At 43.7% G+C, this 228431-nt stretch carries 261 protein-coding genes, 1 tRNA gene, 3 pseudogenes and 3 riboswitches (2 of these 268 cut by a window edge); of the genes and pseudogenes, 40 read left to right on the plus strand and 225 right to left on the minus strand.

The features are described from left to right. The 15 genes from asnS to HC660_RS11160 all read right to left on the minus strand — a co-directional run. Window positions 1–150, minus strand: the start of a protein-coding gene (gene asnS, locus HC660_RS11090) for an asparagine--tRNA ligase (RefSeq protein ID WP_168748111.1). It extends 1143 nt beyond the left edge of the window; the window shows 150 of its 1293 coding nt (coding positions 1–150); its start codon is at window positions 148–150; its stop codon lies beyond the left edge, outside the window. A gap of 140 nt (window positions 151–290) precedes the next feature. Then, on the minus strand, window positions 291–1472 hold the full coding sequence (gene aspB, locus HC660_RS11095; RefSeq protein ID WP_010334711.1) for an aspartate transaminase AspB: 1182 nt from the start codon (window positions 1470–1472) through the stop codon (window positions 291–293). 22 nt (window positions 1473–1494) lie between these two features. Then, window positions 1495–1980 (minus strand): cell wall elongation/penicillin-binding protein regulator TseB, encoded by a 486-nt coding sequence (gene tseB / locus HC660_RS11100; protein WP_010334712.1) that lies wholly within the window; start codon window positions 1978–1980, stop codon window positions 1495–1497. 8 nt (window positions 1981–1988) lie between these two features. Further along, window positions 1989–2159 (minus strand): YpmA family protein, encoded by a 171-nt coding sequence (locus HC660_RS11105; RefSeq protein ID WP_003225588.1) that lies wholly within the window; start codon window positions 2157–2159, stop codon window positions 1989–1991. Window positions 2160–2300: 141 nt separating this feature from the next. After that, on the minus strand, window positions 2301–5096 hold the full coding sequence (gene dinG, locus HC660_RS11110) for an ATP-dependent DNA helicase DinG (RefSeq protein WP_168748112.1): 2796 nt from the start codon (window positions 5094–5096) through the stop codon (window positions 2301–2303). Window positions 5097–5221: 125 nt separating this feature from the next. After that, entirely contained in the window at window positions 5222–5605 is a 384-nt protein-coding gene (gene panD / locus HC660_RS11115) for an aspartate 1-decarboxylase (protein ID WP_168749453.1), read from the minus strand. A 2-nt stretch (window positions 5606–5607) separates the two neighbouring features. Continuing rightward, window positions 5608–6468, minus strand: a complete 861-nt coding sequence (panC, locus tag HC660_RS11120) for a pantoate--beta-alanine ligase (RefSeq protein ID WP_010334715.1) — start codon at window positions 6466–6468, stop codon at window positions 5608–5610. Between the two features lies 1 nt (window position 6469). Next, a complete protein-coding gene (panB, locus tag HC660_RS11125; protein WP_010334716.1) occupies window positions 6470–7303 on the minus strand; it encodes a 3-methyl-2-oxobutanoate hydroxymethyltransferase in 834 nt (277 codons plus the stop codon). 240 nt (window positions 7304–7543) lie between these two features. Further along, window positions 7544–8527, minus strand: coding sequence for a biotin--[acetyl-CoA-carboxylase] ligase (locus HC660_RS11130; protein WP_168748113.1), 984 nt, complete (start codon window positions 8525–8527; stop codon window positions 7544–7546). Beyond that, the gene (locus HC660_RS11135; protein WP_168748114.1) at window positions 8512–9705 is read right to left on the minus strand and encodes a CCA tRNA nucleotidyltransferase; all 1194 of its coding nucleotides are present in this window, start codon (window positions 9703–9705) and stop codon (window positions 8512–8514) included. The genes HC660_RS11130 and HC660_RS11135 overlap by 16 nt, the downstream gene beginning before the upstream one ends. Before the next feature lie 4 nt (window positions 9706–9709). Beyond that, entirely contained in the window at window positions 9710–10843 is a 1134-nt protein-coding gene (bshA, locus tag HC660_RS11140; RefSeq protein WP_168748115.1) for an N-acetyl-alpha-D-glucosaminyl L-malate synthase BshA, read from the minus strand. Then, a complete protein-coding gene (gene bshB1, locus HC660_RS11145) occupies window positions 10840–11550 on the minus strand; it encodes a bacillithiol biosynthesis deacetylase BshB1 (protein WP_168748116.1) in 711 nt (236 codons plus the stop codon). Before bshB1 ends, bshA begins: the two co-directional genes overlap by 4 nt. Beyond that, on the minus strand, window positions 11543–11956 hold the full coding sequence (gene mgsA / locus HC660_RS11150; RefSeq protein WP_010334719.1) for a methylglyoxal synthase: 414 nt from the start codon (window positions 11954–11956) through the stop codon (window positions 11543–11545). The genes bshB1 and mgsA overlap by 8 nt, the downstream gene beginning before the upstream one ends. A 15-nt stretch (window positions 11957–11971) precedes the next feature. Beyond that, on the minus strand, window positions 11972–12775 hold the full coding sequence (gene dapB, locus HC660_RS11155; protein WP_168748117.1) for a 4-hydroxy-tetrahydrodipicolinate reductase: 804 nt from the start codon (window positions 12773–12775) through the stop codon (window positions 11972–11974). A gap of 11 nt (window positions 12776–12786) precedes the next feature. Continuing rightward, complete coding sequence (locus tag HC660_RS11160) at window positions 12787–13122, minus strand: nucleotide pyrophosphohydrolase (protein WP_004398044.1); 336 nt, start codon at window positions 13120–13122, stop codon at window positions 12787–12789. A gap of 139 nt (window positions 13123–13261) precedes the next feature. Here HC660_RS11160 and HC660_RS11165 point away from each other — a divergent pair, with 139 nt between their 5' ends. Continuing rightward, window positions 13262–14134 carry a YitT family protein gene (locus HC660_RS11165; RefSeq protein ID WP_010334721.1) on the plus strand — a complete coding sequence of 291 codons (873 nt, stop codon included), beginning with the start codon at window positions 13262–13264 and terminating at the stop codon, window positions 14132–14134. 43 nt (window positions 14135–14177) lie between these two features. Here HC660_RS11165 and ypjB read toward each other — a convergent pair whose 3' ends face one another. From ypjB to HC660_RS11345, 36 genes are all read right to left on the minus strand, one after another. Further along, window positions 14178–14972 (minus strand): sporulation protein YpjB, encoded by a 795-nt coding sequence (ypjB, locus tag HC660_RS11170; RefSeq protein WP_168748118.1) that lies wholly within the window; start codon window positions 14970–14972, stop codon window positions 14178–14180. Between the two features lie 68 nt (window positions 14973–15040). After that, window positions 15041–15634, minus strand: a complete 594-nt coding sequence (lhaT, locus tag HC660_RS11175; RefSeq protein ID WP_168748119.1) for a lipoprotein heptaprenylglyceryl N-acetyltransferase LhaT — start codon at window positions 15632–15634, stop codon at window positions 15041–15043. 110 nt (window positions 15635–15744) lie between these two features. Then, window positions 15745–16512 carry a menaquinol-cytochrome c reductase cytochrome b/c subunit gene (locus HC660_RS11180; RefSeq protein WP_010334724.1) on the minus strand — a complete coding sequence of 256 codons (768 nt, stop codon included), beginning with the start codon at window positions 16510–16512 and terminating at the stop codon, window positions 15745–15747. A gap of 32 nt (window positions 16513–16544) precedes the next feature. After that, entirely contained in the window at window positions 16545–17219 is a 675-nt protein-coding gene (gene qcrB, locus HC660_RS11185) for a menaquinol-cytochrome c reductase cytochrome b subunit (protein WP_003225560.1), read from the minus strand. Window position 17220: 1 nt separating this feature from the next. After that, window positions 17221–17724 (minus strand): Rieske (2Fe-2S) protein, encoded by a 504-nt coding sequence (locus tag HC660_RS11190; protein ID WP_168748120.1) that lies wholly within the window; start codon window positions 17722–17724, stop codon window positions 17221–17223. 141 nt (window positions 17725–17865) lie between these two features. Continuing rightward, window positions 17866–18312: a YpiF family protein gene (locus HC660_RS11195; protein WP_168748121.1), complete on the minus strand. Its 447-nt coding sequence runs from the start codon at window positions 18310–18312 to the stop codon at window positions 17866–17868. A gap of 58 nt (window positions 18313–18370) precedes the next feature. After that, entirely contained in the window at window positions 18371–18910 is a 540-nt protein-coding gene (locus HC660_RS11200; protein ID WP_003225551.1) for a ReoY family proteolytic degradation factor, read from the minus strand. A gap of 69 nt (window positions 18911–18979) precedes the next feature. Further along, window positions 18980–20251: a tetratricopeptide repeat protein gene (locus HC660_RS11205; protein ID WP_168748122.1), complete on the minus strand. Its 1272-nt coding sequence runs from the start codon at window positions 20249–20251 to the stop codon at window positions 18980–18982. Window positions 20252–20602: 351 nt separating this feature from the next. Next, window positions 20603–21889 (minus strand): 3-phosphoshikimate 1-carboxyvinyltransferase, encoded by a 1287-nt coding sequence (gene aroA / locus HC660_RS11210; protein WP_168748123.1) that lies wholly within the window; start codon window positions 21887–21889, stop codon window positions 20603–20605. An 11-nt stretch (window positions 21890–21900) separates the two neighbouring features. Then, complete coding sequence (locus tag HC660_RS11215; RefSeq protein WP_168748124.1) at window positions 21901–23016, minus strand: prephenate dehydrogenase; 1116 nt, start codon at window positions 23014–23016, stop codon at window positions 21901–21903. Window positions 23017–23063: 47 nt separating this feature from the next. After that, window positions 23064–24146 (minus strand): histidinol-phosphate transaminase, encoded by a 1083-nt coding sequence (gene hisC / locus HC660_RS11220; protein WP_168748125.1) that lies wholly within the window; start codon window positions 24144–24146, stop codon window positions 23064–23066. Window positions 24147–24157: 11 nt separating this feature from the next. Then, window positions 24158–24961 (minus strand): tryptophan synthase subunit alpha, encoded by an 804-nt coding sequence (gene trpA, locus HC660_RS11225; protein ID WP_168748126.1) that lies wholly within the window; start codon window positions 24959–24961, stop codon window positions 24158–24160. Beyond that, window positions 24954–26156, minus strand: a complete 1203-nt coding sequence (gene trpB, locus HC660_RS11230; RefSeq protein WP_168748127.1) for a tryptophan synthase subunit beta — start codon at window positions 26154–26156, stop codon at window positions 24954–24956. Before trpB ends, trpA begins: the two co-directional genes overlap by 8 nt. Further along, on the minus strand, window positions 26137–26790 hold the full coding sequence (locus HC660_RS11235; protein ID WP_168748128.1) for a phosphoribosylanthranilate isomerase: 654 nt from the start codon (window positions 26788–26790) through the stop codon (window positions 26137–26139). The genes trpB and HC660_RS11235 overlap by 20 nt, the downstream gene beginning before the upstream one ends. 4 nt (window positions 26791–26794) lie before the next feature. Further along, a complete protein-coding gene (gene trpC / locus HC660_RS11240; RefSeq protein WP_168748129.1) occupies window positions 26795–27547 on the minus strand; it encodes an indole-3-glycerol phosphate synthase TrpC in 753 nt (250 codons plus the stop codon). After that, a complete protein-coding gene (gene trpD / locus HC660_RS11245) occupies window positions 27540–28556 on the minus strand; it encodes an anthranilate phosphoribosyltransferase (protein ID WP_168748130.1) in 1017 nt (338 codons plus the stop codon). The genes trpC and trpD overlap by 8 nt, the downstream gene beginning before the upstream one ends. Further along, window positions 28528–30075 (minus strand): anthranilate synthase component I, encoded by a 1548-nt coding sequence (gene trpE, locus HC660_RS11250; protein WP_168748131.1) that lies wholly within the window; start codon window positions 30073–30075, stop codon window positions 28528–28530. Before trpE ends, trpD begins: the two co-directional genes overlap by 29 nt. 216 nt (window positions 30076–30291) lie before the next feature. Next, entirely contained in the window at window positions 30292–30675 is a 384-nt protein-coding gene (gene aroH, locus HC660_RS11255) for a chorismate mutase (RefSeq protein WP_029441343.1), read from the minus strand. Next, window positions 30672–31760, minus strand: a complete 1089-nt coding sequence (gene aroB / locus HC660_RS11260; protein ID WP_168748132.1) for a 3-dehydroquinate synthase — start codon at window positions 31758–31760, stop codon at window positions 30672–30674. The genes aroH and aroB overlap by 4 nt, the downstream gene beginning before the upstream one ends. Next, window positions 31760–32932, minus strand: coding sequence for a chorismate synthase (gene aroC / locus HC660_RS11265; protein WP_168748133.1), 1173 nt, complete (start codon window positions 32930–32932; stop codon window positions 31760–31762). Before aroC ends, aroB begins: the two co-directional genes overlap by 1 nt. 74 nt (window positions 32933–33006) lie before the next feature. Continuing rightward, the gene (gene cheR, locus HC660_RS11270) at window positions 33007–33777 is read right to left on the minus strand and encodes a protein-glutamate O-methyltransferase CheR (RefSeq protein ID WP_168749454.1); all 771 of its coding nucleotides are present in this window, start codon (window positions 33775–33777) and stop codon (window positions 33007–33009) included. A 226-nt stretch (window positions 33778–34003) separates the two neighbouring features. After that, window positions 34004–34453 (minus strand): nucleoside-diphosphate kinase, encoded by a 450-nt coding sequence (ndk, locus tag HC660_RS11275; protein ID WP_168748134.1) that lies wholly within the window; start codon window positions 34451–34453, stop codon window positions 34004–34006. A 115-nt stretch (window positions 34454–34568) separates the two neighbouring features. Next, complete coding sequence (gene hepT / locus HC660_RS11280) at window positions 34569–35531, minus strand: heptaprenyl diphosphate synthase component II (protein WP_024121868.1); 963 nt, start codon at window positions 35529–35531, stop codon at window positions 34569–34571. Window positions 35532–35555: 24 nt separating this feature from the next. Further along, window positions 35556–36257, minus strand: a complete 702-nt coding sequence (gene menG, locus HC660_RS11285; RefSeq protein WP_029441346.1) for a demethylmenaquinone methyltransferase — start codon at window positions 36255–36257, stop codon at window positions 35556–35558. Between the two features lie 5 nt (window positions 36258–36262). Continuing rightward, window positions 36263–37018 carry a heptaprenyl diphosphate synthase component 1 gene (gene hepS, locus HC660_RS11290; protein WP_168748135.1) on the minus strand — a complete coding sequence of 252 codons (756 nt, stop codon included), beginning with the start codon at window positions 37016–37018 and terminating at the stop codon, window positions 36263–36265. A 164-nt stretch (window positions 37019–37182) separates the two neighbouring features. After that, window positions 37183–37410 carry a trp RNA-binding attenuation protein MtrB gene (gene mtrB, locus HC660_RS11295; RefSeq protein WP_024121871.1) on the minus strand — a complete coding sequence of 76 codons (228 nt, stop codon included), beginning with the start codon at window positions 37408–37410 and terminating at the stop codon, window positions 37183–37185. A 21-nt stretch (window positions 37411–37431) separates the two neighbouring features. Continuing rightward, complete coding sequence (folE, locus tag HC660_RS11300; protein ID WP_010334745.1) at window positions 37432–38004, minus strand: GTP cyclohydrolase I FolE; 573 nt, start codon at window positions 38002–38004, stop codon at window positions 37432–37434. Window positions 38005–38178: 174 nt separating this feature from the next. Further along, a complete protein-coding gene (hbs, locus tag HC660_RS11305) occupies window positions 38179–38457 on the minus strand; it encodes a non-specific DNA-binding protein Hbs (RefSeq protein ID WP_003153447.1) in 279 nt (92 codons plus the stop codon). A 370-nt stretch (window positions 38458–38827) separates the two neighbouring features. Beyond that, entirely contained in the window at window positions 38828–40306 is a 1479-nt protein-coding gene (gene spoIVA, locus HC660_RS11310; RefSeq protein WP_010334746.1) for a stage IV sporulation protein A, read from the minus strand. A 182-nt stretch (window positions 40307–40488) separates the two neighbouring features. Further along, window positions 40489–41223, minus strand: a complete 735-nt coding sequence (locus HC660_RS11315; protein ID WP_168748136.1) for a YphF family lipoprotein — start codon at window positions 41221–41223, stop codon at window positions 40489–40491. Window positions 41224–41244: 21 nt separating this feature from the next. Beyond that, the gene (locus tag HC660_RS11320) at window positions 41245–41448 is read right to left on the minus strand and encodes a DUF2768 domain-containing protein (RefSeq protein ID WP_010334748.1); all 204 of its coding nucleotides are present in this window, start codon (window positions 41446–41448) and stop codon (window positions 41245–41247) included. Window positions 41449–41784: 336 nt separating this feature from the next. Next, window positions 41785–42822, minus strand: coding sequence for an NAD(P)H-dependent glycerol-3-phosphate dehydrogenase (locus HC660_RS11325; protein ID WP_168748137.1), 1038 nt, complete (start codon window positions 42820–42822; stop codon window positions 41785–41787). Between the two features lie 17 nt (window positions 42823–42839). Continuing rightward, a complete protein-coding gene (gene der / locus HC660_RS11330) occupies window positions 42840–44150 on the minus strand; it encodes a ribosome biogenesis GTPase Der (RefSeq protein WP_010334750.1) in 1311 nt (436 codons plus the stop codon). Between the two features lie 153 nt (window positions 44151–44303). Next, window positions 44304–44498 carry a capping complex subunit for YIEGIA gene (locus HC660_RS11335; RefSeq protein ID WP_010334751.1) on the minus strand — a complete coding sequence of 65 codons (195 nt, stop codon included), beginning with the start codon at window positions 44496–44498 and terminating at the stop codon, window positions 44304–44306. Further along, window positions 44495–45388, minus strand: coding sequence for a YIEGIA family protein (locus HC660_RS11340; RefSeq protein ID WP_010334752.1), 894 nt, complete (start codon window positions 45386–45388; stop codon window positions 44495–44497). Before HC660_RS11340 ends, HC660_RS11335 begins: the two co-directional genes overlap by 4 nt. Beyond that, on the minus strand, window positions 45385–45987 hold the full coding sequence (locus HC660_RS11345; RefSeq protein WP_168748138.1) for a YphA family membrane protein: 603 nt from the start codon (window positions 45985–45987) through the stop codon (window positions 45385–45387). The genes HC660_RS11340 and HC660_RS11345 overlap by 4 nt, the downstream gene beginning before the upstream one ends. A 77-nt stretch (window positions 45988–46064) precedes the next feature. On the opposite strand from HC660_RS11345, the gene HC660_RS11350 reads away from it, so the two are divergent. Further along, window positions 46065–46196 (plus strand): YpzI family protein, encoded by a 132-nt coding sequence (locus HC660_RS11350; RefSeq protein ID WP_010334754.1) that lies wholly within the window; start codon window positions 46065–46067, stop codon window positions 46194–46196. Window positions 46197–46245: 49 nt separating this feature from the next. Here the strand turns inward: HC660_RS11350 and fni are convergent, their stop codons facing one another. The 17 genes from fni to HC660_RS11435 form a co-directional block, all read right to left on the minus strand. Next, window positions 46246–47295: a type 2 isopentenyl-diphosphate Delta-isomerase gene (fni, locus tag HC660_RS11355; RefSeq protein WP_168748139.1), complete on the minus strand. Its 1050-nt coding sequence runs from the start codon at window positions 47293–47295 to the stop codon at window positions 46246–46248. Window positions 47296–47307: 12 nt separating this feature from the next. After that, window positions 47308–48456, minus strand: coding sequence for a 30S ribosomal protein S1 (rpsA, locus tag HC660_RS11360; protein WP_168748140.1), 1149 nt, complete (start codon window positions 48454–48456; stop codon window positions 47308–47310). A gap of 236 nt (window positions 48457–48692) precedes the next feature. Further along, a complete protein-coding gene (cmk, locus tag HC660_RS11365; protein WP_010334757.1) occupies window positions 48693–49367 on the minus strand; it encodes a (d)CMP kinase in 675 nt (224 codons plus the stop codon). A 78-nt stretch (window positions 49368–49445) separates the two neighbouring features. Further along, window positions 49446–49622: a YpfB family protein gene (locus HC660_RS11370; protein ID WP_010334758.1), complete on the minus strand. Its 177-nt coding sequence runs from the start codon at window positions 49620–49622 to the stop codon at window positions 49446–49448. A 44-nt stretch (window positions 49623–49666) separates the two neighbouring features. Further along, the gene (locus HC660_RS11375) at window positions 49667–50323 is read right to left on the minus strand and encodes a cyclic di-GMP receptor DgrA (protein WP_168748141.1); all 657 of its coding nucleotides are present in this window, start codon (window positions 50321–50323) and stop codon (window positions 49667–49669) included. A gap of 93 nt (window positions 50324–50416) precedes the next feature. Then, the gene (ypeB, locus tag HC660_RS11380) at window positions 50417–51769 is read right to left on the minus strand and encodes a germination protein YpeB (RefSeq protein WP_029441349.1); all 1353 of its coding nucleotides are present in this window, start codon (window positions 51767–51769) and stop codon (window positions 50417–50419) included. A 36-nt stretch (window positions 51770–51805) separates the two neighbouring features. Further along, entirely contained in the window at window positions 51806–52717 is a 912-nt protein-coding gene (gene sleB / locus HC660_RS11385; RefSeq protein WP_010334761.1) for a spore cortex-lytic enzyme, read from the minus strand. 143 nt (window positions 52718–52860) lie between these two features. After that, complete coding sequence (gene prsW / locus HC660_RS11390) at window positions 52861–53517, minus strand: glutamic-type intramembrane protease PrsW (protein ID WP_168748142.1); 657 nt, start codon at window positions 53515–53517, stop codon at window positions 52861–52863. 120 nt (window positions 53518–53637) lie between these two features. Continuing rightward, window positions 53638–54612, minus strand: coding sequence for a YpdA family putative bacillithiol disulfide reductase (locus HC660_RS11395; protein WP_168749456.1), 975 nt, complete (start codon window positions 54610–54612; stop codon window positions 53638–53640). A gap of 109 nt (window positions 54613–54721) precedes the next feature. Next, window positions 54722–55996, minus strand: a complete 1275-nt coding sequence (gene gudB, locus HC660_RS11400; protein WP_010334764.1) for an NAD-specific glutamate dehydrogenase — start codon at window positions 55994–55996, stop codon at window positions 54722–54724. 156 nt (window positions 55997–56152) lie between these two features. Then, a complete protein-coding gene (locus HC660_RS11405) occupies window positions 56153–56737 on the minus strand; it encodes a genetic competence negative regulator (RefSeq protein WP_010334765.1) in 585 nt (194 codons plus the stop codon). Between the two features lie 151 nt (window positions 56738–56888). Continuing rightward, entirely contained in the window at window positions 56889–57668 is a 780-nt protein-coding gene (locus HC660_RS11410; protein ID WP_168748143.1) for a metallophosphoesterase, read from the minus strand. Window positions 57669–57752: 84 nt separating this feature from the next. After that, complete coding sequence (locus tag HC660_RS11415) at window positions 57753–58196, minus strand: YpbF family protein (protein WP_024121889.1); 444 nt, start codon at window positions 58194–58196, stop codon at window positions 57753–57755. 64 nt (window positions 58197–58260) lie between these two features. After that, the gene (locus HC660_RS11420; protein ID WP_168748144.1) at window positions 58261–59001 is read right to left on the minus strand and encodes a LysM peptidoglycan-binding domain-containing protein; all 741 of its coding nucleotides are present in this window, start codon (window positions 58999–59001) and stop codon (window positions 58261–58263) included. Further along, window positions 58985–59566, minus strand: a complete 582-nt coding sequence (locus HC660_RS11425) for a CPBP family intramembrane glutamic endopeptidase (protein WP_280525839.1) — start codon at window positions 59564–59566, stop codon at window positions 58985–58987. The genes HC660_RS11420 and HC660_RS11425 overlap by 17 nt, the downstream gene beginning before the upstream one ends. A gap of 14 nt (window positions 59567–59580) precedes the next feature. Next, the gene (locus HC660_RS11430) at window positions 59581–61071 is read right to left on the minus strand and encodes a RecQ family ATP-dependent DNA helicase (RefSeq protein WP_168748145.1); all 1491 of its coding nucleotides are present in this window, start codon (window positions 61069–61071) and stop codon (window positions 59581–59583) included. Further along, window positions 61064–62122: a YpbB family protein gene (locus HC660_RS11435; RefSeq protein WP_168749461.1), complete on the minus strand. Its 1059-nt coding sequence runs from the start codon at window positions 62120–62122 to the stop codon at window positions 61064–61066. Before HC660_RS11435 ends, HC660_RS11430 begins: the two co-directional genes overlap by 8 nt. A gap of 265 nt (window positions 62123–62387) precedes the next feature. On the opposite strand from HC660_RS11435, the gene HC660_RS11440 reads away from it, so the two are divergent. Further along, window positions 62388–62636 carry a ferredoxin gene (locus HC660_RS11440; protein ID WP_003225461.1) on the plus strand — a complete coding sequence of 83 codons (249 nt, stop codon included), beginning with the start codon at window positions 62388–62390 and terminating at the stop codon, window positions 62634–62636. Window positions 62637–62675: 39 nt separating this feature from the next. Here HC660_RS11440 and fmnP read toward each other — a convergent pair whose 3' ends face one another. Further along, entirely contained in the window at window positions 62676–63248 is a 573-nt protein-coding gene (gene fmnP, locus HC660_RS11445) for a riboflavin transporter FmnP (protein ID WP_029441351.1), read from the minus strand. Window positions 63249–63403: 155 nt separating this feature from the next. Next, window positions 63404–63539: riboswitch (FMN riboswitch) on the minus strand. Between the two features lie 206 nt (window positions 63540–63745). On the opposite strand from fmnP, the gene serA reads away from it, so the two are divergent. Next, window positions 63746–65323 carry a phosphoglycerate dehydrogenase gene (gene serA / locus HC660_RS11450; protein ID WP_010334772.1) on the plus strand — a complete coding sequence of 526 codons (1578 nt, stop codon included), beginning with the start codon at window positions 63746–63748 and terminating at the stop codon, window positions 65321–65323. Between the two features lie 38 nt (window positions 65324–65361). On the opposite strand, the gene aroD is transcribed toward serA, so the two are convergent. The 15 genes from aroD to scpA form a co-directional block, all read right to left on the minus strand. Beyond that, on the minus strand, window positions 65362–66138 hold the full coding sequence (gene aroD, locus HC660_RS11455) for a type I 3-dehydroquinate dehydratase (RefSeq protein WP_168748146.1): 777 nt from the start codon (window positions 66136–66138) through the stop codon (window positions 65362–65364). A 102-nt stretch (window positions 66139–66240) separates the two neighbouring features. Next, window positions 66241–67338 (minus strand): RsiX family anti-sigma factor, encoded by a 1098-nt coding sequence (locus tag HC660_RS11460; RefSeq protein WP_168748147.1) that lies wholly within the window; start codon window positions 67336–67338, stop codon window positions 66241–66243. Further along, window positions 67274–67858 carry an RNA polymerase sigma factor SigX gene (sigX, locus tag HC660_RS11465; protein ID WP_010334775.1) on the minus strand — a complete coding sequence of 195 codons (585 nt, stop codon included), beginning with the start codon at window positions 67856–67858 and terminating at the stop codon, window positions 67274–67276. The genes HC660_RS11460 and sigX overlap by 65 nt, the downstream gene beginning before the upstream one ends. Before the next feature lie 190 nt (window positions 67859–68048). Then, window positions 68049–69815: a sensor histidine kinase ResE gene (resE, locus tag HC660_RS11470; protein WP_010334776.1), complete on the minus strand. Its 1767-nt coding sequence runs from the start codon at window positions 69813–69815 to the stop codon at window positions 68049–68051. Further along, window positions 69812–70534 carry a DNA-binding response regulator ResD gene (resD, locus tag HC660_RS11475; RefSeq protein ID WP_010334777.1) on the minus strand — a complete coding sequence of 241 codons (723 nt, stop codon included), beginning with the start codon at window positions 70532–70534 and terminating at the stop codon, window positions 69812–69814. Before resD ends, resE begins: the two co-directional genes overlap by 4 nt. 82 nt (window positions 70535–70616) lie before the next feature. Beyond that, window positions 70617–71792 carry a c-type cytochrome biogenesis protein CcsB gene (ccsB, locus tag HC660_RS11480; RefSeq protein WP_010334778.1) on the minus strand — a complete coding sequence of 392 codons (1176 nt, stop codon included), beginning with the start codon at window positions 71790–71792 and terminating at the stop codon, window positions 70617–70619. 19 nt (window positions 71793–71811) lie between these two features. Beyond that, window positions 71812–73440: a cytochrome c biogenesis protein ResB gene (gene resB, locus HC660_RS11485; protein WP_168748148.1), complete on the minus strand. Its 1629-nt coding sequence runs from the start codon at window positions 73438–73440 to the stop codon at window positions 71812–71814. Then, entirely contained in the window at window positions 73437–73976 is a 540-nt protein-coding gene (gene resA, locus HC660_RS11490) for a thiol-disulfide oxidoreductase ResA (RefSeq protein WP_010334780.1), read from the minus strand. Before resA ends, resB begins: the two co-directional genes overlap by 4 nt. Window positions 73977–74069: 93 nt before the next feature. After that, window positions 74070–74804 carry a 23S rRNA pseudouridine(2605) synthase RluB gene (gene rluB / locus HC660_RS11495; protein ID WP_010334781.1) on the minus strand — a complete coding sequence of 245 codons (735 nt, stop codon included), beginning with the start codon at window positions 74802–74804 and terminating at the stop codon, window positions 74070–74072. A 91-nt stretch (window positions 74805–74895) separates the two neighbouring features. Continuing rightward, a complete protein-coding gene (gene spmB, locus HC660_RS11500; protein ID WP_010334782.1) occupies window positions 74896–75432 on the minus strand; it encodes a spore maturation protein SpmB in 537 nt (178 codons plus the stop codon). Window positions 75433–75436: 4 nt separating this feature from the next. After that, on the minus strand, window positions 75437–76027 hold the full coding sequence (spmA, locus tag HC660_RS11505; protein ID WP_024121904.1) for a spore maturation protein SpmA: 591 nt from the start codon (window positions 76025–76027) through the stop codon (window positions 75437–75439). Next, window positions 76015–77163 (minus strand): D-alanyl-D-alanine carboxypeptidase family protein, encoded by a 1149-nt coding sequence (locus HC660_RS11510; protein WP_168748149.1) that lies wholly within the window; start codon window positions 77161–77163, stop codon window positions 76015–76017. Before HC660_RS11510 ends, spmA begins: the two co-directional genes overlap by 13 nt. Before the next feature lie 120 nt (window positions 77164–77283). Continuing rightward, the gene (locus tag HC660_RS11515) at window positions 77284–77823 is read right to left on the minus strand and encodes a YpuI family protein (RefSeq protein WP_010334784.1); all 540 of its coding nucleotides are present in this window, start codon (window positions 77821–77823) and stop codon (window positions 77284–77286) included. Between the two features lie 57 nt (window positions 77824–77880). Beyond that, on the minus strand, window positions 77881–78474 hold the full coding sequence (gene scpB, locus HC660_RS11520) for an SMC-Scp complex subunit ScpB (RefSeq protein WP_010334785.1): 594 nt from the start codon (window positions 78472–78474) through the stop codon (window positions 77881–77883). After that, window positions 78464–79219 (minus strand): segregation/condensation protein A, encoded by a 756-nt coding sequence (gene scpA, locus HC660_RS11525; protein ID WP_010334786.1) that lies wholly within the window; start codon window positions 79217–79219, stop codon window positions 78464–78466. Before scpA ends, scpB begins: the two co-directional genes overlap by 11 nt. 216 nt (window positions 79220–79435) lie before the next feature. Between scpA and HC660_RS11530 the strand changes: the two genes are divergently transcribed. Continuing rightward, window positions 79436–79525, plus strand: coding sequence for a YjcZ family sporulation protein (locus tag HC660_RS11530; protein WP_032731254.1), 90 nt, complete (start codon window positions 79436–79438; stop codon window positions 79523–79525). 87 nt (window positions 79526–79612) lie between these two features. Continuing rightward, window positions 79613–80137 (plus strand): DUF309 domain-containing protein, encoded by a 525-nt coding sequence (locus tag HC660_RS11535; RefSeq protein ID WP_168748150.1) that lies wholly within the window; start codon window positions 79613–79615, stop codon window positions 80135–80137. A gap of 13 nt (window positions 80138–80150) precedes the next feature. Here HC660_RS11535 and ribT read toward each other — a convergent pair whose 3' ends face one another. The 9 genes from ribT to HC660_RS11580 all read right to left on the minus strand — a co-directional run bounded on the left by ribT (window position 80151) and on the right by HC660_RS11580 (window position 86778). After that, on the minus strand, window positions 80151–80525 hold the full coding sequence (gene ribT, locus HC660_RS11540; RefSeq protein WP_003223910.1) for a GNAT family N-acetyltransferase RibT: 375 nt from the start codon (window positions 80523–80525) through the stop codon (window positions 80151–80153). Window positions 80526–80635: 110 nt separating this feature from the next. Then, window positions 80636–81100: a 6,7-dimethyl-8-ribityllumazine synthase gene (ribH, locus tag HC660_RS11545; RefSeq protein ID WP_003223915.1), complete on the minus strand. Its 465-nt coding sequence runs from the start codon at window positions 81098–81100 to the stop codon at window positions 80636–80638. A 32-nt stretch (window positions 81101–81132) separates the two neighbouring features. Then, window positions 81133–82329: a bifunctional 3,4-dihydroxy-2-butanone-4-phosphate synthase/GTP cyclohydrolase II gene (locus HC660_RS11550; RefSeq protein ID WP_168748151.1), complete on the minus strand. Its 1197-nt coding sequence runs from the start codon at window positions 82327–82329 to the stop codon at window positions 81133–81135. Window positions 82330–82343: 14 nt separating this feature from the next. Further along, window positions 82344–82991: a riboflavin synthase subunit alpha gene (gene ribE, locus HC660_RS11555; protein WP_168748152.1), complete on the minus strand. Its 648-nt coding sequence runs from the start codon at window positions 82989–82991 to the stop codon at window positions 82344–82346. A gap of 10 nt (window positions 82992–83001) precedes the next feature. After that, window positions 83002–84087 (minus strand): bifunctional diaminohydroxyphosphoribosylaminopyrimidine deaminase/5-amino-6-(5-phosphoribosylamino)uracil reductase RibD, encoded by a 1086-nt coding sequence (gene ribD / locus HC660_RS11560; RefSeq protein ID WP_168748153.1) that lies wholly within the window; start codon window positions 84085–84087, stop codon window positions 83002–83004. A 129-nt stretch (window positions 84088–84216) separates the two neighbouring features. Next, window positions 84217–84362: riboswitch (FMN riboswitch) on the minus strand. Window positions 84363–84482: 120 nt separating this feature from the next. Continuing rightward, window positions 84483–84827 (minus strand): hypothetical protein, encoded by a 345-nt coding sequence (locus HC660_RS11565; RefSeq protein ID WP_168748154.1) that lies wholly within the window; start codon window positions 84825–84827, stop codon window positions 84483–84485. Window positions 84828–85064: 237 nt separating this feature from the next. Next, window positions 85065–85619 (minus strand): signal peptidase I sipS, encoded by a 555-nt coding sequence (gene sipS, locus HC660_RS11570; protein ID WP_168748155.1) that lies wholly within the window; start codon window positions 85617–85619, stop codon window positions 85065–85067. 155 nt (window positions 85620–85774) lie between these two features. Continuing rightward, window positions 85775–85981, minus strand: coding sequence for a zinc ribbon domain-containing protein (locus HC660_RS11575; protein WP_010334793.1), 207 nt, complete (start codon window positions 85979–85981; stop codon window positions 85775–85777). A 365-nt stretch (window positions 85982–86346) separates the two neighbouring features. Further along, entirely contained in the window at window positions 86347–86778 is a 432-nt protein-coding gene (locus HC660_RS11580) for a peptidylprolyl isomerase (RefSeq protein WP_003223931.1), read from the minus strand. Between the two features lie 259 nt (window positions 86779–87037). On the opposite strand from HC660_RS11580, the gene HC660_RS11585 reads away from it, so the two are divergent. Then, window positions 87038–87910, plus strand: coding sequence for a DUF1002 domain-containing protein (locus tag HC660_RS11585; RefSeq protein ID WP_059336647.1), 873 nt, complete (start codon window positions 87038–87040; stop codon window positions 87908–87910). A gap of 28 nt (window positions 87911–87938) precedes the next feature. Here the strand turns inward: HC660_RS11585 and lysA are convergent, their stop codons facing one another. The 23 genes from lysA to ansA all read right to left on the minus strand — a co-directional run bounded on the left by lysA (window position 87939) and on the right by ansA (window position 107820). Next, window positions 87939–89258: a diaminopimelate decarboxylase gene (lysA, locus tag HC660_RS11590; protein WP_168749463.1), complete on the minus strand. Its 1320-nt coding sequence runs from the start codon at window positions 89256–89258 to the stop codon at window positions 87939–87941. A gap of 106 nt (window positions 89259–89364) precedes the next feature. Beyond that, window positions 89365–90852, minus strand: a complete 1488-nt coding sequence (gene spoVAF, locus HC660_RS11595; protein ID WP_168748156.1) for a spore germination protein SpoVAF — start codon at window positions 90850–90852, stop codon at window positions 89365–89367. After that, entirely contained in the window at window positions 90797–91414 is a 618-nt protein-coding gene (spoVAEA, locus tag HC660_RS11600) for a stage V sporulation protein SpoVABEA (RefSeq protein WP_010334797.1), read from the minus strand. The genes spoVAF and spoVAEA overlap by 56 nt, the downstream gene beginning before the upstream one ends. 7 nt (window positions 91415–91421) lie before the next feature. Continuing rightward, window positions 91422–91772 (minus strand): stage V sporulation protein AE, encoded by a 351-nt coding sequence (spoVAE, locus tag HC660_RS11605; RefSeq protein WP_003230467.1) that lies wholly within the window; start codon window positions 91770–91772, stop codon window positions 91422–91424. Next, window positions 91773–92789: a stage V sporulation protein AD gene (gene spoVAD / locus HC660_RS11610; protein ID WP_168748157.1), complete on the minus strand. Its 1017-nt coding sequence runs from the start codon at window positions 92787–92789 to the stop codon at window positions 91773–91775. It lies immediately after the preceding gene. A 12-nt stretch (window positions 92790–92801) separates the two neighbouring features. Further along, complete coding sequence (gene spoVAC / locus HC660_RS11615) at window positions 92802–93254, minus strand: stage V sporulation protein AC (protein WP_010334799.1); 453 nt, start codon at window positions 93252–93254, stop codon at window positions 92802–92804. A gap of 12 nt (window positions 93255–93266) precedes the next feature. Continuing rightward, window positions 93267–93692, minus strand: coding sequence for a stage V sporulation protein SpoVAB (spoVAB, locus tag HC660_RS11620; protein ID WP_168748158.1), 426 nt, complete (start codon window positions 93690–93692; stop codon window positions 93267–93269). Beyond that, window positions 93682–94302, minus strand: a complete 621-nt coding sequence (gene spoVAA / locus HC660_RS11625) for a stage V sporulation protein SpoVAA (protein ID WP_044154790.1) — start codon at window positions 94300–94302, stop codon at window positions 93682–93684. Before spoVAA ends, spoVAB begins: the two co-directional genes overlap by 11 nt. A gap of 127 nt (window positions 94303–94429) precedes the next feature. Next, a complete protein-coding gene (gene sigF, locus HC660_RS11630; RefSeq protein ID WP_010334802.1) occupies window positions 94430–95197 on the minus strand; it encodes an RNA polymerase sporulation sigma factor SigF in 768 nt (255 codons plus the stop codon). A gap of 11 nt (window positions 95198–95208) precedes the next feature. Then, a complete protein-coding gene (gene spoIIAB / locus HC660_RS11635) occupies window positions 95209–95649 on the minus strand; it encodes an anti-sigma F factor (RefSeq protein ID WP_010334803.1) in 441 nt (146 codons plus the stop codon). Beyond that, complete coding sequence (spoIIAA, locus tag HC660_RS11640; RefSeq protein ID WP_010334804.1) at window positions 95646–95999, minus strand: anti-sigma F factor antagonist; 354 nt, start codon at window positions 95997–95999, stop codon at window positions 95646–95648. The genes spoIIAB and spoIIAA overlap by 4 nt, the downstream gene beginning before the upstream one ends. Before the next feature lie 95 nt (window positions 96000–96094). Continuing rightward, window positions 96095–97264, minus strand: a complete 1170-nt coding sequence (locus HC660_RS11645; RefSeq protein WP_010334805.1) for a D-alanyl-D-alanine carboxypeptidase family protein — start codon at window positions 97262–97264, stop codon at window positions 96095–96097. Window positions 97265–97420: 156 nt separating this feature from the next. Next, window positions 97421–98236 (minus strand): purine nucleoside phosphorylase I, inosine and guanosine-specific, encoded by an 816-nt coding sequence (locus HC660_RS11650; protein ID WP_168748159.1) that lies wholly within the window; start codon window positions 98234–98236, stop codon window positions 97421–97423. Window positions 98237–98248: 12 nt separating this feature from the next. Continuing rightward, complete coding sequence (deoB, locus tag HC660_RS11655; RefSeq protein ID WP_168748160.1) at window positions 98249–99433, minus strand: phosphopentomutase; 1185 nt, start codon at window positions 99431–99433, stop codon at window positions 98249–98251. A gap of 160 nt (window positions 99434–99593) precedes the next feature. Continuing rightward, window positions 99594–100484, minus strand: a complete 891-nt coding sequence (gene xerD / locus HC660_RS11660) for a site-specific tyrosine recombinase XerD (protein ID WP_168748161.1) — start codon at window positions 100482–100484, stop codon at window positions 99594–99596. A 7-nt stretch (window positions 100485–100491) separates the two neighbouring features. Beyond that, entirely contained in the window at window positions 100492–100719 is a 228-nt protein-coding gene (locus HC660_RS11665) for a YqzK family protein (protein ID WP_010334808.1), read from the minus strand. Window positions 100720–100843: 124 nt separating this feature from the next. After that, on the minus strand, window positions 100844–101293 hold the full coding sequence (fur, locus tag HC660_RS11670; protein WP_010334809.1) for a ferric iron uptake transcriptional regulator: 450 nt from the start codon (window positions 101291–101293) through the stop codon (window positions 100844–100846). A 112-nt stretch (window positions 101294–101405) separates the two neighbouring features. Next, the gene (gene spoIIM, locus HC660_RS11675) at window positions 101406–102050 is read right to left on the minus strand and encodes a stage II sporulation protein M (RefSeq protein WP_010334810.1); all 645 of its coding nucleotides are present in this window, start codon (window positions 102048–102050) and stop codon (window positions 101406–101408) included. A 97-nt stretch (window positions 102051–102147) separates the two neighbouring features. After that, complete coding sequence (locus HC660_RS11680; protein WP_168748162.1) at window positions 102148–102369, minus strand: ribosome rescue factor BrfA; 222 nt, start codon at window positions 102367–102369, stop codon at window positions 102148–102150. Window positions 102370–102470: 101 nt separating this feature from the next. Next, window positions 102471–103793: an NAD-dependent malic enzyme gene (locus HC660_RS11685; protein WP_168748163.1), complete on the minus strand. Its 1323-nt coding sequence runs from the start codon at window positions 103791–103793 to the stop codon at window positions 102471–102473. A gap of 15 nt (window positions 103794–103808) precedes the next feature. Next, entirely contained in the window at window positions 103809–105215 is a 1407-nt protein-coding gene (gene mleN, locus HC660_RS11690; RefSeq protein WP_168748164.1) for a malate-H+/Na+-lactate antiporter MleN, read from the minus strand. Window positions 105216–105356: 141 nt separating this feature from the next. Further along, window positions 105357–106784, minus strand: coding sequence for an aspartate ammonia-lyase (gene aspA / locus HC660_RS11695; RefSeq protein WP_010334814.1), 1428 nt, complete (start codon window positions 106782–106784; stop codon window positions 105357–105359). Between the two features lie 46 nt (window positions 106785–106830). Continuing rightward, window positions 106831–107820 (minus strand): asparaginase, encoded by a 990-nt coding sequence (ansA, locus tag HC660_RS11700; RefSeq protein ID WP_010334815.1) that lies wholly within the window; start codon window positions 107818–107820, stop codon window positions 106831–106833. Between the two features lie 182 nt (window positions 107821–108002). On the opposite strand from ansA, the gene HC660_RS11705 reads away from it, so the two are divergent. Beyond that, window positions 108003–108347: a helix-turn-helix domain-containing protein gene (locus tag HC660_RS11705; RefSeq protein ID WP_010334816.1), complete on the plus strand. Its 345-nt coding sequence runs from the start codon at window positions 108003–108005 to the stop codon at window positions 108345–108347. A 7-nt stretch (window positions 108348–108354) separates the two neighbouring features. On the opposite strand, the gene HC660_RS11710 is transcribed toward HC660_RS11705, so the two are convergent. After that, complete coding sequence (locus HC660_RS11710) at window positions 108355–109518, minus strand: TIGR00375 family protein (RefSeq protein WP_168748165.1); 1164 nt, start codon at window positions 109516–109518, stop codon at window positions 108355–108357. 2 nt (window positions 109519–109520) lie between these two features. Beyond that, window positions 109521–110072 (minus strand): ADP-ribose pyrophosphatase, encoded by a 552-nt coding sequence (nudF, locus tag HC660_RS11715; protein ID WP_168748166.1) that lies wholly within the window; start codon window positions 110070–110072, stop codon window positions 109521–109523. Window positions 110073–110145: 73 nt separating this feature from the next. Here nudF and mciZ point away from each other — a divergent pair, with 73 nt between their 5' ends. Both mciZ and HC660_RS11725 read left to right on the plus strand, forming a co-directional pair. Then, entirely contained in the window at window positions 110146–110268 is a 123-nt protein-coding gene (mciZ, locus tag HC660_RS11720) for a Z-ring formation inhibitor MciZ (RefSeq protein ID WP_168748167.1), read from the plus strand. Between the two features lie 62 nt (window positions 110269–110330). Further along, the gene (locus HC660_RS11725) at window positions 110331–111251 is read left to right on the plus strand and encodes an aldo/keto reductase (protein WP_168748168.1); all 921 of its coding nucleotides are present in this window, start codon (window positions 110331–110333) and stop codon (window positions 111249–111251) included. Window positions 111252–111280: 29 nt separating this feature from the next. On the opposite strand, the gene HC660_RS11730 is transcribed toward HC660_RS11725, so the two are convergent. Continuing rightward, window positions 111281–111505, minus strand: coding sequence for a YqkE family protein (locus tag HC660_RS11730; protein WP_168748169.1), 225 nt, complete (start codon window positions 111503–111505; stop codon window positions 111281–111283). A gap of 171 nt (window positions 111506–111676) precedes the next feature. Here HC660_RS11730 and HC660_RS11735 point away from each other — a divergent pair, with 171 nt between their 5' ends. Continuing rightward, on the plus strand, window positions 111677–112582 hold the full coding sequence (locus HC660_RS11735; protein ID WP_168748170.1) for an alpha/beta hydrolase: 906 nt from the start codon (window positions 111677–111679) through the stop codon (window positions 112580–112582). A 33-nt stretch (window positions 112583–112615) separates the two neighbouring features. On the opposite strand, the gene HC660_RS11740 is transcribed toward HC660_RS11735, so the two are convergent. From HC660_RS11740 to HC660_RS11770, 7 genes and pseudogenes are all read right to left on the minus strand, one after another. Next, on the minus strand, window positions 112616–112855 hold the full coding sequence (locus HC660_RS11740) for a YqkC family protein (RefSeq protein ID WP_010334822.1): 240 nt from the start codon (window positions 112853–112855) through the stop codon (window positions 112616–112618). A 13-nt stretch (window positions 112856–112868) separates the two neighbouring features. Beyond that, window positions 112869–113192 (minus strand): iron-sulfur cluster biosynthesis family protein, encoded by a 324-nt coding sequence (locus HC660_RS11745; RefSeq protein ID WP_010334823.1) that lies wholly within the window; start codon window positions 113190–113192, stop codon window positions 112869–112871. Continuing rightward, complete coding sequence (locus HC660_RS11750; RefSeq protein ID WP_168748171.1) at window positions 113189–114220, minus strand: bifunctional GNAT family N-acetyltransferase/GrpB family protein; 1032 nt, start codon at window positions 114218–114220, stop codon at window positions 113189–113191. The genes HC660_RS11745 and HC660_RS11750 overlap by 4 nt, the downstream gene beginning before the upstream one ends. Beyond that, window positions 114198–114555 (minus strand): annotated as a pseudogene (locus HC660_RS11755) (antibiotic biosynthesis monooxygenase family protein). The gene HC660_RS11750 and the pseudogene HC660_RS11755 overlap by 23 nt, the downstream one beginning before the upstream one ends. Window positions 114556–114567: 12 nt before the next feature. Beyond that, the gene (locus tag HC660_RS11760; RefSeq protein WP_010334826.1) at window positions 114568–115038 is read right to left on the minus strand and encodes a GNAT family N-acetyltransferase; all 471 of its coding nucleotides are present in this window, start codon (window positions 115036–115038) and stop codon (window positions 114568–114570) included. Window positions 115039–115225: 187 nt separating this feature from the next. Continuing rightward, the gene (locus HC660_RS11765) at window positions 115226–115564 is read right to left on the minus strand and encodes a YolD-like family protein (protein WP_168748173.1); all 339 of its coding nucleotides are present in this window, start codon (window positions 115562–115564) and stop codon (window positions 115226–115228) included. After that, window positions 115561–116799 (minus strand): DNA polymerase IV, encoded by a 1239-nt coding sequence (locus tag HC660_RS11770; protein WP_168748174.1) that lies wholly within the window; start codon window positions 116797–116799, stop codon window positions 115561–115563. Before HC660_RS11770 ends, HC660_RS11765 begins: the two co-directional genes overlap by 4 nt. 167 nt (window positions 116800–116966) lie before the next feature. On the opposite strand from HC660_RS11770, the gene HC660_RS11775 reads away from it, so the two are divergent. The 3 genes from HC660_RS11775 to HC660_RS11785 all read left to right on the plus strand — a co-directional run bounded on the left by HC660_RS11775 (window position 116967) and on the right by HC660_RS11785 (window position 119135). Further along, window positions 116967–117173: a YqzH family protein gene (locus tag HC660_RS11775; RefSeq protein WP_010334838.1), complete on the plus strand. Its 207-nt coding sequence runs from the start codon at window positions 116967–116969 to the stop codon at window positions 117171–117173. Window positions 117174–117690: 517 nt separating this feature from the next. Then, entirely contained in the window at window positions 117691–118920 is a 1230-nt protein-coding gene (locus tag HC660_RS11780; protein WP_168748175.1) for an MDR family MFS transporter, read from the plus strand. Window positions 118921–118973: 53 nt separating this feature from the next. Beyond that, a complete protein-coding gene (locus tag HC660_RS11785; protein ID WP_010334834.1) occupies window positions 118974–119135 on the plus strand; it encodes a hypothetical protein in 162 nt (53 codons plus the stop codon). On the opposite strand, the gene HC660_RS11790 is transcribed toward HC660_RS11785, so the two are convergent. The 5 genes from HC660_RS11790 to HC660_RS11810 all read right to left on the minus strand — a co-directional run bounded on the left by HC660_RS11790 (window position 119132) and on the right by HC660_RS11810 (window position 123756). After that, window positions 119132–119518: a VOC family protein gene (locus HC660_RS11790; RefSeq protein ID WP_151175208.1), complete on the minus strand. Its 387-nt coding sequence runs from the start codon at window positions 119516–119518 to the stop codon at window positions 119132–119134. The two genes, HC660_RS11785 and HC660_RS11790, sit on opposite strands and share 4 nt — an antisense overlap. Window positions 119519–119523: 5 nt before the next feature. Beyond that, window positions 119524–120483, minus strand: a complete 960-nt coding sequence (gene coaA, locus HC660_RS11795) for a type I pantothenate kinase (protein ID WP_024121956.1) — start codon at window positions 120481–120483, stop codon at window positions 119524–119526. An 83-nt stretch (window positions 120484–120566) separates the two neighbouring features. After that, the gene (gene dsdA, locus HC660_RS11800; RefSeq protein ID WP_168748176.1) at window positions 120567–121919 is read right to left on the minus strand and encodes a D-serine ammonia-lyase; all 1353 of its coding nucleotides are present in this window, start codon (window positions 121917–121919) and stop codon (window positions 120567–120569) included. 92 nt (window positions 121920–122011) lie between these two features. Next, entirely contained in the window at window positions 122012–122791 is a 780-nt protein-coding gene (locus HC660_RS11805; protein ID WP_010334830.1) for an SDR family NAD(P)-dependent oxidoreductase, read from the minus strand. Window positions 122792–122796: 5 nt separating this feature from the next. After that, window positions 122797–123756: an MBL fold metallo-hydrolase gene (locus HC660_RS11810; protein ID WP_168748177.1), complete on the minus strand. Its 960-nt coding sequence runs from the start codon at window positions 123754–123756 to the stop codon at window positions 122797–122799. Between the two features lie 402 nt (window positions 123757–124158). On the opposite strand from HC660_RS11810, the gene proC reads away from it, so the two are divergent. Then, window positions 124159–124995, plus strand: coding sequence for a pyrroline-5-carboxylate reductase (proC, locus tag HC660_RS11815; protein WP_168748178.1), 837 nt, complete (start codon window positions 124159–124161; stop codon window positions 124993–124995). A gap of 46 nt (window positions 124996–125041) precedes the next feature. On the opposite strand, the gene HC660_RS11820 is transcribed toward proC, so the two are convergent. Then, window positions 125042–126673, minus strand: a complete 1632-nt coding sequence (locus tag HC660_RS11820; RefSeq protein ID WP_168748179.1) for a M20/M25/M40 family metallo-hydrolase — start codon at window positions 126671–126673, stop codon at window positions 125042–125044. Between the two features lie 170 nt (window positions 126674–126843). Here HC660_RS11820 and namA point away from each other — a divergent pair, with 170 nt between their 5' ends. After that, window positions 126844–127860, plus strand: coding sequence for an NADPH dehydrogenase NamA (namA, locus tag HC660_RS11825; RefSeq protein WP_168748180.1), 1017 nt, complete (start codon window positions 126844–126846; stop codon window positions 127858–127860). A 119-nt stretch (window positions 127861–127979) separates the two neighbouring features. Beyond that, on the plus strand, window positions 127980–128750 hold the full coding sequence (locus HC660_RS11830; protein WP_168748181.1) for an alpha/beta fold hydrolase: 771 nt from the start codon (window positions 127980–127982) through the stop codon (window positions 128748–128750). A gap of 34 nt (window positions 128751–128784) precedes the next feature. Here HC660_RS11830 and rpmG (HC660_RS11835) read toward each other — a convergent pair whose 3' ends face one another. Together rpmG (HC660_RS11835) and rnz are read right to left on the minus strand one after the other, a co-directional pair. Continuing rightward, window positions 128785–128934, minus strand: coding sequence for a 50S ribosomal protein L33 (gene rpmG, locus HC660_RS11835; protein ID WP_003226511.1), 150 nt, complete (start codon window positions 128932–128934; stop codon window positions 128785–128787). Window positions 128935–129008: 74 nt separating this feature from the next. Continuing rightward, window positions 129009–129932 (minus strand): ribonuclease Z, encoded by a 924-nt coding sequence (gene rnz, locus HC660_RS11840; protein WP_168748182.1) that lies wholly within the window; start codon window positions 129930–129932, stop codon window positions 129009–129011. A 224-nt stretch (window positions 129933–130156) separates the two neighbouring features. Here rnz and zwf point away from each other — a divergent pair, with 224 nt between their 5' ends. After that, the gene (zwf, locus tag HC660_RS11845) at window positions 130157–131626 is read left to right on the plus strand and encodes a glucose-6-phosphate dehydrogenase (RefSeq protein WP_010334843.1); all 1470 of its coding nucleotides are present in this window, start codon (window positions 130157–130159) and stop codon (window positions 131624–131626) included. Window positions 131627–131658: 32 nt separating this feature from the next. Here the strand turns inward: zwf and HC660_RS11850 are convergent, their stop codons facing one another. The 3 genes from HC660_RS11850 to HC660_RS11860 form a co-directional block, all read right to left on the minus strand. Beyond that, window positions 131659–132336, minus strand: coding sequence for a DUF3885 domain-containing protein (locus HC660_RS11850; RefSeq protein WP_168748183.1), 678 nt, complete (start codon window positions 132334–132336; stop codon window positions 131659–131661). Between the two features lie 68 nt (window positions 132337–132404). Then, window positions 132405–133814 (minus strand): NADP-dependent phosphogluconate dehydrogenase, encoded by a 1410-nt coding sequence (gndA, locus tag HC660_RS11855; RefSeq protein WP_010334845.1) that lies wholly within the window; start codon window positions 133812–133814, stop codon window positions 132405–132407. A gap of 109 nt (window positions 133815–133923) precedes the next feature. Then, window positions 133924–135168: a DNA polymerase IV gene (locus HC660_RS11860; RefSeq protein ID WP_168748184.1), complete on the minus strand. Its 1245-nt coding sequence runs from the start codon at window positions 135166–135168 to the stop codon at window positions 133924–133926. A gap of 72 nt (window positions 135169–135240) precedes the next feature. Here HC660_RS11860 and mifM point away from each other — a divergent pair, with 72 nt between their 5' ends. The 3 genes from mifM to HC660_RS11875 all read left to right on the plus strand — a co-directional run bounded on the left by mifM (window position 135241) and on the right by HC660_RS11875 (window position 137241). Continuing rightward, on the plus strand, window positions 135241–135528 hold the full coding sequence (mifM, locus tag HC660_RS11865; protein WP_081638334.1) for a membrane protein insertion/folding monitor MifM: 288 nt from the start codon (window positions 135241–135243) through the stop codon (window positions 135526–135528). A 29-nt stretch (window positions 135529–135557) separates the two neighbouring features. Beyond that, window positions 135558–136385, plus strand: a complete 828-nt coding sequence (locus HC660_RS11870; protein WP_168748185.1) for a membrane protein insertase YidC — start codon at window positions 135558–135560, stop codon at window positions 136383–136385. Between the two features lie 127 nt (window positions 136386–136512). Continuing rightward, the gene (locus tag HC660_RS11875; RefSeq protein ID WP_168748186.1) at window positions 136513–137241 is read left to right on the plus strand and encodes a YqjF family protein; all 729 of its coding nucleotides are present in this window, start codon (window positions 136513–136515) and stop codon (window positions 137239–137241) included. A gap of 49 nt (window positions 137242–137290) precedes the next feature. Here the strand turns inward: HC660_RS11875 and HC660_RS11880 are convergent, their stop codons facing one another. Genes HC660_RS11880 through mce form a run of 3 tightly spaced genes read right to left on the minus strand, consistent with a single transcriptional unit; the run spans window position 137291 to window position 140364 of the window. Then, window positions 137291–138406 carry a tripeptidase T gene (locus tag HC660_RS11880; protein WP_168748187.1) on the minus strand — a complete coding sequence of 372 codons (1116 nt, stop codon included), beginning with the start codon at window positions 138404–138406 and terminating at the stop codon, window positions 137291–137293. 19 nt (window positions 138407–138425) lie between these two features. Continuing rightward, complete coding sequence (locus HC660_RS11885) at window positions 138426–139949, minus strand: acyl-CoA carboxylase subunit beta (RefSeq protein WP_168749465.1); 1524 nt, start codon at window positions 139947–139949, stop codon at window positions 138426–138428. Further along, complete coding sequence (mce, locus tag HC660_RS11890) at window positions 139942–140364, minus strand: methylmalonyl-CoA epimerase (protein ID WP_168748188.1); 423 nt, start codon at window positions 140362–140364, stop codon at window positions 139942–139944. The genes HC660_RS11885 and mce overlap by 8 nt, the downstream gene beginning before the upstream one ends. Before the next feature lie 89 nt (window positions 140365–140453). Here mce and prli42 point away from each other — a divergent pair, with 89 nt between their 5' ends. Continuing rightward, window positions 140454–140546 carry a stressosome-associated protein Prli42 gene (gene prli42, locus HC660_RS11895; protein ID WP_003226489.1) on the plus strand — a complete coding sequence of 31 codons (93 nt, stop codon included), beginning with the start codon at window positions 140454–140456 and terminating at the stop codon, window positions 140544–140546. 19 nt (window positions 140547–140565) lie between these two features. On the opposite strand, the gene HC660_RS11900 is transcribed toward prli42, so the two are convergent. The 6 genes from HC660_RS11900 to brxB all read right to left on the minus strand — a co-directional run bounded on the left by HC660_RS11900 (window position 140566) and on the right by brxB (window position 145113). Further along, window positions 140566–141096, minus strand: coding sequence for a L,D-transpeptidase (locus HC660_RS11900; protein ID WP_168748189.1), 531 nt, complete (start codon window positions 141094–141096; stop codon window positions 140566–140568). A gap of 51 nt (window positions 141097–141147) precedes the next feature. Beyond that, window positions 141148–142116, minus strand: a complete 969-nt coding sequence (locus HC660_RS11905; protein WP_010334854.1) for an aromatic acid exporter family protein — start codon at window positions 142114–142116, stop codon at window positions 141148–141150. A gap of 71 nt (window positions 142117–142187) precedes the next feature. Then, window positions 142188–142910 carry an arginine ABC transporter ATP-binding protein ArtM gene (artM, locus tag HC660_RS11910; protein WP_168748190.1) on the minus strand — a complete coding sequence of 241 codons (723 nt, stop codon included), beginning with the start codon at window positions 142908–142910 and terminating at the stop codon, window positions 142188–142190. Continuing rightward, window positions 142903–143562 (minus strand): arginine ABC transporter permease ArtQ, encoded by a 660-nt coding sequence (artQ, locus tag HC660_RS11915; protein ID WP_014664528.1) that lies wholly within the window; start codon window positions 143560–143562, stop codon window positions 142903–142905. Before artQ ends, artM begins: the two co-directional genes overlap by 8 nt. Window positions 143563–143641: 79 nt before the next feature. Beyond that, window positions 143642–144409 (minus strand): arginine ABC transporter substrate-binding protein ArtP, encoded by a 768-nt coding sequence (artP, locus tag HC660_RS11920; protein ID WP_010334857.1) that lies wholly within the window; start codon window positions 144407–144409, stop codon window positions 143642–143644. Between the two features lie 266 nt (window positions 144410–144675). Continuing rightward, complete coding sequence (gene brxB, locus HC660_RS11925) at window positions 144676–145113, minus strand: bacilliredoxin BrxB (RefSeq protein ID WP_024121978.1); 438 nt, start codon at window positions 145111–145113, stop codon at window positions 144676–144678. A gap of 161 nt (window positions 145114–145274) precedes the next feature. Here brxB and HC660_RS11930 point away from each other — a divergent pair, with 161 nt between their 5' ends. The 3 genes from HC660_RS11930 (at window position 145275) to HC660_RS11940 (ending at window position 148366) form a co-directional block, all read left to right on the plus strand. Further along, window positions 145275–146168 carry a YegS/Rv2252/BmrU family lipid kinase gene (locus tag HC660_RS11930; protein WP_168748191.1) on the plus strand — a complete coding sequence of 298 codons (894 nt, stop codon included), beginning with the start codon at window positions 145275–145277 and terminating at the stop codon, window positions 146166–146168. 122 nt (window positions 146169–146290) lie between these two features. Further along, on the plus strand, window positions 146291–147460 hold the full coding sequence (gene bmr / locus HC660_RS11935) for a multidrug efflux MFS transporter Bmr (protein ID WP_168748192.1): 1170 nt from the start codon (window positions 146291–146293) through the stop codon (window positions 147458–147460). A 69-nt stretch (window positions 147461–147529) separates the two neighbouring features. Continuing rightward, window positions 147530–148366, plus strand: a complete 837-nt coding sequence (locus HC660_RS11940) for a MerR family transcriptional regulator (protein WP_029441362.1) — start codon at window positions 147530–147532, stop codon at window positions 148364–148366. A 61-nt stretch (window positions 148367–148427) separates the two neighbouring features. Here the strand turns inward: HC660_RS11940 and HC660_RS11945 are convergent, their stop codons facing one another. The 8 genes from HC660_RS11945 to HC660_RS11980 form a co-directional block, all read right to left on the minus strand. Beyond that, on the minus strand, window positions 148428–149693 hold the full coding sequence (locus HC660_RS11945; RefSeq protein WP_168748193.1) for a dihydrolipoamide acetyltransferase family protein: 1266 nt from the start codon (window positions 149691–149693) through the stop codon (window positions 148428–148430). Between the two features lie 21 nt (window positions 149694–149714). Continuing rightward, window positions 149715–150698, minus strand: coding sequence for a 3-methyl-2-oxobutanoate dehydrogenase subunit beta (gene bfmBAB / locus HC660_RS11950; protein ID WP_103672249.1), 984 nt, complete (start codon window positions 150696–150698; stop codon window positions 149715–149717). Window positions 150699–150711: 13 nt separating this feature from the next. After that, window positions 150712–151704, minus strand: coding sequence for a 3-methyl-2-oxobutanoate dehydrogenase subunit alpha (gene bfmBAA, locus HC660_RS11955; protein WP_168748194.1), 993 nt, complete (start codon window positions 151702–151704; stop codon window positions 150712–150714). Window positions 151705–151725: 21 nt separating this feature from the next. Then, a complete protein-coding gene (lpdA, locus tag HC660_RS11960; protein ID WP_168748195.1) occupies window positions 151726–153150 on the minus strand; it encodes a dihydrolipoyl dehydrogenase in 1425 nt (474 codons plus the stop codon). 15 nt (window positions 153151–153165) lie between these two features. Further along, window positions 153166–154251, minus strand: coding sequence for a butyrate kinase (gene buk, locus HC660_RS11965; RefSeq protein WP_168748196.1), 1086 nt, complete (start codon window positions 154249–154251; stop codon window positions 153166–153168). Between the two features lie 23 nt (window positions 154252–154274). After that, complete coding sequence (gene bcd / locus HC660_RS11970) at window positions 154275–155369, minus strand: branched-chain amino acid dehydrogenase (protein ID WP_024121987.1); 1095 nt, start codon at window positions 155367–155369, stop codon at window positions 154275–154277. 11 nt (window positions 155370–155380) lie between these two features. After that, window positions 155381–156280 (minus strand): phosphate butyryltransferase, encoded by a 900-nt coding sequence (yqiS, locus tag HC660_RS11975; RefSeq protein ID WP_168748197.1) that lies wholly within the window; start codon window positions 156278–156280, stop codon window positions 155381–155383. 124 nt (window positions 156281–156404) lie between these two features. Then, window positions 156405–158483 (minus strand): sigma-54 interaction domain-containing protein, encoded by a 2079-nt coding sequence (locus tag HC660_RS11980; protein WP_168748198.1) that lies wholly within the window; start codon window positions 158481–158483, stop codon window positions 156405–156407. Window positions 158484–158634: 151 nt separating this feature from the next. Between HC660_RS11980 and HC660_RS11985 the strand changes: the two genes are divergently transcribed. Continuing rightward, window positions 158635–158877, plus strand: a complete 243-nt coding sequence (locus HC660_RS11985) for a DUF2627 domain-containing protein (protein ID WP_168748199.1) — start codon at window positions 158635–158637, stop codon at window positions 158875–158877. A gap of 35 nt (window positions 158878–158912) precedes the next feature. On the opposite strand, the gene prpB is transcribed toward HC660_RS11985, so the two are convergent. From prpB to HC660_RS12030, 9 genes are all read right to left on the minus strand, one after another. After that, window positions 158913–159818, minus strand: coding sequence for a methylisocitrate lyase (gene prpB / locus HC660_RS11990; RefSeq protein ID WP_168748200.1), 906 nt, complete (start codon window positions 159816–159818; stop codon window positions 158913–158915). Window positions 159819–159834: 16 nt separating this feature from the next. After that, window positions 159835–161253, minus strand: coding sequence for a bifunctional 2-methylcitrate dehydratase/aconitate hydratase (locus HC660_RS11995; protein ID WP_168748201.1), 1419 nt, complete (start codon window positions 161251–161253; stop codon window positions 159835–159837). Between the two features lie 14 nt (window positions 161254–161267). Continuing rightward, on the minus strand, window positions 161268–162392 hold the full coding sequence (gene mmgD, locus HC660_RS12000) for a citrate synthase (protein WP_168748202.1): 1125 nt from the start codon (window positions 162390–162392) through the stop codon (window positions 161268–161270). 31 nt (window positions 162393–162423) lie between these two features. Further along, window positions 162424–163563, minus strand: coding sequence for an acyl-CoA dehydrogenase (locus HC660_RS12005; protein ID WP_010334872.1), 1140 nt, complete (start codon window positions 163561–163563; stop codon window positions 162424–162426). A 28-nt stretch (window positions 163564–163591) separates the two neighbouring features. Beyond that, window positions 163592–164458 carry a 3-hydroxybutyryl-CoA dehydrogenase gene (locus HC660_RS12010; RefSeq protein ID WP_168748203.1) on the minus strand — a complete coding sequence of 289 codons (867 nt, stop codon included), beginning with the start codon at window positions 164456–164458 and terminating at the stop codon, window positions 163592–163594. Between the two features lie 25 nt (window positions 164459–164483). Beyond that, window positions 164484–165665 (minus strand): acetyl-CoA C-acetyltransferase, encoded by a 1182-nt coding sequence (locus tag HC660_RS12015; RefSeq protein ID WP_168748204.1) that lies wholly within the window; start codon window positions 165663–165665, stop codon window positions 164484–164486. Between the two features lie 122 nt (window positions 165666–165787). Then, window positions 165788–166531, minus strand: coding sequence for a glycerophosphodiester phosphodiesterase (locus HC660_RS12020; protein WP_168748205.1), 744 nt, complete (start codon window positions 166529–166531; stop codon window positions 165788–165790). Between the two features lie 89 nt (window positions 166532–166620). Beyond that, the gene (locus HC660_RS12025; RefSeq protein ID WP_168748206.1) at window positions 166621–167241 is read right to left on the minus strand and encodes an N-acetylmuramoyl-L-alanine amidase family protein; all 621 of its coding nucleotides are present in this window, start codon (window positions 167239–167241) and stop codon (window positions 166621–166623) included. A 22-nt stretch (window positions 167242–167263) separates the two neighbouring features. Next, window positions 167264–167557, minus strand: a complete 294-nt coding sequence (locus HC660_RS12030) for a lipoprotein YqiH (protein ID WP_032731307.1) — start codon at window positions 167555–167557, stop codon at window positions 167264–167266. A 340-nt stretch (window positions 167558–167897) separates the two neighbouring features. Between HC660_RS12030 and HC660_RS12035 the strand changes: the two genes are divergently transcribed. Together HC660_RS12035 and HC660_RS12040 are read left to right on the plus strand one after the other, a co-directional pair. After that, complete coding sequence (locus tag HC660_RS12035; RefSeq protein ID WP_168748207.1) at window positions 167898–168032, plus strand: hypothetical protein; 135 nt, start codon at window positions 167898–167900, stop codon at window positions 168030–168032. 72 nt (window positions 168033–168104) lie between these two features. Next, complete coding sequence (locus HC660_RS12040; protein WP_168748208.1) at window positions 168105–169223, plus strand: NADH-dependent flavin oxidoreductase; 1119 nt, start codon at window positions 168105–168107, stop codon at window positions 169221–169223. Between the two features lie 238 nt (window positions 169224–169461). On the opposite strand, the gene HC660_RS12045 is transcribed toward HC660_RS12040, so the two are convergent. The 28 genes from HC660_RS12045 to HC660_RS12180 all read right to left on the minus strand — a co-directional run bounded on the left by HC660_RS12045 (window position 169462) and on the right by HC660_RS12180 (window position 192753). Then, entirely contained in the window at window positions 169462–169641 is a 180-nt protein-coding gene (locus HC660_RS12045; protein WP_168748209.1) for a hypothetical protein, read from the minus strand. Window positions 169642–169789: 148 nt separating this feature from the next. Beyond that, window positions 169790–170593 (minus strand): sporulation transcription factor Spo0A, encoded by an 804-nt coding sequence (gene spo0A, locus HC660_RS12050; protein WP_168748210.1) that lies wholly within the window; start codon window positions 170591–170593, stop codon window positions 169790–169792. 275 nt (window positions 170594–170868) lie between these two features. Continuing rightward, window positions 170869–172146, minus strand: coding sequence for a SpoIVB peptidase (gene spoIVB / locus HC660_RS12055; protein WP_168748211.1), 1278 nt, complete (start codon window positions 172144–172146; stop codon window positions 170869–170871). Between the two features lie 360 nt (window positions 172147–172506). After that, on the minus strand, window positions 172507–174237 hold the full coding sequence (gene recN / locus HC660_RS12060; RefSeq protein WP_168748212.1) for a DNA repair protein RecN: 1731 nt from the start codon (window positions 174235–174237) through the stop codon (window positions 172507–172509). Window positions 174238–174272: 35 nt separating this feature from the next. After that, on the minus strand, window positions 174273–174722 hold the full coding sequence (gene argR, locus HC660_RS12065) for an arginine repressor ArgR (protein ID WP_168748213.1): 450 nt from the start codon (window positions 174720–174722) through the stop codon (window positions 174273–174275). 96 nt (window positions 174723–174818) lie between these two features. Continuing rightward, window positions 174819–175664, minus strand: a complete 846-nt coding sequence (locus tag HC660_RS12070; RefSeq protein ID WP_168748214.1) for a TlyA family RNA methyltransferase — start codon at window positions 175662–175664, stop codon at window positions 174819–174821. Further along, complete coding sequence (dxs, locus tag HC660_RS12075; RefSeq protein WP_010334885.1) at window positions 175661–177562, minus strand: 1-deoxy-D-xylulose-5-phosphate synthase; 1902 nt, start codon at window positions 177560–177562, stop codon at window positions 175661–175663. The genes HC660_RS12070 and dxs overlap by 4 nt, the downstream gene beginning before the upstream one ends. A 178-nt stretch (window positions 177563–177740) precedes the next feature. Continuing rightward, window positions 177741–178631 (minus strand): polyprenyl synthetase family protein, encoded by an 891-nt coding sequence (locus tag HC660_RS12080; RefSeq protein WP_010334886.1) that lies wholly within the window; start codon window positions 178629–178631, stop codon window positions 177741–177743. Then, the gene (locus HC660_RS12085) at window positions 178621–178875 is read right to left on the minus strand and encodes an exodeoxyribonuclease VII small subunit (RefSeq protein WP_010334887.1); all 255 of its coding nucleotides are present in this window, start codon (window positions 178873–178875) and stop codon (window positions 178621–178623) included. The genes HC660_RS12080 and HC660_RS12085 overlap by 11 nt, the downstream gene beginning before the upstream one ends. Beyond that, window positions 178875–180218, minus strand: a complete 1344-nt coding sequence (gene xseA / locus HC660_RS12090) for an exodeoxyribonuclease VII large subunit (protein WP_168748215.1) — start codon at window positions 180216–180218, stop codon at window positions 178875–178877. The genes HC660_RS12085 and xseA overlap by 1 nt, the downstream gene beginning before the upstream one ends. Before the next feature lie 138 nt (window positions 180219–180356). After that, window positions 180357–181208 (minus strand): bifunctional methylenetetrahydrofolate dehydrogenase/methenyltetrahydrofolate cyclohydrolase FolD, encoded by an 852-nt coding sequence (gene folD / locus HC660_RS12095; RefSeq protein ID WP_010334889.1) that lies wholly within the window; start codon window positions 181206–181208, stop codon window positions 180357–180359. Between the two features lie 11 nt (window positions 181209–181219). Continuing rightward, on the minus strand, window positions 181220–181615 hold the full coding sequence (gene nusB, locus HC660_RS12100; RefSeq protein ID WP_010334890.1) for a transcription antitermination factor NusB: 396 nt from the start codon (window positions 181613–181615) through the stop codon (window positions 181220–181222). A gap of 264 nt (window positions 181616–181879) precedes the next feature. After that, window positions 181880–182287, minus strand: coding sequence for a fatty acid biosynthesis protein YqhY (yqhY, locus tag HC660_RS12105; protein WP_010334891.1), 408 nt, complete (start codon window positions 182285–182287; stop codon window positions 181880–181882). Window positions 182288–182307: 20 nt separating this feature from the next. Beyond that, window positions 182308–183660 (minus strand): acetyl-CoA carboxylase biotin carboxylase subunit, encoded by a 1353-nt coding sequence (gene accC / locus HC660_RS12110; protein ID WP_010334892.1) that lies wholly within the window; start codon window positions 183658–183660, stop codon window positions 182308–182310. An 11-nt stretch (window positions 183661–183671) separates the two neighbouring features. Further along, window positions 183672–184139 carry an acetyl-CoA carboxylase biotin carboxyl carrier protein gene (gene accB, locus HC660_RS12115; protein WP_168748216.1) on the minus strand — a complete coding sequence of 156 codons (468 nt, stop codon included), beginning with the start codon at window positions 184137–184139 and terminating at the stop codon, window positions 183672–183674. A 151-nt stretch (window positions 184140–184290) separates the two neighbouring features. After that, complete coding sequence (gene spoIIIAH / locus HC660_RS12120; protein WP_010334894.1) at window positions 184291–184941, minus strand: stage III sporulation ratchet engulfment protein SpoIIIAH; 651 nt, start codon at window positions 184939–184941, stop codon at window positions 184291–184293. Then, a complete protein-coding gene (gene spoIIIAG, locus HC660_RS12125; RefSeq protein WP_168748217.1) occupies window positions 184942–185631 on the minus strand; it encodes a stage III sporulation protein AG in 690 nt (229 codons plus the stop codon). After that, a complete protein-coding gene (gene spoIIIAF, locus HC660_RS12130; RefSeq protein WP_010334896.1) occupies window positions 185624–186244 on the minus strand; it encodes a stage III sporulation protein AF in 621 nt (206 codons plus the stop codon). Before spoIIIAF ends, spoIIIAG begins: the two co-directional genes overlap by 8 nt. 13 nt (window positions 186245–186257) lie before the next feature. Beyond that, window positions 186258–187457 (minus strand): stage III sporulation protein AE, encoded by a 1200-nt coding sequence (gene spoIIIAE, locus HC660_RS12135; protein ID WP_010334897.1) that lies wholly within the window; start codon window positions 187455–187457, stop codon window positions 186258–186260. Window positions 187458–187475: 18 nt separating this feature from the next. Next, window positions 187476–187877, minus strand: a complete 402-nt coding sequence (spoIIIAD, locus tag HC660_RS12140) for a stage III sporulation protein AD (protein WP_010334898.1) — start codon at window positions 187875–187877, stop codon at window positions 187476–187478. 6 nt (window positions 187878–187883) lie between these two features. Beyond that, entirely contained in the window at window positions 187884–188090 is a 207-nt protein-coding gene (gene spoIIIAC, locus HC660_RS12145; RefSeq protein WP_003153142.1) for a stage III sporulation protein AC, read from the minus strand. A gap of 22 nt (window positions 188091–188112) precedes the next feature. Then, on the minus strand, window positions 188113–188628 hold the full coding sequence (spoIIIAB, locus tag HC660_RS12150) for a stage III sporulation protein SpoIIIAB (protein ID WP_024122020.1): 516 nt from the start codon (window positions 188626–188628) through the stop codon (window positions 188113–188115). Next, window positions 188622–189545, minus strand: coding sequence for a stage III sporulation protein AA (gene spoIIIAA, locus HC660_RS12155; RefSeq protein WP_010334900.1), 924 nt, complete (start codon window positions 189543–189545; stop codon window positions 188622–188624). Before spoIIIAA ends, spoIIIAB begins: the two co-directional genes overlap by 7 nt. Window positions 189546–189620: 75 nt before the next feature. After that, window positions 189621–189902 (minus strand): YqhV family protein, encoded by a 282-nt coding sequence (locus HC660_RS12160; RefSeq protein WP_010334901.1) that lies wholly within the window; start codon window positions 189900–189902, stop codon window positions 189621–189623. A 143-nt stretch (window positions 189903–190045) separates the two neighbouring features. Continuing rightward, entirely contained in the window at window positions 190046–190603 is a 558-nt protein-coding gene (gene efp, locus HC660_RS12165) for an elongation factor P (RefSeq protein ID WP_024122022.1), read from the minus strand. 24 nt (window positions 190604–190627) lie between these two features. Further along, a complete protein-coding gene (gene papA / locus HC660_RS12170; RefSeq protein ID WP_168748218.1) occupies window positions 190628–191689 on the minus strand; it encodes an aminopeptidase PapA in 1062 nt (353 codons plus the stop codon). A 2-nt stretch (window positions 191690–191691) separates the two neighbouring features. Continuing rightward, on the minus strand, window positions 191692–192132 hold the full coding sequence (gene aroQ, locus HC660_RS12175) for a type II 3-dehydroquinate dehydratase (protein WP_010334903.1): 441 nt from the start codon (window positions 192130–192132) through the stop codon (window positions 191692–191694). Window positions 192133–192219: 87 nt separating this feature from the next. After that, window positions 192220–192753 (minus strand): YqhR family membrane protein, encoded by a 534-nt coding sequence (locus HC660_RS12180; protein ID WP_168748219.1) that lies wholly within the window; start codon window positions 192751–192753, stop codon window positions 192220–192222. A gap of 230 nt (window positions 192754–192983) precedes the next feature. Between HC660_RS12180 and HC660_RS12185 the strand changes: the two genes are divergently transcribed. Both HC660_RS12185 and HC660_RS12190 read left to right on the plus strand, forming a co-directional pair. Continuing rightward, the gene (locus tag HC660_RS12185) at window positions 192984–193937 is read left to right on the plus strand and encodes a DUF1385 domain-containing protein (RefSeq protein WP_168748220.1); all 954 of its coding nucleotides are present in this window, start codon (window positions 192984–192986) and stop codon (window positions 193935–193937) included. 39 nt (window positions 193938–193976) lie between these two features. Further along, entirely contained in the window at window positions 193977–194372 is a 396-nt protein-coding gene (locus tag HC660_RS12190; RefSeq protein ID WP_010334906.1) for an SA1362 family protein, read from the plus strand. Here HC660_RS12190 and HC660_RS12195 read toward each other — a convergent pair. The 3 genes from HC660_RS12195 to lipM form a co-directional block, all read right to left on the minus strand. Then, complete coding sequence (locus tag HC660_RS12195; protein ID WP_010334907.1) at window positions 194369–195244, minus strand: patatin-like phospholipase family protein; 876 nt, start codon at window positions 195242–195244, stop codon at window positions 194369–194371. The two genes, HC660_RS12190 and HC660_RS12195, sit on opposite strands and share 4 nt — an antisense overlap. 126 nt (window positions 195245–195370) lie before the next feature. Beyond that, window positions 195371–195799, minus strand: a complete 429-nt coding sequence (gene mntR / locus HC660_RS12200) for a transcriptional regulator MntR (RefSeq protein WP_010334908.1) — start codon at window positions 195797–195799, stop codon at window positions 195371–195373. A 100-nt stretch (window positions 195800–195899) separates the two neighbouring features. Further along, window positions 195900–196736 (minus strand): octanoyltransferase LipM, encoded by an 837-nt coding sequence (gene lipM / locus HC660_RS12205; RefSeq protein ID WP_168748221.1) that lies wholly within the window; start codon window positions 196734–196736, stop codon window positions 195900–195902. 188 nt (window positions 196737–196924) lie between these two features. On the opposite strand from lipM, the gene HC660_RS12210 reads away from it, so the two are divergent. Beyond that, window positions 196925–197305 (plus strand): rhodanese-like domain-containing protein, encoded by a 381-nt coding sequence (locus HC660_RS12210; RefSeq protein ID WP_010334910.1) that lies wholly within the window; start codon window positions 196925–196927, stop codon window positions 197303–197305. A 32-nt stretch (window positions 197306–197337) separates the two neighbouring features. On the opposite strand, the gene gcvPB is transcribed toward HC660_RS12210, so the two are convergent. The 3 genes from gcvPB to gcvT are packed head-to-tail and all read right to left on the minus strand — an operon-like array spanning window position 197338 to window position 201274. Continuing rightward, window positions 197338–198819, minus strand: coding sequence for an aminomethyl-transferring glycine dehydrogenase subunit GcvPB (gene gcvPB / locus HC660_RS12215; protein WP_168748222.1), 1482 nt, complete (start codon window positions 198817–198819; stop codon window positions 197338–197340). Next, window positions 198812–200158, minus strand: a complete 1347-nt coding sequence (gene gcvPA, locus HC660_RS12220) for an aminomethyl-transferring glycine dehydrogenase subunit GcvPA (RefSeq protein ID WP_168748223.1) — start codon at window positions 200156–200158, stop codon at window positions 198812–198814. The genes gcvPB and gcvPA overlap by 8 nt, the downstream gene beginning before the upstream one ends. A 27-nt stretch (window positions 200159–200185) precedes the next feature. Continuing rightward, on the minus strand, window positions 200186–201274 hold the full coding sequence (gcvT, locus tag HC660_RS12225; RefSeq protein WP_168748224.1) for a glycine cleavage system aminomethyltransferase GcvT: 1089 nt from the start codon (window positions 201272–201274) through the stop codon (window positions 200186–200188). Window positions 201275–201447: 173 nt separating this feature from the next. Beyond that, a riboswitch (glycine riboswitch) is annotated at window positions 201448–201549 on the minus strand. 168 nt (window positions 201550–201717) lie between these two features. On the opposite strand from gcvT, the gene HC660_RS12230 reads away from it, so the two are divergent. The 4 genes from HC660_RS12230 (at window position 201718) to sinR (ending at window position 204928) form a co-directional block, all read left to right on the plus strand. Then, complete coding sequence (locus tag HC660_RS12230) at window positions 201718–203391, plus strand: DEAD/DEAH box helicase (protein WP_168748225.1); 1674 nt, start codon at window positions 201718–201720, stop codon at window positions 203389–203391. Window positions 203392–203411: 20 nt separating this feature from the next. Next, the gene (locus HC660_RS12235; protein WP_168748226.1) at window positions 203412–204206 is read left to right on the plus strand and encodes a YqhG family protein; all 795 of its coding nucleotides are present in this window, start codon (window positions 203412–203414) and stop codon (window positions 204204–204206) included. 179 nt (window positions 204207–204385) lie between these two features. After that, window positions 204386–204559: an anti-repressor SinI gene (sinI, locus tag HC660_RS12240; RefSeq protein WP_010334916.1), complete on the plus strand. Its 174-nt coding sequence runs from the start codon at window positions 204386–204388 to the stop codon at window positions 204557–204559. A 33-nt stretch (window positions 204560–204592) separates the two neighbouring features. Then, window positions 204593–204928 (plus strand): transcriptional regulator SinR, encoded by a 336-nt coding sequence (gene sinR, locus HC660_RS12245; RefSeq protein WP_003226345.1) that lies wholly within the window; start codon window positions 204593–204595, stop codon window positions 204926–204928. An 87-nt stretch (window positions 204929–205015) separates the two neighbouring features. Here the strand turns inward: sinR and tasA are convergent, their stop codons facing one another. The 3 genes from tasA to tapA form a co-directional block, all read right to left on the minus strand. Then, window positions 205016–205801 carry a biofilm matrix protein TasA gene (tasA, locus tag HC660_RS12250; RefSeq protein WP_168748227.1) on the minus strand — a complete coding sequence of 262 codons (786 nt, stop codon included), beginning with the start codon at window positions 205799–205801 and terminating at the stop codon, window positions 205016–205018. Window positions 205802–205865: 64 nt separating this feature from the next. Continuing rightward, window positions 205866–206450, minus strand: a complete 585-nt coding sequence (gene sipW, locus HC660_RS12255; protein WP_168748228.1) for a signal peptidase I SipW — start codon at window positions 206448–206450, stop codon at window positions 205866–205868. After that, on the minus strand, window positions 206422–207183 hold the full coding sequence (tapA, locus tag HC660_RS12260) for an amyloid fiber anchoring/assembly protein TapA (RefSeq protein WP_168748229.1): 762 nt from the start codon (window positions 207181–207183) through the stop codon (window positions 206422–206424). Before tapA ends, sipW begins: the two co-directional genes overlap by 29 nt. Window positions 207184–207459: 276 nt before the next feature. Between tapA and HC660_RS12265 the strand changes: the two genes are divergently transcribed. Continuing rightward, window positions 207460–207783 (plus strand): YqzG/YhdC family protein, encoded by a 324-nt coding sequence (locus HC660_RS12265; protein WP_168748230.1) that lies wholly within the window; start codon window positions 207460–207462, stop codon window positions 207781–207783. Between the two features lie 42 nt (window positions 207784–207825). Here HC660_RS12265 and HC660_RS12270 read toward each other — a convergent pair whose 3' ends face one another. The 10 genes from HC660_RS12270 to HC660_RS12315 all read right to left on the minus strand — a co-directional run bounded on the left by HC660_RS12270 (window position 207826) and on the right by HC660_RS12315 (window position 213723). After that, window positions 207826–208005, minus strand: coding sequence for a YqzE family protein (locus HC660_RS12270; RefSeq protein WP_003236949.1), 180 nt, complete (start codon window positions 208003–208005; stop codon window positions 207826–207828). 71 nt (window positions 208006–208076) lie between these two features. After that, entirely contained in the window at window positions 208077–208451 is a 375-nt protein-coding gene (gene comGG / locus HC660_RS12275) for a competence type IV pilus minor pilin ComGG (protein WP_168748231.1), read from the minus strand. Further along, window positions 208452–208835 carry a competence type IV pilus minor pilin ComGF gene (comGF, locus tag HC660_RS12280; RefSeq protein ID WP_168748232.1) on the minus strand — a complete coding sequence of 128 codons (384 nt, stop codon included), beginning with the start codon at window positions 208833–208835 and terminating at the stop codon, window positions 208452–208454. A 25-nt stretch (window positions 208836–208860) separates the two neighbouring features. Beyond that, window positions 208861–209208, minus strand: a complete 348-nt coding sequence (comGE, locus tag HC660_RS12285) for a competence type IV pilus minor pilin ComGE (protein ID WP_168748233.1) — start codon at window positions 209206–209208, stop codon at window positions 208861–208863. Then, entirely contained in the window at window positions 209192–209623 is a 432-nt protein-coding gene (comGD, locus tag HC660_RS12290) for a competence type IV pilus minor pilin ComGD (protein WP_168748234.1), read from the minus strand. The genes comGE and comGD overlap by 17 nt, the downstream gene beginning before the upstream one ends. Beyond that, window positions 209613–209909 carry a competence type IV pilus major pilin ComGC gene (gene comGC / locus HC660_RS12295; RefSeq protein ID WP_168748235.1) on the minus strand — a complete coding sequence of 99 codons (297 nt, stop codon included), beginning with the start codon at window positions 209907–209909 and terminating at the stop codon, window positions 209613–209615. The genes comGD and comGC overlap by 11 nt, the downstream gene beginning before the upstream one ends. Window positions 209910–209922: 13 nt before the next feature. Next, window positions 209923–210960, minus strand: a complete 1038-nt coding sequence (gene comGB, locus HC660_RS12300) for a competence type IV pilus assembly protein ComGB (RefSeq protein ID WP_168748236.1) — start codon at window positions 210958–210960, stop codon at window positions 209923–209925. After that, window positions 210947–212017, minus strand: a complete 1071-nt coding sequence (gene comGA / locus HC660_RS12305; protein WP_168748237.1) for a competence protein ComGA — start codon at window positions 212015–212017, stop codon at window positions 210947–210949. Before comGA ends, comGB begins: the two co-directional genes overlap by 14 nt. A 351-nt stretch (window positions 212018–212368) precedes the next feature. Next, complete coding sequence (locus HC660_RS21095; RefSeq protein ID WP_244956459.1) at window positions 212369–212539, minus strand: CBS domain-containing protein; 171 nt, start codon at window positions 212537–212539, stop codon at window positions 212369–212371. Window positions 212540–212772: 233 nt separating this feature from the next. After that, window positions 212773–213723: a magnesium transporter CorA gene (locus HC660_RS12315; protein WP_010334929.1), complete on the minus strand. Its 951-nt coding sequence runs from the start codon at window positions 213721–213723 to the stop codon at window positions 212773–212775. Window positions 213724–213866: 143 nt separating this feature from the next. On the opposite strand from HC660_RS12315, the pseudogene HC660_RS12320 reads away from it, so the two are divergent. Continuing rightward, a pseudogene (locus tag HC660_RS12320) lies at window positions 213867–215196 on the plus strand (hemolysin family protein). 79 nt (window positions 215197–215275) lie between these two features. Here HC660_RS12320 and HC660_RS12325 read toward each other — a convergent pair. After that, complete coding sequence (locus HC660_RS12325; protein WP_168748239.1) at window positions 215276–216115, minus strand: RsbT co-antagonist protein RsbRD; 840 nt, start codon at window positions 216113–216115, stop codon at window positions 215276–215278. Between the two features lie 96 nt (window positions 216116–216211). On the opposite strand from HC660_RS12325, the gene HC660_RS12330 reads away from it, so the two are divergent. Then, window positions 216212–216282, plus strand: a tRNA-Gln gene (locus tag HC660_RS12330). A gap of 65 nt (window positions 216283–216347) precedes the next feature. Here HC660_RS12330 and mgsR read toward each other — a convergent pair. After that, complete coding sequence (gene mgsR, locus HC660_RS12335) at window positions 216348–216728, minus strand: transcriptional regulator MgsR (protein WP_026014741.1); 381 nt, start codon at window positions 216726–216728, stop codon at window positions 216348–216350. A 232-nt stretch (window positions 216729–216960) separates the two neighbouring features. On the opposite strand from mgsR, the gene HC660_RS12340 reads away from it, so the two are divergent. After that, a complete protein-coding gene (locus HC660_RS12340; protein WP_003226300.1) occupies window positions 216961–217206 on the plus strand; it encodes a DUF2626 domain-containing protein in 246 nt (81 codons plus the stop codon). 39 nt (window positions 217207–217245) lie between these two features. Here HC660_RS12340 and HC660_RS12345 read toward each other — a convergent pair whose 3' ends face one another. Beyond that, window positions 217246–217881, minus strand: a complete 636-nt coding sequence (locus HC660_RS12345) for an MBL fold metallo-hydrolase (protein ID WP_168748240.1) — start codon at window positions 217879–217881, stop codon at window positions 217246–217248. A gap of 156 nt (window positions 217882–218037) precedes the next feature. On the opposite strand from HC660_RS12345, the gene HC660_RS12350 reads away from it, so the two are divergent. Further along, window positions 218038–218211 carry a DUF2759 domain-containing protein gene (locus HC660_RS12350; protein WP_010334935.1) on the plus strand — a complete coding sequence of 58 codons (174 nt, stop codon included), beginning with the start codon at window positions 218038–218040 and terminating at the stop codon, window positions 218209–218211. A 32-nt stretch (window positions 218212–218243) separates the two neighbouring features. On the opposite strand, the gene HC660_RS12355 is transcribed toward HC660_RS12350, so the two are convergent. The 12 genes and pseudogenes from HC660_RS12355 to HC660_RS12410 all read right to left on the minus strand — a co-directional run. Beyond that, complete coding sequence (locus HC660_RS12355; RefSeq protein ID WP_010334936.1) at window positions 218244–218558, minus strand: MTH1187 family thiamine-binding protein; 315 nt, start codon at window positions 218556–218558, stop codon at window positions 218244–218246. 3 nt (window positions 218559–218561) lie between these two features. Next, entirely contained in the window at window positions 218562–219620 is a 1059-nt protein-coding gene (locus HC660_RS12360) for a YqgU-like beta propeller domain-containing protein (protein ID WP_168748241.1), read from the minus strand. Window positions 219621–219687: 67 nt separating this feature from the next. Beyond that, window positions 219688–220818, minus strand: a complete 1131-nt coding sequence (locus HC660_RS12365) for a M14 family metallopeptidase (RefSeq protein WP_168749467.1) — start codon at window positions 220816–220818, stop codon at window positions 219688–219690. A gap of 81 nt (window positions 220819–220899) precedes the next feature. Then, window positions 220900–222816 carry an LTA synthase family protein gene (locus tag HC660_RS12370; protein WP_168748242.1) on the minus strand — a complete coding sequence of 639 codons (1917 nt, stop codon included), beginning with the start codon at window positions 222814–222816 and terminating at the stop codon, window positions 220900–220902. Between the two features lie 116 nt (window positions 222817–222932). Further along, window positions 222933–223898, minus strand: a complete 966-nt coding sequence (gene glcK / locus HC660_RS12375) for a glucose kinase GlcK (protein ID WP_168748243.1) — start codon at window positions 223896–223898, stop codon at window positions 222933–222935. 10 nt (window positions 223899–223908) lie between these two features. Beyond that, window positions 223909–224125, minus strand: a pseudogene (locus tag HC660_RS12380) (YqgQ family protein). A gap of 130 nt (window positions 224126–224255) precedes the next feature. Then, the gene (yqgP, locus tag HC660_RS12385; protein WP_168748244.1) at window positions 224256–225776 is read right to left on the minus strand and encodes a rhomboid protease YqgP; all 1521 of its coding nucleotides are present in this window, start codon (window positions 225774–225776) and stop codon (window positions 224256–224258) included. Between the two features lie 88 nt (window positions 225777–225864). Next, window positions 225865–226038, minus strand: coding sequence for a protein YqgO (locus tag HC660_RS12390; RefSeq protein WP_032731265.1), 174 nt, complete (start codon window positions 226036–226038; stop codon window positions 225865–225867). A 62-nt stretch (window positions 226039–226100) separates the two neighbouring features. Continuing rightward, on the minus strand, window positions 226101–226664 hold the full coding sequence (locus tag HC660_RS12395; protein ID WP_168748245.1) for a 5-formyltetrahydrofolate cyclo-ligase: 564 nt from the start codon (window positions 226662–226664) through the stop codon (window positions 226101–226103). Window positions 226665–226746: 82 nt separating this feature from the next. After that, on the minus strand, window positions 226747–226896 hold the full coding sequence (gene rpmG, locus HC660_RS12400; protein WP_003153056.1) for a 50S ribosomal protein L33: 150 nt from the start codon (window positions 226894–226896) through the stop codon (window positions 226747–226749). A 93-nt stretch (window positions 226897–226989) separates the two neighbouring features. Continuing rightward, window positions 226990–228066, minus strand: a complete 1077-nt coding sequence (locus tag HC660_RS12405) for a glycosyltransferase family 4 protein (RefSeq protein WP_168748246.1) — start codon at window positions 228064–228066, stop codon at window positions 226990–226992. Further along, on the minus strand, window positions 228063–228431 hold the 3' portion of the coding sequence (locus tag HC660_RS12410; protein ID WP_244956460.1) for a hypothetical protein. Its footprint extends 102 nt past the window's final position; the window shows 369 of its 471 coding nt (coding positions 103–471); its start codon lies beyond the right edge, outside the window; it ends in the stop codon at window positions 228063–228065. Before HC660_RS12410 ends, HC660_RS12405 begins: the two co-directional genes overlap by 4 nt.

The following is a 228431-nucleotide window of genomic DNA, read 5'->3' on the forward strand; positions in this document are numbered from 1 at the left end:
CGCTTTTACAACGACACCTTGAATAAAACCAGTACCGTCTCTCAGCTGTAAAAACGCGATTTTCCCGCTTGAACGCTTATTAGCGACCCAAGCTCCGATCGTTACTTCCTCACCTACGTGCTTGTACACTTGGTTGATTGTTGTTTTCAAAATATTTCCCTCCAAAACAAGAAGACATTCGGAAGCTTTTGCCCCGCGAACTCTTTTATCATCACTTTATTATACCCGGTCTTAACTGACCGGGTCAATGCAGATAAAAAGCGGCTTTTTGTCAGCCGCTTTCTGATCTGTTAGCTATGTTTTTCTACAAAACGTTTGATTCGTTCCACCGCTTTTTCAAGAAGGTCTAAGGATGTTGCGTAGGACAACCGGACATTATCAGGAGAGCCGAATCCGGAGCCAGGAACAATCGCGACTTTTTCTTCTTCAAGAAGCGCCTTGACAAATTCATCTACATCTTTGAAACCGCATGTTTGAGCTGCTTTTTTTGCATTCGGAAATAAGTAAAAAGCACCTTCCGGCTTCACGCAGCTGAAGCCCGGGATTTCAACGAGCTGATCATAAATCGTATTTAACCTATGCTCAAATGCTTTTCTCATCTCTTCCATTGGCTCAGAAGGTCCGTTGTATGCGGCAATCGCTCCGTATTGTGCGACAGATGTCGGATTTGACGTGCTGTGGCTTGCAAGGTTTGTCATCGCTTTGATGATCTCTTCTGCTCCAGCCGCATAACCGATTCTCCAGCCTGTCATGCTGTGTGATTTTGATACGCCGTTGATGACGATCGTTTGCTCTTTCAATCTGTCAGACAGCTGGGCGATGGAAACGTGTTTCTTGCCGCCGTATGTAAGTTTTTCATAAATTTCGTCAGATACGATCAGGATGTCATGATCAAGGCACACTTCGCCAAGCGCAGCCAGCTCTTCTTCCGTATACATAACGCCAGTCGGATTGCTTGGTGAATTAATAACGATTGCTTTTGTTTTTTCTGTGATCGCTTTTTTCAGCTGCTCAGGAGAAATCTTAAAGTGATTTTCCTCAAGTCCTTCTACATAAACAGGCTGACCGCCAGCAAGTTTCACCTGTTCCGGATAGCTTACCCAGTACGGCGTTGGAATAATCACTTCGTCTCCTTCATCCAAAATCACTTGGAAAAGGGTATACAGTGCATGTTTGGCACCAGTACAGACAATCAGTTCAGACGGTTTGTATTCAATATTCTGGTCACGTTTAAATTTCTCTGCAATGCTGTTCTTTAATTCAGCCAAGCCGCCTGAAGGCGTATATTTCGTATGTCCTTCGTTCATTGAGCGTACAGCTGCATCAATAATGTGCTGCGGTGTATTGAAGTCGGGTTCACCCGCTCCGAGGCCGATGACATCATGGCCTGCCGCTTTCAATTCTTTCGCTTTCGCTGTAATTGCCAGTGTTGTAGACGGTGTTAATGCGGATACTCTTTTTGCCAGTTTCAACTTGAACTCCCCCTAATTCGTCTTAAGGCGTGATATTTTTGAGAATCTTTCCAGTTGTAAAGTCCACATAACTTAAACTGTATTGTCCTTCTTTGTCTAAGTACGTTACTTCCCAAAGCAGGACGTTCCCTTCTCTTGCCAGGTGAACCTCTTTTTGCTTTGAAACCAGGCCTTCATCTTGTATGATTTTCGCCGCTTTGTCCTCGGTGATCCCCTCTTTTGCTTCTTTTGAGAGAATTTTTGCTTTTTTATCAGCAGGAACCCACACATATAATTTGATGCCTTTTTTGTCGGTTCCCTTTACGATATAATATTTTTCTTTTCCGACAAATGTTTCGACTTGATCAACGCTGGTGAGGTCGGTTTCTTTTTTCGCTTCAGCAGCTGCTGCTTCATGCCCCTTTTCCTTTTGTGCCATGGCTGATTTATAAATGCTTGCCGAGACAAGAAGTACTGCTAAAAAAATAATACCAAATATGGCGGTAAATATTAATGCTTTTTTTCTCATCTTCTCACCTACGTACGATAAATGGTAAAAACGGCTTGGTTTTTGTTTTCTTCATCAAGTGCAAGACCGAACATCAGATTATCTCTTTTCAGTGTCCGATTCAGCGTGTCTACAATTTTATAAAGGTCATCCGAATGCTCTACATTAATTGTTGAAAGAATTTCGATTTTGCTTTCCATTTTTTCATCCTCCAAATTGAACAAATATTGTTAGTCATACTCCTTTTCAGGACGCGCCATACTAGTACCACAGAGCGGAAAACCGCTTTAACAAATAAAACACGTCCTACTCCCACACCGGAAAGCCGCTTTATGCGGCTTTTATTCACTTTTCCCGGCAACATAAGCTTCAATCTCACTGTCAGTCACTTCAGATATTGCGGATGTCGGCAGAGCATCAAGAAACAGGCGCCCGTAACCAGCTGTTTTGACCCGTCTGTCTAATATGACAATCGTTCCTTTGTCTCCAGCTGTCCGGAGCAAGCGTCCAACTCCTTGTCTGAACGTCAGCACCGCTTCCGGCAGTGAGACCGTTTGAAACGGATTGCGCCCTTTTTTTCTCGCCAGCTCACATTTTGCAGCGTGCAGCGGATGATCCGGAGCCCGGAAAGGAAGTCTTACGATGATCACTGTCGTCAGCTCATCGCCAGGGAAATCAACGCCTTCCCAAAAATGATTCGTTCCAAGCAAGATGGCCTGATTTGCTGTTTTGAACGTTTTCATCAGTTTTCCCGGACTGCCGCCGGTTAAGCCCTGAGCCAGAAGCTGAATGCCGGAAACACTCATGGCGGGCTTTAGTTCCTGATGCACTTTTTTCAGCATGTCATGAGACGTAAACAGCACAAGGATTTTCGGCTGTTGTTCTTTTGCCATCAGTTCGATATAGCGTGCGGTATCCTGTATAAATTCAGTCTGCCCCGTATCTTGAATCGATTTTATTTCTTTTGGAATCATTACCTGCATCCGCTCATCGTAAGAAAAAGGAGACGCGATCCTCATTGTGCGGGGAAAAAAGTCGCTTAACCCCAAACGCTCAATGATAAATTGGAACGAATTTTCTATCGTTAGAGTTGCAGATGTAAGAACAACACTGTTTTTCCGCGCAAAAAACTGATCAGCAAGAAGCTCGCCCGGTTCCAGCGGCTGTGCATATATAGCTACGGCATTTTTCGCACCTTTAGCATCTATTTCAATCCAAACCGCTTCATGGTCATCTGAGCCAAAGAACAGCTGATTGAGAGTCTGTGCGTACTCCCCCAAGTCATTCATGCTTCTATTATATTCATCGGCCAAGAAAGCATTTTTGCTTTTCATGGCTGTCAGATGTTCTTCCATCAGAGCCGTTTGGGCCTCAAAAAGCTGCTGCAAATGCGCCAGCATAGAGCAGAGCCTTTCCGCTCCGTCTGTTAATACGGGCCATCCTTTATCGTGAGTTTTTTTGTTCACGTTAAAGACAAGACGGTTTAAGTCTTCTTTAGGTTTTCTTCGTTTGACAAAAGAATGCACAGAGCTGAAGAAAGCATCACTTTCCGCCTGAATATGCTGGAGCCACTCCTCCACTTCAAAAAATGAATCCACCGGCAGGCTGTGGCGCTGAAAAAGCTGTCTCATTTTTTTCAGCAGTCCCTGCTCTTTCAGCGTTCCGATTCTGCTCAATTTTGTATGCAGTTCTATGTAAGTTGCTCTTTTTCCTAAATGTTCGCTTGCGGCACGTTCAAAATGGTGTGCTTCATCAATTACAAAAGTCCCGCTATCCGGGAGTCTTTTTTTTCTGCTTGCCTCATCGGTAAGCAGTAGAGAATGATTCGTAATCACCAGATCAGACCGCATGGCACTTTGTTTGGCCCGTTCATAAAAACCGATCACTTGATCCCTCTGATTTCGTTTATAAGATTGATCATCGTATGCCAATCTGTCCCACAGCAGCTTACCGCCTGACGGCAAATTCAGTTCTGCTACATCTCCCGTGTTTGTCTCTGTCAGCCAAACAAGAAGCTGGGCTTTTGTCAAAACGGCATCATAGTTATCGTCTTCTTCATGAAGCACCTGCTCAAACTTATAAAGGCACAAATAATGCGATTGCCCTTTTAAAATAGCCGCAGTCACCGAAAAAGGGAACATATCTTTGATGATCGGCAAATCCTTCGTCAAAATCTGCTGCTGAAGAAGAGTTGAATACGTGCTGATGACGACTGGCTTTTTTGACTTCTTAGCAAAAAGTGCAGCCGGAATCAGGTAGCCGATTGTTTTTCCGATGCCCGGAGCAGCTTCAATCAGTGCATGTTCACGATTGGCAAAGGCCTCAGCCACTTCTTTCATCATCAGCATCTGGCCTTCCCTTTTTTCGTAATGGGGCATGAACTCAGAGAGTGCTTTTTCATTTCCCGCTGTCCAATTTTCAATCTCAAATAGAAATGCTTCATCTTCCTTGAGACGTTCAATCTCTGGTTCAGGTTCTCTGACAGAAAAAGAGGAAAAACGTGTATAGCCTGGCATATCTGTATGTCTGTTTTCATAAATGAACATATCTAACAAATGCGTCAGATCACTGATAAAATGCTGTGACAGCCTTCTTAACTGCTTTAATGTCGGATAAGGAAGCCGCCTAAGCTTTTCAAGAATTTCCAAAAAAATAAGTCCTGTGACTTCAGCGTCGCTGTCAGCTCGATGCGGCTGATCATGCCGCAGCTGAAGCTCTTCGCTTAATTCAGTCAGCTTATATCCCTCAAATCCCGGAAATGCGATACGGGAGAGCTCGACAGTATCCAGCACTTCACAATCTGGAAGCTGGAAACCCGCTTTATGCAACTCATGCTTCACAAACCCGAGGTCAAAATGGATATTGTGTGCGACAAAGTAAGCGCCGTCAAGCAAATGAAACACTTCTTCAGCCACTGCTTCAAACGGCGGCTGATCCTCTACCATTTGATTTGTGATTCCCGTAAGCTGTTCAATAAAAACCGGAATGGATTTATTTGGATTAATATATTTTGAAAACCGCTCAGTAATTTGTCCATTTTCAATTACAACCGCTGCAATTTGAATGATTTTATCGCCCTTTTTTGGCGAATTCCCTGTTGTTTCTACATCTATAACAACGAACCGTTGCTTTTTCATTAAAATGGACACCTCAATTCTTGCATACGACAAAAGTGTAACACGTTTTGTACGGAAATGGAGCGGCAAAACCGTTTTACGCTGAAAATCTTAAAAGAAAACCCCCGGTAAAGGGGGCGGTATATCTACAAAATGGTGCTGGCAGGTTCTTGTCCAAGCATTTGTTCAATTTTGTTTTGGTCATTCAAAACGGCAACTTTCGGCTGATGTTTTGCCGCTTCTTGATCAGACATCATTTTGTAGGAAATAATAATCACCTTATCGCCTTTCTGTACAAGGCGTGCAGCAGCTCCGTTTAAACAGATGACTCCGCTCCCGCGCTGACCGGGAATAATGTATGTTTCCAGGCGTGCTCCATTGTTATTATTCACAATTTGCACTTTTTCATTAGGAAGCATTCCTACCGCATCAATAAGATCTTCATCAATTGTAATGCTGCCCACATAGTTAAGATTTGCTTCTGTAACCGTTGCCCTATGAAGCTTTCCGCTCATCATCGTGCGATACATCATTATATTCTCTCCATTTCTCGAATATCAATAATGATATTGTCTATTAAACGCGCTTTTGTAAATGCAACTGCTACAGCCAGAATAATCTTTCCTTCCACCTTGTTCACAGGCTCAAGCTCCGGATAGGAATAAAGCTCAACATAATCAATGTTGCCGCTTGTCGTTTCAATGATGTCTTTTGCAGCTTTGATGACCGCTTCAGGATTTCTCTCACCTGCTCTGATCAGCTCGGCACTCGTCTGAAGGGCTTGGTAAAGCTTAGGTGCTTCTCTTCTTTCCTCAGCCGTTAAATACACATTCCGGGAGCTTTTAGCTAACCCGTCTTTCTCTCTGACCGTATCTACAGCAACCAGTTCAATATCCATGAAGAAATCACTGATTAAACCATCAACAACTGCCACCTGCTGTGCATCCTTTAAACCAAAATAAGCGCGTGTCGGTTTAACAAGGTTGAACAGCTTCGTCAGCACGATGGCAACTCCGTCAAAATGTCCTTCTCTTGAACGCCCGCATAAAACATCTGTACGTCTCTCAACATGTATCGTTACATTTTTTTCACCGGGATACATGTCACTGGCATCAGGGGTGAAAAGAATATCAACGCCGATGTTTTCCGCATGAGCGGCATCACGTTCCAGATCGCGCGGATACGCTTCAAAATCCTCACCGGGACCGAATTGCGTCGGATTTACAAAAATACTCATCACGACGGCGTCATTTTCTTGTCTGGCTTTGTCTGCCAAGGTTAAATGCCCTTCATGAAGAAATCCCATCGTCGGAACAAATCCGATTGTTTTGCCTTCTGACTGATATTGTGTAATGATTTCTTTCAGCTGTGAGATATCTGTAATCTGCTTCATCTTATTTTCCTCCGTACAAGCCTTCCAGGACTGACTGATTCATCTGAAAGGAATGCTTTTGTTCAGGGAAAGCACGACGTCTTACATCATGGACATATCCACTGATTGCTGTTTCTATAGTGCCGTCAATTTGCGTATATTGTTTCACAAATTTAGGTGTTCTAACAACACCATGACCGATAATATCATGATAAACAAGAACCTGTCCGTCCGCTTTTACACCAGCTCCGATTCCAATGACAGGGATGGTTAATGTCTCTGCGATTTTTGCCGTGAGTTCTGCAGGCACACATTCAAGCACAAGCATCATGGCTCCCGCTTCCTCACATTTTATACTGTCTTCTATTAATTTCTTTGCGCTTTGTTCATCTTTGCCCTGGACTTTATATCCGCCTAATACACCGACTGATTGCGGTGTCAGCCCTAAATGACTCACAACAGGAATGCCACCGAGCGTCAAGGCGCGGATGGATTCAAACACCCCTTCACCGCCCTCCAGCTTCAGCGCGTCAGCTCCGCTTTCCTGAACGATAGCTGCGGCATTTTTCAGCGTATCCTCTTTAGACAAGTGGTAGGACATAAACGGCATGTCGGTTACGATAAATGTATTTGGCGCACCTCTTTTGACCGCTTTCGTATGATGGATCATATCCGCAACTGTCACGCCGACAGTTGAATCAAGGCCTAGCACGACCATTCCTAATGAATCGCCGACTAAAATCATATCCACTCCCGCTTGTTCAGCAAGCTTGGCTGCCGGATAATCGTAAGCCGTCAGCATGACAATCGGTTCTTCATTCTCTTTCATTTTTAAGAAATCAAGTTTTGTTTTCACTTTTTCTCCTCCTCATTTTTAGAGGAGATGAGCTGCCGTTTCTTATCCAAGCCAAAAAACCTTCCGCTACACGAGAAGGATTCTTCACTTTCTAAAGTTCGGCGAGTTTCATCCCTCTGTCCCAGTCCTTTTTGGATCAAGGCAGACTGCTGCAATGTCTATCTATTTTTTATGAATAGGTGCAGTTCGCAGGCGATACTGCCCAATGGAAGTATATCAAAATCAACAGGGTTGTACCAACTACAATGAACTCATTTCAATATCTGCCGAATAGATTTTTTTTATGCCTTCCTTCGTTTCTAAAAGAAGAACACCCTCTTCGTCTATTCCTAAGGCTTTCCCATAAAATGTTCCGTTTAGCGTTCTTGCTCTTAATTCACTGCCGATTCCAAGCGCATAGCTTTCCCACAGAAGCTTAATTGGCGTGAAACCATGCGTCAAATAGTCGCGGTACCGTTTTTCAAAAGAAAGCAAAATATGCTGCATAACGCTCGCCCGATCTATTTTTTCCCCGGCTGCCAAGCTAAGGCTCGTCGCGATTTCCTTAAGCTCCTCGGGAAAATCGTCGGCCTCTTGATTAACGTTTATGCCTGTACCGATAATGACTGAACGGACCCGGTCTTCTTCCGCCTGCATTTCAGTTAAAATGCCAACTGCTTTTTTTCCGTGAATTAATATATCATTAGGCCATTTAATATCCGTTTGAAGGCCTGTTGCCTCCTCTATTCCTTGCACAACAGCTACCGCAGCAAGAAGCGTAAGCTGCGGTGTTTTTTGAAGCGGAATGTCTGGACGCAAAATCAGACTCATCCAGATGCCTGTTCCTTCTTGAGAATGCCACACCCTTGACATCCTCCCTCTGCCGGCTGTTTGTTTATCCGCGACAACGAGAGTGCCCTCCGGCGCGTTATCATTAGCAAGCTCATGAGCCTTTTTTTGAGTGGATGAAAGGACGTCATGATAAAAAAGATGCTGCCCCATCACTTCTGTTTTCAGCCCAAAACGAATTTCACTTTCACTGAGTTTTCCAGGCTTTTTGATGAGCCGATACCCTTTTCTTCTGACAGCTTCCACTTCATAGCCTTCTTTGCGAAGCTCCTCAATATGCTTCCATACAGCTGTTCTCGAACATCCGAGAGCATCACTGATTTTTTGGCCGGAAATAAACTCGCTTCCGGCCTGAGAAAATAATTCAATAAGATCGTTTCTTAAGGTTGATCGCATGTCTTCAGCCACTCCTCTATGTGTTTCTTCTGATTGGAGAGCTTTCCCGTTACAACAGCCTGCTCTATCCGCTGTAATTCTTCAGACACCCATTTTCCAGCGGGCTGGTTTCGCAGTGCAAGTAAATCCCGCCCTGTGATGGCAAGATCCTTCAAGCTTTTGATGGGCAGGCTTTGATAAGCTTCTCGGACTTCCTTCAGTCTCTCACCGTTCAGCTGCTTGGTTTGCCGGAGCATTGATATTTTGACCGCGGATAAAAGCGCTTTTTCACCAGCCTTGTACATAGACATAGCGTCGAGGCTCTGGCCAAACGTGTCGGCAATGTGAGCGGCTTCCTTCATCACTTTTCCAGGAAGCTTCCAGGCTTTCAGGAAAAGCATCGCATCTTTCAATTCTATCTGAAGATCAATTAAAAGCGCTGCCCACAGTTCCTCACGAGAAGTGAGAAAAGAAAACGGAAACTCGCTCGCCGTAAGCAGGTTCTCTCGTTTGTGATAAAAACCGGGCAGTTCTTTATAAAGCCCCGTATGTACAAGCATTTGAATGGCCTCTCGGGACGCTTTTCCCAGTAAAAGCTTCTCGAACTCTATTGTTTTTCGTTCGACTGATACATGTGACAGAAGTGTTTTCTCTTTTATGATCGCTTCTTCTGTTTCTTTCGAAAGCGTAAATCCGAGCTGGCTCATAAATCGCACCGCTCTCAGCATGCGAAGCGCATCCTCCTGAAACCGGTCCTCCGGTTTTCCAACCGTTCGAATCAGCTGCTGATCTATGTCTTTCTTTCCGCCAAAATAATCAAGAACTTGACCGTCGGCTGTCATAGCCATCGCATTAATCGTTAAATCCCTGCGTTTTAAATCCTCTTCTAATGATGTAATAAAGTGTACTTCTGACGGCCTTCTGTAATCTTCATAAGCTGATTCAGTCCGGAATGTAGTGACTTCATAGGTATCATCTTCCCAGAGCACAATAATTGTCCCGTGCTCTTTGCCGACATCAACCGTCCGCTTAAAAAGCCGTTCTACTTGGTCCGGTGCCGCATCTGTCGCAATATCGACATCTCCAATTGTTCGTTTCATATAGCTGTCACGAACTGCGCCTCCGACAAAGTAAGCTTGGTGGCCTGCTTCAATTAATGTGCGGAGCACGGGAAGTGCTTTGATAAAATCTTGTTCCATGTCATCACTCCGGTTCTGCTAAATCGGCATATATCTGTTCATACTGGCTGACAATCTTTTGTGACGAAAATTCATTATTGAGCATTTCCATGGCCGCTTCGGTAAACTGCTTGCTCAGCTGTTCGTCTTCTAAAATGCGAACCGCTTTGGCTGAAGCGGCTTCGACATCGCCGACATCCACCAAAAACCCGCTCACATTGTTTTTTATCACCTCAGGGATACCGCCAATATTCGTTCCGATGCAAGGTACTCCGCATGCCATCGCTTCAAGCAGGACAAGGCCAAAACTCTCTTTTTCAGACAGCAGCAGCTTCAAATCACTGATTGAATAAAGCTCCTCTACACGGTCTTGATTTCCAAGCATCAGCACTTGTTTTTCCAGCCCGTATTTTCTGACAAGCTCACAGGCGACTGATTTTTCAGGGCCGTCTCCGACTAAGAGCAGTTTTGCTTTTGTTTTGCCGGCTATATTGCGAAACACCCGGATGACATCCTGCACACGTTTGACCTTTCTGAAGTTGGACACATGGATCACGACTTTTTCATCCGGCAGTATGCCATGTTTCTCTTTAATGGCCGCTGTGTTTTTCTTAAGATAGACACGTTCATCTATGAAATTATAAATCGTTTCTATTTTTTTCTCCGGCTTAATTAAATCGTACGTTTCAGCAGCAAGGGCTGATGAGACCGCTGTCACCCTGTCTGAAGCCTCTATCGCAAAACGGATAAGATCTTTTAAAGAGGGGTCGTAGCCTAATACTGTAATATCCGTTCCATGCAAAGTTGTCACGATGCCGATATTCCGTTTCAGCATCTGCTTTGCGAGATAAGCGCAAACCGCATGCGGCAGAGCGTAGTGCGCGTGGATGATGTCTAAATTCTCCCGTTCTGCAACCTCAGCGATCTTGCTTGCCAATGTTAAATCATACGGCGGATATTTAAATACGGCATATTGGTTTACTTCAACTTCATGAAAGTGAATATTAGGATGGTATGTATTTAATCTGAACGGGATGCTTGATGTTATAAAATGGATTTCATGTCCCTTTTCAGCAAGCTGTTTCCCGAGTTCTGTCGCAATGATACCTGAGCCGCCGACGCTCGGATAGCATGTAATGCCTATTTTTAGTTTTTTCATTGTTCGCCCCCAAGCACATCATGATCCAGCATCAGCATTCGATTGGAAAAGAATCCCTCAGCGTACCCTACACCCGCTTCTTTGCCGAACAGCTTTTCTCTTGCTTCAACGATCTCGATATAACCATTCGTCAATGGTGTTGAAACAGAATTTTGTGACGGTACAAACTGGCTTTTGTAGGCATTGAGGCTTTTCTTTTTATCCTCAATTGTATCCGAGATATCAATAACAAAATCAGGCTGGTGAAAACCATTTATCATATAATAGTAGACCTTACTTACTTTATGCGCAGGCAGGCTGTTTTCATCCTTATATTTATGAATTCCTGCTGAAAAGATCGCTTCTTCAACCAGTGCGGCAGCATTGCCGTGATCCGGATGACGATCCTTTTTATATGGCATAAACACCGCTTTCGGCCGGCAGGTTCTAATGATTGTGACAATCGCCCGAATCGCATCATCACTCTTCATCAGCCCGCGGTCAGGGAGCGTCAACTGAATTCTTTTGTCCACACCTAATATACGGGCTGCTTCGGCCGCTTCTTCTTTTCGCAAACTGACTGTTCCGTTCGAAGATAACTCAGCTTCAGTCAAATCGCATATCACAGCTTTTTTTCCCTGTTTGACAAACTTTGCTATTGTACCGCCCATACCGATCTCGACATCATCACTATGAGCGCCAAAAGCAAGAACGTCAGCATTATACATGAGGTTCTTCTCCCCGAAGAAGATTGCGGAATTCAAAAACGCCTTCATTTAGTGTGCGAACAAGAATTTCTGCAGTTCCCATATTGGTGGCAAGCGGAATTGAATAAACATCACATAAACGGATTAATGCCGAGACATCCGGTTCATGCGGCTGTGCGGTCAGCGGGTCGCGCAAAAAGATAACCAGGTCAAGTGCGTTAGCGGCAATTAACGCGCCGATTTGCTGGTCTCCACCTAAAGGGCCGGATTGAAAACGCTGAATTTTAAGGCCGGTCGCCTCTTGAATTTTCAATCCCGTTGTTCCCGTTGCATATAGATCATGATGACTCAAAATCTCTTGATAAGCGGTTGTAAATTGGATCATATCCTGTTTTTTCTTGTCATGCGCGATCAAAGCAATTTTCATCATTTATCCCCCTGTCTAATCAATGATATTTTCCAATCCGTACACAAGCTGATCAATCTTCATGACTTGTTCTACAGACAGTTTTACACCGGACATGAAGGAAGCGCGGTTATAAGAGTCGTGGCGAATCTGCAGCGTTTGGCCGTCCATGCCGAACATCACTTCCTGATGGGCAATCAACCCTGGTAGACGAACACTGTGCAGACGGATTCCGTTTAGCTCCGCACCTCTTGCTCCTGGGAGGATTTCTTTTTCATCTGGATGCCCTTGCTGTTTTTCTTTTCGAACTTCAGAAATCATTTCCGCTGTTTTGAGAGCAGTTCCGCTTGGCGCGTCAAGCTTCTGATCATGGTGCAGCTCAATAATCTCAACATCATCGAAGTAGTTGGCAGCCATTTTTGAGAATTTCATCATGAGTACCGCACCCAATGCAAAGTTTGGAGCGATGATAGCCCCGATCCCTTTTTCTTCTGTCAGAGTTGTAAGTTCTTTCAAATCAGCTTCAGAGAAACCGGTAGTGCCCACTACAGGACGGACACCGTGTTCTAATGCAACTTTTGTATGTACTTTGCCGATTTCGGGTGTTGTTAAATCAATTAATACATCTGGTGTTGTTTCTGTAAAGCAGGCATGGATATCTGTGTAAATAAGAGCATCAGACTCCACAGCCATCACATCAGATAATTTGCGCTGATCGTATGTATGGTCTACTGCTCCGACCAGGTCAAAATGAGGTGTTTTTTCAGCCAATTTAACAGCTTCTTGCCCCATTCTTCCCCGCGGTCCTGCAATGACTACTTTAATTGTTTCGTTTGACATCTTGATCTCCTCTACTTTCCTTCTTCTTTTCTTGTCCAGCGGTCTTTATCTCTAGTATTAAATTTATGCATGACTCGGTCGTGGGCTTCCTCCAATGAAATATCAAGAGAATTGGCTAAACAAACCAATACAAACAGCACATCGCCCATTTCCTCTTCCATGCTTTTATCATCTTCAGTCGCTTTTTTTGGTTTTTCTCCATAACGATGATTGACTTCTCTTGCTAGCTCGCCCAGTTCTTCGGTTAATCTTGCCATCATGGCAAGCGGGCTGAAATACCCTTCTTTAAATTGGCCGATATAGCGGTCCACCTCAGCCTGTATATCTTTCATTGTTTTATCACTCACTGCACGAAACCTCCTATCATCCTCTTACATGTTAGCTAATTCGGATACGTTTGACAAATGTTTAAGCACGTTTGCTGTTTTCTTTTGCATCCACTATAATATAAACGCTATCTAATGGAAGGAAAAGGGGTTTTGTGTGATGCTTGGAGAAATTAGATTAAAAAACATAATTTTTATATTAATCGGTGCAGCAATTTTTTCATTTGGCCTGGTTCATTTTAATATGCAAAACAATCTGGCAGAGGGTGGATTCACGGGAATTACACTATTGCTTTATGCCCTTTTCCATATTAGTCCTTCTATTTCAAACCTGGTTTTGAATATCCCGATCTTTTTTATCGGCTGGCGTTTGCTGGGCAGGACGATGTTTGTATACACACTAGTCGGTACTGTAGCACTGTCTTTATTCCTTAGCATTTTTCAGCGATATGAAATACATATGCCCCTTCAGCATGATCTTGCGCTTGCCGCTTTATTTGCCGGCGTATTCATTGGAGCCGGCTTAGGCATTATTTTTAAGTACGGCGGGACGACGGGCGGGGTTGATATCATTGCCCGTTTGATCAATAAGTATTTTGGGATACCAATGGGCAGAACGATGTTTGCTTTTGATGCTTGCGTGATCATTTTATCATTGCTTACCTACCTCTCTTACAAAGAAGCCATGTACACATTGGTTGCCGTATTTGTGGCGGCACGACTGATTGATTTTACTCAGGAAGGCGGGTATGCAGCTAAAGGTGCAACAATCATCTCTGCGAAAAACGATCAGATTCAGAAGAAGATTCTTGAGGAAATGGAACGGGGCGTTACCATTTTGAAAGGACAGGGATCCTACACGAAAGAGGATCTAGACGTACTGTATTGTGTAGTGCCGAAAAACGAATTGGTCATGCTAAAAAGTGTGATTAACTCCATTGATCCTCATGCCTTTGTCGCGGTCAGCGATGTACACGATGTGCTTGGAGAAGGATTTACACTTGATGAAAATAAAAATCCGCTCCCGCGCTAATGTTTTTTGGATGACAAAAGGCGGCTGCCGCCGCCCCTCTTACTCATTTTGGGTAATCCCGTTTTTTCAGTTTCTTTTTTTCCGCTCTGTATTTTCTGTAACCGACATAAGTAAGTGCAGTAATGATGATACCTCCTGTAGTGATCATCACCCATAACAAAGACGGATCTGCATCATCCTCTTCCACCCTGTCAAATACACTCTTCAGGTCGTTCTGGAGTAGGGATAGCCGTTCAAGCTTCGTACTCTCGGTCATTTGCTGAAATCCCTCTTGCTCGATCACTGCAATATGTTTTCCGACTGTATCAAGCTGATCTTCTGATATATCGATTGTAAGACTTGGATAAATCAAATCATACAAGCTGATAAATTCATTCCACTTTTCATGAAAGCTCGTACTTTCATTTTTTTGGACATCCTGCTTAAGTGCGGCAAAGACCTCCATAATCGGCTTCTCCAGTGACCCCCAAAGGGGATCAGACTGATTGTCAACAGCATCCATCAGCATTCTGAACTGCGCGGCTGCTCTGAGCTTTTGTGTGTCTGATGCCTCAGCCTGTTTTAAACTCCGTACCATATCGTTATAGCCCAAAGTAATTTGGCGAATTTGGGCTCCGGTTAACATGCTGTCTTGTTTCTGCTTTTCAGCGGATTTTAATGTTTTTTCAAAATACGATAGGACTTGTAGCGCCTCTTCATATTTCGATTGGCGGGTCATTTGAAAAACCGTATCGGATAAATCATTCAATTCCTTGAGGCTTCCCCGCTCTTCAGCCTTGGCATTCCCATTATAAAAAATAAGAGCAATCAACAAACAGATCGTCAGCTTTCGTTTCATGCAGGTCCCTCCCACTCTCTCTCCTTACAGAATATGAAGGAAAGGACAAGGATAGACCAAGATTGTCTTTACGTCAGTTGAAGCTTTGTTTGCTTTTTCGATATGACAAGATAGAAGGCAAGCCCGATTGAAAAGATGCTCAGCCAAAACGTTCCGTATCCGATGTCAGTCATATATTCAGAAAGCATGGAGTATTGGGGCATCATCCCAAACAGGTAATCAATGACATCATTATGAAGCGTCCAGACCGCAGCTATAACAAGATGCCATAATGAAAACCGAAAATACGGGCTGTACAGCACTCCTTGGACAGCCATAGCAAAATGCGAGGCAATCAGCATATAGCCTTCCCATGGCAAATCCCCCGTGACAGCCAGCACGAGAATATTCATGACGACCGCCCACAAGCCATATTTCACGAGCGTGACTAACGCAAGCGCTTCAAAAAGCGGAGCATTCCGCTTCATGAGAAAGGCCAGCAGCACAAACAAGAAGAAAAACGTTGCTGTCGGACTGTCCGGAACAAAGACGAGGAAACGGGCCGGCGTCTCCAAAATCTGAGGCAAGTACCAATAGTAGCCGTAAACCGTCCCCAGAATATTGATGGCTAAGACAAGAATAAGCATCGTTCGCTGTCCTAATACATATTGAAACCATTTCACATCAAATCAACTCTCAGTCTGTAAAAATAATATGTCCATATAAAAAAGCTGACGCCTGGTCAGCTTTTGATAATAAAAGTATATCCTTCCATTTCGCAATTCACAATACGTTATTTTGCGGTTGTTTCGGAAATGAATTTCGCAAGTTCTTCAAGCTGCTTATCATTTCCTTTGAACACACCTGCCGGCATTTGGCCTTTTCCTTCAACAGCAATCTTTTTGATTTCTTCCGGCTTCAGTCCGGTGTCTACCAATGAAGGCCCAGCCGCTCCGCCTTGAAGATTATCCCCGTGACATGAAATACAGCCCTGCTCCTGAAAAATTTTATATCCTTCGGCACTGGTATCGATATCCGCTTCTTTTGTGATTTTCCCCTGCTCCTCCGCCTTTGCCCAATCGTGAGTGGCTACAGACTGCCAGGTCAAAAATACAGCCGCGGAAATAGCTAAGAGCATCATCCCCACAGCCACAGGACGCTTCCAAGGCCTTCTTTCTGTTCCCCTGTCGAGAAATGGCGCCAAAAGCAGAGCGCCAAAGGCGATCCCCGGCATAATCATAGCGCCGACCACCGTAAAGCTCCCAGCGGCGTATTCATATTTCAAAAGCTGATATAAGAAAAGAAAATACCAGTCCGGCAGCGGAATATAACCTGTATCAGTCGGGTCCGCCATCCGCTCCAAAGGCGGCTGGTGTACAATCGTCAAAACAAGAAAACCGATCAGAAAGACAGCTCCGACCATCCATTCCTTTAATAAGAAATTTGGCCAGAAGGCTTCTGTTTTACCGGGATACTCTGAGTAATCCTTCGGTATATTCGGCTTTTTCTCAGCCGGTATCCTTGAGTCTCCTACAAATTTCATCCCTTTGCCCCGGTGCATGTCATCCCCTCCCTTTTATTCGCAGATCAAGTTTAAAGCGGTCCTGAAATTCCCTGCTTGCGGATCATAATAAAGTGTGCGGCCATCAATCCAAACAATGCGGCAGGAAGAAAGAATACATGGATCGCAAAAAACCTAGTCAGCGTTTGGGCGCCTACAATATCCGGATGCCCTGCCAGGAGTGTTTTGACTTGCGTCCCGATTAAAGGAGTGGCTTCAGCGATCTGCAGTCCAACTTTTGTGGCAAACAGAGCCTTCATATCCCAAGGAAGCAAGTAGCCTGTAAACCCAAGCCCGAGCATAACAAAAAAGATTAACACACCGACTATCCAGTTCAGTTCCCGCGGCTTTTTATACGCCCCTTGGAAAAAGACCCTTAGCGTATGTAAAAACATCATCACAATGACCAAGCTGGCGCCCCAATGGTGCATCCCCCTGACAATCTGGCCGAATGCGACTTCATTTTGCAAATAATATACTGATTCCCAAGCATTTTTAATATCAGGCACATAATACATCGTTAAAAACATCCCGGACAACACTTGGATAACGGTTACAAAAAACGTCAGTCCCCCAAAGCAGTACACAAACGCAGAGAAATGATGGGCGGGATTCACATGTTCCGGCACTTCGTGATCGGCAATATCCCTCCACATCGGTGTAATATCAAGCCGTTCATCTACCCAGTCATAAATTTTGTTCAGCATGTCACCCTTCCCCCTTAGGCTTTGCTTTTCCAAGATACAGGAAGCCGTTTTTAACTTCTTGCTCGTAATGATCAAGAGGCGCAAGCGGCGGCGTGCCCGGGACATTGGTGCCGTCTTTTTCATAGAGTCCGTAGTGGCAAGGACAGAAAAATTTATTCGGGTTTTTAGGATCGCTGTTCCAGTTCACCGTACACCCCAAATGCTTGCAAATTGGTGAAAGTGCTACAATCTCATCCCCATTTTTGAAAACCCAAGCTGATCTCGATTCTTCCGACTCATACCAGGCATCGACTTGATTAATTTTGAAATCAAAGCGCTGCGGCTCTTTCGTCAGCTCATCTACGCTGACAACCTGAACCATGTCCTGCTTTCCCGTCGATTTTAATACCGGGTCGAGTGCAAAGCGAACCATAGGCATGAGCATACTAGCCGCCATAAACCCCCCTACGCCTGTTAGCGTATAATTTAAAAATTGACGTCTCGATATATCATGTCTTCCGCCCATCTCTTCTCCCCCCTCAAGGTCAACCCTGCAAACTGACTAAAATAGAAAATATTTCATAACTCTAGACACCCTCATAATATATGAATCTCTCAGCAAGGTCAATATAGCCAAAATATTGTTTATGAGGAAATGTAAGTGTTTTTACGAAGCGTTCCATAACTGTAACAAAACGTTCAAAATTTCAGCTGTGCGTTCATCTAATATTTTTCTTTTTAGGGAGTCATTTAAGTGCTCTAACGGTACAGAAGGCGCAACAATAATTTTCCCTAATGACTCTTCGCTTCTCCAATGATCATCAGCTGTCAGCAGTAGAACATGATGAAAATCTGATTTGACCTCCTCCTGTAAATCTTTCAGCCCTTGAACGGTATTTTCATTTCTATCAACATATGTATAAGCAGGCAATAAATATACCCGTCCTTTTAACTGCCTTTCCAATTCTTCCGCAAGAAGCTGCGTAAATTCGCCTCTCTCTGCCGCTATTTTTATTTGGCTCCCCATTTTTATGTTAATTAATGGTATGACAGCGGTATCAATGTAATCTTTAGATTGTAAGTAGTCCTTAGCATCAGGCATTTTCCACCTCATCATCGTTCTCCCCTTTTTACGACAACAAGCCTTGCATTACGCTGCAAGGCTGGTCATGTTATGTGAGCTGATTCAATTGGCGCGATAATTGTTCAAATGCTTCTTTATCATGACGATCAAGCGCATCGTCAATGTCTTTTAATAATTTTTCTCTTTGGAATGTAGAAATGGCGTGCTCCAGGATTTGTTCAGCCAGCCCCTGATCTTTTTTGTTTTCAAACAGATCTTTCGGAATGTGAGGGTTGGACTCCAGCACCGCCGCATACTCAGGAGAACTGTAGGCTGAACGGAAATTAAGCTGGATAAACAAATCCTGCTGTTTATTTAATCTAATATCATGAAAAGATTTTTCCGCGTCGGTTGTCATGACATTCTCTTTATAAAACCGAAACGGAACTTCTTCAACACAATGTGTTGACATTATAATGCCTCTCGGGCAAAATTCTGCCTGCTCCACAAAATGAACCTTTTCCATTAAAGAATCGTGGCTCATTAAGTAGTTCAAGATCCATACGCACTCTCTGCGTTTTAGCTGATAATGGTTTAAAAACCAACGGATAAAATCCTTTTTCTCATTGACAGAAACAGGGGTCTGCATGTAATTCCCTCCTCTATCGATCGTATAATCTATACTTATATGTTCCACATAAGCGGTTAAAATTCCTGCTTATCTCGAAAATTCATCCTCGATCCGCAAGATTATTTCTTCCAGCTCTTCATTTGCTCCGTCTATTTCGAGTACCTTTTTCAATAGCGGCAGCGCTTCTTGTTGAAGGCCTTCTTCTAATAAAAAGGTTGCATATTCGTATAAGAAATCTCTGTCCTCACGATAGTGAAGAAAAGCAGCTTCAAAGGATTGTTTTGCTTCTTCGTACTGCTCTAATTCGGTGTAAGCGCTGGCCAGATACCAATTGTATTTCGGATCTTCTTCCCCGTAGCCGCGCACCTCTTGAATCAGATCAATAATTTGCTCATAATCCTCTTCCTTATGATACACAGCAAGGAGAGTATGAAGTGCTTCGACGAAGCCAGGATCAAGAGCAAGCGCTTCCTGAAGAAGTTGTTTCCCGTCTTCTGATTTCCCGATTTTTAACGCCATCTTTGCGGCATAGAGGAAAAGCTCCTTGTTGTATTCATCATATCTGATACCCTCTTTTGCCGTTTTTAATGCCTCTTCATACATCCCTTCAGCCTCATAGCTTTTTGAAAGCGGCATATAAAGTGATGAATAGGATGGATCAAGCTCTTTTAAATCGGACAGCTGTTTAATAGCCGTTTTGATCAGTCCGGCCTGTGAGGCTGTAAATCCATAGCCGAAAATTGTATTAGGGTCAGGATTCTCATCTGCAGCTTTCTCATACCACGGAATGGCCTCCTCAAAATCTCCTGATGCACTTAGCGATTCTGCCAGCCTTTGGTGGACATTAACGCCTCCGATCTCACTCTGCTCCCCAGCCGTTCTTTTAAAATATTGAACAGCTTTTGCATAGGCTCCTTGCGTAAAGTAAAGCTCGCCTAACGCAAAATCAATGATTGGTTCATTTTCAAGAATAGACTTTGCCTGTAAAAGCTTTTGCTCACTTACTTCGAACAGTCCCTGCATCTGATAAAGATCAGCCATGAGCAGCAGGCTTTCCGGATATGATGGGTCTGATTCCGGGATCGTTTCCAGCACAGCCAGCGCTTTTTCTTCTTCGTCAATATCTATTAAAAGTTCAGCATAAAAATTCGTCAGTTCTGTTTCATTCGGGTATAGATCATGCAAATCACTGATCAGTGAGATCGCTTTCTCTACATTTCCCCACTCGTAATAAAGCTGTGCTGCGATGGCTTTATCTTCATCATGAAGCTGTTTTTCGGCCTTCGAGAGGGTGTTGAGTCCCTTTTCTGTTTCTCCTGCTTCAACTAATTTTATGGCTTCTTGAATTAATGTATTCAAATCGGACCGGTCCTTTCTTTTCCTAACAACATCAACCATACATAAAAGTCTTATTTGTTCAGGGGTTAATCCTATCATAATTCAGGTGAAAAGCCCTCGGCAAATAAGATGCTTACACTGTACGTCAAGGAATTTCTGAGTCTTATTAGTTTATCAAAAGATCCTGCGATAGCAAATAAAAAAAGGAAGATAGCCCTCTATTACAGTAAAGCAGCCTTTGACCTGCCGACTTGTAAGTAAAGCCCCCTCCCTCTTTTGAAGTTTTATATTCCTCTATAAGACAGGCTATGTTTTTTTCCTTCAGTTTATGACTGATAAACAACTCGCACAACAAATCCTGAAGCATAAACTTCAGGATTTGTTTGAAAGCTTATTTAAATGATCAAAGAAGTTTGGATATGACACATGTATGGCGTCGGTCTGTCCGATCTCAACCGGCTTTTCTGTTAAACAGGAAGCTATACCCAGCATCATGCCGATCCGATGATCTCCATGACTGGATACTTTCGCGCCGCCTTTCAGAGTTTGTTTGCCGTATACCTTCATTCCGTCTTCGGTCGGTTCAATCTCAGCACCGAGCTTTCGAAGCTCTGAAACAACTGTGTCGATACGGTTCGTTTCTTTCACTTTAAGCTCTGCGGCATCCTTAATAACTGTTGTTCCTTCCGCCTGAGTCGCTAGGAGCGCAATGATAGGTATCTCATCAATCAAGCGCGGAATAATATCTCCGCCAATTTCAACCGCTTTAAGAGATGACGTTTCAATGATCAAATCTCCATAGGGCTCTGCGCTTTCCTCAACAGACGGTATAATTTCAAGCTTTGCGCCCATGTTTTGAAGCACGTCGATGATACCGGTCCGAGTCGGATTTAACCCAACGTTTTTCATTACAATTCTGCTGTTTGGAATCATTGCGCCAGCTGCAAGGAAAAACGCCGCTGAAGAAATATCTCCGGGAACAAAAATATCTGCAGCCATAAGCTGCTGGCCGCCTTTTATGGAAACACTTGTCTTGTCCTCTGCCAGTTTCACTCCGAAAGCAGACAGCATCCGTTCAGTATGATCTCTGGATTTATGAGGCTCAGTGACGGTGGTAGTCCCCTCAGCCTGCAAACCGGCAAGCAAAACAGCCGATTTAATTTGCGCGCTTGCCACAGGTGATACATAGTCAATGCCTTTTAATGTACCGCCGCTAACTGACAGCGGTGTAAATTCTCCGCCGGCTCTGCCGTCAATTTTAGCGCCCATTTGTTTCAGGGGCTCTGTTACACGTTTCATTGGACGCTTCGCAATGCTTTCATCCCCAGCTACCGCGCTGTAAAAAGGACGACCCGCAAGGATCCCGAGCATCAGACGAATCGTTGTGCCTGAATTACCGACGTCTAACAGGCTTTCTGGCTCACGCAGGGAATCAATCCCTTTCCCGTGAATGACTACATCACTGCCGTTACGCTCAATTTGAACACCCATCTTCCTAAAGCAATCGATGGTGCTCAGACAGTCCGCTCCCGGCAGAAAATTTTTAACAGTTGTTGTGCCTTTCGCAAGCGCGCCAAACATAACAGAGCGGTGAGAAATGGATTTATCACCGGGTATATGTATTTCTCCGTTTAACGCCTGCACCTTTTCTCTTTTCATTGTTTTCCACCTCAATCAGCATAAAAAGTTTCATATTCCGCCCGGGCTTCTATGCACTGTTCGGCCCGTTTGCGGTCATCATCGGATTGAAAACTGATCCTTAAAATCCCGTTAATATCTTCTCTCGTTTCAATAATGCGGATATTCGTTATACTAATGCGTTCCGCAGCAAGTATAGCCGTTATCTCTGAAATTACACCAGGATGATCCGGCACGTCTACGTATAAATCATAAAATGCCGGTATAGCGCCCTTCTGCCGGAGAGGCAGTCCGTCACGGTAGTCCTTTGCCGTTTTAAAATAATTGAATAGTTTTTCGGCATCCCCATGCTCAACATATGCCCGGATCGTTTCAATTTCACGAGTCCACTCATCAAAACGATCTAAAATCTTATCTTTATTATGTAAAAGAATATCACGCCACATTGCAGGACTGCTTGATGCAATCCGGGTAATATCCCGAAAACCGCCGGCTGCAAACCGCTTCACAAGCGGATAAAGCTCTTCCGAGTGATGGGTCTGATGCACAAGACTGGCTGCAACAATATGCGGAAAATGGCTGATCACGCTCGTTACGCCATCATGCTCTTCAGGCGACATTTCTACAAATTGGGCATTCGTCCCTTGCAGCAAATATTTTAACTGATCAACGGCTTGTCTGTCCGTTTTATGGCCTGGGGTTAAAATATAAAACGCATTTTCAAACAAAAATTCCTTTGCGGCAGCAACTCCTGATTTATGCGAGCCTGCCATTGGATGCCCTCCGACAAATTGGTAGCCGGCAGGCAGCACTTGATCGGCGTAATGAACCACTTTTTGCTTTGTGCTTCCTACGTCAGTAATCAAAAGCGGATGCTTAATTCCTGAATGAGCCAGTTCATCAAGCATAAGCAGCGTTTGCGCAACAGGTGTGGCGATAATAACGGTTGCAGCTTTTTTCGCGCCGTCAATAAACGAATCAGCACTCTCATCTATCACACCTAATTTTAAAGCAGCCACCACCTGCTCATCTGAGATGTCGACCCCAATAATGCGTTTTTCCGGATGTTTTTTTTTGATGGCTAACGCAATAGAACCGCCTATCAATCCGAGACCGGCGAGCAATATTGTATCTTTGATTTGATTCATTCGTCATCACCTGTTCATAGACTAAAGAGGTGATACTTGATCACCTCTTATAAAATTTCAGCTAAAGTTGCAAGAATTTCCTCGTTTTGCTCTTTCGTCCCGATCGTAATCCGGAGTGAAGTCGGGAATCCTAATGCATTTCCTGATCGGACTATATAACCTTTTTGCAGCAATGCCTGAAACAACTCATCAGACGGGCGGTTAAAGTCTATTAAAACAAAGTTTGTCTGTGAAGGATAGCACTTTAATCCGTGGGTTTTCGCAAAATCATAATACTGCTGAAGGCCTGCTTGATTTTTCTCGATGCAAGAGGCGATAAATTCTTGATCGTCAAGCGCTGCAATCGCTGCTGCCTGCCCAAGACGGCTGGTGTTAAACGGCTCTCTGGCCGGCTCTATTTGGCGGATCAATTTTTCGTCAGCAATGCCGTATCCAACTCTAAGCGCCGCCAGACCGTAAGCCTTTGAAAACGTGCGCAATATCATAAGATTGGGGTACGTATTCAAAAGCGGTATGCTTTCCGGGTAATCCTCAGCTGTTACATATTCATAATATGCTTCGTCAAGAACAACGAGGACACGAGAAGGAACACGCTCCAGAAAAGAAATCAATTCTCCTTCAGCTGTATAAGTGCCAGTCGGGTTGTTCGGGCTGCAAATCCAAACAACTTGAGTCTGTTCATCAATCGCTTCAAGCATCGCGTCTAAATCATGAGAGCCGTCAGCACGTAGGGCAATTTCACGAACTTCAGCGCCTTCAATCACCGCATTATGCTTATATTGCGGAAAAGTCGGGGCGGCTGCAATCGTGTTTGTTTTGTCATTTAAAAAAGCCCGGCATAAAATTTGGATGATTTCATCTGAACCATTGCCGAAAATAAGTGATGTTTCGCTGACATTGAGGTGCTCACTAAGCCTTGTCCGCAAAGCGGCGCTATATCCATCGGGATATAACGCAAGCTGTTGAATTTCATGGTGAAGCGCCTCTTTTGCAGCTTCCGAACAGCCATACGGATTTTCGTTTGATGCAAGCTTCACGACTTTATCCAAACCATATTCAGCTTTTACTGCTTCAATTGGTTTACCCGGCTGATAAGGCTTTAGTTGTTTTAAATGTTCTTTGATACGCAAATCCAGTCACCTCATTTTAAACTGTACAAACCGCCAAACATCTTCGCGTAATCTTCAAACTCCTGCACTGCACGATCTCTCGTCTCAATGCTGATGAGCCGATCCTTTAATTCTTCTATCTTTTTGACGAGCGCACTTCCCACTACGACACCGTCACAGATTTCATTCATCTTGACCACCTGCTCGCGGCTGGAAATACCAAACCCTACAGCAACCGGCACAGAGCTGAGATTCTTCACTGTCCGGATAAATCGATAAGCTGATGAATTGAACTCATTTCGGACACCGGTCACACCTAACGAAGATACACAGTAGACGAAGCCCTCGGCTTGTTCAATAATGGTTTTCAAACGGCTTTCGCTTGTCGGTGCAACTAAAGAAATATACGTTACCTCGTGGGTTTTGCATTCCGCTTGAAGGCTGGCGCTTTCTTCTAAAGGCAGATCCGGAACAAGCAGGCCGTCTATATGATTTTCCCGCAGTAAAGCGAAAAAGTATTCTTTGTTCAATTGTAACACAGGATTATAATACGTAAAGAGGATAATAGGAATATTGACGCCATTTTTTTTCATTTTTCCGCCTAATTCAATCGCCTTTACAATATTCATCCCATTATCAAGCACCCGTTTTGAAGCCCGCTGAATCACCGGACCGTCTGCCAGCGGATCTGAGTATGCTACACCAATCTCAAGTGCCGTGGCTCCCGCTTTTTGGAGAGACTTAGCCAGTTCGATTGAAACTTCTGGCAACGGATCACCCGCTGTAATAAACGGGATAAACAGCTTTTCCGACTGGTCCTGGTCTATGTTAAACATCCGCTTTCACCTCATCTTCCAATACGTTCATTAATGTGTTGACATCCTTATCTCCTCTTCCTGATAAACAGACGAGGATAGTTTGATCACGGTCCATCTCTTTTGCGATTTTAAATGCCTTCGCTAATGCATGAGCAGATTCGATCGCTGGTAAGATTCCTTCTTTTTCTGACAATAGTTTTAACGCATCTACTGCTTCTTCATCAGTTATGCTATCGTATGTGACACGGCCGCTTTTATGCAAATAGGCGTGCTCCGGACCAATTCCCGGATAGTCAAGCCCTGCTGAAATTGAATAAGGCTCAATAATTTGACCGTACCCGTCTTGAATGAGGTAAGTGAGCGAACCGTGAATCACGCCTATGGTTCCTTTCGTAATGGTAGCAGCATGAAGCGGAGTATCAATTCCTTTCCCTGCCGCTTCAGCACCGATCAGTTCAACATCTTCGTCTAAAAATGCCTGAAACATGCCTATCGCATTACTTCCGCCGCCTACGCAGGCAACGACTTTATCAGGCAGCGTTCCCTCAATATTTTGCAGCTGATCCTTCGCTTCCTCTCCGATCATTTTTTGAAATTCCCGGACAATTTGCGGGTAAGGGTGTGGCCCGACAACCGATCCGATCATGTAAAAATGATCCTCACAATGCTGAACCCAATAGCGGATGGCCTCATTTGTCGCATCCTTCAGTGTCCCGTTTCCGCTTGTAACCGGCACAACCTCCGCTCCAAGAAGCTTCATTCGGAATACGTTCAGAGACTGGCGGGCGACATCCTCCTCACCCATAAATACAATGCAGGAAAAACCAAACTTTGCAGCAACTGTCGCGGCGGCTACCCCGTGCTGCCCGGCACCTGTTTCTGCAATGATTTTCGTTTTGCCCATTTTTTGTGCAAGCAATGCCTGGCCTAAAGCATTGTTGATTTTATGAGAACCTGTATGGTTTAAATCTTCTCTTTTCAAATAAATTTTAGCGCCGCCTAAATGCTCTGTGACCCGATCGGCATATGTTAATGCGGTCGGCCTGCCGGAATATTCCGCTAACAGCTTCTGATATTCCTCCCGAAAAGCGGGATCATCCTTTATTTCCTTAAATGCTTTTTCAATTTCTTCTAGCGGCTGCATAAGAGTTTCCGGAACAAACTTCCCGCCAAAATCGCCGTATCTGCCTATTTCATTTGGATATGGATACATATCGTTTCATCCTTTCTTCTAAGAGCCTAATCAGGTTGACATCTTTTTGTCCGTTCTTTTCTATTCCGCTGGCAAGATCGACTCCGCCCGGTTTCCATTTCAATAAGTCTGCGATTGTGTCGGGATTCACACCGCCTGCGATGAAGCACCGTTTCCCCGTTTGTTCAGCTTTCTGCTGATATTCCGGCACACACTCCCAAGCAAAAGCCACTCCTGTCCCGCCTCTTGCACCTTTTACAGATGAGTCAATCAAAAAACCGTCTACACAATCGTTAAAGCGGTCCATATCCTGAATTGCTGTGCTGTTATGATGGAGCGCCTTCCATATTTCACAATGTGTCAGCAGGCGAAGGGCTTCAGCATCCTTCGGTGTCTCATCACCGTGAAGCTGGATGACGTCTAGTTGCAATTCGTATGCTATACGGGCAATCGTTCCCATTGTTTCATTCACAAAAACGCCGACAATCTGTTTTCCGGTGCGAACTTGGCTCAGCCACTTTTTCACATCTGCAGTGGATACTTTTCGTTTACTGTCAGCAAAAATAAAGCCCAGATAATCTGCCTGTGAATCCGCTGCAAGCCGCAGATCCTGCAGCGACCGTATACCGCAATACTTTAATGCCGGTTTTTTCATCTCTTCACTCCCCATACAAAGCATGGATTGCTTTTTGCTGTGAATGTTGTCTCATCAATGACTCACCGATCAGAACAGCTTGGGCCCCATGTTCCTTAACAAATGTTAAATGTTCTAGAGTACCAATGCCGCTTTCACTGACAAGCAAGCATTCTTTCGGAACGAGGGATGCAATCTGTTTCGTCTGTTCGAGTGAAGTTTCAAATGTTTTTAAGTTTCGATTATTAATACCGAGAATATCAGGGGTGAATACCTTTACTATTTGTTCAAGCGTTGTTTGATCATGAACCTCAACTAACACGTCCATTTCCTTTTCCTTTGCTTCGAGATACAACTCGTGAAGCTGTACGGGATCAAGCACTTCGCCGATTAACAATATGGCATCTGCTCCGATTCTCTTTGATTCCTCCACTTGAATAGAATCAATAATAAAATCTTTTCTTAGCACAGGGATCGAAACAGCACGCTTCACGTCTGATAAATACCTGTTTTTCCCTTGAAAAAACGGAAAGTCAGTTAAAACAGAAAGCGCGTCTGCCTGCGCAGCTTCATAGTCTTTCGCAATCCGCTCAGGAACAAAATCTTCTTTAATGAGCCCTTTTGACGGCGACGCTTTTTTGACTTCGGCAATCAATCCGATAAAACGGTTTGCGTCAGCCAGCGCCTCTTTAAAAGACCGTTTTTCAAAGGGCTGCTCTTCTGGCAGGATAAGAGTTTTGACTTCTTCTTTTTTTTGATTGATTATGTTTTCAAGCATAGATCTCTTCCTCTTTCTGTTTCAGTCTGTCGAGCTGCGCTGCGGCACCTCCGCTTGTAATCGTTTCTAACGCAAGCTCCGTTCCTTCCTTCAGTGTTTCGACAATACCCGCCGTGTATATCGCAGCGCCGGCATTAAAGGCTGTAATATATAAAGCTGATCGGCTGCTTTTATTTTCAAAAATATTCTGAATCAAATGAGCGCTTTCTGTCGGTGACTGCACCTGTATATCTTCAAGTCTGCCATTTTTGAAGCCAAAGTCTTCGGGTGAAACTGTATATTCCCGGCGCTCTCCATCCTTGATCTCAATCACATCGGTCGGTGATGTAACCGAAAGCTCATCTAAACCGTCACGGCTTGCTGCGAATAGTACATGCTTTGGCTGAAACATTTCGAGTGCGCTTGCCATCAATCCCGCTTTTTCAGCAGAATAGACCCCAATCACCTGACGCTTCGCCTGCAAAGGATTGCTGAGCGGTCCGAGCAGATTAAAAATCGTTCTGAATCCGAGCTCTTTTCTTGTGCCCGCTACATGTTTCATGGACGAATGATAAAGCGGCGCAAAGAGAAATCCCATGTTATTTGTTTCAATGCTGACTCTAACTTCTTCAGGTGTGGTTTGGATTGGAATCCCAAGCTCTTCAAGAACGTCGGCGCTTCCGCTTTTAGAAGATACGGAGCGATTGCCGTGCTTAGCAATTTTAGCTCCTGCTGCTGAAGCAACGATTGCCGATGCCGTTGAAATGTTAAAGGTAGAGATGCCGTCACCGCCTGTTCCGCATGTGTCAACCACATCAGGAAGTCCGTCTACCGTAAGGGCATGTGTCCGCATGGCCTTCACAAAGCCCGCCAGCTCCTCTGCAGTTTCGCCCCGATGAGCCAGGATTGACAATATACCGCCCATTTCAGAAGCAGTCATTTCTGCTGTCATCATCATATTCATAAGCGCTTCAGCTTCAACCGCAGTAAGTGTCTTTCCGTCAACGCACATTTGCAGAAATTGGTTCATCCGCTTCATCCCCCTTGCTACGAAACATGTCTTCAGCAATATGAATTGTTTTCAGCAGTGCGCCCGCTTTGTTGCAGCTTTCCTCATATTCAGCTTCCGGCTCAGAATCAGCAACAATACCTGCTCCAGCCTGTATCGATGCAACACCGTTTTTTACGCTCATGGTGCGGATCGTAATACAGGAGTCGATATTCCCGTCAAATCCGATGTAGGCGATGCAGCCGCCGTATGTCTCCCTCGGTGTTGGCTCCAATTCATTTAAAAGCTGCATGGCACGGATTTTTGGGGCCCCGGTTAAAGTTCCCGCGGGAAAAGCTGACATTAGCGCATCGACAGGGTGAACGCCCTCTTTCAGCCTTCCTGTGACAACTGAAATGATGTGCATGACATGTGAAAATGAAACAATCTTTGTGAACTCCGGCACAGCAACCGATCCATACTCCGCCACTCTGCCGATATCGTTTCGAGCTAGATCAACGAGCATATAATGCTCTGCTTTTTCTTTTTCATCTTTCATGAGCTCAATTTTGAGTTTTTCATCTTCCTTTTTGTCTGCGCCTCTTTTTCTTGTTCCAGCAATCGGATGAATTTCCAAATGCCCGTCTTGAACGTGAATTAACCGTTCCGGAGAGCTGCCGACAATCTCTCTGTCCGGAAGTTTTATATAGTACATATAGGGCGAGGGATTGACGATTCGCAGCACTCTGTACAATTCGAAGGAATCTGCTGTTATCGGAATCTCAAATTTTTGCGACAGAACACCTTGAAAGATGTCGCCTGCTTTTATATATTCTTTGATCTTTTCTACATCAGCCATAAACGCTGTTTTTTCGTAGTTTGAAGATACTGTATCGAAACTAGGTGTCTTATATGACTCAGATGAAAGAAACAGTTCTTGGATGTTTTTTTGATCCATCATCTTATCAATGAGGCCTTGGAGCTCTCGGTGATTTTTATTGAACACTGCAATTTTTTCAGCTTCAGTTTCTTGTCCATTCAATCTGGCATACTGAATAAAGTGGACGTTTTTTGTTTCATGATCATAAGCAATTAATGTGCTGCAAACAAACAGCATACACTTTTCAAATTCCGTTTCCTTTCTGTGGCGAGGAACAGATGGTTCAATTATCGGAATCATATCATAGCTTAAATACCCGACAGCTCCGCCGACAAAGGGAATGGCAAGCTCTGGCGTTTTGATTTTGTATGCTGCAGTCATCCAATCCAGAACCTCTTTCAATTCTTTTCCAGTGTAAAGGGATCTGCCATTCTCATCTTGAGCAGTAAAATCATTTTGCTGTTCTTTGATCGTGAGAAATGGCTGAAGGCCGATGAACGAATATCTGGACCAATTTGATGTGTCATCCTTGCTTTCTAGAAGGTAAGTGATCTTCCTGTCCAGCTGCTCGATCATTTGGATAGGTGTCAGTGTGTCAACTGTGAATGTCTCCACAATCGGTATGGTGCGGTAGGACATGCTCTCCTCTAAAAATGCAGAAATGTTTGATTGGAAATTCATTGCTCTCACTCCTTATGGCAAGGAGAATGAGAAGAAGGCATGAGAGGGAAAATCAAGATATAACAAATAAACCCAAAAGAAAGGCTTCTTTTGGGTAGAATAAACATACATGTCTCAGCTCAACTAGACTCATTCTCTGCTACCCTATTCTCTAACTCAACTCATTCACTAAGCTTTATACACACTCTTGTGTATTTCTAAGCTGTTCTTATCGTATTACAATTCATTATTTTTTGTCAATGATAAATCGGGTCTTAATACGACCGCTTTTTCCAAATAGACATGTCTGATTTGATGCTGAGGAACATCAGTCTGAACAGTCATCATGACCCTTATACATTTTTTCAGCCCGCCAGTAACATCCATTTCCTGCATGCATGTCACCGGTACATACTGCCAGCCAGAAAGCTCGCGCACAGCTTTTGCCGGAAAAACAGAGTGCAGGTCAGGCGTCGCCGATAGAAGCATTTGAACAACATCTTCCGGCTTTGTTTTGTTTTCTTCTATCATTTTCTCTAACAGCTGTTTGGTTTTTTGTAAAATTTCTTCTTCAGTGTCCTGTTCTACTGTAGTTGCTCCGCGAATTCCACGAATCATCATGATGTCTCCTCCATTCGCCATTTGTTCAGCCAGCTCTCAAGTTCATCTCTCGAAAACGTATGGTCGGCGACTTTTCCTAACTCTTTGAGAACGATGAATTGAATCATACCGCCGCGGGTTTTTTTATCATTCATCATACGGTCTAAAAGCACGGAAGTTGCCGTTTCTTTTTTTATGCGGCTTGGATAGCCCAGGTTCTTAAACCAGCTGACTAACCGATTTCTGTCCATTTCACAGCCGGCTTCCTGTTCACTTATATATAAAGCAAACTGCATACCGAGTGCTACCGCATCACCGTGGGTGATCTGTCCGTAGCCATACTCCGCCTCAACTGCGTGGCCAAGCGTATGCCCAAAGTTAAGAAAGGCTCTGATTCCTTCTTCCTTTTCATCCTGCTGAACGACAGACGCTTTAATCGAAATGCCTTTAAAAATCATATCATTCAGCTGCTCGCTGGTAATATCGTTCAGTGAGTGAATATCCAGCAGGTCTTTCAGGAATGCTTTGTCATAAATAAAAGCATGTTTAATCACTTCAGCCATCCCAGACCGAAGCTCTTTTTCCGGAAGGGAACGGAGGAAGTCCGTATCGTAGAGCACGGCTTTTGGCTGATAAAATGCGCCGATCATATTTTTCCCAAGCGGATGGTTTACCGCTACTTTTCCTCCGACCGCGCTGTCATGCGCCAAAAGCGTTGTAGGCATTTGAATGAAATCGATGCCGCGCATAAAAGTGGCAGCCACAAATCCAGCAAGATCTCCTACAACACCGCCTCCAAAAGCGATGATGCATGAGGAGCGATCCATATGAAATCGAATCGCTTCACTCTGCAGTTTCGTATACATATCCATTGATTTCGCCTGCTCTCCGCTCGGCACCGTCACTTTTTTGACAGGCCATTTTTCTTCCAGCAGGTGAAGCATTTCATCACCGTACAGGCGATCCACTTCTTCATCGGTAACAAGCATAATGCGTGTGAATGGCCTGTTTAGCGAGGTTAATAGTTCGCAAGCCTTTTTTCTGATTCCTTGTCCGATAAATACAGGATATGAAGAGGAAGCGGTTTGAACATGCAGTGTTCTCATTAAAATTCCCTCGACAGTTTTCTCATATTCTCCACGTTTTCTCTAATGCGGTCAATTTGGTCTAAGCCGAATTGTTCAACAACAGCGTTGGCAATTTCCCATGCAACAGCAGCTTCGGCCACTACACTTGCCGCTGGCACTGCGCAGCTGTCTGAACGTTCAATGCTTGCAGAAAACGGTTCTTTCGTTTCAATATCCACACTTTTCAGCGGTTTATATAATGTCGGAATCGGCTTCATGACTCCGCGGACAACGATTGGCATTCCTGTCGTCATGCCGCCTTCCAAACCGCCAAGTCTGTTCGTAGCACGAGTATATCCTTTTTCTTCGTCCCAAATGATCTCGTCATGAACCTCGCTACCATTTCTCCCGGCCGCTTCAAAACCGATGCCGAATTCCACACCTTTAAATGCATTAATAGATAGTACTGCCGCAGCAAGCTTGCTGTCCAGTTTACGGTCATAATGAACATAGCTGCCCACGCCCACCGGCATTCCTTCAACAATCACTTCCACAATTCCGCCGATGGAATCTCCGTTTGCCTTCGCTTCGTCAATGGCATCCATCATTTTTTTGCCTGCTTCTTCATCATAACATCTGACAGGAGACTCTTCAGTCACACGCTTCAAGTCATCAATTGAAGTATATTCCGTTTTTTCAGCCTTAACTGCCCCGATCTGTAATACGTGGCCCGCTACCTTAATGCCAAGTTCAGAAAGGATCTTTTTAGCGACAGCGCCTGCCGCCACTCTTACGGTCGTTTCACGTGCTGAAGAGCGCTCAAGCACATTTCTCATATCACGGTGGTTATATTTAATCGCACCGTTTAAATCTGCATGGCCCGGTCTCGGTCTGGAAATTTGGCGTTTCATTTCCTTTTCTTCTTCTTCAGTAATCGGAGCCGCACCCATAATTTTAGTCCAGTGTTTCCAATCGTTATTTTCTACCACAAGAGCAATTGGTGAACCAAGTGTGCGGGCATGGCGCACCCCGCTCATAATTTTCGCCTGGTCCTTTTCGATCTGCATGCGGCGCCCGCGGCCATGGCCTTTCTGGCGTCTGGCAAGCTCAAAGTTAATATCTTCCTCAGTTATGTAAAGCCCCGCAGGCACACCTTCAATAATAGTTGTCAATTGGGGGCCGTGTGATTCACCGGCTGTTAAATATCTCATGACTTCTTCTCCCTTCATCGCATTAACGCTTTTAAGTAAAACTACTATAACATATTTTTCGGTAAAAAGTCAGTCTATCTTTTTTGATAAAAGAATGTATCCGCGGGAGAAAGGCCGAATTTCTCAGGATTAAAAATCTGCTCTGTGCTGCCGACAAAGAGAACCCCATTCTTTTTTAAGCTATGTGCCATTTTTAAATACAGTTCTTCCTTTGCGTTTTCTGTAAAATAAATAAAAACATTGCGGCACACAATCAAATCAAAGTCTTGCTCGTAGCGATCCGCAAGCAAATTATGTTTTTGAAACCTAATGTTCTTCTTTATGTCATGTTTCACTTCATAGCTCTTATCAGCGTTTTGAGTAAAATAACGATCCTTCACAGAAGACGGCACTTCTTGCAAAGACCGCTCCTGATACACGCCTTTTTTCGCTTTTTCCAATGCTTTATCATCTATATCAGTGGCCAAAATCTGATAGCCTGGGAGCCCTTTCTGCTGATCTAAAATCATTGCGAGCGTATACGGCTCCTCCCCTGTAGAGCATGCCGCGCTCCATATTTTTAAAGGCTTCGAATGTTTGATTAAAGGCAAAATAGCCGTTTCAAGAACTTCCCATCTTTTATAATTACGATAAAATTCTGAAACATTAATCGTCATTCTGTCTAACGTTTCATTTAAAAGCACCTGATCCTTTTCTAATGCCGCTGCAAAATCCTTAAAGCTTTGAAAACCTTTTTTCTCATAAAGGGATGTCAGCCTTCTCTTCATTTGCGCTTCTTTGTATAAAGTTAAATCAACTCCGGTTAATTGCTTCCATTTGGTTGTAAATACGCTGTATGTATCCATCTCTTCTCTCCTAGTCTCGCTGTCTTTTGTCCTAGTATAGCTTGTTTTATCAGGAAATTGTATTCTTTCAAATAAAAAAATCAGCTTTTCAGCTGATTTCAGATAATTGGTAAAGACATGGTTGGCCCCCCTGCCGTTTACCCATATATTCAAGTCAATGTAAACCTTTACAAAAAAGCCGAAACCAGCGATATGGATATGCCAGTTTCGGCTTTTTCAGCAATGATTAATAGATCCAGCCTGTCATGAGTTGTTGATATGATACTAACTCTTCATCCTTAAAGAAAATATGAATCTCACGCTCAGCGCTTTCAAGAGAATCAGAGCCGTGAATAATATTTTTTCCGACAAACATGCCGAAATCCCCGCGAATGGTGCCTGGCAAAGCTTCTTTAGGGTTTGTTTTTCCAATCAGCTGCCTGGTCACTTCAACGACATTTTCGCCTTCCCACACCATCGCAAAAACAGGTCCGGAAGTAATAAACTCAACAAGTTCTCCAAAGAAAGGCTTCCCTTGATGTTCAGCGTAGTGTTTCTCAGCCATTTGTTCGGTTACTCTCATCAGCTTTGCGCCAGCTAATTGTAAGCCCTTACGTTCGAATCTAGATAAAATCTCCCCGATCAGCTGCCGTTGGACACCGTCCGGTTTCACCATGATAAAAGTCTTTTCCATCACATTCTCCACCCCATCATATGTATGTATAGGCTTTCACATTGCACACCGAAATCGTAACATCTTTCAGATAATTAATCAATCCGGGGCGGAGAAATTTCTTAATATCTACAAAAATTTAAAATTTTCTTTTGCCGATATATTTTGCGATGGCTGCAAGAGAAGAACGCGCACGCCCTCTCGGAAGCGTGTTAAGCTTTTGGAAAGCTTTTTGCAAATACATCTCGCTTACTGCCATTGATGCTTCAATTGCATCTGTTTTTTTGATCTCTTCAATAATAGGCGCAAGCTGTTCTTGTGTCGTCTCGCTGTTAATTAACTTAAGCTGATTCTTTAAAGCTGGGTTTTTTAATGCATATAGGACAGGCAATGTAACATTTCCTTGAAGCAAATCGCCTCCAACCGGTTTACCCAGTTCTTCTTCAGTTGAAGTAAAATCAAGAATATCATCAATAATTTGATAAGACATCCCGACATAATATCCAAACCAGTAGAGCGCCTTATGAATCTTTTCTTCAGCTCCGGACGCAATAGCCCCCAGCTGGCAGCTGACAGCGATAAGAAGCGCAGTTTTTCTTTTTATCCGCCGCAGGTATGTTCTGAGATTCTGTTCCATGTTGTATTTGTCTTTGATTTGTTCAATCTCTCCAAGACACACTTCAACAATGGTCTGCGACAAAATCCGGTGAGCTTTCGGCTCATTAATTCTCGTCATCATTTCAAGAGACCCGGCAAGCATATAATCGCCTGTATACATCGCAATCCGGTTATCCCATTTTGCTTTGATCGTCGGCTTTCCTCGGCGAAGCTCCGCATCGTCAATAACATCATCATGAACCAACGATGCCATATGAATCATTTCCAGAGTGACAGCCACATATTTAATCTTATTGATATCGTAATCGCCAAACATGCCGGAAAGCAGAACGAAGACAGGCCGAATCCGTTTGCCTCCTGCCTGCAATAGATGAAGACCCGCCTCGCTCAAAAGCGGATAATCGGAGCGAACGGTTTGTTCAAGCTCCCTTTCAATTACATCAATATCGTCATTTAAAAAAGAGTAGGCCATTTTAAATTTCATATCATTCACCCAACATCTGTGTTTTCATTTCCATCCGATATGCGTGGCAGCGACTCCGCCAGTAAACGAATGATATTTGACATTTTTCAGACCCGCCTCTTCAAACAGGCCTGCCAGTTCCTTCATACCAGGGAATTCCCTGGCTGACTCTTGGAGCCATGAGTATTCTTTATAGCTTTTTGCAAACAGCTTCCCGAAAAACGGCATAATATACTTAAAGTACATAAAATAAGCCTGTTTAAATCCAAACATTTCAGGCTGTGAGGTTTCCAGGCATACCACTTGTCCGCCAGGCTTCACCACACGTCTCATTTCTTTCAGTACAGTCAAATAATCAGGTACATTACGCAGTCCGAAACCAATTGTTACATAATCAAATGTATTATCATCAAAAGGGAGCTCCATTGCATTTCCGTGCAGCAGTTCGATTTGACTGAAGCCGCCGTCTTTTACTTTCTGTTTGCCGACGCTCAGCATGTTTTCGCTGAAATCCAAGCCCTTTATCTCACCGGTTTTGCCGGCTGCTTTTGCAAGAGCAATCGTCCAGTCGGCTGTTCCGCAGCAAACATCGAGAGCTTTGGCGCCTTCTTTTACACCCATAATGCGCATCGTTTTATCACGCCATTTTTTGTGCTGCTGAAAACTGATGACAGAGTTCATTTGGTCGTAGTTTTTATATATTTTTTCAAATACTCCGTGTACCCGCTGTTCTTTTGAGTCCTGCATAATGGTTACCCTTCTTCCACTTTCTGATGATAAGTTTGATCTTGGCTGATTGTTTTCAGGCGGTTTAATAAAATATGTTGAATAGGTGAGCTTAGAGGTAGAAGTGACTCAATGCTGTTCTTTGCTTTTTTTAAACACTCTTCCAGCATCTCTTCTTTTGTTTTCCCCAGCTGTATAACACTGCCGAGCACATCTAAAAATGTATCATTTCCGTTCATAAGCCGCTTATATACAAAAAAATCACTCGATAGTTTCTTCCAGCGCGGGAGATTGAAATGTTCAGACACCCGATGGAATAAAGCTGATTCAACGATGCCGACACTTTCGAAAAAATGGTGTTCGTCCTTTATCGATCGATCATACAGACGAATTTTATGTTCATTGATTTCTTTAATTGCTGTAGCGAGCGTTCTAATCATATAGATATCCTTCATTTCAGAGAGTAATGAATAGTACAGTCCGCTGAAATAATCGCCTGCAAGAACAGTCAATTGGCGGTTCTTGTTTTCGTCTCGTTTTATGACTCTGGCTGTCGTTACTTCATCATGGGTATCAAGGGCGCTTTGTACAAGCATCGCTGTTACAATATAGTTTTCTCTGTCATTGTGTTTTATGTCGGCTTCCTCAAATAATGCATGAAAAAGAAGAAGCTTATCCTCATCAATCTTAGGCGCAGAAATATGCTTCGCTAAATAGGGATGAGACAGCTTTTGTTTTATTTTCGTGTTTAGATTGGCTAAAGTTCCGTAGATGTCTTGCAAAAATATCACCCTTGTCCCCAAATTCACATTTATTTCTAAATCATATGTATGAGTTTTATTTTGTCATAAGATTACGCAGGTATCATTATAGCATAAAAAAAACAAATTGGCTGTATCCACCCGCTGTTTGAGAGCATTTGCTTTGAACAGCGGGGACAGCCAGCTTATTTTTTTTCGCTTTTCATTTCTCCGTATGCGGTTTGAATGAGCGCCTCTCCTCTGACTTTAATGGCAGAAGTATGCTCTGTAAACTGAGCAATGATCACTTCTCCCTTGTCGAGTTTTTCGGAATGGTGAAACTTAGTGTCCGTTCCCCTTGTCAGGCCGATCACATTCACTCCATCCTCAATTGCCTTAATGACGACAAAATCGCTTGAATGCTTTTCGTTCATTTATAGCACCCTCTATCTTTATTAGTCCTGGCGTTTAATATGTTCCAATACTTCTGAACGTGCAGCAGCATCATCTTTGAAAATGCCTCTGACAGCTGAAGTGACTGTTTTGGCGCCCGGCTTTCTTACGCCCCGCATTGTCATGCACATATGTTCGGCTTCAACAACAACCATTACGCCATGCGGATCAAGCGTTTCTACGATGCTTTCTGCAATTGTAGAAGTGATGCGCTCCTGAAGCTGCGGGCGCTTTGCAACTGCCTCAACGGCACGCGCCAATTTGCTGAGCCCTGTGACTTTTCCGCCCCGCGGTATATAGGCAACATGTGCTTTTCCGTAAAAAGGAACAAGGTGATGCTCACACATAGAATGAAACGCGATATCTTTTACAAGAACAAGCTCTTCATGGTCTTCCCCGAAGATAGTCTGGAAATGTTCTTTAGGATCTTCATTCAAGCCGGAGAATACTTCGGCATACATCTTTGCGACTCGTTTCGGAGTATCAAGAAGCCCTTCTCTGTTTGGGTCCTCTCCGATCGCTTCTAAAATTTGACGAACAGCTTGTTCGATTTGTTCTTTATTAACTTCTTTCATGTTCTGTGTCCTCCACCAATGAATACATTTAATTTCGATTCTAGCACATATGCCCCGCTAAAAGCAAAGTGAATGCACACGCTCCTAAAAAATGAAAAGCCCCTTAAGAAGGGGCTTTTCTGTGAAGAAATATAGTGTATGTAAGCTAGATGCATACACGATCTATATTCACAATTATTTTCCGGCAACTGCGTCTTTAAGCGCTTTACCTGGTTTGAAAGCAGGTACTTTGCTTGCTGGAATTTCGATTTCTTCACCTGTTTGAGGGTTGCGTCCTTTACGTGCAGAACGTTCACGCACCTCGAAGTTACCAAAACCGATCAGTTGGATTTTATCACCGTTTTTAAGTGCATCTAAGATCGTATCAAAAACAGAGTCAACTGCTTTTGTCGCGTCTTTTTTAGACAATTCGCTTGCTTCCGCAACCGCATTAATAAGTTCTGTTTTGTTCATGCCTTTCACCTCCTCCCAAAAGGAATACTCAGTTCGTTTATTATCATTTCTTCACAGTTCAGTCTGATTCTAAACCTGCCTGAGAAAAAAATCAGACAAGCAAGAGAAAGACAATTAAACGGCTTTTAAGAAAAACTGCACTCCAAGGAAGGTTTGTCCATCAGAGTGAAGAATTTCTGTATGTAGAGTAACACATATAAAAAGCCATATCAAGCATTTTAAAGCGTCAATCCCTTGCTCGTCAAGGATTTAACGTGATTTACCGAACAAATATTCCTTTTTTTCCTTTTTTCATCCTATTCCTTGATCCTTTTCCAATATTAAGAGCAAAGAAAAAAGACCTCCTATTCTATAAAGAGGTCTTCCCGCATTACAGGATAATGGCGATTAAGCCGCCTGATCCTTCGTTTATGATTCTTTCTAATGTTTCTTTTAATTTATATCGTGCGTTTTCAGGCATCAGTGACAGCTTTGCCTGAATCCCTTCTCTCACAATAGAGCTGAGTGATCTGCCAAAAATGTCAGAGTTCCAAATTGAAAGCGGATCATCCTCAAAATCCTGCATTAAGTAGCGTACCAGTTCCTCGCTTTGTTTTTCAGTTCCGATAATCGGCGCGAATTCGCTTTCGACATCCACTTTGATCATATGGATTGACGGTGCGACAGCTTTCAATCTCACGCCAAACCTGGAGCCTTGCCGTATAATTTCCGGCTCATCCAGACTCATGTCAGTTAAAGCAGGCGCTGCAATGCCGTATCCCGTCTGTTTGACCATTTTTAAGGCGTCAGACACCTGGTCATATTCCGTTTTCGCATGGGCAAAATCCTGCATCAGCTCTAGCAAGTGGTCTCTGCCCCTGATTTCAACGCCTACCACTTCTTTTAAGATTTGATCATATAAATGGTCCGGCGCATACAAATCAATTTCTGCAACCCCTTGGCCGAGCTCAATCCCTGCTAATCCGGCACTTTCAATAAACTCAAACTCGCTGAATTGACCGACAACCCTGTCGACATCACGGAGCCGTTTAATATCCTTAACAGTTTCCTTTACTGACTCCTGATAGCTCTCGCGAAGCCAATGGTTTTCTTTCAGCACCATGACCCAGCTTGGGAGATTTACATTTACTTCAAGCACCGGAAACTCATAAAGAGCCTCTCTGAGAACATTGAGTACATCGTTTTCACGCATACTTTCTACACTCATTGCCAAAACAGGGATATCGTATTTCTCGCTTAAATCCTGGCGCATCGCCTCTGTTTCCGGGTGATACGGTTTTACTGAGTTAATGACCATAATAAAGGGTTTTCCGACTTCTTTCAGCTCTTCAATGACTCTTTCTTCTGCCTCTATATAGTCACTTCTGGCGATATCACCAATCGTGCCGTCTGTCGTAATGACCACTCCGATGGTCGAATGCTCTTGAATCACCTTCCGCGTTCCGATTTCAGCAGCCTCATGGAACGGGATTGGTTCTTCGTACCAAGGCGTATTAATCATCCGCGGGCCGTTTTCATCCTCGTATCCTTTTGCACCCGGCACTGTGTAGCCTACACAATCTACTAATCTTATATTGACATCGAGTCCGTCTGATACATGAACAGACATCGCCTGATTCGGAACAAATTTAGGCTCTGTAGTCATAATCGTTTTTCCGGCTGCGCTTTGCGGCAGTTCATCCTGCGCACGTGCCCGGTCTGCTTCATTGCTGATATTCGGGAGCACCACAAGCTCCATAAATTTCTTAATAAACGTGGATTTCCCTGTACGGACAGCACCAACGACTCCTAAGTATATATCGCCTCCTGTTCGTTCAGCGATATCCTTGAAAATATCGACCTTTTCCAAGTGATCCCCTCCCGGACTTCCTATCCTTATCAATTTTATTAACCTTTTTCAATCAAACACAGGACACTATATGTGTATGACGTTGTCCTATTTCAATATGACATCTTTAGAAAATTTTTCATCCTTAATCTATTAAAGTATAAGAAAACCTTTCTCCCTATTTGTATGCAAGGGAGAAAGGTTCATTCCTTTTTTATATCATTTTCTAAAAAAACAGGTTCTTGTTTGTCATTAACGGTATATTTCACTGAAAATGCGGGGACGAAAGGCGTCTCTTCCCATATCATGTCCTGTATTTCCGTGCCGGGTTTAAACGTTTTTTTGCTTTTTTTGAGACAGGAAACGAGCTCTGTCCGATAGTCGGCATAAATTTCTCCGTCTCCGTCAATCATAAGCGGCAGGGAATTTCCTGAAATTGGGCTTGTGACAGAAAGAGAGTCAGCCTCCCCTAGTTTTTTCCCATCTAGTGTAAACAAGTCCCGTGCTAATACATCCTGATATGGCGGATATTTATGTTCTTGGCGGTACATTTGAACGCGCAATTTGATATCACGTATTTTTTCTGCCATCTTTACATCAATCAGTTTAACAGTCGGATTGTCCTCTACATCGACAAGCACATATTGATAGTCTCCGCCGCTTTCATATGCCGTGCTTGGAGGTTCGGCCATATATCTCGGCGCTAAACGGTTAAAATCTATCGGATATTTTTGATAAAGCGGTGTTGACATATCTTTTGTTTGAATCGGTAGCAGTCCTCCGTTTGCCTTTTGAAATTCATCAACGGCAGATTGAACCAGCTTTAATTGGTCCTGATATGGAGTGGCTTGTACACTGCTTTTCCGCTCATGTGGATATAAACATCCTGATAAGAAAATCACTGCTACAAAGATCATAGCGCACTTCAGTTTAACCATACAGCACTTCCTTTTACAGCTTTATTCATTAACAGGGCCGCTGAATACCACCACAAAAACAATAATTCCTGAAATCAATACACACATGTAAGCAAACGATGAAACCGTAATCTTCAGAAAACGGTTTCGGCATTTAAAACGGCTTAAATAGATGCATGCTACGGCCAGAAACATCAGCCCCATGGAACCAAGAGCAAACCACATTTTGATCAATGCCAGACTCAAATAAACCGCGCCCCCTCCGACATTTGTTTTGTAAGCGTTATATTTTATTTTAATATACAGGGCTTGAAAAGATCAACCAGATTTTCCATCCTTTGATAGAATAAAAAAACTGAAGCAAAGAGGGGGACTTTGCTTCAGTCAAGTTGACTATATTCACCTACGTTTAAGAAACACTCTCTTGGACTTCGATGCTATAGTATGCGACGTTGCATACAGATGCATCCTCTCTTGCCTAAATCGGCAAAATGTTTCAGGAGATCCCAAGGTCTGGGTATTCTTCTGTGTTTCGGGCTTTCGTGCAATTAGAATATGCGGACTTTTATTCCGTTGCCACTTTTATTTTACTTGGTTATCAAATGTATTCACCAAGTCCTCCATCTCGTGGGTTTTCCCTCTCGCCATTAAGGATTCAACAGCGGTTTCTACCTTTTGTCCATTAAATAGGACTTGATGGAGGGCTTCTGTAATCGGCATTTGCACCTGATATTTTTCTGAAAGCTGGTAAGCCGCTTTTGTCGTGCGCACTCCCTCAACGACCATTCCCATCTCTTCAAGAACGTCCTCAAGCTTGTACCCTTTTCCGAGTAAATTGCCGGCACGCCAGTTTCTGGAGTGAACACTTGTGCACGTAACAATCAGGTCGCCGACACCTGTCAAACCGGAAAACGTTAGCGGATTCCCGCCCATTTTTGTGCCGAGTCTCGCAATTTCAGCAAGACCACGCGTAATCAAAGCAGCCTTGGCATTATCGCCGTATCCTAAGCCGTCTGTGATGCCAGCAGCAAGGGCGATAATATTTTTCAGGGCGCCTCCGATTTCTACACCGATAATATCAGGATTTGTGTACACCCGAAAATTGTGATTTATAAATAGATCCTGCACCTCTTCTGCAGCCTGCATGCTCTTTGAAGAGGAAGTGACGGTTGTCGGATGCCGGAGTCCTACTTCTTCAGCATGGCTCGGCCCGGAGAGCACAACAATGTCCTTTCTGACATCACTCGGGAGCTCAATTTCCATAATTTCAGAAATGCGCAGGAGTGAATCCGGTTCTATCCCCTTACTCACATGAACAAAGACTGCTTTTTTCGTCATAAAAGGCACTGCCTGTCTCAATACTTCCCGAATCGCTTTGGTTGGAACAGCAACTATGATGAAATCTGCGTCTGTAACAGCCTCCCCGATTTCCGTTGTTGCCTGAATCGATTCAGGAAGCTTGACATCCGGCAAATAATCCTTATTTTCGTGCAGATCATTTATTTGTTGGATCAGCTCCACACGATGCCCCCACATTCTCACATCATGGTTGTTATCAGCTAACACTAAAGCCAGTGCCGTTCCCCAGCTTCCCGCTCCAAGCATTGTGACTCTTTTCATATTTGCTTCACACCTTTTTATTTTCTAGCTCTTGCAAATATTTTGATTGGTGTACCCTCAAAACCGAACGCGTCTCTGATTCGGTTTTCTAAAAATCGTTCGTATGAAAAATGCATCAGTTCCGGATCGTTTACAAACACAACAAAACTCGGCGGCTTCACCGCAACTTGAGTCGCATAATAAATTTTCAAGCGCGACCCGTTATGAGTCGGTGTCGGATTCATTGCTACAGCATCCATAATGATGTCATTTAAGACATTCGTCTGGACACGAAGTGAGTGATTTTCACTCGCTTTAATGATTGCAGGCATTAGCGTATGAATCCGTTTTGTCGTTAATGCTGACATGAACAGAATCGGTGCATAGTCAAGGAATTGAAAATGATCGCGGATATTTTGTTCAAATTCTTTCATCGTGCTCTCATCTTTATCAACAGCATCCCATTTATTCACTACGATCACGACAGCCTTGCCTGCTTCATGTGCGTATCCCGCGATGCGCTTGTCCTGTTCGATAATGCCTTCCTCACCGTCAAGCACCACCGCAACAACTTCGGAGCGGTCGATGGCTTTCAGCGCCCGCAGCACGCTGTACTTTTCAGTCGTTTCATATACTTTACCTTTTTTTCTCATGCCGGCAGTGTCTACAATGACAAAATCTTGCTGGTTATAAGTAAATGTTGTATCAACGGCATCTCTAGTCGTTCCCGCCACGTTACTCACAATGACACGATCTTCGCCAAGAATCGCGTTTACCAGAGAAGACTTCCCTACATTCGGGCGTCCGATTAGGCAAAATTGAACGACTTCATCATCGTATTTTGTTTCAGGGATGTTTTTGAAATGCTCTGCTGCGGCATCCAATAAATCACCGAGTCCCAGCCCGTGTGTTCCTGAAACCGGATAAGGTTCACCAAAGCCCAACGAATAAAAATCATAAATATTCGCTCTCATTTCTGTGTTATCCAGTTTATTTACCGCTAAAACAACAGGCTTTTTCGTGCGGTACAAAATTTTCGCTACTTCTTCATCAGCAGCTGTCACACCTTCACGGCCATTCACCATAAAAATAATGACATCCGCTTCATCCATGGCGATTTCAGCCTGCTCGCGTATCTGTGTTAGAAACGGCTCATCACCGATATCAATACCGCCCGTATCAATCAAATTAAAATCATAATTCAGCCATTCAGCCGAGCTGTATATCCGATCCCTTGTCACTCCAGGGGTATCTTCTACTATTGAAATTCTCTCACCCGCAATCCGATTAAAGATTGTGGATTTTCCTACATTCGGTCTCCCGACAATGGCTACGACAGGTTTACCCATAGTACCCTTCCTTTCGATCCAGCCGCTTTCATTTTTACATAAATTCTCAACCGGTTATTTAAATCATCTCATTCACTTTTATGAAAAGAAACCCTTCAGAGGAAGGGCTTAACTCATTTATTATATCAGTTTTTACTGGGATCACAACTATTCTTAAAAATGTTTCACGATCAAATAGACATCTTCCCCAATTCTATGGGCAATTCCGTCAAGGATCGCCTCAAGGTTTTTAGCGAAAAGCTCCATCTCTTTTTGGTCATCACAAAAAAAGATAGGTGTCCCTCCCGAAGCCCGGTTCCGGTTTGTTGTGATGACAGACAAAATCACTTTCGTCAGCGATTCACTCATCCTATCACCTTATCCTGTTTTTTGATAAATTCTGTAGGCATTCTGATTGCATTTTCCAAGGTCGGAACATTGCTGATAATCTGAACAGCTGTATCCGGGTGATGAATTTGCGGCAGGACAAAAACACCCACTCTTCCATCATTAAGATCCCGTTTCGCAATTGGCGTCAGGGACGGCTCCCCTGAGTCCCGATACACTCCCAGCACATTGGAAACATCAAATAATATGGCCTGACGCTGACCCAGGTTGGCAATGGTTGCAGCTGAATTAAAATTTTTAGGTGTTAAAATAAACCCCATGCCATGCTTTAAAATCAGCTCCTGTTTCTCTGGAAGTCCAATGTTCATCATATAAATATTATCAACAAAAAGACCCGGCCCTTCAAAGTGAGGCTCTATGTACTCGATATCCACAATATCTTTCAATACACTGCCGGACATAAATTTCATTGCCAACAAAAAACAAACAACAGCGGTTATAACAGCAACCCAGATTGAGAAAAATACGTACGCCGATGTTGTCAATAGAGCAGTAAAGATTACGATATAATTTCTGCTTTCAAACGCAATGGCGATTCCTTCAATATAAGTGCTTCCTCTTGAAACAAGTTCGTACGAATCCATTTGTGTCAGCGTATTCCGCTCCATATTTCTGACATCTCTGAATTGAGTGGCTGCAAGAGTCAAAAACGTGATAGCCGTAAACTCCTCCTGCAATAGCGCAGGCATAATAATTGCCCCTAACCCTGCTGCAATAAGCCCAAGTGCAATATGAATGACTTTACCATGAATATAGGTTGGATACTGGCGGTAATCTGTTTTCAGCATATACAGCCTTGTGGCGACTCCTGCTACGACCCCCGCAATAATCGGATAGATGTAATCGCTCATGACATTTTAGTAGCTCCTTTGTTTGATCTTTTGCCTCTATGGCCAATTTGACTGGCAAGCTGTTCATATTTTGATATACCAAACAGCAATATCATCCCTGCAGAGCATGCGTTTAGCCATTGAAAACCTCCAACAGCCGTATGCCCTGCCAATTGTTGAATGACAAAAGAATACACTAGTTCCCCTTGGCACATTCCAAGGACATATAAGGCAAGCTGCTTCTGAAAATCCCTTTCAACAGAAGCAGTCAAAAGCACACATAATACAACAGCGGCCCACTCAGGTTTTATGATGAACCAAACTGGATCATATAATGCAAAAAGATAAACAAACGCATACCCGGACACAAGCGTCAGGTGCACCATGATATAGCGAAATCGTTTATACATCCCGAAATATCCGGAATAGACGCATCCGCAAACGAAAAACATCACGTATGCCGCATTCAGTGAAAAATATAAAGTAAAGTGATGTATGCTTAAGATGATATTAGTCAAAATAAATAATGAGACGGCAAATCGACTTTTCGTCTTTCCAAGAATAAAGGTTGTCAGTATCCACAAAAACCACATTGACCAATAATAATAAAATTGTTCCATATTGCTTCCTCCATATTCCCAGTATGGAGTCTAAACACTTTTTTTAAACAAACCGCCTCACGTAAAGGAGAATGATCATGGGAAAAGACAGACAGGAGAAAAAACTCAAGGCTTCTGGCAGAGTGGAATCAGACCGAGACCAATCGATTCACTATGACGGAGCCACCAGCCTTGAACAAAACGGTAAATTCAAAAAGCGTAAATCATAATACAAAAAGCCCAAAACTCACACGGTTTTGGGCTTTCCTTATCCAACTATCAACGTACATTGTAATTGGAAGTATGAATGCCTCTCTCTGTCAGCCAGTGATGAGTCTCACCTTTGATGACAAGAGGAGCCTTTTGCAAATCAGAAATTGTTCTGGTGCCGAGCACAGTCATAATCATTTTTAATTCCTCTAGGATCAGCTGAATCTCTTCTAGCAGCCCTTCTTCGCCTTTTTCAGTCAGCGCCTTTAAGAAGTGCCCTGCCATTCCTATACAGGAAGCCCCGAGAGCTATCGCCTTCGCGGCATCAAGCGCATTTTGAAGGCCGCCAGACGCAATCATTGGTTTATCAGGAAACTCAGAGCGGATTTCAGCCAGGCTCGCTGCTGTTGAAATACCCCATGAATTGAAAAAGGTGATCTGCCGCTTTCTTCGGAGATTTTCTATTTTCGAGAAATTTGTCCCTCCGTAACCGCCGATATCAACAGCTGCCGCACCTGCCTCATACAGTTTTTTTGCTGATTCTTTGCTCATTCCGAAGCCTACTTCTTTTATTATGACAGGCACTTTGACTTCGCTGCAGATTTGTCCAATACGGGAAAGAGCTCCGCTAAAGCTTCTGTCGCCTTCTGGCATGACAATTTCCTGAATGACATTCAGGTGAATCTGCAGCGCGTCCGCCCCAATCATTTCGACAGCTTCCTTCGCCTGACGGGCTGTCGCCTCGCTCCCGAGATTGGCAAAAATCAGCCCATTCGGATTTTCCTTTCGGACGATTTCATACGAATAGCGTTCAGACGGGTCTTTTAACGCCGACATTTGCGAGCCGACAGCGAGAGGGATACCAGCTATTCCAGCTGCTCTAGCAAGCGCCTTATTAATTTCATATGTAAGTTCTCCGCCGCCGCCAGTCATTGCATTGATAAAAATCGGCGAACTGCTTGAAAGTTCGCCGATTTTTGTGGAAATATCTACTTGTTCTAATGCAAGATCGGGCAGACTGACATGAACAAACGTAATATCATCAAGACCCGTCTCCCGCTTTTGGCCGGTAGACAGGGCATGATTGATGTGTTCTCTTTTCCGTTCTGCTCGAGTCACGTTTATCACCAATTATTTTAGTTTATTAAGCTTATCTCCGATCAGATCTCCAAGCTGGAAGCCAGTGCTTGTTTCTTCCTTCGCCTGATATTGGCGGTAATCCTCTTGATCGGCTTTCGGCGTTTCTTCAAGCTCACGCATGCTTAATGAAATGCGCTCTTCATTTTCATTCACATCAAGAACCTTCACTTTTACAGTCTGTCCTTCTTCAAGAACTTCATGCGGCGTGCCGATATGTTTATTAGAAATTTGAGAAATATGAACGAGACCTTCCACGCCAGGAAGAATTTCAACAAACGCACCGAAGCTCACGAGGCGCTGAACCTTTCCTTCAAGCACATCACCCGGTTTGACTTTCTCCCCAACTTGGCTCCAAGGTCCAGGCAGCGTTTCTTTAATAGATAGAGAAATACGCTCATTATCCCGGTCAACCGATAATACTTTCACTTTTACTTCCTGTCCTTCTTCCACAACGTCAGACGGCTTTTCAACGTGGGAGTGGGAAAGTTGTGAAATGTGCACAAGCCCGTCAATACCGCCGATATCAACAAACGCGCCGAAATCAGTCAGACGCTGCACTTTACCTTCGAGTACACTTCCAACCTCTAGAGACTGAAGAAGGTCTTGTTTTTTATTTGCCTGCTCACTTTCAACAACCGCACGGTGTGAAAGGATGACACGGTTTTTATCACGGTCAAGCTCTACTACGAGCAGAGACAGTGTTTTTCCTTTATAGTCGGTAAAATCTTCTACAAAATGCGCTTCTACAAGTGATGCCGGAATAAAGCCTCGAACGCCGATATCAACGACAAGACCGCCTTTTACGACATCTTTTACTTCAGCTTCAAACACTTCTTTTGTTTCAAATTTTTTCTCAAGGTCTTCCCAAGCGCGGTCTGCATCAACAGCACGTTTAGATAAAATCAAAGCATCGTCTTCCACTTTTGTTACTTTCAGGTCAAGCTCATCGTCTACTTTTACGACATCCGATGCTTTCTCTACATGAAGACTTGATAATTCACTGATTGGAATAATACCGGACTGTTTGACATTGATAATTTCAACATCGACATGCTTGTCCTCTACCTTTGTCACAATCCCTTTTACTACATCTCCAACCTCTGGCACTTGAACATCAATTTGATTCATTTCCTCTGTCATTTGAATAACCTCCTTGGTCCAAACCTACACAGCTTAATTAAAAACGGTTTGAAAGCTGAACACGTATCATACATGTTCGCTTTTAGCCGAATATGTATTAAAGAATCATCCAAAAAAGATTTTGAATGATCAATAAAAAGTTTTATTAGTATTAACTTCTAATAAAAGGACAGGTTTGTCAAGCAATAACATTCTTTCTTTGTTGAAAAATTCAAAAAAAGTGGCCTCCGCTGGTATCAGCGGGACTTTTGCTCCACTACATCAAGAATTTTTTCAGCAACTTCCTGAATGGAGAGAGAAGTCGTGTCGATTTCAAGCGCGTCATCTGCTTTTCGAAGCGGAGAAACTTCGCGCTCTGAATCGAGTTTATCTCTTCTTGCAATTTCCTCAATTAATGTTTCATAGTTGACATCGTAGCCTTTTTTTACATTTTCTTCATAACGGCGTTTCGCTCTCTCTTCAACAGACGCCAAAAGAAAGATTTTCACTTCAGCATTTGGGAGTACGTGAGTTCCGATATCACGTCCATCCATGACAACGCCGCCTTTTTCGCCGAGCTGCTGCTGGCGTTTCACCATTTCTTCCCTGACGCTTCTGTGCTTGGCAGCAATTGAGACCTGATTGCTGACTTCGTCTTTTCTGATGTCCTCAGTCACATCTGTGCCGTTGACAAGCACCTTTTGTCCTTCTTTGGTTGTGATCAGCTCAATATCTGTTTGCTTTAACAGCTCAGCCAATTTTGCCTCATCTGTCAAATCAACTTTTTCTTGTAAAGCCACATACGTAATGGCCCGATACATCGCTCCCGTATCAATATATATGTACGATTTTTTCTCAGCCACAATTTTGGCAACGGTGCTTTTCCCCGCAGCAGCCGGGCCGTCGATCGCAATCGATAATTTCTTTTCCATAATTCCTCTCCTTGCTCTTTTCTCCTCTATGGATTGTATCATGAACTTTATGAAAAAGGGTGAAAAATTCCTGAATAATTAATGTTTAATGGTTTCTACCCAATCATTAACCTCCATTTTATCAACCCCTTCATATTGAATCACTTTTGAGACATAAGGTTCAATATGCTGATAGTGAAAAAGAAACTGGATACCAACTAAAATCACTGCCTGAATGAACAATAATTTGAGCAGCAGCCGTTCAAAGGTCTTCATCGGCCCACCTCCATTACAAATAGTATGGAAGTGTTTGCCGATGTTTATTCCAATCTTGCCTTCCTTCTCTTGTTTAACTGGCGGCGAATGCAATACTGAAGAAGGAGCTGCTGGTCACCTGCTGAAATCTCCGAATACTCCAAGGTCATTTTACGTTTGCCGGTTTTTGAATCATCATAAACGCGTCTGACAACCGCGGCAGCCTCTACTTGATGCGTTTTCTCCTCTTCCTGAAGGCTGATGAAAAGGCGCAGCGTATCCCCGTGCTGATAAGAATAGCCGCCTGTCAAAATCAAAGCGATACCGCCAGCACTGATATTGTACGAGAGTGTATGAAACTTGTCTTTTTCATCTGCCGGCTCGACCAGCACATCCAATACCGCGTCAGTTCTTACATATTGCCGGCGCTGAATTCGTTTCATTTTTTCACGGGGAGGCACTTCAAGGCGAATCATTTGAAGCTTGTCCTTCACTTTTCCCTTCATGCGGCTTGAGAAGCGGTAAGGCACTTCGTCTTTACCGACAAACTCTACCGTTACTTCAGTATCGTGATGTAATATCACGGTTCTTCCTGTGTGTACATCAACTGGATATGCGATCAGGAGCTCTCCGTTTTCAATGCTCACAGCCTTGCTCTTTGCTATTTTTAATTGATTTTCTTCTATGTATTCTAAGTGTACAGTATCCCCAATTTCTATCATTGACTTCACTCTTTCGCATTCAATATATTCACTTTTTTATTAAATCATGTAATGGAAAAAAGGAAAAGACTTTTAGTCCTTTCCTCCTAGTTTTTATAGGTCTTTATATATAGGTTCGGCATTTTTTAGTTTTTCGACCTTCTCTTCCGTTCCGTCATTAGCATTTATATACATTCTGAATGTATCATTTTCAATCGTACCAAGCATTTCATAGCACAATACTTCCTGGCCTAATTCATTTGTGATCACAGCAAGCCTTGTTTCTCTCACTTCTACATTTTTGTTTAATTTTGCTTTTGCATCTTGTTCAGAAATAACCGGCTTTGGTATGTCTCTTTTTCTGTGGGATGTTAAGAAATCGCGTGCTGAAAAACCGACAACCTCGCCGTCATCCAAGGCAACTTTCATACGGATGGCTTCTGGATACATCCTGATATTATTTTCTATTGGAACATATGAGAATACACCGATTTTATCGTATTGCGCACTTTCATCGATTTCCAGATCTTTTGTTTCATATCCATTTTTCTTTAGAAAAGCAAGGGCTCGATTCGAACCATCATTCAAGCTGATTTTTTGATCTTTCACTTCTCTGTTCTGGATTAAATAAACCGGGTGTCCGCCTTTTTTTGTAATATCCATATATATCGCTGCTTTATGATCAGGATCTTTCATACTGATACTGTAGACGTCACGGTTTGTTTTTTTCCCGCTCTTTATCACTTTAATTGCATAATTGTCATCCGGTGCAAAGCGTTGGGCAATTTGTTTGGCTTCCTGTGCAGAAATTTCTTTCCCCTTCAGATGGGCAAAACCTTTCTCTTCTTTTTTGGTGCTGGTGAAACTAGGGCCAAGATCTGTTCCGGAGGAGAAGGACCCGACATTTTTTTCAACCGTTTTAAAGCTGTTGATGATCGTGTTATCACTCTGTTTTTCGTCAGAGGCCAGCGCCATCTCTACATCCATCCAGCGCAAGTTCTTGCTCATGACAAGGTGCTGAACGTGGCGCAATTCATTTTGGATATCTTCTGACTGCTGATAAAGCTTATTTAGCGAAGTATATTCTTTTTCATCAAGCGGTTTTTGATCCAAATCTCTGATTGACGTTTTGTAGCTGAAATCGCCGATCTTGGATAACAGCTCTTCCGTTTTGTTAAACGGCATTAATGTAAGCGGCAGCTGACTGACACTGTTATGGGCTTCTGATGTAATTCTCCAAACATCTATCAATGCGGGGGACAGTGATTTTTTGCTGTTCATGGCAAGCGTTGCGCCAATTTTATCATGCAGCTGGTCTACCTGATAGGTGAGCTCATGAAACGCCCGCTGATAGTTATTTTCAGCATGAAGAAGGACAGCGTCTTTTTCCTGGTGCTCTTTGTATCCCCAGTAACTAGTACCGACAATTGCAATACCGAGCACTGCGATTAAAATACCTCTGATCATTTATCACACCTCATTTTTATGCTTTCTTATGTCCTGCTACTCACAGAAAATGTGTTTACCGATTCTCTTAATCTGCGGGCGTCCCCAAATCCAAGCGCTGGTAGCTGTATCCGGATTAAAATAATACAGCGCTTCCTCGGACGGGTCCCAGCCATTGATGGCGTCTAATACTGCTTCTTTTGCTGTTTCGTTCGGCTGCATATAAATTTGTCCGTCAGCCACCGCTGTAAAGGCAAGCGGTTCAAAAATAACACCCGCTACTGAATTTGGAAATAACGGACTGTTTAAACGGTTCAAGATAACTGCTGCAATCGCAACCTGTCCCTCGTACGGCTCGCCACGCGCTTCCCCGTAAACCGCTTGAGAAAGCAGCCGAATATCATTATTGGAAAAACCGCCCGGCATGTTAGCTGCAACCGCATCCTGTTTTTTTGTTTTTGCAGGCGTGTTGTTTTGCTGTTTATTCGCTTGCGGCTGCTGTGTTATTTTTTCAGCAGGCTGTTTCTGCCGCGTCTCTGCTTGCTGCCTTGCTTTTTGAGTCGCTGTTTTTGACGGTTTCGTTTGGTATTTCAGCGGTATTTTTCCGTAATGCGTGAATGTATTTCCTTTTTGAAGCTGCTCCATGACATATTCACGGTAATATTTAGACTTAGATATCAAGGTCTGTTTGGTTTGGGCTCCGACCAGGCCGTCTATCTCTTTTAAGCCGAATTGATCCTGAAAGTTCCGTACTGCCCAGTATGTCCCCCATCCATAAACCCCGTCAATTTTCCCATTATAATATCCGTTATATTGAAGACGCGCCTGCAGCTCAATCACATCGTCCCCTGTTGCCCCTCTTTGAATGACTTGATTAGAAAAGGCTGAAATTGTTTCAGTATTGATAAACGTCGTAATTATAAAGGAAAATAAGATGAGACATGCCATAATCGATCCTTTGGACTTCATCTTTTCAAGCCTCCTACAGCAAATTTTTGAGTGTAAACGTATTTTCTGTAACGAGGTTATTTTTATACACTCTTTCCTTCTTATCCCTCACAGCTTAAAAATTTCAACAACTCAAAAAGCCGCACTATGGCTGTGCGGCTTTTCTATATCTGCATCATATTGACAGAACGGGCTTTTTTTGCTTTTCGTAAACCAAACCACCATAAAAATAACATAAATGGAAGCATGTAGTAGACCCAGTTGCTGAGGGCTGTCAGGATAAAGTCATACGACCCATGTAAAAGTGAGGGCAGAACCAACGAAAGGATAAGCCATTTCATACGTGCTTTATCAGCTGAGAAACGCGCTTTCCCGAGGTAAAACCCCATAATCACTCCAATTAAGGCATGGCATGAAACGGGCAGCAGCGCTCTGACAAACGCATGCTCCACACCATGACCGATTAAATAAAGAATATTTTCGAGTGTCGCAAAACCGAGCGATACACTTGCACCGTATACAATTCCGTCATAATGCTCATCAAAGTGGGCGTGCGGATAAACACTGATCATTAAAATAAACCATTTCAATGATTCCTCCAAAAAGCCAGAAGACAAAAAAGAAACAAAAAAGCTTCCGCCTCCCACATTCTCTTTTTGAAGTACATACTGAATAAACATAGTGGGAAATACAAGAACAACCCCAAGAAAAAATGAGCGAAGCACCATATGTACAGGTTCATTATCATACTGATCTTTTAAATAAAAATAACTTAACAGCGCGATGCCGGGAGCAATTCCTGCAGAGATGATTGCAAACATCAGGCAACCTCTTTCCTTTATATTCCTATGTCTATCCTACCATGTTGTGTATGAATTTACATCTGTCTGACTTTAAAAAAACAAAAAGAGCATACGAATCCTTCATATGCTCTCCTCTTTTCACTGATCTTCTCTTTTTGCAATTTCGTTTGCGATGTGGCCGCCGTGAAATCTTCCGTTTTCAATGAATATTTCATTTGCGTTGTTTCCGGCAGCAATGACCCCGGCAATAAAAACGCCCTCTACATTGGTTTCCATCGTTTCTTCATTAAAAAACGGACGCCCTGATTCCTCATCGATTTCCACACCGATTTTTTTCAAAAATTGATGGTCAGGATGATATCCCGTCATGGCAAATACGAAGTCGTTTTTAATGGTAATCAGCTCCTGCTGGCCGGAGCGGAAAACGACTTCATCATCAGTGATTTTTTCTACACAAGCGCCAAATTCCATTCGGATTGTACCGTTTCTTACTAAGGATTCGAATTCTGGCAGAATCCATGGCTTAATGCTTGAAGAGTATTCATTGCCCCTATATAAAACGGTGACACGCGCTCCTGATTTTACGAGTTCAAGCGCAGCATCTACACTTGAATTTTTCCCGCCGATAACGACGACGTCTTTATCGAAATACGGATGTCCTTCTTTAAAATAATGGAATACTTTCGGCAAATCCTCACCGGGTACGTTCATATAGTTTGGATGATCATAATAGCCTGTGGCAATGATGCAGTATGGCGTTGAATACGTCTCTTTTGACGTTTCGATAACAAATGTATTGTTTTCTGCTTTTGTCACTTTTTGCACCATTTCAAATGCATTCACACGGATCTTTTTTCGCTTCACGACTTCCCTATAGTACGACAAAGCCTGAATTCTGACAGGCTTTCTGTTTTCGGTAATAAATGCCACGTCACCGATTTCAAGCTTTTCACTTGAGCTGAAAAAGGTTTGATGCGTCGGATAATTGTAAATACTGTTAACGACATTGCCTTTTTCAATGACAAGGGCATCTATGCCAATTTGTTTTAGGTGAATGGCCGCAGATAATCCGCAAGGACCTCCGCCAATAATTATTGCTTTTTCTTCAATCATTTCCGTCAACTCCTGCGATTGGGCATTCAATTCACATTTTTCTATTTCCAAATAAAAAAATCTCCTATTTTATCATAGGAGATTTTTATTTTTTATGCAAATCATCAACTTATATCCAGCCTCTAAAGCGCGAAGCTTCCGCCATTTTACGCACGCCTACCATATAAGCGGCAAGTCTCATGTCGATTCTTCGGTTGTTGGCCATTTCATATATATTGTTGAATGATTTTACCATCATTTTTTCTAATTTCTCTTCTACTTCTTCCTCGCTCCAGTAGAAGCCCTGGTTATTCTGAACCCATTCAAAATAAGAAACCGTTACGCCTCCCGCGCTTGCCAGTACATCAGGAACAAGCAGAATGTCACGGTCTGAAAGAATTTTTGTTCCTTCAAGCGTAGTTGGCCCGTTAGCTGCTTCAACGACGATTTTCGCCTGTATATTATGGGCATTTTCTTCTGTAATTTGGTTTTCAATCGCGGCAGGAACTAAAATATCACAATCCAGTTCCAGCAGCTCTTGGTTCGTAATGGTATCGTTGAAAAGCTTCGTCACTGTGCCAAAACTGTCACGGCGGTCGAGTAAGTAATCAATATCCAGGCCTTCAGGGTCATACAGTCCGCCGTATGCATCGGATATGCCGACAACCTTTGCCCCTGCATCATGCATAAATTTCGCCAGATAGCTTCCGGCGTTTCCGAATCCTTGAACGACGACTCGCGCACCTTCAATATCGATGCCTTTTTTCTTCGCCGCTTCTTTTATGCAGATGGTTACACCTTTTGCTGTCGCTGATTCTCTCCCGTGAGATCCGCCAAGCACAAGCGGTTTGCCTGTAATGAACCCAGGCGAATTAAATTCATCAATTCTTGAATACTCATCCATCATCCAAGCCATGATTTGTGAGTTTGTAAATACATCCGGTGCCGGCACGTCTTTCGTCGGACCGACAATTTGGCTGATAGCTCTGACATATCCCCTGCTTAGACGCTCCAGCTCTCTAAACGACATATCCCTTGGATCACAAACAATTCCGCCTTTACCACCGCCATATGGAAGATCAATGATACCGCATTTTAAACTCATCCAAATGGAAAGTGCCTTCACCTCTTTTTCAGTTACGTTGGGGTGAAAACGTATCCCGCCTTTTGTCGGACCGACGGAGTCATTGTGCTGGGCACGATAACCCGTAAAAATTTTGACTGAACCGTCGTCCATACGAACTGGTATTTTTACCGTTAATAATCTCATCGGCTCTTTTAACAATTCGTATACTTCTTCAGGATATCCCAATTTTTCCAGAGCCTTATGTATTACGGTTTGAGTTGATTTTAAAACATCAAGTTTGTCCTCTTCTGTATGACCGGTGTTTCGATCGGCTGCCATTTGAGTTAACCTCCTAGAATCTTCTGTTTCTCACATGCTCCCTTTCAGAGAATAGTATACACCTTCATATGATCTATGCATAGGATAAACGTTATGTTTTTCCATGTTTTTTAACAAAAAAAACCGCTGTAAAAAACAGCAGTTTTTCTTCCATTCTTATGAAAAATGAGTTTGGATTGTCTCTACAGCATTTCCGTCCATAATGAGCTTACCGTACTCTTGTAAGCGATAAATCGTTAATGTTGTTGGATTGCCGTATTCAGCCAGGACCGCCACAACACCCTCGGCAGTCTGTGATCCCAAGTCTTCCAGGCTTAGAAAGTACTGTCCTTCATAGTGATAGACAGTCCCTCCCGTGATACCGATCCGCTGTAAGCTTTCAGAAAGCTGAATGATATCTTCAAAGGAATGGAATTGATATATGATGTCCGCGCTTTCGTCAAGCTTGACTTGCATTTCGATGTAATCATCATCATACTCATCTTCTTCTGAATCCGCTTCTTGGTTCTTTGTTACGATCACAACCATCCCTTGTGCTTGGAGAGAATACACTTCCACTGCAATCGGTCCATTCGCTTCAAAGCCGAGCTCTGTATTTGCTTCATTCATCATATCTTTAAATAACTGGTGGACTTTAAATGAGTCCTTCCAGAGGTCTTCTTTTGTTAATCCACGATCAGTCAAATCATCGAGGGTCAAAAAGATTTTAATCTTATTGTAATTCAGACGCTCAAGCCGCATAACGTTCCCTCCTGCCTCTACTTGCACACAAATCATATAACACATTATATGAGATGATGAGTCATAGGTTCTTAATTGTTATCAGTTTACACTGAGTTCACTAGTAAGACAAGCACAATGCAGTTTTTTATGGACACACTCTTTAGGGAAGTCATTCAGGTGCTGCAAGTGTCACGATGTGTGCCTCAGGCTCCGCCCCTAAACGAAGGGGCACTTTTGTTGTGCCGTACCCGTTGCTGATGAGGTATGCAGCATTTTTAACAAAACCGGTTGTACCAAGCTCATAAGGGCCGAATTTTCCAAATCGAATCTGTCCGCCATGGGTATGTCCGCTGAATATCACATCAATACCATCATTTTCATTGATTTGCTGATGGATCTCAGGGTTATGACAAACCAGAACGTTCAACTGGTTCTCGTCAATTTCTTTAATTGCTTCTTCATAATCATCCATCTCCATCCTGATGTCATCCACTCCGGCTATGGTGATGGTATGTCCGTTATAGGTAAAAGGAACCGATTCATTTCGAAGCGTAATAATACGGTACGCCTTAAAAATAGTATACAGTTCACGCTGACTGACCTCATAATCATTGTTTCCCCATACAAACATGACAGGGACTCCCAAACCCGCAAGCCTTCTGACATTTTCCTCAATTCTCGAGCAGGACACCCCGCCTTCAGCTAAATCACCGCCAATTATCACCAGATCCGGCTTATGGCCCTGCGCTTCCTCTAAAAGACCGTGATCAACAACACGTTTGTGAATATCAGATATAAAAAAAATCGTTAGAGGCGGCTTCCCCTTCATTTTTGATAACGTAAATGTATGGTTTTTTAGATGATTGCCTTTTGCCACTGAATACATTTTTGCCGTCATTGCCGCTGCCGCAATCGCTAATGCACCCGCAATTTTCATTGATCGCTTCATAAAAAACTCTCCATTCTTTTAGTACTTATCAATAAGACGGACAATAAAAAAAGACGTTTCTATCGTTTGAGAAAACGCCCCATTTTATTTACTTTCAAAATATAGATTAATATCATATTGGTGCTTCATCAATTGAAAAACAGATTCTCGCGCCTTCCATTTATCAGGCTGCGGCCAGAGATCAGTGCTTTTCTGAATAATTTCACATCTCAGTTTATGGAAATCCCCCTCGGCTTTTTCTTCTTTTTTCTTAAAATAATATGAAGTGCAGTATGCAAAAGCAGTTGCCATCATCCAAAATAAATAAAAGGTATGGCTTAGCATTTCTTGAAGAATGAGCTGAGGCGCCGGGCTTTTGATCATCATTAAAAGACATAATAAGCCCAGGCAAATGAGTGAGGTCCACCGCCACCTGCGGCATTGCGCAGCATAGTTTTCGTATTTTTGTTTTCGTTTCACCAACGCCTGTAGCATCTGTTTGGTCGGCGCGTCCGTAAATCGGTCCAGCTGGTTCCATAAGGATTCCATACGCTTCACACCTTGTCCCTTTTCATTGCTACAATATATGAGCCTGTGATCAAAAAAATGCCCGCTAATAAGTCAAAGGGATGTCCAAAATTTGCCCGGTATAAACGTCATTTCCGTTCAAATGATTATAGGCACGGATCTTTTCTTCTCCTGATCTGCTTTTATAATATTTCATGGAAATGCGGTACAGCGTTTCTTTCTTCTGAACGGTGTGCTTCACGATATGTTCCGCCTCGGTTTCTTGAACTGGTTCAGGCTGCTGCGGTATTTGTTCCTGCTCTTTTTGGACTGTTTTTTCTGGGGAAGGGGAAGCAGCCGCGCTTTTTGCTTCCTGTTTGTTTGCTGTGTCCTCTTTTTCCGCTACAGCAGGCTGCTTCTTATCAGTTGTTGTTTCTGTTTGTTTCTCTGTCTTTTTGTTTTCAGATTTTTTTTTTGACTCTTCGCGCAGAACTGTCTCTTGCGTTTCTTTTTTGGCCTCTGGTTTTTGGACCACTTCGTATTTACTCTGGCTGCTGTCTATAAATACATCTTCATAATCATCGGGATTTCCCGGATGGCTTTTCATTAGATAAAATAAGGCGACAAAGACGATAACCGGCACAAATACAAACAGTACCGCGAGAGTGGTAAATAACGGCGTTCTTGTTTTGCCTTGCTTTTTTTTCTTCTCTCTTTGATTTTTTACAGATTGTCTTGTCGGAAGGCTTTCTTCATCCTCTTCGAAAAGGTCGTCCGCCAATGCGGCATTATGGTCTTCATAAAGATTCTGAGCTTTTCTTCTCTCAACTCTAGACATGTTCGTCATGTGTATCCCTCCTAACATGTTCAAAACGAATCTGACAGGCAAACACGGCATCAATAATAAAATGCGCCGTTACCGGAACAAATAAATTACCGGTCCATTCATAAATCAGTCCAAGCAAAAAGCTGATTGCCGTCACCATGATAAATAGCAGCCATTTTGTCAAATACCGAAAATGAAGAACAGCAAAAACAATACTGGCCGCCCATAAACCAATATGGGTCTGCAGCACTCCCCTAAATAACATTTCTTCAGCGAAAGAAATTAGAAGCGTTAAAAATATAATATGAGGGATTGGCCTTTTACTGAATAATTTTTTATTGATTCCGCCGTCATCATATAAATGAGACGGACACCATTTCATGATTGCCATGTCGGCTAAAACGACAATAACTGCAAGAGAAACACCATACCAAATGATTCTTGTATCTCTAATATGCCAGAGGCTGAAAAAATCACTTATATTCTGAAAAAAGAACAAAACGGCAGCAGCGGACACCATGATGACCAGAAGCTGTGTCATGTATAGCTGCTTCAGTATATCACGGTCAGACAGATGTTGGATCAAATCCCTTTGCTGTTTCAGTTCGGCTCACCTACAGTCTTTAGACTGAATATACGGTGCAATTCCGATCTCCAGCCGTCTAATGGTGCTATTTGGACGCGCTCCTCTTTTTGTTCATACAGCGAGAGATCAAAACCGCAATGTGAACAGCATGGCATGCTTCCTTTATCGGGCTCGTATGTTTCATCAAAATAGGCTAACAACGATTGTCTTAAGCAGCCGTCGCGATGAAGCAAAGCTGCCACGTGACGCATTTTTTCAAGTTTCAGCTCCATGCGATACGTGATTTCCCGCTTGATCAGATCAATCGATGTTTTCCCCTGCATAAAGAGATGGATGATCATGCGCGACTGCGTCTCTGTGATACCATATTGCATGAATAATTCGCGCAGTTTTCTTTCGTCCCGTTCTTCCGTTTCTTCCAGCACGCGAATAACATTGGCGATTTCTCCATCTGCAAGACTCTCCATTTGGATAATCTGCTCTTGCAATTCGAAATCTCCAGGCGCTCTGAGCAAAATGCTGACACTCGGTTTTCCGTCACGCCCTGCTCTGCCAATTTCCTGCATAAAAGCTTCAGCCGTCTGCGGGAGATAAAAATGTATGACATATTTGATATCAGATTTATCAACACCCATTCCAAACGCATTTGTACAGCAAATGACATCAAGCTGGTTATTAATAAATTGCTGCTGAATTAACATTCTGTCGCCAGAATCCATGCCGCCATGGTAATAATCAACCCTGCTGCTTGTTTTGTTTTTTATTTCCTCCGCTAATTCCTCTGCCCATTTCCTTGTCGGACAATAGACAATTCCCGGACCTTGCAGGTTTTCAACCAGCTGAATGACCCTATCTATTTTTTCGGCAGTATCCGCAGTATTTTCAACTTTGAGTGCAATATTCGGCCGGTTAACCGAGTTAAGATGCCGTTCGGCATGATGCAGTTCAAGCAAATTCATGACATCATGCAGCGTATCCTTCGTCGCCGTAGCCGTCAGAGCAAGCACCGGCGGATGCCCAAGTGTTTTTCTCAGCTGCCCAAGCTTTGAATAATCCGGCCTAAAATCATGTCCCCACTCCGATATACAATGCGCTTCATCAATAACGAAGAGACTGATCGGAACGCTCTTTAATTTTTCCAAAACATATGACGACTGCAAAGCTTCGGGCGACAGATACAAAAATTTGTACCGATGGATATGCTCTAAAACGAATTGTCTTTCCTGCCTGCCGAGCATACTATTCAAAGCGGCAGCCCGTTTTTCTCCCCGCGCTTTCAGCTGCTGCACCTGATCCTCCATTAAAGAAAGCAAAGGAGAAACGATTAATATCATACCGTCAAGCATGTAACCGGGCAACTGGTAGCAAAGAGACTTCCCTCCCCCTGTCGGAAGCATTGCAATGGTATCCTTTCCGCTGAGAACGCTTCTGATGATGTCCTCCTGCCCTTTTTTAAAGGAATGAAAACCAAAAAACTGATATAACACTTGCTGTAACTTAGTCATACTGTTTCACCTGCTTTGCCAATGCCAGCCTGATTTGAAAGTAGCTGAACCGCTGCTCTAGGCCTTCTCGAATTTGTTTGATCTTGTTTGTCCGCATGCGTTTGGCGAACTCAGCAATTTGGAGCTGATCCTCAGCCGAAATATATTCATCAATCACAAAAGCCGGCTCATGAAGAGAAATTTCGACGATATGGTCTTCAATTGTGGCAGTTTTCAGCTTTCTGATTTCAGCAATTCGCTGAATCGGAATCCCTTGTCTGACCATCTGCCATGTTTTTCTCGTAGACTCAGTCAGTGCATTCTCCAGATGCACATCGGAAAGAAGATCCTTTAGTATAGAATCTTCACATTGCGGCAAGGAATGAATAAAATAATGTACCGCAGCCCAAAACAAGACATAAACGTACCACTCGTCTTCTTGCAGATTGTCAGCAAGCTGCCTGCTCGTATAACCGATCCTATTATATGAAGTTAATGAGTAGACAAAGATAAGAGCTGCTTTCTCGTCAAGCCTTTGCAAATGATCCTCCAGCATTTCCTGCAAGCCCCTTGCCAGTTTTTCATGATCCTTCTGCATGTGCATGTATCGCTTGACCCAGTGAAGCGTCTTATAATCTTTTGTGACGGGAATATACTGTCTGCTGCTGCGCTGCTTATTTGACAATACCTGTACGAGAAGGGAAAGTCTTTTCCAGAGCACGCTTGCGGCCTGCTGAAAATAAGCGCCGTGGCAATGGGCTGGCCAAGGCCGTTCACTCAGCGCCTGCCTCAACATGCTTTCGCCTCTTATAGTCACTCTGTATGTATCTGTTTCTGACATTGGTTCCAGAAATGACTGCTGTTCAAGCTTGAGAAGTGATCCTGATATGTCGCTTCTTGAACATTGCGGAGCCATTCCAAAATATCTTGCAGTCTGAAATAAGCCGGCATCTTGAATGGTTTGTGACGATCTTTTTCCTTTAAATAGGTGAAAAACGGCACTTCCTGTCCGTTCCCCGTTTATTTTAGAAAGGCAATCGAGAACCATAATATCAAAGTAATGTAATGACAACCTATCCACCCACATTCTTCCTGACAAAAATCGTTGGTTTGCTCTTTTTATTTTAACAGATTTTAAACATAAATCGACGTTTAAAGTCATCATAAGGGGGGATGTTATGTAGATAACCCCTTATGTGATAAGCATTCTCAATCATTTTTCTGTTGAAATGTGGCATCAACATCATTACAATAAGTAAGAGGAATAGGTGTTAAATTGATTAAATATAAAGATTGATCCATTTGTTCCACCAAGAACAATCTGGGAGGTTTTATTCATGGCAAAGTACACAATCGTAGACAAAGATACATGCATTGCATGCGGCGCTTGCGGAGCGGCTGCACCAGACATTTACGATTACGATGATGAAGGCATCGCGTTCGTAACGCTTGACGAAAATAAAGGCGTTGTCGAAGTTCCTGAAGTACTGGAAGAAGATATGATTGACGCTTTTGAAGGATGCCCTACTGATTCCATCAAAGTGGCGGATGAGCCATTTGAGGGCGACCCGCTTAAATTTGAATAGAAGTAATCGAAAAAGCTCCCCTGCGGGAGCTTTTTTTATTTAATGAATATGCGCGCTTCTTTGCTGTTCAATCCATGGTTTAAGCTTGATAAAGATGAGTGTGAACACAATCGTAATGACAATGCCTTTTATGAGGTTAAACGGCAGGATACCAGCGACTACCGCTGTTTTCAGCGCACTGTCGGATAATGCTGGGGAGTGTAAAAACCATGTGTAGGCCGGAAGAATCAGAACATAATTCAGAATGCTCATCAGCACCGTCATAGCTGCAGTTCCAATCAGAAGACTCACTGTCAGGCCTTTTGCTGAATTCAGCTTTTTAAATAAGAAAGCAGTCGGCAATATAAAGAGTGTTCCGGCAATGAAATTTGCAATTTGTCCTACAGGCACTCCAGCCATGCTCCCCTGAATGATATATTGAAGAACATTTTTTATCGCTTCAACGGCAATACCCGCTAAAGGTCCGTATATAAGAATCGCAATAATGGCAGGGACATCACTGAAATCAATTTTCAAATAATCAGGAAGCCCCGGAAACGGAAAATTTAACAGCATCAATACAAATGCAATGCTGCTCAGCATGCTGATCACGACTAATTTTTTTACTTTCAAGTTGCTCTCTCCTTTTCGATCACATCTTACTCGAAAAGCGGAAAGGTTCTTTTTCCAGCCAATAAAAAAACCGCTCTATGACATAAAAGCGGGGTTTCAAAAATTTGGCTTGGTAAAGAAACGTTTGAAAACCTTTTTTCAAAACGCTGCTGAACCTCCATCTTCTCCCATCCAGACTATACTGTCGGCTTCGGAATCACACCGAATCCTGCTGTCAAAAACAGCTCGCGGGCTTAGAGCCAGTTGCTCATCACCGCCGGTAGGGAATTTCACCCTGCCCCGAAGATTGATCATATGAATTTGATTCCATTATAAACGATAAATGATTGGTTGTATAGATAATTGCTTCAAATTAAAAATATCGCCAAAAGTCTCTAAAACTGGTCAAATCCTCACTTTCCTTTTATCCTTTACTGCGTCAATACACATTGACACTCTATTGAGAATATGTTAAATTATCAGATATTTAGTTTGTCAATTTAGGAGGAAATCTTACGATGTTTCGAGTATTGGTCTCAGACAAAATGAGCAACGACGGCTTACAGCCACTTATTGAATCAGACTTTATTGAAATCGTCCAAAAAAACGTAGCAGATGCAGAGGATGAATTACATACCTTTGATGCTCTATTGGTGCGAAGCGCGACAAAAGTAACAGAAGACCTTTTTCAAAAAATGACTTCTTTAAAAATCGTCGGAAGAGCCGGTGTCGGTGTGGATAATATCGATATTGACGAAGCGACGAAACATGGGGTTATTGTTATTAATGCGCCAAACGGAAACACAATTTCCACAGCTGAGCACACATTTGCGATGATCTCATCTTTAATGAGACACATCCCTCAGGCCAATATCTCTGTAAAATCCAGAGAATGGAACCGCACAGCATATGTCGGTTCGGAACTTTACGGCAAAACACTTGGAATTGTAGGATTAGGCAGAATCGGAAGCGAAATTGCACAGCGTGCGAGAGCCTTCGGTATGACTGTGCACGTTTTTGATCCTTTCTTAACAGAAGAAAGAGCGAAAAAAATCGGTGTAAACAGCCGTACGTTCGAAGAAGTCTTGGAAAGCGCAGATATCATCACTGTGCATACGCCGTTAACAAAAGAAACAAAAGGCTTATTAAACAAAGAAACGATTGCAAAAACGAAAAAGGGTGTTCGCTTAATTAACTGTGCACGAGGCGGCATTATCGATGAGGCAGCTCTTCTTGAAGCTTTAGAAAGCGGCCATGTTGCCGGTGCGGCGCTTGACGTTTTTGAAGTTGAACCGCCGGTTGATAATAAGCTCGTTGACCACCCGTTGGTGATTGCCACTCCTCACCTAGGGGCATCGACAAAAGAAGCACAGCTGAATGTTGCAGCGCAAGTATCAGAAGAAGTGCTGCAGTTCGCAAAAGGTCTTCCTGTTATGTCAGCCATTAACCTGCCTGCCATGACAAAGGATGAATTCGCTAAAATTAAGCCGTACCACCAAATTGCTGGAAAAATCGGCAGCCTCGTATCACAATGCATGAAAGAGCCGGTACAGGATGTCGCGATTCAATATGAAGGCACAATTGCTAAACTTGAAACATCGTTTATTACAAAAAGCCTTCTGTCAGGCTTCTTAAAACCACGCGTTGACTCAACAGTTAACGAAGTAAATGCGGGCGGTGTCGCAAAAGAACGCGGCATTAGCTTTAGTGAAAAGATTTCCACTTCTGAATCTGGATACGATAATTGCATTAGCGTAAAAGTAACAGGAGACCGTAGCACCTTTACAGTTACAGCTACGTATATCCCTCATTTCGGAGAACGCATTGTCGAAATCAACGGGTTTAATATCGACTTTTATCCAACAGGCCACCTGGTTTATATCCAGCATCAGGATACGACGGGGGTCATCGGCCGAGTGGGACGTATTCTCGGAGATAACGATATTAATATTGCAACCATGCAGGTTGGCCGTAAAGAAAAAGGCGGAGAAGCCATCATGATGCTTTCTTTTGACAGACATTTAGAAGATAAAATTGTGAAAGAACTAACAGATGTTCCTGATATCGTGTCTGTAAAACTTATTGATCTTCCATAATGAAAAAACTCAAGCTTTGCAGCTTGAGTTTTTTTCTTTTAACGGTTTTCTGTGTATGTATGTTTGTGCAGTACTTCTAACACGTTTCTCAGCTCGGATACTGGTATTTGCCCAGGTGCTGAAGCCTCTTCTCCTGCGCCGAATGTGCAAGCTGATCCAAATATTTCACCGCTCAGCCTGCTGATCAATCCTGTTCCCGCCATTGACATTGTGATCATCGGGCGGTCCGCATATTTTGTCTTCATGGTATATGTCGCATCAAGCAAGGTTAAAAGATCACCTGTATCCTTCGGCATTACAGCTATTTTCGGAATATGCGCTCCTAACTCCTGCATTTTTCGAAGCCGAGAAATGATCTCGTCCTTTGCAGGTGTATTCTGAAAGTCATGATTAGACATAATTACATGGACACCGTTTTCTCCCGCTAAAGATACTAGCGCTTTCACGTTCGCCTCTCCTGAAAATAGTTCAATATCGATAAAGTCTATGTCTTTTGTGCGGATAGCCATTTCCAGCAAAGCGATATAGGAACTTACATCCATTTCTTTGCTCCCGCCTTCTTTATGCGATCTGAATGTAAATAGAAACAGCTTGTCTTTCAAAGACTCTCGCAGCTTTGAGATCATCTTTATGACTGCTTCACTGTCGTCTGCTTTTTCAAATCCATCGACTCGCCACTCGACAATATCCGGATCCAGTAATTTTACAGCTTCTGCTTCTTTTAAAATTTGCTTTTCTGTTTTACCCATCAGCGGAACGATGATTTTTGGCATCCCTTCTCCAATGGAAACTCCTTTGATTGTTAGCGTGTTCACTTATCTCAACTCCTTTCAATCCTCACTTGTTCTATTATACACTTACACTTATTTTGTGAAAATTCCTATTATATCAAAAAACAAAAAAGCCCAAAGGCTTTTTCAGTTTAAAGAAATCGGATTGGGGGCAGCGGGTACCGGTATGGGATCTGAAACATCATATTTTCCAATTTTATTTGATCTAGTTTCTGTAAAAGTCACTTCTGTAAATCCAAATTCCTTTGCTGTTAAAAGAAGTCCCTCAAGCATTAAAATACCGGTGATTGAATCCTCGACTGCCGAGTTTTTTGAGAAGTGAATATATAAATGTTTATGTTTTTCTGTTATTGATTTAATATCACCTGCGTGAATAACAGGTTCTGTATCCGGTTTACTGTTTGTTTCCATTTCCTTAAACGCTTCTTTTATTGTTTGAAACGTTTTTTCAGAGGGAACAAGAAAGTCTTGTCCGTCTTTATTGTGATACAAATAGTAAGCTTTGTTCGTCTGTGTGTGAACAGGAATTTCAGTCAAAGTGCCATAGGAGCCAACTTTTGCACCAGCCCCGTTTTGATCGGTTGAAAACTTGACTCTCTCATAAGGGCTCCATTTCATTGTTTCTTTCAGCAATTTTTTTAATAGTTTAGCGTCTTTTAGAGAATCAACATCAATGTTCTCGTTAACTTGTATTATTAGTTCTTTCTGTTTCTCCGTTACTTTCACTTCATCCATAAAGGATGGAATGGTGACGGCGTGATCAAGATAGCCTGATTGGTCACTGGCAAACAGGACATCCTGTATGTTTTGGTTTGAATTTGTTTTTTTAATGCTGATGGGTACGATTGTGGACGTATCGGCATCGGCAAACGCTACAGTTATATAATTGCTCTGTTCCTTTTCAGAAACAACAAACGAAGTCTGATCCAGCAACGGTGCTGCTTTTTGACTGTCTGCTGTTTCAGTTTTCGTTATAGCGTTTTCTTTAACCGCTTCTTTTTGAGGCTCTGCCTGATCAAAGAAATGAGGAGAAATAATGAAAGCGATATAAACTGCAGCAGCTGCTGCACATACGGGGCCAATCCATTTTACAGGGGGCTTTTTCTTCCGTTTTACCATCGAAAGCCGCTTGTATATGTCTTGCGGAGAACGATGGTCTTTAACTGCTGGCAGTTGACTTAACAACTCCTTTATCTGTTCTTCGTTCCAATCTGACTTCATCATCCATTAGCTCCTCCCTCAAAAGCTCCATATGTTTCCGAAGTACCTTGAGCCCTCTGTGTTGGGTCGTTTTTACTTTGCTTTCCGAGAAGCGCAGAGCATTGGCTGTTTCCTGTATTGAATATCCCTGTATAAACCGTAAGATAATCACAGCTCTTTGATCGATCGTACATTGATCAAGCGCAGCATAAATTTCCCGGACATTTTCATGTTGAACCGCGAGTTCGTCCGGAAGCAATTGCTGATCTCTGACATCCTGTGTATCCCAATCAAATGTGCCGAGTACACGCTGTCTGATTGTCTGCTGCTTACGGAACCAGTCTATCGCCACATGGCGTGCAATCGACAAAAGCCATGTTTTTTCACTGCTTCTTCCTTCAAACGTATGATATGAATTTAATACACGAATATAAACCTCTTGAAGAAGGTCTTCAGCCTGGCTTTTATCCTTTACCATATAAAATAAAAATTGGTATAAATCTTGATGGTATGTTTTATATAACACTTGAAAGGTTTCTTCCATAGGAAACCCCTCCGTTTCTTTAGTCGTAATAATAGCTTAAAAGTTACATTACAACTATATTACGAGAAACTGGAATTTGGAAGGGAATTTATATTAACATATCCTTAAATTTTATTAAGAAAACACCCGCTTAGGTCAGCGGGTGTTTCTTATGGAACAAGATTCTTCGGCAAATTCAGACTCGACTTTATCATTTTGTCGGAATATAAAACGTAAACGTCGTTCCTTTGTCCATCCGGCTGTGCACTGTAATGGTACCGTTGTGAGCTTCCACAATATTTTTTACAATAGCCAGTCCCAGTCCGGTTCCTGCTCTGCCTCTTGTCCGTGCTTTATCTGCTTTATAGAATCGCTCAAAAATGAATGGCAGATCCTCTTCCGGTATCCCGGAGCCGGAATCTTTAACGTCTATTTTTACTCCATCCTTAACGGTATGAACGGAGATGGACACATTGCCGCCTGATTGAGTATGACGCAGCGCGTTATCAATTAAATTAGTAAACACCTGCTCCATCTTATCTTCATCAAACATCAATTCCTCTTCAGTGAGAGAAATGTCCTGATGCAAAGAAATATTTTTTTCTTTGGCAACGCCGGAAAATTTACGCATGATCTTTTCTATAAATTCGTTAAGATTGATTTGTTCATAATGCAATCCAGTATGGCCTGATTCCATTCGGGCTAAATCAAGCAAATCGTTGACAAGACGGCCCATTCGCAGCGACTCGTCATATATAATTTGAGCAATCTCTTTTCGATCTTCTTCGGAGCTCGCAATGTCATCGACAATGGCTTCACTGTACCCTTGAAGCATGGAGATCGGCGTTCTTAATTCATGGCTGACATTTGCGATAAAGTCCTCGCGCAATTTATCAAGGCGGCGTTCTTCGGTCATATCTCGAAGAACGGCAACCGCGCCTCTGACATGCGATTCCGCATACAGCGGCGACATCAGCAGCACCCATGATCTGCCCTGCAGCGTCATTTCAATCATTTGTTCTTTTTCAGTGCTGACAGCGTTTTGGAACAGTTCTTTTGCTTCTGGCGGAAGATTGTCGCCTTCTTTAATATTCATATTCTGCTCATAATACCAAGCCTGCAGAAAACGTTCAGCCGGCGGGTTTGTCACGAGAATCGTCCCGTCGATATTGATGGTAATCACGCCGTCAGCCATACTGCTTAATATGTTTGAAAGCTGTTCTTTTTCTTGGTTGAGCGCATTGATATGAAAGTTAAGCTGCCGTCCCATTTGATTAAAGGCGGTTGCCAGCTCACCGATTTCATCTTGGGTTAAAATCGGGATTTTCGTGTCAAACTTGCCCTTTGCCAAATCCTGTGCGCCCTCTCTCATTTTCCGAAGCGGATACGTGACCCTGCTTGATAAAAAGAAAGCAAAAAATGTGGTCAGCACAATCGCAATGCCTGCGGCAAGAAATATATAACGGGTCGTGTGTTTTGTTGTATCTTTGACGGCAAGCAAAGACTGAGATAAAAAGACCATGCCTTTTTTTCCGTCTTTTTCATACGGAACACCCACAATCAGGCGTTCATTATCCGTGTCTCCACCACTCAGGCCCGTTCGTTTACTGACTTTTTTATGGTTGTCCAGAGCCTGATGTAAATCCTTGTCCCGCTGTATTTGTTCAAGCGTGATAGATGAGAGCCGATTTTTATCGTTTGGCGAATACCAGTACTTTTTCTCATCCTGTATAATCGCAATGCTTGTTAAGTTATCAGCAAGCTCCCAAGTGATCGACCTTGCCAGCGCCTGATCCTCGTGTTTTTCTAAGATGACTGCGACTTTATTTGCAAGCTGGGTTAAATCATTTTCGGCTTCTTCCACATGATAATTTTCGATAAATTCGAGTAAAAGAACCGTTAAAATAAATAATACGATCAGGACAAGCGATAGGATCGTAGCCCACAGCTTGCCTACTACGCTTTTCCAAAATTTCATTCAGCGCCTACCTCGAATTTATAACCGACGCCCCATACAGTGACGATTTTTTTGGCAGCTCCCGGTGATACTTTATTGAGTTTTTCACGGAGACGTTTGACGTGTGTGTCTACTGTACGCAGATCGCCAAAAAATTCATACTGCCACACTTCCTTAAGAAGTTTTTCCCGATCATACACTTTGTCAGGCGTTTTCGCTAAGAAGTAAAGGAGCTCATACTCTTTCGGTGTTAAGCTCACTTCAGTTCCGTCTGCAGTTACCCGATGGGCATCATGATCGATTGACAGATGAGAAAACACCAGCACGTTTTTCGTTGGCGTATTCGCATTGAAATAAGAGTTTTGAGATGCCCTTCTCAGAAGCGCTTTTACCCGCAGCACTACTTCTCTCGGACTAAACGGTTTGACAATGTAGTCATCTGTTCCCGATTCAAACCCCTGCACCCGGTTTGCTTCTTCTCCTTTTGCGGTCAGCATAATAATTGGTGTAGCTTTTTTTTCGCGAATTTGGCGGCAAACCTCAATTCCGTCTGTGCCAGGCATCATAAGGTCAAGCAAAATTAAGTCATAATTGGTTTCGAGGCCTTTGGCAATAGCTTCATCGCCATTTTCCGCTTCTTCAATCACATAATTTTCACGTTCAAGATACATTTTTAAAAGGCGGCGAATTCTGGCTTCGTCATCAACTACTAATATTTTGGTTTCATTGGTTTGGTCCATCGTTTTCCCCCTGCTTTCCTTCTGTTACTTTCATTTTATCAAATCGTGAGAAAGTTTGAGAACTGTATCGCTTTGTTATCGACTATGCATAAGAATGAAGTCCGGCTAGCACAAGATTTACGAATATTAAATTGAACATAATGATGGCAAAACCAATGACGGCCAGCCATGCTGATTTCTCTCCGTGCCATCCTCTGGACAGCCTTAAATGCAAATATGCGGCGTAAAACAAAAACGTGATTAGCGCCCATACTTCCTTCGGGTCCCAGCCCCAAAATCTCGTCCAAGCAAGCTGAGCCCAAATCATGGCAAAGATCAGCGCGCCGAGTGTAAAAATCGGAAAACCGATGGAAACGGCCCTGTAGCCAACCTCATCCACCAGATCAAGATTCACGTTTTTCACCAGAGGATGTAAACAGGCACTGATTCTTTTTCTGACGATCAGGCGAAGCGCCCCATACAAAAGGAGTCCAGCTCCAAACGACCAAATCACCGTGTTTACCTTTCTGCCTGAGAAAAGGGCCGGAAGCTCTGCAATAGGCTGCATTTTCCCCTCGGTGATAAGCTCACCCTCATGCGGACCTACAAGTGCGGGCATTTCATAGACCATCACGCTTTTTTCCTTATTCTTATCCACCCAGTTAAACTCAGCTTCATAGCCGGCAAAACGAAACACAGATGTTATCACAATAAAGGCAACTGCCGTCACCATAATAAACATGATAGCTTCAAGCCAAAAGGTTTTTTTACTTGGTTTTGTCTGGTCAACATGCTTCAAAAGAAAAATGACACCTGCGACAAAACTGATGGCGAGTATCGCTTGCCCCAGCGCGGCCGTGGTTACGTGGATGTACAGCCAATTGCTCTGCAATGACGGAATTAAAGGCGAAATGTCCGTCGGAAACATGCTGGCGTAAGCAATCAGCAATAAAGCAATCGATAGTGTAAACAGACCTAATGAAGGCAATTGATAGATAAAATAAAGGATAATAAACGCAAGCACAAGCATCATGCCAAAGGCCGTTGTAAATTCAAACATATTGCTGACAGGCGCATGGCCGCTGGCAGCCCACCTTGTCATAAAATAGCCCAGGTGGCAGAGAAAACCGATAATCGAAAGGGTAATTCCGATCGTCGCCCACCGGTTTGCCCTGTCTTTTTTATTTTTCCTTCCGCGTATGGCCCCGCCGAAAATCGGGACCGCGATTAAATACACGAGAAAGGCTGCATAAAGAAAATTTCCGCTCAGCTCCGCCATGACACCACTCCCTTTTCGCCTATTTCTGTGTTTTCATTAATTCTTTTTGGTCTGCTGGTTCAGTCAGCCCCGTTTCGGCTAAAACAAATGTTAAATCCTGCTTCAGTCCGTACCAGTTTTTATTGGTATGGCCGGCAACCATGACTGCACCATCCTGTGTATGCAGCCAGATTCTGCGGTGTTGCCAGTACATTCCTTGAATGACGCCAATCATAAAAATGGCTCCGCCGATAGCAAGCACCCAAAGCGTCAGATCTTTTCTGACTGTCAGACCGGTTATGTTTTTCGTTTCGACATGGTCAAATTTTAACTTGTACTTATTGCTGCCCGACCCTTCAATGGTTTCTTGAATGGCCACAAAGCTTTTTTCGCCTTTTGGCTTATCCGGCGTTATGATATTAAAAACAAAAGCCGGATTGTTTGGGATTTTTGTTTTTGTGCTCGGCTCTCCGTCCTGATTAAAATAGAAGTCAGGAAGGTAGCTGGCGACCTCAACTTTGTAACCGTTGCCAAGATCATAAACCGAATCTGGATCCAATAGGTTGATCTTTAAGCTCCCAAAGGATTTTTTTGATTTTTTGTCAATCAGCTGAAACACCATCTGATCGAGCTGATTCTCTTTATAATCCACCTGATAAACAGAAAACGAATCAAAGCGCAGCGGCTGATTCACACGAATATCTTCTTCTTTTACTTTTTTCAGCTTCGGCTTCTCTCCATAGACAATTTTGCCTTCCCGTTTATAGAGAACTGCGTCTGTTTGAAAGTTTTTCGCGACCTTTCCGCTTCCGACTCTGTCAATGGCATCAGCGAACACCTTTTTTTCTGTCTCGCTGTTATAAGTCTCTACGCTGAATTGATTGTTTTTCAAATAATATCTTCCGTCTGTGCCTGGAATTGCCGCAGTTTCGCCTTCTCTGACCCAGAGCGTTTCATCGATGTACATGCCCGGCACAAATCTCAGCATAGCGCCAATCAGGAAAATGATTAATCCTATGTGATTAACATACGGACCCCAGCGGGAAAAACGTCCTTTTTCCGCCAGAATGCTGCCCTCTTTTTCTCTGATTCTATAACGCTTTTTCTTTAAGAGAGTGACAATCTTTTCTTTTTCTTCCTTGTTGAGCTCGGTCTCGGTTTTACTGAACAGCCTCTGCCTTTTTAAGAAAACAGGGCTTCTCCTGACACCCTGATTTTTCAATGCTCTGTACAGGGGAATCACGCGGTCAAGGCTGCAGATGACAAGAGAAATGCCGATAGAGGCAATCAGCAGCAAATACCACCAAGATCCATATAAATGATGGAGCCCGAGTAAATAATAAAGCTGGCCGAACGTGCCGTATTGTTCTTTATAATATGTATCAGCCTGAGCGCCGGGGGGCAAATAGGCTTCTTGAGGAAAAATAGTCCCAAATGCTGATGCTGCAAGGGTTATGACGATAAGCCAAATTCCGACCTTAACCGAAGAAAAGAAGTTCCATATTTTATCAATGATCGTTTTGTTATAGGTTTGTGAGCGTCTAGCACTTCCATCGTATCTCATATCGGCAAGCGGGGGCTGTGTTTCCTGAAGCGCCCTGCCGCATGATTCACATAAAACGGTTCCAACCGGGTTGATATGTCCGCATTCACATTTTACCTGTTTCATCCCGAGGTCGCTCCGGGTTTTATCAGATTCATATAGTCATGGATCATGCTTTCTGTCATAGTGCCGGTCACCACCTTGACAACTTTTCCTTCCGGATTGATTAAAAAGGTTGTCGGAAGCGGAGATACGCCATAGGCATCAAGCACCTGACGATCTGTATCCAGGACAACCGGAAAATTCACTCCGTAGGATTTCATAAAATTATGTACTGCTATCTTTGACTCCCCAACATTTACCGCGACAATTTCAACGCCTTGGTCTTGAAAATATTTGTATTGGTTCGCCATATAAGGAAATTCTTTTTTGCACGGCTCACACCAGGTGCCCCAGAAATTCAAAAAAACACCTTTTCCTTTTAAGTCACTCAGTTCAATACGTTCCCCATTCGTATCTTCAAGGACAAAATTCGGTGCCTCGGACCCTTCAGATATGCTCTCTTTGTCGGCAAATACAGCATTGTATATTGTATAGGCCAGCGCGCAAATCAAAATGAGAAGGATGCCGGTCCGAATGAATAAACGCCTTTTTTTCTTCATTGTCCACTGCCCCCTTCCCCTATTGCAGATCCATTCAATTATATCATTGCACATTCATTTCACATTTCTAACTTTTTGAAGGTTATGTGAAACTTAGAAAGCGTTTTTACCGTGTTCCGCTAGCGCTCTGAGTCTTTTGACTTCATGCGGCGTGAGCTCTCTTGCGTCTCCCGTATTTAAGCCTCTCAGATTTAAAAATGCGTATTCTTCCCGCTTCAGCTTGATTACTTCATGTCCAATCGCTTCAAACATGCGGCGCACTTGCCTGTTCCGTCCCTCATGGATGGTCAGCTGTATAATGCTTGTTTGTTTTCTCTTATCCAATGAAAGCAGCTTCGCTTTGGCAGGCGCTGTTTTGCCTTCCTCCAGCATAATGCCGCGCTCCAGCTTTCTGATCAGCTCTTTAGACGGTATGCCTTTTACCTTTGCTACATATGTTTTGTTTATTTCATATTTAGGATGCATCAGCTTGTTGGCAAACTCGCCGTCATTGGTTAAAAGCAAAAGACCGCTAGTATCGTAATCCAGACGTCCGACCGGATAAATGCGCTGCGGCACTTCTCTTAAAAAGTCAGTCACGACTTTGCGCCCTTTGTCATCTTCCGCTGCGGAAATCACACCTCTTGGTTTATATAGAAGAAAATAAACAGGCTCTTCACGTTCCACCTTCAAACCGTTTACTTCAATCTGATCAGAACCGGTTACTTTAACACCAAGCTCTGTTATTACTTTGCCGTTCACCTTTACTTTTCCTTCTTTAATCAGCTCTTCTGCCTTTCTGCGCGATGCAACTCCGGCGTGAGCAATTACTTTTTGCAGTCTTTCCATGTCTTTCACCTCAAGTATTATCTTACTTTTTTCAACCTAAACAAACAAGCTTTTTCAGATTTCGCATGCTTTATCTAAAAAAACGCCATTTTCAGGCGCTCCCAAATAATAACGTAACGATGATGATAGATGCAACTACACCGATTAAATCAGCAAGAAGTCCTACCTTTAACGCATCACCCATTTTTTTAATGCCGACCGCTCCGAAATACACAGTCAGCACATAAAGTGTTGTATCCGTTGACCCCTGCATCACCGATGCCAGCCTGCCAATAAAGGAGTCCGGTCCATAAACTGCAATTAGATCGGTCGTCATTCCCAGAGCAGCCGTACCGGAGATCGGACGGATCAGCGCAAGCGGAACCACCTCAGCCGGTATGCCGATGGCGGAAAAGGCCGGCTTTAAAAGATCCATAAAAAAGTCCAGCGCTCCTGATGATCTGAAAACGGTAATTGCAACAAGCATCCCGACTAAGTAGGGGATAATCGAAAATGCGATCTCAATTCCTTCTTTTCCGCCTTCAACAAAGGATTCATATGTCGGCACCTTTTTGATTGTTCCATAAAGAAGAATGCCGGCAATAATGATAGGGATCATGGCTAAAGACAGCCAGTTGATAATTTCCATCGGCTTACCTCCCCTTCTTTTTACGGCGGTAATAAAAATACCGGTCAATAATAATGGCGCCGATTCCAGAAATGAGTGTCGCCAAAATGCTCGGTCCGACGATATCTGTCGGCGTTTTGGAGGAATAGGCCATTCTCACGGCGATAACCGTTGTCGGGATGAGAGTAATGCAGGAAGTATTAACAGCCAAAAAAGTGATCATGGAACGGCTCGCTTCCGAACGATTTCCATTCAGCTTTTTCATTTGCTCCATTGCTTTAATGCCAAGAGGTGTGGCCGCATTCCCCAGGCCGAAGAAATTCGCCATGAGATTTGATAAAATGTAGCCCATTGCGGGATGATCCGGCGGTATGTCAGGGAACAGCTTAGAAATAAAAGGTCTGCACATACGGCTGAAAATATCCAGCAATCCTGACTGTTCAGCTATTTTCATTAAACCCAGCCAAAAAACAAGCACGCTCATAAGTCCAAATGAGATTGTGACAGCTTCCTTGGCTCCTTTAAACACCGCCTCATTTACATCCTGCAGCGTTCCATTGCACATCGCAAATACGAGCCCGATCACAGTTAAGCTGACCCAGATTATATTGACCATTTTGCCCCGCCAGCCGCATTCAGAAAAATTGATTTAAATGTTTCAAAAAACTTTTTTTTCGGTTTTTGATTTCGTTCGTTTTCGTAATAGATCGGCACTTTTGCGATGGTTTCATCGTTGAACATGACTTTCATATGTCCTACAATATCCGGAATTTTTGAAGCATCCTTTTCCCAGGCTTTTTTCGGTTTGAGCAGCGTAGTGTTAATTTTGACATCTTCTTTTTCTTCTTCGGTAAGCAAATAAGTGATGTCTCGTTTGATGAAAGCTTTGGACTCATAAAATGTACCTTTGAGCTTCGGAATGTCTCCTTTTTTTGCGATTAAATATGTTTGAAAATGCTCAAATACATAGTTAAACATATTCATATGATCATCCCAATCGTCAGGGTCATTAATGGTCACGGCTATCAGATCAACGCCGTCCTTTGAAGCGGTTGAAACCAGTGTGCGTTTTGCAAGCTTGGTATAGCCTGTTTTCCCCCCTGTACTGTATGGATACAGCATCGTCAGCAATTTATTTTTGTTTTTCCACACGCTTTCCATTGTTTCTGCTTTGTATACTTTTGTGCCGGAGATGGTTTGATAGTCTTTGAGCTTCATGGCGTATTTCGTTAAAATAGCCATGTCATAAGCTGATGAGTAGTGATTTTCATGGTCGTCCAATCCGTGCGGGTTTTGAAAACGGGTATTCTCCATACCGATTTGCTCTGCTTTTTGGTTCATCATATAGACAAATCCATCGAGGCTTCCCCCGACATACTCAGCGATCGCAACAGCAGCATCGTTCCCGGATCTCAGCATCAGGCCATACACAAGATCCTTTAATTTTACTTTTTGCCCTTCGGTTAAATAAATGGCCGAGCCCTCTGTTCTGACCGCATTTGCAGACACAGTCACGGTTTCTTCCATTTTTCCTGATTCAATGGCGAGAACAGCGGTCATGATCTTTGTAATACTGGCAATTCGCCTTTTTTCATGCTCGTCCTTGGCAAATAACACTCTTCCTGATGTGCCGTCAATGACAATCGCGCTCTTCGCACTGACATTTATAGCTGCATGAGCTGTGTTCACATTTACATTTGCAAATAGAAAAGAAATAATGACTATTAATACAGCTTTTTTAAAAATGCGCATGTTTGTTCACGTCCTTGTGGTGGTTTGTACAAGTTTATGCGCATGTCCATCAGTTATGAATAACAATTGTGTCTAGGCCTGCAAACATAAAAAAACTCTCCCGTAAAAGGAGAGTAAGTGTTATCTGATTGATGCCATGCTAGATCCGGACGCTTCGTAATGAGCCAGTTCTTCCCTCATCTTCAGAAACGCTGCGCTCAGCGGCAATAATAATTGCTCCAGAGACTGCGGAACAGCATGGTAGAACTCAATTGCGCTGACTCCGGTATATGACGCCCGGCTGTTTTCACACCAGGTGTCTTTCTTTGGCATAAAGAACTCTTCAATGCATTGATGATACACATTGTAAAGTGTTTTTTCCGCTCTGGTTTCCTGAAAAGGCTCTTGTATAAGGAGGCGGCGGCATGCTTCAGCGCCTCCTTCACAAAATACTGTCATTCTTCTCAGCGTGCTCAGCACATCACAGCAGTATGCCTCTTCAACAGGCAATTCAGCCTGCATAGACGCCAGCGTGGTTTGATTTAAATAATCATTAACGGTATTGACAACCATTGATAAGAATTCGCCTGTTTTTTGAGTCTGCACTCGCACAATCGAATGTCCCATTTCGTTTGGTATCTTCCCCTCATGTCTTTGTCTCTCACATTTTGCTTCTTTCATGATAGCTACTTCTTCCTTATATCTTATGTTGATGAAAAAGCGCGATTCATTATTTCTCTATTTTATATCTTCAAAGGTTTGGTTAAAGTTTTCAAAAAATAAATCCGCTTCTTCTTGAAGAACGTCATCTTCCGCATTTTCAGGCAGCGGCGGAAGCTCGTCCAGCGTTTTTAAGCCGAATTGCTCAAGAAAAGTCGGCGTCGTGCCGTATAAAATGGCCCGTCCCGGACCGTCAGCGCGCCCGACTTCACACAGCAGCGCCTTGGCGACAAGGCTGTGTAAAATTCTTTCTGATTTCACACCTCTGATATCTTCAATTTCCGCTCTTGTGATCGGCTGTTTATATGAAACAATCGCCAGCACCTCCAAAGATGCTTGGGAAAGGCCTTTCGACGGTACTTCGATCAGTTTTTTCAAGTACGGCGCAAAGTCCTTTTTGGTGGAAAGCATGTACGTATCTGCATATTCAATAAGTTCAATGCCTCTTGTATCATGTCGGTATTCGTCTGCCACATCCGCCATAATGGTGTTCAGTTCAGGCTCTTCTATTTCAAGCACTGTTAACAGCTGTTTTTTGGTCAGTCCTTCATCGCCTGCCGCATATAGAAGGGCTTCCACTATAGCTTTCCAATTCACGATATCAAGCCCCATGAATGGATTCACTCCCCATAATGTAAATATCTGAAAAATTCCGCTCCTGCTCAATCAAAATCAGCTGATTTTTCATCAGTTCTAAAACTGCCAGGAAAGTGACAACTAAATGTTCTTTTTGCTCATATGAAAAAAGATCCATAAAGTTAATTCTTTTCCCTTTTGATTTCAGGCTGTGGACGATTTCATTCATTCTGTCTTCGATTGGTATTTCCTGTCTTGTAATTGTTGTTTCCATCGGCCTTGTTATTTTTTTTCGCTTCAGCACTTTTTGAAAAGCGCCAATCATATCGTATACCGTGACTGACAGCTTTTGCTCCGATTGTTTCACTTCTTTTGCATATTCGCTCAAATCACTCGGCGGTTTCGTAAATGATTTTTGTCTTTCTTCTTCCCGTTCCTTTAATTCCTTCGCCGCGTCTTTATATTTTCTATACTCAATCAGCTTTTCAATCAGTTCCTCCCGTGGATCTTCTTCCTCAAGAAATTCATCCTCAAACAGCTCTTCCTCTTGCTTCGGGAGCAACATTCTGCTTTTAATACTGAGCAGTGTTGCAGCCATCACCAAATACTCGCTGGCGATATCAAGCTCAAGCACACGCATCGTATGTACATATAATAAATATTGTTCAGTAATCTTCGCCACGGGTATATCATATATGTCAATTTCAAGACGATTGATTAAATGAAGCAGCAGGTCCAATGGGCCTTCAAACGTATCAATTTTCACTTGATATTCTTCCATCATCTCACCATTTTCAAGTATCGCTCTCATTGCCGGATAAACTGGCTACCCTTTAGTATAAGCCACCAGAAAGCTCTCGTCCAATACTATTTCATTTCCTGTATTTCAAGAGAATTTGTGCTGAATATTCAAAATAACAAGATATCCGCCTACACCAAAAAGGGCAGGTGTACATAGGATGCTCGCGTAGACCATAACAAAGGAGGCTGAATGTTCATGGGAGAAAAGTGCTTCAGCGGCAGTTTTGCTTTAATTGTCGTTTTGTTTATTCTGTTAATTATCGTAGGTGCTGCTTGGATTTGCTAGAACTAAAAAAGAGCGGGTCCAATGCGCTGTTTTTTCCTTTCATCTGTCCTGTGTTACACTAAAGGCGGATTAAAAGGAGGAAGCATCTTGTACCCGAAAGCTTATATCGATTATCTCGTTGAATTTCACGCAACACGAGATTATTTTGAATGCCATGAAATACTAGAAGAATATTGGAAGGAAGATCCTTCGAACAAACGAAAAATACATTGGGTCGGCTTTATCCAGCTCGCTGTTGCTTTGTATCATCATAGAAGACAGAATACAGCCGGGGCCAAAAAATTGCTGGCAAACAGCATACGGATTCTTCAAGCGGAAAAACAAGCGGTGGAAGATTTGGGGCTTGATCATACCCGTTTACTGGAGCTTATGCAGTCGGTTTTCGAACAAATTGAACTGGGATCTTCCTATAAAAGCATCATGCTGCCAATTAAAGATGAGAGGCTGGAGGAAGCATGCCGCATTGAATGCAAGCGAAAAGCTTACACATGGGGGCAGCCCAGCACACTCACCGATAGATTTCTTATTCATAAACATCGTTTGCGGGATCGGACTGATGTCATCCGTGAACGCGAGAAAGAAATTGAGCGAAGAAAAAAAAGCAGAGGCTGATAACAGCCTCTGCTTAATTATTGTATGAAATGTCTTGATCCTGCTGACCTTGACAGCGTTCGAAAAAGCTCTGCGTTAATTCATTCGGAACCAGTACCTGCGTTTTGAATAAATGCTTTAAAGCATCCATCATCTGTTTTCCGATTCCTTGATGGCGATGAGAAGGATTCACACTGATATGCCGGATTTCAACCTCGGAATCCTTTTTTTCAACTCCGATTGCTCCGACGATATCCTCGTCCTCTTTCCAAAGAAAGAGCTGGCGGTCTGTATCCGTTTCGTAGTCCTTAATTGTCTGCTGAAGCTGCTTAAGATCTTTTTCATTCGGCATAAATGAAAGAAGTCCCATCGCAATCTTTTCAAACGATTTTTTATAACGAATTAACATAAAAACCCCTCTATATCCTAATGTCCAGTTCTATCAAACGGAAAAGTATAGGTGATCCGTTTTCTCACATTATATCATTTTCGCCATATTTTTAAACTGTTTTCAGCAAATTATTCAAATGAACGGTTTAAATTTGCCATTTCTATGGCAGAAACAGCACAATCTACACCCTTGTTGCCCGCTTTTGTTCCAGCCCGTTCAATGGCCTGCTCAATGTTTTCCGTAGTGACAATTCCAAAGATCACTGGTACGCCTGTTGTGTTCGCTGCTTGCGCGATGCCTTTTGCAGCTTCGTTGCAGACATAATCATAATGAGTCGTTGCGCCTCTGATGACAGTGCCGAGTGTAATAATGGCGTCATATTTTTTTGTTTCCGCCATTTTTTTAGCAGCGAAAGGAATTTCAAATGCGCCCGGAACCCAAGCCACATCAATATCGTTTGTATCCACGCCGTGTCTGAGCAATGCATCTTCTGCCCCGCTCAGCAGCTTACTTGTAATAAAATCATTAAATCTACCTACGACGATTCCGATTTTAAGACCTGTACCAACTAAATTTCCTTGTATGATATTCATATGATTCCCATCCTTTTTTGTGATTTTTGTTATTAGAAATGAAGTAAATGACCTAGTTTGTTCATCTTTGTTTGCAAATATTTTTTGTTGTGCTCTTTGGCCTCCATTTGAAGCGGCACTCTTTCTGTAATGCTGAGTCCATAGCCTTCAAGTCCGGCAATTTTCCGCGGATTATTCGTCAAAAGCTTCATATTCCGCACGCCGAGATCGCGTAAAATTTGAGCACCAATGCCGTAATTGCGCAAATCAGGCAAAAAGCCGAGCGCCTCATTAGCTTCTACAGTGTCATATCCTTCTTCCTGAAGCTTATAGGCTTTTAACTTATTGATCAGACCGATGCCCCGGCCTTCTTGGCGGAGATACAAAAGCACTCCCCGGCCTTCTGCGGCAATTTGCGTTAGCGCGGCGTGAAGCTGCGGGCCGCAGTCACAGCGATGAGACCCAAACACATCACCTGTGAGACACTCTGAATGAACCCGGACCAATACTGGTTCTTCATTAAACGGCACATCTCCCATCACAAATGCGACATGCTCTTTTCCGTCGATCTCATTTGTGTATCCGTACACCTTAAATGTGCCAAAATCAGTCGGCAAGGTAATATCGACTTCCCGCTCTACAAGTGTTGTCAAGTTGTAGCGGTACTCAATTAAATCTTTAATGGTGATCATTTTTAATTGATGCTTTTTCGCAATTTCTATCAGCTCAGGTACTCTTGCCATCGTTCCGTCTTCATTCATAATTTCGCAAATGACGCCTGCTCCCTGAGAACCGCAAGCTTCAGCAAGATCGACTGCCGCTTCTGTATGGCCCGCTCTTTTCAGAACACCTCCCTTTTTCGCAATCAGGGGAAAAATGTGCCCCGGACGCTGAAAATCTGCCGGCACTGAACCGCTGTCCAGCAAAGCTTTGACAGTAAATGATCTTTCCTGTGCGCTGATTCCCGTTTTTGTCTTACGGTGGTCAATGCTTACTGTAAAAGCAGTGTGGTGGGAATCTGTATTGTGCTCAACCATAGGATGAAGATCGAGCCTGTCAGCGATTTCCTCACTGAGAGGCGTGCAAATCAGCCCTCTTCCGTGCGTCGCCATAAAGTTAATCACTTCAGGAGTCGCATGCTCCGCAAGAGCCACAAAGTCTCCTTCATTTTCTCTGTCTTCATCATCAACAACAATGATGACTTCGCCTTTTTTTAAAGCGTCTAATGCCTCTTCTATCGGATGAAACATGCTAATCTTCCTCTCTAAAAGCCGTTTTCGCTTAAGAAGGCTTTTGTTATGGTTTGTTGGTTCTTATTTTCATTGGCTTTATGCAAAAATCGATACATATATTTTCCGATCATATCGCATTCGATATTCACTTTGGAGCCGATCGTCTTTTCGGAAAAAATCGTTTCGCTGATGGTGTGCGGTATTAAAGAAATAGTCACCGTATCATCTGTCAGCCCGAAAATGGTTAAGCTCACGCCGTCAACTGTAATAGATCCCTTTAGAACCAACGTTTTTGTTAATGACGGATCCATTTTCAAATCATAGTAAACTGCGTTGCTTTTTTCTTCAATACGTGTGATTTCTGCGGTACCGTCAACATGTCCTGAAACGAAATGGCCTCCGAATCGCCCGTTTGCCGCCATCGCTCTTTCCAAATTCACTTTGCTGCCTTTTGATAAATCGTTCAGCGACGTTGCTTTGACTGTTTCAGGCATGACATCAACAGTGAATTGGGTTTTCGTGAAATCAGTAACAGTCAGACAAATGCCATTCACTGCAATGCTGTCGCCCAAGTGAACATCCTCTAATATTTTTGAGCATTTAATTGTTAAGGCCATAGAAGAGCCTGCTTTTTTCATGGATTCGATTGTGCCTGTTTCTTCTATAATTCCTGTAAACATGGTCACCATCCTACTCGTTTTTCGGTTTTGCCGTCAGTTTGATATCACGGCCAATTTGGGTTATATCTGTGAATTGTAATAAGGGGACATCTTTCATTGATTGAAAACCTTCACCGGAGATTAAGCTGGGAGCAAGCGTCCCTCCGATTAATTTAGGGGCAAAATAGAAGATGATTTCTTGAAAACAACCTGCTTTGACGAAGCTTCCGTGAACAGCTGACCCGCCTTCCACATACACCGACATGATGCCTTCTTCTGCAAGGATTTTCAGCACATCGGGAATTTGTATACGATCTGTTTGCAGAGTAAATATTTTCACTCCACAAGCGGAAAACCGTTTTTTCTTGTCCTCATCAGCATGTGTTGTTGTGAAAATCCAAGTCGGCGCTGCCTGATCGCAAATCACATTGGCGTCATCGGGAATCGAAAGTTCGTTATCAAGTATCACCCTCACCGGCTGTTTTGAAACATCCGGCAGCCTGCAGGTTAAGCTTGGATTGTCAGCTTTCACAGTGCCTGCTCCGACCAAAATGCTTTGATGTGATTTCCTGTATTGCTGAGCATCCTGTCTTGCAGCTTCTGATGTGATCCATTTGCTGTCACCCGTACTGGTCGCTGTCTTTCCGTCTAGGCTTGCGGCAGCTTTTAATGTGACGTAAGGGAGGCCTGTCCTCATAAAATGCAGAAATTTTTCATTCAGCTGTTCCGCCTGATCTGCCAGAATGCCTTCCTTTACTTCGATGCCGGCTTCTTCTATCATGCTGATTCCCCGTCCGGCCACAAGCGGGTTAGGATCTCTCATTGCAACAAATACTCTCTTTATCCCGGACTTGATAATCAGTTCGGCACAAGGCGGTGTTTTTCCGTAATGGCTGCATGGTTCAAGGGTGACATAAATATCAGCGCCTTTTGCATGTGCGCCTGCCATATGGATAGCATGGACTTCTGCATGAGCTTCGCCGTATTTTAAATGGGCGCCCATCCCGACAATCTGTCCGTCTTTCACCACAACAGCGCCCACGAGCGGATTTGATTCGGTCTGTCCTTCACCCTGCTTCGCAAGATCTAACGCCAGTTTCATATAATACTCTTCCATCTGTTTCCCTCCCTTCTTTATTCATTTACCGTCAAAAAAGCCCCGAATTTAAGAAAAATTCGGGGCTTTAGGTATTTTACGCAATAGGAAATAACACTATGCATGTTGATACATTTTGCATAGCGGTTCTTCATCCTTCTCCCATCCAGACTTTCACTGTCGGCTTCAGCTTAAACTGAATCCACCGCGTACATATGCACACGGGTCACGGGCTCTAAAGCGCATGTCGCTTTACTACCGCCGGTCGGGATTTCCACCCTGCCCCGAAGGATACAATCTTTATTCATTTGTCCTTAATGGCTATTATAGCGGTCCTTTCTTAAGTACGCAATGAAATAAACTTACAATTTGAGAAATCGAAAAAAACACCCATCGTTCGAAAGGTGTTTTTTTAGTTAATCATTTATTTTTGCAACCTTAATTAAACCGTCGATCCGTTTTGATTTGCTGAAGTACGCCTTGATCTTATCGCCTTCTTTTATATCAGACAAATCTTGATTTAATTTTTTTCCGTTGAAGATGATCTTCGTGCCGTTATCTGCTTCTCCATGATATTCTGTTCCGTCAATTTTTGTCACTTTATATTCTTGGATTGTATACTCTTCTTCTTCGGAGGACAAGGTTTGTCCAATCGCTGTCGGAACGTCCTTCAGTTCCACACCATTTATGTACATATAACCCCCTGCAAGTAAAACCAGAAGTACTAACAGAATGGTAATCTTGGTTTTTATTCTTCCCATTTTTAAAAAACCTCCAGCCAATATGAATCTATTCATTCATATGAGTTATTCCTTTTTTTCATGAATAAAAAACCGTAAATTCTCGTAAATTATTAATATAACGATGCATAACGGGAATATGTTTCACATTTCTTCAAAAATTTCTTTTCTATAGATATACGAATTTACGTTCTGGTTTTAGGGGATGCATGAGAAAAAGAATAAAAAAGCAGTTCCTTTTCAGGAAACTGCTTATACTTAGTTGGTTTTACGAATGTCGTTAAATGGGAAGAAAACAAACTTTGACGTACCCGCAATTTGTTTTTTCGTAAAGAGTCCAAGCCCGTTTCGGCTGTCCATTGAATTTCGGCGGTTATCCCCCATAACAAAATACTTGTTATCAGGCACTTTGATCGGGCCGAAATCATCAGTTAGATGGTTAAAACCTTTATTTTTGGCTTGCTTTTTATTTGCCTTCAAATAAGGCTCAGCCACTTTTTTCCCATTGATATAAAGCTGGTCGTTTTTCATTTCGACTGTGTCTCCGGGCAGGCCGATCAGCCGCTTGACATAGTGAACATCATCCCCGTTTAGCACGATGATATCCCCTCTCTTAAACTCGCCTATGTACTTAACTGTCATATTGACAAATACCCTTTCATGGTCATGAAGGGTAGGCTCCATGGACTCACCATCAACGACATACGGCGCAAAAATAAAATTGCGGATGAGTAATGCCAGAACAACTGCGATAATAATCGCTTTGGCCCATTCAAATATTGATTTTTTCCTAGAAACGTTTTCCGATTTCAACTGATTTCCTCCAATAAACAACGGTCTTCAATTTATGTTATCACGAATCGATAAGAAATCCCATTAGGACCATTGAAGCGAATTTTCACATCTATTCATTCTCCTGCCAAAATCAATTTGTTCCCATTTCCTTATGAAATCGGAAGAAGAATCAATCAGCCTCCAAAGAACAAATCCAATATATTGCCGGCAGTTGAAGTTTCTTTATTATAAAACTCCGAATATCCGCATTTCTTGCAGTAGACGACGAGAAAACGGTTATGCTGCACATCAAACAACTTTGACAATCCGGTTCCGGTTGTGGCAATTTCTTTTTGGCCAGCTTCAGTGCTTCCGCATTTTATACAGCCCTTGTTGTTCATCAAACGTAGCCCCTTTTCAAAAAAATAACATTGATATTATTTCATTTTACTACAAGTGCCTTTTGGGATGAAACATGTCAACTTTAAAATTTGTTTAAATTTTTCCCATGGGTGGTATCTGACGACAAGGAATGCTCTGCCTATTTGAGCGTATCAAAATCAGTGTTTTGGTGATGAACACAGTTATGATTTACAATCAATCGAAACATAGCTATAGGATTCAACTCGAATCTCTCAATGCCTTCTATATCTACCTGGTAATCCCGAAATCCTTGAAAACGTCTGTTTGTTTCCTGTCACAACCAGATCAGGCTGTAAGCGAAAAGAAAAAGCTCCCTCATATCGGGGAGCTTGCTGTCTGCCTATTAGCCTTCTACGCGAACTTCTTTCATCACGTCACCGTTAGACATGTTTTTCGCGAATTCTAAACCGCTTGTTACTTTGCCGAATACAGTGTGAACACCGTTTAAATGAGGCTGCGGCTCATGGACGATGAAAAATTGGCTGCCGCCAGTATCTTTTCCTGCGTGTGCCATAGAGAGTGCGCCCGCTTCATGTGTGTGCGGGTTTCCTTCTGTTTCACATTTGATTGTGTATCCGGGACCGCCTGTGCCAGTACCGTGCGGGCATCCGCCTTGGCTGACGAAGCCTGGAATGACTCGGTGGAATGTAAGGCCATCGTAAAATCCTTCGTTTGCAAGCTTTTCAAAGTTTGCAACTGTACCCGGTGCTGCTTCCGGATAAAGTTCAAATTCAATTTTGTTGCCGTCTTCTAATAAAAAGTAACCTGTTTTCAATTGTATGCCCACTTTCTTTATTTTAATTTTCAAAGGAGAGATTTATGTATCATCTATTATGGCTTGTCTCTCCTTGTCGCGGCTATTATACCACACCTTTTTTGGGAAAACGACTCTCCCGGCTTTTCTCCAAAATAAAAATGAAACCTGAACCTCTCTATTTCCGTCTAACCTATCGGAACTGTATTTTTCATCATGATTCAGGTCCTCGCAAAGCAGCTTTTAACTGCTGCTTGTGAAATGAAGGAGGTCAACTGCTTTGAAAAAAATATGGATTGGAATGCTGGCAGCGGCCGTTTTGCTGCTGACGATTCCGAAAGTCAGTCTCGCGGATGCCGCAGTCGGAGATGTCATCGTGACACTTGGCGCAAATTTGTCAGAATCAGATAAGCAAAAAGTGCTTGATGAAATGAATGTCCCGGATAATGCCACAACCGTAACCGTGACCAATAAGGAAGAACACGAATATTTAGGAAAATATATACCGAGCGCGCAAATTGGCTCAAGAGCGATTTCGTCATCGTCTATTACCATTGCCAAAAAAGGCTCTGGATTGAATGTTGAGACACATAATATCAGCGGCATTACGGATGAAATGTACCTCAATGCCTTGATGACAGCCGGCGTTAAGGACGCGAAGGTTTATGTTACCGCTCCGTTTGAAGTGTCCGGTACTGCGGCTTTGACAGGCTTGATTAAAGCATATGAAGTTTCTTCTGACGAAGCGATTTCTGAAGACGTTAAGCAAGTCGCCAACCAAGAGCTTGTGACGACCTCAGAGCTTGGTGACAAGATCGGTGACGAAAATGCGGCTGCGCTGATTGCAAAAATAAAAGAAGAGTTTGCTAAAAACGGTGTGCCTGACAATAAAGCCGATATTGAGAAAAAAGTAGATGATGCGGCTTCCGATTTAAACGTCACACTGACAGACAGCCAAAAGGATCAGCTTGTATCCTTGTTCAATAAAATGAAAAATGTTGATATCGACTGGGGACAGGTCGGTGACCAGCTTGATAAAGCGAAAGATAAAATTAGTAAATTTTTAGACTCGGATGAAGGCAAGAACTTTATCCAGAAAGTCATTGATTTCTTCGTTTCCATCTGGAATGCGATTGTTTCTATATTCAAATAAAAAAAGCGCCGAATTTCCGGCGCTTTTTTTATTGCTTCACACTCGTTTTAAATGGCAGATCCAGTTTCACAACATCCTCGTACGTTTCTCGTTTTACGACTAAATGTGCCTCTCCGTTTTCTACAAATACAACGGCCGGCCTTGGAATTCTATTATAATTATTGGCCATGCTGTAGCCATACGCACCTGTACAAAAAACAGCCAGCAGATCTCCTTCTTTTACTTCCGGCAGGTCAATATCCCAAATGAGCATATCTCCGCTTTCACAGCATTTGCCGGCAATCGATACCGTTTTATCGTGCGCTTCTCCGATACGGTTAGCTGTAACGGCTTCATATTTTGCCTGATAAAGAGCCGGACGGATATTGTCGTTCATTCCTCCGTCAACAGCCACATACTGCCGGACACCAGGCACTTCTTTTTGGGAACCGACTGTATAAAGTGTTGTCCCTGCGTCTCCTACAAGTGAGCGGCCCGGTTCGATCCAAATTTCTGGTATGTCAAATCCATAGCGGGCTGCATTAGTTTTGACAGCATCGATAATCTTCTCTACATATTCAGTGGCATGAAGCGGTTCATCTTCTTCCGTGTAACGAATGCCAAAACCGCCCCCAAGGTTCAGTACCTTTGAAACAAATGAGTAAGTTTCTCTCCATTCATCAAGTTTTTTGAAGATTTTTTCTGCCGCTAGCACGAAACCGGCTGTATCAAAAATTTGTGAACCGATATGGCAATGAACCCCCAGCAGCTGAATGTGTTCTGACTGTAAAACCTGTTCAATCGCCTGTTCAGTTTGTCCGTTATGAAGGTCAAAACCAAACTTTGAATCTTCCTGTCCCGTTGTAATGTAGTCATGCGTATGTGCTTCTACCCCGGGGGTGATCCGCAGGAGAACATCGCTTGAGTAGCCAGTTTCTTTGCACAGGTCTTCAAGAAGCGAGATTTCATAGAAATTATCAACCACAATGCAGCCGATACGGTGTTCAAGTGCCATTCGCAGTTCTTCCCTGCTTTTGTTATTTCCGTGGAAGTGGATGCGCTCCGCCGGGAATCCCGCTACAACAGCTGTGTAAAGTTCTCCTCCAGACACGACATCTAAGGACAGCCCTTCTTCCTCAGCAAGCTGAATCATCGCAACAGAAGAGAATGCCTTGCTCGCATACGCGACCTGCGCTGTCAGACCTGCAGTTGTAAATGCCTGCTTAAAGCTTTTAGCACGCTCACGTATTAAAGCCACATCATATACGTAAAGAGGCGTGCCGTATGTTTCAGCTAAATAGAGAGCGTCTACACCTCCGATTTCCAAATGCCCATGTTGATTTTGTCTGCTAGTGCCGTGTAAGAACAATGTCATTCCCTCTTTCTCCGCTTATGGGTGAAAAGGACAGTTTTATGGACTGTCCTTTCATAATTAAGACATACATTATCATACTCTTCAGTCAGTTTCAATGCGATTATGAATTAGTAGGCTGCCTTAAGCGATTTCTTGGGTGAACAATGCTTGGTCTTACATTCGCACCAGGTTTCGCCGTGCGAATCAGCACCTGCCACAGCGCCTTTCCGTTAAACGGAATGAGCGGCCATAAGTATGGAGTTTGAAGGGATTTTATGCTGGCCATGGCAATAATTAGCACAGTAAATCCTATAACGAGCCCTTTTACATGAAAGAGCGCCACTAATATCATAAGTGTAAGACGGGCCATTTTATTTGCCAGGCTTAATTCATAGCTTGGCGTTGTAAAGGTTCCGATAGCGGCAAGCGAGACATACAGTATGACTTCAGGAGAGAACAGCCCCACATCTATGGCAATTTGCCCGATTAGAACTGCGGCAATTAATCCCATTGCGGTAGATAAAGCGGTCGGTGTGTGAATAGCCGCCATTCTGAGAAACTCAATTCCTAAATCAGCTAAGAAAATCTGCAGAATGATCGGGATGTGCATATCTTTATTCAACCCGATAAATTTTAGATTCTCTGGCAGCAGATCCGGTTGAAGAACAAAAAGGAACCAGATGGGAAGAAATAAAGTAGAAGCAAGAATGCCGAAAAATCGCACCCATCTTAAGAAGGTTCCCACAGAAGGAGCCTGTCTGTATTCTTCAGCATGCTGAACATGATGGAATAAGGTTGTCGGCGTTATAATCACACTCGGCGATGTATCTACTATAATCACGACATGGCCTTCAAGTACATGATTGGCCGCCACATCGGGCCTTTCTGTATAACGGACGAGCGGAAACGGGTTGTAGCTTTGTTTGATAATAAACTCTTCGACTGTTTTGTCTGCCATTGTTAATCCGTCTACATCAATGGCGGCAATTTCTTTTTCCACGATATCAACCAGATCCGGATCTGCAATGTCTTCTATATAACAAATGCTCAGATCCGTTTTTGAACGCTCGCCAACCTTTGTCATTTTGACACGAAGGCGTTCGTCCCTGATCCGTCTTCTGAGAAGCGCTGTATTGACGACGATGTTTTCAACAAATCCGTCTCTGGCCCCCCTGACGACCTTTTCCGTATCCGGTTCTTCCGGATTTCTTCCCGGATAGCTTCTGACATCGATGATAAAAGCAAATCCTGCATCTTCGACAATGACTGCGACTAACCCGGACAGCACTTGGTCGGTGGTTTCATCCAGCGTTTTTACTTTTTCGACCTGAGCGTTGAGCAGCCTGTTTTCAACGATATCGACCAGCTCTTCAGGGTCCTCTTTTCCTGTCCGGTTGTTAATCGCAACAAGCTCTCTCATTAAGTGAATGATAAAGGCAGTGTCACATAATCCATTCAAATAGTACAGCTGAACTTCTCTGTCTAAAATGGTAAGCTTGCGGACACCTACATCATAGCTGATCCCCATTCCGACGCGATTTTTAAAATAAGCTTCATTTTTGTCCGGATTCCGATAAACCCGGATTTTCTCTTCCTTTTTGTCCGGCATGATACCCGCTCCTTTCTAAAATAAACTCGACCGCTTTCATGGTGATTGGCGAACCTTTCGAGATATCGTCTTTCCTGCCCATTTTGCCAATATCCCCGATACCGACGATAAGCGGCAGATCAAGTTTATCAAGGCAATAAACCGTATCTCCGTTCATTCTGTGTTCATCAAATTCCCTCTCTCCGATTTTATCCACGCCGTATTCTGTTATCTCTCCATTGCGGTCAATGCTTACGTCAACCCTAGTCCACTCAGCTTGATGGGTTTTAGACGCTACCGCAATCACACCGAGCACTTCAATTGCCGGATGGGTGGCCACATAGGTCAGAGCGGTTTCTCCCGGTCCCTCTCCTTGAAGGCCGGAGTCGTCAAACATGACAAATACAGGGTCATACGGCGCTGATGTAATCAGCCTGACAAGCTCGGCACCGCTGCGGGTGGAGGGATTGCCTTTTGATTGAGAAATACATCTCCCTCCAACTCTTCTTGCGGCGTATTCAATTGTTTTAGCGGCATACACATCTCCGTCTGTTACCAGAATGACCTTGCGTTTTGTCGTCATCTCGGCATTATCCTTTCGGTTTAAAAATAACAGCAACGATAAAGGCGAATAGAATGGCTGCTGAGATACCGGCAGATGTCAGCTCGAATATCCCCATACCGATTCCGATAAATCCATGTATATGTGCCTGGTGCATGGCACCGTGCAGGAGGCTGTGGCCAAAGCTGACAATCGGAACCGTGGCGCCTCCTCCAGCAAACTCAATAAATTTATCGTAAATGCCAAAACCATCTAAAATCGCCCCGATGACGACAAAGGATGTCATAACATGGGCAGGCGTCAATTTAAATATGTCCAGCAACAGCTGCCCGACAATACAAATAGCGCCTCCGCAAACAAAAGCCAAAAGATAGTCCACTTAAGATGCACCTCCTGCACGTTCAAATACAACCCCGTGTGCGATGGTCGGAATGGTTTGTTTTTGCTGGATCATGGTCGGGCTTAACAGCGCCCCGGTTGCTACTACGAAAACACGGTTTAATTTTCCTTCTTGCAGCTGCTTGAAAATATGTGAGTAGGTTACAACTGCGGAACAAGCGCAGCCGCTTCCTCCTGCAAACACCTGCTGGTCCGGTGTATAAATTAGAAGCCCGCAATCATCATGTTTAGTGCCGACCGGATATCCCTCTTCTTTCAAGATATCTTTCACAATAGGAGATCCGACGCCGGAAAGGTCTCCCGTCAGGATAAGATCGTAGTCGTCTGCTGTGCGGTTCATGTCTTGAAAGTGCTGTTTAATGGTATCAGCAGCAGCAGGAGCCATGGCTGATCCCATATCAAACGGGTCGGTAATTCCTAAGTCAGCCACCTTCCCTATAGTTGCACTTGTAATTTGAATATCACTTGGTGTTTGACTGATGACAACCGCACCGCTCCCAGTTACAGTAGATGTCGCAGTATCCGGTTTTTGCCCGCCGTATTCCGTCGGATAGCGGAACTGTCTTTCGGCCGTGGCATTGTGACTGCTCGTAGCAGCAATCGCCCGATTTGCAAATCCGCCGTCGACTAAGGCAGATGCAACAGCAACTGTTTCCATTGATGTTGAGCATGCGCCAAACATGCAAAGAAACGGGATTTTCAGATGCCTTGCCACATAGTTGGCTGTTACATTTTGATTCAACAGATCGCCTGCAAGCAAAAGATCAATATCATCTTTTTTCAAATTGTTTTTTTGCAGCGCCGTATTAATGGCGTCCTCCATTAGCTGCCTTTCAGCCATTTCCCAGCTTTTTTGATTACAGTGCATGTCGTCATAGGTTTTATCATATAAAGACCCGAGCGGACCGTCTTTTTCCTTAGGCCCTACTGCTGTTCCCGCTGCATTGACAAATAAGGGATGCTCAAACACCCAGGTTTGCTTTCCTGTTAATTTCATTTCTTTCTCCTCCTATGACATCAGTTTCTCAAAAGCAAACCGAATCATTCCGACGATGTAAGCAGCCACAACACCAAATACGATGACGTTTCCCGCCAGTTTAAACATGTTTGTCGCTACTCCCAATACTAAACCTTCGCTTTTATACTCAAGAGCCGCACTTGCCATACTGTTGGCAAAGCCGGTGACAGGTACAGCTGATCCTGCGCCTGCAAACTGGCCAATTCTGTCATAAATACCCAATCCGGTAAGCAATGCTGACAATAGAATCAGCGTCGCTGCAGTAGGGTTTCCTGCCGTTTTTTCGTTAAAATTAAAAAAATGGATATAAAAATTCTGCAGACCTTGCCCGATCATGCAGATCAAACCGCCTACAAGAAAGGCTTTTACACAGTTCCATACGTAAGGCGGCTTTGGCTGATATGTTTTTACTTTTGATTTGTAGTTTTCTTTTATGTTTGTCATATTGAAACCTCCTTATGGATGATGAATAAAATACAGCCAATGAAATAAAGATCCCGCGATTTTCCCAATGACAATGGCCATTAATAGAATAATGATTTTACTTCTGAGGCCGATTCGTTTAGCCAAGATCGGCAGGACATTTAACACTTCTGTCAGCGCGGCTGCAAGCATTCCGACAAATACTCCGGCCAACAGCCCGACCGGTACGGCAAGCCATTTTGATAAAAAGAGATGGTGCATATGCAGTGTTTCCCATCCCCCGCAAACCGCACCGAAAATAACAGCCGCTTCATAAGCTTGAACAAATCTCATCGTTTTGGTGAGCTGCATCAGACGCGGAATGATTCCCATCACGGTTAAAAAAGCCACGAAACCAGCCCCGACCGTGATGCCCCCGCCGAGCCCGACAAAAATGATGAACAATACACTAACGATCATGCAGGTCCTTTATTGTTTCTTCATTTTCATGCATGGCCACATATTGATCGAGATCAAGCTGATAGTTAAACATTTCAACCTCCAGCGGGCTGGGCTCTTCATTAAGGCGCTTTTTAAAAATGTGGTTAAAAAACACAATCATCCCCAGTCCCAAACCGATGCTGTAAGGGATTTGAAGTAAATATGGATAGTCATTCCGCTCTCCGGTTATGATTTCATATAGCGCAATATGAACATCCCCCATGCTGACATCCTCATGGAAATTCATGATGGCTAGGCACGATCCGATAAACAGCAGCAGCCAGACACCAATAAAAAGAACAGTTGATATGTGCCGTTTCTGATATTGAATTTCAACAATGGTTTCAGCTCCGCCCACAGTTTGAACATCAAGTGTGGGATCCTGCTGATAAATGGCTTTGAGCACTTTTATGATATCCAGAATTACGATATTTTTATCTTTTTCGCTCACCTGATAAAGCGGCATAGCCGAGAGTTTCTTTTTCAGCTGATGCTGCCCTTCTATTTGCGCGGCATCCCCGACCGTTATGATATCCCCCGGATGTGCCAAAACTCGGTGGCGAAGCCTGATAAATAGTCGTCGTTCCATCATTGATCACCATCTTTCGGTGGTTATATATGTAGTATGTGGTTCGATTTTGTTCTCATTCATCCGCTTGAAAAGACCATAAATTACCACACTTTCGCAAAACAAAAAGCCAGCCTGCAGTGACAGACTAGCTTTCCGTATGATCCATTTGAACCTTGATCTGCTTTAATATTTTCTTTTCAAGCCTGGATACCTGCACCTGGGATATCCCCAGCCGCTCAGCAACTTCTGACTGCGTCTGATCTTTATAATACCGAAGATAGACGATTAATTTTTCTCTTTCTTCTAAATCGCTTATGGCCTCTTTCAGCGCAATTTTGTCAAACCATTTCTCTTCTGAGTGATCAGCGATTTGGTCAAGAAGGGTAATTGGATCTCCGTCATTTTCATAAACTGTCTCATGAATCGAAGACGGGGCTCTTACTGCCTCTTGGGCAAGCACGACATCTTCAGCTTCAATTTCCAAATGTTCGGCGATTTCCTGTACGGTCGGCACCCTGCCCAGTGTTTTTGAAAGTTCATCTTTCGCTCGGCGGATTTTGTTGCCAAGCTCTTTTAATGATCTTGACACCTTGACAGTTCCGTCATCACGGATAAAACGCTGGATTTCGCCGATAATCATCGGCACTGCATATGTCGAGAACCGCACATCATAGGTTAAATCAAATTTATCAACAGATTTTAACAGCCCGATGCAGCCAATCTGAAAGAGGTCATCAGGCTCATATCCTCTGTTTAAAAACCGCTGTACGACAGACCAAACAAGACGCATGTTTTTTTCTATGAGGAGGTCTCTTGCCTGCTGGTCGCCATCTTGGCTCTGTTTGATTAATTCTTTTACTTCATGGTCCTTCAGCTGAGCGTTCTTACCGTTTTTCTTAACCTCCACATCCATAACAAATCTCCTTAATTACAAAGCGCTTTGCTTTTTGATAAGTGCTTTGTTAAGCGAATCGTCGTCCCCATTTCGGGTGATGAATCGATACTGACATCATCCATGAAGTTTTCCATAATGGTAAAGCCCATTCCAGAACGCTCCAGCTCAGGCTTTGTCGTGAATAAAGGCTGGCGGGCTTCTTCCAGATCTGTAATGCCGAGCCCTTCATCACGGATGGTCATATATACGACATGATCTTCCAGCGTCACCGAAATATATACTTTTCCATCGCCATTTTCTTCATAGCCATGGATGATGGCGTTCGTCACCGCTTCTGACACCACAGTTTTGATCTCAGTGAGTTCATCCATGGTCGGGTCAAGCTGCGCAATAAATGAAGCAACTGTCACACGTGCAAACGATTCATTTTGGCTGAGGGCGGAAAATTCAAGGTGCATTTCATTTTTCATGATGCCACCCCCAGTGTGAGCAGTGCCTGCTGCTCAGATTGTTCAAAGCGAATAATTTTAAACAGGCCAGACATATCAAACAGCCGTTTCACTGCCGGAGAGATGGCGCAAACGACCATTTCCCCGCCAATTTGCTTAATTTGTTTGTATCTGCCTAAAATAACGCCAAGCCCCGAACTGTCCATAAAGGAAAGGTCCTCCAGATTCAGCACGATATGACGAATATCATCCTTTTCCAATGATTCCGTTACTTTTTGTTTCAGCGTTTCAGCCGTATGGTGATCGAGTTCGCCTGTTAATCGAATACAAAGCACTGATTCTTTGACATGCATGTCAATTCCAAGGCTCATGCTCATTCCTCCTTGATATGATCGGATAATGAGTGTTTCGATTTCGGGGGAATGAATTCCTTCACCGTGACAAAACTAGTGATCATTCGGCATAATTACTTAAATTTTGTCCAATCTCCCATCGCCCTTTTTAAAAACGTTAAGTATCCGGCTTTTTCCATATCATCTTTAGCAACGACAGGACTTTCTGCAAGCACTTTTCCGTCCTTTTTCAGCACCAGCGTGCCAAGCTCTTGGCCTTTTTGAACCGGAGCGCTTACATTGTTGTTCATTTTAATTTCTTTTTTCACATGTTTCATATCCTCGCCTTTTTTCGTCAATACGGAAATCGGCTCAGAAGTGGTGAGTTCTATCACTTTTTGTTTCCCTTTTTTGACCTTTGCTTTTGCTACCGTTTCATTTCGCTTGTATAAAGGATGTGTCTCATATTGGCTAAAAGCATAATCAAGCATCTTTGTGACTTGCGCATTTCTTTCCTTAGGCGTGCTTGCCCCGAATACAACGGCAATCGCCCGCATGTTCCCTTTTTTAGCCGAAGCAGTCAGGCAGTATTTCGCTTCTCCTGTATAGCCAGTTTTTACGCCGTCTACACCAGGATAAAATTTGATAAGCCGATTAGTATTCACTAACCAAAACTTTTTATCTGTGTTTTCACGTAAATAATCCTCATACGTACCTGTGAACTTGGTGATTGATTCATATTTCAATAATTCCTTAGCCATAATTGCCATGTCATAAGCCGAGCTGTAATGTCCTTCCTCGGTCAAGCCGGTCGGGTTTTTAAAGGATGTATCTTTTAATTCCAGCTCTTTCGCTTTTTTGTTCATTTTTTTCACAAATTCATCCTCGGAGCCTGAAATAAATTCTGCCATTGCTACAGATGCGTCATTTCCAGATGCGATCGCAATTCCCTTAAGCATTTCTTTAACGGTCATTTCTTCCCCGGGTTCAAGAAAAATCTGTGATCCGCCCATTGAAGCCGCATGTTCGCTCGTACGGACCTTATCACTCATTTTGATTTTTCCTTCGTCTAAGGCTTCCATGATTAAAAGCATCGTCATAATTTTTGTCATACTTGCAGGCGCCAGTCTCTCGCGGCTGTTCTTGTTGTAAAGCACTTTGCCAGTATCACGTTCTATCAGCACCGCAGACTTGGCTTCATGAGCAAGCTCCGATGTATGTTTTCCGTCTTGTTTTGCAAATGCGGACGGTGCAAATGTAAGCAGCATCATACCAATCAACAAAGTGGATAAAAGACGTTTCATCTCAAAAGCCCTCCATTTCATAATCCTTTTTATTTTTTCCAAGCTGAATGGTTTTATACACCACTGTTGGAAAATGTTTCGGGACTTTTTCGACATAAAAAAAACAGCTGTTTCAATTAGAAACAGCTGTCTTCTTATCTTTTCCGGATTCCATTTTTATTCGTACTTAGCAATTACCGCTTTCACAAGCTGCAAGAATCCGGCTTTCACCTTTTCTGTCACTTCCATGACTTCATCGTGAGATAAAGGCTGATCCAAAATTCCGGCTGCTGCGTTTGAAATGCAGGAAATGCCGAGTACACGGAGACCCGCATGGTTTGCCACAATTACTTCCGGTACGGTAGACATGCCGACTGCATCAGAGCCCATCGTTCTTAAAAAGCGCACTTCTGCCGGTGTTTCGTAGGAAGGACCTGTCACAGCAGTATACACACCTTTTTGAATTGGAATGTTAAGGTCTTTCGCCATTTTTTCAGCCAGGCTGGAAAGACCTTTATCATAGGCTGACGACATATCAGGAAATCTGGCGCCGAAATCTGCTTCGTTTGGCCCGATTAGTGGGTTTGTCCCCATAAAGTTGATGTGGTCTGTAATGATCATTAAGTCTCCCGCACGGAACTCAGTGTTTACGCCCCCTGCCGCATTTGTCACGATCAAAGCCTCGACACCAAGCGCTTTCATGACGCGAACAGGAAAAGTGACTTTTTCCATTGAATAGCCTTCATAGAAATGAAAGCGGCCCTGCATGGCGATGACACTAACTCCCTCAAGTGTGCCAAGCACTAGCTGTCCTGCGTGTCCCTCAACCGTTGATACCGGGAATTCCGGGATATCCTCATATTTTAACTTAACAGGATTTTCGATTTCATCAGCCAAAATACCAAGACCTGAGCCTAGAATAAGGCCGATCTTTGGTGATTCAGGCAAGTTTTGCTTAATAAAAGCGGCTGCGCGTTCGATTCTGTCTTTCAAGAAACAGTCCCCCTATTGTAATAAAGATAAAAAGCTTTTGCCATATTTCGGTTTTTTCGTTTGGAAATTATCCGCGATGGTTGCGCCGATATCAGCAAATGTATCTGCAAGCGGCAGCATTTGCGCTTTCTTATGTTTTTTGCTGTATGCAAGAATCGGCACATACTCGCGTGTATGGTCTGTTCCGTGATGAATCGGATCATTGCCGTGGTCGGCTGTAATGATTAACAGATCATCTTCTTTCATTTTTTCTAATACTTCCGGAAGACGAGCATCAAATTCTTCAAGCGCGCGTCCGTAGCCTTCCGGATCACGGCGATGGCCGTATAAGGCGTCAAAATCAACAAGGTTTGCAAAGCTCAGACCCGTAAAGTTTTCTCCGAGCGTGTCAACCACTTTGTCCATTCCGTCCATATTGGATACCGTTCTGCGGGAAGACGTAATTCCTTCACCATCATAAATATCAGAGATTTTTCCGATTGAAATGACATCTAAGCCGCTGTCTTTCAATTCATTCATCACAGTGCGGTCAAACGGCTTAAGCGCATAGTCGTGGCGGTTTGGCGTCCGTTTGAAATGTCCCGGCTCGCCGACGAACGGCCGTGCGATTATGCGGCCTACCATATATTTCGGATCAAGTGTCAGCTCTCTCGCCGTTTCACAAATGCTGTAGAGTTCTTCAAGCGGAACGACTTCTTCGTGAGCGGCAATTTGCAGTACAGAGTCAGCTGAAGTGTACACAATTAATGCGCCTGTCTCCATATGCTCTTCACCGAGTTCATCCAAAATAGCTGTGCCAGAAGCCGGCTTGTTTCCGATAATTTTGCGGCCCGACCTTTTTTCCAGCTCCTGAAGCAGCTCATCAGGAAAGCCTCCCGGGAACACTTTAAACGGTTTATCAATGTATAAGCCCATGATCTCCCAATGGCCTGTCATTGTATCTTTGCCGTTTGACGCTTCTTGCATTTTTCCATAGTACGCGAGCGGCTGTTCTGATTTTTCAACGCCCTTGATATCACCAATAAGACCAAGGCCGAGTTTTGCCATATTCGGCATATGTAGTCCGTTCATGTGCTCAGCAATATGCCCGAGCGTATTGGCGCCTACGTCATTAAAGTCGGCGGCATCTGGCGCTTCGCCAATTCCGACTGAATCCATTACGATTAAAAACACACGATTATATTTGTATGCAGGCATCCTAAAAGCCTCCTTTTTTCTATACGTCTATTGTATCTCCTAGAGGTCTGACAACTCAAGTATAAACCGTTTTCATTCCCGTTGACAATGCATTTGAAAATAATGAGAAACTTCATTATTTTCTGTCGGTCCTAAAGAAAAAAGCCGCAGCCCGCTGCGGCTAGGCGCGCGGATGGTACTGCTTGTACACATCCTTCAGCCTTGTTTTCGTCACATGCGTATAGATTTGCGTCGTAGATATATCCGCATGGCCCAGCATTTCCTGCACCGCTCTTAAATCAGCCCCGTTTTCAAGCAGATGCGTTGCAAAGGAATGCCTGAGTGTGTGCGGGGTGAGCTCTTTTTTGATTCCGGCTTCGAGCGCGATTTTCTTCAGATTTTTCCAAAACCCCTGGCGGCTGATCTGCTTTCCGTGATGATTTAAAAAGAGAGCGTCAGACACTTTGTTCTTTAGCAGTTTCCCGCGGGCTTTCGTCATATATTCTTCAATAGCAGAAGCAGCGGTTTCACCGATCGGCACAATCCGCTCTTTCCTCCCTTTTCCGAAGCAGCGGACAAACCCCATTGACAAATGGACATCCGTCGTTTTCAATTCAATCATTTCACTGACTCGGATACCTGTGGCATAAAGCAGCTCCAGCATCGCTTTATCCCGATAGCCAAAAGGGCTCGTAAGCTTAGGCGTGTCCAACAGCCGTTCAACCTCGTTCAGCGCCAGCACCTTTGGAAGCACCCGTTCCGTTTTTTGTGTTTCGATATGTACGGAAGGGTCTTTGTCCGTCACCTTTTCCCTAAGCAAAAATTGATGAAAAGAGCGAATCGATGCCAAATGCCGCGCTGAAGTCTTTCCGGATTTCCCCGACTCCTTCAAGTGCTTCAAATATTGGATAATATGTATACGGGTCACATCGTTCCAATTGTTGACATGAAGGGTTTCTGTTAAATAAAAAGAATAGCTTTTCAAGTCACGCTCATAGGATACGACCGTATTTTGAGAAAGCCCTCTCTCTACCATGACGTAGTGGATGAAATCCTTTATTTGATCTTTCACTCTAGATCTACTCCCCGTTTTGGTAAAAAAAGATTAACCGGTCAAACCATCCGCCTTTTTCTTCCGCATCCATTTCAACAACTTTTACGGCGGAGCCTTCCGGTTTATCGTACCGATGATAGTTTTCATACTCTTGATTTACCCATATCATAGCATAATAGAAGAGAGCGGTAAAACCTGTGAACAGTATAAAAACCTTCAATGTGTCAACAGCCGTTTTTAGGAATCTTCCCATGTCCCAATCGATCCTTTCTCTATGGTTCCTGTTATTTAAACCATATGCCAAACCAGAAAGGATTTATACGTCGAAACAGCAAAAAACCCTTTCCCCAAGAGAAAAGGTTCGAGCCCGGCATCGACTATTCCGTATCGTTTCCGTTGCAGCGGTGGCAAATGCCGTGAAACGTCAATCTATGATCTTTAATCTTAAATTTCCAATCACGTTCAATGACTTCTTCTACGTCTTCAAGCAAATCTTCTTCAATTTCATCAACGGCTCCGCACTCCATGCACACCAAGTGGTGATGAAAGTGAGCTGCACCCTCCTTACGAAGATCGTAACGGGATACGCCGTCTCCAAAGTTAATTTTATCAACGACTTTTAATTCAGTTAGTAATTCAAGCGTACGGTATACTGTTGCGAGACCGATCTCAGGAGATTTCTCTTTTACGAGGAGGTATACATCTTCTGCGCTTAAATGGTCTTCTTCGTTTTCAAGTAGCACTCTTACTGTCGCTTCACGCTGAGGCGTAAGTTTGTAGCTGGATGAGTGCAACTGTTTCTTAATTCGATCAATACGGTTTTCCATGTCTTTCCCTCCTACGCCGCATTCCATGACTCATTATAACAAAATAAGCGCGGAGTTCCAACTATAATTATTATAAACTGATAAATAAAATGATTTTCTTTTAATAATGTTTTTAAAAAAGTCGCGATGTCAACTTTTCCATCAAAACTGGCGACATGTATGCTTCAAAGAGAGATGAGATCAGCGCTAAAAATAAAATGATCAGGAGAACAATGGCATATCGCCCGAACCACTGGATCGGCGCATCATGCAGACTTCGTTTGACAAACAGCTGCCTGATCAGCTTTAAAGAAAAGGCAATCGCACATGTGCCCATAATGAGGTAAGCCGGAATAAGCAGCACATTTTGCGGCAAAACCGAGACAAAGGATAAGAAAAAACCGCTGATTCCCATCTGGTTGACGAGAAACCCAACAGTAAATCCGACGACAATTCCTTTTAGAAAAATCATAATGAAAATGATAGGCATGCCAATCACAGAAATTCCTAAAATCCACATCAGCCCTAAATACTTTACATTATGAAAAATACTTTGCCAAAACATATCGGATGAGCTAGCCTGTTTTCCGTCTGATAGTTGTCCAAAAAATTGGCTTAAATAATAATATAAATCTTCTTTCTGGCTGATCGTCATGCTGTTGACAATGATAGCGCCAAAAATCACACCCATGAAAAACAGGACAGACACAAATATATAAAGTGAGAGATGATCCTTTACATGTCCGAGAAACATGTCCTTATAAGAAATTTTCCGCATATCGTTTCCTCCCGCCCGCTCTATTGATTTGATTTAATAGATTGTATGAAAGAAACGGAAAAACATGCTCTTTTTCAAAAAGAAACGATAGAGATTGCTAGGCGGCTGTTTCGGACATAAAAAAATCCCTATCATCAAATGCATTTTGATCATAAGGATTTTTGTGTTTATGCTTTCTTTTATTCAATATGTCTTGTTTGCTTTTTGTCATTCTTTCATGCGTGCTGAAGGATGGAGAACTGCCTCTTGATAATAAGGCGTCCCGTCCACTGTTTCTAAGCAGATGCTCCCGTTTTCTTTTCGCTCGGCTTTTTGCCATGTTGATCACTCCCTATTTCATTTTGATTCATTATAGCAAATGGAGATGTTATTAAAATGTTTTAAAAAAACAGCACCTGTCGTGCCAGGTGCTGTTTCATTTTAATGTTTGACCGCTGTAAGAGCGGCGCGTTCAACGGCGGCTGTCACTTCGTGATGGACCTTTGAATCCAACGGCTGCGGAACCACATCGCCTGGCTTTGTGCAGGCTGCAATGGCCTCTGCTGCCGCCACAAGCATATCGTGATTGATCTCCTTGCTTTTGGCATTCAGTGCGCCTCTGAATATACCCGGGAAGCCAAGCACATTATTCACAGAACGCCCGTCAGCTGCATACGCTGCGCCGGCCTGCAAAGCAGCCTCAGGCTCAATTTCCGGCTTCGGATTGGATAATGCCAAGATGACCTGGCCAGATCGTACGAATTCAGGTTTAATTAAACCAGGAACTCCTGTTGTGGCAATGACAATATCACATGTTTCCATTAACTCTTCAATGCTGGCAGCTGTCTGTCCGCCGTATTGCTCAAGACGCCTCATCGCCGCCTCTGATTTGTCTGTACCGCATACAGCTTTGACGCCGTAAGCCATAAACATCCGGCAGATGGCTACGCCCGCTGCGCCGAGGCCGATCTGCCCCACTTTTGCTTCTTTCAAGTCAACGCCCGCGCTTTTACATGCCGAAATGGCAGCTGCCAGCGTAACGACAGCTGTTCCATGCTGATCATCGTGCATGACAGGGATACTGAGTTCCTCTTTTAGGCGATCTTCAATTTCAAAGCAATGCGGTGACCCGATATCCTCAAGCAGGATGCCGTTAAATCCTGGTGAAATATGTTTTACCGTATTGATGATTTCTTCAGGATCACTTGTATCCAGCAAAATCGGGATACCGCTAATCCCTGCCAGCTGATCAAACAACGCTGCCTTTCCTTCCATAACAGGCATTCCCGCCACAGAGCCGATGTTTCCAAGGCCGAGAATCGCTGTTCCATCAGTTACAATTGCGACCGAGTTGCTGATTGTCGTGTAGATATCAGCCTTTTCAGGTTCTTTCTCGATCAGTCTGCAGACGTCTGCTACCCCAGGAGTATAGACGCGCCCGAGCTCTGCCAGCGAACGGATTGGCATTTTGCTTTTCATTTGGATTTTTCCGCCTTCATGGGCAGACAGGACTTCATCAGACACCGTGTGAAGCCTGATCCCTTCGCCAAGAGCCTGAACAGCCATGATCACTTCCTGAAGCTGTTCTTCGTTTTCCACTTGCACAGTAATATTGCGCATCGTGTAATTGGGTCCGACTTTAACCGTCTCCACATCACCAATGTCTCCGCCCAGAAGGCCGATTGCTGTTGCCACTCTTCCGAGATTTCCGGGAACCGAAGGCGTTTCTATCATCAGTGTCCGAATCATGTGTTTTGCTATCATTCAGTGATCCTCCTCTTAGCCTAGTTTTTCAGCTGGAGCTGTATCGTTTTTCGTATACCATATACATTTTCCTGTATAACCGTAGATAATGGCAAGACCTATTGCGACAAAACTGAGCCACATAAACGGCAGATAAGAGAAGGTAGAAACTCCTAAAATCCCGGCCATGTAAATGCCGTTATCAGACCAAGGTACCATGCCCGAAGTCAAAGTTCCTCCGACCTCTGAATTACGGGATAGAACTCTTCTGTCCAGATGCAAACGGTCATAGCTGTCTTCCATAATCTTCGGTGTCAAAATAAGAGATACATACATGGCACACCCGAAGATGTTCGCCAAAAATGCTACAATCAGCGTAGATAATGTCACATTGCCTGCTGATGTTAATTTTTTTTCAAACAATGAAACAATGACTTTTAACACACCTAGCTTCTCAAGCAACCCGCCAAAGCCTAGGCCAAAAATAATCACGACGAGAGAACCGAGCATGCCTACGATGCCTCCGCGGTTTAAGAGGCCGTTTAAAAATTCAACATCTGTTTTAATAGAGAAGCCGTTGTACGCTGTTGCAATCGCATCCGCGAAATTCATGTCTTGGAAAACAGCAGCCCAGACAGCGCCAAGCAATGCACCAATTACGATAACCGGCATAGACGGCTTTTTCATCGCTAATAAGACAATAACGACAACAGCCGGAATCAGCATCCAAATATGAATGTCAAATGTATTCTGCAAAGAAGATTTCAAAAATTCAACTTTGTCGAGGTCAATATTTTTCCCGCCGTACATAAATCCAACAGCTGTAAAGAGAATAGCCGTAATCACATATGCTGGTATTGATAAATAAAGCATCGCTCTGACGTGAGCCAATACATCTACTTTTGATAATGAAGAAGCCAGAACTGTACTGTCAGACAGAGGAGACAGCTTGTCCCCGAAGTAAGCTCCGGAAAGAATGGCTCCAGCTACAAGAGGAAGCGGAATTCCGAGGCCTTCACCAATTGCGATCATGGCGATGCCGGCTGTTCCTACTGTTCCCCATGACGTTCCTGTCGCCACAGACATAATAGAACAAATAATTAATGTTGCGAGTAAAAAGATACTAGGATGAATAAATTCTAATCCATAATAAATTAAGGTCGGCACGACGCCTCCGGCGATCCATGTTCCGATGAGCGCTCCGACTGAAACGAGAATCAGAACGGCTTCGAGACCATTTGATATTCCGCTTAGAATCGCATTCTGCAAGTCTTTATAAGAATAACCCAGTCTGACTCCTAGAATCATTGCAATAAACCAGGAAATAAAAAGTGCAAGCTGTATCGGCAAGTCCATAAAGACTGTAAACGACATAACAAGTGCTAAAAATGCTCCTAGTACGATAATAATTTCAAATAGTGTTGGCAATCTTACATCCTTCAAAAGAAGTCCCCCTTAATAAAAAAGCTAAAACGCTTTCAATAAATAGTGCAACACGTATACTATACTTCCTCATCCCTATGCTTGTAAACAGCTTATTCACCCGGCTATTCACAGATGAATAAGCTGCATTTTGTTTAAATTTTATTTTTCTAATAGCTCTTTTCCAGCAATTCCTGGCTTTGTCATCTCGTATGGATTTAAAATGATATCCAATTCTTCTTCTGTCAGTACATCATGCTGAAGGCAAAGATCACGGACGGATTGGCCTGTCATAATCGCTTCCCTGGCGATTCGGGCAGCCGCTTCATAACCAAGATGCGGATTCACAGCGGTAATAACTCCAGCGCTTTTTTCTACGTATTGCTTCAAGCGTTTTTCATTAGCTTCAATGCCTTTCAAGCAATAGTCAGTGAAGGAACGGAACCCATTGTTCATGATGCTGATCGATTGCAGCAGATTAAAGACAAGCACTGGCTCCATAACGTTTAATTCAAGCTGACCTGCTTCTGAAGCTAGGCAGATGGTATTATCGTTTCCAATCACCTGAAACGCAATTTGGTTAATGAGCTCCGCCATAACCGGATTGACTTTACCCGGCATGATGGATGATCCCGGCTGGCGGGCAGGCAGAGAAATTTCCGCAAGTCCGGCGCGCGGTCCCGATGCCATTAAACGAAGGTCGTTTGCGATCTTCGACATGTTCATCATGCAGACTTTTAATGATGCAGAAACCTCTGTGTAAGCGTCTGTATTTTGTGTTGCATCGACAAGATGGTCAGCGCCGACAAGAGGCAGTCCGCTAATATCAGCAAGATGTTTAACAACTTGTTTGATATATTCAGGATCGGCGTTCAGTCCTGTGCCGACTGCAGTAGCGCCCATGTTGACTTCATACAGGTGCTGCCGGGATTGTTTAATACGTTTAATATCACGCTCAAGAACACGGCTGTATGCTTCAAATTCCTGGCCGAGGCGAATCGGAACAGCATCTTGAAGGTGAGTCCGTCCCATCTTAATAACAGAATCAAATTCCTGGGCTTTTTGTTTAAACACACCATGCATGTCTTCCATCGTCTTCAGCAGTTTTTCCAGCAGATTCAGTGTGGAAATATGAATGGCTGTCGGAAATACATCGTTTGTTGATTGTGACATATTAACGTGTGTGTTTGGGCTTAAGTGGATGTATTCTCCCTTTTTATGACCCATGATTTCAAGCGCGCGATTTCCGATGACCTCGTTCGCATTCATGTTCATGGATGTACCAGCGCCGCCTTGAATCGGATCGACGATAAACTGGTCGTGCCACTTGCCTTCCAGAATCTCGTCAGCGGCTTGTACGATAGCTTGGCCAATTCCTTCATACAGCCGTTTTACATCCATGTTTGCAAGTGCGGCAGCTTTTTTTACAATCGCCAGTGCGTTAATCATTTCTTCATGGATTTTATATCCCGTAATCGGAAAGTTTTCTGAAGCACGCAACGTTTGGATGCCGTAATAGACATCTGCTTCAATTTGTTTTTCTCCAAGGAAATCTTTTTCCACCCGGTATTCTTTTTGGCCGTTTAACATAATCTTTAACCTACTTTCTCTATAATGGTTATGGTTTTAACGAAATTTACAGGACAACGTCATCGGCAATCGGTGTTTCCATAATTCTTTTCACGATCGGCAAATCTGAGGATTGGCCCAGTGCCCACATTAATTTCGGAACGATTGCTTCTGTATTCATGTTTCTAGAGCGGATAATTAAGTCCTGATTGACTCTGCGGCCGACTTCGTAAATGCTCATATCTTCGCCTTCTTCCAAGCATTGAGTCGTAATGACGACAACAATGCCGCTGTCAATCAGTTCATTCACTTTGGACAAAATGTCTCTGCCTTCAAACGGAACGCCTCCACTGCCATAACTTTCGATGACAATTCCTTTGTACATGCTTTTCAGAGCGTCCAGCATTTCCGGCTTTAAGCCCGGATGCAGTTTGAGCAGACAAACATCTGTGCATAGTGAAGTGTCAACTGTGAAGGCGTCGTTCTCAGGTTCCGTTACTTGTTTGTTGTATTCAATCCCGTCTTCTGTAATAAAAGCGATATATGGATAATTGATGCTTTCAAACGCGTCATAGCTTTTCGTTCTTAACTTGATCGCACGTGTTCCCTGGATGACTCTGCCGTCAAACACAACGTAAACCCCACCTACGCCTTCACAGGCAAAGCGAATGGCATCTGTAATATTTTTTTTGGCGTCTGTCTTTTGAAAGGTAATCGGAATTTGCGAGCCTGTAATTACAATCGGCTTTTTAGCATGCTGCAGCATATAAGATAATGCGGCAGATGTATAGGCCATTGTATCTGTACCATGAGTAATAACAAACCCGTCATAGGCATCATAATTTTCCTTAACAGCTTCCGCTATCTCCACCCAGTATTCAGGCTGCATATTGGTGCTGTCTATATTCATAAGCGATTGGGTTTCCATCGTGTAATCGTTATCAAGTTTTGATACGTAACTTAACAACTCGTCAGCCTTCACCCCCGGGGCAAGCCCGTTTTCCCCTTCAACTGAAGCGATCGTTCCCCCAGTTGTCAACATCAATAATTTTTTCATACCATACACCTCTTCACTATATCTAAAGATGGGTTTGCGAGAAGGCATTCGCTTTTCGCATACTTTTAATGCAATTATAGACACGGAAAATAAAATACGCAAGACATTATTATTCAATTCGCGTACACTTCCGAATACCTATATGATATAATCAGCTCAAGTTGAAAAAGGAGCGGAAGTCCATGAATTTAGATCGTTTAACTGAATTGAGAAAAAAGAAAAATTGGTCGCTTCAATATACGGCTGACCTCCTGGGTATCGCAAAAAGCACATACGCGGGATACGAGTCAGGCTACCGCCGCCCTTCGCTTGAGGCCCTGGCAATGCTGGCAGACCTTTTTGATACAACCTGCGATGATCTCTTAGGCCGCACAAAGCAAAAGGAGACTGCTCCTCAGACCATTGAATTGACCACGTGGAGCAGCCTTGACATTGCTGTTGACGGCAAGCCGCTGTCTGAAGACGAAATAATACAGCTGATCACCTTTATCCGGACAAAGAGAAAAGTCCAGGAGGAACTGAGTTAATTTTCACTCACGACTTAACTTTCCCGTAGGTTCCTCCTCCTCCGGCTTTCAGTTCAAGCTTTCCTGATCTCGCTTTCACAATAAGAGCGGCGGTTTTCGGCGGAACAACCCGAGCCAGATCCTCCTCTGAAGTCTCATGAAGAACAGCCATTTCTGTACCAAAGGCCGTTTTTAGCTTGTCCAGGGTTTTCGGTCCGACACCCGGCACAAATTGCAGCGGAATCTGGTGGACATATCTAGGACGCGATATGCCCTTTCCAGACTGATCACTCAGTTCGCACAGCCTTTCGCTGACACCCTTTGTCAATCTGGCACCTCCGCATTCCGCGCACGCCGTTGCCCCGCTCTCAGTACGCTCTCCGCATACTTCACAAGCCGTTTGATAATACTTTCCCAACAGCGGATCTAATCCGTAATTGGCGGTAATTTTCCTGTTATCCTGTCCCTTTAATGCGAGAGCGAACTCAGAAAAATCAGCTGAGGCCACATATAGTTCATTATATTCTCTGCCGATCTTCCCTAAGGAATGCGCATCAGAATTTGTTAAAAATGAATATTTATTCAATTCAGACACCCGTGAAGCCATAGGTGTGTCACAGCTTAAACCAAGCTCGACAGCATCTATCATAGAAGAATCAAAAACCTCAGTTAAAGTTGACTTAACGCCTTTTCCGTACAAGCTTTTGTGGGGCGTGAAAATATGGGCGGGGATAAACAATCCGCCCATTTCTTTAACTTTTTTTTGAAGATTCAAGCCTGTTTCGTATATCCGCTGTGAACTTAAGTGAATATTTTTCATCCGTGCTGAAAGCCAGGCTGAAAATTGTTTCATATCAGCAAGTGTCGGCATAAAAGCAAGCACATGAATTGGCCCGCTGCATGCTTCATCGTAAATCTCCAGCTCGCTTCCCAATAAAAGAGTTGTGCTGCGATAACGGACTCCGCCGCCCTCAAGCTCTTGATACCTGCCTGAAGCAATGCCTTCCTCAAGCTCTATTATGACTTCCGGAGAATGGCAGTCAATAATTCCGAGAAGTTCAATCCCTTTATATTCACTGGCCTCAACCAAAATCCGGTCCAGCGTCAGCGTTTTTGCACCTGTTATTTTGACAGCCCTTCCTGTATAGGTCCGACCGATATGGATGTGTAAATCCGCGTAAATCTTTTTCATTTTTATGCTTGCAGCGCTTCTTTCAGCTGAAGATATTGAATCGCATAGGCTGTCTTCGCGTCGTAAACCTCGCGCGACTCAACCAGCTTTAGTGCGTCTTCAAGCGTCACCTCCATCACTTCAACAAACTCGTCCTCATCTAGTTCCCGTTTTTCTTCAAGCACAGCCAGCTCTTCCGCAAGAAAAACGTGGACAATTTCATCGGCAAAACCGGGCGATGTATAGAATGCTGTCATTTTAGTCAGCTTTTTCGCTGTGTATCCTGTTTCTTCTTCCAGCTCCCGAAGCGCCGTATACTCCGGCTCTTCTCCTTTTTCCAGCTTTCCGGCCGGTATTTCAACGATCGTCCGTTCCAGGGGCTTCCGGAATTGTTTCACCAGTATGATTTTCCCTTCGTCTGTGACAGCCAGCACCGCTACCGCACCAGGGTGTTTTACAATTTCGCGTTTACTCGTTTTTCCGTTAGGGAGCTCGACGTCCTCTACATAAAGATCAATAACTTTACCCGAAAAAATCTGTTCTTTAGCAATTGTTTTCTCTTCTAAGTGTTTCATTTCTTCATCTCCCGTTCTGTCTCTATATCATGCCCCATACATTTTATCATACTAGAGAAAAGGGGGCTCCTTTATGAAAGTATACCGTATGCAAAAGGGCGTCGTTTTAGTGGGGAAATCCTGGGAGGTGCGGGCGAAGCTCAAGGAATACGGGCGCACATTCCGGTATGTGAAAGATTGGATTTCCGAGCCGTAAAAGTTGAAAACTCCGCTCCTTTATATTACGGTCATTACAAAGCCTAAAAAAGGAGTGTGCACATGAGAAAGCGCAAACTAGGTTCATCTGATTTAGAAATAAGCGAAGTCGGACTTGGCTGTATGTCCCTTGGAACCGAAACAAATAAAGCGCTGTCGATCCTTGATGAAGCCATTGAGCTTGGCATCAACTATTTGGACACAGCTGATTTGTATGATCGCGGCCGCAATGAAGAAATCGTCGGCAAAGCAATTCAAAACAGACGCCAGGACATCATTTTGGCCACAAAAGCCGGAAACCGGTGGAGTGACAAAAATGACGGCTGGTATTGGGACCCTTCAAAAGCTTACATAAAAGAGGCAGTGAAAAAGAGCTTAGCACGTCTGAAAACGGATTATATCGATCTGTATCAGCTTCACGGTGGCACAATAGAAGACAACATTGACGAAACGATTGAGACATTTGAAGAATTAAAACAAGAAGGTGTCATTCGTTATTATGGAATTTCTTCTATTCGCCCGAACGTCATTAAAGAATATGTGAAAAAATCAAATATCGTCAGCATTATGATGCAATTCAGCCTGTTTGACAGACGGCCGGAGGAATGGCTCCCGCTTTTAGAGGAACATCAGATCAGTGTCGTGGCAAGGGGGCCGGTCGCTAAAGGGCTGCTGACTGAGAAACCGCTTGAACAAGCTTCGGAGACCATGAAACAAAACGGGTACTTATCATATTCCTATGAAGAATTGGCAGAGGCCCGTAAGTCAATGGCCGGCGTTGCTCCAGACCTCACCATGACGGAAATGTCGCTGCAGTATCTTTTAGCGCAGCCGGCAGTGGCCTCAGTAATCACCGGTGCCAGCAAGTTAGAGCAACTGAAGGAAAACGTTCAGGCTGCAAACGCGCGGCGCTTAAGCGAGCAGGAAATCAAAGCGCTCCAATTCTATACGAAACAAGACATTTACGAAGCACACCGTCCATAAAGAAAACCAGCACCTGACCGGGTGCTGGTTTATTTGTATTGATGCCAATCGAGCTGGCTTTCATCGAGGAGCTGTTCAAAGCTTTTGTTTTTTTCGATCTCCTTTTTCTTTCTGATCTGTTCCGCTTTCTTTCTTTCCTGTCTCTTCTCATCCTCATCCTTCAATTGGCTTTTCATCTGCATCAGCTTTTCTTTTATATCGGATTGAAGATCGTCCTTTAACTGGTGTTTGTCAGCAGATTTTTGTTTTTTCATGCTCGCTTCCCCCGTTTTTTTGTTTTGAAGCCAGTTTATCATGGAGATTCAGGCTGAACAAGAAGACTCTCTTCATAAAATCGCTGTCATATTTTTCTGACGGCTCAGCAGCGTTTAGGTATAATGGTTTTAGAAGGTTATTTATAATAGAGTTGAAAGGTGCTGTGTCTTTTGAAAAGATTCCTTTTAGCTGTCGGCGCTGTCTTGGCAGCTGTAGCTGCTATCGGTATTTGTTTTACAAATATCATTATGTTCATAAAGAAAAAAACCGACGAAGAGATTATGAAAAGAGAAACAGATGACGGGCATGATGTATTTGAATCGTTTGAACGCATGGAGAAAACGGCTTTTGTGATTCCATCGGCATACGGATATGACATAAAAGGCTACTATGTTGCACCACACGATACCTCAAAAACAATGATCATCTGCCACGGCGTGACCGTGAATATATTGAACTCTCTCAAATATATGGATTTATTTCTTGATCTCGGCTGGAATGTGGTGATTTACGATCATCGCCGGCACGGACAAAGCGGCGGAAAGACTACAAGCTATGGTTTTTATGAAAAGGATGATTTAAACGAGGTCTTCAAATGGGTCAAAGACAAAATCGGTAAACGCGGATTGGTCGGAATCCACGGTGAATCAATGGGAGCAGTGACTGCCCTGCTGTATGCAGGGGCACATCCTGACGATGGCGCTGATTTTTATATTGCCGATTGCCCGTTTGCAAGCTTTGAGGAACAGCTTGCGTATCGTCTAAAAGTGGAATACCGGCTGCCTTCCTGGCCGATCCTCCCCATTGCCGACTCCTTTTTGCGGTTCAGGGATGGCTACCGCGCACGCGATGTATCCCCGCTTGCTGTCATCAATACCATCGAAAAGCCGGTTCTCTTTATTCACAGCAGGCACGATGATTATATTCCTGTTTCTGCAACCGAGCGGCTTTTTAAAAAAAAGCCCGGTCCAAAGGAACTCTATATTGCTGAAGCTGGAGAACACGCCATGTCATATACAAAAAATCGGGACACGTATAGAAAAACCGTGCAAGCCTTTTTAGACAAAATAACGTAAAAAGCGAAAGGCCCCTAGCCTTTCGCTTTTCCATCATAAAACGTCGGTGATGCCATCCATATGTTCACTGATCCATTCAATCGCAAGGTCTATCGTAGTAAACTCCTGCGCTTCAAATGTCATTTCATCCTGCAAAAGCCAAACATCCTTCTTGACGGATTCCGCTCCTCCGATTGACCAGTGCAGCAGGGTGTAGGGATGGTTTTTGTTCAGAAAGGATACCCACGTTTTATTCTGTGCTGTATTCTTAATTGACTTCAGCTTTTGTTCCACGTTTCGTGTCTCCCTACTTTACTAATATGCTCATTCTTGGACTGAGCATTTGAGCCGGACTTTTCAGCGCCAGCGTTTTGGCTTTCTCATTGTAATCGATTGTCATTTGATCGTCAAAAAACACTTTTTGCGACGACTGGATATATAGCGGGATGCCGTTCGTTTCCAGCTGCTCACACTGTCCCGTTAATTCCTCTGTCACCCAAATGGTCGGTACACCGCTTACTGCGCAGCCGCATCCTTCAGCGTCATAACGGAGCTGCGCCTTTTTTCCCGGATTGGCGTCAAGCGCTTGCTGCAGTGCCTGTGCTGCTGCATCTGTCACATGAATGTTCATAAGGTGAAACCCCCGTTTTTTTCATTTTCGCTATTGTAGCACACCACGCGTCCGTTCGCATTGTTTCTGCCTTTTTTCCACCGCTTCGCTTTTTCTTCTGCAGCCTTGATCCAATCAGTTTTTCCCTGTATATACCGCTTGATATTGTCCGGATACTGGGCCGCCAGCTGTTTTTTGAGCGCGGCGTATTCCTTCGCTGTTTCCGGATGAGCTGTGAGATAATCTCTGAACACCAAATGCCTTTCAATAGCAGGATGCCCTTCCTCATAGATATGGACATGATGGGTACGCTTATTTCCGCCCTTTTGGAAATAGCGTCTGCCAATAATGCCGTTTTCTCCTTTTGGCGCATAGCCGAGCTCCGTCATTTTCGAATCATATTGGTTTACGGCCGCGATATCCTTTACTGCAATCAGGATATCAATGACCGGCTTTGCCGCCATATTTGGTATCGATGTGCTTCCGACATGATACACGTCAATGATCTCCGGGCCGAGCACAAGCTTCAGACGATCTTTTTCCTCACTGAACAGTCTTGCCCATTCTTCATTGTAGTGAGCGACTTCAACCTTTCTTTTCGGATAGAGATGAAAGACTGACAGAAAAAGCCCCTCTGACGCTTTGACGGTTTTCGTCTTTTCAAATCCTGCCTGCGTATACAGCGACACGGCCGGGCTGTTTTTCTCGGCTGTTACTACCTCGATTTTCTCAGCGTCTTCGTTCTGATCAATAACAAATTGCACGAGTGCTCGTCCGATGCCTTTTCTGAAACCGTCGGGATGCACAACAAGCCTGCAAATGGTCAGCTCATGCATAAACTTCTCGTATGAAATGACGCCGAGCAGTTTCCCGTTTTCCCGAAATCCCGCAAATCGCTCCTGAGAGGCTCTGATATCCTCAGCTTTTTCGTGTAAAGCAGGGATCCCGTCAAAACCGATAAGCTCCGCTTCTTTTACATAAGCTGGCTTTTGAACATCAATAATCTCACGTGATACAGCCTCTTCCTTATGCTGAAGAAATGCAATCATTTGTTTTCTCCTGAAAACAGCCGCTGCTTTTCGACTTTGGCGACGCGGACCGCATACGATTCATACCACACGCTTTTTCCTTTTTCTTTCGCTGCTTGGTGTTCGGTGTGATGCCTCCAATGATTGATTGCGTCCATACTCTCCCAATAGGAAACTGTAATGCCGGTTCCATCCGCTTCGCGAACGCTTTCCACACCTAAAAATCCGGGCTGGCTCGCCGCAAGCGAAGCCATCCGCTCTGCTGTTTCTCCATATGCTTCGTCATTTTCACTTTTGACAGAAGAAAAGATAACAGCATAATAAGGAGGCTCAGGTGTTTTTGACAAAAAATCCATAGCGGTTCCTCCTCATATGTTTTTCACAAAAAGAACCCTGTCTTGGCCCGGTCCATCGTAATTTGCAAATACTGAGATGCCATTTACTGTTTTGCTGCCTTTTTCAATCTCAAACCCAAGTCTTGTATGATACGCGATTGACACCTTATTTACCGGGGATGTGACGCACTTTACCCGGGTGCATCCCCTCTGCTTAACCGTTTCAATAAACACATCGTATAATTGTTTTCCAATTTGCATTTTTCTGAAATCCGGATGCACACCGGAAAAATGGATGTATGCCGTTACAGGATCTGATTGCGATTGAAATCCGATTAAAAATCCAGTCATGCTGTTTTGTTCATGTGTAATAAAGCTGGTGTCCTGAAAATGTTCAAAAAATAATCGCGGGAGTTTTTCTTTCAGCTGCCTGCCGCCCCACCATTCATTCATCACAGACGTTACCATTTCATAATCTGAAGACGTGATTGTTCGAATATCCATTACGATTTCTCCCTCCGTCTGGCAAAACGAATGTCTCTTTTTTCTCACAATATAAAAATTATATTTTGCCTGACTGGAATTGTAAATGCCTTCTTTTCTGTATCATACGTTTTCAGACTGCTGAGGGAACATGTTTGCTATTTTTCATACCTAGTTCTCCCCCTCCAGCCGCCGGGAGGGAGAACATTTACAGAAAAATATCAAGCACCTGATCAAGTCTTAGCTTACAGAGCTTGCCGGCGTCTCCTTTGATCCACACTGTCTTTTCAAACTCCTCATAGCGGCAGATTTTCCCGCTGCAGGTGACAATTTCGCCATCCTGAAAGCAGCTGACAGTGATATCCTGAGCAAATTCCATCGCAGTGCAAAGCGTTTGGTTCATCTCCTCCAGCTTATCCGAATCAAGGATCGGCTTTTGCGGCTTCTGTTTATGGCGTTTTCTCTCAAGCAGGCTTTGTTTATGTTCAGGCAGAAACATCCGGCTTCCTTCCCACAGCAGATTGCCTCTTTGTAAATGCTCATTCATTTATAATGCCCTCCTATTTTAGCCGCGCGTTCAAACGCCTGGCCTGCAGCTGTCAGTGAGGCCGCCCTGATGATCGCCGTGTCGCCGAACCGGCTTTTAATCCCGTCCATCACATAGCCGAGGCTCATCTTCTTTGCATAATCCTGAAATAAATTGAGCTGCCATACTTCATCAGATGAAAGCTGAGAGAGGTTAATCCCGAGGCGGCGGACAGGCTTCCCGTCCCAAAACTTGAGAAACAGTCTGCATACGGCCTGGTACACATCCTGCGTAGAATTGGTCGGTTCTGCCAGCTTCACTTGCCGGTTGAAGCCGGTCGGCAAATCAAAGTCAGCCCCCCTGCAGCTCACCGAAACCGTCTGCCCCATCATCCCGGCGTTTCGGCTTCGCCTGCATACCTCTTCACTTAGCTCCAGCAGAACGACTTTTATTTCTTTGTCAAAGTGTTCATAGTCTCTCGGGAGTGTCATTCCGTGGCCAATTGCTTTTTGTCCGTCCAGCGATGCCGTTGACACAGGAGAATAGTCGATTCCGTTCGCCGTCATCCACAGCACGTGTCCGTTAATGCCCCATTTCTTTTTTAAAAGCTCGAGTGGAAAAACCGCAAGCCCGCCGATCGTGCTAATGCCCATTCGATTTAAATGATGTTGCATCCGGCTTCCAACGCCAAACATACTCCCTACCGGAAGCGGCCACATCTCGGTTTTCATATTTTCTTTCGTTAATGTAAAAATACCGTTCTTATTCTTTTTGGCAAAATTGTCACACGCGATCTTGGCGAGCGCTTTATTAGGGCCGATTCCGACCCGGGCATAAATGCCGACCTCCCGCATGATTCTGTCTTGAATGCTTTTGGCAATTTCCTCGGGCGCCCCAAACAGCTTCTGGCTGCCTGTGATATCCATGAATTGCTCGTCAATGGAATAGGGCTCCACAAGATCTGTATATTCCTCTAAAATGGCGGTGATTTGCAGTGATACATCAATATACCGCTGCATCCGAGGCCGAAGCACAATCGCTTCAGGGCATTTTTCCTGCGCTTCCCACAGGCGTGAGGCATTGGCTACCCCTTTTTGTTTCGCCAGCGGGCATGCAGCCAATACAACTCCGCCCCTCCTTTCCGGATCACCCGAAACAATCACCGGCTGATTTTTCAAATGTGGATTTTCCGCTTTCTCTACAGATGCATAAAACGATTGCATGTCAACGAGAAAAATCACTTTTTCTTTCATCATACACACCTCTAAAAAGAACTTATGTTCGCTTCTGCTATTATATGCGAAAATACGTTCGGTTTATACTGGTAAATGATTCTTGTCTGACAGAAAATATGATGCAAGGGTTTGAGAGAAGGAAAACATTTAGTAGAATGAAAGCGAACCATAAAGATAGGAGAATCAAAATGGAGAAATTTGTCGAAAAAATGTTGGGACAGGCATTGCGCCAATACGGCCGAAATGTTGCCATTGATCCGTTAAGCCCGTATGAAAAACAAAGCCTGAAAGCTGCCTTAGAGGAAAGACAAAATGAAGATCCAGACGAGGACCTGCATGCGCATATAGAGGATATCATTTATGACTACGTCACAAACCAAGGGCTGTTTTCTTAGTGTCATGCACCTTCATTGTTGGAGAATTTTCGTATATTTGTTTTAGTATGGCCAGAAGGGACGCGGCTGATATCAAGGGGAAGCGCCCCTTCTCATATACGGACGCTCAAGCCCATCAGCATAAACTTTTATCTGATGCCCGGTCTCCCTCAGCATTTCAGGAATCCTGCCGATATGAGCAACAGTCTGATGATTCAACGTCTTTAAACGAAATCCGATTGATCTCCCGCATTCCTCATGCCTTTAAACTGGACAGGCGTTTCTGCTCAATGAGAATTACACTTTCATGGTCAGATATAAGCGCCAGACAAAAAAATCCGAGTACTTCAACCTCCACTTCAACGGCTAAACGCCATCATCAACGTGAAACTTGAACCATCAAAAACAAAGGTCATCCTGCGCGCACATAACAAACCCATATAAACCGGTAAGTAAAAATATTTAATCCTCCGTTGGATAAGGAAATTTTTTCATGTATGATAGAAAAAGATCTTACTAACAGGAGAGAACAATAAACATGAAGACATGGAAAGATATCCACCCAATCAGCTGGACAATTATTATCGGAACCATTTTCGGCAGAATGGCAACATCGATGAGCATTCCGTTTTTAGCGATTTATTTAACAGCTGTCCAAGGCGCATCAGCATCCTATGCGGGGCTTGTCATTGCGGCGAGCTCATCAGTCGGCATCATTGCAAGCTTTTATGGCGGATTTATCTCGGACAAATTCGGCAGAAAGAACATGATGCTTGTATCCATTTTCGGCTGGATGCTGGTGTTTGCAGGGTTTGCGGCCGCTTCTCACCTCTGGGTATTTTTTGTGGTAAATGCGTTAAACGGACTTTGTAAATCACTGTTTGAACCTGCATCAAAAGCTTTGCTGTCAGATATGACAGAAGAAAAAACAAGATTGCTGGTTTTTAATCTGCGGTATGCAGCCATTAATATCGGCGTTGTCTTCGGCCCTGTGCTCGGTCTGTACTTCGGTTCATCACAATCTACCACTCCTTTTTTGGTGCCTGCGGTGATTTATGGGATGTACGGTGTGATCCTTGCCATCCAATTTAAAAAGCATCCACCCGCGACATTAAAACAATCCAGAAATATGAACGTTCGGGAAGCGTTTATGGTAACGCAAAAGGATCGTCTTTTTACAGTTGCTCTTATCGGCATTACACTATCCATCTTCGGCTATTCGCAGTTCAGCTCTACATTTCCGCAATATATGGCACAAGATCCTTTTATCGAAGATGGGACAAAATTGTACGGCTTCATGCTGACATTAAACGCAATTGTTGTTTTGGCAACACAGTTTCCCATCGTCTACCTTGGTAAACGGTTTTCGCCGCTTTGCTCCCTGATGCTCGGCAATATCATGATCAGCGCCAGCATGATGATCCTTACCATGTCACACGGCGTTTCTTCACTTGTTATCATTGTGGTTGCATTTACAGTTGGAGAAGTGCTCTTATTCTGTATGATGGATTTGTTTGTAGACCAGATTGCAAAACCCGGATTAAAAGGAACGTATTTCGGAGCGATCGGCTTTTCGCAGTTTGGGAATGTGATTGGCCCTTGGGCAGGCGGCTTATGTATCGATATATTTGGCGCCGGGCATCCAAGTTCCATTTTTTCTGTCCTTAGCGGCATCACCCTGCTTGGCCTGCCGTTTTTAGCGTTTGCCTATCGGAGGATGAAAGCGGGAATCACTGAGCAGCAACCCGGACTGGGGAAGCCGCTTTAACACAAGAAGACGGGAGAGAATCGCTCTCTCCCGCAAAAACGAGGTGATGAAATATGAATATAGGTGATATCTTCTTTCAGCTGATCGTGTTTTTCATGATAGCCGCTGTTATCTCGGCGGCTATCATCGGCTCTAAATATGCGAAAAACCGCAAAGCACAGCTGGACCGAATTGAAAAAAAGCTTAACAGCATGTCCGAAGACCAAAACGATTAACCGCTTGGGGCAACGAGCTCTACCTTAATCCGGTCAGGGTCCTCACAATAGACTGCATAATGCCCGTCTCCCCCGGCAAAAGGATGTCGGTCTCGGTACAGCACACGATAGCCTTTTGCCATCAATTTTTCAGTCATCAGGTCGACTTGAAGCCTGGATTCAGCATGAAACGCGAGATGGTTCAGCCCGACACGGCACCTGTGATATTCCGGCTCTAGATATTCTTCTTTTACCTGAACAATCACAAGGTAAAAGTGATCTTTCTTCCAGCTGATGCCGGAACTCCATTTTTGAAACTCTTTATAGCCAAGCTCTGCTAAAAACCATCCCCAAAACCGCTTAGACGCTTCCAAGTCGGAGACATACAGCTCAATATGGTGCATCCTGATCACACCCTTCTCACTAACACTTCTTCTACCTTATGCCGGTCTCCCTTTCGCAATATTAAATCTGACCTGAATTTAGTCGGCAAAATATTTTCATATAAATTAGGGCGGTTGACACTCTCCCAAATCGAGGTTGCCATCTCGTCAGCCTCCTGGTCGGACAGGTCTTTAAATTTATGAAAATACGAGTCCGGATTTTGAAAGGCCGTTTCCCGGAGAAGGCGGAAACGCTCTAAATACCAGGTAAGAATCCGGCTTTCGTCCGCATCTACGTAAATTGAAAAATCAAAGAAATCGGAAACAAAGATGCGGGGATTTTCCCGGTCATCCTCCAAGGTCGGCGATTGAAGAACATTAATTCCTTCGATGATTACGATATCAGCCTGTTCTACAACCTCAAACACACCTTCCTCACGGTCATAGGTTAAATGAGAATAGACCGGGGCCTTTACTCTTTCTTTTCCTGACTTTACGTCATTCAAAAATTCGAGGAGCGCTTTCACATCATAGCTTTCAGGAAATCCTTTTCTTGACAGCAAGTTTTTCTTCTTCAGCTCAGCTGTAGGAAATAAAAAGCCGTCTGTCGTGATCAGGCTGACCTTGGGCCGATCCGGCAAACGTGAAAGCAGCTTCTGCAAAATCCGCGCTGTCGTGCTTTTCCCGACAGCGACACTGCCGGCAATACCAATGATAAACGGAATTTTGGCTGAATGAGGGTGCTTCAAGAAAACATTCACATGCTTATTTCGCTCGGCAGCGGACTTGACATGCAAATGAAGCAGACGAACAAGCGGAATATAGATCGTCTCCACTTCTTCTACGGATAAATGATCATTCAGCCCTTCAACAGCTTTTGCCTCTTCTTCAGAAACAGCAATCGACAAATGGCCTCCAAATCCTGACCAAGACTGCCGGCTGTGCTGTGTATATAAAGTATGTAAATTAAGCTCTTTATTTTTCACTGTTTACACCTGACTCTCTGTAGCTTTAAACAAACGCTTACAAAGATTGTAACGGAAAACATTCCTACTGTCTGCTTATTTTTTCAATTTATCTTTTTTAACAAGTCAGCACCGATTCGGTTATATGCAGCCATTTCTACTTTCGGAACCATACTGCCTCCCGTTCCCCAGACGACATGTACGGCATTTTTCATGCTGTGCCGCAGATCATTTTCAGACATGTAGTGTTTCCCGGTTTCCGCTAGAAACAGCTGAACAGGTCCGAACATGCCGGCAAGCGCAGACGGCTCTAAATGCTTATTTTCAGATAAAGCCAGCAAATGAAGCAAGGCATACAGCGTTTCGTCTTCGATAGTATAACAGCCGCTCAGCAAAGGTTCTATCAGATTGCCGACAAATCCTGACGGGCGCCCAACGGCAAGCCCGTCAGCAGCCGTTACATTATCCAAGCCGATATCCTGTACAGAGATCCGATCATGCAGGCCTGAATATAGACCTAAGAGCATAGACGGTGAATGGGTTGGCTCCCCGAAAAATACATGGACATGGTTTCCGTACAGGAGCTTCAGTCCAAATGCCACACCACCCGGCCCTCCGCCGACTCCGCAAGGCAAAAACACAAACAGCGGTGTTTCAGGACCAGGCTCGATATTCATAAAGCTGAGCTGCGTTTTTAAACGACTGGCCGCTGCCGCATATCCTAGGAACAGATGGCGGGAATGCTCATCATCAACAAAATAACAGAATGGGTCTTGTTCCGCCTGCCGCCGTCCTTCTTTAACCGCTTCACTGTAATCTGATTCGTACTCAATGACAGTGACACCCTTTTTGCAAAGTAAATCCTTCTTCCACTGTTTAGCGTCAGAGGACATATGCACCGTCACGCGAAAGCCTAGTTTGGCGCCAATGATGCCGATGCTTAAACCAAGATTTCCTGTTGAGCCGACAGCAATGGAATAGCGGGAGAAAAATGAAGTGAACCGCTCTTCGTGCAAGACGCGATAATCGTCTGTTTCCTTAAGCATTCCTTCTTGAAGCGCCAGCTCCTCCGCATGCTTCAGCACTTCATAAATACCGCCACGGGCTTTAATCGATCCAGAAATCGGAAGCTCATGATCGCACTTTAAAAGCCATCTCCCCGGAAACGTTTCGCCATACACTTCCTCCAGCTTCTTTTTCATATGGCTTATTTCAATAAGCGGCGATTCAATCATCCCTTCGGCGGCTTTTGTTTCCGGAAATGCCTCTGCAATATAAGGAGCAAAGCGCCGAAGTCTTTTGTCCGCCTCGTCTATCTCACATTTCCACTCAGCCGCTTGTAATGCCACCCCCTCTTTCTTGCCGGGATTAGCCCAGAATACCGGTCGGGCATCAATCAGTTTCTGAATAAATGGATCTTTTATCAGGTCACGCAGAGTTTCTTGATTTATTGACATCAGCGATTTCTCCTTCCTTTAACAACTATATCTCTTTATAAAAAACTGCCTGCAAACACACCAAAAGGCGTCTCACACAGGCAGTTCCATGCTTATTTTTTCATGAGCACCCGTCCAGCCAGCTTTTCCACAAGTGCTGGAAACATCTGATATAGCTTTGTTCCGGCATTCATCAAACGAGGAAGATTGATTTCACGTTTGTTCGTCATAATGGCAGACGTGATTTGTGCTGCCACATCATCTGGGTCAAGCATCCAGCGTCCGACATTTTTGACATAGTCTCCGCTTTTATCAGCGATAGAAAAAAAGTCAGTCTGAATCGGCCCTGGATTGACTGTCGTCACATAGACGCCCGTGCCCGCCAGTTCCATACGCAAAGCGTTTGAATAGCCGAGCACAGCATGTTTTGTCGCTGAATAAAGGCTGGATTTCGGCGTAGCAATTTTCCCTGCTTGAGAGGCAATATTAATGATATGTCCGCTTTTTTGCTCAAGCATATGCGGAAGAACAGCTTTTGTACAGGCAATCAGACCGAAAACATTGACATCAAACATTGATTTCATTTCATCTAGGGTCGAATCTAAAACCGTTTCAAAAATACCAAAGCCAGCATTATTGATCAGCACATCAACCGGACCGATCTGATCACGGACGAGGGTGATATCTTCAAGACGGGAGACATCCAGAGGAAAAATATCACACTGTCCGCTCCATTCCTCGGTCATTTTTCTTTTGATTTCCTTCAAACGATCCTCACGTCTTGCCGACAGCAAAACATGGGCTCCTTCAGCCGCACATAAATAAGCGATTCTTTCTCCAAGCCCTCCTGAAGCACCTGTAATCCAAATACGCTTGCCAGCTATATTTTTCACCCTGTTCACCTCTCTATTGCTCTAAAGTATGCGGTATTTCCATCCCAATATGACGTGATGCCTGCTTCGGCCGCCAATATATCAAGATGCCCAACCGTTTCTGACATCGTTAAAAACAACTCTTTTTCATAAACAGCAGGAAAGAGCTGCTGACAAACCTGAAAAGCGGTAAGCGGTTTTTCCGACAGCATGTGACGCACATCCTTGGTCCGGCTGCTCTGCTTGTCAAACCGCTTCTTGATCAGCGCTCGTACATTGCTAATCGTATCGCCATGACCGGGAAACACTGTGTTCGGGGCAAGTTCAGACAGCCTCCGCAGCGACCGCTGATAATCCAGTAAAGGCTCCGTTCTTTTTTCTCCCGTTTTTGGCGCTTCAAGAATCGGGTTAGACGAGCTGTTCGCCAGCAGCAAATCACCGCCAAGCATTCTTCCGGTCTTTTCATGAAAGAGAACAATATGCGACTCTGCATGTCCGGGCATCTCCAGAACAGTCCAGTCATCCATCCCGTCAATTTTTATCCCTTCCGTCACCGTTTGGGTCAAAGATCTTGTACAGGAAAATGCGTACGCCGACCGGATAAGCCTTTCTGCTTTCACATCATCAAATGGAACGCCTAACTCAGGCAGGAGCTTTTGAAAAAAATGTTTTTGCCACTCCATAAATGCCTTGTCTCTGCTGATATATGGTTCGTTAAACGGATGTCCAATCACTTTAATGTCATCAGAAAAAACATCAAGCAACCCTGCATGATCCGCGTGATGGTGAGTCAGCACGATCTGCTCAATATCTGACATTTCTATATGTACAGCGGCAAGCTGCTCTTTTAGGGCTGCAGCCGCCTCTTTGGTTTTCGGTCCACAATCGATCAGTGTCAGCGCATCACCTTTTACTAAGTAAACGATAACATCACCGACGGCAAACGGTGTCGGGACGCGAATCGGAATGATATCTGCAGTTGTCATTCTTTTGCTCCTTGTCTTCATTCATTACTCATATTTTAGCTTTTTCTCGGTCTTGTGTCATTATTGCCGTATGAGAACGGCCCTTTTTGAAAAAGCTATTGACATTAGCTTGTCCCCCATTGCATAATGAACAACAACTAAAATGAGAACCATTGGAACGCTATGACGAGAGGAATAGTATACAGGCAATGGCCAGAGAGAGCGATATCCCCAGGCTGAAAGGTATCGCGGCCCACTTGTTTGTAGAACCTGCCCTCAGAGCGGTTAGGAAAACCTAAACGTTTCCCGCGTTACGGGATTTGAGCTGAGCACAAGTTGTGCTAATGAGGGTGGTACCGCGAACCTTTTCGTCCTTTACGTGATGAAAAGGTTTTTTGTTGTTCTAATAGAAGGAGGATATCCATGAAAAAGATAGGATTTGTCGGCGCCGGGTCCATGGCTGAAGCTATGATCAACGGTTTTTTGCAAAGCGGCATTACAAAACCTGAAAATATTTATATCACAAACAGGTCAAATGAAGAGAGACTCAATGAATTAAAGGAAATGTACGGCGTGCGACCATGCAGGGATAAGAGCGAGTTTTTCACACAAACTGATATCGTCATTCTTGCTTTTAAGCCTAAGGATGCGGCAGAGAGCATTGACAGCATTCGTCCTTATATGAAGGATCAGCTTGTCATTTCTGTGCTTGCAGGCCTTACCATCGAAACCATTCAGCATTATTTCGGCAGAAAGCTTGCTGTCATACGGGTGATGCCGAATACTTCAGCTGCCATCAGAAAATCAGCAACCGGATTTTCCGTAAGCGCTGAAGCAAGCCAAGACGATATCACAGCGGCTAAAGCATTGCTAGAAACAATCGGTGACGCCACATTGGTTGAGGAGCAGCACCTTGATGCCGTTACGGCGATAGCAGGCAGCGGCCCCGCTTACCTGTATCGCTATATTGAAGCGATGGAAAAAGCGGCGAAAAAGGTCGGTTTAGATGAGGAAACGGCAAAAAAACTGATCCTGCAGACAATGGCAGGCGCGACAGATATGCTTCGCCAAAGCGGAAAACAGCCGGCGCAGCTGTGCAAGGAGATTACGAGCCCTGGGGGAACAACAGAGGCAGGCCTTCGCGCTTTAACGGAGGCCCGCTTTGAAGAAGCAATCATTCATTGTATTGAAGAAACGGCCAAACGAAGCGCTGAAATCAAAGAGCAATTTGCCGGAGCCGCTTTAGAAAAGCATTTTTAGAGAAAAACATAAGACAGAAGACAATGCGCTTTCTGTCTTCTTTATCCTAAGACTGGCTGGCAGCTTCTGATTGTTTTAATAATGCAGAGATTGTAAAGGAAAGCAAGTCGGGAAGCACCTCAAAGGAATAAGGCACATACAGTCGTTCCGTCCATTTATGCGGGTCTTTTCCAGACGGGCCGACATTTAATACCGGAACATACAGCGCCTCGTCTTCCCTGCTTGGAAGTGAGTATCCTCTGTTAAAGAGCGGCATATTGCTTGTGTATGCACCAACATCCTGTTTTTCCAGCTGAAGATAGCTTAAATCCGAGAGCCCTGGAAAATATTGAACCTCCCGTAAAGCAATGCCGTACCTATCAGCTGCATATTGAATGAGCTTGCCGGCAGTATTCTTGATTACCTGATCGTTTTTTGATGACACTGCCGGATAAAACGGAGGGCTATAAAAGAGAACAATGAGCGGCGCATCTTCCTTACACAGCGCAGCGAGCTCTGATACAATTTTAGTCGAAAAATCTCTGTCTCCAAGGTCTCCCCTGTTTGCATAGGTGAAATTCAGCACCCGTTCTGTTTCCGAGCTTCCGACACGACTTTTCGCACGTGCAAGAAGCTCATCAAACGTAAAAACAGTGACAGTTCGTTCAATTGGATGAAATGGCTCAAACTTCTGGAAATCACGTGTTTTCTGCTGAATATGATTTGTAATCTCCTCTGCCGCCTGCTCTGCGGTTTTTTTCAGCATGTCATGCAGCTCACTCGCGGAGCGCTGCATTGTCAGCACATTAAATAACGTAACGGCTGTATGCGGTGTTTGGACGGAATATGCCTCTTTCAAGTCCTTTTGCATTAAGTTTACCGGCGGCGGGGTGACTTCCCCGTCAGCCATTTCGCAGTAATTCACATTCAGCTCCAGCAGACGATTGATCTCAGAAACCATTAAATTTGCATTTAAACCGGAAAACGGCTCTCCGACATGCGTTTCTATCCCTTTGCAGAAAAATCCTGCGAGAACCTTGCCAATGCTGCCTGTATACACATATTGCCGCTGGTCGCCCGGAAATTTTTCAAACATCGGTTCGCTATTCAAACAAGTAGTGTATGTAAGATGATATTTATGCTTGATTTCCTTCAGTGCAGGAACGGCTTCGATCATTCCTCTTGAATTCACTTCCTCGTCAGGAACCGTAATCAAAAGGACATTCCCATCAAAATGACCATTCATTGCCCGCTCAAGCATCGACAGCTGAACAGTAAGCCCCGCTTTCATATCCATCGTGCCTCTTCCAAACAGCCAGTCGCCGCTTTCCGCGTCTGTTCTCACGCGTTCAGGAAGCAACTCTTTTTTCTCCAAAAAGGAGTTTAAAAGCTCAGCCGGCTTACAGGCCATATGCTTGAATTCGCCGTAGTCCTCTATGTCCACGACATCAAAATGGCTCAGCAATAGCACTGTCTGTTTGACATCTTTCTTTTTGACAAGCGCCGTCAGAAACGTTCTGCCGTCTTCCATTGGATGGAGTGTGACATGAGCAGGGTTATTTTGAAAATAAGGCTTGTCCTTTAAAAGATAATAAAGATATTCCGCAAGTGCGGCTTCCCCTTTCGAACCAGTGACACTTTCGTACTGGACAAGCGAAGTTAAAAGGGTAAGCAAATTATCCTTAGTCTGCCAATTCATCATTTCCGCCCTCCTATGTATAAAAACGCTTCGATTCTAAAAAATAACATGACTCCCTTTCTATTATACAGAAATGTTTGACAAAATCGGATCGTTTGAGCAGTTTATATGACGGGAAAGAAATGACTTGTTATAATCAACCTCTAAAAACCTTACGGGAGGCGAAAGAAATGGCCAGAAAATTATTCACACCTATGACGATTAAAGATGTAACGTTAAAAAACCGCATTGTGATGTCACCAATGTGCATGTACTCTTCTCACGAAAAGGACGGAAAGTTACAGCCGTTCCACATGGCTCACTACATAACACGCGCAGTCGGCCAGGTCGGGTTAATTATTGTGGAAGCATCAGCGGTTAATCCTCAAGGACGCATCACAGACCAAGATTTAGGGATATGGAGTGACGAGCATATCGAAGGTTTTGCAAAGCTGACTGAGCAGGTAAAAGCGCAAGGCTCAAAAATCGGAATTCAGCTTGCCCACGCAGGACGTAAAGCAGAGCTTGAAGGCGATATTTTCGCTCCGTCTGCGATTGCGTTTGACGAGCAATCCAGCACACCGGTTGAAATGACAACTGAAAAAGTGAAAGAGACCGTGCAGGAGTTCAAACAAGCAGCAGCCCGTGCAAAAGAAGCAGGCTTTGATGTGATTGAGATTCATGCGGCACACGGATACTTAATTCATGAATTTTTATCTCCGCTTTCTAACCATCGCACAGATGAATACGGCGGCTCACCAGAAAACCGATACCGTTTCTTAAGAGAAATCATTGATGAAGTCAATCAAGTGTGGGATGGTCCTTTATTTGTCCGTGTATCGGCTTCTGACTATACAGACAAAGGCTTAGACATCGCTGATCATATCGGTTTTGCAAAATGGATGAAGGAGCAGGGCGTTGACTTAATTGACTGCAGCTCAGGTGCCCTTGTTCATGCAGACATTAACGTATTCCCTGGCTATCAGGTCAGCTTTGCCGAGAAAATCCGCGAACAGGCTGATATGGCGACTGGTGCTGTCGGAATGATTACAAATGGTTCAATGGCTGAAGAAATTCTTCAAAATAACCGTGCAGACCTCATCTTTATCGGCAGAGAGCTATTACGCGATCCTTACTTTGCAAGAACTGCCGCAAAACAGCTCAATACAGATATTCAAGCCCCTGTTCAATACGAAAGAGGCTGGTAATCTTGAGATTCGAGATATCCGCGGCTCCGCCGCCGGATATCTCTTTTTTTATTTTTGGAGAAACGATCAGCTGACGTTCTCCGTCTCCCTAGTAGAACCAATTAGAGGAGATGACTCCAATGAATGCAGCATGGATCGAAAGGACCTATATGGTTGACGATTGTGAATTTCATACAAAACACCGAAAAGGATTTAGCGGTGTAACCATTGTTTTTGAAGCCGGCTACGGCACTTCTTCAGAGACATGGAAACCATTAACAGCGGACATTGATGGCGAATTTGGCATATTCACATATGATAGAGCGGGCATTGGGAAAAGCGGACAAAGCAAGGCAGAACGAACAGCCGACCAAAAGGTGAGAGAATTAGAAAGCTTGCTTAAGGCAGCAGGTATAAGACCGCCTTATCTGGTTGTTTCACATTCATACGGATCGGTTATCAGCAGTTTATGGGCCTGTAAAAACCGAGAGGATATTATCGGCATGGTGCTCCTTGATCCCGCTTTAGGAGATGACGGCACAGGCAGCTTTACATTTATTCCTGAAGAAATGCATACAGCATACAGAAAGCAGATGATGCTCGAGGAGACATATGCTGAATTTTTGAAAAGCCTGCAGCAAGTCAAACAGCAGCAAGTCCATTTAGGAAACATGCCCCTTATTGTCCTGTCATCAGGTGAACGCACTGAGAAATTCGCCTCTGCTGAAGCGGACTGGAGAAACCTGCATAGCAGCATTTTGTCCCTATCCGATCAAAGCGGCTGGATACAAGCAAAAAACAGCTCACATAACATTCATCATGATGAACCTCATATCGTCCATCTGGCGATTTATGATGTATGGTGTGCGGCCTGCCAGCAGGCAACCCCGCTGTACCAGGCAGTCAATTAAACAAAAAACCCGGCTAAAGCAGCCGGGTCTTTTATTACTTTGTTTCGCGATGAAGGGTATATTTTTTTAACCGCGGTGAGTATTTTTTCAGCTCTAAACGATCAGGATTTGTGCGTTTATTTTTGGTTGTGATGTAGTTTCTGTCCCCTGTTTCAGTGCAAGCCAAAGTAACATTTACTCTCATGTTTAACATCTCCTTATAAAGCGTAATGATTACGTTTTATTATACAGCTAAATAACAGATTGTCAAACACCTTCTCAGCCTCTTGGAACTTGTACCTCTAAGAAATCATAAGCCGTGATGCTGTTCGGAAAAACGGCTGCTGCTTCTTTCTGAAGCTCCAAAGAGGCCTCTCCCTGATATCTTGCGCTGATATGAGTTAAGATGAGCTGCTTCGCCCCAGCTTCTTTTGCTGTTACAGCTGCTTGTTCTGTTGTACTGTGAAAATAATCAAAAGCAAGCTTCACATCATCCTTAGAAAAGGTGGCTTCATGCACAAGCACATCACAGTCCCGCGCAAGCTCTTTTATCTTATCGCTCACTCTCGTATCCCCGGAAAACACGACAGCTCTCCCCTTTTTAGGAGGCTCCAAAAAATCCTCCCCATTTATGGTGCGTCCGTCTTCAAGCGTCACGATTTCACCTTTTTTTATTTTCGAATATACAGGTCCAGGCGGAATATTCATTTCCTTTAATAACGCCGCCTTTAAAGAACCAGGCACATCTTTTTCTTGTACGCGGTACCCAAAGGCCTCTACACCATGAATCGCGGATGCAGCTGTGACGATAAACTGGTCGTCCTCAAATACGGCTCCCTCTTCAATCTCTTGTATCACAAGCGGATATGTTAGGTGAGTTTTCGTGACGGCAAGACTTGTTTCAATAAAGGCCTTGATGCCTTTCGGTCCGTAAACCGTCAACTCGTCCTCACCGCCCTGAAAAGAACGGCTGCCAAGAAGCCCCGGAAGACCGTATACATGATCGCCGTGCATGTGAGTAATGAAGATTTTTTCTATTTTTCGAGGTTTAATTGATGTATGTAAAATTTGATGCTGTGTGGCTTCCCCGCAGTCAAACAGCCATACAGATCGCCTTTCTTCAAGCAGCTTTAATGCGATCGACGTCACGTTTCTAGACTTAGCGGGAATTCCGGCTCCCGTCCCTAAAAAAAGTAATTCCACATTTCCTTCCTCCTACTAGAACTAGTTACCTACAAGAATACAGGATCAGGCGTAAAATGTGAATCTCGCCTCTGATTTGGGCAAACCTTTCTTTCTAGAAATATTTTTGCGCCATTCTGCAAAAAAAGGGGCTTAAATGTTTGCTTTCGTTGAATTTTAGATTTAAAATGAAGGAAATATACGGGGTACTAAAATAAAGCTTCGAATAAAGTGAGGTACTTTTAGTGAAAACAAACCAACAACCAAAAGCAGTAATTGTCATATTCGGTGCAACGGGAGATTTGGCAAAACGAAAACTCTATCCGTCCATTCACCGTTTATATAAAAATGGACAAATCGGAGAAGAGTTTGCAGTTGTAGGAGTCGGAAGAAGACCTTGGTCCAATGAGGATCTTCGCCAAACCGTCAAAACATCTATTTCCTCAGCTGCTGATAAACATATAGATGACTTCACGTCTCATTTCTATTATCACCCGTTTGACGTGACAAACCCTGGTTCTTATCAAGAGCTTAACGTATTGCTCAACCAGCTGGAAGATACATATCAAATCCCGAACAACAGAATGTTCTACTTGGCAATGGCCCCAGAATTCTTTGGAACAATTGCAAAGACATTAAAATCAGAAGGTGTTACAGCAACTACAGGCTGGTCCCGCCTTGTGATTGAAAAGCCGTTTGGCCATGACTTGCCAAGCGCGCAAGCATTAAATCAAGAAATTCGTGAAGCATTTACAGAAGATCAAATTTATAGAATCGATCACTATTTAGGAAAACAAATGGTGCAGAATATTGAGGTCATTCGATTTGCCAATGCGATTTTCGAACCGCTATGGACAAATCGCTACATCTCAAATATCCAAATCACATCAAGCGAATCACTTGGTGTTGAAGACCGTGCTAGATATTACGAAAAATCAGGCGCCCTTCGCGACATGGTCCAAAACCATATTATGCAAATGGTTGCGCTTCTCGCAATGGAGCCGCCGATTAAACTGAACACAGAAGAAATTCGCAGCGAAAAAGTGAAGGTGCTGAGAGCCCTCCGCCCTATTGCAAAAGACGAAGTGGATGAGTATTTTGTGCGCGGACAATATCAAGCCGGTGAAATTGACGGTCTGCCAGTCCCTGCTTATACAGATGAAGATAACGTCGCTCCTGACTCAAATACAGAAACCTTTGTTTCTGGAAAGCTTCTGATCGACAACTTCAGATGGGCTGGTGTTCCATTCTACATTCGTACCGGAAAACGAATGAAAGAAAAGTCTACAAAAATTGTCGTTCAATTTAAGGACATTCCGATGAACCTGTACTACGGCAATGAAAACAACATGAATCCGAACTTACTCGTCATTCATATTCAGCCTGACGAAGGCATTACACTGTACTTAAACGCTAAAAAACTCGGAGGAGCAGCACACGCGCAGCCAATCAAATTGGATTACTGCAGCAATTGCAATGATGAACTGAACACTCCTGAAGCATATGAAAAATTGATTCACGACTGTCTTCTTGGCGATGCGACGAACTTCGCACACTGGGATGAAGTGGCCCTTTCTTGGAGCTTTGTCGATTCCATTTCTGAAACATGGGCAGCCAACAAAACCCTATCGCCAAACTACGAAGCAGGTTCTATGGGTCCAAAAGAATCAGATGATCTTTTGGCGAAAGACGGCTTGCATTGGTGGAATATATAAAGAAAAAGGCTGAAAGTGCTTATAAAGCATTTTCAGCCTTTTATTGATGTATTTAACTCTCTGCCTCTAAGCGGCTCAAAAAGACAATTGATTTTCTCTCTGTCGTAATCTAATATCCAACTGTTATATGTTTCATACATATCCCGTATTGTTTCAGCTGCAGCAGCTAAAATATCGCAGCCTCGATCATCATAAAGATGAAAAATGGTTCTCTTTTTTATATTGATAAAGTAAATATCTTGAGAAATGCTTGGTTTTATCCCCATATCTTGATTACATATCGCTCTCAGCATTGGAATATATCTTACATCACCAACTTTACACCTCAGAAAAAATCTATGCGTTTTATCATCATCATCAGAACAAGTATAAGAGACAGCAATGTGCTGCAGTTTTTTCAACACAGCTTTTTCTCGAATGTACCGTGAGAAAATATGTAATTTGCTCTTATATCTCCTTCCCCCTCCAAAACCAACAGCATCAGCTATAACAAATATATCATCATCATCGGCATGTAGAGACTTAAATAAAGTGACAGCTCTCTTGTATGCGTTATCTATATAAGGGTTGTGTAGATAAGCAGCATTCACATTATATCCTACGCCTATTTCAAACCGGATGCCGATCTGCCAGTTATAAAACAAAGGAGGTGTAAGTTGTAAACCAGGAAAATTTTCAAGTACATACTCATTTACAGGCAAAACATACATCCTTTCGTTCCCCGCACTCTATTTCAAAAAAATCCCGCAGCTGTCAGGCTACGGGATTTTTCACATTATTATTTCATCCATTCCGTATGGAAGACACCGTCTTTGTCTGTGCGCTCATAAGTATGGGCGCCGAAGTAGTCACGCTGCGCTTGGATCAAGTTTGCAGGCAGCACGGCTGTGCGATAGCTGTCATAATAAGCTAGTGCGCTTGAGAATGAAGGTACTGGCACACCTTGGGCAACAGCAAGTGAAATCACTTGGCGAAGCGCTCCTTGGTAGCTTTCTGCAATGTTCTTGAAGTGGCTGTCAAGCAGCAGGTTGTCAAGCTCAGGATCACGGTCGTAAGCTTCTTTGATTTTCTGCAGGAATGCCGCACGGATGATACAGCCGCCGCGGAAGATCATAGCGATTTCACCGTAATTGAGATCCCAGTTGTATTCTTCAGAAGCAGCTTTCATTTGGGCAAATCCTTGGGCGTAAGAACAGATTTTGCTCATGAACAACGCTTTTCTGACGGCTTCGATCAGTTCTTCTCTATTTTCTGTAACAGGCTTCACTTCAGGTCCTGAAAGAAGGTTGCTTGCTTTCACACGCTCATCCTTCATCGCTGAAATAAAACGTGCGAATACAGATTCAGTGATAATTGGAAGCGGAACACCTAAGTCAAGTGCACTTTGGCTTGTCCATTTTCCTGTTCCTTTTTGACCCGCTTTATCAAGAATCACGTCAACAAGCGGTTTGCCTGTTTCTTCATCTTTTTTCGTGAAGATATCAGCAGTAATCTCGATCAGGTAGCTGTCAAGCTCGCCTTTATTCCATTCAGCAAATACTTCATGAAGCTCATCAGCTGAAAGGCCAAGTACTTGTTTCAGGATGAAATAAGATTCAGAGATCAGCTGCATATCGCCGTATTCAATACCGTTATGCACCATTTTTACATAATGGCCGGCACCGTCCGGACCGATATATGTCGTACACGCTTCACCATCAACTTTTGCAGAAATTGCTTCAAGAATCGGCTTCACAAGTTCATGAGCTTCTTTTTGTCCGCCAGGCATGATAGAAGGCCCTTTAAGAGCTCCTTCTTCTCCGCCTGAAACGCCTGTGCCGATAAAATGAATGCCGCTTTCAGCAAGCTCTTTGTTTCGGCGCTGTGTATCTTTATAGTATGTATTTCCGCCGTCAATTAAAATATCGTCCTTCTCTAAGTGAGGAAGAAGAGATTGAATTGTCGCATCTGTAGCAGTTCCCGCTTTAACCATTAACAAAATTTTGCGCGGTGTTTCCAAGGATTGAACAAATTCTTCAATGCTGTAGGTGCCGACAACGTTTTTGCCTTCAGCCTCCTGCAAAAATTCCTCGGTTTTGCTGCTTGATCTGTTGTAAACAGAAACAGAAAATCCTCGGCTTTCAATATTTAAAGCCAGATTTTTACCCATTACCGCAAGTCCGATAACTCCGATTTGTTGTTTTGACATATTCTAACGTCCCTTCTGAAAACGTTTAACCATTTTAAAATTTACATTAAAATAAAATGATATTTATACTATTGAAATTACCATACTTCACCCCCTTATTTCAAGACATTCAGCTTTTCTTTTCATCTTGAAAAAAATCTTTATTAAAGCTTGTCCCGCTTGTTTTGCTCTCGTCTTTTTTAACCTTTGCACCTTTTCTGATCAGCTTGGAGCCGTACTTTTCATTCAGTTTTTCCATCATCTGCTGAATCGGTTCATCCTTCGCATCCTCTGTAAAGCTGAACAAATCGAGTTGCTTATAGGCCTGCTCTTTTTCTACCAAATCCGTTCCGGTAATGCCGAGCAGCCTGATTGGATTTTTGTTCCAATGCTTAAAGAAGAGATGTTCTGCTTCATTATATATCTCGTTTTTTTGATCTATCGGATTCTTCAGTGTGATGCTTCTTGTAATGGTTTTCCAGTCCGCGTATCTGATCATAATAAACAGCTTTGAAGCCATTACTTCCTTACGCTGCAAACGGTCGCTAACGGATGCGGACAGTTTTCGAAAAACAGCTAACAGCTCATCCTCATCGGCAGAATCATGAGAAAGTGTGGATGAATTGCCTACGCTTTTAAATTCATAAATGCGCTCCGGATCAACAGGGGCATGGTGAATGCCGTTCGCTTTATTTTTGAGACGGGGCCCATTGATGCCGAGCAGCCGTTTTAGCGAGTGTTCGTCAGCGGCCGCTAAATCTCCAATCGTATCAATACTAAGCCCGTTCAGTTTTTCCGCCGTCTTTTTGCCTACGCCATGCATTTCTCCAACTGGGAGAGGCCAAAGGATATCAGGCACTTCTCTTTTTCTCAGGATGGTGATCCCAAGCGGTTTTTTCATATCGGATGCCATTTTAGCGAGAAATTTATTCGGGGCAATTCCGATGCTTGACGGAAGCAGCAGCTCTTTCTGCAGTCTGCTTTGTATTTCTTTTGCCGTCTCATAGGCATTGCGGCTGTATGGTGTATCCGTCATATCCATATAGCCTTCGTCGATGGATACAGGCTCCACCAGATCTGTATATTCACGAAGGATGCTAAACATCGCTCTTGAAGAGCTTCTGTAGCGGTCAAAGTTCGGCGGAAGGACGATGAGATCAGGACAGTTGCGCTTTGCTTCCCAAACCGGCATGGTTGTTTTCACGCCGTGCGCCCTTGCTTCGTAGCTGCATGTGACGACGATGCCTTTTCGTTCTTTGACGTTTCCGGCAACTGCAACCGGCTTTCCTCGGAGAGCCGGGTCATATGCCATTTCCACCGATGCATAGAAACTGTTCATATCAATATGGAAAATAATTCGGCCCTTCCCCGGCATAAACATATCTCCTTTCTGTTCATTAGACAACGGCTTGTACATATAGTAAAATGAAGGTATTGAATGGATGTGATGACAATGTTTGTGGAGTCGATAAATGACGTTTTATTCTTAGTCGATTTTTTCACAATTATTCTTCCGGCTCTGACCGCCATCGGGATCGCTTTTCTCTTGCGAGAGTGCCGTGCCGGCGAGCAGTGGAAATCAAAACGAACAGATGAACATCAGACGGTCTTTCGAATAAACCGAACAGACTTTCTTATTATTATATATCATCGCATTACAACTTGGATACGTAAAGTCTTCCGCATGAATTCACCTGTGAATGATGATGAAGACGTCAGTTCCCTTCTTTTATAAACCGCATTTATAAAAAGGAGGAGAACAAATTGTTAAAAACATATCAGAAACTTTTGGCTGTAGGGGCCTTTTTGATCGTATTATGCTCTGGAAACGCAGCTTTTGCTGCAACAAATCAGGTGGGAGGTCTCGGTAACGTCGGTTTTTTCCACGACTATTTAATCGAGCCGTTTTCCTCGCTACTGAAAGGCGTTGCCGGACTGTTTCACGGAGAATACGGGTTATCTATCATTCTGGTAACCATTATTGTGCGCGTGGTGGTACTGCCTTTGTTTGTCAATCAGTTTAAAAAACAGCGTGTGTTCCAAGAAAAAATGGCAGTCATTAAACCGCAAGTAGACAGCATTCAAGCCAAAATTAAAAAGACAAAGGACCCGGAAAAGCAGAAAGAACTGCAAATGGAAATGATGAAGCTGTATCAGGAGCATAATATCAACCCGCTTGCGATGGGCTGTCTTCCAATGCTGATTCAGTCTCCGATTATGATTGGGCTTTATTACGCGATTCGCTCAACACCTGAAATTGCTTCACACTCGTTTCTATGGTTCAGTTTAGGGCAATCTGATATTCTCATGTCCCTTAGTGCAGGGATTATGTATTTTGTCCAAGCCTATGTCGCACAAAAGCTGAGCGCGAAATATTCCGCTGTCCCGCAAAATCCTGCAGCGCAGCAATCTGCAAAACTAATGGTGTTTATCTTCCCTGTGATGATGACGATTTTCTCGCTTAATGTTCCTGCGGCCCTTCCGCTGTACTGGTTCACCAGCGGACTGTTCTTGACAGTGCAAAACGTCGTACTTCAGATGACACACCATAAACAGAAAAAAACAGCCGCTCTTACAGAACCGGTGAAATAAAAAAACAACTTCGACTTTTGTTCGGAGTTGTTTTTTTATTTCCATCACTTTCAAGAACCTGCATTCGTTTAAAAAGAAGAAAATCGGGAATACCTTTACTCACATCCAAATGAAAGGAGCTGGTGTCGTGACGGAACAGTCTCAACAAAAAAATATTGCTGTGCCTGAAGGAATCTGGATCATGAAACAAACATGGAATGATGTCTTATTTGCTCATTGGCCTGTTGATGACTCTACCCTTCGAGCTAAAATTCCGGCTATATTGGACATAGATACATATCACGGACAAGCTTGGGTAAGCATGCTTCCCTTTATGCTCACAAACCTTCGCGCGCGTTTTCTCCCACCTATTCCCGGAGCCCAGTCCTTTCCAGAGCTTAACCTGCGCACTTATGTCACCTATAAAGGCAAGCCGGGCATTTATTTCTTCAGCTTAGATGCCGATCATCGGCTGGCAGTTCAAGGTGCACGGACTTTCTTTCATTCGCCTTATTTTTACGCCGATATGAAAGCCGAAAAAAATGGGGATGCTATAGAATATAGAAGCAAACGGAGAGACGCTGTAAAAGCAGCATTCGGTGCCACGTACCGGCCACTCTCTGCGCCTTTTACAGCGCAAGAGGATTCACTTGATTACTGGCTGACGGAGCGATACAGACTTTACACCACTCATCGTGACAAGCTCTATTATGAGGACATTCACCATCACCCTTGGCTTCTTCAAAGAGCCGAGGCCCAGTTTTCAACCAATACAGTGGCTGATGCTCACGAAATCACTTTACCAGACTCAGAACCGCTGCTTCATTATGCCAAAAAACAAGACGTATTATTTTGGCCGCTTCGACAATGGCGCTGACTGTTAGGAAAAAACCCGAATGCCAGATCCGCACTCGGGTTTTTCTTCATTATTTTGCTGCTTCTTCAATAATCGCAACAACCATTTCTGCTGTTTTCACCAGCTCTTCAATCGGCATTTTTTCGTTCTTCGTATGAATTTGCTCATACCCGACAGCAAGATTGACTGTTGGGATGCCGTGGCCTGCAATTACGTTTGCGTCGCTTCCGCCGCCGCTCGTTTGCAGCTCGCTCGTGCGTCCGATTTTCGCTGCCGCTTTTTTCGCGATTTCAACGACTTGGTCGCCATCTTGATATTTAAACCCTGGATACATGACTTCTATTTCGACTTCTGCACGTCCGCCCATATCAGCCGCTGCCTCTTCAAAAGCAGCTTTCATTTTTTGAACCTGCGCTTCCATTTTTTCAGGAACTAAAGAACGCGCTTCAGCGAGAATGTGAACTTCGTCGCACACAATGTTTGTTTGTGTGCCGCCTTCAAACCGGCCGATGTTTGCTGTTGTTTCTTCATCGATGCGGCCCAAAGGCATTTTTGAAATGGCCTTGCTTGCGATTGTAATCGCTGATACCCCTTTTTCTGGTTCAACTCCAGCGTGTGCAGTTTTACCGTAAATCGCCGCTCTTACCTTCGCCTGAGTCGGTGCCGCAACAATGATATTGCCGACTTTTCCGTCTGAATCAAGAGCATAACCGTAGGATGCTGTTATCATGGAACGGTCAAGCGCCTTTGCCCCGATAAGACCTGATTCTTCACCTACTGTGATGATGAATTCAATCGTGCCGTGCTCAATGTTTTCTTCTTTGAGCACTTTAATTGCTTCAAACATGGCAGCCAATCCCGCTTTGTCATCGGCGCCTAAAATTGTTGTGCCGTCTGTTTTAACATACCCGTCCTCAACAACCGGTTTTACGCCGTTTCCGGGTACGACTGTGTCCATATGAGATGTAAAATAAATTGTATCTGTCTTTTTCGTTCCTTTTAATGTGCAGATCAGGTTTCCTGCTCCGTGGCCAGTGATACCCATTGTATCGTCTTCTTTGACGTCTACACCTAAATCAGAAAATTTTTGTTTCAGCACTTTGCAGATTTCAGCTTCGTGCTTCGTTTCTGAATCGATTTGAACAAGCTCTAAAAATTCTTCCAGCAGGCGTTTTTCATTCACCATTTGTAAGTCCCCTCCATGTTTAAAGCGGTATGTTACCGTGCTTTTTTTTCGGTCTCTCTTCTGTCTTATGTGCAAGCATGTGAAAAGCTTGGATGAGTCTTTTCCTTGATTCTTCCGGCAAAATGATGTCATCGACCATTCCGCATGCCGCCGCTTTGTAAGGGCTGGCGTTTTGTTTTTTGTATTCAGCTGTTTTTTCGCGTTTTGTCTTTTGCGGGTCAGCTGACGCCTCAATATCTTTATCATACAAAATAGATGCCGCCCCCTCAGCACCCATCACTGCGATTTCGGCATTTGGCCAAGCAAACACGAGATCCGCTCCGATGGATTTGCTGTTCATGGCGACATACGACCCGCCATACGCTTTTCTGATGATGAGCGTTACTTTGGGAACCGTCGCTTCTGCATAAGCAAACAGCAATTTGGCTCCGTGCCTGATAATGCCGTTATGCTCCTGCTGAATGCCGGGCAAAAACCCCGGTACATCTTCGACAGTTAACAGCGGGATGTCAAAGGCGTCACAAAACCGGATAAATCTCGCTGCTTTATCAGCCGCGTCAATCGTCAGGCTTCCTGCTAAATGTTTCGGCTGGTTTGCCACAATTCCGATCGTTTTTTTGCCGAGCTTTGCAAATCCGATGACGATATTTTTCGCAAAATACGGCTGAATCTCAAAAAAAGACTGTGGATCAGCCAATTCCTGAATCACCGCCCGAACATCATATGGCTTTGTGCTGTCAGCCGGCACGAGGCGGTTTATTAACGAGCTGGAGGCCTCATCCACAGATGAAGGCGGTGATATCTGTTTGTCGAGCGGCAAATAAGACAGCAGCTTTTTCACTCCTGCCAGAACCTCCTCTTCCGTTTTTCCGGAAAAGTGGGCATTTCCGCTGACGGCATTATGTATTCCCGCTCCTCCTAAGCTCTCTGCGTCAACCTGTTCTCCTGTTACTTTTTCAATGACCTTTGGACCGGTAATAAACATTCGGCCCGTCTGTTCTGCCATAAAAATAAAATCAGTAAGTGCCGGAGAGTACACAGCGCCTCCAGCGCACGGCCCTAATATAACCGAGATTTGCGGAATGACTCCGGAATATAAGACGTTTCGGTAAAATATGTGACCGTATCCATCTAATGATACCACACCCTCTTGAATTCTCGCACCACCTGAGTCGTTCAGCCCGATAATCGGGGCTTTATTTTTTGCTGCAAGATCCATAAGAGAGGTAATTTTTTTCGCATGGGTTTCGCCAAGCGCCCCGCCGAATACGGTAAAATCTTGCGCAAACACATATACAGAGCGGCCGTCAATCGTACCGTAGCCCGTCACGACTCCATCTCCCAATATACGCTGCTCCCTTGTTAAGCTTCGGCTCTCCATGAAGGGATATAATTCGATAAAACTATCCTCATCCAAGAGATAGGCGATTCTTTCCCGCGCTGTGAGCTTTCCCTTTTTCCGCTGTTCAGCTTGCTTTGCATGTCCCCCGCCTTCTTCTGCCTGCCTGCGCCTGTTGTATAGATGACCGATATGCTCATTCATATTCAATGTCTTGATCTCCTTTCGGTTCACAGAGCTCGACAAGCACGCCATTTGTTTCCCGCGGAGAAATAAACGCGATCTGTTTCCCGTTTGCTCCCTGTCTCGGCTGCCTGTCTATTACATCAATTTGCCGGTTTGATAATGCTTGAAGCTGATTTGTTAAGCCGCTGCATAGAAACGCAACATGGTGCAGCCCCTCTCCTTTTTTATCTAAAAATGTACGGACATGGCTGTCAGGCGTTAACGGCTCAATCAGCTCCAAATAAACGCCTCCCGCTTGGAAAAGAGCAATGGTCACCTTTTGCTCTTCAACCGTTTCTTGATGAAGAAACGTTAATCCCAATACACCTTCATAAAAAGCTCTGGCCTTGTTTATGGAATAAACGGCAATCCCAATATGGTCAAGTCCGGTCATTTTCATCCCTGCTTTCCGGCAATAGATATCGCTTGTCCGCCCATACAAAACACGATAAAATATAATCAGATTGTCTAAGGAGTGAAACCATGTCTCAAAAACTGATGAAAAGCGTTTTAATCGTGATTTTGGGAGTTTTTATTCTTTCAACAGTACTCTCAGGAATCGTTATGTTTTTATAATGATAAAAAAGCAGGCGGCCTATTGAACAGGAACAACCTGCTTTTTTATCAGGGCTTTATGCTCAATGGCTATCTCCTCAAAAGACCGGGAGTCTTTCGTGATCAGCACTCTCGTCCCCACCGGTATCTCTTGAAACAGATGAACAACGTCATCGTTATGCATACGTATACAGCCGTTAGATACAAAATGACCGATAGATTCTTCCCGGTTTGTCCCATGAATTCCGTAGATCCGGCCGTCTGTCCCTCTCGCATCAAACCCAATCCACCTTGCCCCAAGCGGGTTCTCAGAAGCTCCGCCTTCAATATTTTTCTTTCTGTAATAAGGATTCACCGCTTTTACTGTAATCGAAAATTCTCCCTCAGGCGTCAAATCATCCGACTTTCCGGTTGCCACACGATAAACGCCTTCAATTTTGTTGTCGATGATGAGAGCAAGCTCATTTGTTTTCTTGTTGACGATGACATACGGGTCACCTGGAAGCGGATTTTGGCCAAGAGGCCATATCGGAGAAATAATCATCATTATTGAACATAAGAAAAAACGCATAAGCTCCTCCTTTTCCATTAGGTTGACCAATGTAGGATGAGCTCATGCGAGTTAAGCGAGCGATTTTTCTGCTTTGATTCCTTTGAAATAACTTTTGATTACCAAATATTGCTCCATTTCCCCCAGAAGATGAAAAAGTGCGGCTCTTGCTTCAAATTCTTCTCTCGTCGCAGGAAGCGGCATCTCCTCGAATTCTTTTCTCATATCAGCAAGTCTTTTCAAAAACTTGTAGGCTGTATTTCCCGGGTGGATTGCTTCCCGCAGATCACAAAGAAATTCGGCAATCATTTTTCCCTGATCCACCGTAATGGAAATCGATGTCACTTTAGGGAGAAGGCGCTCGATGATTTCAAATTGTTTTTCTCTCATTTTAAAATAATGATAGTGCTGATTTTCGTGGCGCAGAATGTGGTTTTGTACATCTCGATACGCCAGGTTTTTGGCTTCAGTGATTAACTGGTGTGTTTCCGGAATTTCTTTTCCTGTCCAATCTTGCTCACCAGTTAACAAATACCGTTCGATTTCTGCGAAAATGACAGCAAAATTGTCCTCTATCTTTTTTCGATAGGCGATAAGCTTCCGGTCAAGGCTCGGCATATACAGATTCATTAAAAGAGCAACGCCGATTCCGACCGTAATTAACTGGACTTCATTCCAGATGAATTGGGGCGTAATGCCGCCGGACATATACAGATGAAGGATAATAACTGAGCTGGTGACGATCCCTTCGTTTATTTTTAAAACAACAGTTGTCGGGATGAAAATCAGCAAAAGCAATCCAATGACAAACGGATCATAGCCAATCAGTTCGAAAAAGAGATAGGAAAAGAGAATTGCCAGACAGCATGCTGCAAATCGGGCCCATGACGCTTGAAGCGACCGTTTTTGTGTGATTTGTATGCACAAAATGGTGATGATCCCTGCTGATGCAAAGTTTTGCAGATGTAAAAGCTGGCTTATATAAATGGCCAAAGCTGTTCCAAGTGCGGTCTTTATTGTGCGGTAACCAATTTTAAACATGTCGGACTCCATTCTATTTGTTTCTTCAACAAAAAAGAAGAAGCACAAGCCTTCTTCTTTTTCCCTATATTCTATAATATTTTTTCTAAAAAGTCCTGCGCTCTTTTGGATTTTGGCGAAAGAAAAAATTCTTTCGGATTGCCGTCCTCGACAATCATCCCTTCATCCATAAATAACACGCGGTCGGCCACTTCTTTTGCAAAGCCCATTTCGTGAGTAACGATCACCATAGTCTTCCCGGTTTTAACCAGTTCTTTCATAACCTGGAGCACTTCTTTGACCATTTCAGGGTCAAGCGCGGATGTCGGCTCGTCGAACAGCATGATTTCCGGATTCATTGCCAAAGCACGGGCGATGGCAACACGCTGCTTTTGTCCGCCTGATAAACGGTTTGGATAGTCATTTCGCTTTTCAAACAACCCGACTTTACGCAGCAGTTCCTCGGCTTTTTCCTGTGCAGTCTGCTTTGATTCTTTCTTGACATTTACAGGCGCGTACATGATATTTTCGAGAACCGTTTTGTGCGGAAAAAGATGAAAATGCTGAAATACCATTCCGATGTTTTCCCGCACCTTTAATGTATTGGTTTTCGGCTGCGTAATCTCTTTATCTTTTATTGTGATGGTTCCGCCGTTAGGCTTCTCCAAAAGATTCAAACAGCGAAGAAATGTGGATTTGCCTGAGCCTGAAGGGCCGATGACGGCAACAACCTCACCTTCAGCGATGTTTGTTGAAATGTTTTTTAATACTTCTTGTTTCCCAAATGATTTTGACAGCTTTTCAACCTTAATCATTGGATTTCAGCTTCCTTTCTACAGCCTTGCCGATAAACGTTAAAATAAGGACAAGCACATAATAAATCAATCCGGCGATAATCAGCGGCTCAAGGTAATTGTACGTGGCGGCGCCCGCTTGATACGCGCGTCTCATGACATCGCCAAGACCAATAACGGTAACAATCGCCGATTCTTTTGTTAACGTAATTAATTCATTTACAATGGCAGGTGATATATTTTTGAAGGCCTGCGGCAAAAGCAGATCCTTCATCATTTTGCCGTACGGAACACCCAATGCGACAGCAGCCTCTTTTTGTCCTTTATCAATGGCATTGATTCCCGCTCTGATAATTTCCGATACATAAGCAGCGGAATTCAGTGACAATGCGACAACCGCCGCCCAAAACTGGTCAATTTGAAAGCCGAGCAGCTGCGGGAGCCCGAAATAAACAATCATAAGCTGCAGCACTAAAGGCGTGCCGCGAAAAACTGATGTGTAAAAATCAGCAATCCAGATCAACGGGCGGAACGTGCTGATCTTGCATAAGCTTAGCACAATCCCTAATATAAGTCCGATAATAGCAGATACCACAACAATTTTTAATGTAATTGCTAAGCCTTCTAATATAAAAGGAATTTGGGGGATCGTTGCTGAAAAATCCAAATTCATAGCCTTTGTCTCCTTTTCTTACAGGAAAAAAATTTCCTATTCAATAAAAAGGCTCAACGAAAAAGTTGAGCCGCTTTTTTTACTTCTCGCCAGTGAACCACTTTTTCTTCAATTTATCGAGCTCTCCATTATCTTGCATTTCTTTGAGGGCTTTATTGAATTTGTCCGTCAGTTCACTGTCTTTTCTGAAAGCAATCGCTGAACCGGCTTCCTCCGCTTTCGCATCAGGAATTACGAAGCCCTGCAGGTCATCATTTGATTTGAAATACCCTTCTGCCACCATGTCTTCGATAATCGCAGCATCAAAACGGTCAGATTTGATTTCCTGCACCAAATCAGAAATTCTGTTGCGGTCTTCAGTTTTAAAATTATATTCCGGTGAAAGCTCTTTCCCCTTCTCTTCTTGAATGGAGCCAAGCTGAACGCCGACTGTTTTTCCTTTCAGATCTTTTAAAGACTTAATGCCGCTGTCTTTTTTGCTGACAATCATATGATTCGCTGTGTAATATACATCAGAAAAATCAACTTGTTTTTTACGATCAGGCGTCGGTGTCATTCCTGACAAAACCAAATCAACCTGTTTTGATTTCAGTGCTGTAATTAAGCTGTTGAAGTCCATATCCTGCACTTCAATTTCGTAGCCGGTTTTCTTTGCAAGAGCCTTTGCCAAATCTACATCAAAACCGACAATGTTATCGCCATCTTTATATTCAAACGGTTTGTAATCCGCCGAAGTTCCCATAATTATCTTTTTCTTCCCGCTTTCTGAACCTGAATTGCTTGAGCCGCAAGCAGATAATGCAAAGGTGATGCACGCAGCTACCAGTAATAAGAGCCATTTTTTCATGATCCATTTCCCCCATATTCATTACTTTTATCATATTTGAATATTTATTCGTTAATTTGTATTTTAAACACTTTCTTATTTTTATGCAATACTATTTTTAAAAATTATCTCGAAGCTTATTTTTCCAGCAATATCTTCTCCTATCACTAGGCAAAAGGACATCTTTTATAGTGCATCCATTGAATAAACTCTAATATTTATTCATCATAACTTGGAATTTTATGCACAAAAAAACCCCGTGCCACTCGGGCATCCGGGGTTTTATCTTATACTTCTTCGCAATATTCCTCGAAGGCTTCCTGCAGTTTTGAGACAACTGCCATCGGCTCATGGCCTTCAATTTCATGACGCTCGACCATTTTCATGATCTTTCCGTCTTTTAGAATAGCAAATGACGGAGAAGATGGCGGGTATCCTTCGAAATATTCGCGTGCTCTTGCCGTCGCTTCTTTATCCTGTCCCGCAAACACAGTCACGAGCTGGTCAGGTCTTTTGTCATAATGAACGGAATGGTATGCAGCCGGTCTTGCAATCCCGCCCGCGCATCCGCAGACAGAGTTGACCATGACAAGCGTCGTTCCTTTTTTCGTAAGTGCCTCGTCCACCTCTTCAGCTGTTTTCAGTTCGGTATATCCTGCAGCCGTAATTTCTTGTCTCGCTTGGCGGACAACATCATTCATAAATAAATTAAAGTCCATGTTCAATGAAGACCTCTCCTTTTTCATCATCTGTTCTTATGATAGCAAGGAAACCGCCTTATCGGCAAATGCCACCGCTTATATCGGAGGATTTTTTGCTTTTCGTTTACTCCTTACAAGATAAGGGAATTATATAATCAGATGTATAAATAAAGGAGCAGTTTTGTATGAGCCACCGGAAAGCTTTACTTATTCATAACGGAAACGCCGGCAACAAAAATATAGAAAAAGCTTTAGGAGCTGTTGTGCCAGTTTTATCACAATCGTTAGATGAGGTCATCATTAAACAGACAAAGAAAAAAGACGATGCTTATCATTTTTGCCGTTCGATAGATGATTCTGTCGAGACTGTCTTTATTCTCGGCGGCGACGGTACAGTTCATCAATGCATCAATGGCATCAGTTCTTTAGAAAGAAAGCCGTCTATCGGTATTTTGCCCGGCGGAACGTGCAATGACTTTTCAAGAGTGCTGGGCATTCCTCAACATCTTGCAAAGGCAGCCGAAGCACTCGTCTCAGGAAAAAAATCCAAGGTTGATGTATGCCAGATGAACGATCGTTATTTTTTAAATTTTTGGGGGATCGGCCTAATCGCAGAAACATCGAATCAAATCAACGAAACGGAAAAAGCGTTATTAGGAAAAATCAGCTATTTTACAAGCGCGTTACGTACCGTCTCATCCGCTGAGTCCTTTCCTATTTCATTGACAATCGATGGGCAAGAGATAAAAGATGAAGCCGTTATGCTGCTTGTCATGAACGGACAATACATTGGAACGAATCGAATTCCCCTGCCGGATGCCAGTATAAGTGACGGATTACTCGATATCCTCATTTGCCGCAGCACCAACCTCTCCGCTTTGCGCGAGCTAATGAATATGGAACAGGGTTCAATAGAGCGGCTCACCGGAGAGCTGTCCTATGTTCAGGCCTCTCGCGTCGAAATTGAAACGGATACCATCAAAAAGGCTGATACAGATGGAGAAGTGTATACACATACACCCGCTGTGATTCAAGTCCTTCCGCAGCACATTGACATGCTTATTCCCCGCAATGAATAACTGTCCGCTGGTAATGGACTTTATAAAGAGCGAACAGCTTCATAGAAAGAAATCCGTTGACTCTCCCCTAAGAGGAGGTCTTACAGTATAAAGGATACACTTTCGTAAAAAGGGGAAGTTACATGAAGAAACAGAACATCACATTAGCTATATTATTAACCAATTTATTCATTGCTTTTTTAGGGATCGGGCTTGTGATCCCGGTAACGCCCGCGATTATGAATGAATTGCATTTATCCGGTACCGCAGTCGGCTATATGGTTGCATGTTTCGCTGTTACACAGCTTATTGTTTCACCAATCGCCGGACGCTGGGTTGACCGCTTTGGACGTAAAATTATGATCGTGATTGGTCTATTGTTTTTTAGTGTTTCGGAGTTTTTATTCGGCATCGGAAAAACAGTTGACATTTTATTTATATCCCGTATGCTTGGCGGTATCAGTGCTGCCTTCATTATGCCCGGAGTCACGGCTTTTATCGCCGATATCACTACTGTTAAAACACGGCCGAAAGCGCTCGGCTATATGTCAGCCGCTATTTCGACAGGTTTTATTATCGGCCCCGGCATTGGCGGATTTTTAGCGGAAATCCATTCCCGTCTGCCTTTCTACTTTGCGGCAGCCTTTGCGTTAATAGCAGCAATTTTATCGATGCTAACGCTACGGGAACCGGAGCGAAATCCTGAGAATGAGAAAATAGAGGGCCAAAAAACAGGCTTCAAACGGATTTTTGCACCTATGTATTTCATTGCTTTTCTCATCATTTTAATATCGTCTTTTGGGTTAGCATCGTTTGAATCTTTATTTGCGTTATTCGTTGATCATAAATTCGGATTTACGGCCAGTGACATTGCCATTTTGATTACTGGGGGAGCAATTGTCGGAGCCATCACGCAAGTCGTCTTATTCGACCGCTTCACAAGGTGGTTTGGGGAAATCCGTTTAATCCGCTACAGCTTAATTCTCTCAACAAGTCTTGTGTTTTTGCTGACCCTCGTAAATTCCTATGCTGCGATTTTATTAGTTACCTTCACCGTATTTGTCGGATTTGATCTTATGCGCCCGGCGGTAACAACCTATCTGTCAAAAATTGCGGGAAATGAACAGGGATTTGCCGGCGGCATGAATTCAATGTTTACCAGCATCGGCAATGTATTCGGCCCCATCATCGGGGGAATGCTATTCGATATTGACTTAAACTATCCATTCTATTTTGCAACAGGAGCTTTAGCCATAGGCATTGCGCTGACCATTGTCTGGAAAGCCCCTGCCCATATAAAAGCCAGCATGTAAAAGTAGCGTATTCTTTGTGTACTGCAAAGGATGCGCTTTTTCATTATACTGATCATAAGGGGGGATGGCATGAAGGACTCGTTTTACTCAATTGGAGAAGTTTCAAAACTGGCAAATGTGTCGATTAAAGCGCTTCGTTACTACGATAAGATTGATTTATTCAAACCCGCCTACGTCGACCCGGATACGAACTACCGCTATTATACTGACTCCCAGCTCTATCATCTAGATTTGATCAAATCATTAAAATATATTGGCACACCTTTAGAAGAGATGAAAAAGGCACAGGAATTAGAGATGGAGGAACTGTTTGCTTTTTATACAGAGCAGGAAAAGCAAATCAGAGAGAAATTAGATTTTTTATCAACATTGGAGCAGACCATTTCTCTGGTGAAAAAGCGAATGAAACGGCAGATGGAATATCCTGCGCTCGGTGAGGTGTTTGTTCTAGATGAGGAAGAAACACGGATTATACAGACAGAGGCAGAGGGAATCGGGCCTGAAAACGTGCTCAACGCCTCATACAGCAAACTAAAAACATTTATCGAATCAGCCGATGGTTTTTCGAACAATAGCTACGGTGCTACTTTTTCGTTTCAGCCGTACAACAACATTGATGAAATGACTTACCGTCATATTTTCACGCCTGTCTTAACGAATAAGCAAATTTCTGCGATTACGCCGGATATGGAAATCACAACAATACCAAAAGGCAAATATGTTTGTATCGCTTATAATTTCTCGCCAGAGCATTATTTTCTCAACTTACAAAAGCTGATCAAGTATATCACGGACCGTCAATTAACGGTTATCAGTGATGTTTACGAGTTAATCATACCGATTCATTATTCTCCGAAAAAACAAGAAGAATATCGGGTTGAAATGAAAATCCGAATCGCAGAATAATGGTACATAGAAAAAGAGCATTTTTTGAAGGTATCGTTCAAAAAATGCTCTTTCTGTTTGTTTAGTAGACAGATGTTTTCTCATCTATCGATTCTAAAATTTCTTTGACACGTGCCAGGAATCTTCCACACACGAGGCCATCAAGCACTCTGTGATCTAAAGACAGGCACAGATTGACCATATCTCTGACAGCAATCATGCCATGATCCATGACAACCGGGCGTTTGACGATCGATTCCACTTGAAGAATTGCAGCCTGAGGATAATTGATGATTCCCATCGACTGAACAGATCCGAACGAACCTGTATTGTTGACGGTAAACGTTCCTCCCTGCATATCGTCTGCTGACAGTTTTCCGTCTCTTACCTTTTTGGCAAGGTCGGTAATTTCTCTCGCAATGCCTTTAATCGTTTTTTCATCAGCGTTTTTGATGACCGGAACAAATAAAGAATCTTCCGTGGCAACCGCGATTGAAATGTTGATATCTTTTTTCTGAATGATTTTGTCCCCCGCCCACATGCTGTTCATTTGCGGGAATTCTTTTAACGCCTGAGCGACCGCTTTTACGAAAAAGGCGAAAAAAGTTAAATTAAAGCCTTCTGTTTTCTTGAAGGAATCTTTTATACTGTTTCGGTATGCCACCATGTTTGTGACATCGACTTCCATCATCGTCCAAGCGTGAGGAATTTCTGTTTTGCTTCGTTTCATATTTGAAGCGATCGCTTTTCTAACAGCTGTGACAGGAATTTCTTTATCTCCGGCTGCTGAAACAGGATGAGAAACGTCTTCTTTCGTCTCCTGTTTTTGCACTGGTGCAGGAGCTGCTGCTTTTGGCTCTTCAGTCTGTTCTGAAACGCCGCCTGAATCAATGATACGTTGAATATCTTTTCTCGTGATCCTTCCGCCGGCTCCCGTTCCTGTCACTTGCTCAAGGTCAATGCCATGCTCTCCGGCCAAACGAAGTACGGCTGGAGACAAACGTTTTTTATTGGCCTGACTGGCTGCTTCGGTGCGGCTTTCAGGAGCTGCTTGCCCGGCAGTTGGCGCTTCGGTCTGATCTTGTTTTTGTTCAGCCGGCTTTGCGCCTTCTGTTTCGATTTTACAAATAATTTCTCCGACTTGCAGGGTCTGGCCTTCTTCTCCCACAAGCTCTGTTATTGTACCGGTAAAAGAGGACGGAACCTCCGCGTTTACCTTATCTGTCATGACTTCTGCAATCGGATCGTATTTGTTCACTTTATCTCCAGGGGCGACGAGCCATTTGCTAATCGTGCCCTCCGTTACGCTTTCGCCAAGCTGCGGCATCGTCATTTGTTCTATTGCCATGATCGTATCCTCCTTACGTCTTTAAAACTCCGCTAATTCTCTCATTGCCGCTTCTACTTTATCAGGGTTGACCATAAAGTATTTTTCCATTGTCGGCGCATAAGGCATAGCCGGAATATCAGGACCTGCAAGCCGTTTGATCGGCGCGTCTAAATCGAACAGACAATGCTCGGATATAATGGCAGCCACCTCACTCATGATACTGCCCTCTTTTGTATCTTCTGTGACCAAAAGGACCTTTCCGGTTTTGGATGCGGCTTCGATGATCGCTTCTTGATCAAGCGGGTATACCGTTCTTAAATCCACCACATGTACAGAAATGCCGTCTTTTTCGAGACGTTCTGCAGCCTGTAAAGCAAAGTGGACACAAAGCCCGTATGTGATCACCGTGATGTCGTCGCCTTCCCTTTTTACATCGGCCTTGCCGATAGGAAGTACATAATCATCTGCCGGTACCTCTCCTTTGATCAGACGGTACGCGCGTTTATGCTCAAAAAACAGCACCGGATCTTCATCACGAACTGCGGCTTTTAAAAGTCCTTTCGCGTCATATGGCGTTGAAGGCATCACAATTTTCAGTCCGGGCTGATTGGCGAAAATTGCTTCCACTGATTGAGAATGATAAAGTGCTCCGTGCACGCCGCCACCGTACGGCGCTCTGACAACGATCGGGCAGCTCCAGTCATTGTTGCTGCGGTAACGGATTTTAGCAGCCTCGGAAATAATCTGGTTTACCGCCGGCATAATAAAATCAGCAAACTGCATTTCAGCAATCGGCCTCATGCCGTACATAGCCGCTCCGATACCGACTCCGGCGATCGCTGATTCAGCAAGCGGCGTATCCATGACACGCTCTTCTCCAAATTGTTCGTACAGGCCGGCAGTGGCTTTAAATACACCGCCTTTTTTTCCTACATCTTCCCCAAGAACGAAGACACGTGAATCTCGTTCCATTTCTTCTTTCATCGCCAAATTGATCGCATCAATATATGACATTACTGACATTTGTACTTCCTCCCTACTTCGCATACACATAATCGAGCGCTGACTCAGGAGCTGCATAAGGAGCGTTCTCCGCTTCATCTGTCGCCTCGTTTATGATTGCCATGATTTCGTCCAGCATGGTTTGTTCTATCTCTTCGGTCAGCAGGCCTAATTCCTTTAAGTAAGCTTGATAAGTAAATAGAGGATCACTTTTTTTCGCTTCCTCTACTTCTTCGCGGCCTCTGTAGCTGCTGTCGTCGTCATCGCTGGAATGCGGTGTCAGGCGGTAAGAAATCGTCTCAATTAAGGTAGGGCCTTCTCCTCTGCGCGCCCGTTCACGCGCTTCTTTCACCGCTTGATAAACTTCGAGCGGATCGTTTCCATTCACCGTTACACCAGGCATTCCATAGCCTACGGCACGATCTGAAATATTTTCACAGGCCACTTGCTTATCGTAAGGGACCGAAATTGCGTATTTATTGTTTTCACACATAAAAATAACCGGAAGCTTATGAACAGCGGCAAAGTTTGCCCCTTCATGGAAATCGCCTTGGTTTGAAGATCCTTCTCCAAATGTGACAAAAGCCGCAATATCTTTTTTCTCCATGCGTCCAGCCAGCGCAATGCCGACCGCATGCGGCACTTGCGTTGTTACCGGAGAAGACCCCGTCACGATCCGGTTTTCCTTTTGACCGAAATGCCCCGGCATTTGGCGGCCTCCTGAGTTTGGATCTGCTGCTTTGGCAAACCCGGACATCATTAAGTCCTTCGCAGTCATGCCAAACGCGAGCACGACACCCATGTCTCTATAGTAAGGCAGCACATAATCCGTTTCACGGTCAAGGGCGAAAGCTGCTCCTACTTGTGCTGCTTCCTGTCCTTGACAAGAGATAACAAACGGGATTTTACCAGAGCGGTTTAACAGCCACATTCTTTCATCGATTTTTCTTGCTAACAGCATGGTTCTATACATATCAACGGCTTCCTGATCAGTCAGCCCTAATGCTTGATGTCGGTTTGTACTCATTCAAGCGCCTCCTTTATGCTTTTAAAAATGAATGGCTTTGCCATCTGCAGCAAGCGCTGCTTCTCCAATCGCTTCAGACAGCGTCGGGTGCGGGTGGATCGTTTGCCCGACCTCCCATGGCGTCGCATCCAGCACTTTTGCAAGACCTGCCTCTGATATCATGTCGGTGACATGCGGGCCTATCATATGCACCCCGAGAATATCATCTGTGGCACGATCAGCTATGATTTTTACGAAACCATCGCTTTCCCCGTACACAAGTGCTTTTCCGATCGCCATAAATGGGAACTTTCCTATTTTGACATCGAATCCCTTCGCCTTTGCCTCTTCTTCCGTTAAACCCACACTAGCTGCTTCCGGGCTGGAATAGATGCACTTCGGTACAAGTGCCGGGTCAAGCGGGTGCGGATTAAGGCCTGCGATATGCTCCACTGCAAGAATTCCTTCATGTGACGCCACGTGGGCAAGCTGAAGGCCCCCGATGACATCCCCGATCGCATAAATATGAGATTCTTTCGTCTGGCAGCTGCCGTTAACAGAGATGACGCCATTTTCAGTGACAACATCGGTGTTTTCCAAACCGATGCCTTCGATATTTGCCTGTCTGCCAATGGAAACAAGCATTTTTTCCGATGTATAAGTGACGGTTTCTCCGTCTTTTTCCGCCTGTATGCTGATTTCACCTGATGATTTTTTCAACGTATCAGGCAGCACTTTAGCTCCTGTGACAAACTGAATTCCTTTTTTCTTAAGAAGGCTTTGCATTTCTTTTGAAATGTCCTGGTCTTCAGTCGGCAATATCCGGTCCGCATATTCGATAACCGTTACATTTACGCCAAAGTCATGAAGCATGGATGCCCATTCGATTCCAATAACTCCTCCGCCGACGATGATCATCGATTTTGGAAGCTCCTCCATTTGGAGCGCTTCATCCGACGTTAAAACAAACTCTCCGTCCGCTTCCAGACCCGGCAGCATTCTCGGCCTTGAGCCTGTAGCAATAATGACCTGCTTCGGGATCAGCATGTCATTTTCTTCGCCATTTCCCCGTTCAACAGAAATTGTTCCCGGCAGCGGAGAGAAAATAGACGGTCCAAGGATGCGCCCATATCCGTCGTACACGTCGATTTTTCCTTTTTTCATTAAATGATTCACGCCCGCTGCAAGCTTATCAACAACCGCCTGCTTACGGTGCTGCACCTTTTCAAAGTTGAGGGACACGCCGGACGTTTCGACTCCGAATTGATCGGCTTCACGGGCTGTCCGGTACACTTCTGCGCTTCTAAGCAGCGCTTTACTCGGAATACAGCCTTTATGCAGGCATGTTCCGCCAAGCTTTTCTTTTTCTACAACGGCTGTTTTTAAGCCGAGCTGCGCCGCTCTGATCGCCGCGACATAACCGCCTGTACCGCCGCCCAGAATGACTACATCATATTCAGTTGCCATCTGACTCACTCCTGTCTATTCAATGCGATATTGTTTGGATTGCTCTTCGCCCTGCAATACCCTGAGCGCCCCTTGGGCCAGAGATTGCAGTTCGTTTTCTCCCGGATAAACTAAAACGTCCGAAATCCAATCTATGTATGAGCTGATGCTGGAAACAAAGCTTTTGCCGTAAGCCAGACCTCCTGTCAGAACAATGGCCTCGACTTCGCCTTTTAATACGGCGCTTGCTGCTCCGATTTCCTTCGCTACCTGATACGCCATGGCATCAAAAATTAAGCGGGCTTTTTCATCGCCCCCCTGAATCATTTGTTCAACTTTCACAGCGTCATTTGTACCGAGATAACCGGAGAGCCCGCCGGTTCCGACCAGTTTTTTCATCATTTCTTCTTTTGTATATTTTCCTGAAAAGCATAAATTGACGAGATCCCCCGCAGGCACTGTTCCTGCGCGTTCAGGACTGAACGGCCCCTCTCCGTGAAGGCCGTTGTTGACATCCACCACCCGGCCCCGATCATGCACCCCTATTGTAATGCCGCCGCCCATGTGAGTAATAATCATTTTCATATGCTCATATCGTTTGCCAAGAGAGGCTGCCGCCTTACGGGCGACAGCTTTTTGATTTAAAGCATGAAAAATGCTTTTCCGTTCAATTTCAGGCATGCCTGACATTTTAGCGAGCTCTGACATTTCGTCAACTACAACAGGATCCACAATATAAGATGGAATGTTGAGACCGTCAGCAATTTCTCTTGCGATAATGCCTCCTAAATTGGAGGCATGCTGTCCGGCATAACCGCTTTTTAAGTCCTCAATCATGTCGTCATTCACTTCATATGTCCCGCCTTCTATCGGGCGGAGAAGACCGCCTCTGGCACAGACAGCATCAAATTTCGAGATATTAATGCCTTGTTCATGAAGCGTTTCGAGGATATGCTTTTTTCGAAACTCATACTGGTCAATAATATGGTCGAACTGCTGCAGCTCTTCTATGTTGTGTCTCAGTGTTTTTTCAAAAATACTGCGTTCATTATGAAAAACACCGATTTTCGTCGAAGTTGAGCCTGGATTAATGGTGAGAATGCGTTTTTCAGCATGTTGCATTTCAAAACCTCCAGATCAATTTCTTAGCGTCTGCTTAATATATGGTGGCCGTTCTGCAAAAACTGGCTTCTTGAGCGGCGATTGCGTTCAATTCGCTCTTCAGCCAAGCGGTCAGCCGCTAAATACGTCGGAATGCCGTCACGCTGGGAAATGTCAAGGACCCGTTCAATATTAGCGTAAATGCCCTCAACCTTTTTCAGTGCACGTTCCGCATTATAGCCGTAAAGCTCATCCGCCACATTGATAACGCCGCCCGCGTTGATGACGTAGTCCGGTGCGTAAACAATGCCCATTTCGTGAATTTGATCGCCGTGGCGAGTTTCTTTCAGCTGATTGTTAGCCGCGCCTGCAATCACTTTTGCTTTCAGCTGCTTAATAGTATCGTCATTGATGGTTGCACCAAGAGCACACGGCGCATAAATATCGCAGTTTTGTGAATAAATATCTTCTGGATCAACTGCACGTGCACCAAAATCTTGTACCGCACGTTCAACTGATTGCTTGTTGATATCCGTAACGATTAAGCTTGCTCCTTCTTCATGAAGGTGGCGGCATAGATTGTAAGCCACGTTGCCAACACCCTGTACAGCGATGGTTTTTCCTTCAAGAGAGTCTGTGCCGAATGCAGCTTTAGCGGCAGCCTTCATGCCTTTATACACTCCGTAAGCCGTAACAGGAGACGGATTTCCCGAAGAGCCGAATGCAGGGGAAATACCTGTGACAAAATCTGTTTCATCATGAATGATATCCATATCCTCAACCGTTGTGCCGACATCCTCAGCCGTAATATATCTGCCGTTAAGCCCTTGAATATAGCGGCCAAACGCGCGGAACATTTCTTCATTTTTATCCTTGCGCGGATCGCCGATGATGACCGTTTTTCCGCCTCCCAGGTTTAAGCCTGCCGCCGCGTTTTTATAGGTCATGCCTCTTGCAAGTCTGAGTGCGTCCTCAATTGCAGCTTCTTCATTTTCATATGTCCACATTCTCGTTCCGCCAAGTGCAGGTCCCAGCGTCGTATCATGAATTGCGATAATTGCTTTTAATCCTGATTGTTCGTCTTGGCAGAAAACCAATTGCTCATAATCGTATTGCTCCATATATTTAAACAGTTCCATATCAGTTCCTCCTAAAGTGTGTATTCTTCAGATGCGCATAATGCCAGCGCGATCGAATACAGTTTGTTTTCAGCGGAATCCGCTCGGCTCGTTAATGCAATCGGCGCTTTGGCTCCCGTAATGACAGCCGCCACGTGTGCTTTTGCAAAATAAATCAGTGATTTATATAAAATATTTCCCGCTTCAATCGAAGGAACGAGAAGAATATCGGCGCTGCCCGCTACGTCCCCCGAAATCTTTTTCTGAGCCGCAGCGATTTGCGATACTGCATTATCTAAGGCAAGCGGACCATCTACAATGCACCCTTTAATCTGCCCTCTTTTGTACATTTGGGCGAGAGCAGCTGCATTGACCGTCGCTTCCATCTTCGGATTTACCGTTTCTACCGCTGCAAGGGCAGCCGCTTTTGGCATATTGTTCCCTACTGCACGCGCGACATGAACAGCATTTTGAAGAATCTGCTGAAGCTCCTCCAGCGAAGGGGCGATGTTCATAGCCGAATCTGTCACAAATATCAGTCTCTCAAAACCGGGAATATCAAACACGGCCACATGAGAAAGGACACGGGATTTCCGCAGCCCTTCCTGTTTGTTTAATACCGCTTTAAGCAAAACAGACGTCGGCACATTCCCTTTCATTAAGACATCCGCTGTTTTTAGATGAACAGCGCGAACCGCTAGCTTCGCTGATTCCTCCGGCGTATTGGCATGAATGATTTCCACTTGATGCCCTTGCATGGATGATGTCAAGTCGTTCAGTTTTTTGCTGTCGCCCACTAATAAAAAACGGACGGACAAATGCTCGGCTGCCAGTTTCACAGCCCGGATCACTTCCTCATCCTCAGCATGAGCAACCGCAATGGTCTTGTTTTTGTGCATCGACGCTTTGCCGATCAAATCTTTCAGCTTCATCAGTTACCACCTTTCTTGTCTCGACTCCGCTTTTTATTATGCAAGTTTTATGCCAGCTCGGTGCGATGCTGTCATGATGGATGCGAAGAAAGATTCGTGCAGACGTTTGCGCTTATTCTGCAAATTATTGCATGCCTTCATTTGCAAGGCCGTATTTATCCATTTTGTAATATAAATTTCGAATGCTGACGCCGAGAGCTTTCGCTGTTTTCGTACGGTTAAAATGATGCTTTTCCAGCGTTTGCTGAATCAAGTGAGCCTCAAATTTTTCAACGGCCTTAGACAGCTTTTCGCCTTCGATGTCAGGATAATCAAAACCCGCTCCCTGTTCTGCGCTGTTTTCTTTTTGTTCTATTTCAAATACAGGCAAATGCTCTTTTTCAATCCATTCCATGTGCGGCTTCAGAAAAATCATTGCTCGTCCAAGGACATTTTCCAGCTCGCGGACATTCCCCGGCCAATGGTAAGCCGACAATGCCCGCAAAGCCTGCTGCGTCAGTCCCTTTACATTCCGGCCATAATCCCGGTTAATTTTTTGAATGAGCCTTTCACTGAGTGCTTCAATGTCTTCAATCCGCTGACGCAATGGGGGAATAGAGATGGGATAACGATTAATACGGTAATACAGATCTTCACGGAACGTTCCATCCGCCATTGCTTTTTCGATATTTACATTTGTGGCTGCAATAATTCTCACATTAACAGGGATTGCCTTCGTGCCTCCCACTCTGACGATCTCTTTTTCTTGAAGAACGCGCAGCAGCTTCGCCTGCATATTTTGCGTCAGCTCGCCGATTTCGTCTAAGAAAATACTGCCGTTATTGGCTTCTTCAAATAAGCCCTTCTTGCCGCCACGCTTTGCTCCCGAAAACGCGCCTTCCTCGTAGCCAAACAGTTCCGATTCCAGAAGATTTTCTGAAAGAGCGGCGCAGTTTACGCGGATGAATTTATTGTATTTCCTGTCGCTTTCGTTATGGATGGCATGGGCAAACAGCTCTTTTCCAGTGCCCGATTCTCCGCGCAGCAAAATCGTTGCCGGTGTTTTCGCTCCGAGCTTCGCCTGCTCAAGCGCAACCAGCATTTGCTCACTTTTTCCGATAATGTCGTCGAAGGTATATTTCGCTTCGAGCGTGCGGATAATCTGTCTGGCCCTGTTAAGCTCTGCGGTCAGCATTTTAATTTCTGACACGTCATGGATCACGCCGACACTTCCTTTTAAAATGCCATCCACAATCACCGGCGCCACATTGACGATGACCTCCTTTTCATTCGGGCCGACCTTCATTCTGACGCCGCGCACTGGGCGTCTTGTCTCAAGCACCTTTAAATGCATGCTTTCTCCTTCAGAAATATCAGTGCTCGCCGGCTTGCCGATGACTTCTTTTTCAGAAAGTCCCGTCATTTTTGTGTATGCTTTATTGATCAACAGGCCAATGCCATTTTCATCAACGACAGAAATCGCCTCATCAGAGGATTGTATAATCGCCTCCAGCATCGTGCGCACCTGTTTTAGATTTGTCACTTCCTCCGCCAGCTCGACCGCATCTGTAATATCCTTAAATACACAGAGTGCTCCGAGCAGACGTCCGCCTTCATCAATGATCGGCAGCCTGGTTGTTACAATTTGCAAATTTTCACCCAAAAGCTGCTTTTGATTGTATTCAGGCTCTCTTGTTTTTAAAATCCGAGGCATCTTAGTGCTTGGGATGACTTCTTTGATCGGGCGCCCAATGACTTCCTCGCGTTTTTTTCCCACCATTTTTTCAGCCATATGATTAAACAGAATGATCTCTTCATTGATATCAATAAAAATCATCCCGTCATGGGTGGAATTAAAGATCCGGTCATGTTTGTAGGTTTGTTCTTTTAACATTTGAATCAGCTGCTGTTTTTCTTCCATGAGCTGAAACACAATATAAGCCATCTTTCCCGGCATAACAATGGTCTGCTCATGCTTTTCCTGAAGGAGTTCGTCAAGTACAGCTTGATCACCCGTTGTATGAATGACGATATCCGGCTTTTGTTGTATGTATGGTTTCCAATCTGATGAAACGGCAATTCCATAATGTTTTGCTTCTTTTAATCCCGGCGCTTCGGGGTTTTTGTCAACCACGGCAATAATGTCTATGATGGCTGTTTTAATGAGAATTTGTAATAACGCCGTTCCCCTTTTACCGGCACCTACGATCAGTACCTTCTGCATCCCGATACCCCTTTGTATGAAAAAATTTGCATACCTGTTTTTTCCGTTGCAATAATTTGCACAACCCTATGTTACCACGTTTTCTTCTCTTGACAAAATATTTTTTCCGCTGGACAATAAAGGAAATGAAAAATAAAGGGGTTTTCTGAACATGAGCCGACTTTTTGCGCTTTTGATTTTAGTGCTCCCCGGCGCCATTTCTGCTTTGGGCATTAAACTGATGAGAGATATGCTTTTCGGCCATACGGTAAAGCCGTTTTCTTCTCTTTGGCTCCAAGGTTTATCAGGATTTATCTTTTTTGTTTTCGGCCTGTATGTGCTGGCCGGGTTCATCTTGTACAGAGACAGAAAACGCAATCAAGTCAGTCCGCGATTCAGAAAACAAAAGATGTAAAAAAGCCGGAGCGCGCTCCGGCTTTTTTGTTCGCACTATTCATCAGGCAAGACAGTCTTGGCAATCGTTTTGTCCAGCGCTTCATAATCATAATAAGAAATCGTTTCATACAGTTCCTTACGTGTCTGCATATCATCAAGCCCTTCTTTTTGCGACCCGCGCTCCCTTATCAGGCTAAACATCCGTTCATAAGCCTTTGCCGCAGCTCTGAGCGTGGTGACAGGATAGATCACCATCTGAAACCCCATAGCAGCAAATTCATCAGCATGATAATAGGGCGTTTGCCCAAACTCTGTCATATTGGCAAGAAGCGGGACAGGGATCTGTTTAGCAAACTCGCGAAATTCGTTTTCCGTTTGAAGCGCTTCCGGGAAAATTGCGTCCGCTCCCGCCTCAATGTATGCCGAAGCGCGTTTTATGGCGGATGCAAGTCCTTCCTGCGCTCTTGCATCTGTACGGGCGACAATGACAAGTGATGGCGCCGCTTGTTTGATGGCTTTTATTTTTTGCACCAATTCCTGAGCCGGGACAAGCTGTTTGCCATTCAAATGTCCGCATTTTTTCGGAAGCTGCTGGTCCTCTATTTGCACAGCTGCCACTCTTGCCTCCAGCATCTCGCGGGCAGTGCGGGCAGCGTTTAATACCCCGCCAAAGCCCGTATCGATATCAACGAGCAATGGCAGGTCTGCTGCGCGGACAAGATCTTTTGCCCGTTCGGCCATTTCTGCCGACGTAACAATTCCGAGATCAGGCAGCCCCCTGCTGGCCGTATAAGCCGCACCCGATAAGTATAAGGCAGAAAAACCGGCCTCCTTCGCAAGCAAGGCGGCCATCCCGTCATGAGCGCCGGGAATTTGCAATATTTCCGGCGCACACATCAGCTTGCGGAAGCGTTCAGCAAGCTCTTCTTGTGACGATTGCTTATTGACGATCCAAGACATGATGCGAGTCCTCCTTTTACATACAGAACATATCGACAAAATCGTTTACACGCATGGTTTGCAATGTTTCATAACTGGTGCAGTTCTTGTAAATATGGTTTTGCTGTTTCTCAGAAAAATGGGTTTTGAGATTCGCAGAAAACTTTTCTAACAATTTTGGCACAGCCTCTTCTCTTCGAAAACGATGCCCCAGCGGAAATTCACATTCAACCATCTCTGTACTCGTTCCGTCTTTAAAATGAATCTGAACGGCATTTGAAATGGAGCGTTTATCTGGTTTGAGGTAATCTTCAGTATATGCTTTGTTTTCAGTTACTTCCATTTTTTCTCGAAGCTTATCTATTCTTGGATCACTTGCCGTATCTGCCTCATAGTGCTGTGCAGTGATATCACCGAATATTAAACCAATCGCTGTGATGTATTGCAGACAATGATCGCGATCCGCCGGATTATGCAGAGGGCCTTTTTTATCAATGATGCGAATAGCTGATTCATGCGTTCTGATGACAACACGGTCAATTTCATCGATACGGTCTTTGACCTGCGGATGAAGAATGACGGCACACTCTGCCGCTGTCTGGGCGTGGAATTCCGCAGGATAAGAGACTTTGAACAACACATTTTCCATGACATAAGCGTCAAGCGGGCGGGCAAGCTTGATCTCTTTCTTATTGAATAATACGTCTTGAAAGCCCCATCCCGGAGCGGTCAAAGCTGTCGGATAACCCATTTCGCCTTTTAACGCCATCAGTGCGAGATGAACGCCCCTGCTGGTCGCATCTCCTGCGGCCCACGATTTGCGCGAACCTGTATTAGGTGCATGCCGGTATGTCCTCAAGGCTGCATTGTCAATCCAAGCATTCGAAAGCGCATGATTGATTTCTTCCCTACCACCGCCCAGCAGCTTTGCGGCTACAGCCGTCGTTGCCACCTTGACAAACAACACATGATCAAGACCGACTCGGTTTAAGCTGTTTTCTAACGCCAGCACACCTTGAATTTCGTGAGCCTTAATCATCGCTTCAAGGATGTCACGGACCGTTAATGGCTCTTTTCCTTCAGACAGCCTCACTCTTGATACATAATCAGCCGTCGCAAGAATGCCGCCCAAATTATCTGACGGATGCCCCCACTCCGCAGCAAGCCACGTATCGTTGTAATCAAGCCAGCGGATCATACACCCTATGTTAAATGCTGCCCGTACAGGATCAAGAACATATGACGTTCCCGGCACTCTGCTTCCGTTTGGCACATGGGTTCCGGGGACAATCGGGCCGAGCAGCTTGGTGCATTCGGGATAACGGAGCGCTAAAATCCCGCAGCCGAGTGTATCAAGCAAAACGTGACCTGCCGTTGTAAACGCTTCTGAACTCGTAATCTCTTTCTCAAGCACATAGTCTGTTATTTCTTCCATGACATGATCCGTTTTCAACATTCGACCAATTCCTTTCATGATTTGGATTTGTTCTCATATCGCGGGCCGGTATAGCGGACACGAGGGCGGAACAAGCGGTTATTGGAATGCTGTTCCATCACATGTGCGCACAAGCCTGCCGTTCTCGCACTGAAAAAAACAGGCGTATACAATGGAATTGGTATGCCAAGCATCCAATACACCGGGGCGGCATAATAATCCAAATTCGGATAAAGCCCTTTTTCCCGCTCCATCAGCTGCTCCCCCGCTTCACACATTTCGTATAAGCGATGATCGCCGGCTTGATCGCATAGTTGCTGAAGCGCTTCTTTCATCATAAGCGCTCTCGGGTCCATTTTTTTCATATACACCCGGTGGCCGAAGCCCATAATTTTTTCTTTTTTTCTCAGTTTTGATAACAGGATTTGTTCAAAATCAGGCGTTGTTTTTGCCTCTAAGAGCATATACATGACCGCTTCGTTTGCGCCGCCATGTAGATTTCCCTTCAAAGATGCTACAGCTCCTGTCAATGCGCCATAAAGATCCGATTGTGTTGAGGCAATCACCCTGGCTGTAAAGGTTGAATTTGGCATCTCATGCTCGCTGTACAGGATAAGTGAACGGTCAAAGATCCGCTCTTCCAATGCGGATGGTATTTTTCCCGTCATCATGTATAAGAAATTCGCGCTGTAGGATAGGTGCTGAAGCGGGGAAATTGGTTTTCCTTTATTTATCATTCTATAGCTGCTTGCTGTGAGAGCAGGCATTTTTCCTAAAAGCTGATAGGCGCGCTCCTTGTTTGCAGAAGGCGATCGATCTTCAATTTGGCGGTCGTAGCCGGCAAGAGCTGACACCCCGGTTCGCAAACTATCCATCGGATGAGTATGTTCAGGCAGCAGCTCAAGCAGACGGACAATGTCAGCCGGCAGGTTTGAAGCCCTGTTGACCTTCCTTTTGACCGTTTCCGTTTCATTGTCAGCCGGCAGCCTCCCCTCCAGCAATAGATGCACCAGTTCAAGATAGCTTTTGGTTTTTGAAAGATCTATTAAATCATAGCCTCGAATCAATATCTGACTATACTGTGTGTCAAGATAAGAAATATTCGTTTCTGCTGCGACGACCCCGTCAAGACCTGGAGAAAAATGCTGTTTACCATCCATATCCTCAACCTCCGCTTTGCGTTATTATCTGTCAGATTGTGCCAAGCAGGTGCTTGGAAATAATGAGTCTTTGAATTTCATTTGTGCCTTCATAAATTTGTGTTACCTTTGCGTCCCTAAGCAGCCGTTCGACCGGATAATCCTTCATATAACCATATCCTCCATATATCTGGACTGCCTCAAGTGCAGCTTTCACTGCTGAATCAGAAGCAAATTGTTTAGCCATGGACGCTTCCTTTCCGCAGGCCAGACCGCGGGTATGGAGATCTGCCGCATGATAGACAAGGTGCCTTGCCGCCTCTGCTCTTGTCGCCATATCAGCAAGCTTAAACGATATGCCTTGATTGGCTGCGATAGGCCTGTTGAATTGGACACGCTGTTTCGCATAAGCAACCGCATATTCCAGGGCAGCCTCTGCGATTCCCAGCGCTTGTGCTGCAATGCCGATGCGCCCCACATTCAGGTTCGCCATTGCGATTTTAAATCCATCCCCCTCTTGGCCCAGTAAATTCTCTTCCGGCACTTCCGCATTTTCAAATATCAGCTCTGTTGTGTTGGAACCGTGAAGCCCCAGCTTTCTTTCTTTTTTGCCGACTGTAAAACCAGGTGTGTTCTTTTCAACGATAAAAGCCGAAATCCCGTTCCTGTTTTGGCCTGGGGCAGTTAAAGCAAACGTAATATAGAGGTCAGCGGCACCCCCGTTCGTTATGAAGATTTTCGATCCGTTTAAAATATATTTGCCGTTCTTTTTGATTGCTGTGGTGCGAAGGCTCCCGGCATCCGATCCAGAGTAAGGCTCAGTCAGCGCAAATGCACCCAAATAGTTTCCTGAGGCGAGTTTCGGTATATATTTCACTTTTTGCTCTTCGTTTCCGAAGTACAAAATCGGATTTGTGCCCACTGAGGAATGAACCGAAAGAATGACACCGACCGCCGCGCTAATTTTAGAAATCTCATGAATGGCCAAAATATAAGAAACAACGTCCGCTCCAGCGCCGCCATATTGTTCCGGCACTGGTATTCCCATCAAGCCGTGTTCACCCATTTTCTTCATTAGCTGAAATGGAAATTCATCTGTTTTCTCCATGACCTCCGCAGCAGGAGCAATTTCTTTTCGGGCAAAATCACGCACCATCTTTCGCATCATGACTTGCTCTTGGGTTAAATGCAACTTGGCCACCCCCGGGTTGGAATTGACTTCAGGTATTCTTCTCCTCGCCGTAATGATAAAAACCGCGTCCGCTCTTTTTGCCGAGCCACCCTGCTTTGACGTACTTACGAAGCAGCGGGCAAGGGCGGTACTTGGAGTCACCAAGCCCGGAGTGAAGGACTTCCATAATCGACAAACATGTATCCAGCCCGATAAAATCAGCTAACTTAAGGGGTCCCATCGGGTGATTCATACCAAGTTTCATAACCTGGTCTATTGCGTCTGGCTCAGCTACCCCCTCATAAAGGCAATAGATGGCTTCATTGATCATTGGCAAAAGCACACGGTTAGAGACAAATCCGGGAAAATCATTGACTTCGACCGGCGTTTTCCCCATTTTTTCCGCTAATGCAATAATGGCTAACGCAGTTTCATCTGATGTCGCCAGGCCGCGAATGACTTCAACCAGTTTCATCACAGGAACGGGGTTCATAAAATGCATGCCAATGACATGTTCAGGTCGGTTTGTGACAGCTGCAATTTCTGTTATCGGCAAGGAGGATGTATTGCTGGCCAAAAGCGTATGAGCCGGGCAAATATGATCAAGGTTTTTGAACAATTTAGTTTTTGCCGTCATGCTTTCTGCAATTGCTTCAATCACAACATCCGCATGCTGCGCCTCCTCCAGCGCCGGGGAAAGCGAAATACGGCTGATAACAGCCTTCACTTCTGCTTCCGTCTTTCTTCCTTTTTCAGCATCGCGGTTCAAATGCTTTTTTATGTGCTGAAATCCCGTTTCCGCTGCCTCAGGATTTAAATCATACAGCCGCACATAAAAGCCGGCTTCAGCCGCTGTTTGGGCAATTCCGCTTCCCATTTGTCCGGCGCCGGCTACCATGATATCTTTGATTTCCATTCAAATCCCCTTCTCCGTCAATGTTTTAATGAACTCGAACCAAGACAGCGTCTCCCTGAGCCGCTCCGCTGCAAATAGCAGCAATCCCCAGTCCACCTCCCCGGCGCTTTAATTCGTACACAAGTGTCATCAAAATTCTCGCACCGCTAGCACCGATCGGGTGGCCCAGTGCAATTGCTCCGCCATTGACGTTTACTTGTTCAAGATCAAACCCAACGATTTTTTCACATGTTAATACAACAGAAGCAAATGCTTCATTGACTTCAAAAAGGTCAATATCCTGTAATGTAAAGCCGGTCTTTTTCAGCAGCTTGTTTATTGCGTATCCCGGGGCCGCCGCAAGCTCATGCGCTTGCATTCCGGCTGTTGAAAAACCAAGAATGGTTGCAAGAGGACGCTTTCCAAGTTCAGCGGCTTTTTCCTCAGACATTAATACAAATGCTCCCGCTCCGTCGTTGACTCCCGGCGCATTGCCGGCTGTAATGGATCCGTCACTCGAATAAATCGGAGAAAGTTTCGCAAGCTGATCGAGAGTGGTATCGCGGCGAATCGCTTCATCTTTGTCAACAATGTTTGTTTTTCCTTTCCGGCCAAGCCAGCTGACAGGAACAATTTCTTCATCAAACTTTCCTTCATCGGCCGCAGCAGCCGACCGCTTATGACTTCGAAGGGCCCATTCATCCTGCTCTTTACGTGAAATGCCATATTCCTTGGCCGCCGTATTTCCGTGAACGGCCATGTGCACTTCATCAAAAGCGCACATTAATCCGTCGTAAACCATTAAATCCCTCAGCTCCCCGTTACCCATCCGTGCCCCCCAGCGGCCAGCGGGAACAGCATACGGAATATTGCTCATGCTCTCCATGCCTCCGGCAACAAGAATGTCCGCATCACGCGCCCGAATCATTTGGTCACATAGAGTGACAGCACGAAGGCCAGAGGCGCAAACTTTATTTAGTGTTTCCGATGGCACACTCCAAGGCAGTCCGGCTATACGGGCAGCTTGCCGGGAAGGTATCTGGCCCGCACCGGCTTGGACAACCATACCCATGATGGCGCCTTCCGCCTGATCTCCAGGGACTCCGGCACGCTTTAACGCCTCTTTCATAGCAGCGCCCCCGAGTTCAGCAGCTTTTACTTCTTTTAACGCACCTCCAAATTTGCCAAACGGGGTTCTTGCGGCACTTACAATGACTGTTTTCCTCATGGTTTCACCTCAAATCAAAAGATAGACAGCGCTTACATTTCTGGGTGTCTTCTATGAATGTATGCTTTGAAACAGGTATGAATGAATGAAAAAGAAGGCTGCACCGGCAGCCTTCTTGAAAACTAATTTGTTCTATTCAATTTCTTAGCGATGGCAGCAGCCCGCTCAGGAAAATCTGTGAAAATGCCGTCTGCTCTCATTTTCATCAAATGCTCCATATCGTCTGGCCGATTGACTGTATAAGGCCTTACCTTAATCGAGCTATTTCGCATTTGCTGCAGCACTTCATCCGTTACCGCCGGGCTATGCAGCTTTGGGTGGTAGCCGGCTGCCGGAATGGATTTTACATATTGATCAGCCTGATATAGCACATCTGAGGTCAGCACCGCCCGTTCAATATGGGGTGCCAGCCGGCCGCATAACGCTAAGCTTTCATGGTTAAATGCGGACAGAATCGTTCTTTCTTCTATTTTAAATCGCTTTACTGTCTCAAGCACTTTTTCTTCCATTCCTTCATAGCGGATCACGCTATTTTTCAATTCAATGTTAATCAGAAAATCCTTTTTTTCCGCCCACGAGAGCACGTCTTCAAGCAGCGGCACCCTTACATCGCCGACTGTTTGTTGATGACCGGCAGCCGCATCAGCGGTTTTCAAAACATCGTACCTCGTGTCCTTTACGAAACCTTTTAAGGATGTCGTCCGGTCAAGCCTTTCATCATGAATAACAACAATATGTCCGTCTTTTGTCAGCTGAACATCTAGCTCGATTCCATCCGCTCCGTTTTCAATCCCTTTTTCAAATGCAATCATTGTATTTTCGGGATAATGACCTGATGCCCCCCGATGGGCAAAAATCTTTGTCATTGTTTCACCTCAAGCCTAAAGTTGCCCGTTTTCTCTATTATACTGATTTAGGCCTTGTCACTCTAGAATGAAGTGTTTTTGTACTCTGACTACTGTGCGTAATAAGAGTCAATTCCGGCGACAATCGCGTCAGCAGCTTTTTTTTGATATTCTTCACTCCCAAGCTTGTCCGCATCAGAGCTGTTTGTAATAAATCCAAGCTCAGCCAGCACACTCGGCATTTTTGAATATGTAATGACATAAAAATCCGATTCTTTCACACCCCTGTCTCTTGTTTGCAAGGATGATACCAGCTCTGACTGAATATCTGATGCCAGCCGCTGACTGTTTTCCGCTTCATAATCAGACTGAAAGTACGTTTCCGTGCCTGAAGCAGAGGAAACGCCCGAATTCACATGAATACTGACAAAAAGATCAGCATGGTTTGCACTTGCTTTTGCCACTCTTTCCTCCAAGGTCAGAAAATGATCATCCATCCTTGTAGCAACAGGAATTGCTCCTTCCGCTTTCAGCTTGTCCACAACATAACCGGAGACAGCCAAATTAATATTTTTCTCTAACAGCCCGTTTCCGACTGCCCCGCTGTCTTTGCCACCATGACCGGCATCAATATATACCGTTTTCCCTGCTATCGGCTCTGCCGCTTGTGCACAGGGCGCGAGCATAAAAGCCAATCCGCATATCGCTAAACTCCTCCATAACATTTTCAACGTTTCTCCCTCCGGTCTGTCATTACGAGTTCTTTTGCAGCTGAATATCTTCCAGCTGTAAGGTTCCGTTTTCTTTTTTTGTATATTTCACCTGGACTTTTGTGTGATCTGGCAGGTCCTCACAATCGTCGCGTTTGTCCCTTGGAACTTGTATCATGGTTTCTTCTCCGTTAAGGGAAACGGCGATTGTATGAGGATCAGCCGAACCAATGTATTTTCCCTCTTCTGTAAACTTTGGGACTGAATCATCTGCGCTTGCAATACTGCATCCGGAAAGCAGCAGCACAGTTAACAGAAATAGACCAGTTTGTTTCACATGATCACCTCTTCCTGATGTTTGGCTTTTATGTTTGGCTTTTATCTTTGACCAGAATGGCGGATTTGTAAAGCTGGCACGAAAGCCGGCACGACGTTTCCATGATTTTCAAAAGGGCTATCTGACCTGCTGATTTCCTGTTGTTAGAAAGAAAGCAAGCGGATCTGTCTATGAAGATGTCTCTAAAAGAGCTGCATTTTAGAAAAAATTAGCGGAAAGAAGCAACTTTTTATTCATTTTTAAAAACTTGATGAATAAAGTGAGCAGATGGTTTGACGGAAGGGTTGGACAGGCGTAAGCTTTTAAAGAATATTTACTTTACAGAAAGAAGATACAGCTCATGAAAAAATTCGTTTTGATGCTAGCCGCGGAGGTCATCACTTGCTCCATTCGCCATCAAATCAAAGACGGCTACAAGAGCCCCGAAAAAGAGCGCAGAAAACCACATTCGGCACTCAAGATATTCAGCCGGTGAAGCAGATTAATTGCATCAAATTTTACATATAGGCTAGAATATGTGCGAATCCAAACGAAAGAAGATGATTTTATGAATCCAAAGTACAAACCGCTCTTTGAACCATTTACATTTCGAAGCGGCGTTACGATTGACAACCGGATCGCGGTTGCTCCAATGACCCATTATTCTTCCAACGAGGACGGCACGATTTCTGAAGCGGAGCTGGACTACATCATCCCCCGTTCAAAAGAAATGGGAATGGTGATTACAGCATGCGCAAACGTCACGCCTGATGGAAAAGCATTTCCCGGACAGCCAGCCATCCATGACGACTCAAATATTGCCGGGCTAAAAAGATTAGCGCAAGCCATTCAAGCACAAGGGTCAAAAGCGATTGTGCAAATTCATCACGGCGGAATTGAATGTCCTCCTGAGCTTGTTCCGAATCAGGATGTTGTTGCGCCAAGTGACGTGTTTGATAACGGTAAACAAATTGCCCGTGCATTGACAGAGGCAGAGGTTCAAAACATTGTGAAGGCTTTTGGAGAAGCGACAAGACGTGCCATTGAAGCCGGATTTGACGGTGTCGAAATTCACGGTGCAAACGGCTACTTGATTCAGCAGTTTTATTCTCCAAAAACAAATCAGCGCACAGACCGCTGGGGAGGAAGCGACGAGAAACGATTAGCCTTCCCGCTTGCTATTGTGGATGAGGTGAAACAAGCAATTGCTGATCACGCGAAGGGTGCATTTTTAGTCGGCTACCGTCTGTCTCCGGAAGAGCCAGATACACCGGGACTGACAATGACAGAAACCTTCACGCTTGTTGATGCCTTAGTAGAAAAAGAACTGGATTACCTCCATATTTCATTGATGGACGTCAACTCCAAAGCGCGCCGCGGCGCAGACCCAACACGTACACGTATGGACTTATTGAATGAACGTGTCGGACACAAGGTGCCGCTGATTGCTGTTGGTTCCATCCATTCTGCTGATGACGCGCTTGCTGTGATTGAAAACGATATCCCGCTGGTGGCGATGGGGCGTGAAATTTTAGTGGATCCTGATTGGGCTGTAAAAGTAAAAGAAGGACGCGAAAAACAAATTGAAACTGTGATAAAAGGCACAGACAAAGAAAAATATCACTTGCCTGAGCCGCTATGGAAAGCGATTGTGAACACACGTGGATGGGTTCCTTATAAAGATTAATTTGATGTGACTGCCGGAATATTCGGCAGTCTTTTTTATAAAAAAAGACCCTTAGGAAAGGGTCCTTTTCGTTAATCGAATAATTTGTGCAAATATTCAAACTGCAAAATGAGAAGCTGACCAATTCCTTCGGTTAGAAAATCGAACAGCAGTCCATCACCTTTTCTGTTTTTTTCTGCGTATGTCTCCTATATACTTTAATTGCTCTTTATCATACGAACATCCAGCGTAAAGGGTTTCAATCCGTTTTTGCCTTTGTGTTTCTCATGGTCCAACCAACGAATATACATACGACCATTGCAGCAAATGAAATGAAGTCAATCAGCATGCCTATTTTGTGTGACTCCACAACGATGTTTGAATTGACACAAAGCGAAAGAATAAATATAGCGATTAGCAGCCCGTACGTTTCACGCATTTTCGATCACTCCAAGCGTATAAACCAAATAGTCATCAATCTTCCGCATTTATTATAACAGATTTATCCAAAAATAAAACGCCTCCTATTTATCAGTGGAAACCAATAAATAAAAGACGTTTGATTTAAGTGCTTTTGCTGATCATGCTTAAGAAGCCTTATGTTCTAATCTCAGCTTATCCGCAACCATCGCAATGAACTCTGAATTTGTAGGTTTTGCCTTCGTCATGCTGACTGTATAACCGAACAATGAGGATATGGAATCAATATTCCCTCTGCTCCATGCCACTTCAATTGCGTGGCGGATCGCTCTCTCTACACGGCTAGCGGTTGTATTGAATTTTTTGGCGATGTCAGGATAGAGGACTTTTGTAATACTGCCGAGCAGTTCGATGTCGTTATACACCATTGAGATCGCTTCACGCAGATAGAGATAGCCTTTAATATGTGCAGGGACGCCGATTTCATGGATAATGCTTGTGATGCTCGCGTCGAGATTTTTCCTTTTTGGTTCAGGCTGGCTGCTGCGTATAATGCTGCTTTGTGATGACGGCGCGCGATGCGTCACACTGCTGGCATTTCCGCTGACCTGGCGAATATGGCCGACAAGGTTTTCCATATCAAACGGTTTGAGAATAAAGTAGGACGCTCCCAAATCGACGGCCTTTTTCGTGACATCTTCCTGTCCGAAGGCTGTCAGCATGATGACGTTTGGCTGTTTTTTCAGCTCTGATTCTCTCAGTCGCTCTAAAACAGCAAGTCCGTCCAAATGCGGCATAATAATGTCCAAGACGAGCACATCAGGATCTTTTTCTTTAAATAGCGACAGACATTCCTGTCCGTTATAAGCAACTCCGATGACTTCCATGTCTTCCTGTCCTTCTATATATTCACTCAACAGGCTTACCAGCTCTCGATTATCGTCAGCAACACAAACTTTAATTTTCTCCACGTTTCTTCCTCCCCAAATGTAGTTAACAGGATTCCACCTTGCTACATGTTTACATTCGACAAAACCGCTATATACCCTCTAAAAAAAATCATAACTAACAATAATAGTGGCATATCTTCGTTATTCTATGTTTTTCTCTGTTTTTCGACTAAAAATGAAATTTGACAAATAAGGAAACGTGAATTTGTCGAAAAATCTTCTTTTGTTCATTTTAACGTATGTATGATGAGAAGTGAAGAGGGAGAAAAGCAAAAAAACTGCCGGAATTCCGGCAGTTAGCTTGCTTTTTCTTTTCCGTAAATATCGATTCCTGCTTCAGACAGCATCCATTCAATATGCACACCGTAGCCGCTTGTCGGGTCGTTGACAAACACATGGGTAACGGCGCCGACGACCTTTCCATTTTGAATGATTGGACTTCCGCTCATGCCTTGTACAATGCCGCCTGTTTCCTTCAGCAGTCTTGGATCGGTAATTTTTAAGACCATTCCTTTTGTAGCCGGAAACTTTTGAGGTGTCGTGCTGACGATTTCGATATCAAATTTTTCTACCTTATCATCATCAATGACCGTTAAGATTTCAGCAGGCCCTTTTTTCACTTCATTTGAAAAGGCAACCGGCAGCGCCTTGTCTGAGATTTTGTTTTTAATCGGCTGATGCAGCGTGCCGAAGATTCCAAATGGGCTGTTTCTGTTAATGTCCCCGATCGTTTTGCGTTCAGAGGAAAATCGCGCCAGTTTTTCTCCAGGATTTCCGCCTGTCCCTTTTTCAATTGATGTTACAGTCGATTTGACGATTTCTCCATCTTCCACGACAATTGGTTTTTTCGTATCCATATCGGAGATCACGTGGCCAAGCGCTCCGTATTTTTTTGTTTTCGGCTCATAAAAGGTCATTGTGCCGATGCCCGCGGCAGAATCCCTGATATATAAACCGATTCGGTATTTGCCTTCAGCTTCATCCTTTTGAGGAATCAGCTTTGTTTTGATCTTCTGTTTATCACGTTTGATCAGCAAATCAAGAGACTCTCCGGTTTTTCCCGCTTTTTGAATAAACGGGGCAACATCATTCATTTTTTCAATTTTCTGTCCATTCATCTCGATAATAATGTCGCCTGCTGTAATACCTGCCGATTCACCAGGGGATTTTTTCCCTTCGCTTGTGTTAATTTGATGAAATCCGACCACAAGCACTCCCACGGAATGAAGTTTGACACCGATCGATTGCCCGCCCGGTATGACTTTTAAATCCGGTAGAACTTGCACTTTTGTTTTTTTGATTGGAAATCCGGCAAGATCATATACTAATTCTGATTGGCCTGATTTTTTGCCTGTGACTTTGATTTCATGCGGGTCTTTCTCAACTGTAAACGCTTCTGATGATTTTTCCTGGGCGTTTACAGATAAACTCGTTTCAATCGCTTGTGTTTGGGTTTCAAATACTCTCATTTGCGTTGGAATCAGTAAATACTCTTTTAATGGTTTGCATAAACCTACACTTAATAACGAAACAAGGAGAATTAAACCTATTGCTTTTCTGATGTTATCCGGCATTCACTACTTCACTCTCCTCGCTCCTACCCCACACCTTCTTTATGAATTGCTGCTACATCATTACTTTTGCCTTCTCAGCCCTTATTTATAACTGTCATATAAAGAAAAACATTGGATATACTGATGAACGAATGGATGAGTATACAAAAAAAATAAGCTGCGCATATGCGCAGCTTTAGACTGTTGACAAAAGTTTAAAACCGAATAAAGTTTTAAATTTTTGACATTCTTTCAGCGTGATTGAAAACCCTTGAAGTCTAGAAAGGGCGGGTGCTGTCATTCGTGAGCACCGGCGCTTAGACTTGAAAACGATTGCGAGGGTTTGTCAGCACGCTGAAGCTGCTGCGTATATTGCGCAGCTTATCCAGTTGTTTTGACTTGATCCGCTTGTTTTAACAGCTCTTTCGCATGGCGTTTTGTTAAGTCTGTGACTTCGACTCCTGCTATCATGCGCCCGATTTCCGCCACCTTCTCTTGTTTAGTCAGCGGCTTTACACGCGTCGTCGTTCTTCCGTCTTTTAATTCTTTCGCAATGTACAGATGGGTATCGGCCATGGCTGCCACCTGAGGCAGGTGCGTAATGCAAAGCACTTGTGATCCCATCGATACTTTGTGAATCTTTTCAGCAATAGCCTGAGCGACCCTGCCGCTTACGCCTGTATCTACCTCGTCAAATATAATCGAGGTAACGTCCTGCTGTGAGGAGAAAATGCTTTTAATGGCAAGCATGACCCTTGACAGCTCTCCGCCGGAAGCAACTTTAGAAAGGGATTTCAGCGGCTCCCCAGTATTGGTAGAAATCAAAAATTTCACCAGATCAATCCCGTGTTCAGTGAGCTGAACAGGCTGCCCGTTTACAACCGGCGCTTCCTCACCGCGGGTTGCTGTTCTAACCTTAAACTCCGTATCAAAAGTCGACTTTTCCATATATAAGCTTTTCAGTTCACGATGGATTTCCTCAGCCAGGTTTTTCGCCCATGTTTTTCGGATTCGGGAAACGTTTGCCGCTTCTACTGCAACATCTTTACCAACCGAATCCAGCTCCTGCTTCAGGCTCTGAAGATGGCTGTCTCTGTTTTCAATTTGATCAATCTCTTCTTCAATTTTAGAAGCATATTCTAAAATATCCTCAACGGTTGCCCCGTATTTCCGCTTTAGCTGCTTAATCTCATTAAGACGCGCCTCAATAAAATTCAATCGTTCCGGGTCATATTCAAGCTCATCCAGCATATTTCTCATTTGAAATGTAGCGTCCTCCAAAAGATAGTAGGAGTTCGAAACACTCTCAGACAGTTTTTGCAGCGGTTCGTTAATATCGGATAAATCTTCAAGCTGAGACGACGCCATTCCGACCCAGTCCAGACCGCCCTGCTCGCTGCGCAGCGCATTATAAGCATTTTGCAGTGATTCAAATATTTTCTCAAAATTTGAAATTTGCTGACGCTCTTCTTGCAGCTGCTCATCTTCGTTCAGTTCGAGCTTTGCTGATTCAATTTCTTCCAGCTGAAATTGAATCAGATCAAGCCGATGCGCCATTTCCTGCTCACTTTCAGAAAGCTGCTTCAACTTTTTAAGCAGCTTCATGTAGCGCTGATAGCCTTCCTGATACGCTTGAAGTGCGCTTTCCACTTCGGCTCCCGCAAACTTGTCCAATAGCTGAAGATGTTTTTCGTCCTCCATTAACAGCTGGTTATCGTGCTGCCCGTGAATATCCAATAAAAGCCTGCCGATTTCTCTTAGCGACGCAATCGTTACAAGTTTGCCATTTACCCGGCATACGCTTTTTCCGTTCGTGCTGATATCCCTTCTCATGACGATCATTTCATCTGAAACGTCAATCCCCTGTTCAGCACAAACGTCAAAAACGGGATGGCCGCTGTCTAACTGAAACAGCCCTTCAAGCTCGGCTTTTGTTTCTCCATACCTGACAAATTCAGATGAGCCGCGGCCACCGACTAAAAGTGAAATGGCATCTATGATGATGGATTTGCCGGCTCCGGTTTCTCCTGTTAAAACCGTAAGCCCGCGTTCAAAAGAAACCGTCAGTTCCTCAATAATGGCAAAGTTTTTAATCGATAATTCAGCTAACAAACAGCATTACACCTCTTATCTTTGTTAGATTTCCTTTACAGCAGCTCTAGGAGCCTGCTTTTTACGCCGTAGGTATCTTCAGGAGTCCGGCAAATAATTAAAATGGTGTCATCTCCGCAAATGGTCCCCATAATTTCGTCCCAGTCCAGATTGTCCATCAGCGCTCCAATTGCCTGGGCATTGCCCGGCATGGTTTTCAGCACAATCATATGGCTTGCTGAATCTATTTTCACAAAAGCATCCATCAGTGACCGTTTCAGCTTAGACAGCGGATTGAAACGCTGGTCCGCCGGTAGGCTGTATTTATATGAGCCATTATTTGTCGGCACCTTCACAAGGTGAAGCTCTTTAATATCGCGTGAAACCGTGGCTTGTGTGACCTTGTATCCATCCTGCTTCAGCATGTCAACCAATTCATCTTGGGTTTCGATTTCATTGCTTGTAATGATTTCTCTGATTTTGATATGCCTCTGGCCTTTGTTCATGTAAGCACCTCTATTTCCAGCTTATCTGTTCTTATATGGTATATGATTCTCCGCAAAAAGTACATGAATGCAGAAAAAAGGAATAATAGCGCCCTATTATTCCGGTACATCTGCTTTTTTTTCTTTTAACGTCCTATGTGCTTCTTCCACTATGCGGCTGATTTCCTCTTCAGGCAAGCCTGCGCCTTCTTGACCTTCACCCGGCCACTGCAAATGAAGGAGAAATTCAATATTTCCGTCTCCTCCCGTAATTGGAGAAAATGACAGGCCTTTGCAGAGATAGCCCTCGCTAGCCGAAAAACTGACCATACGCCGCAGGACATCTTCATGCACCTTCGGATCTCTGACAATGCCTTTTTTGCCGACGGATTCCCGGCCTGCTTCAAACTGAGGCTTGACAAGCGCAATACAATCGCTGCCTGGTACAAGCAATGTTTTTAAAACAGGCAGGATCAGCCGAAGTGAAATAAAGGATACATCAATCGTAGCAAACTCCGGCATGCCCTTTGTGAAGTCTGCCGGAGTCGCATAACGAAAATTCGTGCGTTCCATCACAACGACGCGTTCGTCCTGTCTTAGTTTCCATGCAAGCTGGTTGTAGCCCACATCCACCGCGTACGACTGTTTTGCGCCGTTTTGCAGAGCACAGTCCGTAAAGCCGCCGGTGGAGGAACCGATATCAATCATAATTTTCTCCTGAACAGAGACAGGAAATTCTTTCAGTGCTTTTTCAAGCTTTAAACCGCCTCTGCTCACATATTTCAGCGGGTTTCCTTTGATGGTCAACGGAAGCTCGCGGTCAATTTTTTCACCAGGCTTGTCCAAGCGGTTTTCATTCGAATACACGATTCCTGCCATAATGGCCCGTTTCGCTTTTTCCCGCGTTTCCGCAAGCCCTCTTTCCACTAGTAATACATCTAATCGTTCTTTCTTAGCCGTCATGATCCAATTCCTTTATGTGTCTTGGGCGGTGCCAGCAATCGAATTCTGTCTGCCACCTGCTGTTTCGTTAATCCGATTTCTTCAAGAAGCGCCGTTACGCTTCCATGTTCTATAAATCGATCCGGTATGCCCATTCTGTCAATCGGCGTATGGTACATCCCCTGGTCATGAGCGAATTCTAAAACCGCGCTTCCAAATCCGCCTTCTAAGACCGCTTCTTCAATCGTTAGAATCGGCAATCCTTCATTTAGTATGTCCTTCATCATCTTTTCATCAATCGGCTTAATGAATCGCGCGTTGACGACGCGTACGGAAAGGCCTTCTTTTTGCAGCTCTTCAGCAGCTTCAAGCGCCATTTCAATTGTTGTTCCAAATGTTAAGATGACCGCGTCGTTACCCGGACGCAGCACCTCCCACGTGCCGATTGGAATTGTTTTTAGCTGTTCATCCATTTTGACGCCGAGGCCGTTTCCGCGCGGAAAACGCATGGCGATCGGACCGCCGTCATAGCTCAGCGCTGTATGAACCATATGCTGCCCTTCATTTTCATCCTTTGGCATCATTAAGACCACATTTGGAATGTGGCGCATAAACGCGATATCAAATACGCCTTGATGCGTCTCTCCGTCTGCACCGACTAATCCGGCACGGTCGATTCCGATAAACACATTGGCGTTTTGACGGCAGATGTCATGAACAACCTGGTCATATGCACGCTGCAGGAAGGTTGAATAGATAGCCAGAAACGGCTTCATGCCTTGTAATGCCATTGCGGCTGCCATTGTAGCTGCATGCTGCTCTGCAATGCCGACGTCGAACATCCGGTCAGGGAATTCCTGCGCAAAGCCTTCAAGCTTCGAACCCACAGGCATTGCCGGTGTTATCGCCACGATTCGCCCGTCCTCACGTGCCATTCGCTGTACTGTTCCGCTGACAAGGCTGCTCCATGCAGGCGCTGCGGCTTTTGGTTTTACAAAGTCACCTGTATTAATTTTATATGGACCGGTTCCATGCCACGTACCGGTCGTATCGGTTTCAGCAGGTTTGTACCCTTTTCCTTTTTTGGTGATCACATGCAGCAGGACAGGGCCTTTGGTTTTTTTAGCGTATTGAAGATTCTCAATCAGCTCATGATAAGAATGTCCGTCCACCGGGCCTAAATAAGTAAATCCGAGTTCCTCGAAAAACATGCCTGAGACAAGCATATACTTCAGGCTGTCTTTGACACGTTCTGCCGTGGCGGCAAGCTTGCCCCCAACAGCCGGAATCTTCTTAAACAGATATTCAAGCTCATCTTTCACCCATTGGTATTTCCCGGCTGTTCGCAGACGTCCGAGCATGGAATGAATAGCGCCGACGTTCGGAGCGATACTCATTTCATTATCGTTGAGGATAACAATCATGTCTTTTTTCTCGTCACCGATATGGTTCAGCGCTTCAAGCGCCATTCCGCCGGTCAGCGCACCGTCACCGATAATCGGAATGATAAACTCATCCGTTCCTTTAATATCGCGAGCGGCCGCCATTCCCATCGCACCTGACAAGGAAGTTGAGCTATGCCCGGTTTCCCATACGTCATGTTCGCTTTCGCTCCGCTTCGGGAATCCGCAAAGCCCTTTATATTGTCGAAGGGTCTCAAATTCTCTTCCCCGGCCCGTCAGCAGCTTATGGACGTAAGACTGATGACCTACATCCCACAAAAACTTGTCTTTCGGGCTGTTAAATTCCTTATGCAATGCAACGGTAAGCTCAACAACACCCAAATTAGGGCCAATGTGTCCGCCAGAAGCCGATAAAGTCGTAATCAGAAACTGACGGATTTCATCACTTAATTTCTCTAATTCATCAATGGACATGTTTTTTAAAAACGACGGGTCCTGTATTGATAAAAGATCCAAAGCGGATCAACTCACTTTCAGCATGAATTTCTGCAATGATATATGTCTTAAATGCCGAGCTGAACTCAGATCATTTCTCAGGCATAAAAAAAGACAAACGCGCTCTTCCTTTTGTTTTTTCATCGAAACTGCTTACATTTTACCATATGTCGTGCAGCCGCTTCAAATAAGGATCGTTTTAGTGGTCTCTTGCCGCAATTAAATCACAAAGCTCATACAAAAGGTCTTTTTGAAGGGAGAGACCGCCAATCAAGCGCTTTGCTTCTTCTATGTGACCGTCCAATTTCTTTTTGGCCCCTTCCAGTGACAGAAGTGACGGATACGTTGATTTTTCGTTCGTTGTATCCGAGCCGACACGTTTGCCGATTTTCTCTTCACTGCCTTCTACATCTAAAATGTCGTCTCTGATTTGAAAACCGATTCCAATGTGGCTGCTGAAGGCGCGCAATGTTTCAATTTCTTCCTCAGGTGCATCCGCCAAAATAGCGCCGGCGATGACGCCAAAACCGAGCAGTTTGGCTGTTTTCCGTTCATGAATGGATTCAAGTTCTTCAAGCGTGACCTGACGATTTTCTGCTTCCATATCGGCGATCTGCCCCCCGACCATGCCCTCGGTTCCCGCCGCTGAAATCAGTTCATTCACAAGACGAAGTCGCTTCTCAGCAGATACCTCGTCTGACACATGGGACGTAATCAGCTTAAAGCTTTCCGTAAGCAGCCCGTCTCCCGCTAAAACAGCCGTGGCTTCACCAAATACTTTATGGTTTGTCGGTTTTCCGCGGCGCAGATCATCATCGTCCATGCAAGGCAGATCATCATGAATTAAGGAATACGTGTGAATCATTTCAACAGCGCACCCGACTGGGATACCGTCTTTTTCACTTTTTCCGTATGCATTCAAAACCGCCAGCACGATGAGAGGCCGCAGCCGCTTTCCTCCGGCCTCAAGGGAATACAGCATAGATTTCTTTAATGAATCTGGGATATTAAGGTTTTCTGTATATACAAAGAGCTGTTCTTCAACCGCTTTTTTACGCTCCGCCAGAAAACTAGCTAATTTATTTGTCACCTTCGTCTTCCTCCTGAACACTAAAAGGTGCCAGTTCGCCGTCTTCTTTTAAAATGAAGTCCATTTGCTTCTCTACTTTTTGAAGCTTTTCATGGCACATTTTTGAAAGGGCCATTCCTTCTTGAAAGTAGTTAATTGCTTGCTCCAGAGGCACATCGCCTTCTTCAAGCTTTGATACAATGCTTTCTAAGCCTTTCATCGCTTCTTCAAACGTCATGTTTTCATTTTTTTTCATGTCTGTCATTATTCTTCCCCTCTCTTATTTAATACTTCACAGGTCAGCACGCCATCCTTCAGCTTTACCTCCAGATGGTCTTTCTCTTCTACCTGACTGACGCTTTTTATGAGTTCATCTTCCTTATAAGCCAAGCTGTATCCTCTTTCCATAATTTGAAGGGGACTTAACGCGTTCAGCTTGCCCAGAACGGTTTGAAACTGAGAATGCAGCTGCTTCATTTGGATATTCATATTTTTTTTAAGCTGATTCGTTTGATCCTCATACCGCTTTCTGGCCTGCTTCAGCTGTTCATGGGGATGCAGCGCCTCTAATCTGTAAGTTTCTCGCTCAAGCTGTCTGCTTTTCCGGTCCAAAAGAGCGGTAAGCTGAGCTTGAAACTGCTGGTAAGCAAGGTCAAACTGCTGCTCTTTTTGCTCAAACAGCCGCTTAGGAAAGCGAAATGCATATGAGGATTGAAGTGTTTGAACCCGTTCTTTTTTTTGGTTGAGATGCTGCTGCATCGCTCTTGACATCCTGACTTCCGCCGTTTTCGTCCGTTCCATTAAATCAGTGGTATGCGGCACTGCAATCTCAGCTGCCCCTGTAGGTGTCGCCGCTCTGATATCCGCAACAAAATCACTGATGGTAAAATCCGTCTCATGGCCGACAGCTGATATGATCGGTATGTTGGAAGCAAAGATCGCACGCGCTACGATTTCTTCGTTAAACGCCCACAGTTCTTCAATTGATCCGCCGCCTCTTCCGACAATTAATACGTCGCACATCTGTTTTTCATTCGCCTCTTCAATGCGCCTAACGATGGATCTGCTCGCATGTTCGCCCTGAACGAGCGCTGGAAGTACAATGACTTTTACAAGGGGATATCTTCTTTTTAGAGTTGTAATGACATCTCTGACAGCAGCACCTGTGGGTGATGTCACAACCCCGATTGTGGCTGGAAATGCGGGGATTTGTTTTTTGTAACGTTCGTCAAATAAACCTTCTCCGGCTAGCTTCTTTTTTAATTCTTCATACGCTAAATAAAGCGCTCCGACCCCGTCAGGCTGCATTTCTTTTGCATATAATTGATAGTTTCCGCTCGGTTCGTATACGGAAATTCCGCCTCTCACCAGCACTTTCATCCCGTTTTCCGGTTTAAAAGGAAGACGCTCGCTCTGTCTGGCGAACATGACTGACTGCATCCGGGCGTTTTCATCTTTTAATGTGAAATAAATATGGCCTCTCGTGTGTATTTTTACATTCGATAATTCGCCTTTAATCCAAATATTTTCAAGGTGAGGATCTACATCGAATTTTCGTTTTATATACTTTGTCAGCGCTGAGACAGTAACATACGCTGTTTCACCCATGTCTCAAACTCCTCTCGTAAGCATTCCTGCACCATAACTAAAGAAAACCCGCCCTGGCTTAAGGAGCCTGAAGAAGCGGGTATCGTGCTCATTATCCAGAGGCAGTGCTTTGTTCCATCTCTGAATATCTCCAAAGATCTATAATAACGTACGTTTCGCAGATTTAACAGTATTATGCGCAAGCATCGTGATGGTCATAGGACCGACTCCGCCTGGAACAGGTGTAATAAAGGATGCTTTTTCCTTCGCTCCTTCAAACTCTACGTCTCCGCAAAGCTTTCCGCTTTCCAAACGGTTAACGCCGACGTCAATTACGATGGCGCCTTCTTTTATCTGGTCAGCAGTGATAAAGTTGGCTTTACCGACCGCCACCACCAGGATGTCCGCTTTTTTCGTATGTTCAGATATATCTTTTGTTCTTGAATGACAGTATGTCACTGTCGCGTTTTCATTTAATAAAAGCTGGCCGACAGGTTTACCGACAATATTGCTTCGGCCGACTACAACAACCTCTTTACCGGAAAGGTCAATATTGGTTTTCTTCAAAAGCTCAACAATTCCGTGCGGCGTGCAAGGAAGAAATGTATCTTCACCTAATAGCATTTTCCCTACATTTAACGGATGAAAACCGTCTACATCCTTATCAGGAGAAATACGTTCAATCACCGCTTTTTCAGAAATATGGTCTGGAAGCGGAAGCTGAACGAGAATTCCGTGAAACTCAGGGTCTTCATTGTATTTGTCAATAATCGAAAGCAGCTCAGCTTCTGTGAGGCTGCTGTCGAATTGATCAAGCTTAAAATTCATGCCCATTGTTTCTGCCGCTTTTTTCTTTCCCCGCACGTAAGAATGAGAAGCTGGGTCATCTCCAATCAGAATAACCGCCAGGCCGGGAGTGACGCCTTGCTTTTTAAGCTCTTCTACCTCTTTTGCCAATTGTTCGCGTTTTTCTTTTGCCGTTTCTTTTCCGTCGATGATTGTTGCAGTCATTTTCTTTCCTCCTATGATTGTTCAATATCAGATTTAATGTTAGAAAGAACCCCGTTTACAAATTTTGTCGCTTTGTCATCACCAAACCGTTTCGCCAGCTCAATCGCTTCGTTCATGGAGACATTTACCGGAATGTCTTCGGCATATGCCATTTCGTATGCTGCCAGACGCAAAATCGCACGGTCAACATTGGCAATCCGATCAAGCTTCCAATTCACCAGATGTTTCGAAATCATTTCATCCAGCTGAATCTGGTGTTCCAATACCCCGTGTACAAGCTGTTCAAAGAAAGGATCTGTCTTTTCTTCATCTAATGCGTGCTCAATGGCTTCATTCACTGCAATATCGCTGACATCAATTTGAAATAGTGCCTGCAAAGCTTTTTCTCTTGCTGTTCTTCTTTTCATTTTCTTTCTCCTTTGATCCTCTTTATCTGCTTGTCGTTAAGCCATAAAGAGATCATAACATATTTTTTTCGTATCCGCATATTGAAATCAAGGTTTTTGACCCTATTACCGAATATTTTCACAAACCTTCATATGATCATTCGGATTTCACGATCATGAAGAAACTCGGCTGACTTGAGCCGGCTTTCTTCATGCTTTGAAATAAAGGGTAACGTGTAAAAAAACCAAAGGGCCGCCCTCCCCTTGGTTTCCTGTTAAGCCATTTTACATTTCTTCGTCGATTTCGACTTCCTGGGCTTTTGTGTCAAATTGAATGCCGACGATGTGAATATTGATCTCGTTAATTGAAAGAGACGTCATATTTAATAAGGTTTGACGAATGTTTTCCTGAACGGCCGCTGCGACTTTCGGAATAGAAACGCCGAATGCGACAACACAGTAGACATCGATCGTAATTCCGTCATCCGCCAAGTCGACTTTTACACCTTTGCCATGGTTTACTTTGCCGAAGCGCTCGACGACGCCTGTCGCAAAGTTTCCGCGCATTTCAGCAACGCCGTCAACTTCAGAAGCCGCAATACCGGCAATCACCTCAATGACTTCCGGCGCGATCTCAACCTTACCTAAATGCGTGTCTTCATGATCCATCTTAAGCAAGCTGTTGTCTTTCATTCAATTCACCTCCGTAAAAATTATGAGCCCATTACATCATATGTTTCTAAAAATTTCGTATTAAACTCTCCACTAACAAATGTTTCGTGTTCAAGCAGTTTGATGTGGAACGGGATTGTTGTTTCTATGCCTTCGATGACGAATTCGCTTAGTGCGCGCTTCATGCGGGCAACCGCTTCATCTCTCGTTTTTCCGTATGTGATTACTTTCGCAATCATGCTATCGTAGTACGGAGGGATGGTATAGCCCGGATACGCGGCTGAATCTACACGGACACCTAAACCGCCCGGCGGCAGATACATTTTAATTTCACCAGGTGACGGCATGAAGTTTTTGCTTGGGTTTTCCGCATTAATTCGGCATTCGATGGCCCAGCCTTCAAATACAACATCTTCTTGCTTGAGGCTGAGTTCCATTCCTGATGCAACTCTGATTTGTTCCTTAATCAGGTCTGTTCCTGTCACCATTTCTGTAACTGGGTGCTCTACTTGAATTCTTGTGTTCATTTCCATGAAGTAGTAGCGCTGTTCTCTGTAGTCATAAATAAATTCAACTGTTCCCGCGCCTGTGTAGCCAACTGCTTTTGCAGCCTTAACCGCCGCTTCACCCATCTGCTCTCTGATTTCTGAATCAAGCGCAGGAGATGGTGATTCTTCCAAAAGCTTTTGAAGGCGTCTTTGAATCGAGCAGTCACGTTCGCCCAAATGAATGGTATTTCCATAATTATCGGCAAGCACTTGGATCTCAACATGACGAAAATCCTCTATGTATTTTTCGATGTAAACACCAGGATTTCCAAATGCAGTTGCAGCTTCCTGCTGAGTAATCTTAATGCCGTTAATCAGTTCCTCTTCGGTGCGCGCAACCCTGATTCCTTTTCCGCCTCCGCCTGCGGTGGCTTTTATAATTACAGGATACCCAATTTCATTAGCTAGCGAAACCGCTTCTTCCACATTTTCTATAATCCCTTGTGAACCTGGAACAATCGGCACGCCCGCCTGTTTCATCGTCTCCCGCGCAACGTCTTTTGTTCCCATTTTTGAAATGGCCTCAGCGCTAGGGCCGACAAACGTGACATTCACTTCTTCACATAATTCCGCGAAGTCGGCGTTTTCAGCTAGAAATCCGTAGCCCGGGTGAATAGCGTCTGTACCGGTCAGCTTGGCGACACTTACGATATTTGTAACGTTTAGATAGCTGTCTTTTGATGCTTTCGGTCCGATACAAAAAGCCTCATCAGCCATTTGTACATGCAGGGCATCTTTATCAGCTTCTGAATAAACGGCGACAGTCTCAATACCGAGCTCTTTGCAGGCTCTGATGATTCTGACAGCAATTTCTCCTCTGTTGGCGATCAATAGCTTTTTTATCATGTTAAGTCTCCTTACTCTGCTTTTACAAGAAATAGAGGTTGTCCATACTCAACCAGCTGGCCGTTTTCAACTAACACTTCAACGATTTCGCCTTTTACTTCCGCTTCGATTTCGTTAAATAGCTTCATTGCTTCTACAATGCAGACAACAGTGTTTTCATTTACTATAGAGCCTGCTGTTACATAAGGGCCGGCTTCCGGTGATGAAGAAGCATAAAATGTTCCCACCATCGGTGATTTGATTTGGTGCAGGTTTTCATCTTGTTTCGGCGCCTCTTGTGCAGGTGCCGGCGCTGCTTGCTGCGCTTGCGGTGCTGCTGCTTGTACAGGTGCTGCCGGCGCTTGCTGCATCACTTGAACAGTGCCCGCTTCGTGTTTTTTCAGTTTTAGGGAAACACCTTCATTTTCATATACGAATTCATCAATTGAAGATTCGTCAATTGTTTTAATCAGTTCGTGGATTTCTTTAATATTTAACATTCAATCGCACTCCTATGTATGAAATTTCTTTTTTATAGGTTACTACTAAAAGTACATACTATGTTTATCTTACAGGAGCGGACTTTTGAATTCAACTCTAATATGACTGGCATGCAAAAAGCCCGCGTTTCGGCGGGCGGTTGTTCATTAACTATTTGGAAGGCTCAAATGTGACCGCAACGTCTTTCATCGTTTTAATTTCTTTGGCAACAAGGTCTATGATCGCTGTAGCTTTAGATTTAGAGTGTTTGTCAGATTTGACCGTGATGTTGATTTTGTCTCCTTCCGCATTTACGAGGGCATCTTCATAGCCTTGTGTTTTAATCAGTGTTTCAAGCTGTTTTTCTGTTCCTTCCGCTTCACTGAGGGCTGTCATTTTATCATATGCTTCGCTCTTTTCCTTTGCTGTTGCATCGTCGCTGGATACGATCGCATTCAGTTCTTCCCGTTCTTTGCTTCTGGCATCTTCCAAATCAAGGCGGTATGTTGTGAAAAGATCATCGTCGGCGGTTTCGGTCACAACCGTTCCTTTTTCACTCGCTTCAGCGGAAGTTTCTTTGTCTGAAGAAGAATCTTTCGTACCCTTTGTTCCGTCTTCTTTTTCTGTTTCAGTACCGTTTTTTTCCTTTGTGTCTTCCTTGGCAGGTGTTTTTTCAGTTGCTACTTCACCGCTGTCTGACGGGCTTTTTTCACTTTGCATCTGCACCGCGTTTTTACTTTCAGGCGACATGATATAATAAACACTTAACACCACAACAAGACTGAGCATTGTTAACAGCCAAACAGTTTGTTTTTTGAGCATTTATGAATCCTCCTTTATTTTTTTAGGGGCAACCGCAACCCGGTGGCTTGGAACATCCAGGACCCGTGTCACCGCTTCAATAATGGTTTGTTTTATTTGAACGTTGTCCACTCCTTGAGCAACAACGAGTACACCGCGTATATCCGGTTTTTTCGTTTGAACAACAACAGGTGTTTCTTTATCCCCATTCCTGATCATAACGATTTCTTCCTCTGATGTTTGATCCGTCACGCTTCTAGTTCCGCCTTCTTTGTCTGTTTCTTCAGTTGTTGTATTTTTGCTTGATTTGTTTTTTTCATACACCTTCAGTGACGTTGCGTCCACATTAACCACAACCGAGACATCCTCCACGCTGATAATGGTTTCAAGAATTTCCTTCAGCTGGTTTTCATATTCTTTTTCATAATCGCCAATAGAGTTTTTAGGATCATCAGATTTTGAGGCCTTAAACACTTCAGCTGTTTTCTCTTTGCTGTCCGCCGAATCAGCTGATGCCGGTGCTGTTATGGTCTGGGCGTTTTCCGTTTTCTCCGGTGAAGAAAAGAGCTGGCTGACAAGCATAAAGGAGACGCCGAGAACAAAAACGAACAGAAAGTAATGATATTTGGTCAGCTTCGGTTTTTCGCCGCCCTTCGATTGCCCCGGAAGAAACTGCTTTTTCAATACGTTCCATAATCCGTTTTTATTCATTGCCGATCCTCTCCCCGCCTTCCATATGAACCGTAATTTTCTCACTGCCGATTTCCCAGATGTCTGCAAGCTTTCCCTGAATCTGTTTAGCTTCTTTTTGTTCCGCTGTATCTTTTGTGACGTATGCATGATCCGTATTAATGTCGACCGGCGCGACCGTTTGGACCGTTTTTTCAGAAGACGGGGCCATATACACGCTGATTGTTTTGATATCCTCTTCTGAATCTACTTTTTCTCCTGCCGTGATCTTGATTTGGTCTACTTTATATTCGTCATGACTGAACATCTCCTCCGCTTTCTTTTTTAGTTGGACAGCCATTTCTTCTAAAATATATGCGCGCTGGGAAGCTTGTATTTCTATTTTTTTTGAATTGATCTGATTTTTTATTTCGGCAGATTCCGATTGCCCGTTTTTTGTGAGGTATTCAAAGATGACTTCGGGGTCTGTTTTGAAAAGCTTAAAAATTGGAGTAAGCATGACGACGATCAGCAGCAGGCTGATGACCATTTTTGCGTACTTTTGCATGCTGGAGCTCGGCAGCAGCATATCAATGACGATTGCAAATAGGATAAATAAGACGATGCTGGTAAGCCATTCAGTTAGAAAACTCATCCGTCAGCCTCCTTTACTTCATCATCATCGTGAGGTTTCCGGCTGTAATAATGACGGTAAGGCTTAAAAAAAACATGAGAGACACAATGGCGAGAGCCGCAAAAATATAAATGACGCTTTTGCTGATGACATCGAGACAGGTAATGACCGGACCGCCGCCGAGCGGCTGAAGAATCGCGGCTGCCAGCTTGTAAATAAAAGCGAGAGAAAGCACTTTGATTGCCGGGAAAGCCGCAATACAAATCAAAATGGCGACACCTAGAATTCCTACCGTATTTTTCAGCAATAAGGAAGCGCTGATCACTGTATCCGTTGCGTCAGTAAACATTCTTCCAAGAACAGGGATGAAGTTGCCGGTAATAAACTTAGCCGTCCTGAGCGTAATGCCGTCTGTCACTGCCGCCGAGGCCCCCTGCACAGAAATGACGCCGAGAAACACAGTGAGAAAGACTGCCAGCGCTCCGATGGCGATATTCCTGAGAAGGTTGGCCAACTGAGTTACTTTGTACTGTTCTGTCATTGTACTGACAATGCTCAGAATCGCTGATAAGAAAATCAGCGGCATGACGATGTTTTGAATCAGCAGACCGCTCGTATTCATAAGAAAGAGTATAACAGGATGAAAGAAGGCCGCAGATACAGCTCCTCCAGAGGAAGCCAAAAGCGCCAGCAGGAGAGGAATGAGAGCCAAAATAAAACTGGTCATCGTCTGAATCGCCTCTGTCGCATAATTGATCGCTACATGAAAGCTGTTCAGCGCGAGGATAATCAGCACCATATAGACAATTGCGTAGGCAACCTTGCTGACTGTGCTTTGCTGAAATGCATTTTGCAGCAGTTGAAGAATGACGCAGAAAATCGTCAGCAAAATCAACGTGCCGAGAAGCTTTCCATTGGCAAGCACTTCATGAAACAAATAAGAAAAGAGAGCCTTCAGCCATTCTTGCGGTGAAAAGGATTTATCGCCGTTTATAAACTCAAGCAAACTTCCTTTTTGACTTTCCGGCAGCAGGCCGCCGTACTCCGTCATTATGTCATTCCAAAATTCACCGATCTTGTCTGTTTCAAGCGACTCTGCCGTTTTTTCAGCCAATTGCTTCGGCGTTTCGGTATGTTCTTCTGTTTGGACCGAATCGTCTGCAGCTTGTACAGTTTCTGCGCATCCTAATACGAGCAGCACCGCAAGAACCAACGCCCATTGAAAACGCTTCAATCTGCCGCCTCCTTTCGGTTATGACATGGAAGGTATAAGTCCGAGAATCGTTTCAATAATCACGGTTAAAATAGGAACAGCCATAACGAGAATCAGAATTTTTCCCGCCAATTCTATTTTCGAGGCAATGGCTCCTTGACCGGCATCCTTGGTGAGCTGCGCCCCGAATTCAGCAATATAGGCGATTCCGATAATCTTTAAAATCGTTTCAACATATACCATGTTGACATTGGCGTTGACGGCTATTTTTTCAATCATTCTGATAATGTCGTAGATTTGATCTACCAGATAAAGAAAAATAACACATCCGGCAAATACGATAATTAAAAAGGCAAATGTCGGCTTTTGTTCTTTCACGATCAAAGAAAGGAAGGTGGCGATTAGCCCTAAACCTACAATTTGAACAATGTCAATCTGCAAGCCCCCCTATCCTTGAAATAAAAACACAGCTTTTATCTTTTTAAAGAGGTCATCCACAATGGTGGCGACCATAAATAAAATATAGATAAAACCTAACAGCGTCACCCACTGGGCGTACTCTTTTTTTCCCATCTGATCCAAAATCGTGTGTAAAAACGCGACCACGATTCCCACTCCGGCGATTTGAAAAATGACATTCACGTCTACTCCCATTTTATTTTTGCTCCCCTCATGTTTACATCAATAGAAGAATGAGTAACAAGCCCGCTAAAAAGCCTAAACTTTTTATCATCTTTTCATTTTTCGCTTGTGCCTGCTCAGCATCCGCTTCCGAGGCCTCTAAGTGTGTAAGTGCCAGCTTGATATGTTTTTGCTGTGAGATTCGATCGTGAATCCCAAGCGTCTCGCCGAATTGTTTCAGCACATCATATTCAGCTTTTTTCAGTGACATGTTGTCCCACACTTTCTTTAAGCTTTGCTCCCATGCCGTTTTAGCGGAATCACTGCCTTTTTCCAGCTGTTCGCTAAAACTGAGAAATAGGGCCGAAACTGGCTGCGCAAGCTGTTTTGCGATCTGCTGCGAAGCAGTATGAAGCGGTGTATGGCCGTACATGATTTCTGCCTCAAGGGATTGTAGCGCCGCACGCAGCTGACGGATTTGCCTCGGCCGTTCTGTATAAATTTTCGCCGTCTCGAAACCTGTCCATGTTGTCGCAGCTACTATGAATACAGCGCCTAACAGCTTCAGCATGTCTTCACGTCCCTCGTTCCCGAAAGCACGTTTCCGTCTTTGTCATAAATACGGCTTATCGTGCCCGGCCCCTTCGTTCTGGATAATTCCAAATAGCGGTCAAAGGCTTTTTCTTCCCACAGACGCTTTAATGAAGGCCGCTTCATTAGATCAGAAATACTCCAGCCATGCGCGGATACGATGACCGAGACACCGGCATGCAGCGCCTCGAGAAGTGCGTCTGTATCCTCCGCTCTTCCGATTTCATCGACAATTATCACCTCGGGACTCATGGACCGGATCATCATCATCAGCCCCTCTGCCTTCGGACAGGCATCTAATACGTCAATTCTCTGTCCGAATTGATGCTGCGGAATGCCGCGCAGGCACCCGGCAATTTCTGAGCGTTCATCGACGATGCCAGTCTTTACGGGCGCAATGCGGTTCTTGCCGCTGCTCGCAAGTCTGGCAAGATCCCGAAGCAGGGTTGTTTTACCGGTTTGCGGCGGACCGATAATCAATGTATTCAACCAGCCGTTTTGATGCAGATAAGTAAGCAGCGGCTCTGCAATTCCGAGCTTTTGCCGGGCAATTCGTATATTAAAAGACGCAATGTCACGGAGACCCTTCACTCCTCCGTTTTCTGTAATGACTCTGCCTGCAAGTCCGACTCTGTGACCGCCCCTAATGGTGACATACCCTTTCTTCAGCTCTTCTTCGAGCGTATACATACTATAATTGCTCAGCCGGCTGAGGATCAGATGGGCATCCTCGGCCGTTCCCGCATAGGACAAAAAAAGAGGTTGTCCTTTTCGTATCAGTTCAACAGGGCGGTTAACCCGAATTCTGATTTCTTCGATTTCCAGCCATTGATGTTCCGGTATTTCAGAAAGGGCGTTTTTCATGGATTCAGGGAGAACGTCAGCAATTTCATTCAACAGAGTCTCCTCCTTTCTACCGATCGGCTTCTTTAAAATGTATGATGTGAGGCAGACTTTATGACAAGCCTCTCTTTATTTATGGACACCCGCTAAAATCAAAACGACACCCGTAAAAATCAAGATCAGCTTTGCGTATGACAGCTGCCCGGCAATTTGGTAGATTCCCACAGTCATGGTAATGATAAAAATCAGCGGACCGACAATAGCAAGTATGCTGTTGACCACAACCGCTTTGCGGACATCATTTGTCACAAGCATCACAATCGCGGCCGTCAGCTCAATCATGGAGGATAAAACTCGCAATCCGGCCATCGTCAAAACAGTAGAATTGATATTTCCAAGAAAAAATTTCATAGCACTCTCCCAACCTCCCATTTTTTTATATGATATGCTCTAGCTTGCGGAAGTAGTCTTGCCATTTTCGTATAAAAGAAAGATTCTGTTTTTGCGTACAAAAAAAGCCTGCTCCCAATTGGGAACAGGCCTCTTTTTTCTCCTTACGCTCTTGAAACGTAAGAACCATCTGATGTGTTGACTACAAGTGTGTCGCCTTCATTGACAAAGAACGGCACGTTTACAACAAGACCAGTTTCGGTTTTCGCAGGTTTTGTACCGCCTGATGCCGTATCACCTTTAATGCCAGGTTCAGTCTCTACCACTTTCAGCTCAACCGTGTTCGGTAGTTCGATACCGAGTGTTTCATCTTGGTACATCATGATGTGTACAGACATATTTTCAAGCAGATATTTTAATTCCTCTTCAATTTGAGTTTCACTCAGTTCAAGCTGTTCATAAGAACTTGTATCCATGAACACGTGCTGGTCTCCGTTCGCATATAAGTATTGCATTGTTTTTGTTTCGATTTGCGCTTTTGCCACTTTTTCACCAGCACGGAATGTTTTTTCCTGAATCGCGCCGGTACGCAGGTTGCGAAGTTTAGAACGAACAAATGCCGCGCCTTTACCCGGTTTTACGTGCTGGAAGTCAACAACGCGCCAAATGCCGCCATCCACTTCAATTGTTAATCCTGTACGGAAATCGTTTACTGAAATCATGTTTAATGTCCTCCTATATTCCAATCACAAAATAATGAGTTCTTTTGGGGAATGGGTAATTGTCCGGTTGCCGTTTTCTGTAATCACGATGTCATCTTCAATTCGGACACCGCCTGTTTCTGGTATGTAAATGCCCGGCTCCACTGTAACCACCATGCCCGGTTCAAGGATAGCTGAAGATCTGACGGACAGCCCCGGCGACTCATGAACTTCCATGCCGAGCCCATGCCCGGTTGAATGGCCGAAGTACTCACCGTAGCCTTTTGCAGCGATATGATCCCTTGTCAGGGCATCAGCCTCTTTGCCTGTCATGCCCGGCTTAATATGTTCGACGCCACGTGCCTGAGCATCAAATACGACCTGATAAATTTCTCTCAATTGATCACTTGGCTGGCCTACAGCGACCGTACGGGTAATGTCAGAACAATATCCTTTATAGTAAGCGCCAAAATCCAGCGTAACAAGATCCCCACTTTCAATCAGTTTGTCACTCGCCACCCCATGGGGAAGGCTTGACCGAAGGCCTGAGGCGACAATCATATCAAAAGAAGAGCTGTCCGCTCCTTGGCTTCTCATATAAAATTCCAATTCATTGGCAACAGCTATTTCAGAAATGCCGGGTTTCATAAACGTCAAGATATGGCTGAAAGCATCATCTGCAATCTTCGCAGCTTCCTCTAATATCTTAATCTCTTCATTAGACTTAATCAAGCGCAACTTTTCCACGGATTCAGCCACAGGCACTAATTCAGCCTCACTGATAACCGCGTTATATGACGCGTATGTACCGTAGGTCATACTGTTTTGTTCAAAACCGAGGCGTTTGATGCCGAATTTTTCAATTGTGTCGGCAGTTGTTTGAATCAGGCTGCCGCCGTGCTCGATGATTTCAAAGCCCTTTACCTGAACCTTCGCCTGCTCCGTATAACGGAAATCCGTAATAAACGCAGCCCTGTCCCCGGATATGACAGCTAAGCCCGCTGACCCTGTAAAACCGGTCATATAGCGTAAATTGATGCTGCTTGTAATCAGCATTCCGTCTATCCCCAGCTGTTCGAACAAGTTTCTTAATTTCTCAAGTTTCATCTTTATTCTCCCCCTTGCTGGCTTAATAAATAGCGAACAGCAAGCTTGTAGCCTTCAGATCCAAGGCCGACAATCTGCCCTTTCGCAACAGGAGCGATCACTGACTGATGCCTGAATTCTTCTCTGGCGTATAAGTTTGATAAATGCACCTCTACCACAGGAAGACTGATGCTTGAAACAGCATCCCTGATTGCATAGCTGTAATGGCTCAGCGCGCCCGGGTTCAAAACAATTCCGTCATATTGTTCCTCAGCCTCGTGTATGGCGTCTATCAAATCGCCTTCATGATTAGACTGGAAGAAAGTAAGCTGAATATGTAAGGCTTCAGCAAATTGAAAAAGATCTGTTTCAATATCTGTCAGGGTGTGACGCCCAAATACATCCGGCTCACGCTTCCCCAGCCGATTGACATTCGGGCCGTTCAAAATCAAAAAATGAGGCACACGGCTCTCTCCTTTTCGCTAGGGTTTCTCATGTAAAAAATGTTCACTTCTCGTGAACATTTTATCATAACAGAAAAGGATAATACACTATTCTCTCTGTGTTCCCAGCGCACGTGCCAGCTTTTCCGAGTTCAGCTCATTGTATTCAAATGAAATGGAATAGCCGACAAACAGCCCGTAAAGCAGATAGATGCAAATCGTTGTAATAATCGTATCTGATTTCAATTCAGTTACGGCACGCACATCCTGGAAAATCGGGTTAAACACAAAAAACACGAGCAGCCAAAGCAGCAAGCCGTATAAAATACCAGGCCACATCGTTTTCAAGCGTTTCAAGAGAAGATAATAAAGAAACGCCCCGCCAATCGAAATGATGCCAATCACAATGATGCTGATAATCGTTCCTAAACCATGTTTTTTCCACTCTCCGAGCACGAACGGCTGCAATATCATATTAGGGCTGATTTCCGAAAAATGAAATAAGTAGGCGATATAACCGACGAAACTCCATAATACGCCTCCGCAAAAACCCGTCGCCGCTACCCTGCCGCCCATTGGCACAGGCGGTCCCTGATCCTCTATTGTTTGTTCGTTTTGATCTGTATTTTTTTCACTTGTCATTACGGCACCTCCTTGTTAAAGTGTGCCCAAAAAATGAAATGTCAATAAAAAAGCTCACACATTTTGACAGAAGCGAGTAAAATTTGAAAATAACGGGTATACTGCATGTAGAAAAAGCTAGGCGCTGGCAAATTTTGAGCCTGTCAATCTAGAGGTTTAGCGCTGTTTCCTGTACAATAGAGTGAAAGGAAATGGTTAGCAATCCTAAAGAAATAGGCAGGTTGATGAATATGTCAAAACATAAAATCCCGCCCGCTTACGGCGGGCAGGCGGTTGTGGAAGGCGTTATGTTTGGCGGAAAACACCATTACGTTACGGCCATCAGAAGAACAGACGGAAGCATTGATTTCTTCAAGCTTCCCCGGAAACACAATCCGAAGCTGAACATGGTAAAAAAAATACCATTTATAAGAGGGATCGCAGCTATTATTGAAGCGAGCGCTAACGGCACAAAGCATTTGAATTTTTCGAGTGAACGCTACGGACTTGATCCGTCTGAGGACGAGACGCTTAAGGAAGAAAAAAAATCCTCGGGACTGTCAATGTATCTCAGCCTCGCAGTGATCGGCGTCTTATCCTTTTTGTTCAGTAAATTCGTATTTACATTGGTTCCTGTTTTCTTAGCTGAACTGACAAGACCGGTTTTTCCATCGGACACAGCGCAAATCGCAGTTGAAAGTCTGTTCAAATTGATTTTGCTGCTCGGTTATATTTATTTTTTATCCATGACACCGCTGATTAAAAGAGTGTTTCAATATCATGGAGCCGAACATAAGGTCATAAACTGTTATGAACAGAATTTGCCAATTACTGTAGAGAACGTTCAAAATCAATCACGGCTTCATTACCGCTGCGGGTCCAGCTTTATTTTATTTACCATTATTGTCGGTATGTTTGTATACTTGCTTGTTCCGACAGATCCGCTTTGGTTGCGTGTTATAGATCGCGTCGCGCTCATACCGGTTGTCCTTGGGATTTCCTTTGAAGTTCTGCAGCTGACAAATAAAGTGCGTGATATTCCCGGTTTGAAATGTCTCGGATACCCGGGCCTCTGGCTTCAACTGTTAACGACTAAAGAACCTAAGGATGACCAAGTTGAAGTTGCAATCGAAAGCTTTAACGAGCTTCTCAGACTCGAAGAAAGATCTGAACAAAAAAAGCAGCCTTCTCACAACGTCATCTAATATCCGTTGCCCTGCTATTACTTTCGGAGGTGGACAGTTATGAATCATCGTGTACAACCTATTATTGCTGTATTAATTGCGCTGGGAGCGTTCGGTTTTCTCTATGTGCTGGTAACCAATCCCGGAGAAATGGCCAAAATGGCGATAACCGTCATCCTGGCAGGTATCATTATTTATTTTATTGTGAAATATGTAATGAATCGAAATACTGGCAGTGAAGGAGCGGCTTTTAAAAAAGCGGCCAAACAATCGCGGCGCCGGCTGAAAGAACAAAAAGCAAAGCACCGCGCCGGGCATAAGGGACGGGTGAGCCACCTGCGAAGCGTTCCAAGCGCCAGCAAGCCTAAGCCGATGATTCTCAAGAAAAAAAGCCAGACGCAGCTGACTGTCATAGAAGGGAAAAAAAATAAAAAGAAAAACAGAGCGCTTTTTTAATAGGTCCACTGCTTTAAAAACTGCTCTGTCCGACTTTTACCTAGCTCAATCAGGGCTAGTTTTTTTTGTTGTGTTAAATGAAATTCGGTCGCCATCACGTTGTCAACGGGAAGAAAAATGATATTTTGCTCATAGCGTGACGCGATATGCCTTGCGTCATGCGCATCCTTCATCGTTTCAAACAGAGCGCCAAACAGTTCAAAAGCGTTTCGGATATTTTTTTTCGGCCGTTCCCTTTCATTCGGCGCTAGCGTCACCCCGATGACAGGTCGTTTTCTTTCTTTGGAAAACAGCCATATGGGAAAATTGCTTAAAACGCCCCCATCCACAACTGTGGCGATTCCTGTATCTGTTTTTAATTTTATTGGTTCAAAAAAATAGGGAATGCTGCAGCTCATTCTTACCGCTCTGGCAACCGGAAACATATCCGGATTTAACCCGTAGCGGACCAAGTCGTCGGGCAGCACGATCATTGTGCCGTTAGTCAGATCCGAAGCGATGAGACGCAAAGAGCCTTTTTTCAAATCGCCAAAAACCCGCACGCCTTTCACTCTTAAAAGGTCAGCAATCCACTTTTCTAACATGTCTCCTTTAAACAAGCCCAGACGCCAATAAATGGACACCCATTGAAGCATTTTTAAGGGGAGAAATGAGTATCGCTGGTCCAGCAGGCTCTCTCCGTCCGCTTCTTCAATCAAAGCGTGAATTTCCTTACTTGAATAACCTGATGCAATAAAAGCGGCAATAACGGCGCCGGCGCTTGTGCCGGCAAGCCGTGCAAAGCGGAAGCCTTTTTCTTCAAGCGCTTCATACGCGCCGGCAAGCGCCACGCCTTTTACCCCTCCGCCAGAAAACACTCCGTCAATATACATCCCATACCCTCCCCCTCCATCCGATGGTTTACTATCATTTTAAGAAAAAACACGAAGAAATAGACCAATGAATGAAGCAGGGCGCATTTCATCAAAAAAAGGCGGCCTCCTTTGAGACCCGCCTTTTTACTGATTATGATGTTCTGTTTTCTTTTGAATTGATTTTAGCTCTTTTTTACGCGCATCGTCTTCTTCAAAATATTGAACAAGATCACCGATGCGATCAATGCTGTTCCAGCTTAAATGATGCTCAATTCCTTCAACATCGTTATATATTTTCTCTTCATCAACACCAATGATTCTTAAAAACTGCTCAAGCAATTCATGTCTGTATACTAGCCGTTTGCCTATTTTCTTTCCTTTAGACGTTAGCACGAGACCGCGATATTTTTCATAAATTAAATATTCGTCTTTATCTAGTTTTTGAACCATTTTTGTTACAGAGGAGGGATGGACTGCCAATGCTTCCGCGATATCAGAAACCCTTGCATATCCTTTTTCTTCAATCAGCATATAAATCTGTTCAATGTAATCTTCCATACTTGGTGTCGTCATCGAAACCCTCCCAAAAAGCACCTTAACTTTATAAATCATTACAAGTTTACACTAATGAACTTGAAAAAACAAGGATGCTCTGCAGGCCCAAAAGCCCTTTTTACCGCTTATAATTCCATTCATCAGAAGCATATTTTGTTTCTGCCAAGTTCTGAACAAAATCAAGTTCTTCCTGAGATAGTTCGTATGGCTCCAAGTGAATATTCAAACCTTTTTCAAATCCGGATTTAAAAGCCTTGCGTGCATCGTCCATCGTCACCGGGTGATCGGTGAGTTCATTAATCGCAACCGCTTTATTTTTAAAATTGCGCTGCATCCGCTCTCTGACTCTTTCACTCGGATACAAAAATAGATCGAACAGCTTATCCTCATCCAAATCAAGCAAAATGGATCCGTGCTGAAGGATGACGCCTTTTTGTCTCGTTTGCGCGCTTCCCGCCACCTTACGTCCCTCGACAACGAGCTCATACCAGGACGGCGCATCAAAACAAACGGATGACCGCGGGTTCTTTAAGCTTTCTTTTTCTTTTTCGGTTCTCGGAATGGCAAAATAAGCGTCAAGACCAAGATTTCTAAAGCCTTGAAGTATGCCTTCCGAAATAACCCGATATGCCTCGGTTACAGTCGCCGGCATTTCCGGATGATCCTCAGAAACGATTACACTGTATGTCAATTCCTGATCGTGGAGCACCCCTCTTCCTCCGGTCGGGCGTCTGACAAATCCAAGATTATACTTATGTACTGCTTCAAAATTGATTTCCTTTTTAATATTTTGAAAATATCCCACAGAAAGTGTCGCCGGATTCCAGCCGTAAAAACGGATGACCGGAGGAATTTTCTTCTCACTGTGCCAATATAAAAGCGCTTCATCAAGCGCCATATTGAAAGCCGGGCTTGCATTTCCTGAGTCTATAAACCGCCAAGTTTCTTTTTCCATTTTGAGACCTTCCTTACCGTTTTAATAGAATCAGTTTAACAAACTGCCGGGAAAATGAAAATATTTTAATTCCATTATGGATGACAATCGCGCCGTGCTTTACTATAATAGTATTTGTCGAAAACGTCTCTATGCCTTGTTTAAAGAAGCAGGGTTTTGATTTTATACGTTAAAGGAGTAGAATCACATTGTCTAATATGATCGTTTTAATTATTTTTGCTGCGTTTATCGTCTATATGATTGCTTCATATGTCTATCAGCAGCGAATTATGAAAACACTTACGGAAGAAGAATTCCGCGCAGGTTACCGCAAAGCGCAGCTTATCGACGTTCGTGAACCGAATGAATTTGATGGCGGACATATTTTAGGCGCCCGTAACATCCCGCTTTCTCAGCTGAAACAGAGAAAAAATGAAATCCGTCCGGACAAGCCTGTCTATCTGTACTGCCAGAACAGTGTCCGCAGCGGACGCGCGGCACAAACCCTGCGCAAAAACGGCTGCACTGAGATTTATAATCTTAAGGGCGGCTTTAAAAAATGGGGCGGAAAAATTAAAGCTAAAAATTAAAAAACAGCTGTCTGATATCAGACAGCTGTTTTTTAATTTACAAGTTCACTGCTTACGTTTTTCTCATATCTGAGTACAGGCTGCCTGGCTGCTTTCGTTTCATCCATTCTTTTGACGATTGTTGTATGCGGTGCCTCCTGTACGAGCTCCGGAGTTTCCTCTGCTTCTTTCGCAATTTGGATCATAGCATCAATAAACGCATCCAGCGTTTCCTTGGATTCTGTCTCTGTCGGCTCAATCATGATGCATTCCTCAACATTAAGCGGGAAATAAATCGTAGGCGGATGATACCCAAAATCGAGCAGCCGTTTTGCAATATCCAGCGTGCGCACACCAAGCTTTTTCTGGCGTTTCCCTGACAAAACAAATTCGTGCTTACAATGGCGGTCAAACGGCAGATCGTAATAAGGGGCAAGCTTTCTCATCATATAGTTGGCGTTCAACACCGCGTTTTCAGTAACGGCTTTTAACCCGTCTGGGCCCATAGAACGGATATACGTATACGCTCTGACATTGATGCCGAAGTTGCCGTAGTAAGGCTTAACACGGCCGATCGCATGAGGGCGGTCATAATCAAAAGTAAACCGGCCTTCTTTTTTGATTAAAACGGGTTTTGGCAGGTAAGGAATCAGATCTTCTTTTACGCCAACCGGACCTGAACCCGGACCGCCTCCGCCGTGAGGCCCTGTGAAGGTTTTATGCAAATTAAGATGCACCACATCAAATCCCATATCACCGGGTCTCGCTTTACTCAACACGGCATTTAAATTAGCACCGTCATAATACAGCTTTCCTCCGGCTTGGTGAACGATCTCCGCCATCTCAGTGATCTGCTCCTCAAATAATCCGAGTGTATTCGGATTCGTCAGCATAAGAGCTGCGGTTTCTTCATTCACCGCTCTTTTTAAATCCTCTAAATCAACAAGTCCGTTTTCATTCGATTTCACCGTAACCGTTTCAAAACCGGCAACTGTTGCAGAAGCAGGATTTGTCCCATGAGCTGAATCGGGGACAATGACCTTTGTCCGTTTCATATCTCCGCGCGCCTCATGATAAGCGCGGATCATCATCAGTCCCGTCCATTCACCATGCGCACCCGCTGCGGGCTGAAGCGTGACCTCATCCATTCCGGTAATTTCTTCGAGGTGCTTGCTTAAGTCATATAAAAGCTCCAAAGCGCCTTGCACTGTGTCTTCGTCCTGAAGAGGATGAATCGCGGCAAAACCGGGAATCCGAGCGATTTTTTCATTCAATTTCGGATTGTATTTCATTGTACAGGAACCGAGCGGATAAAAGCCCGAATCAACCCCGTGGTTCCGTCTGGACAACGCTGTGTAATGCCGCATAATATCCAGCTCAGAAACCTCCGGCAGCTCTGCGTCCTCATCACGGATATAGCTGTCTGACAAGAGGTCCTCCACTTTCATTTCCGGTACGTCAAGCTCCGGCAGACTGTAGCCGACACGGCCTTCTCTTGAAAGCTCAAAAATAAGTGCCTGATCCTGATTATTCATGGCGATCCCCCAATTCCTGAATGAGTGCGTCAATTTCTTCTTTTGTTCTCAGCTCTGTTACGGCAATAAGCATATGGCGGTCAAGCTCCGGATACGTCAGACCCAAATCGTAGCCACCGATGATCCCATTTGTCAGCAATCTTTGGTTTACCGATTTCACAGGTTCATCAAGTTTGATGACGAATTCGTTAAACATCGGCCCATCAAACATTACGGTGAGCCCCGCTTTTTTCGCTTCTTGCTTAGCATAATTGGCTTTGAAGAGATTTTGGCGGGCGATTTCTTTTACGCCGTTTTTCCCGAGAGCCGTCATGGCGACGGAAGCGGCCAGTGCGTTTAATGCCTGGTTCGAGCAGATGTTTGAGGTCGCCTTATCCCTGCGAATATGCTGCTCTCTGGCTTGCAAGGTAAGCACAAAACCTCTTTTTCCGTTTTCATCCTCCGTTTGTCCGACGAGGCGGCCCGGCACCTTTCTCATTAATTTTTTCGTGACGGCAAAAAATCCACAATGGGGTCCGCCGTATGCTGAAGGAATCCCAAATGGCTGTGCGTCGCCAACCACAATATCAGCCTGAAAAGCGCCCGGCGGGGTCAGAAGTCCCAATGCAAGCGGATTGGCTGAGACAATAAACATGGATTTCCCCTGATGAGCGATCGGCTCAATATCCTTCAACGGCTCAACCCGCCCAAAAAAGTTTGGGTACTGCACAATGACTGCTGCCGTATCGTCACAAACAGTTTCACGTAAAGCATCAAGATCAGTCACTCCATTGGCAGCAGGGACTTCAACAACTTCAATATATTGTCCTTTTGCATAGGTTTTCAGCACTTCTCTCGATTCAGGGTGCACGGTTGTGGACACCACGATTTTTTTCTTTTTCGTATGTCCGGAGGCAAGCATCGCAGCTTCCGCCAAGGCTGTTCCGCCATCATACATAGAAGAGTTGCTGATATCCATTCCTGTTAATTCACAAATCATCGTTTGAAACTCGAAAATTGCCTGAAGCTCCCCTTGAGAAATTTCCGGCTGATATGGCGTATATGCTGTATAAAACTCAGACCTTGAAATGACATGATCCACAATAATTGGCTGATAATGATCATATACACCGGCGCCTAAGAAAGATGCGTATTGAACGGTATCACGGTTTTTAGACGCCAGCTTTGTCAGTTCTTTTGTTAATTCCGTTTCTGATTTTGCCTTTTTGATTTGATACTCTTTTTTAAATCTGACGTTCTCCGGTATATCAGCGAATAAATCATCGATCGTGTTTGCGCCGATGGCATCAAGCATTTCCTGTTTATCCTTTTCTGTAGCGGGCAAATAGCGGTGCTTCATGTGTTGACCCCTCTCCAAAGAAAAATTTTAGCGTTTATAAAAAGGTGTTTTAACTACCTTTGCTTTTACTAATTTTTTGCGAATCTCCACTTCTACAACAGTTCCGATCTCACTCGCTTCAGCATCCACCAAGGCAAGGCCGACGTTTTTCCCCAATGTCGGTGACTGGGTGCCTGTGGTTACCTTTCCGACGGACTTGCCGCTTTGAAACACTTCATATCCGTGTCTCGGTATTCCTTTTTCAATCATTTCAAGACCCACGAGCTTTCGTTTCGCTCCATTTTCTTTCTGTTCACTCAATACAGACTTACCAAAAAAATCAGACTCTTTTTTGTGTTTTACGGCAAAGCCTATACCTGCTTCAACCGGCGTGATGTTCCGAGTCAGCTCCTGGCCATAGAGCGGGAGCTTCGCTTCAAATCTGAGTGTATCACGTGCACCTAGACCGCATGGCACAAGCCCGTGTTCTTCACCTGCTTCAATGATTTGTTTCCAAATTCGGACGGCGTCATCAGCGCGGCAGTAAATTTCAAACCCGTCTTCACCCGTATAGCCGGTGCGCGAAATCAGTGCTTTGCAGCCGCTGATATCAGCTTCATCAATAAATGCAAATGGTTTTAAAGCAGACACATCTGCAGCTGTCATATGTTTTAAGATTGTTTCTGCTTTCGGACCCTGCACGGCCAGAAGCGCGATCTGATCTGACAAATTGTCAATCTGGACATCTCCTGCTGCGTGTTCTTTGAGCCAAGCAAGATCTTTTTCTATATTAGAAGCATTTATGACAAGCAAATAGCGGTTTTCAGATTTTTGATAGATGAGTAAATCATCAACGGTGCCGCCATCCGGGTAGCACATCGCGGTATATTGCGCACGGCCGGTTTTTAACGCGGATACATCATTTGTCATCAGCTTTTGTAAAAAAGACAGACTGTCATTCCCCTTGATTTCGACTTCACCCATATGAGAAACATCAAACAGCCCGGCTGCTGTTCGGACAGCCTCGTGCTCTTTTTTGATAGAAGAAAATTGAACGGGAAGCTCCCAGCCTCCAAAATCAATCGTCTTCCCTCCATATTCCTTATACAATTCAAATAACGGCGTTCTTTTCAGCATCAAATTCCTCCCCTTTTTCAACGGCGCAGCTAAAAACACATACAAAAAAGGACAGAGAAACACCTCATATTAAATGAAGGTTCTCTGTCCTGGCACCTGAAAGTTTACTTTGCAATAGCAAAGACGTCCCCTTTGGTGGCTTGCGCATTTCACACAAACACTCTCCAGAGTTGCGTCGAGCAAGAGTTCTTTTGCCTGAGAGATTCACTCCGCAGCTTGCTCCTTCGGCGCCTGTATCCCGATTTTCTCGGTCAGGTCTCTCCCCTTGCTGTCATTCGCTCATATTTTCATGCTGTTATGGACATACTATAGCAATATCTTACATCAAATACATACTCATATCCTACCATCATCACTATATGCGGGGCAACAGCAATTTGGGCGGATTTTTCTTATATTGTACATTTTAAAAATTGAAGAATATGAAAGGCGGTTTCACAGCAATGAATGCAGAAATAACATATGATACAAAATGGCCTGAAGAATTTGCCGATAGACTGAATAACGACGGTCCGTGGTCAAACTGGGAACTATACAAGCTTTCATCAGAAATTCAGGAAACATTGGCAATTCCTGAATTTGAAGGCTTGCGGGCCCCATTATATCTCCCTTCCTTTACGCCGCTTCCCCATCAGCTTGAGGTTGCGCAGAAGGTCGTTGAAAAAATGAACGGAAAAGCGATTTTAGCAGATGAAGTGGGGCTCGGCAAAACTGTTGAGGCTGGACTGATTCTAAAAGAATATATGATTCGCGGGTTAGCCAAAAAAATTCTGATCCTTGTGCCAGCTTCTCTTGTTTCGCAGTGGGTAAATGAGCTTCAGGAAAAATTTTTGATCCCGGCTGTTGAGCAAAAGAAAAGCTATGTGTGGGAGCAGTGCGATATCGTCGTGTCCTCCATCGATACTGCAAAGCGCTCGCCCCACCGGGAAATTGTGCTGTCAATCCCATATGATCTCGTCATTATTGATGAGGCCCACAAGCTGAAAAATAGTAAAACCAAGAACTATGAATTTGTCCGGAATCTTGTAAAAAAATACTGCCTCCTGCTGACCGCGACGCCAATCCAAAACCGTGTTGAAGAAATTTTCAATTTGGTTTCCTTATTAAAGCCTGGTCATTTAGGCAATCAGAATCACTTTCAAGAAATGTTTTCTAAAAAGAAATCCAGCTTAGAAGCGCATGATCATTTAAAAGATCTAGTGAATAAAGTCATGATTCGCAACAGGCGGCATGACACCGGGCTGAATTGGAAGCAGCGCCGCGTCGAAACAGTGCCGATTGAATTTTCTCCATCAGAGCAGGCGCTTTACGATGAAATTTCCCGTCTGAAAGAAAGCATTCACAAACCGGCCAGCATGTTCTCCATTATGACACTCCAAAGAGAATGCTGTTCAAGCAGGGAAGCTGTGTACATGACACTGAAAAAAATGCTCGACCAAAAAGAAAAACAGGCACCAGCCATTGATGAACACACCATTTCTATATTAATGGACCGCATCAATCAAGTGACGCAAAATTCTAAAGCCAATCAAGTCGTTGATCTGATTAAAAAGATAGACGATAAAGTCATTATTTTCACAGAATACCGTGCCACTCAAATTTATCTGCAGTGGTTTCTTCAGCAACACGGCATCAGCTCTGTGCCGTTCAGAGGCGGATTTAAACGCGGAAAAAAAGACTGGATGAAGGATCTTTTCCGCGGGAAGATTCAAGTGCTGATTGCAACTGAAGCAGGTGGCGAAGGGATCAACCTGCAGTTTTGCAATCACATGATTAACTATGACCTGCCATGGAATCCGATGCGGCTTGAACAAAGAATCGGAAGAATCCACAGGCTCGGGCAGGAGCGTGATGTTCATATTTATAACATGGCTACCAAACATACAGTGGAAGAGCATATTTTAAAGCTTTTATATGAAAAAATTCATTTATTTGAAAAAGTGGTCGGCGAGCTTGATGACATTTTAACAAAAATTCAAGTCAACAATTTTGAAGAGCACCTGCATGATATTTTGTACCATTCGGCAACCGAAGAAGAAATGAAAATTAAAATGGACAACTTAACCTCATTTTTGTCATATAAAAAACAGCAGCCCGCTGAAAAAAGAGGATCTTAGCCGAAAAGGAGGTTTTACAAGTGAGACAGCAAGAGGTTCATCAATTTCTGCTTCGTTTTTTCCAGGCAAACAGCTGTCCGATCATCGACCAAGGCCCCGGATACATGACGGTGCAGCTTACCGTTGAAATGGACAAACAGATCATGAATCGGCCTTTTTACTGGCACTGGCGCGAGAAGACCGGGGGTGACCCTAATCCGATGAAAATAACGTTCATTACAGATAAAGAGACTGCTCCAAAAGACCTAGAGGGCGAATTTATTTATTTCGGGGCGCCACGTCTATTTCAAATATTTAAAGCTGTTAAACAAAATGGGAGATTTACCAGAATGTATGAGAAAATTGAATCAGCCGGAGCGAAAATTCCGCTTCAGCCTTGGCTTGGTATAAATGTCATGATTTCATACCAGTCCGACATGAAAAAGGATAAGCTATTGTCACTAGGTCTTCACCTTGTCTCTGGAACCATGATTGAAGATTTTCAAAGCAAGCTCATACAGCTTTCATTGACATCACAAATATGTGACTATTGTTTCACCATATCGCCTATGATTAAACCTGAAAGCGGTCTTAAGCGGATGGAGAGCTATATTACCCAGGCCGCTATGCAAGAACCGTCAGACTGGGCAGAGCAGGCGGTAAACAGGTGGCAAAACGATATGAAATTGCTTGATCAGTTTTATGAGCATACAGAAGAAAAACCAGAAGAGTACCACCTTGAAAAACAGGCGTTAAAAGCCTTGTATCAACCAAAGATATCAGTTCAGATCGAGAATGGCGGATTATTTTTTCTGCAAAATAATATTTCGAGCTAACTTTTTTCATATTCGACATCGTTCTCGTTTTTTTTGGGAAAATGCTATTATAATAAAGGTATATTGGAAAAAAATTCTGGCTATACAATTGGCAAATGACTTCCAGAGATCACAGAAGGCGTACATCATGGCCGGACTGGCTGAAATACATAAACAAGTATTTTAGGAGGAGAAACTGCATGAAAAATGCAAAACAAGAGCACTTCGAATTGGATCAAGAATGGGTTGAATTAATGATGGAAGCCAGAGAAGCAAATATCAGCCCTGAGGAAATACGCAAATATTTACTTTTAAACAAAAAGTCTGCTTATCCTGGTCCGGCAGCCAGAAGTCATACCGTAAATCCTTTCTGAATGTGCTATAATATCACAAGGAAGGTGATGACATTGATTGGCCAGCGTATTAAACAATACCGTAAAGAAAAAGGCTACTCACTATCAGAACTAGCAGAAAAAGCTGGGGTAGCGAAGTCTTATTTAAGCTCAATAGAACGAAATCTACAAACGAACCCCTCCATTCAATTTCTCGAAAAAGTCTCCGCTGTTCTGGACGTCTCGGTTCATACTTTGCTCGATGAAAAACATGAAACCGAATACGATGGTCAATTAGATAGTGAATGGGAGAAATTGGTTCGCGATGCAATGACATCTGGGGTATCGAAAAAACAATTTCGTGAATTTTTAGATTATCAAAAATGGAGAAAATCTCAAAAAGAGGAGTAGTGTCTGAGCAGAGGCACTTACTCCTCTTTTGTCAATGAACATAAGGAATGGCTCAGTACGCATGTACTGAGCCACCTCTTTTTTCTATTAATGTTTATCCTCGCTATGCGCTTTTTCATTTTCTTTAATGTAACCGTCTTTATCAGTATGTTCCTTTTTGATTGTCAAGCCATTCCACTGTGTAGCTTCGAATGAGAATTGAAGCTGTAAAGAGTTGCCTTGATATTTATTTTGAACCATTTGTCCCTTTTCATCTTTTGTTTTATCGTCTTTAAATTGAATTTCCATTTTAACCTGGTCAAAATCGGTTGGTGTTTTTGGAACACCATCATATTCAGGAGCGGTTTTACCGTCAATTGTCGCTATATTGACTTTTCCGCTTGCGTTTAAGAATTTAGGATCAATTTGTTTTTTAATTTTTTCAGTCGCCGTAGCATCATTCTTAGAGGACATTAAATATAAGTCTTTGAGGTTGGCATCATCCAAAATGATGTTTTTCGGATAGCCGTTGCCTCCCTCTTTGCCGACTGTCAATAATGTAACCTCAAACTGGCTGAGAAAATCTTCTGGAGATGTATTACTTCCGCCGTTTGCTTTAAATTCCCCATAATTCAGGGCCATTAATACCTCTTTGATCGCAAGTGAGCCGTTATTTTCAAATTGGAAATCTTTCGTCAATTTGTCTCCCGGCTTTAGATTTGATAAGTTGACACTTGCAGAATTTTCTTTAGCTGCTAAGTCAAGCGTACCAGATGCAAAAGTAGCATCTGTTGATTTAATATCGTTAAATGCTGCCCATGTTCCTCCTCCTACTAATGCTAATCCTAGTGCTGCTGATGCAACTCCTAAACTTAATTTCTTTTTCATACCCATGGTAAACTCCCCTTTTATTGAATGATTATATTATCGAAACCTGTTGCCAGGTTTACAACTGATGTTAAGTGGACATCGTATTGTCCTTTGTCTCTGTTTCCAAGGCTTTCGTCTTTCTTTCAATCTCTCTAATCGCACTGCTGATTGTCACAAAGGAGTAGATCAGCAGCATAACGCCTGGAACAATCAGTAAAATAGCAGTGCCGATCGGCTGACTGGCAAAATGAAGCATGTAGCCGGCATAAGGAAGCTGAAAACCTGTATATTGCGCGCGGACATTCTCATCCGACACAGGCGCAGAATCAGCTGCAGCATTATTATCTCCTTTTGTTTGGAATAACAAATGATCGCCTTGCTTTGTAATATCAATAATTCTATGGGTTACCGCAGTGTCTGCATCCTGCATAAATGTGATTACGTCTCCCTTTTGGAGCTTTTTCACATCTGTGATTTCTTTCACGAGAATTAATGAGCCCGTTTTAAATTCAGGGTCCATTGAGCCAGACAGTACTGATTTCAGCGTGTATCCGAATACTGCCGGCTCTCCCCCGGATGAACGTGTTGATATGACAACAAGCGTTAACACAATAATCAGAGTAAAGATGATAACGTAAAGGATATTACTGATCAGCTTTAATGCTTTTTTCATCCTCTTCCCCGCTTTCCTTTTGAACTTGTTGATTTTCTTTGTCTTCAGTTACGTCTTTGTCAGCTGTTTTTTCTTTATCTGCTTCTTCTTTTCTGTCACTTTCTGCTTGATTGTGCTGAGTTTTCGCAGCCTGCTGACTTTCCTTTTTCGGTGCTGTCGGTTTTTCGTCACACTTCCCAATTGTCATTGGTTCAGACCACTCATACTTGCTGCCGTCCGCCGGATAGCCGGCCGGTTTATATACTTTAAACGCATAAATGCCAGGTTTCACTTTTTTCTTTGTTTCAATTTTGTAAAGTGATTCGCCTATTTGGTTGGAAACGTATCCTTTATCTATTACGTTCCCGTCTTTTAGCGGTTTGCTGGTGTTTGCCAGTTTATGAAGCTCCCACTTCCATTTCGATTTCTTAAGTTTCTCGCCTCTGTTTTCCAGCTCGGCAAATAGACTGACAGGTGAACAGACAGTACCTTTTGTATCTGTTTGATTCACCACGTGTAAATCACTTTGGTCCCACCGTTTATCATAATGACAGTTTTTATCTGTGTGTTGAAAGTTCTCACACGTTTGAAGCGAGACATCCAAGTTTTCAATATCATGAAAAGCAGCGCTTGTATCTCCGGTAAATTGTAAGCATATCGCGGCTGTCAGACTGAATATGGCTGAAAGCTGAAAAACAAGCAGCAATCTCAGTTTCGTCTTAGCCTTATGCTGATTGCGGAACAATCGAAACATACCTTACCTCCTGTAAAACACTGTAACTAGATGTGACAATCGTTCTCTTTTAAGAACCGCACAAATTGAGTATAATCAACGAGTGTTGGATTGAAAAACACCAAAATCCGCCATTTCGTTCGTTTAAGAGAATGTTTTCATCATATTGCATAGCCTTACTCAATATTGCTCACATTTTTAAGTTTTTTGAATTTTTTGGGATTGTTATGTGAGAAATTAAACGCATATCAGGTTAACATTTGGCAATAATAAACAACAAAGAAAGGGTGACGGCTTATGATCAAACAATGTGTAATTTGTCTGTCTCTTCTAGGTTTCAGCACCGCTGCCGCTCAAGCAGAAGAAGGGCCGCTTGTAACCGCCCGCCACATGTCAAAATGGGAAGAGCTTGCTGTAAAAGAAGCAAAAAAAAGGTACCCGCTCGCACAGGTACTGGTTAAACAAAAAGTTTGGGACCGCAAAAGAAAAGACGAAGCTGTGAAGCAATATCATTTAACCCTGAGAGAAGGCTCAAAGGAATTCGGCGTGTTTGTCACAATTTCATTCGATCCTTATAGTCAAAAGGTGAATAAAATTGCAATTTTAGAAGAATATCAATAAGGTCCTCCATGTGAAGGACCTTGTTCGTTATATTGGTGCAATTTATTTTTTTCTTTTCAGCCATAGCCTAAAACCATAAGGTAAAATTCCAAACCAATGCTGAGAAGCCGGCGTTTTTGTTTCTTTTCGAACCTCTTTTCGTTCTTTTCGCTCATCTTTCGGAGTGTCTATATATTTTACAAATTGCTGAGTCATATATTTGACATAATCATTCGTTTTCACGTGATCACCTCATCATTCAGTTATTATGAAGTGTTGGCTCACACGACTTTTTTTATACACATCCCCCTGGTTTATTCTGTCCAGCTCAGCAGTTTTTTCTGATTTTGATCGAACAGCAGCTTGGCGCTTTTTTCTGTTCCCGACTCTGTGATGGCTTTGAGGGTGATTTCTTGCTGTTCTTTTATGGTTGTTTCGCGAATGTCATAAGAAACCTGTCCATATGGAAGCTGCTGTGAACCCTTTTGGCCTTGTCTGTGCTCAAGAATATGCCTGATGGATAGAAGCGCACCATTTTGCAGCAGATTTTCTCCTGTGTAATACTCTTTTGTTTCCTTCTCAAACATATGGCGGGAAACAAATTGAGAGGCGGTGAAATTCACAACCAGCAGCACAAGGGCAAATGTAAAAAGAACGGCTGGATAGATAAAACCTTTTGAGCAGTGCATTCACCCACCACCTAATGACGTATATACCGGAACAGCGGTTTGATACTCTTTATCATTCTCACTCTTGACTTTCAGCCAAAGCCTCCCATTTCTAACCTCTGCTTTCATTGTTTTAATATGGCCAAGAATCGGAACATGCCCTTTCCCGTCTACTCTTTTCCTGATCATTGAATGGTAGATTTCAAAACGGACCTCTTGCCCAGACAGATTTCTGCAGATTAAGACGCTGCCATGCTCAGCTGTCTGCACAGTCTGCGACTGCTTGCACTCATTCATGATCTGCTCTACCGAAATGATCCATTCTCGCTGCATGAAGCCCTCATTCTCCTGTTGACGTGCCAAAAATAGATGAAAGAACATCGCTAACGATCCTGATATGAGCAAATAAGCAGAAAGCGAAAATAGTACATTAAGAAGCGTATAGCCAGTCTGTCCGCAAAATGCTGAGGCAAAATGGCTTGTCTTTATAGGCGTCTGATGAGATACATACGTTTTGATATTCTCCCTCCTCCTCCCATGTCATCGAGTATTTGTTATTGTTCATTGAAACAGTCTTTGATGAATTTCCTGCCCCTGTCAGCATATATTGGCCTATGCTTTCATTAACAAGCTGATAACCAATTTCTCTGGAGTCCGCTATATGTTCATCAGCTATCAGCTTATCCCACATCGGCACAATTGTCAGAAGCATAAACAGCCATATGCTAAGGGCAGACATTGTTTCAATTGTAGAAAAGCCTTTATTTTCTCTCCACATTGACTCTTCCGCTCCCTAAATAAACTGTTATGTCATAGGCGGCATGCCCTTTTATACGTATTTTTCCGCCTATATTCGGGTGCCCTTTCTCATTAAATTCCAATCGGTCTTTTAAAGTCAGTGATTCTGCTAAAAGACCATTATCATAAATACGGTCTATAACAGTGTCACCTATGATTACTTGATATTTTTTCTCTTGAAAAAGAATTTTTGTTCTTTGATGATTGGAAATTGCAGTCTGCTGCGCAAGTAAAATATCGTTTTTCAACTGTGATACTGTCTGCCGTAAAGCTGTATTTTCATAAACAGGAGGAAGCGTGGTAAACACCGCAATCAGCATAATAGAGGCGAGACTTAAAACAAGCAGGCTTTCTAAAAGGGTGAAGCCAGCTTCTCCTTTTAATTTAATGTTCAACCTTAACCTCCCCGCCGGTGATGATAATTTGCTTTCCATTTGGACAAACCGCATCCTTTTTTACATAGCCTTCTGCCTGTAAATCGCCGAGGCTTGGTGTCTTCCCGTCATGATCGAGTTCATATGCTGTTACCTGCGCCTTCATCATGTTTTGCAGGCCTTCACAGCCTTTTTTCTGAATGGTTTGATTATGTTTTGTTACATTCGGTATGGTGATCAATAGCAAAATAGAAATAATAAAGAGCACGATTAGCATCTCCACAAGTGTAAACCCTTTCTCATTCATCAGCCTCTTCCTTTCACATTTGATTCATCATCTGATACATAGGCAGGAGCATCGATAAATACACAATTAAAATCATCGCTGCTACAAATCCATAAATAATGGGCTGAAGAATGCCTGTCCATTTTTGTGACTTGTCCTCAAGCCGCTGCAATATAAACTGACTGTACGTGAAGAGTTCCCGGTCCAAACGGCCGCTTAGCTGGCCATGAGATATTACTTTTGAAAAATCACTTTCGTAAAAAGGGTGTTTGTCTAAAGCAGTTTCAATGGTTTCACCGGCTTTTAACTGTTCAATCATTTGTTCAGCTTCGTGGCGGTAGAAAGGAAGAAACGTTTGATGTCTAAATGCTTTCAAACTGTCATAAATAGAAAGTCCTGATGCCAGAAGACTGCTCAGCTGTAAAGAAAAAAAGTAGCTGTTAAACAGCCTGACCAGCTTTCCAAACAGAGGAATACTTACGCAAATGTGCATTTGGAGGTCAGGGGATTTTTTCTTAAACACAAACCAATAATAAAGACCTATCCCTGCGGCCAAAATGGCCATTAATATGAAGACGGCATCAAGGTGCTGAAAAAACGCAAAAATGATGCCTGTTGTGCGTGAAGTTTCTACATTCATCGATTGATAAATACCGGAAAACTGAGGGATGATGATGTTTTGCAGCATATAGAGCATGACACCAACGGTAAAGATGAGAAAAAGAGGATATCTCAGCACCCTTTTAATATGCTCTGCCTGCGCTGTTTTTCGTTCCAGCAGCTCTCCGCTCTGAATCATGGAAGCCGGCAATTCTCCATGTGTTTCAGCAAAATAACAAATACCAATGGCTTCTTTATGAAATGACAAGCTCTTTAATACAGAGTAAAATGATTCCCCTTCTCTCAACCGTCTTATTGCGGCAGCCAAGTCCGCCAGCTGCCTTTTATTCATTTGCAGCTGCATTAGGCGCAATCCGTCTAAAAGACTGTATCCGCCCGCTGTCATTTCCCCTAGCCTTTTCAGTAAATAGGCTTGATCCTTTAACGGCCAAACTTTTCTAATCTGTTTCATGATAAACCCACCGGTCATAGTTATTTGTCGTTAAATAGCCGAGCGCAATCCCTTTTCTTATAATTTGACGCAACGTTTGATATTGGTAATTTGCATTATCCCCTTTCGCTTCCTGAATACACTGCTGAAGGTTTTTCCCGTATAGCAGCTCGTATACGCTTGCTCTCCTTATGTTTCGTGACAGTCGGCAATACACTGAAGAACATCCGTTTTCACAATACGGGCAAGCCAAATCAACTAAACGCTGAGCCGCTATCGCAATAACCGTTTGCTCGATTTCATTCATATTAATGCCAAATTCAAGCAGCCTGTAAATCGCGCCCTTGGCATCTCTCGTATGAAGGCTCGTCAGCACTAAATGACCAGTCATCGCTGCCCGCACCGCGATTTGGGCTGTTTCAGCATCTCTAATCTCACCTAAAATGATCATATCGGGGTCATGGCGCAAAATAGCCTTCAGCCCTGTGGAATATGTGACCCCGGCTTTTTCATTCACCTGCACCTGAAGAACATCTTCATCCCTCGTTTCCACTGGATCTTCAAGTGTGACAATGTTTCGATTGAAATGTTTTTTTGCATATTGAATCAGAGAATATAACGTTGTTGTTTTCCCAGAGCCTGTTGGTCCGGTAAAAATCAGCATGCCGTGGGAGTGTTTTAAAAATGAAAGCAAGGTGGCTCCTGTCTGTGGGAATAAAGACAGTTTGTCAATCGAAGGGATATTATACTGAGGCATCACTCTGATGACGAGGCTTTCTTCGTTAATTGTCGGGAGCGTTGACATCCTTAAGTGAACGTCACCCTCTTTTAATTTTAGAGTAAGCGATCCACTTTGCGGCTTTCTTCTCTCCCCAATGTCCATAGCTGAGAGAAACTTAAAATGAGAAATGAGCCTTACACACTCTTCTTTTTTCATGTTTCGTTTTTTCAGCAATGCATTGTCAACCCGAAAATGGATGATCGCGTCCCGTTCCCTTGGCACAATGTGAATGTCAGAGGCCTTCGTCTTATATGCCTCTTCAATTAAGGTTCTACTTATGTTTTCTATCGAATCCAATTTGATTCCCTCTCCTTTCAAAGCGTATTGTAGAAAAAGAAGACATAGTAATCAAACAAAGAAAATGTGATTTTCTGATCTATTTACAACCTAAAAAAATCATTTATCCCTATCAAAATAGAAATTCAGCTTTATTTAACACATGATTTTCGATTTTAATAAGGATATGAAAAGAGATTAATGGACAGGTGTACGCAGTCCGGCTCTGGCATCTAAAGAGGAAATGATAAAATCGGAGTTTGACGCTTATTAAAAACGGCGGATCAGTTTATCGTATACAAAATAAAAAGGAAGAGGCAGCTACCTCTTCCCGACTGTTTGTTATGCTGATTTAGAAATGTCACTTAATGCTTAGGCTTTCTGGTCTGTGTCTTTCTTAACGGAAGGATCGCCTAACGCAACAATACCCGTTAAACGTTCATTTTCAAGAATCGGTAAACGGCGGATTTGATGCTCTGCCATAAGCTGACTCGCTCCATCATCAGACCTATCCGGATGACCGGAAACGATTTCTCTGCTCATGATGTCACTAGCTTGGCGCTTTTATTTGATCTTCAGCTAAGCTTGTGATGACAATGTCCCGGATTAGAAACGGCCCTTGAAATCTGATGATCCCACAAATTGGAATAGGACCGACATTGGAGTCTTTCATCTTTTTCGCTAGGTCAGTGACTGCTGCGGTCGGTTCCAGCAGCAGTCAAAGCTCCTTTACCGAGTGCTATTTATTCTTTATCCGTGCACAAAAAATGAAATATCTACTGCCTGTGCCTTTTTCGTGAATTTTTTCTCTTCCTTTCTTGCAGCATATCTCCCGTCCAGCCTTTTTTCTTCAGATACAGGTAAATCAGAATTGTTGAACTGAAAATTAAAAATAGAGAAAAAAGATATCCGTATTTCCAATTCAGCTCCGGCATCACCGAAAAGTTCATTCCCCAAAGGGCGCCAAGTGCTGTAATCGGCGTAAAAAGCGTCGTGAAAATAGTAAGGGCTTTTACGATTTCATTTCCCCTATGAGAAGTAATGACCTCTTCTGAATGCAAAAGGTTGTTAAGCTCCCCCTCAAATTCACTGATGTATGTGAAACCTCTGTCAATTTTCAGATGCGTGCGCTGATAATCCTTTTTCCCTTCATTTTGAGGCAAGAAGGTTTCTTTTAACGCCATCTCAAGTTTTTTGGCGCTTAAGATCAAGTTTTTCCAAATCATCAGCTCATGGCGCAGTAAATGAACGCGGTTTAAAATACTTTTGCTGTTATCATCCTTGATTTGCCACCTAAGCTCTCTCAATCTCACTTCAAATTTGTCGACACCGATTAAATAAGCATTCATTAATTCCCCTAGAAGTATTAAGAACCCCTCTATGGCATTGTTCGCTCTTTTCATTTGCTGGACAACTTGTTTCCCCTTAATCCCTTCTAATATAGAAAAATCAAAATTGATGGTGAAAAAATATTGCCGTGTGATATAAAAGTGAAATACGGTGTGATCCTTTTCTTCGTTCAGCCCTTGATCATATACGATCGAGCCGAATACCGCTTCATTCTCCGCTTCTGTTGTATCCACGCGCAAAAAGTTAATATGATGATTATTTTCAAACCATTTTTCACATTGCGGCCAATGAGAAAAATGGATCAGATCTCTTGCCTTATCTCTTTCCTGAGGCCCCATTTGGTACCAAAACCAATCTTCACCTGTATGTACCTTCATGTTACGATCCTCCAGACTTTTATTCTTTTGTTCTTTAATTGCCCAATGAAAAGCATTCCTAAACCATTTAGGCACTTTATCACATGTTTTGTGAGCTATTCCCGGTGGTATGGAATGTAGAAAGACATCGGAAAGGGAGGTGCATGCCTTCCTTGGAGAAGGCAGTTTATTTTGGAATTTATCAATTTATTAGCAGTCGCGTTTTTAATTTTGTTGACGGGATTTTTTGTCGCCGTAGAATTCTCAATCGTAAAAGTAAGACGATCCAGAATTGATCAGCTTGTCGCAAAAGGAAGAAAAGGGGCTAAAGCGGCAAAACATGTGGTCACTCATCTTGACGAATATTTATCAGCCTGCCAGCTGGGCATCACGGTCGCAGCTTTAGGACTCGGCTGGCTGGGTGAACCGACCGTACAGACTCTGCTTCGTCCGCTCTTTCATAAAGCAGGCTTAAACGAGTCGCTTACCCATCTTCTTTCTCTTATTATCGCCTTTTTAGTGGTAACGTATTTAAATGTCGTCATTGGGGAGCTGGCCCCCAAGAGCTTCGCGATTCAAAAAGCAGAAAGCATTACGCTGATGCTCGCGAAACCATTAATCTGGTTTTATAAAATCATGTTTCCGTTCATTTGGCTCCTTAACCAGTCTGCCCGATTAATCACGGGGCTTTTTGGGCTGAAGCCGGCATCAGAGCATGAACTGGCTTATACGGAGGAAGAGCTTAGAGTACTGTTGACCGAAAGCTATAAAAGCGGAGAAATCAGAAAAAGCGAATTAAAATATATGAATAATATATTTACATTTGATAAACGAATGGCAAAGGAAATTATGGTGCCGCGAAACGAAATGGTCAGTTTGTCAATTGAGGATGACTCAATCCCAAGCATGCGGGAAACGGTTAAGCAGACCAAATATACCCGGTACCCGATTGTTAAGGAAGATAAAGATAACGTCATCGGTGTGATCAATATGAAAGAAGTGCTGTTTTCATTGCTGACGAAAGACTTTTCTTTTCAAAAGCACAAAATTGAACCCTTCATACAGCCTGTCATTCATGTCATTGAGACCATTCCGATTTACAAATTACTCATCAAAATGCAAAAGGAACGCACCCATATGGCGATTCTCATTGATGAATATGGCGGAACTTCAGGTTTGATCACCGTCGAGGATATTATCGAAGAAATTGTAGGAGAAATACGTGATGAATTCGATTCAGATGAAGTGCCTCATGTTCGTGAACTGGGAAAAGATCATTATTTATTAAATGCGAAATTATTAATCAGTGACGTGAATAACCTGCTTGGAACTGATTTATCAGATGCTGAAGTTGATACACTCGGAGGCTGGTTTCTCACACAGAACATAGACGCCGAGCCCGAAAGTGTCATTGAATATGATGGCTTTTCATTTAAGGTTAAAGAAATTGACAGTCACCATATTTTGTTTATCGAAGTAAAAACAGCTGAATAGCCCTAGCACAGGCTGTTCAGCTGTTGCTTCTCTTGCGTGTTGAACGCACTTCAAAAAAATACATCAAGCAAGAAACATCTTAAGATTCTTCTATCTTAAATCCTTTGTTGGCTAAAGCTTTAGCAAGACTTTGCTCTGTTTTCACCTTCGAAAAATCTAATCCGAGCTTCACAACAGTCTGGGCGATTTCAGGCCTAATTCCTGAAATAATTGTCTCAATGCCCAGCAGTTTAGTGCTGTCAATCACTTTAAAGATTTGATAGGCAACCATCGTATCAACGATGGGAACACCGGATATATCTAAAAATAAATATGAAATCTTTAACGCCGAGCATTGGGCCAAAACGGATTCCAAAATGGTTCTCGCTCTGTACGTGTCAATTTCACCGACAAGGGGAAGAATTCCAATCTCTTTAGAAATCGGCATAATCGGTGCGCTCAATTCATTGATCATTTCTTTTTGCGCATTTAATTGGATCACCGTGACCTGGTGATATTCTTCTGTAAATACTTCGATAATCTCATCAATCGTTTGATTCAAAATCTTGCTCCACTCACATACATCCTGAATGCCGATTTCTTGGGAAGGAGCAGCTTCACTGAAATCCTGAATCCATTGCCACATAATGTGCCTAAACGCGTTAAACTGACCGACACTTTCCGTCACAGTCACCTCATGAACAGCACGGTCTCGGGCACATTGAAGTGACCATTGCTTAAGCTCATCCTTCACATCTTCTTTTCTAATGGATTTTGCTACAATTGCTACCAATGATTCATGCTGCTCTTTTAACTTTTGTTCTAATTTTTGCTGATCTTTAGCAGAATACAGCAAAGTTCCTTTTAACGTGCATGTTTCCAGCCATTGAAGTGTAATATCTTCTTTGTGCTCTGTTAAATACTGATCTAGAGCTTTCATTTCAATCGGTTACCTCCTGTGATGTTTATCTTTCAAAAAATTTATGATTGATTTGTATAACTTGTCTCACGTTACACATACTATTTTTACATACAGTGGGCTATAGCCAAGCGGTAAGGCAATGGACTTTGACTCCGTGATCGTTGGTTCGAATCCAGCTAGCCCAGTTTCTGAACCGTGAAAAACCGAAGATAAGCTGATTCAAGCAAATCAGCGGATCTTCGGTTTTTCATCATGCAGATTGATGAACCGTTTTTTTCTTCGATAACTTTAACAGTTCTCCCGGATTGTAGCCGATAACAAGCTTCCTGTTGTCCACGAGAATCGGACGGCGCAAAAGCTTCGGTTTCTCAATTAAAAGTTCAAGCACTTCGTTTACAGTCATATCTTCAATGTTTAAATTTAAATTTTTGAAGGTTTGGCTTCTTGTTGCTAATATTTCGTCAATTCCTTCTGTCGTTAAAGATAAAATATACTTTAATTCATCCATCGTTGGAGTTTCTCTGAATAAGTGCCGTTCGTTAAATTCAATCTGGTGCGCTTTGAGCCAATGTTTTGTTTTTCGGCATGACGTGCAGCTTGGGTATGAGTAAAATGTTAATTGTTCCATTATGTTTTTTCCTCCTCCAGTTAACCATCTCTTTGTAGAATAACTACCCGTATCAATTTTTCTTTAAACCATTTATTGAACTTTTTTTCGGGTTATTTCTAAAAAACCGTACATATAATAGAAAACGCAATCAAAGGGTTAAATACCATTTTTCATATTAATAATGAAAATGTTTACATTTTTGTCCGTGATCTATTATAATAACAGTCAGAGGGACTCTCGGGAGGGGATAAAAATGAATCGCATGTTCCGGGTGTTAGGATTTTGGACGGGAATATTTGCAGTCATGTTTTATTTAGGTGATATGAAAGATGCTTCCCTTTTATTTTTTGGACAGACGATCTTATTTGTGTTTCTATCGTATTTGAATTTAACAGAACGGATGTACATTTATATCTTTGGCGCTTATTTAACCATCTTCTTTGCCGGCTTCACATACTATTCCATTTTTATTATGGTACCAGGCGGCGGAGGACATTAAATGCAAAAAGAGACAAACCTCATCGGTTTGTCTCTTTTTCTATAATGAAAAACCATTTAAAAACGGATTTTGATCCTGCTCAGTCTGCACGTCAGTTTCAGGGCCATGTCCGCTTAACACCAATGTGTGCTCAGGCAGCGTAAGCAATTTTTCATGGATAGACGTAAGCAGCGTTTCTTGGTCGCCTCCATGTAAATCTGTACGGCCTATCCCGCCTTGAAACAGGACATCACCGGAAATCACCAGGTCGGCATCCTTCACGTAGTATGAAACGCTTCCTGGGGAATGTCCCGGGGTACATAACGTCTCCAGATGGAAAGGCCCGATATTCAGCTCACCGTCCCCTTCAATCAAATGATCTGCCGGCTTAGCTGTCACTTCTATCCCTCTCAGCATTCCTGAGCCGTTCAATGAGGCATCTGTAAGCCAATTCTTTTCATTTTGATGCAGATAGACAGGAATGTCCCATCTGTCTCTCACGTTATCCAGCGCCCCAATATGGTCAAAATGCGCATGTGTCAGTAAAATGGCTAAAGGCGTTAATCCTTTTTCTTTTATGTATTGATTGATTTTATCCCCTTCGCCGCCCGGATCAAAAATCAGGCATTGATCATCACTGATTAAAAAATATGCATTCGCTTGAATCGGCCCTACAGGCATTCTTCTCCATTTCACTTTTCTCACCTCTTTCCTTTTTATGCTCCTATTATGAGGGTTTTTGAAAAAAGATTCAAACAATCGCTATGAAAACGCTATCGACAAACACACTGAAAACGGGTAGAATAAAAATGGAAAGAATTGCAGGTTTTTCAATGTAAAGGGGGCTGCGTAATGTTACTTGTCGTGATTTTCGGCCTTGTCGCTCTTTTCGCTTTATGGGGAGTCTTGCGTTCTGTTAAAAACAAAAATATACTTGGATTTTTATTAGCCGGAGCCACCTTGTGTGTGTTTGGCTGGTTTACAGTGATGACGGTGATAAACAGCGGTTATCCTACTGCACATTAAAACCTGTATCCAGTGGGATACAGGTTTATTTTTTATTGCTGTAAATGTTTATTCACGCTTTCTATTTTACTTTCAAGCGTCGTTTTTTTGTCCCGTCTGTCATCGATGCGAATGTTGGTCGCCACTCTGTGAAGCCCTTTTTGAAAAGGCGCTTCGTGAATCGCCTGAATCACAGTGAAAAGGTCGCTGAGCTCACCTTCAATCAATGTGTTCATCGGTGTCAGCTGATATTTGATTTTCCCTTCGGCTTTATAGCCCTCTAAAATTTTCTGCACATCCGCCACATAGGCGCTTACACTAGGTGTTTCTGTTCCGATTGGGATAATGGTTACATCTGCGATAGCCATTAATTATTCCATCTCCTTTTTATCAATGATGATTGGCTTTATTTCATGTGATTTCAATGATATCATGCGCTCAAAATGAAACCCGTACAACGCATATTTTCCGTTCGGGGATACTTGTATCGGCTCCATTTCAGGCAAAGTAAAAAGATCCTGCACCTTTCCCGATTTCATATCAATCGCTGACAGCTTATATGCATCCCCGCTTTCTTTAAACGTATAAAACAGTCTGCCAGCCTCATCATAATCATACTCCATCGGAGCCAGGCTTGTATATTTGGTTTGGAGTGGCCAGTCCGCTGTAACTGCTTCACCATTCGATTGCGGTGATGTAAACTCATACAAGCCGTTCTCTCCGGAATCTGCTTTGACGGTAAAGTTCATATTATGAAATGAATCAAAGTAAAGGACATCCTCCTCCAGCTTTTTCTCCTTTTCAGAAGCAATATCATACGTATACAAAGGGCCTTCTTTATCGTTTCTTCCCTCTTTTAGATAGTCAAATGTGTTTTTTGAGGTCCAATGGACAAACGGAACCTGTATTGGACTTAAAGCAGACTTGTCTTTTTTGGCATCCACGTAATATGTATTGAAGTCCCAGTTTTCAGTGAATACCGTAACCATCATTTGATACGGATCATACTGATTCCATGCTGCCTCCAGCTCATACGTTTCGTATTCTTTCTGGTACAGCGTCTCCCCTTTCTGATTCAGCAAAACTACTGTTGTCTGTTGGCTATGCGTGATCTGCAGCAGAATCATCTGTTCTTTGGGATTGATTTGAACATCAACGATTTGACCATCCGTCTGATAGAGCTTTTCCGTTTTGCCATTAAAGATTTGATATGCAAGAAGCTCTGTTTTTGTCGGATTTGAGGCTGTATACAGAATTGTGTTGTTATTGAGCCAACCTTCCGCTCCGTCCGCTTTTCCTGCTGGCAGCGGAACAATCTCTTTTTCCTCACTTTTTGCCGTCGCTGCCTGTTTTTGCTGCTGATGAGACGGTTCGCATGCCGATAAACAAACTAACAATGCTGACAGCAGAATCAAACAAACTGATCTCATCAGCCTCCCCCTCCGATCATATTTATTGTCCCATATTTGATACGGCACGAAAAAGAAAAAGTTTCAGTTAGTCAAGAAAAAATAACGACCTCCATAAGATCCCGCTTGTCGCCTGATAAATCTGTGTAAACTGCTCAAACGGCAAGGGATTTTGACCTTTTCCGAGTTCCACCGTATAACCTTCTTTAAAATAGTGATGAATAAACCAGTCGCGGAATCCCGCATAGCTGTTAATATCCTTGACACCTTTATAAATGTTTCCGCTTATCGTCTCAAAATCCTTTATTACAGAAGCCGATTCTTCGGGCTCAAGGCCTTTATATCCCCAATAGATTTCTTCTCCCTGAGTGTGAAGGGCCAGCAGCCTGTCAGGCGGATCCGCCGTTATCAGCTGCTGCATCGCAATGGATTCCGGCTCCGTGAGCGGAGAAGTTCCAGGAAAATCTCGGTAGCTGGGCATTTTCGGTTTGCGGTATTTTTCAATTTCCCATAAAGACGGGAATTGTTTATTTAAATCAACGCCGTTAATATTTGCCTTCCATTCATTAAAATTCGGACGATGGCAGTTTAGTCTTTCAAGTTCATCTCTCCTGTCTCCCATGCCCGCTGACCCGTGTAAGACAAGATCAACACCATCCGGATTCACAAGAGGAACAAGAGACAGAGAGGTTCGGCTGAACAGCTCCAAAGGAGTAAAGCCAAAAAAATTCGTATTATGACATAAAGAGAGGCAATATTCCTTCAGCCATTTCAGCAGTACAGACGTGGTAATCCACTCATTCGCATGAAACGATGCATTCATGTGAACTTTTTTGGAGGTATGCTCGCCCTCAACTGTCAGCTCCCAGATCGGCCTGCCCAATACGGAACGTCCGATTTCCCGACATGAAACAAACGGAAACACATTGACTATTTTTTTTATTTCCTCTTCGACAGCAAGAAAGTCATAGATTTTTTCCTGCTCCAGCCAGTTGTCAGCAGGCTGCAGCTGCAGCGGGTGTAAAAAGCGCTTTACTTCCTGAATGGATTGAAGCTCCTTATCATTGCCTTCTTCAATCTTATAACCAGGACAGTACAATTGATGTTTCTGTGCTGTTTGATTGGCACTTCTAAGCAATGTCTCATCTATCTTCAGTTCTCTTGCTACTAAAGCCAAATTGTGTTTGATCTCAGGTTTTATCGTAATAAACGCCATCATCATCCCCCTTTTTGTTACTATATGACGGCGTTTTTTAAAAAAGAAAGCCTCCCGCGTTTTTTGATACGGGAGACTTTATGATCATGAAGCCTGATCAAGAATTTGTTTTTCTTTTCTTTTTGACGTATTGTCCAGCCTTTCCTGATCATAAAATCGCAACAAATCTCCGTAAATGATTTCATCGGAAAGTGAAAGCTCCTGCTTCGCTTTATCTGCAAATGTTTCACATTGCTTTGCCTCTTTCAAAGGCTTTCCTGTCGCTTTGTCATAACATAGACCGTCAGTATACACGATTTGGTCTGTGATAAAGCTACCATCACGCAGCACTGTAAAGTCCAGTTTATCGTCAGAAAGCAGATCGTTGCCGAATTGAATGAGGTTCTTTGTATCAATACCTAACAGATTCATCAGCGTCGGCCGGATATCGATTTGTCCGCCTACCTTGTCAATCGTTTTCGGCTTTTTGTCTGTAATTCCAGGAATATGAACGACAAACGGCACTTTTTGGAGTTGCACTTCTTCAAATGGTGTAATTTCTTTCCCTAAGAATTGCCCCATCGCTTCATTATGGTTTTCCGATATCCCGTAATGGTCACCGTATAAAACAATAATGGAGTTATCATATAAGCCGTCTTCCTTCAGCTTTTCGATAAACCGTTTCAGCGCCTCATCCTGATAACGCACAGTCGGGAAATACTTGTTTAACGTTTGGCTGCTTGAATCATATTCCTCAATCAATTTGTCCTCTTCATCAAGATCAAACGGAAAGTGATTCGTGAGTGTGATCAGCCTAGAGTAAAACGGCTGAGGCAGGTTTTTCATCAGCTCTGAAGACTGTTCAAAAAATTCTTTATCCTTCAGCCCCCAGCCGACTGAATTATCGTCAGAAACATCATACGATTCAATATCAAAAAATGAATCATACCCAAATGAATCGTACATTAAATCGCGATTCCAAAAGCTTTTATTATTGGCATGGAGCACCGCTGAATAATACCCGTTATTTTTGAGAATCTCAGGCGCGGCCATGTATTGATTGCCCGCATTTGTAAAGAACACAGCGCCTCGTCCAAGCGGATAAAGTGAATTGTCAACGATAAATTCAGAATCAGAGGTTTTCCCCTGCCCGGTTTGGTGGTAAACATTACTAAAGTGATAGCTTTCTTTTATAAAATCATTCAAAAACGGGGTGATTTCTTTTCCGTTCACCTTTTCATTGATCACAAAGCTTTGCGTCGACTCTAAAGATACAAGTATGACGTTTCTGCCTTTTGCGGCGCCAAATAAGTTCTTATTGGCATCTTTCGCATTGGCTGTGACATAGTTTTCGATTTCCGTCAGGCTGTTGCTGTCAGCCAGCGCTCTTTGCGCGGATTGCTTCGACTGAAGTACTCCGTCATAAATATGAAAATTAAACAGGCTGATATTTTTAACGAGCATTTCTCTGTCAAATGAGCGTGTCAATAGCTGCGGCCGTTCTGCCTCAGACAGACCTAAGTTGAAGAAATAAACGGAAGCCACAAACAAAAAATATGCCGCCCGTTCATTTTTCGTGGAGGGGATGTCTGATTGAAAGGCTTTTTGACGCATATGAAGCCATATTAAAATCACGATATCTACAGCCAAAAGGAGGTCTGTCGGCTCAAGAAGCGTTCCGATGCTGCTTCCCAGATCACCCATATTGCTCGTTTGAAAAAGAACCGGAATCGTTAGGAAATCATTGTAAAAACGATAAAAAACCATATTCGCCAGCAAAACAAACGTGACAATACAACTCATGGCAATAATGTAACGATTTCTGTTTCTTCCCTTTAAAAACAGGCTGAAGCCAAAAATAAGCAGCAAAAAGCTCAATGGGTTGATAAACAGAATAAATTCCTGCGTAAGATTGTCAATTTTAATATGGAAACTGGTTTTGTAAACAACATACGTTTTCAGCCACATCATTAAAATGGCAATCAGCATAAATGAAATCATCGAAAAAAACGTTTTTCGCATTTCAACCTCCTATGCAGCACGCTCAAAAAAATCAGTCTATTCTCAACATTCTCATTAACACATCAAATTAAATCTTAACCTGAACATAACAAAAAATCAATTTCATTTTCACAAATTTAACAATTTTGGTGTTTCAGCCATTCATTTTTAGCGATCCAAGCTCCTCCGATAACGCCCGCATCATTTCCAAGCGCCGCAATAGATATATCAGCCGCTTCCGCAGCGCGCGGAAAGGCACATATATGGAATGTTTTTTCGACTTTGGATCTCAGCAATTCCCCGGCTTTTGAAACGCCGCCGCCGAGAACAATTTTTGACGGATTAAGCGAGCTGGCCAGATTGCCAAGCACCAGGCCGAGATGCTTTGCTACATAATCGACAACTTCGAGAGCTAATTCATCATTTTCATTTGCTGCTTCAAATACATCTCGAGCTGTTAAATGCTCAGATGCTTTTAATTGTGTCGGCTTTTTAGCTTCTGCAATTTTCTCTTTTGCAATTCTAACAATGCCAGTTGCCGACGCGATGGTTTCAATACAGCCTGTTTTACCGCAGTTGCACGGCGCCCCGCCTTCAGGGATGCTGCAAATATGGCCGATTTCTCCGCCAGCGCCATTTATTCCGTGCACAATCTCCCCATTCACAATAATACCGCCGCCAACTCCTGTACCTAGTGTAACGAGAATGACGTCTTTTGCTCCGTCACCCGCCCCCTTCCACATTTCTCCGAGCGCGGCAATATTCGCATCATTTTCTATAACCGCAGGGATGCCTGTTTCCGTTTCCAGATGATTTTTTAAAGCATAGTTTTTCCATCCAAGATTCACTGTTTCATAAACGACCCCAGTTGCCATATCTACTGGCCCTGGTGCGCCCATTCCTATATATTTGACGATGTGCTTTGGTTTATGAAGCTCATCCAGCTTGCTGTCAATCGCTTTTGCTATTGTCACGGTAATGGTATCACCGGACTTATCGGTCGGCACTTCCCATTTATGCTGAATCTCTCCATATTGATTAATAAATGCGAGTTTTATCGTCGTTCCTCCAAGATCAATGCCCGCAAACCATATCTCGTCCATTTTTATCACCTTAACCTTTACGTAAATCTCTTTCGTTTCTTTGTTTGTTCCAGCTCTTTATGAAGGACAGCTGCGGCTTTAGCCCACTGCTCCTTCTCAATCATATGATTTATATATAGTTCCTTTAATTCATCGAGCATAAACTCAATTTCAAGCTCCCTGTCACCAAAGTAAACAATGTGTCCAAATGTTTTTAATAGCTGCTGTACATCATAAAATGTATTCATATTCCTCACCATTCTTGATCTTAACTATCAATAGCGTAGTCATAAAGAACCCGCCAGTCAAGAAGAAAACGCTGACAAAAATACCCGGAATTCATTCCTTGGCAAATTCAACGCTTTCTCATCTAGTCATTTATTCTTGTTTATTTTCAATTTCCTGCTGCAGTTTTTTGTAATGCTCTTCCTTCGGCTCCAGCTTTACAGCGGTCCTGATTGCCTTGTCAGCTTGACCAAGTTCATTTTTTTCCGCATACAGCAATGCTAAATAGTAATAGGACGTATGGTTTTTAGGCTCTTTTTGCACAGCTCTTTCTAAAAGAGAAATCGCCTGATCATATTCGCCGATTTGAATATCAGAAACGGCCAGGATTTTCAGAAGATCAGCTGAAGCGTCTTTCTGCTCAGCTTCACCGTTCAGCAGTTCGGTTACTTCTTTATATTTTCCTTCCTGATAAAGCTCATTTGCCTGCCGGATCAGCGCTGTCTCCTGATGGGACGGTGAATGCAATCCGTAATAGAGAAACCCGCCGGCCAGGGCAACCAGCAGAATCGCTGACACCAATTTTTTGCCCAAGGCTTTTGTTTTTGGCAAACCAAGTGCTGCCGCAGCAAGAAAACCGCCGACCAAGCCGCCAATATGCCCTGAATTATCAATATGCGAAACCGCAAAGCCAAAACCCAGGTTTATCAGGATAATAACAATAATATTTGTGCCTATTGTTTTTAGAAACATTTTTCGATTTGACACAGCTACATACAGCAATGCGCCTAAGCAGCCGAATATGGCGCCTGAAGCACCGGCTGAAGGATAAGGACTGAACACGAAGCTGGCGATCGATCCTGTGATACCCGCCGCCAAATAAATCAGCAAGAATCTTCCTGATCCATACATGCGCTCAACAGCGGTTCCGACCGACCATAAAGCCAGCGTGTTAAAGGCTAAATGCGCAAGGCCGATGTGAAGCACAATCGGCGTCAGCAGGCGCCACCATTCTCCGTCTGCAATCAGGCCGTTTTCCTTAGCGCCGAAAGCAACAAGCGTCTCCGTATTGGTGCTTCCGCCGTTTATTTCGAGCAGGAAAAACATCACGAGCTGCAGCGCGATGAACAAATATGTAAAGATCGGCTTTCCGTTCTGGAAAAACGCCGCTTCTTTTTTCCGCTGTTCTTCTTGTTTCTGCACTAGTGAAAAAAAGCGTTCTTTTGCCATTTGGGCGTGTTCCAATGAGTCTCGGTCTTCTGTCCATTCAACAGCTTCAAATGATGGAAAAATGGCTTGCAGATCTTCATGAAGTGACGTACCAGTCACAAGTGCAGTTTCAACGGATACCTGTCCTTTTTCAAAAGGCTTGTCGGCGATTTCCTGCCAGTCATCGACAGGTGCTTCCGCTGAGATCAGCACATTCAGCAGCTTCAAATGCCGCTTGCCGATAGACTTCCTGACATGCTCTATTCGCTCCGCCTGCACTTCTATGTCCCTTGCAATTTCTTGGCGAAAATCAATATTCTGTTTAAAGAGGCGAACCAGATCATGAGAGGATTTGTCCGGTGCTTCCAGCCATATTTCATCAGATTCATCCGATTGTATGACGCCATACCCTCTCCTTACTAAATGCGCCGCGACATTCCAATATGTATACTCCAACAAATACATGTTTACCGCTCCAATGGTTTTTTTTCATTATAACAGCTGGTGCTCTTGACGCCTACTAAAAGCAAAAAATCCCGTGAAAACGGGATTTTTAAAAAGCTTGCTGTATAAACTTATTGCGGATAAATGGAATTTTTAAAAAAAGATGAATAAAGGACCGTCTGATCCCAGGCTGGCTGAGTACGGTATTCATGAGACGGTAACGGTTTTGGTAAAACATCACGGCAGAAACAGCGCAAATGGCATAGATCATAAATTTTTTCATTATATCCCTCCTGCCATTAGGGTTTGTTATTCTTTCTGATTTATTCTTGATGAAGGGACGAGCTATGAAAAACAAGAAATGATTCGACCCTCAGTAACCAGCATTTGAACCGGGATATCATGTGACAGATGCGGCACGTGATCATACAGCTGGCATTCTAAAAGCAAAGAGACTGTGTTTCCTTTATAATCACTTAAATAACGATCATAATAACCGCCGCCAAAGCCAATCCTATAGCCGTCAGGATCAAAACATACGCCAGGCACGATTATCAAATCAATCTGTGATTGGTACACTTCATGCGTTTTCTCAATGATCGGCTCCTGAAGTCCGGCGTAAACCGTTTCAAGCTGATCATCCGCTTGAAATGTGCGGAACTGCATCCTTTTCGTATCAGGATCACACTTTGGAATACAAACTTCTTTCCCTTCCCCCCAGGCTTTTTCGATGATCGGCCGTGTCGGTACCTCCAGCCCTCTTGAAATGGTGACGGCTATGGTGCGGGCATTCTGCCATTCTGGGAGAGAAAATAAACGCTCGTTGATACACGCAGTTTTCTTAGACCATTCTTTACTTGTTATCGCTGATACATTTTCCATTGTCTTTTTTCTTAATTGTGATTTCATTTTTATCCCCCTCGGAATAGAAAAAAGCCAGAACCTTTTTCAAAGCTCTGGCTTTTTTCTTACACCTCAAACAGCTATGCTGTTATTTTGTTTCACGGTGTAACGTAGATTTTTTATCACGTGGGCAATATTTTTTAAATTCAACGCGGTCTGGATTGTTGCGTTTGTTCTTTTTAGAAATATAGTTACGCTCACCACATTCTGTGCAAGCCAAAGTAATATTAACGCGCATTGTTTTCCCTCCAAACTAAATATCATTTACTTATTCAGACTTATATATAATACCACTATAATGGACGGAATGCTAGGATGTTTTTCAATGAAATCATGAATTATTGGATAGACGCTGATAAAGCTGTAAATAGGATGCTGTGATGATCTGTGGATGATGCAGTTTCATCACCCGTTCTCGGCCCGCTTCTTTTATCCGGCAGGCGTTTTCTTCATCTATTAATACGTTGTGAAGCCTATCCGCCGCTCCCCGTTCTTGCGAAAAATCAGCTGCAATTGCAGTTTTGTTATGAACGGCAAAGTCACAAAAACCGCCCGACTGCGGTACGGCTGTCAGCACGCCTTGTTCCATGCTTTCTTGTGCAGCGAGCCCAAAGGGTTCATAAAAGCTTGGGAAAACAGCCATTTCACATTGAGACAGAAACGTCACGATTTCTCTTCTATTTAAAAAAGGATAAAACATTACACTTTCCTTTATGCTCAACTGCTCAGCCAGTTTCTTATAGGATGCCAATAACGGCCCTTGTCCGGCTAGCACCAACTGAAGGTCAGGCCGGCATTTGTTCAGAATAGAAAATACCTTCAACAGCTGTGAAAACCCTTTTTCCGGAACAAACCTTCCAAACGAAAACAAGTATCTTTTATGTATCAACCTTTCAGCTAGACCTATTTTCGCCTCCAGTGACAGAGGGCTTGGGATGACGGTTATTTTTTCACGAAACGGATACGCCTTACTAATCGATCTCTTCATAAAAGTGCTTAACACAATCAATTCATCGGAAATGTCGATGAGGAGCCGCTCCGTCAGCAGCCTGTACGGATGAGGCATTTCTTTGCACACCTGCTTCCTTCCGCTTTCAAGCCCGTGGATCGTTGCAGCAAGCGGAATGCTGAGCTGCTTTTTCAAATAATGAGCGGCAGGGGCCGTCATGTCATCATGGGCATGAATCAGATCAAAGCGTTTATTGCATGACAACACTTGCTGAACCATTCTAACATTGACATCAGCTATAAAGTCTTCAACATTCGCATAGGAACATAGCTTCCTGCTTGGAGCGCAGACTGTTATGTTGATATGCGGATTTAAATAGGATATAAGACGGCTTAAATGAACACCAAGCCCGCTTTTCGGTTTATAAGGATGTTCGAATGAAAGCATAAGGATGTTCATTTCTCTCTTCCCTCACTGCGATAGCAGGTGTAAGCAGAAAATTGCTCCTCCCACCTGGTATGTGCTTCTGCATTGCGAAAACTGTTTATGTCGCTGACACCGTTTTCTGCAAGTAAGGTGTCCTCTGTTTCAGCTAGTTTGAGAGAAACATTCATTGAATTCAGTATTCTGTATTCAGCACGATACAAAGCATGACCAGGCACCTGAACAATGAGCCATTTCCCTTTATCCCGTTTTATGCGTTTCGTCCTGACAGCTTCTATACCGTTTCTTTTCATAAAAATACGAATTTCTTTTATCATGTCGGGCGTTTTTTCGAAAAGTACGGTTTCTGCCAGTTTCATCGTCTCAACTGACAGATTCCA

The sequence above is a fragment of the Bacillus mojavensis genome (assembly GCF_012648005.1).
Lineage (GTDB): Bacteria > Bacillota > Bacilli > Bacillales > Bacillaceae > Bacillus > Bacillus mojavensis.

What these genes read in the sequence shown, in the direction of transcription:
- tseB (WP_010334712.1), bottom strand. Translation starts at nt 1,980, where the DNA reads ATGAGAAAAAAAGCATTAATATTTACCGCCATATTTGGTATTATTTTT.
- HC660_RS11105 (WP_003225588.1), bottom strand. Translation starts at nt 2,159, where the DNA reads ATGGAAAGCAAAATCGAAATTCTTTCAACAATTAATGTAGAGCATTCG.
- dinG (WP_168748112.1), bottom strand. Translation starts at nt 5,096, where the DNA reads ATGAAAAAGCAACGGTTCGTTGTTATAGATGTAGAAACAACAGGGAAT.
- panD (WP_168749453.1), bottom strand. Translation starts at nt 5,605, where the DNA reads ATGTATCGCACGATGATGAGCGGAAAGCTTCATAGGGCAACGGTTACA.
- panC (WP_010334715.1), bottom strand. Translation starts at nt 6,468, where the DNA reads ATGAAGCAGATTACAGATATCTCACAGCTGAAAGAAATCATTACACAA.
- HC660_RS11130 (WP_168748113.1), bottom strand. Translation starts at nt 8,527, where the DNA reads ATGCGATCAACCTTAAGAAACGATCTTATTGAATTATTTTCTCAGGCC.
- HC660_RS11135 (WP_168748114.1), bottom strand. Translation starts at nt 9,705, where the DNA reads ATGGAACAAGATTTTATCAAAGCACTTCCCGTGCTCCGCACATTAATT.
- bshA (WP_168748115.1), bottom strand. Translation starts at nt 10,843, where the DNA reads ATGAAAAAACTAAAAATAGGCATTACATGCTATCCGAGCGTCGGCGGC.
- bshB1 (WP_168748116.1), bottom strand. Translation starts at nt 11,550, where the DNA reads ATGTATAATGCTGACGTTCTTGCTTTTGGCGCTCATAGTGATGATGTC.
- mgsA (WP_010334719.1), bottom strand. Translation starts at nt 11,956, where the DNA reads ATGAAAATTGCTTTGATCGCGCATGACAAGAAAAAACAGGATATGATC.
- dapB (WP_168748117.1), bottom strand. Translation starts at nt 12,775, where the DNA reads ATGTCAAACGAAACAATTAAAGTAGTCATTGCAGGACCGCGGGGAAGA.
- HC660_RS11165 (WP_010334721.1), top strand. Translation starts at nt 13,262, where the DNA reads ATGCTTGGAGAAATTAGATTAAAAAACATAATTTTTATATTAATCGGT.
- ypjB (WP_168748118.1), bottom strand. Translation starts at nt 14,972, where the DNA reads ATGAAACGAAAGCTGACGATCTGTTTGTTGATTGCTCTTATTTTTTAT.
- HC660_RS11180 (WP_010334724.1), bottom strand. Translation starts at nt 16,512, where the DNA reads ATGCACCGGGGCAAAGGGATGAAATTTGTAGGAGACTCAAGGATACCG.
- qcrB (WP_003225560.1), bottom strand. Translation starts at nt 17,219, where the DNA reads ATGCTGAACAAAATTTATGACTGGGTAGATGAACGGCTTGATATTACA.
- HC660_RS11190 (WP_168748120.1), bottom strand. Translation starts at nt 17,724, where the DNA reads ATGGGCGGAAGACATGATATATCGAGACGTCAATTTTTAAATTATACG.
- HC660_RS11195 (WP_168748121.1), bottom strand. Translation starts at nt 18,312, where the DNA reads ATGAGGTGGAAAATGCCTGATGCTAAGGACTACTTACAATCTAAAGAT.
- HC660_RS11200 (WP_003225551.1), bottom strand. Translation starts at nt 18,910, where the DNA reads ATGCAGACCCCTGTTTCTGTCAATGAGAAAAAGGATTTTATCCGTTGG.
- aroA (WP_168748123.1), bottom strand. Translation starts at nt 21,889, where the DNA reads ATGAAAAGAGAAAAGGTGCAGGCGTTAAACGGAGAAATACATATACCC.
- HC660_RS11215 (WP_168748124.1), bottom strand. Translation starts at nt 23,016, where the DNA reads ATGAATCAAATCAAAGATACAATATTGCTCGCCGGTCTCGGATTGATA.
- trpA (WP_168748126.1), bottom strand. Translation starts at nt 24,961, where the DNA reads ATGTTTAACATAGACCAGGACCAGTCGGAAAAGCTGTTTATCCCGTTT.
- trpB (WP_168748127.1), bottom strand. Translation starts at nt 26,156, where the DNA reads ATGTATCCATATCCAAATGAAATAGGCAGATACGGCGATTTTGGCGGG.
- HC660_RS11235 (WP_168748128.1), bottom strand. Translation starts at nt 26,790, where the DNA reads ATGAAAAAACCGGCATTAAAGTATTGCGGTATACGGTCGCTGCAGGAT.
- trpC (WP_168748129.1), bottom strand. Translation starts at nt 27,547, where the DNA reads ATGCTTGAAAACATAATCAATCAAAAAAAAGAAGAAGTCAAAACTCTT.
- trpD (WP_168748130.1), bottom strand. Translation starts at nt 28,556, where the DNA reads ATGAACCAATTTCTGCAAATGTGCGTTGACGGAAAGACACTTACTGCG.
- trpE (WP_168748131.1), bottom strand. Translation starts at nt 30,075, where the DNA reads ATGAATTTCCAATCAAACATTTCTGCATTTTTAGAGGAGAGCATGTCC.
- aroH (WP_029441343.1), bottom strand. Translation starts at nt 30,675, where the DNA reads ATGATGATTCGTGGAATTCGCGGAGCAACTACAGTAGAACAGGACACT.
- aroB (WP_168748132.1), bottom strand. Translation starts at nt 31,760, where the DNA reads ATGAGAACACTGCATGTTCAAACCGCTTCCTCTTCATATCCTGTATTT.
- aroC (WP_168748133.1), bottom strand. Translation starts at nt 32,932, where the DNA reads ATGAGATATTTAACAGCCGGTGAATCACACGGCCCCCAATTGACAACT.
- cheR (WP_168749454.1), bottom strand. Translation starts at nt 33,777, where the DNA reads ATGGATACATACAGCGTATTTACAACCAAATGGAAGCAATTAACCGGA.
- hepT (WP_024121868.1), bottom strand. Translation starts at nt 35,531, where the DNA reads ATGAAATTTAAAATGGCCTACTCTTTTTTAAATGACGATATTGATGTA.
- menG (WP_029441346.1), bottom strand. Translation starts at nt 36,257, where the DNA reads ATGCAGGACTCAAAAGAACAGCGGGTACACGGAGTATTTGAAAAAATA.
- mtrB (WP_024121871.1), bottom strand. Translation starts at nt 37,410, where the DNA reads ATGAACGAAAAGCATTCAAGCGATTTTGTCGTCATTAAGGCAATTGAG.
- folE (WP_010334745.1), bottom strand. Translation starts at nt 38,004, where the DNA reads ATGAAAGAAGTTAATAAAGAACAAATCGAACAAGCTGTTCGTCAAATT.
- hbs (WP_003153447.1), bottom strand. Translation starts at nt 38,457, where the DNA reads ATGAACAAAACAGAACTTATTAATGCGGTTGCGGAAGCAAGCGAATTG.
- HC660_RS11315 (WP_168748136.1), bottom strand. Translation starts at nt 41,223, where the DNA reads ATGGTTAAACTGAAGTGCGCTATGATCTTTGTAGCAGTGATTTTCTTA.
- HC660_RS11325 (WP_168748137.1), bottom strand. Translation starts at nt 42,822, where the DNA reads ATGAAAAGAGTCACAATGCTTGGAGCGGGAAGCTGGGGAACGGCACTG.
- der (WP_010334750.1), bottom strand. Translation starts at nt 44,150, where the DNA reads ATGGGTAAACCTGTCGTAGCCATTGTCGGGAGACCGAATGTAGGAAAA.
- HC660_RS11335 (WP_010334751.1), bottom strand. Translation starts at nt 44,498, where the DNA reads ATGAGTGAATCGCTGACGAAAGTGATTTTGTCTGTCATCACAACAAAC.
- HC660_RS11340 (WP_010334752.1), bottom strand. Translation starts at nt 45,388, where the DNA reads ATGAGCGATTACATCTATCCGATTATTGCGGGGGTCGTAGCAGGAGTC.
- HC660_RS11345 (WP_168748138.1), bottom strand. Translation starts at nt 45,987, where the DNA reads ATGGAACAATTTTATTATTATTGGTCAATGTGGTTTTTGTGGATACTG.
- HC660_RS11350 (WP_010334754.1), top strand. Translation starts at nt 46,065, where the DNA reads ATGGGAAAAGACAGACAGGAGAAAAAACTCAAGGCTTCTGGCAGAGTG.
- rpsA (WP_168748140.1), bottom strand. Translation starts at nt 48,456, where the DNA reads ATGACAGAGGAAATGAATCAAATTGATGTTCAAGTGCCAGAGGTTGGA.
- cmk (WP_010334757.1), bottom strand. Translation starts at nt 49,367, where the DNA reads ATGGAAAAGAAATTATCGATTGCGATCGACGGCCCGGCTGCTGCGGGG.
- HC660_RS11370 (WP_010334758.1), bottom strand. Translation starts at nt 49,622, where the DNA reads ATGAAGACCTTTGAACGGCTGCTGCTCAAATTATTGTTCATTCAGGCA.
- HC660_RS11375 (WP_168748141.1), bottom strand. Translation starts at nt 50,323, where the DNA reads ATGATAGAAATTGGGGATACTGTACACTTAGAATACATAGAAGAAAAT.
- ypeB (WP_029441349.1), bottom strand. Translation starts at nt 51,769, where the DNA reads ATGATCAGAGGTATTTTAATCGCAGTGCTCGGTATTGCAATTGTCGGT.
- sleB (WP_010334761.1), bottom strand. Translation starts at nt 52,717, where the DNA reads ATGAAGTCCAAAGGATCGATTATGGCATGTCTCATCTTATTTTCCTTT.
- prsW (WP_168748142.1), bottom strand. Translation starts at nt 53,517, where the DNA reads ATGTTTGCAATCATCTCTGCAGGAATTGCTCCCGGCATCGCGCTGTTA.
- HC660_RS11395 (WP_168749456.1), bottom strand. Translation starts at nt 54,612, where the DNA reads ATGATTGAAGAAAAAGCAATAATTATTGGCGGAGGTCCTTGCGGATTA.
- gudB (WP_010334764.1), bottom strand. Translation starts at nt 55,996, where the DNA reads ATGGCAGCCGATCGAAACACCGGTCATACAGAAGAGGACAAACTTGAT.
- HC660_RS11405 (WP_010334765.1), bottom strand. Translation starts at nt 56,737, where the DNA reads ATGCGGCTTGAGCGTCTGAATTACAATAAGATTAAAATCTTTTTGACC.
- HC660_RS11410 (WP_168748143.1), bottom strand. Translation starts at nt 57,668, where the DNA reads ATGAAGCGATCAATGAAAATTGCGGGTGCATTAGCGATTGCGGCAGCG.
- HC660_RS11415 (WP_024121889.1), bottom strand. Translation starts at nt 58,196, where the DNA reads ATGGAATCCTTATGGAACCAGCTGGACCGATTTACGGACGCGCCGACC.
- HC660_RS11420 (WP_168748144.1), bottom strand. Translation starts at nt 59,001, where the DNA reads ATGACGAACATGTCTAGAGTTGAGAGAAGAAAAGCTCAGAATCTTTAT.
- HC660_RS11430 (WP_168748145.1), bottom strand. Translation starts at nt 61,071, where the DNA reads ATGACTAAGTTACAGCAAGTGTTATATCAGTTTTTTGGTTTTCATTCC.
- HC660_RS11440 (WP_003225461.1), top strand. Translation starts at nt 62,388, where the DNA reads ATGGCAAAGTACACAATCGTAGACAAAGATACATGCATTGCATGCGGC.
- serA (WP_010334772.1), top strand. Translation starts at nt 63,746, where the DNA reads ATGTTTCGAGTATTGGTCTCAGACAAAATGAGCAACGACGGCTTACAG.
- HC660_RS11460 (WP_168748147.1), bottom strand. Translation starts at nt 67,338, where the DNA reads ATGATGAAGTCAGATTGGAACGAAGAACAGATAAAGGAGTTGTTAAGT.
- sigX (WP_010334775.1), bottom strand. Translation starts at nt 67,858, where the DNA reads ATGGAAGAAACCTTTCAAGTGTTATATAAAACATACCATCAAGATTTA.
- resE (WP_010334776.1), bottom strand. Translation starts at nt 69,815, where the DNA reads ATGAAATTTTGGAAAAGCGTAGTAGGCAAGCTGTGGGCTACGATCCTA.
- resD (WP_010334777.1), bottom strand. Translation starts at nt 70,534, where the DNA reads ATGGACCAAACCAATGAAACCAAAATATTAGTAGTTGATGACGAAGCC.
- ccsB (WP_010334778.1), bottom strand. Translation starts at nt 71,792, where the DNA reads ATGGCGGAGCTGAGCGGAAATTTTCTTTATGCAGCCTTTCTCGTGTAT.
- resB (WP_168748148.1), bottom strand. Translation starts at nt 73,440, where the DNA reads ATGAAACAGGTAAAATGTGAATGCGGACATATCAACCCGGTTGGAACC.
- resA (WP_010334780.1), bottom strand. Translation starts at nt 73,976, where the DNA reads ATGAAGAAAAAAAGGCGTTTATTCATTCGGACCGGCATCCTTCTCATT.
- rluB (WP_010334781.1), bottom strand. Translation starts at nt 74,804, where the DNA reads ATGGAAAGACTGCAAAAAGTAATTGCTCACGCCGGAGTTGCATCGCGC.
- spmB (WP_010334782.1), bottom strand. Translation starts at nt 75,432, where the DNA reads ATGGAAATTATCAACTGGCTGTCTTTAGCCATGATCCCTATCATTATT.
- spmA (WP_024121904.1), bottom strand. Translation starts at nt 76,027, where the DNA reads ATGGTCAATATAATCTGGGTCAGCTTAACTGTGATCGGGCTCGTATTT.
- HC660_RS11510 (WP_168748149.1), bottom strand. Translation starts at nt 77,163, where the DNA reads ATGCGCATTTTTAAAAAAGCTGTATTAATAGTCATTATTTCTTTTCTA.
- HC660_RS11515 (WP_010334784.1), bottom strand. Translation starts at nt 77,823, where the DNA reads ATGAAAGAAGCAAAATGTGAGAGACAAAGACATGAGGGGAAGATACCA.
- scpB (WP_010334785.1), bottom strand. Translation starts at nt 78,474, where the DNA reads ATGGGGCTTGATATCGTGAATTGGAAAGCTATAGTGGAAGCCCTTCTA.
- scpA (WP_010334786.1), bottom strand. Translation starts at nt 79,219, where the DNA reads ATGGAAGAATATCAAGTGAAAATTGATACGTTTGAAGGCCCATTGGAC.
- HC660_RS11530 (WP_032731254.1), top strand. Translation starts at nt 79,436, where the DNA reads ATGGGAGAAAAGTGCTTCAGCGGCAGTTTTGCTTTAATTGTCGTTTTG.
- ribT (WP_003223910.1), bottom strand. Translation starts at nt 80,525, where the DNA reads ATGTTAATTCGTTATAAAAAATCGTTTGAAAAGATTGCGATGGGACTT.
- ribH (WP_003223915.1), bottom strand. Translation starts at nt 81,100, where the DNA reads ATGAATATCATACAAGGAAATTTAGTTGGTACAGGTCTTAAAATCGGA.
- HC660_RS11550 (WP_168748151.1), bottom strand. Translation starts at nt 82,329, where the DNA reads ATGTTTCATCCGATAGAAGAGGCATTAGACGCTTTAAAAAAAGGCGAA.
- ribE (WP_168748152.1), bottom strand. Translation starts at nt 82,991, where the DNA reads ATGTTTACAGGAATTATAGAAGAAACAGGCACAATCGAATCCATGAAA.
- ribD (WP_168748153.1), bottom strand. Translation starts at nt 84,087, where the DNA reads ATGGAAGAGTATTATATGAAACTGGCGTTAGATCTTGCGAAGCAGGGT.
- HC660_RS11565 (WP_168748154.1), bottom strand. Translation starts at nt 84,827, where the DNA reads ATGGGAAGAATAAAAACCAAGATTACCATTCTGTTAGTACTTCTGGTT.
- HC660_RS11575 (WP_010334793.1), bottom strand. Translation starts at nt 85,981, where the DNA reads ATGAACAACAAGGGCTGTATAAAATGCGGAAGCACTGAAGCTGGCCAA.
- spoVAF (WP_168748156.1), bottom strand. Translation starts at nt 90,852, where the DNA reads ATGCCGGACAAAAAGGAAGAGAAAATCCGGGTTTATCGGAATCCGGAC.
- spoVAEA (WP_010334797.1), bottom strand. Translation starts at nt 91,414, where the DNA reads ATGACGACAAAACGCAAGGTCATTCTGGTAACAGACGGAGATGTGTAT.
- spoVAD (WP_168748157.1), bottom strand. Translation starts at nt 92,789, where the DNA reads ATGAAATTAACAGGAAAGCAAACCTGGGTGTTTGAGCATCCCTTATTT.
- spoVAC (WP_010334799.1), bottom strand. Translation starts at nt 93,254, where the DNA reads ATGACAAACATAAAAGAAAACTACAAATCAAAAGTAAAAACATATCAG.
- spoVAB (WP_168748158.1), bottom strand. Translation starts at nt 93,692, where the DNA reads ATGATCGTTAGTGTATTGTTCATCATTTTTGTCGGGCTCGGCGGGGGC.
- spoVAA (WP_044154790.1), bottom strand. Translation starts at nt 94,302, where the DNA reads ATGGAACGACGACTATTTATCAGGCTTCGCCACCGAGTTTTGGCACAT.
- sigF (WP_010334802.1), bottom strand. Translation starts at nt 95,197, where the DNA reads ATGGATGTGGAGGTTAAGAAAAACGGTAAGAACGCTCAGCTGAAGGAC.
- spoIIAB (WP_010334803.1), bottom strand. Translation starts at nt 95,649, where the DNA reads ATGAAAAATGAAATGCACCTTGAATTTTCCGCCCTCAGCCAAAATGAA.
- spoIIAA (WP_010334804.1), bottom strand. Translation starts at nt 95,999, where the DNA reads ATGAGCCTTGGAATTGACATGCATGTCAAAGAATCAGTGCTTTGTATT.
- HC660_RS11645 (WP_010334805.1), bottom strand. Translation starts at nt 97,264, where the DNA reads ATGAAACGTCTTTTATCCACTTTGTTGATTGGTATGATGCTGCTTACA.
- deoB (WP_168748160.1), bottom strand. Translation starts at nt 99,433, where the DNA reads ATGCCTGCATACAAATATAATCGTGTGTTTTTAATCGTAATGGATTCA.
- HC660_RS11665 (WP_010334808.1), bottom strand. Translation starts at nt 100,719, where the DNA reads ATGGGAAGATTCCTAAAAACGGCTGTTGACACATTGAAGGTTTTTATA.
- fur (WP_010334809.1), bottom strand. Translation starts at nt 101,293, where the DNA reads ATGGAAAACCGTATTGATCGAATTAAGAAACAGTTGCACTCATCCAGC.
- spoIIM (WP_010334810.1), bottom strand. Translation starts at nt 102,050, where the DNA reads ATGCGGAAAATTTCTTATAAGGACATGTTTCTCGGACATGTAAAGGAT.
- HC660_RS11680 (WP_168748162.1), bottom strand. Translation starts at nt 102,369, where the DNA reads ATGGCAAAAAGCCGAGCGAAAAGAAAACGGGAGCATCTGCTTAGAAAC.
- HC660_RS11685 (WP_168748163.1), bottom strand. Translation starts at nt 103,793, where the DNA reads ATGATAGCAAAACACATGATTCGGACACTGATGATAGAAACGCCTTCG.
- aspA (WP_010334814.1), bottom strand. Translation starts at nt 106,784, where the DNA reads ATGTTAAACGGCCAAAAAGAATACCGGGTGGAAAAAGATTTCCTTGGA.
- ansA (WP_010334815.1), bottom strand. Translation starts at nt 107,820, where the DNA reads ATGAAAAAATTATTGATGTTGACAACTGGGGGAACGATCGCTTCAGTT.
- HC660_RS11705 (WP_010334816.1), top strand. Translation starts at nt 108,003, where the DNA reads ATGAATTTAGATCGTTTAACTGAATTGAGAAAAAAGAAAAATTGGTCG.
- HC660_RS11710 (WP_168748165.1), bottom strand. Translation starts at nt 109,518, where the DNA reads ATGAAAAAGATTTACGCGGATTTACACATCCATATCGGTCGGACCTAT.
- nudF (WP_168748166.1), bottom strand. Translation starts at nt 110,072, where the DNA reads ATGAAACACTTAGAAGAGAAAACAATTGCTAAAGAACAGATTTTTTCG.
- mciZ (WP_168748167.1), top strand. Translation starts at nt 110,146, where the DNA reads ATGAAAGTATACCGTATGCAAAAGGGCGTCGTTTTAGTGGGGAAATCC.
- HC660_RS11725 (WP_168748168.1), top strand. Translation starts at nt 110,331, where the DNA reads ATGAGAAAGCGCAAACTAGGTTCATCTGATTTAGAAATAAGCGAAGTC.
- HC660_RS11730 (WP_168748169.1), bottom strand. Translation starts at nt 111,505, where the DNA reads ATGAAAAAACAAAAATCTGCTGACAAACACCAGTTAAAGGACGATCTT.
- HC660_RS11745 (WP_010334823.1), bottom strand. Translation starts at nt 113,192, where the DNA reads ATGAACATTCATGTGACAGATGCAGCAGCACAGGCACTGCAGCAAGCG.
- HC660_RS11750 (WP_168748171.1), bottom strand. Translation starts at nt 114,220, where the DNA reads ATGATTGCATTTCTTCAGCATAAGGAAGAGGCTGTATCACGTGAGATT.
- HC660_RS11760 (WP_010334826.1), bottom strand. Translation starts at nt 115,038, where the DNA reads ATGGATATTCGAACAATCACGTCTTCAGATTATGAAATGGTAACGTCT.
- HC660_RS11765 (WP_168748173.1), bottom strand. Translation starts at nt 115,564, where the DNA reads ATGAATGAGCATTTACAAAGAGGCAATCTGCTGTGGGAAGGAAGCCGG.
- HC660_RS11770 (WP_168748174.1), bottom strand. Translation starts at nt 116,799, where the DNA reads ATGATGAAAGAAAAAGTGATTTTTCTCGTTGACATGCAATCGTTTTAT.
- HC660_RS11775 (WP_010334838.1), top strand. Translation starts at nt 116,967, where the DNA reads ATGGAGAAATTTGTCGAAAAAATGTTGGGACAGGCATTGCGCCAATAC.
- HC660_RS11780 (WP_168748175.1), top strand. Translation starts at nt 117,691, where the DNA reads ATGAAGACATGGAAAGATATCCACCCAATCAGCTGGACAATTATTATC.
- HC660_RS11785 (WP_010334834.1), top strand. Translation starts at nt 118,974, where the DNA reads ATGAATATAGGTGATATCTTCTTTCAGCTGATCGTGTTTTTCATGATA.
- HC660_RS11790 (WP_151175208.1), bottom strand. Translation starts at nt 119,518, where the DNA reads ATGCACCATATTGAGCTGTATGTCTCCGACTTGGAAGCGTCTAAGCGG.
- dsdA (WP_168748176.1), bottom strand. Translation starts at nt 121,919, where the DNA reads ATGTCAATAAATCAAGAAACTCTGCGTGACCTGATAAAAGATCCATTT.
- HC660_RS11810 (WP_168748177.1), bottom strand. Translation starts at nt 123,756, where the DNA reads ATGACAACTGCAGATATCATTCCGATTCGCGTCCCGACACCGTTTGCC.
- proC (WP_168748178.1), top strand. Translation starts at nt 124,159, where the DNA reads ATGAAAAAGATAGGATTTGTCGGCGCCGGGTCCATGGCTGAAGCTATG.
- HC660_RS11820 (WP_168748179.1), bottom strand. Translation starts at nt 126,673, where the DNA reads ATGAATTGGCAGACTAAGGATAATTTGCTTACCCTTTTAACTTCGCTT.
- namA (WP_168748180.1), top strand. Translation starts at nt 126,844, where the DNA reads ATGGCCAGAAAATTATTCACACCTATGACGATTAAAGATGTAACGTTA.
- HC660_RS11830 (WP_168748181.1), top strand. Translation starts at nt 127,980, where the DNA reads ATGAATGCAGCATGGATCGAAAGGACCTATATGGTTGACGATTGTGAA.
- rpmG (WP_003226511.1), bottom strand. Translation starts at nt 128,934, where the DNA reads ATGAGAGTAAATGTTACTTTGGCTTGCACTGAAACAGGGGACAGAAAC.
- HC660_RS11850 (WP_168748183.1), bottom strand. Translation starts at nt 132,336, where the DNA reads ATGTATGTTTTGCCTGTAAATGAGTATGTACTTGAAAATTTTCCTGGT.
- gndA (WP_010334845.1), bottom strand. Translation starts at nt 133,814, where the DNA reads ATGTCAAAACAACAAATCGGAGTTATCGGACTTGCGGTAATGGGTAAA.
- HC660_RS11860 (WP_168748184.1), bottom strand. Translation starts at nt 135,168, where the DNA reads ATGCCGGGGAAGGGCCGAATTATTTTCCATATTGATATGAACAGTTTC.
- mifM (WP_081638334.1), top strand. Translation starts at nt 135,241, where the DNA reads ATGACAATGTTTGTGGAGTCGATAAATGACGTTTTATTCTTAGTCGAT.
- HC660_RS11880 (WP_168748187.1), bottom strand. Translation starts at nt 138,406, where the DNA reads ATGGTGAATGAAAAACGCCTGCTGGAAGAATTTTTAGAGCTTGTTCAA.
- HC660_RS11885 (WP_168749465.1), bottom strand. Translation starts at nt 139,949, where the DNA reads ATGAATGAGCATATCGGTCATCTATACAACAGGCGCAGGCAGGCAGAA.
- mce (WP_168748188.1), bottom strand. Translation starts at nt 140,364, where the DNA reads ATGACCGGACTTGACCATATTGGGATTGCCGTTTATTCCATAAACAAG.
- prli42 (WP_003226489.1), top strand. Translation starts at nt 140,454, where the DNA reads ATGTCTCAAAAACTGATGAAAAGCGTTTTAATCGTGATTTTGGGAGTT.
- HC660_RS11900 (WP_168748189.1), bottom strand. Translation starts at nt 141,096, where the DNA reads ATGCGTTTTTTCTTATGTTCAATAATGATGATTATTTCTCCGATATGG.
- HC660_RS11905 (WP_010334854.1), bottom strand. Translation starts at nt 142,116, where the DNA reads ATGTTTAAAATTGGTTACCGCACAATAAAGACCGCACTTGGAACAGCT.
- artM (WP_168748190.1), bottom strand. Translation starts at nt 142,910, where the DNA reads ATGATTAAGGTTGAAAAGCTGTCAAAATCATTTGGGAAACAAGAAGTA.
- artQ (WP_014664528.1), bottom strand. Translation starts at nt 143,562, where the DNA reads ATGAATTTGGATTTTTCAGCAACGATCCCCCAAATTCCTTTTATATTA.
- artP (WP_010334857.1), bottom strand. Translation starts at nt 144,409, where the DNA reads ATGAAAAAATGGCTCTTATTACTGGTAGCTGCGTGCATCACCTTTGCA.
- HC660_RS11930 (WP_168748191.1), top strand. Translation starts at nt 145,275, where the DNA reads ATGAGCCACCGGAAAGCTTTACTTATTCATAACGGAAACGCCGGCAAC.
- bmr (WP_168748192.1), top strand. Translation starts at nt 146,291, where the DNA reads ATGAAGAAACAGAACATCACATTAGCTATATTATTAACCAATTTATTC.
- HC660_RS11940 (WP_029441362.1), top strand. Translation starts at nt 147,530, where the DNA reads ATGAAGGACTCGTTTTACTCAATTGGAGAAGTTTCAAAACTGGCAAAT.
- HC660_RS11945 (WP_168748193.1), bottom strand. Translation starts at nt 149,693, where the DNA reads ATGGCAATAGAACAAATGACGATGCCGCAGCTTGGCGAAAGCGTAACG.
- bfmBAB (WP_103672249.1), bottom strand. Translation starts at nt 150,698, where the DNA reads ATGTCAGTAATGTCATATATTGATGCGATCAATTTGGCGATGAAAGAA.
- bfmBAA (WP_168748194.1), bottom strand. Translation starts at nt 151,704, where the DNA reads ATGAGTACAAACCGACATCAAGCATTAGGGCTGACTGATCAGGAAGCC.
- lpdA (WP_168748195.1), bottom strand. Translation starts at nt 153,150, where the DNA reads ATGGCAACTGAATATGATGTAGTCATTCTGGGCGGCGGTACAGGCGGT.
- buk (WP_168748196.1), bottom strand. Translation starts at nt 154,251, where the DNA reads ATGCAACATGCTGAAAAACGCATTCTCACCATTAATCCAGGCTCAACT.
- bcd (WP_024121987.1), bottom strand. Translation starts at nt 155,369, where the DNA reads ATGGAACTGTTTAAATATATGGAGCAATACGATTATGAGCAATTGGTT.
- yqiS (WP_168748197.1), bottom strand. Translation starts at nt 156,280, where the DNA reads ATGAAGCTGAAAGATTTGATCGGCAAAGCGTCGATGCACAAAAACAAG.
- HC660_RS11980 (WP_168748198.1), bottom strand. Translation starts at nt 158,483, where the DNA reads ATGCAGAAGGTACTGATCGTAGGTGCCGGTAAAAGGGGAACGGCGTTA.
- HC660_RS11985 (WP_168748199.1), top strand. Translation starts at nt 158,635, where the DNA reads ATGAGCCGACTTTTTGCGCTTTTGATTTTAGTGCTCCCCGGCGCCATT.
- prpB (WP_168748200.1), bottom strand. Translation starts at nt 159,818, where the DNA reads ATGTCTTGGATCGTCAATAAGCAATCGTCACAAGAAGAGCTTGCTGAA.
- HC660_RS11995 (WP_168748201.1), bottom strand. Translation starts at nt 161,253, where the DNA reads ATGTTGAAAACGGATCATGTCATGGAAGAAATAACAGACTATGTGCTT.
- mmgD (WP_168748202.1), bottom strand. Translation starts at nt 162,392, where the DNA reads ATGGATGGTAAACAGCATTTTTCTCCAGGTCTTGACGGGGTCGTCGCA.
- HC660_RS12010 (WP_168748203.1), bottom strand. Translation starts at nt 164,458, where the DNA reads ATGGAAATCAAAGATATCATGGTAGCCGGCGCCGGACAAATGGGAAGC.
- HC660_RS12015 (WP_168748204.1), bottom strand. Translation starts at nt 165,665, where the DNA reads ATGAGGAAAACAGTCATTGTAAGTGCCGCAAGAACCCCGTTTGGCAAA.
- HC660_RS12020 (WP_168748205.1), bottom strand. Translation starts at nt 166,531, where the DNA reads ATGACAAAGATTTTTGCCCATCGGGGGGCATCAGGTCATTATCCCGAA.
- HC660_RS12035 (WP_168748207.1), top strand. Translation starts at nt 167,898, where the DNA reads ATGAAAAAATTCGTTTTGATGCTAGCCGCGGAGGTCATCACTTGCTCC.
- HC660_RS12040 (WP_168748208.1), top strand. Translation starts at nt 168,105, where the DNA reads ATGAATCCAAAGTACAAACCGCTCTTTGAACCATTTACATTTCGAAGC.
- HC660_RS12045 (WP_168748209.1), bottom strand. Translation starts at nt 169,641, where the DNA reads ATGCGTGAAACGTACGGGCTGCTAATCGCTATATTTATTCTTTCGCTT.
- spoIVB (WP_168748211.1), bottom strand. Translation starts at nt 172,146, where the DNA reads ATGCCGGATAACATCAGAAAAGCAATAGGTTTAATTCTCCTTGTTTCG.
- argR (WP_168748213.1), bottom strand. Translation starts at nt 174,722, where the DNA reads ATGAACAAAGGCCAGAGGCATATCAAAATCAGAGAAATCATTACAAGC.
- HC660_RS12070 (WP_168748214.1), bottom strand. Translation starts at nt 175,664, where the DNA reads ATGACGGCTAAGAAAGAACGATTAGATGTATTACTAGTGGAAAGAGGG.
- HC660_RS12085 (WP_010334887.1), bottom strand. Translation starts at nt 178,875, where the DNA reads ATGACAGACATGAAAAAAAATGAAAACATGACGTTTGAAGAAGCGATG.
- xseA (WP_168748215.1), bottom strand. Translation starts at nt 180,218, where the DNA reads ATGGGTGAAACAGCGTATGTTACTGTCTCAGCGCTGACAAAGTATATA.
- folD (WP_010334889.1), bottom strand. Translation starts at nt 181,208, where the DNA reads ATGACTGCAACAATCATCGACGGAAAAGAAACGGCAAAAGAAAAACGC.
- nusB (WP_010334890.1), bottom strand. Translation starts at nt 181,615, where the DNA reads ATGAAAAGAAGAACAGCAAGAGAAAAAGCTTTGCAGGCACTATTTCAA.
- yqhY (WP_010334891.1), bottom strand. Translation starts at nt 182,287, where the DNA reads ATGAAAGACAACAGCTTGCTTAAGATGGATCATGAAGACACGCATTTA.
- accC (WP_010334892.1), bottom strand. Translation starts at nt 183,660, where the DNA reads ATGATAAAAAAGCTATTGATCGCCAACAGAGGAGAAATTGCTGTCAGA.
- accB (WP_168748216.1), bottom strand. Translation starts at nt 184,139, where the DNA reads ATGTTAAATATTAAAGAAATCCACGAACTGATTAAAACAATTGACGAA.
- spoIIIAH (WP_010334894.1), bottom strand. Translation starts at nt 184,941, where the DNA reads ATGCTCAAAAAACAAACTGTTTGGCTGTTAACAATGCTCAGTCTTGTT.
- spoIIIAG (WP_168748217.1), bottom strand. Translation starts at nt 185,631, where the DNA reads ATGAATAAAAACGGATTATGGAACGTATTGAAAAAGCAGTTTCTTCCG.
- spoIIIAF (WP_010334896.1), bottom strand. Translation starts at nt 186,244, where the DNA reads ATGAGTTTTCTAACTGAATGGCTTACCAGCATCGTCTTATTTATCCTA.
- spoIIIAC (WP_003153142.1), bottom strand. Translation starts at nt 188,090, where the DNA reads ATGGGAGTAGACGTGAATGTCATTTTTCAAATCGCCGGAGTGGGAATC.
- spoIIIAB (WP_024122020.1), bottom strand. Translation starts at nt 188,628, where the DNA reads ATGCTGAAGCTGTTAGGCGCTGTATTCATAGTAGCTGCGACAACATGG.
- HC660_RS12160 (WP_010334901.1), bottom strand. Translation starts at nt 189,902, where the DNA reads ATGAAATTTTTTCTTGGAAATATCAATTCTACTGTTTTGACGATGGCC.
- efp (WP_024122022.1), bottom strand. Translation starts at nt 190,603, where the DNA reads ATGATTTCAGTAAACGATTTCCGTACAGGATTAACAATTGAAGTGGAT.
- papA (WP_168748218.1), bottom strand. Translation starts at nt 191,689, where the DNA reads ATGAAACTTGAGAAATTAAGAAACTTGTTCGAACAGCTGGGGATAGAC.
- HC660_RS12180 (WP_168748219.1), bottom strand. Translation starts at nt 192,753, where the DNA reads ATGACAAGTGAAAAAAATACAGATCAAAACGAACAAACAATAGAGGAT.
- HC660_RS12185 (WP_168748220.1), top strand. Translation starts at nt 192,984, where the DNA reads ATGTCAAAACATAAAATCCCGCCCGCTTACGGCGGGCAGGCGGTTGTG.
- HC660_RS12190 (WP_010334906.1), top strand. Translation starts at nt 193,977, where the DNA reads ATGAATCATCGTGTACAACCTATTATTGCTGTATTAATTGCGCTGGGA.
- HC660_RS12195 (WP_010334907.1), bottom strand. Translation starts at nt 195,244, where the DNA reads ATGTATATTGACGGAGTGTTTTCTGGCGGAGGGGTAAAAGGCGTGGCG.
- mntR (WP_010334908.1), bottom strand. Translation starts at nt 195,799, where the DNA reads ATGACGACACCAAGTATGGAAGATTACATTGAACAGATTTATATGCTG.
- lipM (WP_168748221.1), bottom strand. Translation starts at nt 196,736, where the DNA reads ATGGAAAAAGAAACTTGGCGGTTTATAGACTCAGGAAATGCAAGCCCG.
- gcvPB (WP_168748222.1), bottom strand. Translation starts at nt 198,819, where the DNA reads ATGAATAATCAGGATCAGGCACTTATTTTTGAGCTTTCAAGAGAAGGC.
- gcvPA (WP_168748223.1), bottom strand. Translation starts at nt 200,158, where the DNA reads ATGAAGCACCGCTATTTGCCCGCTACAGAAAAGGATAAACAGGAAATG.
- gcvT (WP_168748224.1), bottom strand. Translation starts at nt 201,274, where the DNA reads ATGCTGAAAAGAACGCCGTTATTTGAATTGTATAAGGAATATGGAGGG.
- HC660_RS12230 (WP_168748225.1), top strand. Translation starts at nt 201,718, where the DNA reads ATGAATGCAGAAATAACATATGATACAAAATGGCCTGAAGAATTTGCC.
- sinI (WP_010334916.1), top strand. Translation starts at nt 204,386, where the DNA reads ATGAAAAATGCAAAACAAGAGCACTTCGAATTGGATCAAGAATGGGTT.
- tasA (WP_168748227.1), bottom strand. Translation starts at nt 205,801, where the DNA reads ATGGGTATGAAAAAGAAATTAAGTTTAGGAGTTGCATCAGCAGCACTA.
- sipW (WP_168748228.1), bottom strand. Translation starts at nt 206,450, where the DNA reads ATGAAAAAAGCATTAAAGCTGATCAGTAATATCCTTTACGTTATCATC.
- tapA (WP_168748229.1), bottom strand. Translation starts at nt 207,183, where the DNA reads ATGTTTCGATTGTTCCGCAATCAGCATAAGGCTAAGACGAAACTGAGA.
- HC660_RS12265 (WP_168748230.1), top strand. Translation starts at nt 207,460, where the DNA reads ATGATCAAACAATGTGTAATTTGTCTGTCTCTTCTAGGTTTCAGCACC.
- comGG (WP_168748231.1), bottom strand. Translation starts at nt 208,451, where the DNA reads ATGCACTGCTCAAAAGGTTTTATCTATCCAGCCGTTCTTTTTACATTT.
- comGE (WP_168748233.1), bottom strand. Translation starts at nt 209,208, where the DNA reads ATGTGGAGAGAAAATAAAGGCTTTTCTACAATTGAAACAATGTCTGCC.
- comGC (WP_168748235.1), bottom strand. Translation starts at nt 209,909, where the DNA reads ATGAATGAGAAAGGGTTTACACTTGTGGAGATGCTAATCGTGCTCTTT.
- comGB (WP_168748236.1), bottom strand. Translation starts at nt 210,960, where the DNA reads ATGAAACAGATTAGAAAAGTTTGGCCGTTAAAGGATCAAGCCTATTTA.
- HC660_RS21095 (WP_244956459.1), bottom strand. Translation starts at nt 212,539, where the DNA reads ATGAGCAGAGAAATCGTTTCCGGTCATCCGGATAGGTCTGATGATGGA.
- HC660_RS12315 (WP_010334929.1), bottom strand. Translation starts at nt 213,723, where the DNA reads ATGAAGGTACATACAGGTGAAGATTGGTTTTGGTACCAAATGGGGCCT.
- HC660_RS12325 (WP_168748239.1), bottom strand. Translation starts at nt 216,115, where the DNA reads ATGAAAGCTCTAGATCAGTATTTAACAGAGCACAAAGAAGATATTACA.
- HC660_RS12340 (WP_003226300.1), top strand. Translation starts at nt 216,961, where the DNA reads ATGAATCGCATGTTCCGGGTGTTAGGATTTTGGACGGGAATATTTGCA.
- HC660_RS12350 (WP_010334935.1), top strand. Translation starts at nt 218,038, where the DNA reads ATGTTACTTGTCGTGATTTTCGGCCTTGTCGCTCTTTTCGCTTTATGG.
- HC660_RS12355 (WP_010334936.1), bottom strand. Translation starts at nt 218,558, where the DNA reads ATGGCTATCGCAGATGTAACCATTATCCCAATCGGAACAGAAACACCT.
- HC660_RS12360 (WP_168748241.1), bottom strand. Translation starts at nt 219,620, where the DNA reads ATGAGATCAGTTTGTTTGATTCTGCTGTCAGCATTGTTAGTTTGTTTA.
- HC660_RS12365 (WP_168749467.1), bottom strand. Translation starts at nt 220,818, where the DNA reads ATGATGGCGTTTATTACGATAAAACCTGAGATCAAACACAATTTGGCT.
- HC660_RS12370 (WP_168748242.1), bottom strand. Translation starts at nt 222,816, where the DNA reads ATGCGAAAAACGTTTTTTTCGATGATTTCATTTATGCTGATTGCCATT.
- glcK (WP_168748243.1), bottom strand. Translation starts at nt 223,898, where the DNA reads ATGGACGAGATATGGTTTGCGGGCATTGATCTTGGAGGAACGACGATA.
- yqgP (WP_168748244.1), bottom strand. Translation starts at nt 225,776, where the DNA reads ATGTATTTGTTGGAGTATACATATTGGAATGTCGCGGCGCATTTAGTA.
- HC660_RS12390 (WP_032731265.1), bottom strand. Translation starts at nt 226,038, where the DNA reads ATGAAAAAATTTATGATCTATGCCATTTGCGCTGTTTCTGCCGTGATG.
- HC660_RS12395 (WP_168748245.1), bottom strand. Translation starts at nt 226,664, where the DNA reads ATGAAATCACAATTAAGAAAAAAGACAATGGAAAATGTATCAGCGATA.
- rpmG (WP_003153056.1), bottom strand. Translation starts at nt 226,896, where the DNA reads ATGCGCGTTAATATTACTTTGGCTTGCACAGAATGTGGTGAGCGTAAC.
- HC660_RS12405 (WP_168748246.1), bottom strand. Translation starts at nt 228,066, where the DNA reads ATGAACATCCTTATGCTTTCATTCGAACATCCTTATAAACCGAAAAGC.